This window comes from Duganella rhizosphaerae, from assembly GCF_040364205.1.
GTDB lineage: Bacteria > Pseudomonadota > Gammaproteobacteria > Burkholderiales > Burkholderiaceae_D > Rugamonas > Rugamonas rhizosphaerae.
This window is the reverse complement of the sequence record NZ_BPWK01000008.1, coordinates 168,984-386,027: the sequence shown is the minus strand read 5'-3', so window position 1 is coordinate 386,027 and position 217,044 is coordinate 168,984. Positions and strand designations below refer to the sequence as shown.

General features: G+C 64.9%; 171 protein-coding genes and 1 pseudogene (1 of these 172 cut by a window edge). 81 read left to right on the top strand and 91 right to left on the bottom strand.

Annotated elements, in window-relative coordinates; all coding sequences use genetic code 11:
• Positions 1-160: 160 nt before the first annotated feature.
• A complete protein-coding gene (locus tag RUGAMON1_RS19500) occupies positions 161-652 on the bottom strand; it encodes a hypothetical protein (protein ID WP_445232076.1) in 492 nt (163 codons plus the stop codon).
• 129 nt (positions 653-781) lie between these two features.
• Between RUGAMON1_RS19500 and RUGAMON1_RS19495 the strand changes: the two genes are divergently transcribed.
• Positions 782-1,591, top strand: coding sequence for a M48 family metallopeptidase (locus RUGAMON1_RS19495; RefSeq protein ID WP_445232075.1), 810 nt, complete (start codon positions 782-784; stop codon positions 1,589-1,591).
• On the opposite strand, the gene RUGAMON1_RS19490 is transcribed toward RUGAMON1_RS19495, so the two are convergent.
• The 5 genes from RUGAMON1_RS19490 to RUGAMON1_RS19470 form a co-directional block, all read right to left on the bottom strand.
• A complete protein-coding gene (locus RUGAMON1_RS19490) occupies positions 1,588-2,397 on the bottom strand; it encodes a sterol desaturase family protein (protein WP_445232074.1) in 810 nt (269 codons plus the stop codon). The genes RUGAMON1_RS19495 and RUGAMON1_RS19490 overlap by 4 nt on opposite strands.
• A gap of 78 nt (positions 2,398-2,475) precedes the next feature.
• The gene (locus RUGAMON1_RS19485; RefSeq protein WP_445232073.1) at positions 2,476-3,204 is read right to left on the bottom strand and encodes a PEPxxWA-CTERM sorting domain-containing protein; all 729 of its coding nucleotides are present in this window, start codon (positions 3,202-3,204) and stop codon (positions 2,476-2,478) included.
• Between the two features lie 215 nt (positions 3,205-3,419).
• On the bottom strand, positions 3,420-4,481 hold the full coding sequence (locus tag RUGAMON1_RS19480) for an acyltransferase family protein (protein ID WP_445232072.1): 1,062 nt from the start codon (positions 4,479-4,481) through the stop codon (positions 3,420-3,422).
• An 11-nt stretch (positions 4,482-4,492) separates the two neighbouring features.
• Positions 4,493-5,641 (bottom strand): DUF5009 domain-containing protein, encoded by a 1,149-nt coding sequence (locus RUGAMON1_RS19475; RefSeq protein ID WP_445232071.1) that lies wholly within the window; start codon positions 5,639-5,641, stop codon positions 4,493-4,495.
• Positions 5,628-8,372, bottom strand: a complete 2,745-nt coding sequence (locus RUGAMON1_RS19470) for a TonB-dependent receptor (protein WP_445232070.1) — start codon at positions 8,370-8,372, stop codon at positions 5,628-5,630. The genes RUGAMON1_RS19475 and RUGAMON1_RS19470 overlap by 14 nt, the downstream gene beginning before the upstream one ends.
• Positions 8,373-8,531: 159 nt before the next feature.
• Here RUGAMON1_RS19470 and RUGAMON1_RS19465 point away from each other — a divergent pair, with 159 nt between their 5' ends.
• From RUGAMON1_RS19465 to RUGAMON1_RS19440, 6 genes are all read left to right on the top strand, one after another.
• The gene (locus RUGAMON1_RS19465) at positions 8,532-9,188 is read left to right on the top strand and encodes a response regulator transcription factor (protein WP_445232069.1); all 657 of its coding nucleotides are present in this window, start codon (positions 8,532-8,534) and stop codon (positions 9,186-9,188) included.
• Positions 9,185-10,561, top strand: coding sequence for a sensor histidine kinase (locus RUGAMON1_RS19460; protein ID WP_445232068.1), 1,377 nt, complete (start codon positions 9,185-9,187; stop codon positions 10,559-10,561). The genes RUGAMON1_RS19465 and RUGAMON1_RS19460 overlap by 4 nt, the downstream gene beginning before the upstream one ends.
• Positions 10,562-10,622: 61 nt before the next feature.
• Positions 10,623-12,017 (top strand): DUF2799 domain-containing protein, encoded by a 1,395-nt coding sequence (locus RUGAMON1_RS19455; RefSeq protein ID WP_445232067.1) that lies wholly within the window; start codon positions 10,623-10,625, stop codon positions 12,015-12,017.
• A 566-nt stretch (positions 12,018-12,583) separates the two neighbouring features.
• Entirely contained in the window at positions 12,584-14,446 is a 1,863-nt protein-coding gene (locus tag RUGAMON1_RS19450) for a serine hydrolase domain-containing protein (protein ID WP_445232066.1), read from the top strand.
• Between the two features lie 107 nt (positions 14,447-14,553).
• On the top strand, positions 14,554-15,105 hold the full coding sequence (locus RUGAMON1_RS19445; RefSeq protein ID WP_445232065.1) for a sigma-70 family RNA polymerase sigma factor: 552 nt from the start codon (positions 14,554-14,556) through the stop codon (positions 15,103-15,105).
• Positions 15,102-15,974 (top strand): hypothetical protein, encoded by an 873-nt coding sequence (locus RUGAMON1_RS19440; protein WP_445232064.1) that lies wholly within the window; start codon positions 15,102-15,104, stop codon positions 15,972-15,974. The genes RUGAMON1_RS19445 and RUGAMON1_RS19440 overlap by 4 nt, the downstream gene beginning before the upstream one ends.
• Here the strand turns inward: RUGAMON1_RS19440 and RUGAMON1_RS19435 are convergent.
• Positions 15,967-18,876, bottom strand: coding sequence for a DUF2135 domain-containing protein (locus tag RUGAMON1_RS19435; RefSeq protein WP_445232063.1), 2,910 nt, complete (start codon positions 18,874-18,876; stop codon positions 15,967-15,969). The two genes, RUGAMON1_RS19440 and RUGAMON1_RS19435, sit on opposite strands and share 8 nt — an antisense overlap.
• A gap of 135 nt (positions 18,877-19,011) precedes the next feature.
• On the opposite strand from RUGAMON1_RS19435, the gene RUGAMON1_RS19430 reads away from it, so the two are divergent.
• From RUGAMON1_RS19430 to RUGAMON1_RS19415, 4 genes are read left to right on the top strand one after another with little or no spacing between them, the layout of a single operon-like run.
• A complete protein-coding gene (locus tag RUGAMON1_RS19430) occupies positions 19,012-19,962 on the top strand; it encodes a phosphate acetyltransferase (protein ID WP_445232062.1) in 951 nt (316 codons plus the stop codon).
• A gap of 4 nt (positions 19,963-19,966) precedes the next feature.
• Positions 19,967-21,160 (top strand): acetate/propionate family kinase, encoded by a 1,194-nt coding sequence (locus RUGAMON1_RS19425; RefSeq protein ID WP_445232061.1) that lies wholly within the window; start codon positions 19,967-19,969, stop codon positions 21,158-21,160.
• On the top strand, positions 21,157-21,933 hold the full coding sequence (gene fabI / locus RUGAMON1_RS19420) for an enoyl-ACP reductase FabI (protein WP_445232060.1): 777 nt from the start codon (positions 21,157-21,159) through the stop codon (positions 21,931-21,933). The genes RUGAMON1_RS19425 and fabI overlap by 4 nt, the downstream gene beginning before the upstream one ends.
• 8 nt (positions 21,934-21,941) lie before the next feature.
• Entirely contained in the window at positions 21,942-22,415 is a 474-nt protein-coding gene (locus RUGAMON1_RS19415; RefSeq protein ID WP_445232059.1) for a GNAT family N-acetyltransferase, read from the top strand.
• On the opposite strand, the gene RUGAMON1_RS19410 is transcribed toward RUGAMON1_RS19415, so the two are convergent.
• Positions 22,389-24,584 (bottom strand): patatin-like phospholipase family protein, encoded by a 2,196-nt coding sequence (locus RUGAMON1_RS19410; RefSeq protein ID WP_445232058.1) that lies wholly within the window; start codon positions 24,582-24,584, stop codon positions 22,389-22,391. The two genes, RUGAMON1_RS19415 and RUGAMON1_RS19410, sit on opposite strands and share 27 nt — an antisense overlap.
• A 147-nt stretch (positions 24,585-24,731) precedes the next feature.
• Between RUGAMON1_RS19410 and RUGAMON1_RS19405 the strand changes: the two genes are divergently transcribed.
• The 6 genes from RUGAMON1_RS19405 to RUGAMON1_RS19380 all read left to right on the top strand — a co-directional run bounded on the left by RUGAMON1_RS19405 (position 24,732) and on the right by RUGAMON1_RS19380 (position 30,057).
• Complete coding sequence (locus RUGAMON1_RS19405; protein ID WP_445232057.1) at positions 24,732-25,568, top strand: endonuclease/exonuclease/phosphatase family protein; 837 nt, start codon at positions 24,732-24,734, stop codon at positions 25,566-25,568.
• Between the two features lie 83 nt (positions 25,569-25,651).
• Positions 25,652-25,993: a hypothetical protein gene (locus RUGAMON1_RS19400; RefSeq protein ID WP_445232056.1), complete on the top strand. Its 342-nt coding sequence runs from the start codon at positions 25,652-25,654 to the stop codon at positions 25,991-25,993.
• A 53-nt stretch (positions 25,994-26,046) separates the two neighbouring features.
• Positions 26,047-27,405 carry a TolC family protein gene (locus RUGAMON1_RS19395; protein ID WP_445232055.1) on the top strand — a complete coding sequence of 453 codons (1,359 nt, stop codon included), beginning with the start codon at positions 26,047-26,049 and terminating at the stop codon, positions 27,403-27,405.
• Entirely contained in the window at positions 27,402-28,793 is a 1,392-nt protein-coding gene (locus tag RUGAMON1_RS19390) for a multicopper oxidase family protein (RefSeq protein ID WP_445232054.1), read from the top strand. The genes RUGAMON1_RS19395 and RUGAMON1_RS19390 overlap by 4 nt, the downstream gene beginning before the upstream one ends.
• An 11-nt stretch (positions 28,794-28,804) precedes the next feature.
• Entirely contained in the window at positions 28,805-29,176 is a 372-nt protein-coding gene (gene copC / locus RUGAMON1_RS19385; RefSeq protein WP_445232053.1) for a copper homeostasis periplasmic binding protein CopC, read from the top strand.
• On the top strand, positions 29,173-30,057 hold the full coding sequence (locus tag RUGAMON1_RS19380; RefSeq protein WP_445232052.1) for a CopD family protein: 885 nt from the start codon (positions 29,173-29,175) through the stop codon (positions 30,055-30,057). Before copC ends, RUGAMON1_RS19380 begins: the two co-directional genes overlap by 4 nt.
• A 15-nt stretch (positions 30,058-30,072) precedes the next feature.
• Here the strand turns inward: RUGAMON1_RS19380 and RUGAMON1_RS19375 are convergent, their stop codons facing one another.
• Positions 30,073-33,267 (bottom strand): di-heme oxidoredictase family protein, encoded by a 3,195-nt coding sequence (locus RUGAMON1_RS19375; protein ID WP_445232051.1) that lies wholly within the window; start codon positions 33,265-33,267, stop codon positions 30,073-30,075.
• A 299-nt stretch (positions 33,268-33,566) separates the two neighbouring features.
• On the opposite strand from RUGAMON1_RS19375, the gene RUGAMON1_RS19370 reads away from it, so the two are divergent.
• The 5 genes from RUGAMON1_RS19370 to RUGAMON1_RS19350 all read left to right on the top strand — a co-directional run bounded on the left by RUGAMON1_RS19370 (position 33,567) and on the right by RUGAMON1_RS19350 (position 39,866).
• Entirely contained in the window at positions 33,567-33,890 is a 324-nt protein-coding gene (locus tag RUGAMON1_RS19370) for an ArsR/SmtB family transcription factor (RefSeq protein WP_116993914.1), read from the top strand.
• On the top strand, positions 33,887-34,309 hold the full coding sequence (locus RUGAMON1_RS19365; RefSeq protein WP_445232050.1) for an SRPBCC family protein: 423 nt from the start codon (positions 33,887-33,889) through the stop codon (positions 34,307-34,309). Before RUGAMON1_RS19370 ends, RUGAMON1_RS19365 begins: the two co-directional genes overlap by 4 nt.
• Before the next feature lie 98 nt (positions 34,310-34,407).
• The gene (locus RUGAMON1_RS19360) at positions 34,408-35,136 is read left to right on the top strand and encodes a hypothetical protein (RefSeq protein WP_445232049.1); all 729 of its coding nucleotides are present in this window, start codon (positions 34,408-34,410) and stop codon (positions 35,134-35,136) included.
• A 180-nt stretch (positions 35,137-35,316) separates the two neighbouring features.
• The gene (locus RUGAMON1_RS19355) at positions 35,317-37,524 is read left to right on the top strand and encodes an OsmC domain/YcaO domain-containing protein (protein WP_445232048.1); all 2,208 of its coding nucleotides are present in this window, start codon (positions 35,317-35,319) and stop codon (positions 37,522-37,524) included.
• A gap of 161 nt (positions 37,525-37,685) precedes the next feature.
• Positions 37,686-39,866: a methyl-accepting chemotaxis protein gene (locus tag RUGAMON1_RS19350; protein WP_445232047.1), complete on the top strand. Its 2,181-nt coding sequence runs from the start codon at positions 37,686-37,688 to the stop codon at positions 39,864-39,866.
• 77 nt (positions 39,867-39,943) lie between these two features.
• Here RUGAMON1_RS19350 and RUGAMON1_RS19345 read toward each other — a convergent pair whose 3' ends face one another.
• Positions 39,944-42,256, bottom strand: a complete 2,313-nt coding sequence (locus tag RUGAMON1_RS19345) for a glycoside hydrolase family 31 protein (RefSeq protein WP_445232046.1) — start codon at positions 42,254-42,256, stop codon at positions 39,944-39,946.
• A gap of 157 nt (positions 42,257-42,413) precedes the next feature.
• Between RUGAMON1_RS19345 and RUGAMON1_RS19340 the strand changes: the two genes are divergently transcribed.
• Together RUGAMON1_RS19340 and RUGAMON1_RS19335 are read left to right on the top strand one after the other, a co-directional pair.
• Positions 42,414-44,384, top strand: a complete 1,971-nt coding sequence (locus tag RUGAMON1_RS19340) for a sialate O-acetylesterase (protein WP_445232045.1) — start codon at positions 42,414-42,416, stop codon at positions 44,382-44,384.
• A gap of 12 nt (positions 44,385-44,396) precedes the next feature.
• Positions 44,397-46,343 carry an NPCBM/NEW2 domain-containing protein gene (locus RUGAMON1_RS19335; RefSeq protein WP_445232044.1) on the top strand — a complete coding sequence of 649 codons (1,947 nt, stop codon included), beginning with the start codon at positions 44,397-44,399 and terminating at the stop codon, positions 46,341-46,343.
• Between the two features lie 14 nt (positions 46,344-46,357).
• Here RUGAMON1_RS19335 and RUGAMON1_RS19330 read toward each other — a convergent pair whose 3' ends face one another.
• The 6 genes from RUGAMON1_RS19330 to tnpB (RUGAMON1_RS19305) all read right to left on the bottom strand — a co-directional run bounded on the left by RUGAMON1_RS19330 (position 46,358) and on the right by tnpB (RUGAMON1_RS19305) (position 53,100).
• Entirely contained in the window at positions 46,358-46,918 is a 561-nt protein-coding gene (locus RUGAMON1_RS19330) for a DUF4123 domain-containing protein (protein WP_445232043.1), read from the bottom strand.
• Complete coding sequence (locus RUGAMON1_RS19325; protein WP_445232042.1) at positions 46,911-47,672, bottom strand: hypothetical protein; 762 nt, start codon at positions 47,670-47,672, stop codon at positions 46,911-46,913. Before RUGAMON1_RS19325 ends, RUGAMON1_RS19330 begins: the two co-directional genes overlap by 8 nt.
• A gap of 35 nt (positions 47,673-47,707) precedes the next feature.
• Positions 47,708-49,087, bottom strand: coding sequence for a hypothetical protein (locus RUGAMON1_RS19320; protein ID WP_445232041.1), 1,380 nt, complete (start codon positions 49,085-49,087; stop codon positions 47,708-47,710).
• Positions 49,088-49,171: 84 nt separating this feature from the next.
• On the bottom strand, positions 49,172-50,569 hold the full coding sequence (locus RUGAMON1_RS19315) for a hypothetical protein (RefSeq protein ID WP_445232040.1): 1,398 nt from the start codon (positions 50,567-50,569) through the stop codon (positions 49,172-49,174).
• A gap of 591 nt (positions 50,570-51,160) precedes the next feature.
• Complete coding sequence (gene tnpC / locus RUGAMON1_RS19310) at positions 51,161-52,723, bottom strand: IS66 family transposase (RefSeq protein WP_445232039.1); 1,563 nt, start codon at positions 52,721-52,723, stop codon at positions 51,161-51,163.
• Between the two features lie 29 nt (positions 52,724-52,752).
• On the bottom strand, positions 52,753-53,100 hold the full coding sequence (gene tnpB, locus RUGAMON1_RS19305) for an IS66 family insertion sequence element accessory protein TnpB (RefSeq protein WP_445232038.1): 348 nt from the start codon (positions 53,098-53,100) through the stop codon (positions 52,753-52,755).
• 153 nt (positions 53,101-53,253) lie between these two features.
• Here tnpB (RUGAMON1_RS19305) and RUGAMON1_RS19300 point away from each other — a divergent pair, with 153 nt between their 5' ends.
• Positions 53,254-54,285, top strand: coding sequence for a YfdX family protein (locus RUGAMON1_RS19300; RefSeq protein ID WP_182153567.1), 1,032 nt, complete (start codon positions 53,254-53,256; stop codon positions 54,283-54,285).
• A gap of 237 nt (positions 54,286-54,522) precedes the next feature.
• Here the strand turns inward: RUGAMON1_RS19300 and RUGAMON1_RS19295 are convergent, their stop codons facing one another.
• The 6 genes from RUGAMON1_RS19295 to RUGAMON1_RS19270 form a co-directional block, all read right to left on the bottom strand.
• Positions 54,523-54,969, bottom strand: coding sequence for a carboxypeptidase-like regulatory domain-containing protein (locus RUGAMON1_RS19295; RefSeq protein WP_413420061.1), 447 nt, complete (start codon positions 54,967-54,969; stop codon positions 54,523-54,525).
• A 314-nt stretch (positions 54,970-55,283) separates the two neighbouring features.
• Positions 55,284-55,631, bottom strand: a complete 348-nt coding sequence (gene tnpB / locus RUGAMON1_RS19290) for an IS66 family insertion sequence element accessory protein TnpB (protein WP_445232037.1) — start codon at positions 55,629-55,631, stop codon at positions 55,284-55,286.
• Complete coding sequence (tnpA, locus tag RUGAMON1_RS19285) at positions 55,628-56,074, bottom strand: IS66-like element accessory protein TnpA (protein WP_445232036.1); 447 nt, start codon at positions 56,072-56,074, stop codon at positions 55,628-55,630. The genes tnpB (RUGAMON1_RS19290) and tnpA overlap by 4 nt, the downstream gene beginning before the upstream one ends.
• Positions 56,075-56,450: 376 nt before the next feature.
• On the bottom strand, positions 56,451-56,696 hold the full coding sequence (locus RUGAMON1_RS19280; protein WP_445232035.1) for a hypothetical protein: 246 nt from the start codon (positions 56,694-56,696) through the stop codon (positions 56,451-56,453).
• Positions 56,697-56,782: 86 nt separating this feature from the next.
• Positions 56,783-58,228: a nucleoside hydrolase-like domain-containing protein gene (locus tag RUGAMON1_RS19275; RefSeq protein WP_445232034.1), complete on the bottom strand. Its 1,446-nt coding sequence runs from the start codon at positions 58,226-58,228 to the stop codon at positions 56,783-56,785.
• A gap of 64 nt (positions 58,229-58,292) precedes the next feature.
• The gene (locus RUGAMON1_RS19270; protein ID WP_445232033.1) at positions 58,293-59,525 is read right to left on the bottom strand and encodes a glycoside hydrolase family 5 protein; all 1,233 of its coding nucleotides are present in this window, start codon (positions 59,523-59,525) and stop codon (positions 58,293-58,295) included.
• A gap of 567 nt (positions 59,526-60,092) precedes the next feature.
• Here RUGAMON1_RS19270 and RUGAMON1_RS19265 point away from each other — a divergent pair.
• The 6 genes from RUGAMON1_RS19265 to RUGAMON1_RS19240 all read left to right on the top strand — a co-directional run bounded on the left by RUGAMON1_RS19265 (position 60,093) and on the right by RUGAMON1_RS19240 (position 70,574).
• Positions 60,093-61,322, top strand: coding sequence for a glycoside hydrolase family 27 protein (locus tag RUGAMON1_RS19265; protein ID WP_445232032.1), 1,230 nt, complete (start codon positions 60,093-60,095; stop codon positions 61,320-61,322).
• 59 nt (positions 61,323-61,381) lie between these two features.
• Positions 61,382-62,554 (top strand): glycoside hydrolase family 62 protein, encoded by a 1,173-nt coding sequence (locus RUGAMON1_RS19260; RefSeq protein WP_445232031.1) that lies wholly within the window; start codon positions 61,382-61,384, stop codon positions 62,552-62,554.
• A gap of 50 nt (positions 62,555-62,604) precedes the next feature.
• Positions 62,605-64,140 (top strand): alpha-N-arabinofuranosidase, encoded by a 1,536-nt coding sequence (locus RUGAMON1_RS19255; protein ID WP_445232030.1) that lies wholly within the window; start codon positions 62,605-62,607, stop codon positions 64,138-64,140.
• 76 nt (positions 64,141-64,216) lie between these two features.
• Entirely contained in the window at positions 64,217-65,173 is a 957-nt protein-coding gene (locus tag RUGAMON1_RS19250; protein WP_445232029.1) for a PA14 domain-containing protein, read from the top strand.
• A 372-nt stretch (positions 65,174-65,545) separates the two neighbouring features.
• Complete coding sequence (locus tag RUGAMON1_RS19245) at positions 65,546-67,417, top strand: cellulase family glycosylhydrolase (protein ID WP_445232028.1); 1,872 nt, start codon at positions 65,546-65,548, stop codon at positions 67,415-67,417.
• 94 nt (positions 67,418-67,511) lie between these two features.
• Entirely contained in the window at positions 67,512-70,574 is a 3,063-nt protein-coding gene (locus RUGAMON1_RS19240) for a family 43 glycosylhydrolase (protein WP_445232027.1), read from the top strand.
• A gap of 66 nt (positions 70,575-70,640) precedes the next feature.
• On the opposite strand, the gene RUGAMON1_RS19235 is transcribed toward RUGAMON1_RS19240, so the two are convergent.
• The 7 genes from RUGAMON1_RS19235 to RUGAMON1_RS19205 form a co-directional block, all read right to left on the bottom strand.
• Positions 70,641-72,134 (bottom strand): tryptophan halogenase family protein, encoded by a 1,494-nt coding sequence (locus tag RUGAMON1_RS19235; protein WP_445232026.1) that lies wholly within the window; start codon positions 72,132-72,134, stop codon positions 70,641-70,643.
• A 117-nt stretch (positions 72,135-72,251) separates the two neighbouring features.
• Positions 72,252-75,404: a TonB-dependent receptor gene (locus tag RUGAMON1_RS19230; protein WP_445232025.1), complete on the bottom strand. Its 3,153-nt coding sequence runs from the start codon at positions 75,402-75,404 to the stop codon at positions 72,252-72,254.
• A 97-nt stretch (positions 75,405-75,501) separates the two neighbouring features.
• Positions 75,502-76,755: a hypothetical protein gene (locus RUGAMON1_RS19225; protein WP_445232024.1), complete on the bottom strand. Its 1,254-nt coding sequence runs from the start codon at positions 76,753-76,755 to the stop codon at positions 75,502-75,504.
• Positions 76,756-76,945: 190 nt separating this feature from the next.
• On the bottom strand, positions 76,946-77,239 hold the full coding sequence (locus tag RUGAMON1_RS19220; protein ID WP_445232023.1) for a hypothetical protein: 294 nt from the start codon (positions 77,237-77,239) through the stop codon (positions 76,946-76,948).
• 565 nt (positions 77,240-77,804) lie between these two features.
• Positions 77,805-78,914: a helix-turn-helix domain-containing protein gene (locus RUGAMON1_RS19215; protein WP_445232022.1), complete on the bottom strand. Its 1,110-nt coding sequence runs from the start codon at positions 78,912-78,914 to the stop codon at positions 77,805-77,807.
• A gap of 450 nt (positions 78,915-79,364) precedes the next feature.
• Positions 79,365-80,546, bottom strand: a complete 1,182-nt coding sequence (locus tag RUGAMON1_RS19210) for a chromate transporter (protein WP_445232021.1) — start codon at positions 80,544-80,546, stop codon at positions 79,365-79,367.
• Entirely contained in the window at positions 80,543-81,532 is a 990-nt protein-coding gene (locus tag RUGAMON1_RS19205) for a chromate resistance protein ChrB domain-containing protein (RefSeq protein WP_445232020.1), read from the bottom strand. The genes RUGAMON1_RS19210 and RUGAMON1_RS19205 overlap by 4 nt, the downstream gene beginning before the upstream one ends.
• 762 nt (positions 81,533-82,294) lie before the next feature.
• Here RUGAMON1_RS19205 and RUGAMON1_RS19200 point away from each other — a divergent pair.
• Positions 82,295-82,444, top strand: coding sequence for a hypothetical protein (locus RUGAMON1_RS19200; protein WP_445232019.1), 150 nt, complete (start codon positions 82,295-82,297; stop codon positions 82,442-82,444).
• Between the two features lie 9 nt (positions 82,445-82,453).
• Here RUGAMON1_RS19200 and RUGAMON1_RS19195 read toward each other — a convergent pair whose 3' ends face one another.
• Positions 82,454-84,289, bottom strand: coding sequence for a glycoside hydrolase family 35 protein (locus RUGAMON1_RS19195; RefSeq protein WP_445232018.1), 1,836 nt, complete (start codon positions 84,287-84,289; stop codon positions 82,454-82,456).
• Between the two features lie 195 nt (positions 84,290-84,484).
• Here RUGAMON1_RS19195 and RUGAMON1_RS19190 point away from each other — a divergent pair, with 195 nt between their 5' ends.
• The 4 genes from RUGAMON1_RS19190 to RUGAMON1_RS19175 all read left to right on the top strand — a co-directional run bounded on the left by RUGAMON1_RS19190 (position 84,485) and on the right by RUGAMON1_RS19175 (position 88,263).
• Complete coding sequence (locus tag RUGAMON1_RS19190) at positions 84,485-85,543, top strand: ABC transporter substrate-binding protein (RefSeq protein ID WP_445232017.1); 1,059 nt, start codon at positions 84,485-84,487, stop codon at positions 85,541-85,543.
• A gap of 134 nt (positions 85,544-85,677) precedes the next feature.
• Positions 85,678-86,328 (top strand): hypothetical protein, encoded by a 651-nt coding sequence (locus RUGAMON1_RS19185; protein WP_445232016.1) that lies wholly within the window; start codon positions 85,678-85,680, stop codon positions 86,326-86,328.
• Between the two features lie 213 nt (positions 86,329-86,541).
• Positions 86,542-87,480 (top strand): porin, encoded by a 939-nt coding sequence (locus RUGAMON1_RS19180; protein WP_445232015.1) that lies wholly within the window; start codon positions 86,542-86,544, stop codon positions 87,478-87,480.
• A gap of 12 nt (positions 87,481-87,492) precedes the next feature.
• A complete protein-coding gene (locus RUGAMON1_RS19175) occupies positions 87,493-88,263 on the top strand; it encodes a substrate-binding periplasmic protein (RefSeq protein WP_445232014.1) in 771 nt (256 codons plus the stop codon).
• Here the strand turns inward: RUGAMON1_RS19175 and RUGAMON1_RS19170 are convergent.
• The 4 genes from RUGAMON1_RS19170 to RUGAMON1_RS19155 are packed head-to-tail and all read right to left on the bottom strand — an operon-like array spanning position 88,260 to position 92,479.
• A complete protein-coding gene (locus tag RUGAMON1_RS19170; RefSeq protein WP_445232013.1) occupies positions 88,260-89,153 on the bottom strand; it encodes a ribose-phosphate pyrophosphokinase in 894 nt (297 codons plus the stop codon). The two genes, RUGAMON1_RS19175 and RUGAMON1_RS19170, sit on opposite strands and share 4 nt — an antisense overlap.
• Positions 89,150-90,697: a thymidine phosphorylase family protein gene (locus RUGAMON1_RS19165; protein ID WP_445232012.1), complete on the bottom strand. Its 1,548-nt coding sequence runs from the start codon at positions 90,695-90,697 to the stop codon at positions 89,150-89,152. The genes RUGAMON1_RS19170 and RUGAMON1_RS19165 overlap by 4 nt, the downstream gene beginning before the upstream one ends.
• Positions 90,694-92,055 (bottom strand): MBL fold metallo-hydrolase RNA specificity domain-containing protein, encoded by a 1,362-nt coding sequence (locus RUGAMON1_RS19160; protein WP_445232011.1) that lies wholly within the window; start codon positions 92,053-92,055, stop codon positions 90,694-90,696. Before RUGAMON1_RS19160 ends, RUGAMON1_RS19165 begins: the two co-directional genes overlap by 4 nt.
• 40 nt (positions 92,056-92,095) lie before the next feature.
• Positions 92,096-92,479, bottom strand: coding sequence for a translational machinery protein (locus RUGAMON1_RS19155; RefSeq protein WP_445232010.1), 384 nt, complete (start codon positions 92,477-92,479; stop codon positions 92,096-92,098).
• A 135-nt stretch (positions 92,480-92,614) separates the two neighbouring features.
• On the opposite strand from RUGAMON1_RS19155, the gene RUGAMON1_RS19150 reads away from it, so the two are divergent.
• Complete coding sequence (locus RUGAMON1_RS19150; RefSeq protein WP_445232009.1) at positions 92,615-93,280, top strand: DUF6901 family protein; 666 nt, start codon at positions 92,615-92,617, stop codon at positions 93,278-93,280.
• 3 nt (positions 93,281-93,283) lie between these two features.
• Here the strand turns inward: RUGAMON1_RS19150 and RUGAMON1_RS19145 are convergent, their stop codons facing one another.
• The 9 genes from RUGAMON1_RS19145 to RUGAMON1_RS19105 form a co-directional block, all read right to left on the bottom strand.
• Positions 93,284-94,753, bottom strand: coding sequence for a CHASE3 domain-containing protein (locus RUGAMON1_RS19145; protein ID WP_445232008.1), 1,470 nt, complete (start codon positions 94,751-94,753; stop codon positions 93,284-93,286).
• Between the two features lie 69 nt (positions 94,754-94,822).
• Entirely contained in the window at positions 94,823-95,194 is a 372-nt protein-coding gene (locus tag RUGAMON1_RS19140) for a response regulator (protein ID WP_445232007.1), read from the bottom strand.
• Between the two features lie 23 nt (positions 95,195-95,217).
• Positions 95,218-98,124, bottom strand: a complete 2,907-nt coding sequence (locus tag RUGAMON1_RS19135; protein WP_445232006.1) for a response regulator — start codon at positions 98,122-98,124, stop codon at positions 95,218-95,220.
• Complete coding sequence (gene cheB / locus RUGAMON1_RS19130) at positions 98,121-99,158, bottom strand: chemotaxis-specific protein-glutamate methyltransferase CheB (protein ID WP_445232005.1); 1,038 nt, start codon at positions 99,156-99,158, stop codon at positions 98,121-98,123. Before cheB ends, RUGAMON1_RS19135 begins: the two co-directional genes overlap by 4 nt.
• A gap of 2 nt (positions 99,159-99,160) precedes the next feature.
• Positions 99,161-101,176 carry a hybrid sensor histidine kinase/response regulator gene (locus RUGAMON1_RS19125; protein ID WP_445232004.1) on the bottom strand — a complete coding sequence of 672 codons (2,016 nt, stop codon included), beginning with the start codon at positions 101,174-101,176 and terminating at the stop codon, positions 99,161-99,163.
• Positions 101,169-101,696 carry a chemotaxis protein CheW gene (locus tag RUGAMON1_RS19120; protein ID WP_445232003.1) on the bottom strand — a complete coding sequence of 176 codons (528 nt, stop codon included), beginning with the start codon at positions 101,694-101,696 and terminating at the stop codon, positions 101,169-101,171. Before RUGAMON1_RS19120 ends, RUGAMON1_RS19125 begins: the two co-directional genes overlap by 8 nt.
• Positions 101,693-103,192, bottom strand: coding sequence for a CheR family methyltransferase (locus RUGAMON1_RS19115; protein ID WP_445232002.1), 1,500 nt, complete (start codon positions 103,190-103,192; stop codon positions 101,693-101,695). Before RUGAMON1_RS19115 ends, RUGAMON1_RS19120 begins: the two co-directional genes overlap by 4 nt.
• The gene (locus RUGAMON1_RS19110) at positions 103,189-103,659 is read right to left on the bottom strand and encodes a chemotaxis protein CheW (protein ID WP_445232001.1); all 471 of its coding nucleotides are present in this window, start codon (positions 103,657-103,659) and stop codon (positions 103,189-103,191) included. Before RUGAMON1_RS19110 ends, RUGAMON1_RS19115 begins: the two co-directional genes overlap by 4 nt.
• Positions 103,660-103,807: 148 nt before the next feature.
• The gene (locus RUGAMON1_RS19105) at positions 103,808-104,989 is read right to left on the bottom strand and encodes an FAD-dependent oxidoreductase (protein WP_445232000.1); all 1,182 of its coding nucleotides are present in this window, start codon (positions 104,987-104,989) and stop codon (positions 103,808-103,810) included.
• Positions 104,990-105,088: 99 nt separating this feature from the next.
• Between RUGAMON1_RS19105 and RUGAMON1_RS19100 the strand changes: the two genes are divergently transcribed.
• Complete coding sequence (locus RUGAMON1_RS19100) at positions 105,089-105,871, top strand: AraC family transcriptional regulator (RefSeq protein ID WP_445231999.1); 783 nt, start codon at positions 105,089-105,091, stop codon at positions 105,869-105,871.
• A gap of 14 nt (positions 105,872-105,885) precedes the next feature.
• On the opposite strand, the gene RUGAMON1_RS19095 is transcribed toward RUGAMON1_RS19100, so the two are convergent.
• The 17 genes from RUGAMON1_RS19095 to RUGAMON1_RS19015 all read right to left on the bottom strand — a co-directional run bounded on the left by RUGAMON1_RS19095 (position 105,886) and on the right by RUGAMON1_RS19015 (position 129,340).
• Entirely contained in the window at positions 105,886-107,154 is a 1,269-nt protein-coding gene (locus RUGAMON1_RS19095) for a PepSY-associated TM helix domain-containing protein (protein WP_445231998.1), read from the bottom strand.
• Positions 107,154-108,545, bottom strand: a complete 1,392-nt coding sequence (locus RUGAMON1_RS19090; RefSeq protein WP_445231997.1) for an MATE family efflux transporter — start codon at positions 108,543-108,545, stop codon at positions 107,154-107,156. Before RUGAMON1_RS19090 ends, RUGAMON1_RS19095 begins: the two co-directional genes overlap by 1 nt.
• Positions 108,542-109,873, bottom strand: coding sequence for a lysine N(6)-hydroxylase/L-ornithine N(5)-oxygenase family protein (locus RUGAMON1_RS19085; RefSeq protein WP_445231996.1), 1,332 nt, complete (start codon positions 109,871-109,873; stop codon positions 108,542-108,544). Before RUGAMON1_RS19085 ends, RUGAMON1_RS19090 begins: the two co-directional genes overlap by 4 nt.
• Before the next feature lie 9 nt (positions 109,874-109,882).
• Positions 109,883-110,926: a GNAT family N-acetyltransferase gene (locus RUGAMON1_RS19080; RefSeq protein WP_445231995.1), complete on the bottom strand. Its 1,044-nt coding sequence runs from the start codon at positions 110,924-110,926 to the stop codon at positions 109,883-109,885.
• Positions 110,927-110,972: 46 nt separating this feature from the next.
• Positions 110,973-113,075 (bottom strand): TonB-dependent siderophore receptor, encoded by a 2,103-nt coding sequence (locus RUGAMON1_RS19075; protein WP_445231994.1) that lies wholly within the window; start codon positions 113,073-113,075, stop codon positions 110,973-110,975.
• Positions 113,076-113,086: 11 nt separating this feature from the next.
• On the bottom strand, positions 113,087-117,010 hold the full coding sequence (locus tag RUGAMON1_RS19070; RefSeq protein ID WP_445231993.1) for a non-ribosomal peptide synthetase: 3,924 nt from the start codon (positions 117,008-117,010) through the stop codon (positions 113,087-113,089).
• A complete protein-coding gene (locus RUGAMON1_RS19065; protein ID WP_445231992.1) occupies positions 117,003-117,215 on the bottom strand; it encodes an MbtH family protein in 213 nt (70 codons plus the stop codon). The genes RUGAMON1_RS19070 and RUGAMON1_RS19065 overlap by 8 nt, the downstream gene beginning before the upstream one ends.
• Positions 117,216-117,502: 287 nt before the next feature.
• A complete protein-coding gene (paoC, locus tag RUGAMON1_RS19060; protein WP_445231991.1) occupies positions 117,503-119,704 on the bottom strand; it encodes an aldehyde oxidoreductase molybdenum-binding subunit PaoC in 2,202 nt (733 codons plus the stop codon).
• Between the two features lie 3 nt (positions 119,705-119,707).
• Complete coding sequence (locus tag RUGAMON1_RS19055) at positions 119,708-120,661, bottom strand: FAD binding domain-containing protein (RefSeq protein WP_445231990.1); 954 nt, start codon at positions 120,659-120,661, stop codon at positions 119,708-119,710.
• On the bottom strand, positions 120,658-121,299 hold the full coding sequence (gene paoA, locus RUGAMON1_RS19050; protein WP_445231989.1) for an aldehyde dehydrogenase iron-sulfur subunit PaoA: 642 nt from the start codon (positions 121,297-121,299) through the stop codon (positions 120,658-120,660). Before paoA ends, RUGAMON1_RS19055 begins: the two co-directional genes overlap by 4 nt.
• Before the next feature lie 83 nt (positions 121,300-121,382).
• A complete protein-coding gene (locus tag RUGAMON1_RS19045) occupies positions 121,383-122,180 on the bottom strand; it encodes a ferritin-like domain-containing protein (RefSeq protein ID WP_445231988.1) in 798 nt (265 codons plus the stop codon).
• Between the two features lie 125 nt (positions 122,181-122,305).
• A complete protein-coding gene (locus tag RUGAMON1_RS19040) occupies positions 122,306-123,004 on the bottom strand; it encodes a nucleotidyl transferase AbiEii/AbiGii toxin family protein (RefSeq protein ID WP_445231987.1) in 699 nt (232 codons plus the stop codon).
• The gene (locus RUGAMON1_RS19035; protein ID WP_445231986.1) at positions 122,977-123,453 is read right to left on the bottom strand and encodes a helix-turn-helix domain-containing protein; all 477 of its coding nucleotides are present in this window, start codon (positions 123,451-123,453) and stop codon (positions 122,977-122,979) included. Before RUGAMON1_RS19035 ends, RUGAMON1_RS19040 begins: the two co-directional genes overlap by 28 nt.
• A gap of 82 nt (positions 123,454-123,535) precedes the next feature.
• The gene (locus RUGAMON1_RS19030; RefSeq protein WP_445231985.1) at positions 123,536-124,579 is read right to left on the bottom strand and encodes a S66 peptidase family protein; all 1,044 of its coding nucleotides are present in this window, start codon (positions 124,577-124,579) and stop codon (positions 123,536-123,538) included.
• Positions 124,579-127,344, bottom strand: a complete 2,766-nt coding sequence (locus RUGAMON1_RS19025) for a TonB-dependent receptor (RefSeq protein WP_445231984.1) — start codon at positions 127,342-127,344, stop codon at positions 124,579-124,581. The genes RUGAMON1_RS19030 and RUGAMON1_RS19025 overlap by 1 nt, the downstream gene beginning before the upstream one ends.
• Positions 127,345-127,539: 195 nt before the next feature.
• The gene (locus RUGAMON1_RS19020; RefSeq protein WP_445231983.1) at positions 127,540-128,430 is read right to left on the bottom strand and encodes a LysR family transcriptional regulator; all 891 of its coding nucleotides are present in this window, start codon (positions 128,428-128,430) and stop codon (positions 127,540-127,542) included.
• 25 nt (positions 128,431-128,455) lie between these two features.
• On the bottom strand, positions 128,456-129,340 hold the full coding sequence (locus tag RUGAMON1_RS19015; RefSeq protein WP_445231982.1) for an N-acetylmuramic acid 6-phosphate etherase: 885 nt from the start codon (positions 129,338-129,340) through the stop codon (positions 128,456-128,458).
• 150 nt (positions 129,341-129,490) lie between these two features.
• Between RUGAMON1_RS19015 and RUGAMON1_RS19010 the strand changes: the two genes are divergently transcribed.
• Positions 129,491-130,756 (top strand): serine hydrolase domain-containing protein, encoded by a 1,266-nt coding sequence (locus tag RUGAMON1_RS19010; RefSeq protein WP_445231981.1) that lies wholly within the window; start codon positions 129,491-129,493, stop codon positions 130,754-130,756.
• A 4-nt stretch (positions 130,757-130,760) separates the two neighbouring features.
• Positions 130,761-132,029 carry a D-amino acid dehydrogenase gene (locus RUGAMON1_RS19005; RefSeq protein WP_445231980.1) on the top strand — a complete coding sequence of 423 codons (1,269 nt, stop codon included), beginning with the start codon at positions 130,761-130,763 and terminating at the stop codon, positions 132,027-132,029.
• 49 nt (positions 132,030-132,078) lie between these two features.
• On the opposite strand, the gene mmsB is transcribed toward RUGAMON1_RS19005, so the two are convergent.
• The 5 genes from mmsB to RUGAMON1_RS18980 are packed head-to-tail and all read right to left on the bottom strand — an operon-like array spanning position 132,079 to position 137,546.
• Positions 132,079-132,963, bottom strand: coding sequence for a 3-hydroxyisobutyrate dehydrogenase (mmsB, locus tag RUGAMON1_RS19000; RefSeq protein ID WP_445231979.1), 885 nt, complete (start codon positions 132,961-132,963; stop codon positions 132,079-132,081).
• 12 nt (positions 132,964-132,975) lie between these two features.
• Positions 132,976-134,085: an enoyl-CoA hydratase/isomerase family protein gene (locus RUGAMON1_RS18995; protein ID WP_445231978.1), complete on the bottom strand. Its 1,110-nt coding sequence runs from the start codon at positions 134,083-134,085 to the stop codon at positions 132,976-132,978.
• Positions 134,086-134,095: 10 nt separating this feature from the next.
• A complete protein-coding gene (locus RUGAMON1_RS18990; protein ID WP_445231977.1) occupies positions 134,096-134,881 on the bottom strand; it encodes an enoyl-CoA hydratase in 786 nt (261 codons plus the stop codon).
• Entirely contained in the window at positions 134,878-136,038 is a 1,161-nt protein-coding gene (locus tag RUGAMON1_RS18985; RefSeq protein ID WP_445231976.1) for an acyl-CoA dehydrogenase family protein, read from the bottom strand. The genes RUGAMON1_RS18990 and RUGAMON1_RS18985 overlap by 4 nt, the downstream gene beginning before the upstream one ends.
• A 5-nt stretch (positions 136,039-136,043) precedes the next feature.
• Positions 136,044-137,546 carry a CoA-acylating methylmalonate-semialdehyde dehydrogenase gene (locus RUGAMON1_RS18980; protein ID WP_445231975.1) on the bottom strand — a complete coding sequence of 501 codons (1,503 nt, stop codon included), beginning with the start codon at positions 137,544-137,546 and terminating at the stop codon, positions 136,044-136,046.
• Positions 137,547-137,687: 141 nt separating this feature from the next.
• On the opposite strand from RUGAMON1_RS18980, the gene RUGAMON1_RS18975 reads away from it, so the two are divergent.
• From RUGAMON1_RS18975 to RUGAMON1_RS18910, 14 genes are all read left to right on the top strand, one after another.
• Positions 137,688-139,058, top strand: a complete 1,371-nt coding sequence (locus RUGAMON1_RS18975; protein WP_445231974.1) for a short-chain fatty acyl-CoA regulator family protein — start codon at positions 137,688-137,690, stop codon at positions 139,056-139,058.
• Between the two features lie 51 nt (positions 139,059-139,109).
• Positions 139,110-140,588, top strand: coding sequence for a GGDEF domain-containing protein (locus tag RUGAMON1_RS18970; protein WP_445231973.1), 1,479 nt, complete (start codon positions 139,110-139,112; stop codon positions 140,586-140,588).
• Between the two features lie 140 nt (positions 140,589-140,728).
• Complete coding sequence (locus RUGAMON1_RS18965; RefSeq protein WP_445231972.1) at positions 140,729-141,241, top strand: PRC-barrel domain-containing protein; 513 nt, start codon at positions 140,729-140,731, stop codon at positions 141,239-141,241.
• Positions 141,242-141,361: 120 nt separating this feature from the next.
• Complete coding sequence (locus RUGAMON1_RS18960; RefSeq protein WP_445231971.1) at positions 141,362-142,438, top strand: ABC transporter substrate-binding protein; 1,077 nt, start codon at positions 141,362-141,364, stop codon at positions 142,436-142,438.
• Positions 142,439-142,513: 75 nt separating this feature from the next.
• Positions 142,514-143,944 (top strand): circularly permuted type 2 ATP-grasp protein, encoded by a 1,431-nt coding sequence (locus tag RUGAMON1_RS18955; RefSeq protein WP_445231970.1) that lies wholly within the window; start codon positions 142,514-142,516, stop codon positions 143,942-143,944.
• 9 nt (positions 143,945-143,953) lie between these two features.
• Positions 143,954-144,904 (top strand): alpha-E domain-containing protein, encoded by a 951-nt coding sequence (locus RUGAMON1_RS18950; RefSeq protein ID WP_445231969.1) that lies wholly within the window; start codon positions 143,954-143,956, stop codon positions 144,902-144,904.
• 13 nt (positions 144,905-144,917) lie between these two features.
• Entirely contained in the window at positions 144,918-145,721 is an 804-nt protein-coding gene (locus RUGAMON1_RS18945) for a transglutaminase family protein (RefSeq protein ID WP_445231968.1), read from the top strand.
• A gap of 58 nt (positions 145,722-145,779) precedes the next feature.
• Positions 145,780-146,655: a proteasome-type protease gene (locus tag RUGAMON1_RS18940; protein ID WP_445231967.1), complete on the top strand. Its 876-nt coding sequence runs from the start codon at positions 145,780-145,782 to the stop codon at positions 146,653-146,655.
• Positions 146,656-146,713: 58 nt separating this feature from the next.
• The gene (locus RUGAMON1_RS18935) at positions 146,714-147,103 is read left to right on the top strand and encodes an Hpt domain-containing protein (protein WP_445231966.1); all 390 of its coding nucleotides are present in this window, start codon (positions 146,714-146,716) and stop codon (positions 147,101-147,103) included.
• 596 nt (positions 147,104-147,699) lie between these two features.
• Positions 147,700-148,116: a hypothetical protein gene (locus RUGAMON1_RS18930; protein WP_445231965.1), complete on the top strand. Its 417-nt coding sequence runs from the start codon at positions 147,700-147,702 to the stop codon at positions 148,114-148,116.
• 102 nt (positions 148,117-148,218) lie between these two features.
• On the top strand, positions 148,219-149,130 hold the full coding sequence (locus tag RUGAMON1_RS18925; protein ID WP_445231964.1) for a LysR family transcriptional regulator: 912 nt from the start codon (positions 148,219-148,221) through the stop codon (positions 149,128-149,130).
• A gap of 105 nt (positions 149,131-149,235) precedes the next feature.
• Positions 149,236-151,164, top strand: coding sequence for a serine protein kinase (locus RUGAMON1_RS18920; protein WP_445231963.1), 1,929 nt, complete (start codon positions 149,236-149,238; stop codon positions 151,162-151,164).
• A gap of 9 nt (positions 151,165-151,173) precedes the next feature.
• A complete protein-coding gene (locus RUGAMON1_RS18915) occupies positions 151,174-152,319 on the top strand; it encodes a DUF444 family protein (protein ID WP_445231962.1) in 1,146 nt (381 codons plus the stop codon).
• Positions 152,316-153,707 (top strand): SpoVR family protein, encoded by a 1,392-nt coding sequence (locus RUGAMON1_RS18910; RefSeq protein WP_445231961.1) that lies wholly within the window; start codon positions 152,316-152,318, stop codon positions 153,705-153,707. Before RUGAMON1_RS18915 ends, RUGAMON1_RS18910 begins: the two co-directional genes overlap by 4 nt.
• Here the strand turns inward: RUGAMON1_RS18910 and RUGAMON1_RS18905 are convergent.
• Positions 153,664-154,725, bottom strand: coding sequence for an SDR family oxidoreductase (locus tag RUGAMON1_RS18905; RefSeq protein ID WP_445232084.1), 1,062 nt, complete (start codon positions 154,723-154,725; stop codon positions 153,664-153,666). The genes RUGAMON1_RS18910 and RUGAMON1_RS18905 overlap by 44 nt on opposite strands.
• Positions 154,725-156,005 carry a nucleotide sugar dehydrogenase gene (locus RUGAMON1_RS18900; RefSeq protein WP_445231960.1) on the bottom strand — a complete coding sequence of 427 codons (1,281 nt, stop codon included), beginning with the start codon at positions 156,003-156,005 and terminating at the stop codon, positions 154,725-154,727. Before RUGAMON1_RS18900 ends, RUGAMON1_RS18905 begins: the two co-directional genes overlap by 1 nt.
• Before the next feature lie 185 nt (positions 156,006-156,190).
• On the opposite strand from RUGAMON1_RS18900, the gene RUGAMON1_RS18895 reads away from it, so the two are divergent.
• Both RUGAMON1_RS18895 and RUGAMON1_RS18890 read left to right on the top strand, forming a co-directional pair.
• The gene (locus RUGAMON1_RS18895) at positions 156,191-158,566 is read left to right on the top strand and encodes a hypothetical protein (protein WP_445231959.1); all 2,376 of its coding nucleotides are present in this window, start codon (positions 156,191-156,193) and stop codon (positions 158,564-158,566) included.
• Positions 158,560-159,315 (top strand): S1 family peptidase, encoded by a 756-nt coding sequence (locus RUGAMON1_RS18890; protein WP_445231958.1) that lies wholly within the window; start codon positions 158,560-158,562, stop codon positions 159,313-159,315. The genes RUGAMON1_RS18895 and RUGAMON1_RS18890 overlap by 7 nt, the downstream gene beginning before the upstream one ends.
• Here RUGAMON1_RS18890 and RUGAMON1_RS18885 read toward each other — a convergent pair whose 3' ends face one another.
• Both RUGAMON1_RS18885 and RUGAMON1_RS18880 read right to left on the bottom strand, forming a co-directional pair.
• The gene (locus RUGAMON1_RS18885) at positions 159,316-159,984 is read right to left on the bottom strand and encodes an N-acyl amino acid synthase FeeM domain-containing protein (protein WP_445231957.1); all 669 of its coding nucleotides are present in this window, start codon (positions 159,982-159,984) and stop codon (positions 159,316-159,318) included. It abuts the gene before it with no gap.
• 192 nt (positions 159,985-160,176) lie between these two features.
• Positions 160,177-160,785, bottom strand: coding sequence for an XrtA/PEP-CTERM system exopolysaccharide export protein (locus RUGAMON1_RS18880; protein WP_445231956.1), 609 nt, complete (start codon positions 160,783-160,785; stop codon positions 160,177-160,179).
• Positions 160,786-160,942: 157 nt separating this feature from the next.
• Here RUGAMON1_RS18880 and RUGAMON1_RS18875 point away from each other — a divergent pair, with 157 nt between their 5' ends.
• The 13 genes from RUGAMON1_RS18875 to RUGAMON1_RS18815 are packed head-to-tail and all read left to right on the top strand — an operon-like array spanning position 160,943 to position 178,104.
• Positions 160,943-162,469, top strand: coding sequence for an XrtA system polysaccharide chain length determinant (locus RUGAMON1_RS18875; protein ID WP_445231955.1), 1,527 nt, complete (start codon positions 160,943-160,945; stop codon positions 162,467-162,469).
• A 9-nt stretch (positions 162,470-162,478) separates the two neighbouring features.
• On the top strand, positions 162,479-163,243 hold the full coding sequence (locus RUGAMON1_RS18870) for an XrtA-associated tyrosine autokinase (RefSeq protein ID WP_445231954.1): 765 nt from the start codon (positions 162,479-162,481) through the stop codon (positions 163,241-163,243).
• Positions 163,227-164,756, top strand: coding sequence for a TIGR03016 family PEP-CTERM system-associated outer membrane protein (locus tag RUGAMON1_RS18865; protein WP_445231953.1), 1,530 nt, complete (start codon positions 163,227-163,229; stop codon positions 164,754-164,756). Before RUGAMON1_RS18870 ends, RUGAMON1_RS18865 begins: the two co-directional genes overlap by 17 nt.
• Positions 164,757-164,768: 12 nt before the next feature.
• Complete coding sequence (wecB, locus tag RUGAMON1_RS18860; protein WP_445231952.1) at positions 164,769-165,911, top strand: non-hydrolyzing UDP-N-acetylglucosamine 2-epimerase; 1,143 nt, start codon at positions 164,769-164,771, stop codon at positions 165,909-165,911.
• Positions 165,911-166,744 (top strand): XrtA system polysaccharide deacetylase, encoded by an 834-nt coding sequence (locus RUGAMON1_RS18855; protein ID WP_445231951.1) that lies wholly within the window; start codon positions 165,911-165,913, stop codon positions 166,742-166,744. The genes wecB and RUGAMON1_RS18855 overlap by 1 nt, the downstream gene beginning before the upstream one ends.
• Positions 166,744-167,772, top strand: coding sequence for a FemAB family XrtA/PEP-CTERM system-associated protein (locus RUGAMON1_RS18850; RefSeq protein WP_445232083.1), 1,029 nt, complete (start codon positions 166,744-166,746; stop codon positions 167,770-167,772). Before RUGAMON1_RS18855 ends, RUGAMON1_RS18850 begins: the two co-directional genes overlap by 1 nt.
• A gap of 4 nt (positions 167,773-167,776) precedes the next feature.
• The gene (locus RUGAMON1_RS18845) at positions 167,777-169,006 is read left to right on the top strand and encodes a TIGR03087 family PEP-CTERM/XrtA system glycosyltransferase (RefSeq protein ID WP_445231950.1); all 1,230 of its coding nucleotides are present in this window, start codon (positions 167,777-167,779) and stop codon (positions 169,004-169,006) included.
• On the top strand, positions 169,003-170,574 hold the full coding sequence (gene xrtA / locus RUGAMON1_RS18840; protein ID WP_445231949.1) for an exosortase A: 1,572 nt from the start codon (positions 169,003-169,005) through the stop codon (positions 170,572-170,574). Before RUGAMON1_RS18845 ends, xrtA begins: the two co-directional genes overlap by 4 nt.
• Positions 170,558-171,730: a TIGR03088 family PEP-CTERM/XrtA system glycosyltransferase gene (locus RUGAMON1_RS18835; RefSeq protein ID WP_445231948.1), complete on the top strand. Its 1,173-nt coding sequence runs from the start codon at positions 170,558-170,560 to the stop codon at positions 171,728-171,730. Before xrtA ends, RUGAMON1_RS18835 begins: the two co-directional genes overlap by 17 nt.
• Before the next feature lie 10 nt (positions 171,731-171,740).
• On the top strand, positions 171,741-173,666 hold the full coding sequence (locus RUGAMON1_RS18830) for an XrtA/PEP-CTERM system amidotransferase (RefSeq protein WP_445231947.1): 1,926 nt from the start codon (positions 171,741-171,743) through the stop codon (positions 173,664-173,666).
• A gap of 2 nt (positions 173,667-173,668) precedes the next feature.
• Positions 173,669-174,877 (top strand): TIGR04063 family PEP-CTERM/XrtA system glycosyltransferase, encoded by a 1,209-nt coding sequence (locus tag RUGAMON1_RS18825; protein WP_445232082.1) that lies wholly within the window; start codon positions 173,669-173,671, stop codon positions 174,875-174,877.
• Positions 174,874-177,345 carry a glycosyltransferase gene (locus tag RUGAMON1_RS18820; RefSeq protein WP_445231946.1) on the top strand — a complete coding sequence of 824 codons (2,472 nt, stop codon included), beginning with the start codon at positions 174,874-174,876 and terminating at the stop codon, positions 177,343-177,345. Before RUGAMON1_RS18825 ends, RUGAMON1_RS18820 begins: the two co-directional genes overlap by 4 nt.
• A gap of 12 nt (positions 177,346-177,357) precedes the next feature.
• The gene (locus RUGAMON1_RS18815; RefSeq protein WP_445231945.1) at positions 177,358-178,104 is read left to right on the top strand and encodes a class I SAM-dependent methyltransferase; all 747 of its coding nucleotides are present in this window, start codon (positions 177,358-177,360) and stop codon (positions 178,102-178,104) included.
• On the opposite strand, the gene RUGAMON1_RS18810 is transcribed toward RUGAMON1_RS18815, so the two are convergent.
• From RUGAMON1_RS18810 to RUGAMON1_RS18790, 5 genes are read right to left on the bottom strand one after another with little or no spacing between them, the layout of a single operon-like run.
• Positions 178,101-179,249, bottom strand: coding sequence for a hypothetical protein (locus RUGAMON1_RS18810; RefSeq protein ID WP_445231944.1), 1,149 nt, complete (start codon positions 179,247-179,249; stop codon positions 178,101-178,103). The genes RUGAMON1_RS18815 and RUGAMON1_RS18810 overlap by 4 nt on opposite strands.
• A gap of 38 nt (positions 179,250-179,287) precedes the next feature.
• A complete protein-coding gene (locus tag RUGAMON1_RS18805; RefSeq protein ID WP_445231943.1) occupies positions 179,288-180,766 on the bottom strand; it encodes an MBOAT family O-acyltransferase in 1,479 nt (492 codons plus the stop codon).
• Positions 180,756-181,829, bottom strand: a complete 1,074-nt coding sequence (locus tag RUGAMON1_RS18800) for a glycosyltransferase family 4 protein (protein WP_445231942.1) — start codon at positions 181,827-181,829, stop codon at positions 180,756-180,758. Before RUGAMON1_RS18800 ends, RUGAMON1_RS18805 begins: the two co-directional genes overlap by 11 nt.
• Positions 181,830-181,839: 10 nt before the next feature.
• Positions 181,840-183,273 (bottom strand): lipopolysaccharide biosynthesis protein, encoded by a 1,434-nt coding sequence (locus RUGAMON1_RS18795; RefSeq protein ID WP_445231941.1) that lies wholly within the window; start codon positions 183,271-183,273, stop codon positions 181,840-181,842.
• A gap of 20 nt (positions 183,274-183,293) precedes the next feature.
• Positions 183,294-185,375, bottom strand: coding sequence for a glycosyltransferase (locus tag RUGAMON1_RS18790; RefSeq protein ID WP_445231940.1), 2,082 nt, complete (start codon positions 185,373-185,375; stop codon positions 183,294-183,296).
• Positions 185,376-185,473: 98 nt separating this feature from the next.
• On the opposite strand from RUGAMON1_RS18790, the gene RUGAMON1_RS18785 reads away from it, so the two are divergent.
• Together RUGAMON1_RS18785 and RUGAMON1_RS18780 are read left to right on the top strand one after the other, a co-directional pair.
• A complete protein-coding gene (locus RUGAMON1_RS18785) occupies positions 185,474-186,769 on the top strand; it encodes a putative O-glycosylation ligase, exosortase A system-associated (RefSeq protein ID WP_445231939.1) in 1,296 nt (431 codons plus the stop codon).
• Positions 186,766-187,656, top strand: coding sequence for a polysaccharide deacetylase family protein (locus RUGAMON1_RS18780; protein WP_445231938.1), 891 nt, complete (start codon positions 186,766-186,768; stop codon positions 187,654-187,656). Before RUGAMON1_RS18785 ends, RUGAMON1_RS18780 begins: the two co-directional genes overlap by 4 nt.
• Here the strand turns inward: RUGAMON1_RS18780 and RUGAMON1_RS18775 are convergent.
• The 3 genes from RUGAMON1_RS18775 to RUGAMON1_RS18765 are packed head-to-tail and all read right to left on the bottom strand — an operon-like array spanning position 187,633 to position 192,280.
• Positions 187,633-189,465 (bottom strand): asparagine synthetase B family protein, encoded by a 1,833-nt coding sequence (locus tag RUGAMON1_RS18775; RefSeq protein ID WP_445231937.1) that lies wholly within the window; start codon positions 189,463-189,465, stop codon positions 187,633-187,635. The two genes, RUGAMON1_RS18780 and RUGAMON1_RS18775, sit on opposite strands and share 24 nt — an antisense overlap.
• A complete protein-coding gene (locus RUGAMON1_RS18770; protein WP_445231936.1) occupies positions 189,462-190,703 on the bottom strand; it encodes a pyridoxal-dependent decarboxylase, exosortase A system-associated in 1,242 nt (413 codons plus the stop codon). Before RUGAMON1_RS18770 ends, RUGAMON1_RS18775 begins: the two co-directional genes overlap by 4 nt.
• Positions 190,700-192,280, bottom strand: a complete 1,581-nt coding sequence (locus RUGAMON1_RS18765; RefSeq protein WP_445231935.1) for an acyl-CoA ligase (AMP-forming), exosortase A system-associated — start codon at positions 192,278-192,280, stop codon at positions 190,700-190,702. Before RUGAMON1_RS18765 ends, RUGAMON1_RS18770 begins: the two co-directional genes overlap by 4 nt.
• 157 nt (positions 192,281-192,437) lie before the next feature.
• On the opposite strand from RUGAMON1_RS18765, the gene RUGAMON1_RS18760 reads away from it, so the two are divergent.
• The 6 genes from RUGAMON1_RS18760 to RUGAMON1_RS18735 are packed head-to-tail and all read left to right on the top strand — an operon-like array spanning position 192,438 to position 196,902.
• A complete protein-coding gene (locus RUGAMON1_RS18760; RefSeq protein ID WP_445231934.1) occupies positions 192,438-193,157 on the top strand; it encodes a GNAT family N-acetyltransferase in 720 nt (239 codons plus the stop codon).
• Entirely contained in the window at positions 193,148-193,390 is a 243-nt protein-coding gene (locus RUGAMON1_RS18755) for an acyl carrier protein (RefSeq protein WP_445231933.1), read from the top strand. The genes RUGAMON1_RS18760 and RUGAMON1_RS18755 overlap by 10 nt, the downstream gene beginning before the upstream one ends.
• Positions 193,387-194,193, top strand: coding sequence for a hydrolase 2, exosortase A system-associated (locus RUGAMON1_RS18750; protein ID WP_445231932.1), 807 nt, complete (start codon positions 193,387-193,389; stop codon positions 194,191-194,193). Before RUGAMON1_RS18755 ends, RUGAMON1_RS18750 begins: the two co-directional genes overlap by 4 nt.
• The gene (locus tag RUGAMON1_RS18745) at positions 194,190-195,020 is read left to right on the top strand and encodes a hydrolase 1, exosortase A system-associated (protein WP_445231931.1); all 831 of its coding nucleotides are present in this window, start codon (positions 194,190-194,192) and stop codon (positions 195,018-195,020) included. The genes RUGAMON1_RS18750 and RUGAMON1_RS18745 overlap by 4 nt, the downstream gene beginning before the upstream one ends.
• Entirely contained in the window at positions 195,014-196,261 is a 1,248-nt protein-coding gene (locus RUGAMON1_RS18740; RefSeq protein WP_445231930.1) for a glycosyltransferase, read from the top strand. The genes RUGAMON1_RS18745 and RUGAMON1_RS18740 overlap by 7 nt, the downstream gene beginning before the upstream one ends.
• Positions 196,258-196,902 (top strand): tetratricopeptide repeat protein, encoded by a 645-nt coding sequence (locus RUGAMON1_RS18735; RefSeq protein ID WP_445231929.1) that lies wholly within the window; start codon positions 196,258-196,260, stop codon positions 196,900-196,902. Before RUGAMON1_RS18740 ends, RUGAMON1_RS18735 begins: the two co-directional genes overlap by 4 nt.
• A 3-nt stretch (positions 196,903-196,905) precedes the next feature.
• Here RUGAMON1_RS18735 and prsR read toward each other — a convergent pair whose 3' ends face one another.
• Genes prsR through RUGAMON1_RS18720 form a run of 3 tightly spaced genes read right to left on the bottom strand, consistent with a single transcriptional unit; the run spans position 196,906 to position 201,666 of the window.
• Positions 196,906-198,252, bottom strand: a complete 1,347-nt coding sequence (gene prsR / locus RUGAMON1_RS18730; RefSeq protein ID WP_445231928.1) for a PEP-CTERM-box response regulator transcription factor — start codon at positions 198,250-198,252, stop codon at positions 196,906-196,908.
• Positions 198,253-198,268: 16 nt separating this feature from the next.
• On the bottom strand, positions 198,269-200,284 hold the full coding sequence (gene prsK, locus RUGAMON1_RS18725) for an XrtA/PEP-CTERM system histidine kinase PrsK (protein ID WP_445231927.1): 2,016 nt from the start codon (positions 200,282-200,284) through the stop codon (positions 198,269-198,271).
• Positions 200,284-201,666: a TIGR03013 family XrtA/PEP-CTERM system glycosyltransferase gene (locus RUGAMON1_RS18720; RefSeq protein WP_445231926.1), complete on the bottom strand. Its 1,383-nt coding sequence runs from the start codon at positions 201,664-201,666 to the stop codon at positions 200,284-200,286. The genes prsK and RUGAMON1_RS18720 overlap by 1 nt, the downstream gene beginning before the upstream one ends.
• A gap of 184 nt (positions 201,667-201,850) precedes the next feature.
• On the opposite strand from RUGAMON1_RS18720, the gene nadB reads away from it, so the two are divergent.
• Together nadB and RUGAMON1_RS18710 are read left to right on the top strand one after the other, a co-directional pair.
• Positions 201,851-203,464: an L-aspartate oxidase gene (gene nadB / locus RUGAMON1_RS18715; RefSeq protein WP_445231925.1), complete on the top strand. Its 1,614-nt coding sequence runs from the start codon at positions 201,851-201,853 to the stop codon at positions 203,462-203,464.
• A 9-nt stretch (positions 203,465-203,473) separates the two neighbouring features.
• A complete protein-coding gene (locus RUGAMON1_RS18710) occupies positions 203,474-204,010 on the top strand; it encodes a GNAT family N-acetyltransferase (RefSeq protein WP_445231924.1) in 537 nt (178 codons plus the stop codon).
• A gap of 36 nt (positions 204,011-204,046) precedes the next feature.
• Here the strand turns inward: RUGAMON1_RS18710 and RUGAMON1_RS18705 are convergent, their stop codons facing one another.
• The 7 genes from RUGAMON1_RS18705 to RUGAMON1_RS18675 all read right to left on the bottom strand — a co-directional run bounded on the left by RUGAMON1_RS18705 (position 204,047) and on the right by RUGAMON1_RS18675 (position 212,411).
• Positions 204,047-204,829, bottom strand: coding sequence for a PEP-CTERM sorting domain-containing protein (locus RUGAMON1_RS18705; RefSeq protein WP_445231923.1), 783 nt, complete (start codon positions 204,827-204,829; stop codon positions 204,047-204,049).
• 130 nt (positions 204,830-204,959) lie between these two features.
• On the bottom strand, positions 204,960-205,826 hold the full coding sequence (gene nadC / locus RUGAMON1_RS18700) for a carboxylating nicotinate-nucleotide diphosphorylase (protein WP_445231922.1): 867 nt from the start codon (positions 205,824-205,826) through the stop codon (positions 204,960-204,962).
• Positions 205,823-206,968: a quinolinate synthase NadA gene (nadA, locus tag RUGAMON1_RS18695; RefSeq protein WP_445231921.1), complete on the bottom strand. Its 1,146-nt coding sequence runs from the start codon at positions 206,966-206,968 to the stop codon at positions 205,823-205,825. Before nadA ends, nadC begins: the two co-directional genes overlap by 4 nt.
• Before the next feature lie 84 nt (positions 206,969-207,052).
• Positions 207,053-208,654: an ABC-F family ATPase gene (locus RUGAMON1_RS18690; protein WP_445231920.1), complete on the bottom strand. Its 1,602-nt coding sequence runs from the start codon at positions 208,652-208,654 to the stop codon at positions 207,053-207,055.
• Positions 208,655-208,766: 112 nt separating this feature from the next.
• Complete coding sequence (locus tag RUGAMON1_RS18685) at positions 208,767-210,389, bottom strand: ATP-binding protein (RefSeq protein ID WP_445231919.1); 1,623 nt, start codon at positions 210,387-210,389, stop codon at positions 208,767-208,769.
• 33 nt (positions 210,390-210,422) lie between these two features.
• Complete coding sequence (locus tag RUGAMON1_RS18680; RefSeq protein WP_445231918.1) at positions 210,423-211,361, bottom strand: substrate-binding domain-containing protein; 939 nt, start codon at positions 211,359-211,361, stop codon at positions 210,423-210,425.
• A gap of 66 nt (positions 211,362-211,427) precedes the next feature.
• Entirely contained in the window at positions 211,428-212,411 is a 984-nt protein-coding gene (locus RUGAMON1_RS18675) for a porin (protein WP_445231917.1), read from the bottom strand.
• A gap of 324 nt (positions 212,412-212,735) precedes the next feature.
• Here RUGAMON1_RS18675 and RUGAMON1_RS18670 point away from each other — a divergent pair, with 324 nt between their 5' ends.
• Positions 212,736-213,659, top strand: a complete 924-nt coding sequence (locus RUGAMON1_RS18670; protein WP_445231916.1) for an EDSAP-1 family PEP-CTERM protein — start codon at positions 212,736-212,738, stop codon at positions 213,657-213,659.
• A gap of 577 nt (positions 213,660-214,236) precedes the next feature.
• Positions 214,237-214,365 (top strand): annotated as a pseudogene (locus RUGAMON1_RS18665) (FxDxF family PEP-CTERM protein); the annotation flags it as partial.
• On the opposite strand, the gene ldcA reads toward RUGAMON1_RS18665, so the two are convergent.
• The 4 genes from ldcA to queD all read right to left on the bottom strand — a co-directional run.
• Complete coding sequence (gene ldcA / locus RUGAMON1_RS18660; RefSeq protein WP_445231915.1) at positions 214,344-215,270, bottom strand: muramoyltetrapeptide carboxypeptidase; 927 nt, start codon at positions 215,268-215,270, stop codon at positions 214,344-214,346. The pseudogene RUGAMON1_RS18665 and the gene ldcA sit on opposite strands and share 22 nt — an antisense overlap.
• A 10-nt stretch (positions 215,271-215,280) precedes the next feature.
• Positions 215,281-216,225 carry an alpha/beta fold hydrolase gene (locus RUGAMON1_RS18655; protein ID WP_445231914.1) on the bottom strand — a complete coding sequence of 315 codons (945 nt, stop codon included), beginning with the start codon at positions 216,223-216,225 and terminating at the stop codon, positions 215,281-215,283.
• 95 nt (positions 216,226-216,320) lie between these two features.
• Positions 216,321-216,803 (bottom strand): tRNA adenosine(34) deaminase TadA, encoded by a 483-nt coding sequence (gene tadA, locus RUGAMON1_RS18650; RefSeq protein WP_445231913.1) that lies wholly within the window; start codon positions 216,801-216,803, stop codon positions 216,321-216,323.
• A protein-coding gene (gene queD / locus RUGAMON1_RS18645; protein ID WP_116989189.1) for a 6-carboxytetrahydropterin synthase QueD crosses the window boundary here: on the bottom strand, positions 216,796-217,044 show its 3' portion. It continues 198 nt past the right edge of the window; the window shows 249 of its 447 coding nt (coding positions 199-447); its start codon lies off the right edge, out of view — the gene reads right to left on this strand; it ends in the stop codon at positions 216,796-216,798. The genes tadA and queD overlap by 8 nt, the downstream gene beginning before the upstream one ends.

The window sequence follows — 217,044 nt, the reverse complement described above, 5'->3', positions numbered from 1 at the left end:
AAGTCTGATCAGCGTCACTCCGCCTGACCGCACCTACGTCCTTATTATCCGATGGAGATGCGGTATGCTCAATATACGAGGTCTGACATTCGGACACGAGCTCTGCCGTAACAAGCGCTACGGCAGAGCTCGTGTCCGAATGTCAGACCTGACCCCGGGTTTATTCGAAGACTTTCAGCTTGAGCTGAACGGAAATCGCGCCATAGAGCCGGTCCTTGTAGGTCGGCACGATGGCGACGTTGACGCCCACGCTCTTGTATTCGAAGCTGGCGGTCGGGATGGCCGCCAGGAACCAGCCGCCGTCGCGCATCTTGGGGTAGCCGCTGAAGCCGCCCGCCACCGCGCCCAGGCGCACCGGGCCGATCTTCCACGGCTGGTAGTACACGCCCACATAATTCGAATAGCCGCGGTCGCTGTTGTAGAAGCGGCCCGCCGTCGCCGACGCCACCGTCGAAAAACGGTACTCGCCGCCCAGGCCGGGATTGCTGTCGTTCAGGCCCTTGTCGCGCTGGAAATGGTAGGAGTAGAAACCGCCGTTCAGCCACACTTCCTTCAGCGGCGCCGGTTCGATGGTCTCGAAGGTGTCGGCCACGGCCGCGCCGGACAGGCCGGCCAGCAGCAGCGCGCCGGCCATACGTAAACTTTTGATCATCCGAAGCTTTCTTCGTCATAGTGAGGACGTTGGATTATAGCGAAGGATTGCGTCCTGCTTGATCTGGATTAGACGGGAAATATTTTCCTTGTGGAAAATGAGAGCTCCACGTCCAACAGGGAGATTTCCATGAAACGCATACGTACGCCGGCCTGCACCCTGGCCATCGCGCTGGCGCTGGGCGCCTGCGCCTCCACCACCAAGCCCGGCGTCGTCGGCGCCCAGCGCCAGCAGTTGATGCTGGTGTCGGCCGATACCGTCGAAAAAATGGCGCTGGTGAACTACACCCAGCAAAACCAGCAAGCCAAGGCGGCCGGCCGCCTGGTAACCGGCGGCGCCGAGTACGAGCGCCTGGCGCGCATCGCCGCGCGGCTGGAAAAGCAGGTGGGCGCCTTTCGCGACGACGCCGTCAAATGGAACTGGCAATTGGTGCTGATCGACGCGCCCATCCTCAACGCCTCGTGCGCGCCGGGCGGCAAGATCACTTTTTACAGCGGCCTGGTGCGCCAGTTGAAGCTGAGCGACGATGAGATCGCCGTCATCATGGGGCACGAGGTGGCGCATGCCTTGCGCGAGCACGGCCGCGAACGGGTGTCGAAAGCCTATGCGCAGAACGCCCTGAGCCAGGCGGCGCTGACGGCCGCGCCCAACAGCGCGGCACAGGTCGAGGCCGCCAATCAGGTGGCGCATTATCTGTACGTGCTGCCGAACTCGCGGCAGAACGAATCGGAAGCCGATGGCATGGGCCTGGAACTGGCCGCCCGCGCCGGCTACAACCCGAATGCGTCGATCTCGGTGTGGAACAAGATGGCGGCCGCCAACAAGGGCAAGGCGCCGGCCGAGTTCCTGTCCACGCATCCTTCGGACCAGACCCGCACCACCGAGCTGAGCGCGTTGATGCCCAAGGTGACGCCGCTGTACGAAGCGGCGCGCCGCTAGCCGTGCGTGGCGGACTGGCGCTGGCCGGCTTCGGCTGCAACGGAAGGGGTTTCGGCCAGGCCGTAGGCCACCGGCCAGCCGGCCGGCAAGTGCCAGGTGCCGAATACGCGGTCGAGGAAGGGCAAGGTCGACGAGAAGTTGCGGTCCAGCGGCGCCACGCTGGTGTGGTGCCAGTGATGGAAGGCCGGCGTGGCGATCAGCGATTCCAGCGGACCGAGCCGGACCCGCAGGTTGGAATGGATGAAGAAGCCCCACACCGTGCCGATGACGATCACCAGCGCCGGCGTGGCGCTGCCGCCCGCGCTGGCGCCGGCCAGGCCGAGCACGTACAGCGGCGTCATGCCGAACAGCCGGGTGACGATCATGTCGACCGGATGCGCATGCGTGTTAATCAGGAAGTACAGGTGCTCCGGCTTGTGGTGCACCGAATGGAAATGCCACAGCCACGGCAAGCGGTGGCTCAGGCGATGCCCCCAATAAAAGCCGATTTCCGCGATCAGCAAGGACAGCGGCAGTTTAACCAACAATGGCAAGGCGCCCACAGCGGCGGGCACGGCGGCCGGCAGCAGCGCTTGCGCCGCCACGGCGACCACCGACATCAACGCGCCCAGGATGGCGGCCGGTAGCAGGCTGTTGAGGAAGTACAGGCCCAGGTTGATCGCCAGCGCGCGGCGCGGCAGATGCGCCTGGCGCACCGCGAGCCAGCGCTCCAGCGGCACGAACACCAGCGACAGCAGCACCAGCCACACGCACAGCCGCCCCACGTTGAGGGCAAAAGTAGGCAGGTAGGCGAGCAGTTGGTTCATCGGTGTCATGGCGTGGTAAAAGGCGGAAACGACAATGCCGGACGCGAACGTCCGGCACTGATTCAAACAGGCGGCGAGTTAAGCAGCCTTGGCTTTGCGGCGACGCGCGGCGTAGCCAACCAGGCCCAGACCCAGGCCCAGCATGCCCCAGGTTTGCGGCTCAGGCACGGCCGAGGTCATCGACACGCCATCGAGCAGCGAGAACGGTGGCACGCCGGCAGGCGTGCCCACGGCCAGGAAGCTCAGCACTTCGCTGGCGCTGGTGGCGGTAAAGGTGAAGGTTTCCTTCTGCCAGCCGGTGAAACCGTGGTTGGCGTTGTTCTTCACTGCGGTCGAGATGGTTTGGCCGCCCAGCGACACTTTCCACTGTTCGGTGGTGGCGCCGTTGAAGGTGTATTGCTGCGCGCCAGCCCAGTAGAAGCTCAGGTTGTATTGCTGACCGGCGACCAGGCCGTTGACGGTCTGGGTCAGCGGGGCGATTTCAAACGCGCCATCGGCGGCGATGAAGTTGCCGCCGGCCGGGCTGGCGCCCAGGCCGTTGGCGGAGCCATTACCGGCGCCCCACAGTTGCAGGTTGCCGTAGCTGCCGCTGACGCCGCCGTGGTCCGCGTTGGTGTCGCTGAACAGGAAGTTGTAGCCGGTGCTGTTCCAGCCTTGGACCGTATGGCCGGCGTAGCCGATTTGGCCGTAGTTGCCGACTTCGAAACCACCGTTGACGATCAGTTCGCCAGGGACGGCGGCGTTTGCCACGCTTGCGCACAGGGCGGCAGCGGCGGACAGGGCCATCATTATCGATTTAATACGCATGCAAAAACTCCAGGATTCGAATGTCAGGCGGACTCCCGGCCGCCGGCGGTGTTGAAAGTCAATTGATTGTGGTCAATTAACTTGTTCTAAATGAATTATGAATGAACAATGTTTAAATTGGAATATTTTTAATTTGTAAAGGCTGTTGAGTAAGTTGCAATGGCTGTGCTAGCAATGGAAGCGCTACCGCAACTTGCGAAAAAGAAGCAGGTGCGTCAGATGGTGACGCGCCAGCCGCGTTTTTCGGCTCCCGCCATAGCCAACCAGAAGAGTGCCGTGAAGGCGGCGGCGAACGCCAGCGAGGCCGTCCACGGCCCGAACAGGGGAGTCAGCGGGCCGCTGAAAACGCGGGCGTAGAGCGGCCCCATCAGGCCGCTGCCTTCAATCACGCAAGTGGCGACCCAGGAACCGGCGTAGGCGGCGATGGCGTTGAGGCCCATGGCCCGGCCCAGCGGCGGCCAGCCGCGCACGTCGATCAGCTGGTGGGCCAGCGCGACGGCCAGCATGCCGAAGCCGCCGGTCCACAGCACGAAGGACGAGGTCCACAGCTGCTTGTTGAACGGCAGCGCCAGCGACCACAGGCCGCCCAGCAGCATCGCCGCGGCGCCGGCCAGGGCCAGCGTGCGGGTCTGGCCGCGCCGCAGCCAGTCGCCGGCGCGCAGGCCGAGGATGACGGTGGCCAGCGACGGCAAGGTGCCCAGGATGCCCTCCGGATCGTGGCCGATGCCGGTGGCGGCGTCGTACTGGTAGGCCAGATGGCCCAGCAGCGCGCTGTCGATGCGGTCCGACAGGTTCAGGCCCGGCTCCAGCGAGCCGCCCGCCATCAGCAGCGCCCAGTAACCAAGCAGGATGGCCGCGAAAGCGGTCCATTGGGCGCGGGCGCCGCGCAGGTAGATGGCCATCAGCCCCGCCGCCGCGAAACAGATGCCGGTCCTTTGCAGCACGCCGAACAGGCGGAAGCCGCGCCCGTTCAGCAGCAGCATCGCCACCACGTGCAGCGCTATCCCCAGCAGCACGATGCGCGCGGCGCGCCACAGCACCGAGCGCGCCAGCGGCGCTTTGTCCGCGCCCGCGTCCAGGCGGGGGCTGAGCGCCAGGTTGATGGAGACGCCCACGATCAGCATGAAGATGGGGAAGATGAAGTCCGGCGGCGTGCAGCCGTGCCATTCGGCGTGTTCCAGCCAGGGGTAGACGTGCGACCAGTCGCCGGCGTCGTTCACCAGCAGCATGGCGGCCACCGTCAGGCCGCGCACCGCGTCGATAGAATTGATACGCATAGTTTTAAAGTTTAGAGCTGCAATTTGATATGCATGCGGTTGAGGCCAGCTGCCAGCGCCATGACGATGGCGGCGTAGGCGAGGGCCCAGAGGAGTCCCGGCATGCCGGAGCCCAGCGCGTCCGGCAATGCCAGGCGCAGGACCTGCATCAGCGCGTAGACGATGTAGGGAATGAGATAGACCAGCAGCGGGTTGGCCGCCGCCGGCCGGACCAGCGCCGTCCAGCCGCTCAGCCGCTTCAGGTCGACCAGCCAGTACAGCGCCGCGAACAACAGCACGCAGATGGCGGAGCTGTACAGCGCCCAACTTGGCGTGGCGTAGATCTTCGAGATCCCGAAGTACGGCCGCAGTACGCAGGCCAGCACGGCCAGCGTCAGCGCCAGCAGCAGCGCGTCGCGGAATGGCTTGCTGCGCTGCTGGCCGAAGAAGATCAGGGACGTCAGCAAGCCGCACAGCGCGATCGACGTGTGGACCGCATTCTCGGCCAGCGCGCCTGCCGCCGTGTGGGCAGCACAATACAGGCCTGTGCAGGCCAGCACCAATGCGCCCAGCGGCAGCAGGCGGGCCCGCGTCAGCGCCCATGCCACGGTGCTGAACAGGTAGGCCCAGCCTATCAATCCCAGTATGCCCCACCACTGCGGCGCCAGGCGCAGGCTGCCATCCGGACCGCCCCGGAATATCAGCGCCAAGGCCAGCAAGCCGGCGACGCCGGCCGCGCGCAATCCCACGGCGAGCGCCTTGCTGTGGAAACGATAGACCGCCCACACCAGGATCGCGCAGCCATAGAACAGCAGCGACCACAGATGGATGGACATGCCCATCGCCGCTTCGTTGTAGCCATCCTCCGCGTTGACCATGAACACGCCCAGCACCAGCAGCCCGGCGGCGCGCGCCAACACGTGCCGCCAGCGTCGCTCCACCGTGTCCCCAGCCGCCTGCCGCTGCGCCATGGCGAAGGGTATCGACATGCCGACGATGAACAGGAAGGCCGGAAACACCACGTCCGGGAAGGTCATGGCGTCGGCGTCCGCCGCGGCATGCTCCATCCAGGCCGGCATGCCGCGCACGCCGGCCAGCGTGTTCACGAAGATCATGACCAGGATGGTGATGCCGCGGAAGGCGTCGATCGCCAGTATCCGCGCGGGTTTAGAGTTTGCCACGCAGACCCAGGTAGTATTGGCGGCCGTTCGAATACGAGGCGATAGGTTGATCCTTGTTCTCGCCGTAGTAGCGCAGCACGGCGTTGTTGAGGTTCAGCGCATCGAAGGTGATCGACAGGTTCTCGCTGATCTTGTAGTTGATCGACGCCGCCAGGTTGCCGGTCCCCGCCATCACCTGCGGGAAGCTGTTGTACAAGCCGCCGGAGAAGCTGGAACGATAGGTATAGGCCAGGCGGGCGCTCAGCTTGTCGTCTTCGTAGTAGGTCTCCGCATTGTAGGTGTTTTTGGAATTGCCGACCACCGGCTTGCCATCGGCCGCACTGCCGTCGGTGTAGGTGTAGTTGGCCAGCACGCCGACGCCGCCGAACAGGTGCTGCTGGTAGGCCAGCTCCACGCCCTTGTTCTTGGCGCTGATATTGGTCGGCGACGAGATGGCGTAGCTGTCGAAGCGCTTGAACGAGTTGTTGAAGTAGGTGAGGTTGGCCGTGCCGTAGGTGACGTAGGACGACATGTCCATGTAGAACACGCCGGCCGACAGCAGCGCTTTCGGCGCGAAGTACCATTCCAGCGCGACGTCGTAGTTGGTCGAGCGGACCGGCTTCAGGTTAGGGTTGCCGCTGCTGCCGGTCAGGTTGGTGTCGTTCAGCGTGACCGCGCCGACCATGGCGCTGAAGTCGGGACGCGCCATGGTCTTGGCGGCGGCGGCGCGCGCCACCAAGTTGGGCGACAGGTCGAACTTGAAGTTCGCGCTCGGCAGCACGTCGTTGTAGCCGGTCTGGTTCAGCGTCGGCGTGTAGACGCCGTTCACGTTGTCCTGGCCGATCGGATGGTCGCCGCCGGGGATGTTGGTGATCGTGGCCTGGTTGGTATGCACATAACGCACGCCCACGTTGCCGCGCCAGCCGTCGCCTGCCAGGTTGAGCATGCCGTAGATGGCGCTGGATTTCTCCTTGACGTCCATCTCGCCGGCCCAGTTCTCGGTGGTCGGGCCGCCCGCCAGGTCGTACTTGGCGGCCCAGGCGGCGATGTCGCTGGGATTGATCTGCCATACGTTGCGCAGGAAGTCGGCGCTGTTGGTGATGCCGTTGCCGAAGTTGGATGGGTAGGTGGAGCCGTTCCACACCGGCATCGGCGCCGAGGTGGTGCCGTCGCAGGCCTTGCAGCTGCGGTTCTCCGGCTGGCTGACGCTTCGATGGTGCTCGGCGAAACGGACGCCGAACTTGGCCGATTCCATGACGCCGCGATCGAGCCGCAGTTCGCCGTCGGCCTGCGCGTATTTTTCGCTGTCCTTGGTGATGACATGCGAACCCCAGGCCGAAGCGGTGACGTAGTTGGTGAACCTGGACGTGTCCGCGCCGGGGAAGGACATGGTGGCGGGCGACATGCCGTTCAGCGTGTAGCTGGAACCGGCGCCGGTCAGGCCGGCCTCGTAGCCGATATCGGCCGGGGTCTTGCCGGAGCCGCGCGTGTAGCCCGCGCTGCCGCTGATGCGCAGGTCCTGATTGACCTTGTAGCTGCCGTTCAGGTCTATGTAGGCCGACGAGGACGACGAGCCGGGACGGTAGATCTGGTCGCCGAAGGCCGAATACAGCGACGAGTTGTAAGTCTGCGTGGAGCTGACGGCGGGGTATTGCGAAGCCGGTATCGTGGCCGCCACCAGCGTGCCGCTCTTGATGGTGTAGGCCGACGGGATCACGCCGACCGAGGCGCCGGTGTCCGCATTGGTGGCGTTGATGTTGGCGGCGATGTTGTTGTAGAAGCTGCGGTTGTAGTTGGCCGCATCCAGCTGGGAGCTGAAGCCGTTGATGTCGAAGCTCAGGTCCTTGCTTGGCTTGAACTGCAGGTCGAAGGCGCCGCCGGTGCGCTTGCGGGTCTGCTCGAACAGCGAGGCGCTGATGCCGGCCGGCGCCAGGATGCCCGCCAGTTCCGGATGGGCCTTGGCGGCGTTGCTGTCGGCGGCGATGGCGGTGTAGCCGTAGAACTCCTGGCCGTCGCGGCGTTCGTGGCGCTTCTCCGAGAACAGCTGCACCAGCACGCCGAAGGTCTTGGCGTCGTTCTTCCAGCCGAGCAGCGCACTCAATTGAGGATCGGTCTTGCCTGGCAGGTCGGCGTAGATGGCTTGCGCCGAGCCTTCCAGCGTCAGTTGCTTCTTGAAGTCGAGCGGCTTGCGGGTCTCGATGTTGACCGAGCCGGCCACGCCGCCTTCGACCATGTCGGCCTGCTGGCTTTTCTGCACCGTGACGGCGCCGACGATCTCCGACGGCAGCAGCGCGTAGCTGACGCTGCGTCCGACGGCGCCCGCCTGGTCCAGCACGAACCAGTCGCCGGTGCCGATCGCATGGCCGTTGACCTGCGTCTGCGTCAGGCTGGAGCTGGTGCCGCGGATGCTGACGCGGTCATTTTCGGCGAAGCCGCCTTCGCCGCCGGCGGAGGACGAGATGTTCACGCCCGGTACGCGCTGGATGGCGTCGGCCACGTTCTTGTCCGGCATTTTGCCGATGTCTTCGGCCGATACCACTTCGGACAGCGTGTCGCTATTGCGCTTGCGGGCCAGCGCCTGCTGCAGGGAAGCGCGGATGCCGGTGACCACCACCTGCTCGAGCGGCTGGGCGTTGTCGCCGGCCGCCTGTTGCGCCATGGCCGGCGCGGCCGCCGCCGCGCATGCCAGCATCAATCCCACAGCCGAAGCGATAGGCGTGAGCGTCGTTTTGATCCCTGCGTTGCTGTCCATCTGGTCTCCCTTGTTTTAAGTGTGGGCAGATTGTCCCTAGTCTTCCTTAACGCTATCCAAAAGGAACCTTAAGGTTTTCCTAACGTTGTGGCGCGCAGGCGATTGACAGTTCGGCAAGAAGATGCGTAGATACGGGCTTCACGAATAAGGTGGCGACATATGAAGATTTGCCTGGTCGAGGACGACCTGGAATTGGGCAAGGCCTTGCAAGCGGCCTTGCAGGATGCGGGACAGGAAGTTATCTGGGTGCGGCGCGCCAGCGACGCCCGTCATTGGGTGGAAAACGAACCGTTCGATGCCGTGCTGCTGGACCTCGGTCTGCCCGACGGCAACGGCATCGACGTGCTGCGCGAGCTGCGGGCGGCCGGCCACACGCTGCCGATCCTGGTGATCACCGCGCGCGACAGCCTGGAGGACCGCTTGAACGGCCTCGATCGCGGCGCCGACGATTACCTGGTCAAGCCCTTCGTCGTCACGGAGCTGCTGGCGCGGCTGCGCGCGGTGATGCGGCGCGCCACCGGCTGGAGCGAATCCGGTGAGCCGGTGTGGAAGGTCAAGGACCTGGTGCTGGACGACAAGCGCATGCTGCTGACCCGCGCCGGCGCCAACGTGGTGCTGTCGAAAACCGAATTCGCCTTGCTGCACGCGCTGATGCGCTACCCTGACCGCGTGCTGACCCGGCGCGAACTGGAGTCGCGCGCGCTGCCGCACAGCGAGGGCGCGGCGCTGGACGTGCACATGTCGCACCTGCGGCAGAAAATCGGCGAGGGCTATATCCGCACCGTGCGCGGCGTCGGCTACGTGGTCGACAAATGACGATGCATAATCGTTCGCTGTTCAAGCGCCTGCTGTTCGGCTTCATCTCGGTGATGATGCTGATCTGGCTGGCGAACCTGGCGCTGGACGTCTACGAAACCCGCACCAGCAAGCGGCGCGACATGCAGCGCGAACTGCGCGCCAGCGCCTTGCGCATCATCGTGCTGATGCAAACTGTCGGTGAGCGGCCGCCGGAGCAGGTCCAGCCGCTGGTGCGCAAGATGGAGCAGCTGCACTACGCGCTCTACACGGAGCTGGGCTGGTACATCCCGGCGCTGCAAACGCAGGTATGGCGGCATGGGCAGCTGGTCTACGCGTCGCCCGATGCCGGCCTGCCGCCCACCGACGCCGCCGCCGGCCCGCATGCGCAGCCGCTCAAGGACGGCTGGGTGGTGTCGGTTGAAGACGATCCCGCCACCGGCGTCACCGTGCGCATGGCGACGGAGGTGATCGGCGAGTGGATGCTGCAGGTGTCGAGCATCGGCTACTATTTTGCGCCGTTGCTGTTCAGTGTACCGTTCCTGCTGCTGCCGGCGTGGTTCATCATCCGCGTCGGACTGCGGCCGTTGAAGTCCATCGTCGGCGAGATCGAGGAGCGCTCGGCCACCGATTTGTCGCCGCTGGCGCCGTCGCCCTACCTGGAGCTGTCGCCGCTGGTGGGATCGGTTAATCGCCTGATGGAGCGGCTGACTGAGAGGCTGGAGCGCGAGCAGGAATTCCTGGTCGACGCGGCCCATGAGCTCAAGACGCCGCTGTCCATCATCCAGATCAACGCCGATACGCTGACCACGACACGCACGGCACAGCGGGTGGAAGAGGCGGGGCAGGGCTTGCGCACCGGCGTGCAACGCGCCACGCACACGGTGCACCAGTTACTGGCACTGGCCCGCTCCGGCGGCGACCGCGATCACGCCAGCCTGGTGCCGCGCGACCTGGTCGAGCTGGTGGCGGACCGGCTGGCGCTGGCCGGGCAGATCGCCGCCACGCGCCACGTCGAAATCGAATTGCAGGCGCCGGAACGCTGCATGCTGGCCATGCACCTGGAAAGCATGGCGTCGTTGATCGATAACCTGGTCAGCAACGCGGTCAAGTATTCGCCGGAAGGCGGCCGCGTGACGGTGGCCGTCGCCCAGGCGGATGAACGTATCGTGTTATCGGTCGGCGACCAGGGGCCGGGCATCGCGCCGGAAATGCAGCGCAAGGTGTTCGAACGCTTCTTCCGCTTGCCGGACCAGGACCAGCCGGGCAGCGGCCTTGGCCTGGCCATCGCCGAACGGGCCGCTGCCCGCAACCAGGGTCGCATCCAGCTGGCCAATCGCGATGACGGACCGGGATTGCAGGTGGTGGTGAGCTTTGCCGATGTAAGGGAGTGACGTATATTTTCTTTGTTATTTATGCCATATAATCGGGCCGCTGAAACTCTCAAAAGCCGCTATGAACCATCTGACCCGTTTTCGACCGCTGATCCTCGCCTTGCCGCTGCTGCTGGCCGGCTGCCAATCCACCATGCAGCGCATCGCCGATTGCAAGGTCGGCGACTGGACCGCCATCGGGCATAAGGACGGCGTGCGGGGCGAGCCTTCCGACTATGCCGAGCGCAAGGACTTCTGCGACGATCACGCCGACGACAAGAAGCCCGCTGCCATCGGCGCCGAGGCGCAATACATCGCCGGCTGGGCGCAGGGTAACTGGGACCTGTGGTCGCAGCTCGGCCAACAGGACGGCGGCAAGGGACTCCAGCCGCAATATGAGTCGCACGCCGCCAGCGACGACGTCCGCAAGCACAAGACGCCATTGAACCGTCCGGCCTACGATGCCGGCTGGGCGATCGGCAATTCCGAATATTGGAAAGGGCTGGGCAAGCGTTCGGGCACCGACGGCCAGCCGCTGTCGGCCCAGAAGGATGCCGCGCGCGCCAGGGCCGCCGGCATGCAGCTGCGCTTCGACGAAGCCGCATATACCGACGGCTGGCAGATCGGCAACCGCACCTTCTGGCAGGACGCCGGCTACACCGACGCCCGCAACGGCACGCCGGACAGCGCCTTCCGCGACCGTGCATCCAACGCCCGCAGCGCCGGCGTGCAGGTGCAGGAAGAAGCCTACCGCGCGGCCTGGAACGGCGAGATCGTCAACTACTGGCGCAATCTTGGCACGCAGGATGCCGTCAGCGGCAGGGACTTCGGCATGCGCGGCAAGGAGGCGCGCGCCAAGGGCCTGAAGATTTTCGAATCCGAGTATCGCCAGGCCTGGGAAGCGCGCCTGACCGACTACTGGCGCCAGGCCGGAGCCGACGACGGTTACGGCAAGCCTTTCATGCTGGACGACCGCATCGCCAACGCGGGCCGTAACGGCGTGTTCGTGATCGCGGCAACGCGCGACCTGTACACGGCCGCCTGGGACGCGCAGAACGCCAGATACTGCATGCCGGAGAATGCCTTCGAGCGAGGCCGCACCAATAGCGGCATGGCGGTCGAGGTCTGCCGCAGTGAGCTGCGCAACCAGTTAAAGCACGCCTATGTCAGCGGGCAGGATTATGAAGTGGCTGCGGCCAAATATCGCCAGGCGGTCGACGACGTCAACGAGATATCGGGGCGCCTGAACGATGCCCGCCATCGGCTGGACCGGCTGCAACGCGAGATCCGCTCGAACCTGGAGGCGAAGGACCGCGTGGTCAACGACGACACCAGGAGGCAGGACGCCCGCCGCGAGCAGGAACGCCGCGATCTGATCGACTACATCCGGCAACTGGAGCGTCAGCTGGACGACGCCCGCCGCTGGGTGGAACGTCACGAGCAGCAAATGCAGCGGCTGCGCCGCGAGATCTACTAACGCTTAAAAATGGTACTTCACGGTTTTCCGGGAGCATGTTTCGCTGCGCGGTTTTTCCTGCGGCGGGCGCTTTTCGCAGAGCCCGACTTTCCTTGAGTACCATTGCCGCGCGGCGCAGCCGGTGCGCTGGATTCGCCCAGCTCGACGAGCACGTCGTCGGGTACGCGGATCGGAAATTGGAGGCTATATCTGGACATGGTGGGGGTTCCCTGAAATCGGTTTTTTTACTAAGCGCTGCTAACCACTGCTGACCTGTACTACAGCGTGCTATCACCTACTAAAAATGCCGGGCTGAATGCTAAATGTCGCTAAATTTTCGGCCTGTGTTTGTTAGAGGTGGTTAGTGGTTTTTAGTTCCGAAAATAGCGCGGAGTCGCACGAAATATCGATAGTTAGCGCGGTGTAGTAGTGGTTATCGTGTTTTAGTAAAAGCCGAAAAAACAGGACCCGTCCTGCGCATGCTGGCGGCGCGGGCAAAAAATTGACTTGCATTTCAACCAAGATGCTCTATGATTGCGTTGCTGTGCTACTTCACTAGTACACTAAACGCACTCAAAGGAGTACCGATGCCGTCACTAAACCCCTTCCGTTTGCTCGGCGCGCTGTTGTTGGTGATGGCCAGCGGCTCGGCGGCCATTGCCGCAGAGACCGCGCCGTCCACATTGGCAGAGCTGGACCAGCGCCTGGCAAAAATGTTCTTACAGCGCGGCATTCCAGGCGCCGCGCTGGCGCTGGTGGAAGACGGCAAGATTGTCCTTCTCAAGGGGTATGGCGTGGCGGACAAGGCCAGCGGCGAACCGGTCACGCCGGATACGATTTTTCGCGCGGCCTCGATCTCCAAAAGCTTCACCAGCATCGCCATCATGCAGCTGGTCGACAACGGCAAACTGAAGCTGGACGCGCGACTGGCCGACCTCGCGCCCGAAATCCGCTTCAACAATCCATGGGAGCAAAGCGACCCGGTACGCCTTGTTCACCTGCTCGAACATACGACGGGCTGGCCTGACATCAGCACCCGTGTCGAGCTGCAGAACGGCCCCGGCTGGTCGGTGCGGCGTGGCGTCGAGTTCGCCAGTCCGGAGTACGTCAGCCGGTGGCGGCCCGGTCAGTTTGCCGTCTACGCGAACGCCGGCCCGGCCGTAGCGGGCTATGTGCTGGAAAAAGTGGCGGGGCAAGATTTCGCCGCCTTCGAGCGCGAACACGTGCTGCGGCCGATGGGCATGGCCAGCGCCGATTTCACGCTGACGCCTGAACTGGCGGCCAAGCTGGCCAAGAGCTACGCGCCCGACGGCGCCCCGACGCCGTACCAGCACATCATCATGCCGCCGTCCGGATCGCTGGCCACCAGCGTGCGGGAATTATCGCGCCTGGTGTTGTTCTTTGTCGGCAGGGGCACAGTCGATGGACATCGGATCCTGTCGCCGCAGGCGGTCGAGCGTATCGAGCACGGCGAATCCTCGCTGGCCGCGCGGGCAGGGCTGAACGCAGGCTACGGCCTGGGCAACTTCCCGCTGAATGACGCCGGGCCGAGCTTTCGCGGGCACAACGGCGAAATCGATTCCTTTACCTCCGTCTACGGCTATTCCGCCGCGCAAGGCAGTGGTTATGTGGTGCTGGCGAATGGCGGCGAGGGCGTCGACTTCCGGACACCGGTTACCGGCCTGATCCAGGCTTACCTGAGCCGCAAGCAGGTGTTGGCGCCGGCTCCCGCGTTCCCCGTCGCCCCAACGGAACTCGCAGCGCTGACCGGTTTCTACCGCAATGTGACGCCGGCCAAGGACTTGATGCGGCCCTATGCGGAAGTGTTGGGCATGTCGCGGGTCACGCTGGTCGATGGCGGCCTGCGGGTTGGCGGCAAGCCTTACCTGCCGACCGGCGAGCACACCTTCCGCCGCGCCGACCGGGAAGCGGCCAGCCTGGCCTTCGCGGTGCAAGATGGAGAAACCTACGTCCTGTCGGGCGGCCAGGGCGACCGCAAGCGCGAAGCCAGCTGGCGCATCGCCGGCTACGCCATGGTCGCCGCACTGGCCTTGCTTGGCGGCGTATTCGGACTCTTGGCTTTGCCTGTCTGGGGCGTGGCCGCCTATCGGAAGACGTTGCAAGCCAAGGGCGGTTGGACGGTGCGGATCGTGCCGCTGCTGGCCTTCGGCTGCCTGTGCGCCACGTTCATCTTGCCCCTGGTCGGCATCAGCGGCGGCATCGGCACCATGGCGATGCTGGCCGCGCCAAGCATGCTTTCGGTGCCGATTCTGCTGTGCAGCGTGGCGTTCCCGCTGCTGGCGGCAGGCGGCCTCTGGCTGGCGCTGACGAACCAGCGCGCCAACCGGCTGGCGCGCTGGCATGCCGGACTGACATCGGCCGGGATCCTGGCCATCGCCGCTTACGCATGGTCGATCGGTTGGATCGGACTGCGCACCTGGACGATGTGACCGAATCTTCTGGACCGGCAATATTTGGTAACAATACGCGGGCGTCGGGCAGTGGATCCCTGCGTTATCATGACGCCATGTCCGCGCCACGATCCGATGAAGTCCTCATGCTCAGCTATCGCGATGGCGATCTGGCGGCCTTTGCGGAACTGTATCGGCGCCACAGCCAGGGCTTGTACCTGTTCCTGGCATGGCGTTCGCCGCGCCGGGAGTGGGTCAACGACATCATGCAGGACAGCTGGGCCAATCTGCACCAGGCCCGCGCGCGCTACGAACCCGGCGCCAGCTTCCGCACCTATCTTTTCCAGATCGCCCGCAATCGCCTGATCGACCTGATACGCATGAACGAGCGCGTGCTGCTGGCCAGCGACGGCGAAGACGACTGGTTCGATCACCTGGCCGATGCCGCGCAGGACAGCCCCGCGCCCGACGGTCAACTGGAACGCAAGCAGCAGACCAGCCGTTTGCATGCGATGATACGGCTGCTGCCGGTCGACCAGCGCGAGGCGCTGGTGCTACAGCAGTTCAACGGCATGAGCCTGGAAGAAATCGCGGAGCTGGTGGCGGCGCCGGTGGAGACGGTGAAGAGCCGCCTGCGTTACGCGATGCGCAAATTGCGGCAGGAACTGGCGCCGGCGGCCGAAGAGGCGAGAGCATGAATCCACACGATCACACTGAAGACGCGGAGTTCGACGACTTCCTCAAAGGCGAGGGGGATCTGGCGCGTCAGCTGCGGGACTTGCCGCAGCCGCAGCCGCCGCAGGCTTTGTCCGCCGCCATCCTGGCGCGGGCGGCGTCCGACCTGGGTGCCGCCGCCGTGCCGGGTGCGTCGGCCAACGATGCGGTGCGTGATGCCGCGCCTGCATCTGTACTTGCCACGTCGCCGGCGCGCCACTATCTGCGGCGGGCGCGGGTTCCCCTCGGCCTTGCCGCCAGCGTGGTGCTGGCCTTGTTTGTGGTGCGCGGCTTGATGCCACAGGCGTTCGCGCCGGTCGCTGATCGGGAGCTCGTCTCGCAGACAGCCGCGCCGCAGGATGCGAAAGTAGTTGCCCCCAGCCCTGCGGAGGAAGCGCCTCCGGCCAACGTGACGGCGCCGCCACCAGCGCCCGCGCCGAAGTTGGCGCAGGTGAAGCGGTCGGTGGCCAGGCCCGCGATACAGCCGGCGCCGGCCGCTGATATCGCCGTCGCCGATGGCGCAATCGCAGCGGCGCCCGCGCCATCCAAGCCGCTCGCTGTTGAACCTCCGGCCACTGCCGATTACGCGCGGGCCCGGGCGCCGATGATGCTTGCGGCGCCTGCCGCCGAGCAGAAGGTATTGGGCTATTCCGGCGTAGCGCCGGTGATGGCGATGCGCAGCGCGCCCGCGGCTGAGCCCTTGTCCCCGCCAGCCTGGCTGGCCCGCATGACCGGGATGCTGAAGACGGGCCAAACGAAAGAAGCGCAAGCGGAGTGGTTGAAGTTCCGCATGCGCTATCCCGACGCCGAGGTGCCACCTGAACTACGGCTGCAACTCGACGCGATCAATTAACGTCGAACTCTCCCACCAGTACCGTGCTGCCGGTATCGCGCAGGCGCAGCGTCACCATCTGGTCGCGCTGTTTCGGCGTGCCGAAGCCGGTGCTGAGGCGCAGCTGGACGGTGGTGGCGCCGGCGACGATCTGCTGGCGATGTCCGAACGAGTTGACCTCCACCCGATACCTGCCCGGCTTGGCCACCCGCAGTGAAAATTCCTCCGGCCCGTAGCCGCCGGTGAAGTCGCGCGACATGCGGCCGCCCTGGTAGGTGTAGCGGTTGGCGTAGTAGCATTTCTCCCCATTCGGATCGGTGACCCACAAATCGATATCGGTGTTGTCGGCGTCCCAGGTCAGCACTGCCCGCAAGGCCAGCGGCAGGTTGCGCAGCAGGCGTCGATCGATGCGGCCGGTGTCCGGCTTGACGGCGGCCTTGGCGACGATGGCGTTGAGCTCCGCCAGCGTCACCAGTTCGATCTCGGCGAAGCGGCCGTCCCACGGCCGGTTCAGCACCTCCGCAAGCTGGTCGATCGCGGGCTGCACCTGGCCTGCGGCGGCGTAGGCGAGTCCGAGGTCGCGATACGACTGCGGTTCTTCCTCGGCCAGGCGCAACACCTGCTGGAACACCGGGATCGCCAGCGCCGGTTCCCCGGCTTGCAGCAAACGGTAGCCCAGTATCCGCAAGACCTGGCGGTTTTCCAGGTCCATCTCCGCCAGATTCGACAGCACGCGCAGTGCCAGATCGCGCTGGCCTTGTTCGATCAGCAGGTCTGCGCTGTCCAGGAAGAAGGCGCTGCTGTTGGTGTGGTTCGGCTTTTCATCCAGGTAGATCGCATACAGGTCGGCCGCCTTGGCGGACTTCATGCGCGCGCGATACGGCTCGTCGGGTGACCATTTCTTGAGCTGTATGCTGGCCGCCGATGTATCGCCGGCCGGCGCCGCCGCTGGCTTGGCGGCGGCTTCCATGCGCCGGGCGTCGGTGCGGCCATAGGACAGCGCGGGCGCCGCCAGTGGCATCGGTGGAGGCAGCGCCACTTCCGGGGTCGCAGATGACGCGTACGCCGAGCGTGCCACCCTTATCGGCTGCGGCGCGGCGTCGGCTGACGCTTCCTCCGTGGCCTTGAAGTCGATCTGTTTTGGCAAGCCGGATTTCGGATAGCTCTTTTCCCACCACGCGACCTTTTGCTCAAACTCCCGCACAATCTGATCGGTGTGCTGTACGGTGACGCGGCGTTGCGATACCAGGCGTTGTTGTCTGAGCTGAGCGTAGGCTTCCTTGTAGGCTGCCGGTGGCTCGATCTCGTAGCGCGCATAGTCCTCCAGCCGGTCCAGTACCAGCAGCGAGGTCTCGCGCGTGGGTATGCCGAAGCGTTGGCCGAGGCGGTGAATTTCGCCGCGCTTCAAGTCGTAATCCGCCTCCAGCGCTTGCAAGCGATAGCTGGCCCACATGCCGGCCGCCAGCGGATGGTAGGGCGCATTGGCATTCACCGGCAGGGTCACGATGCGGCTCTTGCCTTGCTGCGTCAAGGTCAGGGTCAGTTCGGCCGAGGGCTGCGTCAGCCGTCCGGCGATGCGCAGGATGCCGTCTTGCGGCTCATGCGATTCGACCGAGATATCCTTGGCGCCGGTGGCGCCGATGTCGCTCAATCGCAGCGTGGCCGCCAGCAGCGCCTGCGCGGCTTGCGTCGGCTGGGTCGCTTGCAGCTGCACCAGGCGGCCGCCGTTGCGCTCCGCCAGCGCGGCCAGGCGAGCGCTGTCCGAAACGAGCGCCGAATTCAATGCATACAAACGCTGGGCCTTGGCCAGTGTGGGGAAGGGCGCATCGCCATAATTGGACAAGCCGTCGCTAACCAGCAGATATTCGTTGATGTCCGCTTCCGGCTTCCAGGCGCCGAGCGCGCTGGCGCCATCGTAGGCGGTGCCAGCCAGCGCCGCCCGCAAGGCGCTCCAGTTGCCGTTGACGATACGGAAGCGCTGGCTGGCCTCGGCGCGGTCGCGCAGGCGGATCAGCCGTACTTCCACATTGGGTACGGCCTTGAAGTAGTGATCCAGCACGGCCAGTTCAGCCTCGGTCTGGCGTTGCGCGCCCGAGCCGGAGCTGTCCCATAACAGTCCCAGTACGGCCGGCGGCGTGCGTATCTGCGGGGTACTGTCGCCGGTGACGGCGATCTCGCTGAGGAAGAAGGTCTCGCCGTCGAATTCCTGCACAAACGTTTGCGGCTGCGTGGAGGCGGCCAGCGCCAGTTCCAGCGTGCCGTCCGCGCGGTAGGCGCTTCTGGTCACGCGGGCGCGATAGCCGTCCTGCTGCCGCTCGAACTGCATGCCGCCCAGCGCACCGCGCGGCTGCGGCGGCGTGGCCGCGCCGTGCACATTCAGTTCCAGATCAAGTTCGGGGATGGCGTCGCCGTAGGCCAGCGGCAGGCGATAGAGGCGCTGAGCTTCATTGCGCGCCAGCGGCTCGGCGTACTTCAGCTGCACGGTGCGGGTGCCGCGCGGCGGTATCGGATAGACGCGCAGCTTGAAGTTGTTCCCCTGCGTGACCTCCAGCAGCGCCGGATCGACGCGACGGCGCTCGACCTCTTCGAAGATCATGCGGCCCTTGGCCTTCTCGACCGGCACGGCCGGCCGCAGCGCGCCGTCGATATCCAGCGCGAAGGCCGTCACCCGTTGTCCGGGCAGCAGCGGGAATTGCAGTTCGCCTTCCAGTTGAACCGCATTGGGATTGTAGAACACCATCTCCACGGTGGTCTGCGCCAGGCCGCCGCTGATCTCAGCGTTAATGCGCAGGCTTTGCAGGCGCACCGGCGTTTGCGCGCGCGGGACGACCAGGCGCGGCGGCATGATGGGCGGCAGCGGCACAATGGCCTGGGCCATCGTCGATATCATCAATAAAAACGCGACTAGCAGTGGGCGTAACATGAAGTCTCCTTCGCCGGAAAAGCCCGGCGTCCTGTATGTAACGGACCGGCGCAGCAAACGGGGTTAAACTATTCGGAACATTGCTTTATTTGCAGTTGTTGTTATCATTTCGTGGCTTACTGCCGAGGAGAGTCAATGAATGCCCCGACCACGCCACACCCGAATTACGAAATACTGATCGCTGCGGCGCGCAAAGTTGGCCCCGTGACGGTGGCCGTGGCGCATCCGTGCGACCGCCACGCGCTGGAAGCGGCGCTGGACGCCGCCCGCATGGGGTTGATCGACCCGATACTGGTTGGCCCGCAAGCGCGCATCCGCAAGGCCGCCGAGGAAGCGGGACTGGATATCTCGGCGCTGCCGTTGATCGACACCGAACATAGCCACGCGTCGGCATTCCGCGCGGTGGAGCTGGTCCGGCTAGGCAAGGCCTCGGTACTGATGAAGGGCAGTCTGCATACCGACGAGTTGATGGGCGCCGTGGTCGCCAGCGACACCGGCCTGCGCACCGGCCGTCGCCTCAGCCACTGCTTCGTCATGGACGTGCCGGGCCGCAGCGAGCCGCTGATCATCACCGACGCCGCCGTCAACATCAATCCCACGTTGGACGACAAGGTCGACATCATCCAGAACGCCATCGACCTGGCGCACGTGCTGCAGTTCGATCCCGTCAAGGTGGCCATCCTGGCGGCCGTCGAAACGGTGAGCGCCAAGATGCCGTCGACGATCGATGCTGCCGCACTATGCAAAATGGCGGACCGCGGCCAGATCACCGGCGGCATCCTCGATGGTCCGCTGGCGATGGACAACGCCATCGATCCCGAGGCCGCAGCCATCAAGCATCTGGTATCGCCGGTGGCCGGCAAGGCGAATGTCCTGGTCGCGCCCGATCTGGAGGCTGGCAATATGCTGGCCAAGAGCCTGACCTTCATGGCCGGCGCGGCGGCGGCGGGCATCGTGCTCGGCGCCCGCGTGCCGGTTATCCTGACCAGCCGCGCCGATTCGGTGACCGCGCGCCTCGCTTCCTGCGCGGTGGCGGTACTGGTGGCGCACAGCAAGCTGGCTGGCGCCCGCGTTCTCGGAGAATAAGCTGATGGCCCCAAACGATAGCATCGTCGTCATCAACGCCGGCTCGTCCAGCATCAAGTTCTCGCTGTTCAGCGGCGCCGCGCTGGCGCTGACCTTCAAGGGCAAGATCGAGAACCTGTACAGCGGCGTCACGCGCTTCAGCGCCCAGGACGCGCAGGGCCGGTCCATCGGAGAGCGCAGCTGGCCGGACGCGCCGCTGGACCATGCGGCCGGCATGCGCTTCCTGATCGATTTCTCGCAGACCCATCTCGAAGGGCGCCGCGTGGTGGCGGTCGGCCATCGCATCGTCCATGGCGGCGTGGCCTACAGCGGGCCGCAACGCCTCGATCCTGAAGTGCTGGCCGCGCTGGAGAAGCTGATACCGCTGGCCCCACTGCATTTGCCGCATAACCTGGCGCCGGTGCGCGCCGTGATGGCGATGGCGCCGGACGTGCCGCAGATCGGCTGCTTCGACACCGCCTTTCATGTCGGCCAGCCGGCGGAAGCGCAGGCCTTCGCGCTGCCGGCGCGGATCACGGAGCAGGGCGTGCGGCGCTACGGCTTCCACGGACTTTCCTACGAATACATCGCCAGCCGCCTGCCGGAAGCCGATCCATCGCTGGCCAGCGCCAAGGTGGTGGCGGCGCATCTGGGCAACGGCGCCAGCATGTGCGCGATGGCGGCGGGACGCAGCGTCGCCAGCACGATGGGCTTTACCGCCGTCGACGGCCTGCCGATGGGCACCCGCTGCGGCGCGCTCGACCCCGGCGTGGTGCTCTACCTGATCGACGAACTGGGCATGGATGTCGGCGCGGTGCAGAAGCTGCTGTACCAGGAATCGGGCCTGCTGGGCGTGTCCGGCATTTCGGCGGACATGCGCACGCTGGAGCAGAGCGACGACCAGCGCGCCAAGGCCGCCATCGCGTTGATGGTGTACCGCATCGGCCGCGAACTCGGCTCGCTGGCGGCGGCCTTGGGCGGCCTCGATGCGCTGGTCTTCTCCGGCGGCATAGGCGAAAACAGTGTCGACCTGCGCGCCGCCGTATGCCGCGACGCGGCCTGGTTGGGCGTGCAGCTGGACGCCGCTGCCAATGCGGCCAATCCGCGCGGCGTGGCGCGCATCAGCGCCGCCGACAGCAAGGTGGCGGTGTGGGTGGTGCCCGCCAACGAAGAATTAATGATAGCCCGTCACACGCTGACGCTACTGGAGCTGACATGAACACCGAAACGATTTATCCAATTTTGGCCGGAAAACGCGCGCTGGTGGTTGGCGTCGCCAATGAGCATTCAATCGCCTGGGGCTGCGCGCTGGCCTTTCGCAAACTGGGCGCGGAAGTCGTGCTCACTTACCTGAACGAGAAGGCGCTGCCGCACGTGGCTCCGCTGGCTGGGGAAATCGGTGCCCAGTTACTGCCGCTCGATGTGACGAAGCCCGGCGAAATGGAGGCGCTGTTTGCCACGCTGGCGGAGCAGGGCAAGCTCGATATCCTGGTGCATTCGATCGCCTTCGCGCCGAAGGCCGATCTGCAAGGCGGCTTGCTGGACTGTTCGCTGGATGGGTTTTTGCAGGCGATGGACGTGTCCTGCCACTCCTTCGTGCGCATGGCCAAGCTGGCGGTGCCGCTGATGACGAATGGCGGCAGCATGTTCGCCATGAGCTACCACGGCGCCGAGAAGGTGGTCCCGAACTACAACGTCATGGGCCCGGTCAAGGCGGCGCTGGAATCATGCTGCCGCTATCTGGCCTATGAGTTGGGCCCCAAAGGCATCCGCGTTCACGCCATCTCGCCGGGACCGCTGCAAACCCGCGCCGCTTCCGGTCTGAAGGACTTCGAGCTGCTGCTGCGCGACGCCGTAGCCCGCGCACCGTTGGGCGAATTGGTGGACATCCTCGATGTCGGCAACACCTGCGCCTACCTGGCCTCGCAATATGCGCATCGCCTGACCGGCAGCACCGTGTATGTCGACGGCGGCCTGAATATCATCGCTTAAGGGTTTCAATGACATCGCACGTCACACTGCAAGACATCAACGAGGACAATTTCGAGAGCTTCATGGACATGGAGCTGCCGGAGCACCAGCGCGATTTCTTGGACAGCAACGCCTATTCGATCGCGCAGTCCAAGTTCTATCCCGACTTCTTCACGCGCGGGATCTACTGCGACGGCGAACCGGCCGGCTTCCTGCTCTACGACTGCAAGGCGGAGGATGTCGCCGGCTTGTATGGCATCTACCGCTTCATGGTCGACTATCCGCAGCAAGGCAAGGGCATAGGCCGCAAGGCGATGGCGTTGCTGCTGGCGGAGCTGCGCGCAAAACCCGATGTCGAGCGCATCATCATCTACTACAAGCCGGACAACACGGTGGCGCGCGAGTTCTACCGCAGCTTCGGTTTCAGCGAGTGCGGCATCGACGAACAAGGCGAGATGATCGCCGAGATCATCCCGTCAAGGCTTCCCGATCAGCAGATATAAGGCCGTCTGGTTGCCCGACGCGCGGCCGGCGCCGAAATACAGCGGTCCCAAAGGGGTGTCGATGGCGATGTACAGCGCGTTGCTGCGCACCGTCTGCTCGCCGTTCTGCGAGTCGATGGTGTTGCCCACCCGGCCAACTTCCGCGGACGCGCCGATGTAGGCGCCGTCCAGCAAACCCGGCGCCGAAATGCGGTAGTTGTAGACCAGCCGGCCGAAGTGCAGGCTGTTGCCCAGCAGTTCGCCGGTGCGCATGCCGGACATGCGCAGGAAGCCGCCGAACGGGATGATCTCGTGATCCGGCAGCTCGTTCGCTCCCAGCTTGTGCTGCACTTCCAGCGCGCCCTGCAGCGAATGCGGACCGCTGGCCGCCGCCGTCAGCGCGGAGAAGGAGAGCTTGTTGTAGTTGGTGTCCGCGCCCAGCGCCGTGCGCGAAGAATAGACTTGCAAGTCGGCCTTGGCGCCAGAGCGCGGGAAGGCGCTGTTGTCCAGCGTGTCGGCCCGCAGGCGCATCTGCACGCCGCCGGTGCGCGCGCGCGGGAACAGCTCGGACGGCGGAATAAAGCTGGTGTCGGCCAGCAGGTTGACGTGGCCGCGCGCGAGGCCGATGCGCGCCTCGCCCCATTCCGCGATCGGCACGCCGAGATCGAGGCCGGCGGTGACCGATTCGTTGCGGTAGCGCGCCAGCCGCGCGCCCTTGGAGTAGATGTCCAGCGGCGTGCGCTCGCCGGACAGGTAGGCGCTGGCGAACAGGCGCTGCGCCGGCGTCAGGGGTTGCAGCCATTCGGTGCTGAGGCGGTCCGTGTGGCCGATCTCCAGATCGTTGCGCCATTCCGCGCCCAGCGCGTTGAGCCAGGTCCAGCGATGCATGGCGCGCAGCGTGAAGAAGGAATCGCCCTCGAAGTCGGTCGAAACGCCCAGGCCCAGTCGCAGGTACTGCGGGCCCCAGGATTTTTCATTGACGGTGGTGGTCATTTCATGGCGGCCGTCCTGCTGCGGCGTGAGCGTATAGCTGACATGCTCGAAGTCGCCGCGTCCGTACAAGCGGCGCATGTCGCGTTCCGCCCTGCGGGCGTCGAACAGATCGCCGGCCTTGGTGTCCATGGTGCCGCGCAGGGATTCCTCCGGCACCCGCCGCGTGCCGTCGATGTGCACCGCCGACAGCAACACGCCCTGCGGCGCCTGCGCGCCATGGCGGCGCGCGCTCAGCACCGCGTAGTCTTCCGGCGATACGGCGTAGCGCTGCAGTTTGGCGGCGGCGTCGCGGCCCGCCTGTTCGCCGTAGCCTTCGGCCTCCTTCAGCAGGTCGAAGCTGCCGGCATCGACGCTGGCCAGGTTGGGGGTGATCAGCACATCGACCTGCGGATCGAGTTGGGTCAGCGAGGCGCGCAGATTGCTGGCGCTGAGCATGCGCATCATCTGCTCGGACATCGACAGCACCGACTTGATTTGTTCGCGCTTGAGCAGCGGCGTGCCGATATTGATGGCGATGACGACCTCTGCCCCCATCTGCCGCGCGACGTCGACCGGCAGGTTGCGGGCCACGCCGCCATCGACCAGCAGCCGGCCGTCGATCTCCACCGGAGTGATGACGGCGGGGATGGCCATGCTGGCCCGTATCGCCTGCGCCAGGTTGCCGTGATCCAGCACCACCATCTCGCCGTCGCTGACGTCCGTGGCGATGGCGCGGAAGGGGATCGGCAGCCGGTTGAAATCGGGATCGGCCTGGCGCACGGTCAAGCGCCGCAGCAGCGCCTCCAGCGCCACGCCGGACACCGCACCCTTGGGCAGCGCCAGGCCGCCCGGCCCGATACCGATCTCCGGTCCGACATAGCTGCCGGCGTCGTCGCTCTTGCGGGCGATCGACAGGTCGCTGCGGGCGACGTCGTGGAAAAGGTTGGCGGTGCTGAGCGTTTGCATTTCGCGTTCGATGTCGGCCAGCGGCATGCCGCTCGCATAGGCCGCGCCGACGATGGCGCCGGCGCTGGTGCCGACGATCATATCGACCGGCACATGCAGTTCCTCCAGCACCTTCAGCACGCCGATGTGGGCGCCGCCGCGCGCGCCGCCTCCGGACAGCACCACCGCCACCTTGGGGCGCGAGACGTCGACCGCCGCTACGGGATCGGCATGGAGCAGGCAGCAAAGCAGCAGCGCAGGGAGGATTCGCATGCCTGACTTTAGCACAGCGGTATTTTTCAAACAACGTAGCCGGCCGTTTAGTAAAGCCCGTTAAACTAGGGGGCCATTCTGCCGCTGTCGCCCCATGGACCAGGGGGCGTGGTTAAATCACCCGTTATATTGCCGGAGCCGATCGACATGAGAATACTGTTTTCGCTGCTTGCCATGCTGCTCGCCGTGGCCTGCGCGCCAGCTGTGGCGGCGCCGATCAACGTCGCGACCTACAACCTGCGCTATAACAATGCCGAAGACGGCGCCAACGCCTGGCCGGCCCGCAAGGAAATGGTCAAGGCGTTGATCCGCTACCACGAGTTCGATATTTTCGGCACCCAGGAAGGACTGGCCGACCAAATCGCCGACCTGGCCCAGATGGCGGAATTCGACCATGTCGGCGTAGGCCGCGACGATGGCAAGAGCGCCGGCGAGCATTCCGCGATCTATTTTCGCAAGAGCCGTTTCGCCTTGCTGGCCAAGGGCGACTTCTGGCTGAGCGAAACGCCGGACCGCCCGTCGTTCGGCTGGGACGCCACCTGTTGCCACCGGCTGGCGTCGTGGGCGCGCTTGCGGGACCGCGCCAGCGGCCGGTCGTTCTTTGTTTTTTCCGTCCATTTCGACCACCAGGGCGAACAGGCCCGACGCGCATCGGCCGACCTGGTGCTGCGCAAAATCGCCGAGATCGCCCACGGCGAGCCAGCCATCTGCGTTGGCGACTTCAACTCGACCCCGGAAACGGTGCAGATACAGACCATGGCCAAGGCGATGCGCGACGCCTTCCGGGTGAGCGCGGCGCCGCCATATGGCCCGGTCGGCACCTTCAACGACTTCCACCTGGACGCGGCAATGACGGACCGGATCGACTATATCTTCGTCGACCGTCATTTCGACGTGCAAAAATATGCGGTGCTGAGCGACTCGCTGGACCGGCGCTATCCATCCGACCATCATCCGGTGGTTGCGCGCGTCAACCTTAAATAGGGCTTGACCTTACTGTAGTGGGAAGGTGTAAGGTACGCACAGTTGCCTCTCCTGGAGAGACTGCGGTACCATTCAACCCACTTATGCGCCCATTCATCCGTTTCTTGCTCTGGATTTTGATAGCAGCCTTGCCGCTGCAAGGGACGGCTGTCGTCTTGATTCCATGCGCAACGCTGTCGATGCAAGTCGTCAGCCAACCGGCGGCGCAGGCGGACCATTGCGCACCGGTGAAATCCGATCAGCAGACTTCCGGCGCGCATGGCAAATGCAGCCATTGCGCCACTTGCGTAGGCGCTTCGGCGCCGCCCGCCGTCCCTTCCATTGTGCTGCCCGCGTCGTTTTCCGGCGCCGCTTTCATCGCGGCAGAACCGTCGATGACCGCCTATATTCCCGCCACGCTGGAACGTCCGCCGCGCCTGTCCTGAACTTGCCGAAGCTGCGGGCTTGCCCCGCGTATCCGTAATTTTCCAGGAATCCTATGAAACACTTCCCTATACTGCTGCCCGCAGGATTTTCGCTCGTTCTGCTGACGGGGTGCGCCAGCCTGTCCAGCGACGGCGGGCTGAATGACGTCTCCCGGCTGACGCAGGAGCGCATCGGCCAGCCGGCCGGCTTCTCCCGCGACGCCAACAATGACCGGCAAGTGAGCGCGCTGCTGGCGCAAGCGCTGACCCCGGAATCCGCGGTGCAAATCGCACTGCTCAACAGCCCCGCGCTCAAGGCGTCGTTCGCGGAGCTGGGCGTATCCGAGTCCGAGTTCGTCCAGGCGGGCCGCATGCGCAATCCCAGCCTGGGTTTCGGCCGCATACGCGGCGGCAGCGAGACCGAGATCGATCGCAGCGTGATGTTCGACATCGCCGGCCTGCTGACGCTGCCGGCGCGCTCGCGCATCGAACAGCGCCGCTTCGAGCAGGCCAAGCTGCGGGCCGCCGCGCAGGCCGTCCAACTGGCTACCGACACCCGGCGCGCCTACTTCATGGCCGTGGCGGCCGCGCAATCGGCCGCGTTTGCGGAGCAGGTACGCGGCGCCGCCGAAGCGTCGTCCGAGCTGGCGGAAAAAATGACCAAGGCCGGCAACTGGAGCAAGCTGGATCAGGCGCGGGAACGCGCGTTCTTCCAGGACGCCTTGACCCAGCTGGCCCGTAGCCGCCACGAAGCGGTGGCCACGCGCGAACAATTGATACGGCTTCTGGGCTTGTCGGGCGAGCAGCAGGGTTTCGTGCTGCCTGACCGTTTGCCCGACCTGCCGCCGCAACCGCAGGAGATGAACAACGCCGAAGCCCAGGCGCTGTCGCAGCGGCTGGACATGCTGGCCGCGCGCCGCGATACCGAAGCCACGGCCGACGCCCTCGGCCTGACCAGGGCGACGGGTTTCATCAACGTGTTCGACGCCGGCTACGCCAACAAGAGCAGCACCGGCCTGCCGCGCGAAAACGGCTACCAGGTCACGTTCGAATTGCCGATCTTCGACTGGGGCAGCGCCAAGGTGGCGCGTGCGCAGGCGCAGTACATGCAGTCCGTGCATCGGGCAGCCGATACGGCGGTGCGCGCCCGCTCCGAGGTGCGCGAGGCGTACTCGTCCTACCGCACCACCTACGAGATCGCCCGCAACTACCGCGACGAGGTGGTGCCGCTGCGTAAAAAGATCTCCGACGAGGTACTGCTGCGCTACAACGGCATGCTGGCCAGCGTGTTCGAACTGTTGGCCGACTCGCGCGAACAGCTCAACAGCGTCAACACCGCCATCGAAACACAGCGCGATTTCTGGATCGCCGACACCCGCCTGCAAGCAGCCGTCAACGGCGGCAGCGCCAACGAAACAAGGATGACCCCATGACCTCACGTAGAGATTTTTTCAAAGGCGCAGGCGCCATCGCGGTCAGCGCGGCCGCCATCAGCAAGGCCGGCGCGGCCACGCTGCCGGAAGCGATGACGATGGATAACGCCAACACCCACGTGCCGCCGCTGCCATCGAACGGCCGTCCATTCAATCCAGTGGTGACGTTGAACGGCTGGTCGCTGCCGTGGCGGATGAATAACGGCGTCAAGGAATTCCACCTGATCGCCGAGCCGGTGGTGCGCGAAATGGCGCCCGGCATGAAGGCCCACCTGTGGGGTTACAACGGCCAGTCGCCCGGCCCGACCATCGAAGTGGTGGAGGGCGACCGCGTGCGCGTCTTCGTCACCAACAAGCTGCCCGAGCACACCAGCGTGCACTGGCACGGCCAGCGCCTGCCCAACGGCATGGACGGCGTGACGGGGCTGACGCAGCCGGGCATCGAGCCGGGCAAGACCTTCGTCTACGAATTTGTCGCCAGGCGTCCCGGCACCTTCATGTACCACCCGCACGCCGACGAGATGACGCAGATGGCGATGGGGATGATGGGCTTCTGGGTCACGCACCCCAAGGACCATACGCAGTACGCGGTGGACCGCGACTTCGTGTTCCTGTTGAACGCCTACGACATCGATCCCGGCAGCTACACGCCCAAGACCAACACCATGCTGGACTTTAACCTGTGGACCTTCAACAGCCGCGTGTTCCCTGGCATCGACGCGATGCCGGTGCGGCAGGGCGACAAGGTGCGCATCCGCGTCGGCAACCTGACGATGACCAATCATCCGATCCATATCCACGGCCATGAGTTCCACGTCACCGGTACCGACGGCGGCTGGACGCCGCCAGCCTCGCGCTGGCCGGAAGTGACGACCGATGTCGCGGTCGGCCAGATGCGGGCGATCGAATTCATCGCCACCGAACCGGGCGACTGGGCCTTCCACTGCCACAAGTCGCACCACACCATGAACGCCATGGGCCACAACGTGCCGACCATGATAGGCGTGGACCACAGCGGCATCGCCGAAAAGATCAACAAGATCGTGCCGGACTATATGACCATGGGCGACAAGGGCGGCGCCATGGGCGGCATGCAGATGCCGCTGCCGGAGAACACGCTGCCGATGATGTCGGGCGAAGGGCCGTTCGGCGGCGTGGACATGGGCGGCATGTTCACCGTGGTCAAAGTGCGCAAGGAGCAGAAGCGCGGCGACTACACGGACCCCGGCTGGTACAAGCACCCACCCGGCACGCAGGCCTACGAATGGACCGGCGCCTTGCCGGAACCAGCACGCAAATATACCGCCGGCGGCCAGTCCATGCCGGCATTGAACCAACCCGACGTGGAGCTCACCGTGCGCAAGCCGAGCGGCCATAGCGGACATTAAGGAGAAAACAGATGAAGACTTTACATACCATGCTGGCATCGGCGATTGTGGTGGCGGCGACGCTGGCCGCGCCGCTCGCGGCCGCGCACGCAACCCTGAAGAAGAGCAGTCCTGTGGCCGACGCCGTGCTGGATGCAGCGCCGAAAGAGATCACGCTGACGTTTAACGAAAAAGTGGAGCAGGCGTTCAGCAGCATCACCTTGACCGACGCGGGCGGCCACGCGGTTGCCGACACGGCCAAAGCCGCGGTCGACGCGGCCAATCCGGCTATGTTGCGACTGGTGCTGCCGCCGCTGCCGGCCGGCGCGTACACGGTCGACTGGGCGGCGGCGGGCCATGACGGCCATCGCCGCAAGGGCGGCTTCACCTTCACAGTCAAATGATGGGGGCTGGATTCGATCCGGTCTGGCTGCTGCAAATCAGTTCGGCATTCCTGCTGGTTTGCGGTTTCAGCTGGTTGGCCGGTTCCTGGTTTGCGCGCCGCTGGGTGCCGCCCGATGCCGGAGTGCAGTTGCGCAGTTTCGACTTGCTGGCGGCCGGCGTGGCCATCGCCGCCAGCGTCCTGTCGCTGCTGGCGGCAACCGCCGTCATGGGCGGCACAGGCCTGGTCGAGGCGTGCGGCATGTTCTGGATGATGGTTGGCACCACGGCCTACGGCTGGTCCGGCGGCGTCGCCATCGCGGCGTTGATCGTGGTGCTGGCGTTGCGATGCCTGCGCCGCCAATCGACCAGCCGCGATGTTGCCGTTGCGGCGGCCATGCTGGTGTTCGCGGTAACTCGGGCATCCATGAGCCATGCGGGCGAGGAGGGTATCTGGACTGTGGCAATGGCGGCGGAGTCCATCCATTTGTCCGCGATCGCGGTCTGGGTGGGCTTGGTGGCGGTGTCCGGCTGTTGCGTGTTGTCCGCGCGGATGTCGGCTGCGGACATGAACCGGTATCTGGATAGCATGTCGCGTGCCGCGATGGGCGCCGTTGCGGCCATCGTCGTCACGGGCCTTTACAGTGGCTGGCACCGCGTCGGCGTCGCGGAGAATTTGGTTTATACCGATTACGGCCTTACCTTGCTGGTCAAGATAGCGCTGGTGCTGGCTGCCATCGGCATCGGCGGCTACAACAAATTCATCGGTTTGCCAGCCGCATCGCGTTCATACCAAGGCGTGGTCACGGTGCGGCTGGCTTTGCGGCTGGAGATGGTGCTGCTGCTCGGCGCCATCCTGGCCGCCGCCATCCTCACCTCCCAACAGCCGCCGTCGACGTTCTGACGGCGGCCGCTGTCGCTACAAGGACTTCAGGAAAGCCAGCAAGGCATCGCGGTCGGCCTTCGACAGATTCTCGAAGCGCTGCCGCGACTTGTCGGCTTCGCCGGCGTGCCACATGACGGCTTCGGTCAGGTTGCGCGCGCGGCCGTCGTGCAGGTAGCCGACCTTGCTGCTGTTGCCCATCACCTTGTCGGTATAGCCGATGCCCCACAGCGGCGAAGTGCGCCACATGCCGCCCTTGGCCTGGCCTTCGACGAACTTGTCGGCCAGCCCCGTGCCCATGTCGTGCAGCAGCAGGTCGGAGTACGGACGGATGGTCTGGTTGCGCAGCTCCGCAAACAGATGGCCGGAACCGGTCTTCATTTCCGCGGTGTGGCAGGCCACGCAGCGCATGCCCTGGAACAGTTTGGCCCCGGCTGCGACCTGCTGCGCATCGACACGGTGTTCATCCAGCGGCGCCACGCCTTTGGGGAAACCGCTCGGGATGCTGCGCTGGGCCGGTACCGCCACCAGCGACAGATAACGCGAGATCGATTGCAGGTCGGCTTCCGAGATGCCTTTCTGCGTGCCGCCGGTGGCGCAAGCGGCAGGGCCGGTGGCGCAGGCGCGGTTGGGATAGACCGGCGAAGTGACCGCCATGTCCAGCAGCAGTGCTTCGCTGGCCTGGTGGCGCAGCGTGGACTTGCCGGCCTTCCAGCCGAAGCGGCCCAGGCGCACGGCGCCGGTTTCCGGCTCGTAGACATAGTTGGCCACGCCGACCACGCCATCGGCGTCCGGCGCCGTGCGGGCGCGGGCGATGATGTCCGCTTCCGGTATGGCTTCCAGCAGGCCCACGCCTATCATAGGCTGGGCGGCGCGCAGCGAGTAGGTGTCCGGCACCGGACCTTCGAAGGCCAGCGTCGGCTTGCGCAGTTCGACGGCGGTGCCGTCGGCCAGCTTGACGGTGCGGGCCTCGAAGCCGCCCACGCTGACGGTGTTGCCCCAGTTCTGCGGCGCGCCGCTGGCCGATACGGCGTTCATCTGGATCGCGGTGCCGTACTGCGCGTGCGGCAGCTGCTGGCCTTGCGCATTGGTGGTCGCCACGCGGATGGCCATGTTGTCCAGCTTCTGGTTGATGGCGGTCGGCGCCGCGCTGCGGCCGTTGTTGACGTGGCAGGCGATGCAGGCGGACTGGTTGAAGCGCTGTCCCTGCAGGCCCACGGCCGGCAGATAGCGGTCGTTGCCCGGTTCGTTGTGGTCGCCGGTGGTGAAGTTGGTGTGCACCAGACGGCGGCCTTCAACGAAGCGCTGCATGTTCTGCATGCCGATGTTGTTGTGCGGCTGCTGGAACATGAACAGGCCGTTGTCCGAGTAGTTGTAGGACACCGAACCCTGGCCGCCGGACAGCGTTGCCTCCGGCAGCGGCACCGAATTCAAACGCGGCTGCACGCCGTACCACGGCTTCAGGCCGGCGCCGACCACGTAAGTCCATTCGTAGGAGTAGTAGCGGATGCCGCCGGTGTCGCCGTTGGCGGTCATCGACTCGGTGGTGGAGAACATCGATGGCGAGACTTCGATGATGTCGCCGGTCACCAGCGGACGTGCCTTCACGTCCCCGCCGTTTGGCATGCCGTTGGCGTCGAGGTCGCCATGGCCCGGATATTCCTTGATGCGCAGCGTGCAGGCACCGTTGATGCCGTCGACGCTGGCCAGCTTGCCGGCGGCGGGGAAGGCCACCGGTTTGCAGACCGGCACGTTGCGGTCCACCAGCTCGCCCGGCGCCATCCAGCCGTAGCCGGTCACGCCGGGACGGTCGAAGCCGCGGAAGAAGGCGATGCCGCCGGACAGGAAGTCCACCGTGGTGTACTGGTTGACGATCAGCACCGGCTTGGTCACGCCGGGTACGCGGCTGTTGTCGATGATCTCGACGCCCCAGGTGCGGTTCTTGAAGTAGTTCGACACGAAGGTCAGGTAGTTGCCCGGACCTTTGTCGAGCGGCAGGCCGGTGACCGGATCGACGGTCTCGTTCGGGCCGTAGCCGATTTCGTTCCACTCCTCGCCGCGCTCGCGGCCGTGGCGGGCCAGGCCGCGCGCGCCGAAGCGGGTGACCAGGGTGCCGTCCGGCAGCGTGAATTGCAGCGTTTCCAGCGGCTGCGCGGCGGCGGGCAAGGGCGCCCAGCCGGCGCCGCTGGCCGGATATTTCAGCGGCGAGGTGGCGCTGCTGGCCAGCGTGTTGTCGCTGCCCGGCGTCTTGAATTCCACTTCGTACAGCGAGTAGCCGTACTGGGTGGCGCGCGCCACGCCCTGCAGGCGGATGTAGCGGGCGTTGATGCCGAGGTTGTAGAACTCCTCGGTGCCGCCCTGGCCGGCGCCGACGTAGCGCACCTGCGACCAGGCTTGGCCGTCGTCGGACACGCGCAGCGCGTATTGCTTGCCGTAGGCGTTCTCCCACTGCAGCTTCATGTAGCCGACCTGGGTCTTGGCGCCGAAGTCGAACTGGATCCAGGCGCCGTCTTCGGCCGTGCTGGCCCAGCGGGTGGCGGTCTTGCCGTCGATGGCCATGCTGGCCGACAGGCCGCCGTTTTCCACCGCCGACGAGGTCGCCGCCACCGGTTTGATTGTCACGCCAGGTTTGGTCGGGTCGATCACCACGGGCGGCGTGTTGTCCACCGGCGGCGTCGTGACCGGAGTGCCGGTGAATGTCTGGATCTCGAAGATCGAATAGCCGTACTGGCTGGAGCGTTTGACGCCTTTCATGCGCAGATAGCGGCCCTGGCCGGACAGGCCGGTCCAGTCTTCGGTGCCGCCCTGGCTGTTGTCGACGGTCTTGATCGTGGTCCAGGTCGAGTTGTCGTCGGACACTTGCAACAGGTATTGGGCGGCGTGCGCGTTTTCCCACGCGATGTGGACGCGGCTGATGGCCTGGCTGGCGCCGAAGTCCAGTGTCAGGTACTGGTCGTCGGAAAATCCGCTGCCCCAGCGGGTGGCGTCGTTATGGTCGATGGCGGCGGCGGCCGACAAATCGCCGCGTTCGGACGAGCTGGCCGTGGCGTTGACCGGCGTCAGCGCGGTTTCGGCCGAGGCGGCGGCGCCGCCCTGAACCTTCATCGCGCTGAGCATGCGCGCGGCCTGCGGCGTGGCGGCCTGATCGCCGCCACCGCCGCACGCGGCCAGCAGCAGCGACAAGACTACGGGGAGGCCCTGTAGCGATAGATTCCTGCAACGACTATTCATGGTGCATTCCTTCGTTCCTGGTTCGTGATGGCGAAAATCGGAGTATGTGGAAGCGTTTCCAGCTCCGGTCGTGGCTTTCCAGTCGGGTGCTGCGATTCAGTTAAGGTTGGGCTTGCTGGGTGTGTGCAGATGAAACTTGCCCGGATTGAGTTTTATGAAAACTTTCGATGGGGCAATAGTTGTGAAGATATCTTGAGTCATCGGACATGTCAAGCGTGCGCGCATCTGTCATCTTTCGCTTGACTATTCATAACTGGTTGGCTATGATTTAATCCATAACTTAGTGGCTATGGATTCACATGACAAACTCCCATGACGAGCTGTTTCGCGCGCTGGCCGACCCGACCCGGCGGGCGATCTTCGAGAAGCTATGCACCGGCGGCGAACAAACCGTAGGGGTGTTGACCACCCATGCGCAGGTGTCGCAACCGGCCGTGTCCAAGCATCTGGCCGTGCTGAAGCAGGCCGGCCTGGTGCGGGACCGGCATGAGGGCCGCCAAACCCACTACAGCGCGCAGCTGAAGGCGCTGACCCCGCTGTTGGACTGGACCAGCCAGATGAGCCGTTTCTGGGATGGCAAGTTCGACGATCTTGATGACCTACTGAAAAGGATGGACCAATGAACGATATCGCACACCAACTCCGCACCGTCGTCGTCGAACGGGAGTTTTCGCATCCGCCGGAAAAGCTGTGGCGGGCGCTGACCCAGCCGCACCTGATCGAGGCCTGGTTGATGAAGAATGATTTCCAGGCCGTGCCAGGCCACCGCTTTAACTTAAACGGCGACTGGGGCACGGTCGACTGCCAGGTGATGGAAGTCGAACCGCAAAAGACGCTGGCCTACACCTGGAACGCCATGGGACTGGAAAGCGTGGTGACGTGGACACTGGCCGCCACCGCGACCGGCACCCATTTGCGGATGGAGCAAACCGGCTTCCGGCCGGACCAGGAGCAGGCCTACCAGGGCGCGCAATATGGTTGGCAGCATCTCTTCGACGCGCTGGAACAGCTGGTGGACAAAGACGACGCGGCTTCACATTAATTTACAAAAACTACATAAACCAGCATCGCAGTCCCCTTAAAGTCGTCAACGGCATGCGGAATCAACCGCATGCCCTATCGACTAGAAAAGGGGACACCATGCACCACTCCGCACTGACCTTGGCTGACCAGCAACAACGCTCGTCGGCCCGCACCGCCGGGCTGGCGATCGCCGCCGCCACGATATTGTCGACCATCTTTGTCGCACTGGACCAGGGCGCTTCAGGCACGACGCCGCAGGAGATCATGGCCAGCATGGTGGCGATGCGGCCGATGAAATCGCTGGTGCACACGGTGGCGATTGCCAGCGTGCTGGCCTACGCTTTCGGCTATGCCTGCCTCGCGGCCCGGCTGGATCTGCGGCGGCCGCTGGTGCTGGCCAGTTTGACGACCTATCTGATCGGCTGCGTGGCGATGATAGGCGCGACCACGCTCGACGGTTTTGTCAGCGGCGACCTGGCCGCGATGTTCGCCGGGGCCTCGCCCGACAGTATCAAACAGGGCTACAACATGATCGCCTTCACCGGCGTGGCGTTGACCGATTTGGCGCGGGTGGGCTGGGTGCTGCAAGCGGCGGCCGGAATCGGGTGGTCGCTGGTGTTGCTGGGTGGACGCGGCCTGCAGCGCGGCGTGGGGTTGCTCGGGCTGTTGTCCGGCGCGCTGGTGGTCGGCACCGTGGTTGTGGTTGGCGTCAACATGAGCCTTGCGGCCATCCTCAGCATCCTGGCGGCACAGGCCGTATGGAATCTGGCGGCGGCGTCTCTACTGGTGCGCAACAAGTTCCTTGCGGCCGTTCATACCGCAGGCGGCGCAGCACTCGCGGCCTGAATCTGACTGATCGCCGCAGGCTATTTGCACGATGGAAGACTTGCCGGCCACCTTGTTGCCGGCAACCAGCGCCAGGTGCAGGCTGGAGAGTTTGCATCGAATCCCAGCCAACGGCCTTTGCTGCAAAGCGAGAAGGGCGGATAATGGCGGATTATTTTGTGCAAAAATTGGAACTTACCCATGGAAATTAAGGTCAACTTTCTCGATAAGCTGCGTCTTGAAGCTAAATTCGATGATTTCACGGTCATCGCCGACCAGCCCATCCGCTACAAGGGCGATGGCTCGGCGCCTGGTCCGTTTGACTATTTTCTGGCCTCGTCGGCCTTGTGCGCCGCTTATTTCGTAAAGTTGTACTGCTCGACGCGCAATATCCCCACCGACAACATCCGCCTGTCGCAAAACAATATTGTTGATCCGGAAAATCGCTACCAGCAGATTTTCAAGATCCAGGTTGAGTTGCCGAGCGATATCTCCGACAAGGACCGCGAAGGCATCTTGCGTTCCATCGACCGTTGCACGGTGAAAAAAGTGGTGCAGGCCGGCCCCGAGTTTGTGATTGAATCGGTGGAGAACCTGGACGCCGATGCCCAGGCCTTGCTGATGCTGAACCCGGCTTCGGAAGCGAGCACCTATATTGCGGGCAAGGATTTGCCGTTGGAGCAAACCATCGCCAACATGTCGGGGCTGCTGGCCGGCCTGGGCATCAAGATCGAAATCGCTTCGTGGCGCAACATCGTTCCCAACGTGTGGTCGCTGCACATCCGCGATGCGCACTCGCCGATGTGCTTCACCAACGGCAAGGGCGCGACCAAGGAAAGCGCGCTGGCGTCGGCCTTGGGCGAATATATCGAACGACTGAGCAACAATCACTTCTACGCCGGTGCGTTCTGGGGCGAAGACATCGCCGAAGCGCCGTTTGTGCACTATCCGAACGAGCGCTGGTTCAAGCCTGGCCGCAAAGATGCGCTGCCGGCGGAAATACTGGATCAGTACTGCCTGGATATCTACAATCCGGATGGCGAGTTGCGCGGCTCGCATCTGTACGACACCAATTCCGGCAATGTGGAGCGTGGTATCTGCTCGCTGCCGTATGTGCGGCAGTCGGACGGCGAGGTGGTGTATTTCCCGTCCAACCTGGTTGAAAACCTCTTCGTCAGCAACGGCATGAGCGCCGGCAATACGCTGGTCGAAGCCCAGGTGCAATGCCTGTCGGAGATTTTCGAGCGGGCGGTCAAACGCGAAATCCTGGAAGGCGAGATCGCACTGCCGGATGTGCCGCAGGAAGTGTTGGCGAAATATCCCGGCATTCTGGCCGGCATCAAGGGCTTGGAAGAGCAGGGCTTCCCGGTGCTGGTGAAGGATGCGTCGCTGGGTGGCGAGTACCCGGTGATGTGCGTGACCTTGATGAATCCGCGCACCGGCGGCGTGTTCGCCTCGTTCGGCGCGCACCCGAGCCTGGAAGTGGCGCTGGAACGCAGTCTGACGGAATTGCTGCAAGGCCGTAGTTTTGAAGGCTTGAACGATTTGCCGCGGCCTACCTTTGTCAGCAACGCCGTCACTGAACCAAACAATTTCGTTGAGCACTTCATCGATTCCAGCGGCATCGTCTCGTGGCGCTTCTTCAGCGCCAAGGCCGATTACGAATTTGTCGAGTGGGATTTCTCCGGCCATGGTGAAAATTCCAACGCCGAGGAAGCTGCGACCCTGTTCGGCATACTCGAAGGCATGGGCAAGGAAGTGTACGTGGCCGTGTACGACCAGTTGGGCGCCGCCGCCTGCCGCATCCTGGTGCCTGGCTACTCGGAAGTCTATCCGGTGGAAGACTTGATCTGGGATAACACCAACAAGGCACTGCGCTTCCGCGCCGACGTCCTGAACTTGCATCGCCTGGACGATGCCAGCCTGGAAGCGCTGATCGAGCGTCTGGAGAACAGCGAGCTGGATGAGTACTCCGATATCGCCACCCTGATCGGCGTCGAATTTGACGAGAATACGGTCTGGGGCCAGTTGACGGTGCTGGAGTTGAAGCTGTTGATACAACTCGCTTTGCAGGACTACGAAGCAGCGCAAGAGCTGGTGGAGGCCTTCCTGCAATACAACGACAACACGCTCGATCGCGGACTGTTCTATCAGGCCTTGAACGCGGTGCTGGAGGTGGTCCTGGATGACGACATGGAACTGGACGACTACGTGGTCAACTTCCGCCGCATGTTTGGCGATGCACGCATGGACGCGGTGATCGGCTCGGTGGATGGCAGCGTGCGCTTCTTCGGCTTGACGCCGACCAGCATGAAGCTGGAAGGGCTCGACAGGCACCAGCGCCTGATCGACAGCTACAAAAAACTGCACGTGGCGCGGGCCAAGGCGAACCCAACGGGCACGCGATAGCGCCAGGCTGCGTCGCAAAAAAGCAACTTCCACATTGTACGTCGCGCCGGCCGGTTTGCAGAGGACAGACCGGCCCCGGCTACTTGCATTGTGTTTATTGGAGAGAATCTCACCAAATTTCTGCGGCACAATAAGTTCTGCCGTCGCGCATTGGAGAGATCATGATCCGTTTCTTGAACAATCTGCTGTTGTGGAAGAAGTTCGCCATCCTTGCCGCATTTGGCGCCGCGCTCGTCACTGTGCCTTCCTTTCTGTATGTGCGCGACTCGTACAAGACGCTCGACGCCGCGCGCACGGAAACGCGGGGTACCGGTCCGTCGCGTGCGCTGCTACGGGTGATGCAGCTTACCCAGCAGCACCGCGGCCTGGCGGCGCTGGTGCTGGCCGGCCGCGACGACAAGGCGGGCGAGCAAAGCAACAAGCAGACGGAGACGGAGCGCGCCTTCCAGAGCGCCGCCAAGCTGCTCAAGGACACGGTCCAGGATGCGGCGGTGCTGGCGGCGTGGAACGAGGCGCAAGTCCATTGGAAAGCCTTGAGCGGCGAAATCACGGCGCGCGGCATCAGCGGCAAGGACAGCACTGCCAGCCACACTGTGCTGGTCAGCCAGGTCATGGCGGTGCTCGACCTGACGGCGGACCATTTCGGCCTGACGCTCGATCCCGACGTGGACAGCTATTACCTGATCTTCGGCGCGCTTTACCATCTGCCCGGCCTGGCCGAAGACCTCGGCCGCATGCGGGCGCGCGGCGCCGGCTTCCTGGCGCAGCATGCGATCGAACCGCAGGAACGCACCGGCATGTCCAATCTGCTGGACCGCGCCAACGAACACTATGCCAGCATGACGGCGGCGTTCACCAAGGCCGGCGCCGCCAACCCGGCCTTGCGGGAGCAGCTGCAAAAGATCGCCGACGACAGCCTGGCCGAAGCGAGGCAGGCCATGCAGCTGGCCGAGGCGCAGGTGATCAAGGCGGACAAGCTCAATTATTCGGGCCCCGATTACGTCAGCGCCTTCACGCGCGCGATCGATATCCAGTTCAAGCTGGTCGATGCGGCCATGACCGAGCTGGATAAGTTGCTGGTCGAACGGGCCAACCGCTTGAGCAACGCCATGTACACGCTGCTGGCCCTGGTCACCGCGATGTCGGTGCTGGCCGGCTGGATCGGCTACCTGATCACCGTCTCGATCACCCGGCCGCTGAAGCAAACCGCCGGCGCGGCCGACGCCATCGCCCAGGGCAACTTCGATGTGCGGATCACCGCCGACCGCCGCGACGAGATCGGCCAGACCCTGCACGCGATCGACAACATGACCGACAAGCTGCGCAGCAGCATCGGTGACGTGGTGCGCGTGATGGGTGCGGTGTCCGAGGGCGACCTCACCGAACGCATCGACAAGACTTACGAAGGCGCGTTCGGCCAGCTGAAGGAGTACACCAACAACAGCGTGGACCGGCTGTCCCAGGTGGTCCACGAAGTCAACGGCGCCGCCGATGCGCTGGCGCGGGCCTCGGAGCAGGTCAGCGCGACGGCGCAGTCGCTGTCGCAGGCGTCGAGCGAACAGGCCGCCGGCGTCGAGGAAACCAGCGCCTCGATCGAACAGATGACCGCCTCGATCGCGCAAAACACCGAGAATGCCAAGGTCACCGACGGCATGGCCAGCAAGGCGTCGAGCGAGGCGAACGAGGGCGGCGAGGCGGTCCGGGCGACGGTCAGCGCGATGAACCAGATCGCCGCCAAGATCGGCATCATCGACGACATCGCCTACCAGACCAATCTGCTGGCGCTGAACGCGGCGATCGAAGCGGCCCGCGCCGGCGAGCACGGCAAGGGCTTCGCGGTGGTGGCGGCCGAGGTCCGGAAGCTGGCCGAGCGCAGCCAGGTGGCGGCGCAGGAAATCGGCGAAGTGGCCGGCAGCAGCGTGCAGCTGGCGGAAAAAGCCGGCCGGCTGCTCGACCAGATGGTGCCGAATATCCGCAAGACTTCGGACCTGGTACAGGAAATCACGGCCGCATCGGAAGAGCAGACCGCGGGCGTGGGGCAGATCAATGCGGCGGTCAGCCAGTTGAGCCAGACCACCCAGCAAAACGCGGCCAGTTCGGAAGAGCTGGCGGCCACCGCCGAAGAAATGAGCGGCCAGGCCGAACAGCTGCAGCAGCTGATGGCCTTCTTCCGCCTTCACCGGGCCGCCGCCAAGCCGGCGGCGCAGGCGCGGCCCGACCCGGTGGTGCGCATGATGTCCAAGTCGCCGGCGCCGATCAAGTTGCATGGCCTGCGGCCGCAGTACAAGCAGTCATATGCGGGCGAGGCGGAACCGGACGAAGCGCAGTTCACGGCGTTCTGAACGCACGGGAAGTTCATGCTGACAGGCCGGCTTGCAGGCGTCCGGTATCGCTGCCGCATGACTGGCCAACGGCCCGCCTAGCGACACGCCGGCAACGGCACCTCCAGCGGTGCGCTGCCAGCCACCGCGCGCACGCCCGCGCTGCCAGGCGTCGTCGCGCAGCGCACGATAAAGACTTGCTCGCGGCGCAAGCCTGGGAAGCCGCCTTGCCACGGTGCGATAAGCAGTTTCTGGCGGGACTGGTCCCACGTGAAGAGGCGGGTCGCGTGTTCGCCACGGACATAGCCTTGGCCATCGCCGGCGTCGTCGTACAGTTCGAAACTGCCGTCGCGGCCGGGGTAGACGCGCAACTCGACAGGCTGGTCGCTCTTTTCGTCGGCATACTGGGTGACTGGCCCCAGCGGCAAGATGCTGCCCGCGCGGGCAAATAGCGGAATGGTTGCGATATCGGCCTTGACGGCGACCACCTTGCCGCCCGCGTAGCGCTTGCCGCTCCAGAAATCGAACCAGTCGCTCTTCGCCGGCAGGTAGACGGTACGCATCTGCGTGTTCGGCGACGTCACGGGCGCGACCATCAGCGCCTTGCCGAACATGTACTGGTCGGCCGCGGCGACGGCTTGGGCGTCCATGCGGAAGTCCATCGCCAACGCGCGCATCATGGTGCCGTTGCGGCTGGTGACATCCCACGATGCCGAATAGATGTACGGCAGCAGCCGGTAGCGCAGGCGCGTCATGTCGCGCAGGATCTTCTGGGTGGGCGGGCTGAAGCGCCAGATCTCCTTCGGGTCCCCCGTGCCGTGCACACGGAACATCGGGTTGAACGCGCCAAACTGGTACCAGCGCGTGTACAGCTCGGCGTAATCGGGATCGGCAGGATTCCCGCCGAAGAAACCGCCGATGTCGGCCGACCAGTAGGGTATGCCGCTCAGCGTGAAGTTCAGCGCGGCCGGGACTTGCGCGCGCAGCACGTCCCAGGTGCCCATGGTGTCGCCGGACCAGGTGATCGCCGCGTTGCGCTGCTGGCCGCTGTAGGCCGAGCGCGTGAGGATCAAGGGGCGCTTGGCGGGCGCGTCTTTCGCCGAGCCTTCGAAGACGGCTGTCGTGTGCAGCAAGGGGTAGGCGTTGTACACTTCGGCGCCCGGTCCGGCCGCCGTGGCGACGTCGCGCATCTGGCCCCACCAGCCGCCCAATTCCGCCTCGCTGGCATCGAGCCACCAGCCGTCCCAACCGGCCTGGCCGAGCGTCCGGCTAATCTGATCCCAATACAACTGGCGGCCCTGGGGCGCATAGGCGTCGTACCAGCGGCCCTGGCCTGCGGGGTAGACGTTGTTGTACAACGGCGAATACAAGGACCCGGCCGCCTCCAGCGCAGCCGCGTTACGGGTGCCGGCGTCGAATCTGGGCCAAACAGAAATGATGGCGTGCACATGCTGCGCGTGCAGCTTGTCGAGCATGGCTTTTGGCGCTGGATAGCGCGCCGGATCCATCTCGTGCTCGCCCCACGAGCCCGGCTTCCAGTATTGCCAGTCCTGGACGACCGCGTCCAATGGCACCTGCATCTCGCGGTAGCGCGCCGCGACCTCCAGCAACTCGGCCTGGGTGGCGTAATGCTCCTTCGACTGCCACAGGCCCCAGGTCCAGCGCGCCATCAGGGGCGCGCTTCCGGTCAGTTGGCGGTAGCCGGCAATCACCTCGTCCAGTTCCGGACCGAGGATGAAATGGTAGTCGACGCCTTGTCCGGCCTCGGAGCGGATAGACAGGGCGTACGGACCGGCCGGCAGGTCGGCATCGACTTGGGTGACAGACGCATTGTTCCACAAGATGCCGAAGCCTTCCGGGGTCACCAGCATCGGCACGGCGACGTCGCGGTTTGCCTGCTGCAGGCGTACCGATATGCCGCGGTAGTCGAGTTTTCCGTTTTGGTGCTGCCCCAGCCCGAAGACCGGACCGGTATAGTTGAATCCCTGCACGATGCCGGATTTCGAAATGTCACGCCCGGCTTCTGCCAATAACTGCTTTCCGCGCGCATCGTAGAAGCTGACGGCGCCGCCGGCCTTCGTCACGCGGACCTGCAGGGCCGGCGTCGCCAACTGGTAGTAGTCCGGTGTTTCCATGGTGGACCAGTTCACCTTGACTGGGCGGGCGATGACGGCCGGATTGTAGTTGCCGTCCCATCCCGCCGCCGGCCCGGCCAGCACGTGCACGATACGGTCGGACCATGGCTCGATCCGCACCGCGCCGCGCTCGGTGGTGAGCAGCAGGCCGCGTGCGTCCACCGTCGCGGCCGTAGCGGCCGGTGCGGCGCCGTCCGCGCGGGCAGGCGCCAATGCTGCGCACAGGGATACAAAAGCAAAGGCGACAGCGGCACGCAGGATCTTTTTCATCATCATATCTCTCACATTGAAGTGCGCTCATTCTATCGGGCTGAGCCTTCGTAAGAAATCCATCCGGCCTTCCTTCATCAATAATGTTGGACCAATTGGCAATTTTCATAATTGCTCGGTGAGACGCAACATCGCAGAATGGGCTGATCTAAGACGAGGAATCATGATGGAGACAACACGCATCGCTGCGCCCTTGCTGGCGTTTGCGGTCAGCTGCCTGGGGCTGCCCGCGCAAGGGACTGAACTCGGACTGGCAAGCATATTTTCCGACCACGCTGTTTTGCAGCGCGACCAGACCATCGCCGTCTGGGGTACGGCGCAGGCAGGACGCGACGTGGCGCTGGCGCTGAACCAACAGAGGGCGAGCGTCCGCGCGGATGCGCACGGCAAATGGCGGATCGAGTTGCCGCCACAGCCGGCCGGCGGGCCTTATACGCTGACGGTGACGTCGGACCACCAAACGGTCCGCCGGGCCGACATCCTGCTCGGCGATGTCTACCTGTGTTCGGGCCAGTCCAACATGGAATTCGCCGTGCGCGCATCGACCAATGCCATGGGGGCCACCTATGGGGCGCGCAACGACAGCATCCGCTACCTGAATGTCCAAAAAAACAGCGCGGCGACACCTCAGGAGGAACTCAAGGGGCCGGTCGCTTGGGTGCCCTTGACCGAGGAAACCGTGAGCGATGCCTCCGCCGTCTGCTACTACATGGCGCGCTCGCTGCAGGCCCGCTACAAAATCCCGGTCGGCTTTGTCCACGCCAGCTGGGGCGGAACGACGATCCAGAGCTGGATAGGCGCCGACTCGTTGAGCTCTCTCTCCGGCTACCTGGCCGGGGTCGCCGCCGTCGCGGACTACGGCGCCGATCCGGGCGCAGGCATGCGCGCCGAGGACGCGCGCAGCGATGCGTGGTGGCGCGCGCACGACCCGGACGCGGCCGCGCAGCGCGCTTGGGCCGCGCCGGACTTCGACGATGGCGCGTGGCCGGCGGTCGTGCCGAGCGGGTCGTGGAAGGACAGCGGCCTGGCCGGCTTCAAGGACTTCGACGGCGTGGCCTGGTACCGCACGACCGTCACGCTGACGGAAGCGCAGGCCAGGAAGGCGAATACACTGCACCTGGGGCCGGTCGACACCTATGACACCACCTGGATCAACGGCGTGCGCGTGGGCGGCGCCAGCACGCCGTGGATGTGGCGGGACTATGCCGTGCCTGCCGGGGTGTTCAGGCCGGGCCGCAACGCGATCTCCATGCGCGTGCTGAGCGGCGGCAGGGGAGGCGGCCTGTCGGGCCAGCCGGCCAGCCGCAACATCGGCACGGTGGACGGCCAGGCTATCCCTTTGCCCGCCGCCTGGAAAATCCGGCGCGGCAGCGCATTGAGCGGCCTGGCCGTTCCGCCCGCGCCGTGGGACGTACCGACCAGCCTCACCACCCTGTACAACGGCATGCTCGCTCCGCTGGTCGGCTATAAATTCAAGCTGGTGGCCTGGTACCAAGGGGAGGCGAATGCCGGCGCGGCACAGGAATACCGCACGCTGCTGCCGATGCTGATGCGCGACTGGCGGCAGCGCTTCGGCCAGCCCGCGCTGCCCTTCCTGATCGTGCAGCTGCCGTCGTTCGGCTCGGCGGCAAAGACGCCCGGCCAGTCCGATTGGGCCGAGCTGCGTAACGCCCAGGCCGAAGCGGTCGCCCACGACGCCCATGCGGGGCTCGCCGTCACACTCGACGTCGGCGACCGCTTCGACATCCATCCGACGCAGAAGACGATCGTCGGCGAACGTTTGGCGCAGGTTGCGCGGGCAGTGGCGTACGGCGAACAGACGGTGCCTGCCAGGCCGTATCCGGCGTCGGCGCGGCGCAGCGGCAAGGACATCGTCATCGCCTTCCGCGACACCGGCGGCGGCCTGGCGACGTATTCGTCCGACCGCGCCATCGGTTTCGAAGTGTGCGCGGGCAGGGCATGCCGCTATGCCGATGCGCGCGTGGACGGCGACAGCGTGGTGCTGCCGGGCGCCGGCTCGGCCGACGTCACGGGCGTGCGCCATGCCTGGGCCGATGCGCCGTTCGTCAATCTGTTCAGCGGCGACGGCCAGCCGGTCGCGACGTTCCAGCTCAACATAACACCATCAAATTAAGCCGAGACTCTCATGCAAGCATACCCGCCCTTACACCGACGCCCTCGCTTTGCGCTGCTGACCCTGTGGTTCGCGGCGGCCGCATTGCACGCGGCGACTGACCCGCTGGCGCCGACGGCGCGCTGGAGCGCTTATACCGCCGGCCGCGCCTCCACGCCGCCGATGGGTTGGAGCAGCTGGAACGCGTTCGGCACCGATATCGACGAGGCAAAAATACTGGGCTCGGCCGACCGCATCGTCGCCAGCGGGCTGGCTGCCGCTGGCTATCGCTACATCAATATCGATGACGGCTGGTGGGCGCGCCGGCAGATACCTGACGGCCGCATGGTGATACGGGCCGACCGTTTCCCATCGTCCGTCCTGGGCGGCGCCAGCAGCTTCCGTCCCTTCACCGACAAGCTGCATGCGATGGGGCTCAAGGCAGGCATTTATTCGGATCTGGGCCGCAATACCTGTTCCCAGGCGTATTCCGGCGACGACAGCGAGCTCCCCAAGGGCAGCGTACCCGAGCGCGAAGTCGGCCTTTACGGCCATATTGATCAGGACATCGCGCTCTATTTCAGTGACTGGGGCTTCGACTTCATCAAGGTCGACGGTTGCGGCCTGCGCGCCTATGGCGCCGACAGCCCGAAAGTGCGCTCCGGCCAATACCGCGCGTTGACGCAGCAGCTGGACCTGGAATCGGTAAGCCGTTCCAATATTCCGGCGGTGCAGGCGGAATTTGCACAGATTAATGCGGCGCTTCGGCATAACAAGCCGGACGGCGACTTCCTGCTGTCGCTATGCGTGTGGGGGGCGGCCGATGTCCGCGCATGGGGCAAAAACTACGGCAACCTCTCGCGCACCAGCGACGACATCCGGCCTTCCTGGGCCCGCATGCTGAGTAATTTCGACAGCGCGGCGCGGCGTGAGCTGTATGCGCATCCCGGCAGCTGGAATGATCCGGACATGCTCTACATCGGCAGCGGCGACTTCGACGCCAACCATCTGGTGGAAGCCAAATCGCACTTTGCGCTCTGGGCTATACTGAACGCGCCACTGATGATAGGGGCCGACCTCAGGACCATGCCACAGCCGCTGATGGACATCGTCGGCAATACCGACATCATCGCGGTCAATCAGGATTCGGCCGGCAACCAAGCCACGCTCGCGTACGACGCCGACGACCTCCAGATCCTGGTCAAGCCGCTGGCATCGGGCCAGAAGGCGGTTGCGATCTTCAACCGCGGACTGGCGCCGATCGAAGTCGACCTGAGCGCAGCGCAGCTGAAGTACCGCGCCGACGCGCCGGTCACGCTGACCGATCTGTGGAGCAAGGAAGCATCCGCATTTACGAATGAGACCAAGCTGCATGTCGCGCCGCGCGAGACCCGCATCTTTCGTGCCGACGGTGCGCGCTCGCTGGCGCAGGGCGTCTATCTTTCTGAACAGCCAGGCAGCGTGAACCCGGCCGTCGATGGCGTGACCCGGCCGCAGGCCGATCCCACGATCTTCCGCTCGTCGGCCGGTTGGAGCGGGACCAAGGGAGCGGGTGAGCGCCCCATGTATGCCGGCTGGGGTGGCGCACGCGCCGACAGCACCCCCTTTGGCCAGACGCTGCGGATTGGCGGCACCTCATACGCCGCTGGCATCGGCATTTTGGCGAATTCCCGTCTGGAGGTGCGCAATCGTGGTTATCGCCGCCTGAGCACTCTGGTGGGGGTCGACGACTCCGCGACAGATCATACGCATGGCGTCACATTCATGATTTACGGCGACGGCAAGCTCCTGGCGAAGAGCAAGCCCTTGCGCTGGGGCCAGCCGGCGCAGGCACTGAGCGCGGAACTGGGCCGCGCCAAGCTGATCGAGCTGGTGGCGCGCAGCACGGCAAGCGTCGATGAGCAGTTGCCGGTCAGCTGGGGCGATGCCGCACTGTTATCGCATGAGATCGAATCCGGCACGCTGAACGGCGCGAAATAAAAACGATCGGCGTATCAAACAGATGCGCCTACGACGGGGTGTTCCTGGATGCGCATCGCATCATCATGCAGAGCGAATTCCCGCGCCTTGGCGCCGCCGTCGCTTTCTGCGATCAGTCGGGCTAACGGGCCTAGAAAATCACGAAACTCTTCGCTTGTGCAGGTGGGGAGATAGGTATTGAGCACACGTGGATCGTAATAGCGAAAGGCAAGCAGCTTCCCGTCTTCCGTCTGAACCCGCAGGAACTTCTTGAGATGAAGGCGCTGCTCGGCCAGCGCGATGTCAGCCTTGGCAATGGTGAAGATTCCCCATGCCTTGCCCCAACCGCGCTTCAGCAGTTCGGTGGTCGCCGGCGAGCCTGGGGGCAAATGCACGAGATAGGGGGCTGCCGCCTGTAGCCGGGGGTGCAGCTGCCCCGAGAACAGGCAGGCATGCTCCAAGCCGCTGGAACGAACCAGCTTTGCAATGTCGGGATCGCGTGCGCCATCGAGCAGCCAATGCACGTGCCAGCCTTCCGGTTCGGTGTCATCCGCCCAAAGCGTATTGATCAGGGGTTGCAGCGTGGCCTCATTCATTGGATGACTCCTGAGTTTTTCGCATTTTCTCGCATATCTCGCAGAATGGCGTTCCATTGCGCGCAGCCTGTTCCAAGGTTTCAGCCTGCGCGACCTGATTGGCGGCGGCTTCCGTCGACTGCTGGGCAGCCTGGCGCGCTGCTTCGCAGATCTCGCAAAACGGCGTTCCATCCTTGGCGGCCTCCTCGAGAACTTCCGCTTGCGCTATCTGGTCGGCATCGGATGCCGACTCTTCCGGCTCCGCTATTGGAGCCGTGTTGCTGGCCTCCGTTGTTACCGTGCTTGCAGGCGGCGCCGTCGACGACGCCTGGGCGGAAGGGGATGCCGTGTCGCTGAGCAGGGGGAGGGCGGCCACGGCCGCATCGGCCGCATCGGTCGTAGCGGCAGACGTTGGACCGACCAGCCTGCCGGGAGCGCCACGCTGGCGGTGTTCTTCTATCACCACCACAGCGCCCGTGGCCATGCGCCGCGCAAGTGCGTGCTGCCATCCGTCCACGCCCGAATGCGCGCCGGCCAACGACTGGCCGGAACGCTGCAATATCCATTTCAGTTCGGCGCGAGCATCCGGCTTGCCTAGCCAGTAACGCAAATAATTGAGCGCCTCGTCCGACGATGAAAAGCGCCGCCGCACGCCCATGGCCTGCGCGTGCCCCGATCCGCTGTTTTGGAATGCTGCATGCCCAGCCGACCCATCCGACTGGTAGAACAAGACACGTGCAGGATGGCGCCAAAGGTTCGCCAGGGGATGCAACATAGGTTAGGGCCACATGGATAGATGGCCCAACCATATCACGGCGACGATGCCGGCGGCAACTGAGGCATGACGGTGGAAAGCCAGCAGAGCACCTGCAGGCCTTTTACCTCCAGGGTGTTCTGGTTCAGCGTCGAATCGCGGATGTCGAAGAACCCCAGCGCGGTTGCCTGGCCCAGATTCTGCCGGTCGTCGTTGGACCAGTTGGCGGTGATCTTGAGATCGCGGATCACGATGAACGATGTCGGCAGCAAAGGGAACATGCCGGGATTGTCGAGGCCGGAACCGTTGGAATATTCGCCGGCCTTGGTGCCGTACATGTACCAGTTTTTCATCTTCAGCAGCGCCAGCTTGAACCAGCCGCGATCGATGTTGACCCGGCAGTACCTGAACGAGATGCTGAAGTTGTCGCTGGTGCCGGCGGGCTTGGTGGGCAGCTCTTCGTTGATCAGACTCGTCAGATGGAAACGGTTGGCCAGATCGATGTGGCCAAGGTTGAGCTGTTTCCGTGTCAGGTCCAGCGTCTGGATCTGGTCGGCCAGCTTGTAGCGGCCGTAGGAACTCTGCGGCATGATCTTATGGTCAAACAGCGTTTGCGCCTTCACCCTGGCAAGGTTGGCCGCAAACGCCGGGGTATTGGTGAGCGTCGCGTTGACGTGCAGCGGTACGGCAAGGTGCGCCGCGGCCGGCATCGTCTTGAGCGCAGCGGCGGCTTGCAGATTCAAGGGCTTGTGCAGCACGACGAACGGCGCCGCCGGCCTGAGCTGCGCGGGTTGCTGTATTTTCGCCACCATTTGCCTCACACTCAGCTTGACCGTATCGGCTTTCACCGTGTCGTGTGGCGGAAGCTTCCATACGCCCCGATTGACCAGCGTGGGGCCGCCGAACTTGACGAAGCGCGAGTCCGGCGCAGCAGGCTTGACGGCGCCCGACTGCATATCGAAGCTCGGCCAGGATTGCGCGGCGGCTTCGTCGTACCAATTGGCCGGCGTCGCAAGACAAGGGTAGTAGAACGAATTGGGATCGCTGGAACTGCCGGTCCTGGCCTGCAGGAATTCGTACTGCGAATCGCCGAACAGCTTGAACATCGGATTGGCGCCGACGTCGTCAGGACCGGCGCCGACCGGGATGGCGCCGGTGACAAGAATTTCGTACAGATCGTCCACCTCCAGCCCGGAGTTCTGGAAGTAGGCTTTGGTGAGCGTGGGTGCGATATTGGCAAGGTGCGAGAACGTCTCCTTGGCCACTTGCGGATCGTAGGGGCCGTTCGGCGCATCGGCCGGCTTGAAGTCTTGCGGAGACAGGGAGAATCCAGGCCATGCCATCTGCATGGCGATGGAAGGATCGGCGTCGGTGACGTTGAGCAGTTTGGACAGCTCGTTGTACACCGATCCGATGAAGTCGACGGTATTGGACATGGCGCCTCCCTTGCTCGAAGTATCGTGTCAACAGGGCGGCTCCCCAGTGGAGCCGCCCTCGGTGGTTTCAGGCCGCGCAGGCCATCAGGCAGGTGGGGAGTAGGGGACCACTTGACTGATAAAGCCGATGATCTGCACGCCCGGCACCGTGATCGTTCCGGCCGCCATGGCCGACGTGAACTTCTGGTTGGTACTCGAATGCGCATAGCTGCCGGAGATCGAGAACGGTCCGATACCGAAGCCGCCGCCACCACTGGTCTTGGACGTCATCAAGTCCCAATCCGCCTTGGCCCAATTGGCGGAAATTTTCAACTTGCGCACGACCACAAAGGACGTGGGTATCAGCGGCATCAGCTCGCCGTCCTGATGCGCCTTGGTGCCGTTGGACAGCACGCCTTTCTTGTACAGATTGCCCAGGTCCCAACCCTTGGTGGACAGCAGGCTCGCTTCGAACCAAGGGCGCCGGATCGTCACCAGCGTGTACTCGAAGCTAACGCGCAGGCCGTTGGTTTCGGAACTGGCTTGCTGATGCGAATCGGCATGCCCGGCCGAGCCGCCTATGCTGAACAAGCCCAGGCTGAAGCCGGCCGATCCGCCGTAGGACGTGTAATCGGACGAGGAACTGTTCGCCACGCTGCTCGAGGCCGAATCGAAGGTGGTCCAGCCACTGGTGGTGCTGGAACTGCTGTACCAGTCGGAAGGCAGCAGCGAAACCCGGTAGACCTTGGGCGACAGGCCGGTGCCGGTGTCGTTCAGCACCACGCCATAGCCTTCGAACAGATCCTGCGCATGTTTCCATGCCAGTTGCAACGCGTTCTGAACGGAGGTGGTCTTGATCGCCAGGTTCTGCTCGACCTTGCTGGCGTCTTCGGCGCGCCAGCGATCATACGAGGTCTTCACAGGAATTTGCAGCGTGGATGCGACCATCGGCCAGGTGTTTTTGCCGGTGGCGGTTTTCTGCGCTTCCAGGAACGCGCCGATGTAGGCGATGCGGGCGTTGTTGTAGGCGGCCTGGTTGTCCAGGTAGTCGCGATAGACCTGCGATTCGATCTTCTTCTGGGTCACTTCGCCGGTATCCGGATCGGTCAGGGAGACCATGCGGAACAGGTAGTTTTCGGCGTCGTTCAGCTGCTTTTCCACTGCGGGGTTAGGCGGTTGCGCAGGAATGTGGACGCCGTCGAGCATCTGCTTGTACATGCCGCTGATCTTGCGGGTGCTATCCGTGTAGAGCGCCGACATCTTGGGCGCGACGTCGACCAGCTCGCTGGTGTTGATGGCGGCATCCTGGCTGCCGCCGCTGTTGCCAGGGGTCCAGGGATTGCGGAAATCGGCGGAATTGATCGCCAGGCCAGGCTTCATCATCGACAGCACGGTGCTCGACGCTTGCAACACCGGCTTGCCGCCGGGCTCGGCTTGCGTGACGGAATTGAAGATGTTGTCGAAGATATTTTGGATGAGTTTTGATACTTCTGCTTGTGTCATGTTAACGCTCCTTTTGGAAGATGCAACAACAAGACTTGCCGCGTTGCGCGCATGCGCGATGCCGATCGTGTTGAGGGCCGCTGTTTGGATTCAAATTGAAAGTAGACCAGTCACCATAAGGGTCGCTTTCAAACTAACGGCGCGATTGAAGTACGGAAATGACGTGGTGGTGTGAACAATATAGTCGGCAAAAAATGCCAGATGTACGTACTTTGTCACAGGGGTGGGACTAGCATTTTAGAGGTCGAATGTTCGGCTTGGGCTCCGTGCGCGCTCAACTTGTAAACGTGGATTATTTCGCATAATTTATATTATGTAAAATGACTGTTCGGCCTACTACCTCTCCTCAGGCAGTGACGTTCGTTTTCAGAAAAGTGTTCGCCGATTTTGTTCGTTTGCTCGCAGAATTGACCCAGTCCGTTTGACCCGCCTTCCACTGCCTGGCAAACGCTGCCACGCGGTCGTATGACCCTTCATAGCCCAGTTCCTTCAGGTCCTCATGGATCTGCGTAAGCGTCCGCTGAGCGCCGTCTTGAGTGCTGTAGAAAATTAATCGATGATGGCATCACCCCGCTGGGAAGCGGCGTCATCTCAAAGGGCTGCTGGCAGGTTGCAGTTCCAAGGCAAGAAATCATCAACCCGGTTCACGGGATGATCGGCGATATGCGTCAGCACGTGCCGCAACCAGGCTTCGGGGTCGACACCGTTCAGCTTGGCCGTGCCGATCAACGAATAGATCGCGGCGGCTCGTTCGCCACCACTGTCGGCGCCGGCGAAGAGGTAGTTGCGGCGGCCGATGGCGACACCACGCAAGGCGCGCTCGGCAGCCGAGTTATCGATCTCGATGGCGCCGTCGTCGCAGTAGCGCAGCAGTGCCGGCCAGAGTTTGAGCGCGTACAGGATCGCCGCCGCCGTGTCGGACTTGCGGGACAACGTATCGAGCGCGCTACGCAACCAACGCTCCAGGTCATCGAGCAGCGGGCGCGAGCGGGCTCGTCGAACTTCTCTTCGTTCGTAGGGAGGTTTGCCCCGGATCTCGGCCTCAATCACATAAAGTTCGGCGATGCGGCGCAGCGCCTCGGTGGTCAGCGGGGTTGGTCGCGCCGCGTGCAGGTCGTGGAATTTGCGTCGCGCGTGTGCCCAGCAGGCCGCTTCGCGGATCGTGCCGTCTTCGAACAAGGCGTTGAAGCCGGCGTAGGCATCGGCTTGCAGCACGCCCGCGAACTTGGCCAGGTGCGTTTGCGGATGGATACCCTTGCGGTCCGGTGTGTAGGCAAACCAGACGGCTGGCGGCGTGGTGTCGCCAGCTGGCCGGTCATTGCGCACGTAGGTCCATAAACGCGCCGTCTTAGTTTTGCCGTTGCCGGGCGCCAGCACCGGAATCGGGGTGTCGTCGGCATGCAGCTTCGACGCCGCCAGCGCATGGCGTTGGATGGCATCGACCAGCGGCCGTAACAACGCGCTGGCCGCGCCGACCCAGCTCGCCAGCAGCGCGCGATCGAGGTCGACACCTTCGCGGGCGTAGATGACGGACTGGCGGTACAGCGGCAGATGATCGGCGAACTTGGCCACCAGGATGTGCGCCAGCAGACCGGGGCCGGCGATACCGCGCTCGATTGGCCGACTCGGCGCCGGCGCCTGGACGATGGCGTCGCAACAAGAGCACGCCAGCTTGGGGCGGACATGGCGGATCACGCGGAAGCTGGCCGGCACGAACTCCAGTTGCTCCGCCACGTCCTCGCCCAGCGGCCGCAGGCCGCCACCACAGGCCGGACAAGTATCGGCGGTCGGCGCATACACCTTCTCGTCACGCGGCAGATGCTCGGGCAATGGCCTGCGCACCGATTTCTTACGTGGCGCTTGGTCAGCGGCCGGCATCTCGCGCGCCGCCTCGGCCTCGTCGGCCTGCAGGTCTTCCAGTTGCAGCTCGAGCTGCTCGATTTGATGGTCCAGCTTTTCCGACTTGCGGCCGAACTGCATGCGCCGCAATTTGGCGATCTGCAGCTTGAGGTGCTCGATCTCGACGGCGCGCGTGTTCAGTTGTTCGGCCATGCCGGCCAATTGCTCGTCACGCTCTTGCAGCAGGCGCTCGCTGGCTAACAGCAATGCCTTCAAGGCGTCGATATCGTTGGGCAGGTCGGCTGGGCTGAGCATGCGTCAAGTTTACGCGAGCCTTGTGACGTTCACAAGGCCGACGTCGGCTTCCAGGTGCGTTCTGGCCGTCGCCAGTCTATGCCTTCGAGCAGCATTGACAGCTGCGCCTGCGTCAACGCCACCGAGCCGTTGGTCGCTTGCGGCCAGATGAAGCGCCCGCGCTCAAGCCGCTTGGCCAACAGACACAGGCCATCGCCGGTCCACCACTGTAACTTGATGAGGTCGCCGCGTCGCCCTCGGAACACAAACACGTGGCCGCTGAACGGATCTTCCTCCAACGCCGTTTGCACTTTTGCAGCCAGGCCATTGAAGCCGGAGCGCATGTCGGTGATGCCAGCGGCGAGCCAGACACGCGTACCGGTGGGCAGGCCGATCATCGCAGCACCCGGTCCAACACCTGCGCCAATATGGCCGCATTGGGCTGCCCGTCGATCCGAATGCGAACCGTTGCTAAGAACTGCCGCACCTTGGTTCGGAGCTCGGCGCGCCGTTCGTAAAGATGGTCATGTAGGCAAGAACGCGGAACGGTAATGCAGAACCGCTGTCTTACCGTGTTGGCTGCACTGGCGCATGCTGACAAACCATCAATGGAAGGCGCGGCGTTGTGTACGGAATGCGGCAGGGAAAACCAAGCAAATGGAGGCACTATGCAACAATCATTAAACCGCAATATTTCGTGTGCTGTTTTGTTTTCGATCGGGCTCATGCTTTCACCTTCCGGTGGCGCGATTGGCTCAGTGCAACCAAGGGCTGAGCCGCAAGGTCAAGCGAACCGGTCAGTCCAACCGGAAATCGACAAACGTACAGCCGAAATGTCGTTGGAGAAACAGGGACAACTGATCGCCGAGGCTCAATCGGCTGTGGCGGAAACGGAGCGGGCCTTGAGGGCATTGAATGAAAAGAAAAACAGCGAAGCGCTCGATGCGCTCGCGGTTGCGACCGGTAAGCTAGAGTTGATCTTGGCAAGAAATCCGAAGCTCGCCCTGGCGCCCGTGCGCACAGATGTGATCACCCATGATTTGTTTGCCAAGATTGACACGGTAAAGGCCGCCGTGAACGAAGCACGCGATTTGCTCGCCGACGGTGAAATTCAAAAGGCGCGCCAATTGATCGAGGGCCTCGGTAGCGAAATTGAATATCGGACGCTGAACATTCCGCTCGCGACCTATCCTGCCGCAATCAAGAGCATTACGCCGTTGATTGATGCGGGGAAAGTCGACGAGGCGAAAGCGGCACTGCAAACCATGCTCAACACTTTAGTCATTACGACCGAAGTGGTTCCGCTTCCCAAACTCCGCGCGGAGGAGCAGATCAAGGCAGCCCAGGCACTCGCCGACAAAAAAGGGCGCACCAAGGAAGAGGACGATAAACTTGCACAGAGCATCCAAGGGGCCCGCGAGCAGATACGCATGGGGGAGACGCTCGGCTATGGTTCAAAGCAGGATTACAAACCGATGCATCAACAGATTGACGAGATCGAGAAGAGATCGGCGGGGGGCAAATCCAGGCTTGGCTGGGTCGACAAGATCAAACGACAGCTCGCTCAATGGACTGGCAGGTGACGATTTTGCCGCTGTATCGGATCGAGCAGATCGCGGCGCGCCAAGGCTTGTCGTTGGCGCGCTTCACGCTATCCTAGTGGATCGGGTGCATCGGCGCGGCTTGCGTCCGCTGATCGACCGCTTGGCCGAACTGCGCAGGGAACGAAGTTGCCTGCATGTGCCCCTACAGCCAGATCTACTTCATCCTTCCGTTCGCTATCGCTACACAACCTTAAGCGTCGATGGAAAGTGGGACCATCACGAAATGCCTCGATCGACGTTCGACGGCCACAGCAGCAATACCCGGTTCGGGTGTTGTGCACTGACGACGATACGCCTTTGCATAGTCTTGCCGGCCAGGCTGGCCTCGACCGTGTAGCTGCCTGGCTTCAGCTTGGCCAGCAGGAAGGGACCGTCGGAGGTCGTGTTGAGCACTTCACGCCCTTTGGCGTCGCGTACGCTAACAGCGACATCGGCGGCAAATTCCGAACGGTGTTTGTTCGCAACTGCAAACTCGAGCGTCAACGGCCAGCGCCGGCTTTCGGCCTGTAGCGCCGCAGCCTCGTCCTGGCCTATGCCCCCGCTCAGGTAGGCGACCTGACCCGTGTTTTGAACCGGCGGCAAGCTCACGCTGGCGGAGACGCTGCCGGCCGCGGCCAAGCCGAGCGCGCCTGCGATGGCGGCGCGATGCATGACTGACTTCATGGCAAACTCCTTTCATTGAGAAAGTGAAGGGAGCACCCGACAATTGCTACAGGCAATGCTGTGTTGACGTCTCCCTTCACGCCTGATTTAGACAAGTCGGTAGGGCACTCGGTTCCGGCTTCGGGCAAGCGACCTTGGACCGGCAGGCTCACTTCGTCGAGCGCCTTGAACTGGGCGGCTATCTCGCACGTGCCAGCGATCCTCCGCCCGGCAACAAGGTCATCTGGCGCGGCATGCGACGGCGTGTCGACATCCAAATCGGATAGTGCCTGGAATGTGAAAATAGTGGGCAATCACAAGGAGCCTTGTAACGTTTACAAGGCCGACGTCGGCTTCCAGGTGCGTTCTGGCCGTCGCCAGTCTATGCCTTCGAGCAGCATTGACAGCTGCGCCTGCGTCAGCGCCACCGAGCCGTTGGTCGCTTGCGGCCAGATGAAGCGCCCGCGCTCAAGCCGCTTGGCCAACAGACACAGGCCATCGCCGGTCCACCACAGTAACTTGATGAGGTCGCCGCGTCGCCCTCGGAACACAAACACGTGGCCGCTGAACGGATCTTCCTCCAACGCCGTCTGCACTTTTGCAGCCAGGCCATTGAAGCCGGAGCGCATGTCGGTGATGCCAGCGGCGAGCCAGACACGGGTACCGGTGGGCAGGCCGATCATCGCAGCACCCGGTCCAACACCTGCGCCAATATGGCCACATTGGGCTGCCCGTCGATCCGAACGCGAACCTCGCCCAACTCAAGCACGATAATGCCGCTGGCATCGGAGTTGGAATTACTCGGTGCAGGCGCAGTTGGCGCCAGCATCACCGGCAACAGGCCATCGTCTCGCATCAGTGCAGGTACGCCAAGGCGTCCTTGTCGATACAGCCGGCGCCAGCTGAAGACCTGGTTGGCATTGACGCCGTGCTCACGCGCTATGCGCGCGACCGAGGCGCCAGGCTCCAGAGACAACGCCACCAGGGCGCGCTTGAACTCCAACGAATGCTGGCGATAGTGGCCACGTTCATTCGTGGAAATGACCGGTTGAAAATTTGTGTCCATATTCGAAAATTGTGGGCACCAATGCTGTGCCAAAATTTGATCATGGATGACGCTGGTCACGCAGTCCAGACGGCGCTGGAAAGACGCTTACGGATCTGCTTCAAATTGCGTCGCTGCTTACGCGGCTTCGTCGTCTCGGCCTTGAGCCACCCTGATAACTGCACCGAGTATTTGTCTAATCCGCTCATCGATCGCCGCTCCGCATAGGAGGGCTCAGTGGTCTCCGATCGCAGATAGCGTCGGACGGTATTGCGAGAGATATCCAGTCACCTGGCGATTTCTCGAATTGGGATCTGGTCACGAAGGTGCCAGCGTCGAATGATGCCGAGTAAAGCCACGTTGATCACTCCGAACTCCTGCCGATGAGACAGGTGGAATTGTGCTACTAACGTGGGTCAGATTCCGTTGCAAATTCGTGGGGAAGATGGGTCAATTTTCAGTGCAACTCAACATCTTTGACTATTGGGGAGTGCCAGAGGCCCTTGCAGATGCGGTCATCGCCGAGCTTCGCAGTCTGCGGGGTGGACAAGATTAATTGATGAATTAACTTGTCGATCTTGTGCCGGTGAACACCGCACTGATCGCGCGACTGATAATCATCGCAGTACGCAAGCGCCCTTCTCACCTTCACTTCGCTGAAGTTCGCCTTGCGAGGACCGACGCCTTCTTCCTCTTCGAGCACTTTCAGATACTTGTGCTTTCTTTTACGTCCGACTTATAAAGTCCCCCTTGGCCATATCTTCCTGCGCGGTGAAATTATTTGCTGGCTCAGGGCGCAGACGGCGTGATAGTGACGATGACGCGTCGGTAACGCGTCAGCGCCGGACTGCCCTTATCGATAACCTTTACGATGAAGTGGGCGGTCTGCGTCTTGGTTACCATTGGCGCCTGCCCCCAAACGGTATGATGATTTTCCGCGTACCCCAGCTTGATCTCCTCCTTGTAGCTGCCAGCTTCGGGATACTGAAACCACAGGTAGCTCAAGCTATCTCCGTCAGGGTCGGAACTGCCGGCCGCGCTCAGCATGAAGCCCTCGCCGGATTTGACGGTCAGCCGTTCGCCAGGGGTGAGCTTTACTATTGGTGGATGATTAGCTCCCTTGTATGGCTTGGTGGTCCACTCCATTCGAGCAGCGAAATCGTTCTGGAAGTCTTTGCGCCAGCGCCAGATGGTGGTCCTGTACCCAGTGGAGACCTGGTCGTGGGTGCGCACGGTGCGGCCATAGTCGTTGTAGACCATCGGTCTGTAACTATCCACGGCGTTGGTCCAGATGGCATGCGGTTCCTGCGACACGGGTACGTTGCCGGTGAAGCCTTCCGGATTGGTCGTCTCCAACGCTGGCGTGTAGAACTCGTAGCGCCCGCCCCAGCCGCCCCAGTCCGGATGCTCCGGCGCGTTCAGGCCGTTGGGTATCAAGGACAGAAACGATGGCGTATCACCTTCCACGCCAAAAGAAACATCCGGATAGATCGCGCCCAGCGGTCCATGCCCTTGTTGAATATGCGTGGCGATCCAGCTGTTGCTCACTTCCGTGCTGTCGAAGCCGGGCTCGGTCGAATGCATGCCAGTCCACGTGCCGTTGCCATACCCGCCGGGGCTGACGACGTAAAACAGGTGGGGAAACTGGGTGCGTATCCAGATGCCGGTATCGTCCTGATCGGAGATCGTGTAGACGCGCAACTTGCTGACCAGGCGAGCGACCTGCTCTGGCGTCCTGTCGTGGCCGATCCGATACAGCGCTTGAGCAAGCGTATTGGCGCCGCCCCAGACCGAAACCCATAGTGGCCGCGTATCATTTTTCTCCAGGGCCTTGATGATGGCGTCCGATCCAGGCGAGTCCTTGCCGTCGCCGACGCCTTGCATGCCGTAGAGTTGCGAACCGGAGCGCACCACCGCTTTCAGCGCCCCCGCTTTCGGAAACCCCGGTTCGTGCTTCAACAGATGGGGTTGCACTTGGCCGTAGGCGTCGATGATCGCATGGATGGATGCCGGTGCGATACGCGACTTCTGATGCGTAGAGGTCGTGGCGACGAGGCCTTCGATATCGATCTGGTTCGCGTACAGAAGCAAACGCACCAGCGACTGGCTGTCATCGGGATCGGCCTCGATATCGGTGAGGACAATCAGGCGTTGTTTGGGTTCGGCGAAGCCGAGGGCCGGCACGCAAGCCAGTACCGCCGCCAGCATCACCGTGATTGGAAGTAGTCGCATCATCTCTGTATTGAATAGGGGTTGTCTCGTTACTGTCTGCTTGTTATACGATTGTGGGGGCGGCAGTTTACGGGGCCGCGCCCTTCACCAGCGCATCGAGGAGGTTCGGGTCGAGGACTGTATTATCGCGCCGGTCGATCAGGCCGCCCACGTCCCAATAAAACGGCATCACACCGTTGGCCACGGCCGCATGGGTTGTGTATTGAATATAGTAGATCCGCGACTTCTTATGCAGGGCCAGTGCATCCCCCGTCGGATTGGTACGCAGCATCGCGGCGTACTCGCCAAGCACGACCGGAATGCCCTTGTCGACAAACTTCTGCCTCATCAGCGAAAACTGCTGATCAACATAGGCCTCCTCGCCCCAAGTGGGGTTATGGACGGTGTCCGTGGTCGAATGATTATCCTTGCCCCAGTAATAGAATTGATTGCCCCACACTTCATCCTTATCCATCAAGGTAAAGTTCCAGGGATAAAAGTGCACCTCCGCCATCAGCTTATTGCTGACGGTGTCGGTCGGCATGCCCGTCCACATCTGCATGGTTTTATCGATGTCCGTTTGCGGTCCTTGTATCACCAAGATGCGGTAGGCATTCTTGCCGCCGGTGGCACGCACCGCGTTGACGAAGGTCTGGTGGTAGGAATTGAGCACCGGCATTTGGGTGGCCGTGTCGACACTCGGTTCGTTGGCGCTGGCAAACATCAAATGCTCGTCGAAGTCGCGCAATTGCGTGGCGATCTGGGTCCACAGCGCCTTTTGCTTTGCGTTGACTGCCACTTGCTTGTCCGGCACGACGTTTCTTTCGAGCCAGCCGCCGTCCCAATGTATGTTCACAAGCACATACATCTGGTTGTCGACGCAGTATTTGACAACGAGTTTGACGCGGTCCAGCCAAGCCTGGTCGATCTTGGCGGTTTGCTGGTTGGCGTACTGGTCCCAGGAAACCGGCAGTCGGATGGCGTTGAATCCGTCCGCCTTGGCCGCCTTGATCAGCTCCTGGGTGATCAGGGGATTGCCCCAGGCGGTTTCTCCGCCGGTCGCCTCCATCGTGTTCCCAATATTTAAACCCAGACGAATCCGGCTGGCTAGCTGAACAGCGGTGCTGCCCATGCCGGTCGCATCGGGCGCGATCGGATTCTGATTGTAGTCGGGGTAGAGACCGGCAGTCGGAGTCGTTGGAACCGGCGTCGTCTGAGCTAGCGTGCTGGCGGCTGGCATCGTGTTGGCCGGCGCGCTACCGCCACAGCCGACGCTCAATGACAGCATTGGAATTAATAACAATGCACGGCTTAGTTTCATCGTAACCTCGAAATATTCATGCTGACAAATTGTCATGCGGCGTAGAAGGTTTTTTAGGCCAGATGTCAGCATAGAGAGGACGGCGTAGTCGTCGGTAGCGAATTTTGTGAAACTGCTAGCAGTGTGCAGATAGTTGCAAGACTTGGGCATTTACGTCTGTTCGCAAAGCGATGGTGTGCGTCATCGCACATCGCCGATACGGGCCAGGCGAGCGGCAAAAGGACACGGAAGGGTAAGCACCGAAATAGCGCTAATCGTGAAGATATTACAAGGGTGCAGATAATCGCATTGATACTGCACTTCCTTGCGTTCGACCGGCGGCGACGGCGGCGTGGCCGGTGGCGCACAGGCGAAGGCTCGGCTCGAACAGCGCCCTTTTAAAGCCAGTAATAGCAGAATCTGCACGAGTACCCGTTACGGCTGTGCAGAATCTTCACCTGAGGCCGTCATGGCACGCGGCGGCGCATTTCAGCGTGTATTTTTGCCGCGATATTTGGGATAGACTGGCCGCCCCCTTCCCTCCACGACCGCAAACTTTATAGCATCTACATAATGATAGGATTCGAGATGAACATCAAACGCACGGCGCAGCTCGTGTTAGGCGTCTTGCTGGGTGCCGCCGCCTGCGGCAATAGCTGGGCTCAAAAGGCTGAAAGCCTGGCCAGCACCCCGCAAATGGGCTGGAACAGCTGGAACAAATTTGCCTGCGAAATCGACGAGCGCCTGATCCACGAGACCGCCGATGCCATGGTCAAGCAGGGTTTGAAGGACGCCGGCTTCCAGTACGTGAACATTGACGATTGCTGGCAAGGCCTGCGCGACGCCGACGGCAACATCCAGCCCGACCCCAAGCGCTTCCCATCCGGCATGAAGGCGCTTGCGGACTATGTGCACGGCAAAGGACTAAAGCTGGGCATCTACTCGGACGCCGGCGCGACCACCTGCGGCGGCCGTCCCGGCAGCCGCGGCCACGAGTATCAGGATGCGCGGACCTATGCGCGCTGGGGCATCGATTACGTCAAGTACGACTGGTGCGACACCCCGGGCTTGAACGCCGAAGCGGCCTACACCACGATGCGCGACGCGATCGCCAAGGCGGGCCGTCCGATGGTGTTCAGCATATGCGAATGGGGCATGAGCAAGCCGTGGGAGTGGGCCGGCCAGGTCGGCCATTCCTGGCGCACCACGCCCGATATTTATAATTGCTTCGACTGCGAATACAGTCCCGGTTTCTCGACTGGTCTGGGCGTGCTGCGCATCCTCGACAAGCAGGCAAACCTGCGCAAGTTCGCCGGGCCCGGCCACTGGAACGATATGGACATGCTCGAAGTGGGTAACGGCATGAGCGAGGATGAAGACCGCGCCCATCTGTCGATCTGGGCCATGATGGCCTCGCCCCTCATCCTGGGCAACGACCTACGTTCCATGTCCGAGTCGACCCGCCGCATCCTGACCAACCCCGGCGTGATCGCGGTGAACCAGGACAAGCTGGGTGTGCAGGCGCTGCGCGTCTTGGCCGACGGTCCACTGGAGGTCTATGCCAAGCCGCTCGACGGCGGCCAATGGGCGCTGATGTTCCTGAACCGCTCCAACCAAGCTGCCGACGTTCGCCATGATTGGAAGAAGCAAGTCCTGATCGATGACCTGAGCAAGCGGTCGGTCGATTTCAAGCAGACTGTCTACCGCTGGTCCGACCTGTGGAGCAAGAAGACGGGCGACACCAGCGCCAAACTGGAAGCGCGGCTGGCGCCGCACAGCGTGCTGATGCTGCTCCTGACCGGCCCTGCGAAACCATAGGGCGCACCCGACGGCGCGGCGCGCGGGATCACACAGAATCTAGGCCACATCAGGCCGGTTTGACCCGCGCGCGGCAGGCTGCCGGCCGCGTTTTCGTCGAACCGGCTTGCCTGAATGGCCAGGCAATTGTGGAGCGCAGCCTGTTTTATCCGTATGTAGGTATTTCGGATGCGCCAAAAAGAAAGATATTAATGAAATTGAAAAATCGCGGTATGGGGATGACCCTGTGGGCTGTTTTGGCGGTATGTGCCGCCGAGCCTGCGGCGGCGCTTGATAAGCTGGCGTTTAATTGGACTTCAAGCCCGCCGCTTATTGCGCCGCAAGCGGATCCAAATCAAACAATTTACGCCGTGAAAGATCCCTCGATTGTTTACGTGAACGGAAAATATCACGTATTTATGACAACGGCAGGATCTGCTGGCTGGGGGCTTGGATACACGAGCTTTGACAAATGGTCGAACGCGTCGGCCGCGAAAATAGTCCCGCTTGACAAGTCCCCTATGGGGCCGGGTTATCGCGCGGCGCCGCAAGTATTTTATTTCGCTCCGCAGAAAACATGGTATCTCGTATATCAAGGCGCCGACCCGCTGTATTCAACCTCGAAAGATCTTGGCGATCCGATGTCCTGGAGCGCGCCGAAGCCGTTCTTTCCAATCGTACCCGACATCGTCAAGACTCCGCCAGGAGTGGGCTGGTTGGATTTTTGGGTGATCTGCGATGATAAAAAATGCTATCTGTTCAATACTGACGACAATGGACGTCTGCTTCGGTCCGAAACCGAATTAGCCCAGTTCCCGAATGGCTTCCATAACACTGTCGCTGTCATGACCGAAAAAAAGGAGGACCTGTTCGAGGCGAGCAATACCTACAAGATTGCGAACACGAATACCTACATTACGCTGGTGGAGGCAATTTCGCCGCAAGGACGCTACTTCCGGATTTGGAAGAGCGATGGCCTCGACGGAAAATGGGAGCCATTCTCCTCCGCGCCAATGAACGCATTCGCGGCTCGCGATAATGTTGAACAGATCTGGTCGGAAGGGATTTCCCACGGTGAATTGGTGCGGACGAATGCCGATCAAACGATGACCATCGATCCTTGCCGGCCGCTCGAATACCTCTTCCAGGGGAATGACCCTGCAGTGCGCGTGGACGATTACATCAAGATTCCGTACCGCCTGGGTGTTATCACGGCGAAGGGAAAAAATCCGATAAGCGCACTCTGCCGCTGATCGAGCCCACGGTGCCGCCACTTTAATAACAACTGTCTGGAAACCCCTGTATGAACATCATCAAACACAGCCTCGCCGTTCTCGGCATGATCGCGGCGCCGGCTTTTGCCGCCGGCCAGGTCAGCATCAGCATCGACGCCGGCAAACCCGGCCCGGTCATCAACAAGAACGTGTACGGCCAGTTCGCCGAACACCTCGGCACCGGCGTCTACCAAGGCATGTACGTCGGCTCGAAGTCGAACATCCCCAACACCAAGGGCTGGCGCAATGACGTCGTCGGCGCGCTCAAGGAATTGCATGTGCCGCTGGTGCGCTGGCCGGGCGGCTGCTTCGCCGACACCTACCATTGGCGCGACGGCGTAGGCCCGCAGGACAAGCGCCCGAGCAATATCAACGGCGGCAAGGTAGACCAGATCAACGCCGTCGGCACCCACGAATTCTTCGATCTGATCGACATGCTGGGCGCCGAAGCCTACGTCAACGGCAACGTCGGTACCGGCAGCGTGCAGGAGATGTCCGATTGGATCGAGTACCTGACTTCGGATGGCGGCTCGCCGCTGGCCAGGCTGCGTGCCCAGAACGGGCGCGAAAAGCCGTTCAAAGTCGCCCTGTTCGGTATCGGCAATGAGGCGTGGGGGTGCGGCGGCAACATCAAACCCGAGTACTACGCCAGCCTGTACAGGAATTACGAGAACTTCCTGAGGGCGCCCGGCCAGTCCAGGCCGAAAATGATCGCCAGCGGCGGCAGCGGCTTCGACACCTCGTGGACCGACGTCCTGAGCAAGGGACTGAAGGGCCACACGGCGGGCATCAGCGTCCACCAGTACACCATCCCGGGCGGCAGTTGGGAGGTCAAGGGCGAGGCCCTCGGCTTCAAGGAAGACGAGTGGATCTCGACCCTTGCCCATACCTTGAAAATGGATCAGTTGGTCAAAGATCACGTGGCCGTGCTGGACAAGAACGATCCCGAGAAGAAGATCGGGCTGATGGTCGACGAGTGGGGTACCTGGTACGACGAGAAAGGCGCCAAAAGCGCGCTGTACCAGCAGAACTCCCTGCGCGACGCGCTGGTGGCGGCGCTCAACTTCAACATCTTCCATGAGCACGCGGAGCGGGTCACCATGACCAGCATCGCCCAGATGGTCAACGTGCTGCAAGCGATGATCCTGACCGACAAGGAGAAGATGGTCCTGACCCCGACCTACTACGCGTTCCAGATGTATGTGCCGTTTCAGGACGCCAAGACGCTGCCGCTGGCAATCAAGGACAACACCAGCTACACCTTGGGCGCGGTGACCATTCCCGGCGTGAGCGCTTCGGCGGCACGCGCCAAGGACGGCAAGCTTTACCTGGCGCTGGTCAACACCGATCCGTCCAGGGCGGTCGATGTCGCCGTCAACGTCGCCGGCACGAAGGTAAAAGGTGCTGCCGGTAAGGTGCTGACCTCGGCCGCGATGGATGCGCATAACACGTTCCAGAACCCGCAGGCCATCAAGCCGTCGGCGTTCAGCGCGCGTGCCGCAGGCGGCAAGCTGCCGATCAAGGTGCCTGCAAAAGCCGTCATGGTGGTCGCTTTGGAGGAATAAACGCCTCCCGCGCGGGCGCTTCGGGATCACCGCCTGGGCGCCCAACTTTATCAATTGACATTGTATTTAGAAACGTATGCGCTCAACACCGGAATCCAGTTTGCTCCCGCCCGCAACCGAAGGGCAACCGTCCAGGCGGCGCGAGAACCGGCGCTACGCGCTGGGCATCGTAGTGCTCATCCACCTGGCCTTGCTGGCCGCCGTGCTGCTGTCGCGCGTGCGCCGTCCGGCGCCACCGCCGCCCAGCGTGGACGTGGCCCTGTTCCAGGAGAAAGTACCGGAAAAAAAGATTCCCGAACCGCCGCTCGCCGCAAGCAATATCGCCCCTCCCGTCATCGCTCCGCCGCCCCCGGTCGCCGTGCCCCCGATGCCAGTGCTCGACGTCGTGCCCGACTCACGGACCCCGGCGCCGGCTCCTGCCCCGGCTGCGACCCCGCCCCCTCCTCCTTCCCCGGTCCCGGACCCCAACCCGCCCGCGAAGACGGCCGTGGCCAGCGCGGTCCCCAAGCTGTTCGAAGAATGCGCCGAAGGGTCGGATCGGCACATGGTCGCCGACGTATATCGCCTCAATGTCGGCAGCCAATCGGTGTCCGAAATGCGCCGGCGCAAGCCGATCAAGCGCGTTTGCCTGGCCCAACTCGATATCTCGCCGCGCTCCTTCCACGAAGGCTTTCCCGGCCTGGGCTCGACGGTCGAATGGTTCGGGATGGATATTCGCTTCACCGTCAATATCGCGGAAACCGCCACGTGGGAACTGATGCTGTTGGCCGATGACGGCGCCGTGCTCAGCGTCGACGATGAAAACGTGATCGACAACGATGGCATTCACGCTCCAACACCGGTGGCGACCAGGATCAAGCTGGAGAAAGGTTTGCGCAATTTCCGTGTGCGCTACTTCCAGGGCCCAGGCCCAGATCTCGCATTGATGCTTGCGTGGAAAAAGCCCGGCGCGGCCGATTACAGCTACGTGCCGCGTAGCCTGATAGGACGGCCGCCGGCCGGCACGCTGCCGCAGATCCAGCCGAAGGAGTGATCGGCAAAAGGGCACGGGATACGTTCCTAAATAGCGCTAATGGTGAAGATATTACAAGGTGCAGATAATCGCATTGATACTGCAATTCATTGCATCCGGCGTGCCGCGTCGGCGGCGCGACCGTCGGCACACAGGTGGTGGCCGGATCGAACAGCGTTCTTTTAAAGCCAGCAATAGCAAAATCTGCACGAGTACCAACACCGGTCGTGCGGATTTTTTTTCCGAGGCCGTCATGGCAGGTGACGGCGCATTTTGGCCGTATTTTCGCCGCGATAATTGGGATAGACTCCGCCGGATTGTGGTGCAGGTGGGGCCGGATCCCCGTCCCGCAAGCATGTATGCCCTAATACTAATAACGAGGAGATAATTGAAATGAATAAAAAGAGTTTAGTCATTACGTCCCTTTTTATGGCTCTATCAGGAAGCGTTGCGAGTGTACAGGCTCAGACCTGCGATCCAACCACGGTAACGCCCTATATTTATTCGTCCGGCGCCTGGAATATAACGGCAGCTGCAGCGATTAATACTGGAAACCAGATCGCATTTGGGCCGCAACCAATCAACGGCGGGTCCTGGTCATGGAGTGGCTGTGGAACATCAGGTTCTTCACGCGAACAATTCGTAACGCCAAGTGCTAGCTGTACAGCAACAGCGGTCTATACCAACAGCTGCGGCGCACAAACCACGCAGTCCTTTGCGATCACGGCTTATCCCGACTACAACACCAATCCAATCGCCCCGAATGCCACCGGCATGAGTAGTAACGCCATACAGTTGGCCGCCAAAATAAAGCTGGGAACTAACATTGGAAACACCATGGACGCTTATGGCTGCAGCCCGGCGTCAGAGACTTGCTGGGGCAATCCGATGGTCTCCGCCGCTTATATGAAATTGGTAAAGGACAGTGGTTTTGACGCGATTCGGATCCCGGTATCCTGGGATCAGTATGCCGATCAGACGACTGGAAAAATTAGCGACGCTTGGCTCGACCGCGTGAGGCAAGTGGTGCAGTATGCGGTGGATAACGGGCTCTACGCGATCGTTAACATCCATTGGGACGGTGGTTGGCTGGAGCGGCATGTTAACGAAGCAAGCAAAGTCGCGGTAAACGCCAAACAGAAGGCTTACTGGCAGCAAATTGCCACGAAGCTGCGCGACTTTGACGAGCATGTTTTGTTCGCCAGCGCCAACGAGCCCGATGCTATCTTTCCAGACCAGGTAAGGGTTCTCGACAGCTATCACCAAACATTTGTCGATGCGGTTCGTTCGACGGGTGGTAGAAACGCTTATCGCGTGGTGGTGCTCCAAGGCCTGAGAACCGACATCGACATGACTTTCAATGATTGGAATGGCATGCCATCCGACCCTGTAGCGGGTCGCCAAATGATGGAAATTCATTATTACCCGGGGGCTTTTTCGAATCTGGGAGAAGATACTGACTGGTCGCAGATGCATTGCTACTGGGGTGACGGCTACCATTCGACTACCGATACTTATCGCAACTCACCGGGACGGCTTCCGCTGATGGAAGAGGCTTATACCGACGCGCAGTTCGCCAAAATGAAAACAAAATTTGTCGACCAGGGGATTCCGGTTCTGTTGGGGGAGTTCGCTGCGATGAAGCGTACCCAGTCAATTTGCGCTGACCTTGACCTGCACCTCGCTTCGCGGGAGCATTTCTATCAATATGTCACCAAGTCGGCGCTTGCAAACGGCCTCTTGCCAGTCGCATGGGAGATCGGGATGGCTGAAGGCCTGCTGTTTGACCGTACAACGCCGGCCGTGGGGGATCCTCAAGTACTTGATGCAATGTTGGTAGGTGCTGGCAAAGCCCTTGGATTGAGTAATCGCCCCAATAGCTGGACCTTGAGTGCCGGCGCCACAAATAATAGTTCAACTGCGTATATGGGACTTACCCTCAACCAGGCGGGGGCGGCCGCTGCCTATACTTTTGCCCATCCAGTCAATTGGAGTGGCAAAACCTTGAAAGTGGTCCTTAATTTTGATCAGGCGTTTGTTTCAGATCGAAATGGAGGGATGGATGCCTTGTTCCAGTTCTATACCTACTCCGCCGGTTGGGCTGCTTCTGAGTGGAAGTGCTGGACTGCCAATAAGGAGCTGGTTGCAGGTCAGGATACAGAATTCACCTGTTCTGATTTTAGCGTCCAGAGTGCGGAGGCGGTAGGTATCCAATTCGTTGGATCAGCAGGTTCCGTCACCATCAAGAGAGCAATTATTCAATAAGCTCCGTAAGTTTCCTCCTTACGGCCGGCTTCGCGCAAGAAGCCGGCTTTTTAGTAGATGGGCTACTAGTCACCACTCTCATTTTTCGACCCTCATGAAAAAAACAACCCGCTCCGCCCTCGTTCTCTCGTCCATGTTGGCTGCGCTGCCCGCCGTGTCATTCGCGCTCAACCCGGTTATTCAAACGATGTATACCGCCGATCCGGCCCCTATAGTCCATCAGGGCACGCTCTACCTGTTTTCCAGCCACGACGAAGATGTAGGGGAAAAGAACAATTTCAACATGAAGAACTGGGTGCTCTCCACGACGACGGACATGGTCAACTGGACCCAGCATGGCGCGATCGCCTCCCTCCGGGATTTTCCCTGGGCCGCCAGGGAGATCTCCGGCTGGGACGGTTTTGACAACGGCGCCTGGGCTCCCCAGGTGATCGAGAGGGATGGCAAATGGTATCTCTACGCCCCGGTACAAGGCCGGGGCATAGGCGTGCTGGTGGCCGACAATCCCCTCGGCCCCTACACCGATCCCCTCAAAAAACCGTTGATCGCCGGCCACGCCGGCGGCCTCTACGACAGCATCGATCCGACCGTCTACATCGACGACAAGGGCCAGGCCTATCTAGCCTGGGGCAATCCCAATCTGTGGTCGGTGAAGCTGAACAAGGACATGATTTCCTACGACACCAGTGTCGGGGAGAACGGCATCATTCGCCATCCGATGACGGTCAAGGCCCTGGGCGAACGCACCCCTCCGGACACCCAGGGCGTGACGCTGCCGAAGCCGGCTCTGCGCGGCACATCCTACGAGGAGGGCCCCTGGCTGTATCAGCGCAAGAATCTCAATTACCTGTTTTTTGCCGCTGGTCCCATCGCCGAGCATCTGGCCTACTCCACCGGCCCCACACCCGAAGGCCCGTGGACCTACGGCGGCGTCGTCATGACCCCGCAAAGCGCCTTCACCAACCACCCGGGCGTGGTGGATTACAAGGGCAAGACCTACCTCTTCTACCACAACGCCGCGCTTCCGGGAGGCGACGGCTTCAAGCGTTCCGTGTCCGTCGACGAGTTGAAGTTCAACCCGGACGGCTCGGTCCCGACGGTGCAGCCGACCAGGGAAGGACCGGCGCCGGTCGCCACCCTCGATCCCTACAAGCGCGTCGAAGCCGAGACCATCGCCTGGTCTTCCGGCGTCAAAATCGAGCCCAGCAGCGCCGGCGGCCAGAATGTGTGCGACATCCACGACGGCGCCTACATCGAAGTGCGAAATGTCGATTTCGGCGCGACCGGCGCGCGCGCCTTCATGGCCAGCCTCTCCAGCACGGCCAAGGCGAAGGCGGCCACCGGGGCGAAGATCGAGATCCGGTTGGGCAAGGTCGACGGCCAGTTGATCGGTACGCTGCCGGTCGCGGGAACCGGCGGCCAATGGAAGCCGCAGTCTGCCCTGGTCTCCGACGCCTCCGGCGTCCAGAATGTCTTCTTCGTGTTCCGCGGTGCGGCCGGCGAAGAACTGTTCAAGTTCGATTACTGGCAATTTTCCGAGCGCGATCTGTCTCCGCCCGTTCCTGCGGCAAAGGCGAACCATGCCCATAATCCCCTGATCTGGGCCGACGTCCCGGACATCGCAGTCATCCGCGTAGGAAAAACCTACTACATGAGCAGCACGACGATGCACATGAGCCCGGGCCTGCCGATCATGAAGTCGACCGACCTGGTCAACTGGAGCATGGCCTCCTACGCCTATGACACCCTGGCCGACAACGAAGCCTTCCGCCTAGAAAACGGCAAGAGCGCTTACGGTGAGGGCTCCTGGGCCAGCAGCCTGCGTTACCACGACGGCATGTTCTATGCCTCGACTTTCTCCGCCACCGCCGGAGGACGCACCCACATCTATGCCACGCGGCATCCCGAGCGCGGCCCGTGGAAAGAGACCAGTTTCGAGCCTGCGCTGGGCGACCACAGCCTGTTTTTCGACGACGACGGTCGTGTTTACATGGTTTGCGGGGGCGGTCGCATCTCGCTCATCGAGATGCAACCCGACCTCTCCGGATTCAAGCCCGGCGGCGTGAACAAAGTCATCATCGAAGACATCAACGCCCTCTTTGGCGCCGACCAGGGCGGGCTCAAAGCCGAGGGCTCGCAGCTTTCCAAGATCAACGGCCGCTACTACCTCTTCAACATCGCCTCGCCCAAGACCCGCTGGTCCCGCACCGTCATCGTCCACCGCGCCGACAAAATCGACGGTCCCTACGAGGGGCGCATCGCTCTCGATGACCGCGGCATCGCCCAGGGCGGCCTCATCGACACCCCGGACGGCAAATGGTATGCCTATCTGTTCAAGGACAACGGCGCCGTCGGCCGCATCCCCTACCTCGTGCCCGTGACATGGAAGGACGGCTGGCCCGTGCTCGGCAAGGACGGCGAGGTGCCCATGACGCTCGACCTCCCCGCCGGCCGACAGGGCGCTTCAGGCGCCTCCGGCATCGTCGCCTCAGACGAATTCGACCGCCGGCCCGGCGCCCGCGCCCTGCCCCTCGCCTGGCAATGGAATCACAATCCCGTGCCTCGCAACTGGTCGCTCACCAAGCGCCCTGGCTACCTGAGCTTGGTCACCAGCCGGGTCGATGCCAGCCTGCCCGAGGCCAGGAATACCCTCACCCAGCGCACCTTTGGCCCCGACAGTTTCGCCACCACCAGCATCGACGTGAGCGGCATGAAAGACGGCGACTCGGCCGGCCTGGCCGCATTTCAGAAAAAGTATGGTTTTGTTGGCGTAAAGATGAGCGACGGCGCCAGATCTCTCGTCATGGTGAGCGCCGACTCCGACCAGCCCGAGGAGATCGCCTCCATTCCCCTCTCTGGCAAAACCGTTCACCTCAAGGTCGAATGCGAATTTCAGTCTGCGCCTGACGACGCCCGCTTCGGCGTCGACGAGGGTGGCGCAAAGACCTACGGCATACCAGGGGCGCGTGAAGTCGCCCGCTTCTCCTACAGCCTCGACGGCAAATCCTGGACCCCCATCGGTCGTCCCTCGCGCCTGGTCTACACCTTTCCGCACTTCATGGGTTACCGCTACGCCCTGTTCTATTATTCGACCAAGACCGCCGGCGGCCGTGTCGACTTTGACTACTACCGGATCGGGCAAGGCGGCGCGCGCTGACCGCCTGGGCGAGGCCTCGTTTCCAATGCTGCGCGACGATCACAAGTTGAACGGCATTGGCGAGACCTAGTTCCTGCGCGCTAGAAGAGCAGAGCGCAGGTAGGCGTCGTGTTTGGGCATGGCCGCCACGGCGGCGGCGATGCATTCGCGGCGCCACTGCAGTCCCTGCAGCGCCACCGCCCGCTCGACGTCGCCCAGCGTAGGATCGGCGCGCTCTGGCCAATGGCCCATGCCGGCATGGATCGCCAGCCAGCTGGTTGTGTCGAAGCCCTCCAGGTCGTACTGGTGCAGCGCGCCGGCCTGGCGCCAGGCGTGCAGCTTGAAGGCCAGGGTATCGGGCAACTCCATGCTTGCCATCGCGCGCCACAGCGCGCTGTCGCGGCGCGCGCTCAGGCAGTAGTGCATGATGATGAAATCGCGCACGCGCGCGAACTGGAGCCCTACTTCGCCGTTGTAGCCGGCCTTCACCTGCTCGGTGAACGGCGCGCCCGACAGCAGCAAATCGATCAGCCGCCCCATGGCCCGCTGGACCAGGAAGATGCTGGTCGACTCGAGCGGCTCCAGGAAGCCCCCCGCCAAGCCCAGGGCGACCACGTTGTGCACCCAGGCGCGTGCGCGGTGGCCGGTCTGGAAGCGCAGCAGGCGCGGTTCGGCCAGCGGCGGGCCGTCCAGCTGTTGCAACAACTGCTCGCGCGCGCGATCTTCGTCGATGTAGCGGCTGGCGAACACGTGGCCGTTGCCGGTGCGGTTTTGCAGAGGAATCCGCCAAGCCCAGCCCGCCTCCAGTGCGGTGGCGCGCGTGTACGGCGTCAGTTCGGTCACTATCCGTTCGGTCGGGCAGGCCCAGGCCCGGTCCACCGGCAGCCAGTGGCTGAAGTCGACAAACGGCTCGCCCAGGGTGCGCCCCAGCAGCAGTGACGCGAAGCCGGAGCAATCGAGGTACAGGTCGCCGGCCACCACGCGCCCATCGGCCAGGGTGAGCCGGTCGACGCCGCCGTCGGCGCGCCGCGCCACATCGACGATGCGCCCCTCGGTGCGGCGCACGCCGCGCCGCTCTCCCAGCTTGCGCAGGAAGGCGGCGTAGAGCGCGGCGTCGAAGTGGTAGGCGTAATCGTAGCGGTCGGTTTCTCCCGGCAGCGCGAAGCGGCCCTGGCTGGCCATCACGCTGGACAGGCATTGCTCGCCCAGGGGCCCAAGGCCGGCCTCGCCCAGCCGCCGGTACTGGCCCCACACCGCGTGGGATCCGCTCAGCGCGCCGAAATCGCCGAAGGTGTGGAAATAGCTTTCGCCGCGCGCGCGCCAGTCGCAAAACTGGATGCCCAGCTTGTAGCTGCCGTTGGTGGCGCGCAGGAACTCGGCCTCGTCAATGCCGAGCAGGCGGTGGAAATTGCGGATCGAAGGAAAGGTGGCCTCCCCCACGCCGACAATGCCGATCTCCTCCGATTCGACTAGCTCGATGCTGGTGGTGCCTTTGAGCGCGGTGGCCAGCGCGGTGGCCGTCATCCAACCGGCCGCGCCGCCGCCGACGATGACGATTGTTCGAATAGCTTTGTCAGACATAGACGGCCCATATTAAAAAAAGGGGCGGCCGGAGCCGCCCCTAAAACTGCCGGCAGAGCGACAGGAGACGATGGAAGATCCATGGCGCCTGAGTGGCGATGGACCTGATGTCGGGACTTAGTACGTGTAACGCAGCGCCAGGCGATAACTGCGGCCCGGCTCGAACCAGGAACGGGTCATGCTGCCGATACCCTGCTGTTGGGTTTGTCTAACGACGGCATCCAGGAGGTTGCTTGCGTTGAAACTGGCTTGGATATGATCGTTGAACCTATAGTCGAACCCGAAGTCCAGCTGTCCGGCCGCTTCCTGCCAGGTCGGCAAGCCCCAGGCCACGTCCTGCGGATAGACTGTCTTGCCGCCGACAACCGTGGCCCGGGTCGGATCGGCACTGGTGGCGCTGCCGTTGGGGTCCGACGTGCCATTGACGTTCACGCCCTGCAGGAAACGACTGCGCCAGCTGTAGGCCAGGCGCATCGACATCGCTCCCTTGTCGTAAAAAGCCATGAAGTTGTAGGCGTTCTTCGACAAATACTGCAAGGGCATATCGGTGAACGGCATGCCATTGGTGTCGCAGCCATACAAGCTCAGGGAATCGTTGTTGAACGATCCGGCGGACGGGCAGTACTTCAGCTTGAACGGATGGTGCAGTGTCTGGCTGCTCTTGATGTAGGTGTAGTTCGCCGATACACCGAAGCCCTTGGTCCATTCCGGCAGCACCCGCGCCAACACCGGCACGTTATTGAAGTAGGCCTGGCCAGCGAGCTCCAGTCCGGCCACCTTACCGTCCGCCGCATTGTCCGGGGCGGTGATCAAGAAGGTTTGCGGGTTGCCGGCCAGGTCGTTGTAGTCGCGGGTATAGGCCGAGCGCAAGATGATGTCACGCACTTGCTTGTAGAAGAAAGCGCCTGTCAGCGAGGTGCCGTTGCCCGGATACCATTCGAGCGTCGCGTCAAAGCTGTTGGCCTTGGTGGGCTTCATATGGACGTTGCCCTGGTCCTCACCCCGGTAGTTGACGGTCGTCACGGTGCCGGTGGGTTGGTCAACATTGACCTGCTGGTACAGCTTGATGTACTCCCTCAGGTCGCCAAAGCTCGGCCGATACATCGACTTGGCGAACGCGAAGCGCGTTTGCAGCTCGGGGGTGATTTCCATCTTCAGGTTAAGGCTCGGCAGCACGTCGACGGCGCTGCGCCCTTCGACGATCGGCGCGTTGATTTGTCCAAACCTCGGCACCTCCGGCAAATAGCCGTTGCCGTAAGTCGGCAGGAACACGGTGTAGCCTTGGGCCTTGGTGTCGGTGTGGACCACGCGTACGCCGGCGCTGCCCTCGACCGGGAAGCGCAGATTGTCGAAGCCGAAGCGCGTCATCACATAGGCGGCCTGTGTTGTCTCCGACTGGCGGGAGGTTTTGGACGGGTCGCCGTCGTAGACGAGCGGCATGAAGGGGTCGGCTATCTTCGAGCAGTCGTTGTTGGTATTCGATTGGTCGTTGCCCTGCTGGCATTGAATCTTCAGGATCGGATTCGCCGCCGCCACGTAGGCGTTGGGATAGTTCTTGACCGCAGCGAGGCTCGGCACCACCAGGGCGCCCGGGTTGGGGATCTTGCCGTTGAAGAAGTTGTTGAAGGTGTATAGGCTGGTCGGCACCAGGGCTGCGACCCTCGGATCGCTCAGGTAAGTGAAATTGGCGCGCGCCCCCCAGGTCGGTTCGTCCGTGGTGGCGGCCGGCTGCCCCGGCGTGGACGAATTCCTGACTTCCCACGGCCTGGCGACGGCGAACCACATGGAGCCGGTGCCGTCGATGTGGTTCGCCGTGCGCTTGGTCGCGCGCACGCCGACGCGCACGTCGCGCATGACCGGATGGTCGAACTTGAAGCGCACGTCGCCCTTCCACGCATACAGGTCGGCGTCCGCCTTGGTCCTTTCCGGCCCCAACATCTGCAGATAGTAGTTGGCCGGATTGCGCAGGAACGCTTGCGCCTTGTCGTCGAAGGTGATCTCACCAATATTTTTGCTCAGGTCGATATTCATACTCGGTACGAAGGTGGCCAGAGTCATGTTTTCGCTCTCGGTCTTGTTGGTGGCATGGACCCATTGCAGGTCGTTCTGGACCGCCCAGCGCTCGTTGATGGTCCACTTGGTGTTCCAGGCGATCTCGCGGGTCTGCGAGCGCCGTTCAAAATAGCTTTGGTTGGTATTGAAACCCAGCCCGCCGTCGACGAAATTATTCGCGCCGGCGCCGCCGATCGGATAGGTGTACCTGGCCGACTGCAGGACGCCCTTGCTGTCGAACACAGGGTCGACGAGCTTGGACTTGTACGGGTTCTCCACGCCCGTGAATATGGCGTTCTCGGTGCCGGTTTCCTTGTAGCCGGAGTGGAAATAGGTCAGCGCGGACGTGGCTCCCCCCTTCTTCCACTGCAGCGCGGCATAGACGCCGGCGCGGTCGTTCGTGCCGAGGTTGGTGCGCCACGAGGCCGATTTGGGCACCCACACCGTTTGTCCGGCGACGATGTCGGTGCGCGGGAAGTAGGCGTCAACTTGCACCGTGTCGTTGTGGGAATTGGTCCGGTTGGCGGACAAGTTGAGCAGCGCCCCCCATTGGCCGAAGTCGTTTTCCCAGCGATGCGAGACCAGGCCGGAGAGCGCCGGCGATTTTTGGCTTCCGAGCTCGTTGTAGTTCACGTAGGTCGAGGCCGCGAATCTATCGCCCTTGTAATCGAACGGCAGCGCGGTGCGCAAGTCGACCTGGCCGCTGACGCCGCCTTCGATCAACTCGGCAGGCGGGTTCTTGTGCACGACCACCGCGGACATCAGTTCCGACGGAATGTCGCCCCAACTCAACTCGCGTCCCGGCCAGCCGGCCGAGAACGATTCGCGGCCGTTCAAGGTGGACGAACCCCAAGTCAGGCCGCGTACTGAAATGCCGGAACCCTCGACCGAGAAATGCTCGGGGTCGCCGCGTGAGCGGTTGCGGTCCATCGTCACGCCGACGATGCGCTGCAGCACCTCGGTGATCGACTTGTCGGGCAGCTTGCCGGCCTCTTCGGCGACGACGCCGTCGACGACCTCCTCGGCATTCTGTTTGAGCTTGGCGGCCGACTGCATCGCCGCGCGCTGGCCGGTGACGACCACGGTTACGGTCTCCTCTTCCTTGGCGGCAGGCGCCGCAGGCGTCGTTTGCGCCTGCGCGGCGCCGGCGTACAGCGCCGCGAGTTGCGCCGCGGCGAGCGCCAGCGCGGTCATCCGCAACGGTTTCCGCTTGGTCATTGTTCCGATTGTCCTCATTGTCTCTGTCCTCTTTAACTCTTGTAGTTGCTTTGGCTGCCCGCCGCGCCGCGCGGGGACGGTAAATGGTCGTGCGCGATCACTTGAAGGTGATTTGCCCCATCGTGACGCTGGTCGTGTAGGTGTCGGTTCCCGCTGTTGGCACCTGATCGTTGATACCCGGCACGTTGAACTCGAGCTTGGAGATCGGATAGTTCTGCAGCTCACTCCAGACGTCGAGATTGGGCAGGCCGCAATTACTCTGAATTGTGAACGTCTTGAGATCGATACTTTGCTCCTGTACGCCCTGCACGGGCGTCGCAAACAGAGGGGTCATGAACTTCTCCAGAACCACGTTGCAATTGTTGGCGTAGTGGCCGAGATACAACCAGACTCGGAGCTGGGTCTTTTGCGCGGTGACCATTTCGGGGTTCATCATGAGATTGAACTTGATCGCCTTCTGGGCATCGATCCGCACACCGGCAATCGTGTCGGCGCCTGCGACAAGATTTTCCAGGGTGGCGGCGTAAAACCTGAGACCGTAGTAGCCGCCGAAGCCAGGGGCGCTCGAACGTTTGTCCATGCGGAACGTGAAGGTGCTGCCGTCGTCGGCCACGGTGTTTTGGGCGCCTGACGAGGAGTACCCCTCGATTTTGCCAGCCTCCGCGGTACGCCAGGAATCGGTAGGCTTGTAGCCGCTTGCGAAGGTCAGCGCAGGCCCTTCCGCGGTGCCGACCGGAATGGTCTTGGTCAGCGAAACCGCATTAAAGAAATCGCTGCCGGCCTGGGTGGCGGTGACGGGGCACAGCCCATCGGCGAGCATTTGCACCTTGGTTCCGGTAACCGAGCACACCCCGGGCGAGGTGGTGGTTATGCTGATGGGAAAGTCGGTCAAAGAGCCCGCGGTGGAAACTGCCGCCACCTGCACCGACGCCCCCACGGGTTGCGTTCCCGGGTTGACGAAGCCCGCAATGGCCTGATCATTCTTGGGTATGACGAAAAGCTGGCGCGCCGTGGCCGCAGCGTAGCCATCCCCACCGGCCTGGTTGGCGTTCACCGAGCATTCGCCCGCTTTCAGCAGCGACAGCGTGTCGCCGCTGACGGTGCAGGTGCCCGGCGTGTTGGACACATAGGTAATCGGCCCGCCGGAACTGGCCGTGGCCTTGAGCGTGATGGTCGCGACGGCCGGCGGAATGGCTACCATCTGCCTGCCCGGGAACGGGAAGGAAACTGATTGCGCCATCCCGCCTTCGCCGCCGCCACCACCGCCACTGCCGCCACATGCAGCAAGCAGTGTGGTGCAGGCGAGCCCGATAGTCGTAAGCTGGAATCTCATTTTTTGTTGTCCCCTCATGATTGATGCTTCCTCTCTGATGCGTCTACTACGAGTTGCTTGTCACCGGCCATGCCGCTGACAAGGTGAAATTCGCCTCCTCCCGGGCACCGCTGCGCGCGGGACGGCCGCGCCCTGCCATGACGGGCGAAGGAGGCCCGCCTTCGCCGTTAATGGCGCAGGCTTGACTACATCCTTTTGCTTGAAGGAGTTACGCGCGTCCGCCGCCGGCGCTGTCAGCACAAGGGGGGCTGATGCCTAAGGTGCGGCCGTTCTTGCGGCGCAGCTCGGCCAAGGTCGAATTGCTGTCGGAGGTCATGTACTCGATCCATCCCGACATTTCCCGCGGGGAGCCAGTGCCCATGTGCTCAGCGAACTGGCCATAGGCGTTCTTGTTGATGACGGCGCCAGGCTGGGCCGGATCGATGTTGACGGTCATTGCTGCGAACGCTGGCGCGATCGCCGGCACTGCAAGCGCCAGTAAGCTGCTCTTCACGACACTCATGTCTTCTCCATTCTATTTTCGGCCCCACTGTTCATTGACAGTTTGGGTTTCGCTTGCAGGACGGAGAGCAGGCCCACCCGTCCAGCAATTCGGCTGAGTCTATCCCAAATATTGCGGTGAAAATACACGCCAAAATGCGCCGCCGCCTGCCGTAACGGCCTCGCGCGAAAATTCTGCACGGCCGATATCGGTACTCGTGCAGATTTTGTTATTGATTGCTGAAAAGTCCGCTGTCCGAGTCGGCCGCTTCCTCTGCGCCAGCGGCGCGCAGCCGCCGCCTCGTGTTGAATGCAAGGAAGTGCAGTATCAATGCGATTATCTGCACCCTTGTAATATCTTCACCATTCGCGCTATGTCGGGGCCTGTCGGATTGCACTCGTCAAGAGTCCCGGCGCTCGTAATCTTCGGGTGAAGGCGGGGCAGCGAATGCCGAATTGGGAGTCGCCCTATGCAAGTAGGCGGTTGCGGTGGCGAACGTGGTGCGACCCTACCTGGAATCGCTGGTTGCCAGTTGAGTGCTTCGAAGAACGCGGCCGCGCTTAGCGCTGCCAGCGAAATATGGGCTTTATGGCGCCGGCTCCCGCGCCTCTTTTTTGCATACTTCCCGGAATGCCTTGGGCGTGCATTCGTATTCTTCCTTGAAGAGCTTATTGAAATACGAGGAATTTTTATACCCGACCGAATAGGCGATTTCCGCAATGCTGGCGCTGGTGTTTTCCACCAATAGGCGCGATGCCTCGGTCAATCTGAGCTTGTTCAGGTAACCGATAAAGGTGTATCCCATTTCCGCCTTTAATATGTCGTTGACCTTATTGCGGTTGACGCCGGTTTCCGACACCACGGTTTCCAGATCCAGTTCTGAATCCGCATAACGCGTCGCCAGCAGTCTCAAAATGGCGGATTTTTCCCTTTCCCGGTGCGGTTCCAGCGCCAGCTGCTGATACGCCACCAGCGGCAGGTCTTTCTGCATCCGCGCGCGCAGGTCATTGGCCAGGGCCGCCGCGTACTGCTTGACGAACCATAACCCGAAACCAGCCCAGGTTAGCATCAGGAACGCAGCCAGAAAATACAGGTAGCCGTATTCCCGCTCGTGCATTTCGATTCCCGCGATTTCGATCCGCGATGGAGTGCCGAAGCGGCTGGCATTGCTGGTGCCGACTTCAATCTGCGCGACCTTGGCCAGCGAGTAGCCCAGATCGGATGGGTTGAGGTTGTTCATGTCGACCCACCATTGCGGAATGGTCAAATGCGCCAGATCGAGTTCGACGCGGCCCCCGTCCTGATTGCAGTTGAGGTATGCCATTGGCGAACGGTAGGTCATCAGCTCATTCGGTTTGGACAGCTTGTCATCGAAGGTGGCCAAGCCGACCCGGATAGTACCGGCGGGGAAGCAGCGTGCTTCGAAACTGATCTTGCTGAACCTGGACCAGTCGAACAATGCCGGTTTGCCGTTGCGGTCTGTGAAAAACAGGCCGCTTGATACATAGGCATGGGGATCGCTGCCTGACAGGACGTATTCCATGATCAGGCGGGCGGCATCGACTCTCGCGTTCAGGTGGGTCGTCGCGTCGTGGGTGCTGTGCGTGCGCAACTGCCAGGAAAAATCTTCTTGCTCAAACAAGGCGACGCGGTGATAGCTGCGGCTGACGCACAGATACCCGATCAGGATACTCATACCGAGAAGCAGAACCAGCCGAAACAGTGCCTTTGAATATAAAGCGTGCATATAGATAGAAGTTGGATGGTCGGACAGCGGCGAGCCCGCCGGGCGCAGGTGCGGCGGCTGTCGTCAGGTCTCGCAATGTACAGTATGTCATGCCGTCTGTCACTGCGACACTGTTGCATGCCGGGCCCAGAGCGCGCTCCTCCGCGACAATGCGACCAGCGCTTTTGAGTTGGCTAAAAGCTGCCGGTCCGCATGCATCTTATCCGTGGGCGAGGCCGTCTCACTTACGAAAACTCTCAAGTGCCGAAATGAAATTTCACAGTTGTGCGCCGCACTCCGGGGACATCCGGCGCCGCCAGCAAGTCAGCGGCACCGCCCTGCCCTGGCTCAGGCGCGGTTCCCAGGCATGCTTCAGGTACAGCGGCATGATGATGACACTGCGTTCTTCCTCGTAGTGGGTCAATGATGCAGCAGCGGATAAATTACCAGGCCCGCTGCGGCTGCAGCCGCGACGACCACCGGCTCCTGCAATTTCTTGAACTTCCACAGCAAGACGATCGCCACCAATGCGATCGCCAATGTCGGAAAATCGACAATCGAACGACGGGCGATCACAATGACCGAACCGGTGATCGCGCCCACTGCCGCTGCTGTGATACCGTCGACAAAGGCCATCACCCCGGGCAGCCTGCCGTACTTCTTGAAATACGGCGCGGGCAGGACGGTGAACAGGTAGCAGGGAAGGAACGTGGCCAGCGCCGCGACCGAGGCGCCCGGCAAGCCGGCGATCAGGTAGCCGATGAAACCGACGGTGATCACCACCGGACCGGGCGTGATCATCGCCACCGCTACCGCGTCGACGAACTGTTTGTCGTTAAGCCAGTGGTGCTCCGTCACCACGCCGCCATACAGGAAGGGCACGATGGCCAGGCCGGAACCGAACACGAAGGCTCCCGCCTTGGCGAAGAAGATGCCGATCTGCGTCAACAGCGACAGGTCGAAGCCGGCCGCCACGGCAGGCATGGCCGGTGCTTGCGCCAGCGCGACCGCCGGCATGCTGCCCTTCCCCAGCCACTTGGGAGGTGCGCGCAGCAGCCACACTAGCACACCCGAGGCGATGAACAGCCACGCCACTTCCGATTCGGTCACCACCGTCACGCCAACCAGCAGCAGGTAGATGGCCCACAGCAGCTTGTCTTTTCCCACGCTTTTGATGGTCAGCTTGCGGGCGCTGATGGCGATGATGGCAATGACCCCCGCCCCAACGCCATAGAACACCGCCTGCATCCACGGCAGCCCACCGAAGCGCACGTAAGCCCAGCCCAGCGCCACCACCATCAGGAACGATGGCAGCACGAACGCCAGACCCGCCAGCGTGGCTCCAACGATGCGATAGTGCACATAGCCCATGTAGATCCCCAGCTGCGCCGCCAGCGGGCCGGGCGCCATCTGCGCCAGCGCCAGGCCTTCCTTGTAGTCGGCTTCACTGATCCACTTGCGCTCTTCCACCAGGTCGCGGTGCATATAGCCGACCAGCGCGACGGGGCCGCCGAAGCCCAGGCTACCCAGCCGTAGCATATAGAGCACCATCTGCCACAAGGTATAGACGGCCCGTTCCGGTATTGATTCCTGCGTCCTCATGTGATGTCCATATTTTTGCCACGCGCCGGCTGCGATTCGCCGGAGAAGTGGATGTAGAGTGAATCCAGTACCGTGCCTATTTCCCGCATCAGTTGGTCGTCGTCGGAAACGCGCTGGCGTACACCGCCCAACATGGCCTCGAACCCGGCCGCCTCCGGCACGAAGCTGCCGCCCATGTCGAGCGCATGCACCATGGCGCCCAGGCCCATCAGCCCCTTGTCGTAGTCCAGCCCAAAGCTGGCCCGCAGCACCTCGAATGTGACGCGGTCCCCGACATGGGTGAACGTGGCCTCGTCGAAGTCGAAGCCGAGCGCATCGGCCGGACAATCCGCTGGGCTATCCAGCCAGAGGAAGCTGGCCTGCGGATCGATGAAGCGCCTGATCAGCCAGGCGCTGGCCGCCCTGTCCACCCACAGGTGGCGGCGGGTGGCCCAAGTGCGGGCACGATAGCTGGCGCGGTCGAGCAGCGCGACCGCGCCGTTGATGGCTTGCGGTTCGCCCGGCGACAGCACGGCTTCCGCCGCGGTGACGAAGTCCAGCCATGCGGCTTCCGCGCTCGCACTCGTCTCGTCGGGAAAATAATCGATGGTCCGGATCGCCTCGTAATCGCGCCGCAGTTTGCGCAAGGAGCGATTGAGGTCGGCGGGTATCGCGTTCGTGAATTCCTGCCGGGCCGCCAGCAGCGTCTTGGAAAAGGCCGCGTAGTCCTCGCTCCGTCCAAACAACGCCTGGTACATGCGGCCCTGCTCGTCCGAGTCGGCCTGCACCGTCAGCAACCAGGCGGTGCCGCCTTCGCGGATGGTCTCGCCCGCAAGCTCATCCAATTGCCGGCGTAGCGTATCCTGGTCGGGCAGGAGGTAGGCGCCGTCGCGCAAGGCGCAGCAACCCAGGCCCTTGAGCGTGCGCCAAATGCGCATACGGGCCGTCGCGCTATTGGTGGGCAAGCTGACGATCAAGGCCAGCCAGATGGAAGTTGTTGTAGTCATACGCTCAGCATAGAGTGAAGTCGCGTTTACTACAATATTTATCGCTATCTCTACAAATTTATGAATTAGTGCTCATGCCGATGATAAATCAAAGTCATGCTGAAAGGGCTGAGTCCTGTGCAATACGGAACTCAGCCCTTGGTCTCCTGGGCAAACTACCCGTCCAACTTTATGGGGGCAGTTCAGATAGGCTGGCCTTTATGTGGCTTCGCCGGTCAGTGCACCGGGCGCTCATAATCGGCCCTCTTGGAGCGCGCCTCGGCGTTGTCCCGCTGCGCCTGGTCATGCGAATCCTTGGTCACGCACACCCAGTCGTCGGCGTATGCCTGCCGCCACTGGTAATTGCTCTTGCAAGGTCGTTTGAATGCCGCGGAGGTGCATGCGTGATCGGAACCGCAGATCATGAGCATCCCTCGTGATGGTTGCGTCGCCTGGGTCTGATCGGCCTGGTCGTTCTCTCGCCTGGTTCGATCACGATCCTCCGGCTTGACGCAAACCAGATCGGTCGCGCGAGCCAGCCGCCAGACGTATCCGGGGCTGCATTGCAGATCCTCCTCGCCGTGGTGACTGCGAAAGACGAGCTGGCTCTTCTCCGGCGTTATGAATTTCTCGAACGCGTTCTGCTGTGGCCTGAGCGCACTGAATACACCCTGAGCGCACTGAATACACCGTTCAAGGGCGCGGAAATGCGCGTGCCTACGGGTACGGTTACCGCACGGTCCCGGGCAAGTTCTTGGCCAACCTGGGTGGCATCTGTCGCAGATGCCGACGCTGCGGCGCAAGCTGCGTGTGTTCGTGGAATGGACCTGGGGGATGTTCTTCCCCGTCGACATCACGCATTTGCGTTTTACCCGCAGCGCCGAGATCGAGCCGCCGGCAACTTCTGCCGTGGCGAACGATCAATCGCGCTGAGCGGCATCATCACCCCGGCGTGGCGAAGACGGGATCGCGCAAGCCCTGCACGCTTGGCGCTTCCGCCGCCCCGTCCATGTCGAGAATGACGATCTCGTTGTCGCCCTTGCGTAGCCATGGCGCGGGCAGGAACAGGCTTTGTTGCGGACCTATGCGCCAGTAGCGCCCGAGGTGGTGGCCGTTCACCCACACATGTCCTTTGCCGAGGGCGCGCGTGTCGAGGAATGTGCTGCCGCTCGCGCTGGTGCTGAAATGACCGCGCCAGAAAGTGGGACCGCGTTTCGCCGGCATGCCGCGCACGAAGCGCAGGCCGGACACATCGGCCAGCGGCATGGGGAACACTTCCCAGTCCAGCAGCGGCTTGTCGCCGAGCGACACGGCGCGCGTGAGGCCCTTGCGTTCTTCCGCCAACATGGGACCGAAATTGACGCGGCCCATGTTCTCGACCACCACGTCCAGCGTGCCGCCCGCCGCAAGCTCAAGCTCCGTCACATGCTCGTCGCGCCGGCGATCCAGCGTGGCGAAGGTGACGCCGTCGGCCAGTACATGAGCGTAATCGCGGACCGCACCCAGATCCAGCTTGCCCGATGCGCCTTCGGCAAAGCGCTTGCGGTAGACGATGAGGCCGTAGCCCTGTCCGTAGGCCTCCATATTGCGGGCCAGGTGGGACGCAATCGGCTTGGGCAGCGCATCGACCAGCGCCACCGATTCGTCCAACGTAAAGCGCGGTACGGCAATGGTGGCGGTCTGCGCGGGCAGGTCCGGCAGGCGTTCGCCCGGCGCCAGATGGCGTTCTATCGCGGCGCGAATGGCGTAGAACTTGGGCGTCGGCCGCCCCGCTTCATCGATGGCGGCGTCGTAGTCGTAGCTGGTGGTGTCCGGCTGATAGGTCGTGCCATGGCTGTTGGCGCCGGGCTGCCAGCCGAAGCTGGTGCCGCCGTGCGCCATGTACAGATTGAAGGAGATGCCCTGCCCCAGCATCCAGTCCACCGCGTCGGCCGCCAGCTTGGGGCTGACTTGATGGCGGCGTTCGCCCCAATGGTCGAACCAGCCGGCCCAGTATTCTCCGGCCATGCGCGGCGTGTTCGGGCGGAAGGCGGCCAGTTGCGCGAAGGCGTCCTTCGTCTCATCCACGGTGCCGTTGAAATTGACCACCGGCGTCAGGCCGGGCAAAGTGCCGCGGTCGAGCAGCGTCGGGTCCGGTCCATCCGATGTGAACAGCGGCAGATCGAAACCGGCGTCGATTAATTGTTTCTGGATGGTGGCCATGTAGGCGTGATCTTCGCCGTAGGAGCCATATTCGTTCTCCACCTGCGTCATCAGGATAGGGCCGCCGCGCGTGGACAGCAGCGGCGCCACTTCCTGCGCCACGCGCTTGAAGTAGCGCGCCGTCGCTTCCAGGAAGCGCGGATCCATGCTGCGCACCCGCAGGCCGGGCGTGCGCAGCAGCCAGGCGGGAAAGCCGCCGAAGTCCAGCTCGGCGCAGACATAGGGGCCGGGCCGCAGCACCACATTCAGGCCGACCTCCCTGGCGGTGCGGATGAAGGCGGCCAGGTCCAGGTTGTCGCTAAAGTCAAAGCGGCCCGGCTCGGGTTCATGCAAATTCCAGAAAACGTAGGTGGTGACGGTATTCAGACCCATCGCCCGCACCTGCTGCAAACGCTCGCGCCAGAATGCGCGGGGAATGCGGGCATAGTGCATCTCCCCGGCGCGGATGACGTAGGGCTTGCCGTCCAGCTCGAAGTGATCCCCCGCCACGGAAAAGTGCGGCACGGCCGCCTGGGCGCCCAGCGCCGCCATCATGATGCCCAGCGCCGCCAGCCGCTTTATGTCTTTACGTTGCAATGTAGTCTCCCGACAGAATCAAAACGTAAACATAAGACCATAGCGAAAGTAATTTCGTCAATAAAGAAATAAATAAATCACGTTTTTCTGTAAATCGAAAGATGAGGCGAAAGTTTTCTTGCGATCTGAAGGCTCTCGATCTGGCAGGCGCGACATGCGGAACGGAGTATTATTGCAATGATCGGAGGAATGTATATGAACGATCGCCGGACCATCATTGCATTGCCGCTGTTATTTGCAGGGTTATTGGCATGGTCGCCTTTCAACGCAGCCGCTGAACCGGTCAGACGGCTGCTGGTCGTCGACACGCAAAGGACAGAACCCTATATCACCATCACGGGCGCCATGCTCGATTCGCTTGCCGGCTACGGCTTTGTCGTTGGGCGCAACCTTGAGGTTGAACGTTATTCACTCTCACAGTTCGAGGGCGCGGCCACGCACATCTGGGAGCTCAAACATGGAGCGAGCTTTGACGTGGTTTATATCGCCGGCACCATCGGGGCCCAGGCATTTGTAAAAATCGCGGCCGAGCACCCGAACAGCCGTTTCGTATTCGCTTCGGTCACAGATCCGGTCGGCCTGGGCTTGATCGACGGTTTCGGCACGGCGCCGACCAGGAATGTCACCGGCGTTTCTTTTCCCGTGCCGGTCAAGGAGCGTTTGCGTTTCATACGGCGGCTGATGCCGCGCGCGCGTACCATCGGCCTGATTCACGGCGACATGCCGCAGTCGGTGAGCTATCGCGCATGGCTCGATAAGCTGCTGGCCACTGAACCGGAGTTCAAGGATCTGAAGATCATCTACCGGAGCGTCAGGTTCGTCAGGGGGGACAACGGCACCCAACGCATGGCGATGCAAACCGTGCCGCTGATCGAAGAGCTCAATAGCCAGGTCGACCTGTTTCTCGCGCCGAACGATCAGATGGGGATCAACCCGGAGTTTGCGCGCATGATGGCAAAACATGCGAACAAACCGCTGGTCGGCATCATCGAGCCGGATGCACGCGCGGGCTGGGGCGCGGCCATGAACATCTACCCGTCGCTGCCAGGCATGGGGCAACAAGCGGGAAAAATGATCGCCCGCCTGCTTGCCGGCGAACCGATCGCAGCGATTCCTGCCGAAACGCCGGCCAAGATAGGCATTGCGTTCGACTTCAAACTGATCAAGCATTTTGGGATTACGGTGCCTGCAGACTTAGTTGAAGCTTCGAGAAATTCGGTTAATGACAACACCCCGGCGCCCGCCGCCCGCTGAGTGACGAGTTGCCAACGACGCCGCTTCAATCTTGCGCGGTGAGATTCCGATAGTTTTTAACGCAACATTTGTGCTTACACTACGGTGTGAGCATTGCGTGCTCATATTTTTTCCCATAATTTCAAAGGAAAAATATGCCAAGGCTAGTCCATGAATTTGAGGTGGAAAATCCGGTGGATGGTCCAACAATCGGACCTGCAATCCTCAAGAAAAATCTGTACTACGGCGTAGCAAAAGATGTTCCCTTCGACACTGACGAGCTTAATAGTCTGGATATCGTCGCTCGTCACATCCTGGCGTATAAATTTACAATCGTACACAACGAGGAGGCAGGCAATCGGGTGGATCCCGTCCTGCATTCGCTTCGTGACCGGGAAACCGTAGCCTGCGTAATGGTCAATGATGGCCATCTGTTAGTTGCTCACAATTTCAAATTCCGGGACGCAGACACAAATCGAATTCCTTTCGAGCTGGCCACCGCAAAAACCGTGGAAGCAATGAAAGCCGAAGGTCTGAGAATAAAAACGTACGCCGCTGTTCCTTTTTATATCGCAAAGAGGAAAAAAGACTTTCACGCCGAAATGCAGCTGCTGGAGTATGTGAGTGATAACGCAATGTCAATTCAAGGTGGCGTTATTGGCGTTTCAAAACCTTGCTGCGACGACTGTGCTAGAACACTGACTTCGATGGGAATTGATTTTTCATTCCGGGCAGGCGTCGCAATTGGAGATTGGCAGCCGCCCAAATGTACCCATGTCGCAAAAACGACAAGCCTCATTCTTTGATGAAAACCTGCGTTGCTGATCCGTGCCATACCGCCACACCAACCGCTCATGGCGCAGAATAGTGCGGCGAATACTTGATTCCCGTCACTACCGGGTGTAAAAAGTAAATCATCTGCACCGGCGGCGTGCAGCAAAGAAGTCTCTTGTCCGCTGGCCAGCCGGGGAGAGAACGTGAAAATTTTACGAGTTGTGCTCCTCCCGTTGGCCTGCATAGTGCAGCTAGCTTCGGCCCAGAACGGGGTCAGCCTGTATGGCGTGGTCGACCTGGCCGTCGTCGCGGACCGCGACTCGGGCAAGTCGACCACCGCGGTCAACAGCGGCCAGCAGACGGCCTCCCGCTTCGGCATCAAAGGCAACGAAGACTTGGGCGGCGGCATGCGCGCCAGCTTTGTGGTCGAATCCCAGATCGAAGCCGACACCGGCAATCCCTCGTTCGCCGGACGCGCTTTTGGCAGCCAGAGCTGGGTTGGACTGTCCGGCAGTTTCGGCAGCATCAAGCTGGGCCGGATGTTCACGCCCTACTTCGGCGCCATCGCCACCAACGATCCCTTCGACGCCAAGGGACCGGGCGAGTCGACCCGGGTATTCCAGGATTCCGGGGTACGCATGGACAACACGGTAAAATACTCGCTGCCGGATCTGCATGGCTTTTATGCCGACCTGGCCTACGGCGCCGGCGAGGTGGCCGGCAATGCCGCGGCGAATCGCCAGGTCAGCGCGGATGCCGGGTATGCGGCGGGGCCGTTGAATGTCGAACTGGCGTATCACGACACCAACGATGCGCTCGGCGTCCGCGCGGCGCGCAGCACCCTGGTGGCGGGCAATTACGACTTCGGTCCGCTGCGGGGCTGGATGGTGCTGGCGCGCAGCCGCAACGGCGCCACCCTCGATACCCGCGATACGCTGGTCGGCGTCAGCGTCCCGTTTGGCCGCAGCCTGATCGCCGCCGATGTGGTCCGCAAGACCGACCGCATCGTCCGCAACGCCAATGCGACCCAGCTGGCGCTGGGTTATTACTACACACTTTCAAAGCGGACCAATTTGTATGTCGTCAGTTCTAATTTACGCAACGGCAGCGCCGCAAGCTACCAGGCCGCGCTGCCAGGCGGCACGCGCCGGCTGGTCGCCGCCGGCATGCGGCATCAATTCTAAGCGGGGCACGCCATGAGCGCACGCCTTCGCATCGCCCCGCTGCTGCTCAGCGCCCTGCTGGCTTGCCTGTGGAGCCAGCCGGCTGCAGCGGACACGGTCCGCATGGCCTTCGGCGAGAAGATACCGCCGTTTTGTTTTCCCGAAACCGATTCCGGCATCGAAGTGGAAATCCTGCGCGAAGCGCTGGCCTATCGCGGCCACGTCATGAAGCCGCATTACTATCCGTTCGCCCGCATCCCGGTCGCGTTCAAGGCCGGCGACGTCGACGCGGCGATGACCGACCTGGGCGAGGACATGGAGAAATGGGGCGCCTACTACGGCGAGCCGGCGGTCTTCTATGACAACGTCTTCATCAGCCTGAAGGAACGCCATCTCGACATCAAGACGCCCGACGACCTGCGCGGCCTGACCGTCATTTCGTTCGCCGGCGCCGCCAAACGCTATCCGGAATGGCTGGACGAAGTCAGGAAGGCGGGCCATTATTTCGAGCAGAACGACCAGGCGCTGCAAGTGCTCACCCTCGATCGCGGACGCTACGACATCGTGCTCAGCGACCGCAATATCTTCAAGTATTTCACGCTGCAACTTAAGCTCAACAAAACCTTCCATCCCAAGCCGGTCGTGGAGCAAAGCTTTGTCAAGTTCAACCCGATGGACTACCGCGCCGTGTTCCGCGACAAAAAGGTGCGCGACGATTTCAACGCCGGTATCAAGCACTTGAAAGACACCGGGCGCTTCAACGCGATCTATCAAAAATACCTGGGCGACGGCAAGGGCGGCTAGCAGCGTTGCAATGCCCGGACCACCGCCGCCGCGATCGGCGCGCTCATGCCGATTTCGTTGCTGGCATGGGGCACCGTGTCGCAGCTGACGATGCGCCCGGCCCCGGCCGCCTCGAGCTCGGCGTAGGCGGCGCCGGCAAACAGCGCATGCACCCCGATGCAGACCGGCGGCGCGCAGCCGGCCGCCTTCAATTGCTGGGTGGCGGCGATCATGGTGCGGGCGGTCGAGATGATGTCGTCCACCAGCACCGGCGTCCTGCCGGCCAGTAGTGTTGCGGGCGGCGGCGATACGCTCACCTCGCGGTCGCCGCTGCGCACCTTGCGCAAGACGGTGTAGGGACAGCCGGCGGCGGCGGCCACCTGCCCCACCCATTGTTCGCTTTCCTCGTCCGGCCCGACCAGCACCGGACGCTCCACCCGGGCCGCGATCCAGGCGGCGATCTCCGGCGCGGCCGGGGCCACCTCGGTGGCGATCCGGTACACCTCGGACAGCTGGTGAAACCGGTGCAGATGCGGATCGACCGTCACCAGCCAGTCGAAGCAGCCCGACAGCAGCCGCGCGAAATGGCGCGCGGTGACACCCTGCCCCGGCGCAAAGCTGGCGTCCTGGCGCATATACGGCAGGTAGGGCGCGACCAGGCCGACGCTGCGCGCGCCCAGCTCGCGCGCCACGCAGGCGCACAGGTACACGGCCATGATTTGATGGTCCGGCTGGTTCAGCGCGGCGACCAGTATCACGTCGCGTCCGGCCACGGCCGGCGTCAGCTGCGGGCAGGATTCGCCGTCGGGGAAGCGGTGCACCAGCAGCTCGCCCGCCTCGCAGCCCAGTTGGCCGCGCAGGTGGCCGGCGAATTGTTCGGCGCCGGGCAGCGCCATCAGCATGGCGGTCATGACGCCTCCTGGATCGAAAAAATGCTGTCCTGCGATTCGGCATACGCCAGCGCGTACGCCAGCTCGCCGGGAGACTCGGCGTGCAGCGTCAGCAGCGGCTGGCCCGCGCTCAGCATGGCGCCCAGCTGCGCGTGCAGCGCCAGCCCTGCCGCCGGCGACTTCGGCGCGCCGGCCAGCTTGGCCAGCCGCGCCAGGCGGCGGTTGTCGATCGCGACCAGGCGCCCGTGGTGCAGCGCGGTCAGCACATGGGTGTAGGCCGCGCGCGGCGGCGTGCGCATGCCGCCCTGGGCCTCGCAGATCGCCTGCAGCTTGCTCCAGGCGGCGCCGCTGTCGAGCACGCTGCGCGCCAGCGCCACACCGTCGCCGGGCGCCGCCTTGCGGCCCAGCTCCAGCACCCGCCCCGCCAGCTGCAAGGCGCGCTGGCGCAAGTCGTCCGGCGCGCCGGCCTGGTTTTGCATGACAGCCAGCAAGTCCCAGGCCTCCAGCGCCGGGCCGACGCCATGGCCGACCGGCTGGCTGCCGTCGCTCAGCATCACGCTGACGTTGATGCCGAGCGCCGCACCCACCGCGTCCAGCCGCTGCGCCAGCGCGTGCGCGGCCTGCCGCGAGCGCACCTTGGCGGTGCGCCCGACCGGCATGTCGATCACCACGTGGGTCGAGCCGGCCGCTATCTTCTTCGACAAGACCGAGGCCACCATCATGCCGTCGCTGTCGAGTCCGAGCGGCCGCTCGACCCGGATCAGCACGTCGTCCGCCGGACTCAGCGAGACCGCCCCGCCCCAGGCGATGCAGCCGCCCTCCCGCTCGACCACGCGCCGCATGGCCGGCAAGTCCAGCGCCACCGGGGCCAGCGTTTCCATGGTGTCGGCGGTGCCGGCCGGCGAGGTGATCGCGCGCGACGAGGTCTTGGGGATGGTCAGGCCGCAGGCGGCCACGATGGGCACCACCAGCAAGGTGGTGCGATTGCCGGGCAGGCCGCCGACGCAGTGCTTGTCGACCACCAGCTCGCTGTTCCAGTGCAGCCGCTGGCCGACCGCCACCATGGCGCGGGTCAGCGCGATGGTCTCGGCCACGTCCATCCGGTCGCCGGAGCAGGCGGTGATCAGCGCGGCCAGTTCGATCTCGGAATAGTGGCCGTCGACCACGTCGCGCACGATGGCCTGGGCGGCGTCGCCGCCGATCGGCCGGCCGTAGATCTTGGCCCGTACCGCCGACATCGACGCCACCTGCTGCGCGTGCGCCACCCGCAACGGCGCGCCCTCGTTGCCGCCCAGCGCACGCCAGGCCGCCTCGGACAGACCCAGCTGGCCGAGCCCGATCCAGTCGCCGTGCACCACGTTGAGCGTGGCCACGATATGCCGCTCGCCGTGCCAGACCTCGATCCGCGAGCGCGATTCGAAGCCTTCCGATTTGCACACCGGGCAATCGCTGCGCAGATAGGCGACCGGTTCCTGGTAGGTGTCGACGCCCAGCCGGCGCAAGCTCAGCCCGCCGACCGCGGCGGCGCCCGCCACCCCGGCATCGAAGGCGGCGGTGCGTTTCATGGCAGCTCCTGCTGTTCCAGGTAGTCGGCCACGCGGCAGTCCCAGTGCAGCGTGCGTTCGATGCGGTGGCGCAGCGCGTCGGCCGCCGCCGGCTCGCCGTGGGTGATGAAGGTGCGCTTGGGCGGCTGTTCGAAGTGGCCGAGCCAGCTCATGATCTCGCCGGCGTCGGCATGCGCGGACAGGTTGTCGATCTGCCGCACGCTGGCGCGCAGCGCCACATAGTCGCCGTAGATCTTGATCTCGGGCGCGCCGTCGAGCATGGCCGCGCCGCGCGTGCCGCCGGCCTGGAAGCCGGCGAACAGGATGGTGTTGCGCGGATCGCCGCCGAAAGCCTTCAGGTGGTGCAGCACGCGGCCGCCGGTGGCCATGCCGCTGGCCGCGATGATCACCATCGGCAGCTGCTTCTGGTTGAGCGCGATCGATTCCTCCACGCTGTTGACGATGTGGGCCGCATGGCACATGGCCTCGCACTGCGCGCGGTCGAGGCGGTGCAGCTGGCGGTGCTTCTGGTACAGCGCGGTGGCGTCGGTCGCCATCGGACTGTTCAGGTAGACCGGCAGCCCCGACGGCAGCTGGCCCTGCTGCTTGAGCTGGTGAATCGCGTACAGTATCGATTGCGCCCGCCCGACCGCGAACGCCGGAATGATGGTGACGCCGCCGCGCGCGGCGGTCTCGCGTATGGTCTGCCCCAGCAGGATGGCCGGATCGGCCGGATTGTGCAGGCGGTCGCCGTAGGTCGACTCCAGCACCAGGTAGTCGGTGCGGGCGATGTGGGCCGGCTCGACCATGATGGCGTCGTGCAGCCGGCCCAGGTCGCCGGAAAACGTCACGCTGCGCCGGCCGTCGTCGATGGTGACGATGGCGGCGCCCAGGATATGGCCGCCCAGCGCCATCTGGCCGCGCAGCGGGCCGCAGATCGCAAACGGTTTGCCGAACTCGACCGGAGAGAAGAACTTCAGCGCCCGTTCGGCGTCCTCCTCGGTGTACAACGGCAGCGCCGGCGCGTGCTTGGAATAATTGTGGCGGTTGGCGTGGTTGGCCTCCTCTTCCAGCAGGCGGCCGCTGTCGGGCAGCAGGATCTTGCACAGGTCGAAGGTGGCCGCGCTGCACAGGATCTTGCCGCGAAAGCCGTGCTTGACCAGCAGCGGCAGGTAGCCGCTGTGGTCCAGGTGGGCGTGCGTCAGCACCACCGCCTGGATCGACGACGGCGCCACCGGCAAGTCAGCCCAGTTGCGCAGCCGCAGTTGCTTGTAGCCCTGGAACAGGCCGCAGTCGAGCAGCATGCGCGTGTCGCCGGACGTCAGCAGATATTTGGAGCCGGTCACGGTGCCGGTCGCTCCGAGGAATTGTATTTTCATGGTCTCCACCTCTGCCGCTTGATCGGATGCCGGGCCGGGATCAGCGCAGCATGTCCGCCTTCAGGAAATACTTGCGCGCATACTTGAGCAGCTGGCCGTCGCTCGGATGGTCGGCGCTTTCCACGCTCATCACGCAACCGGCGACGGCCGGGTGATGCTTGAGCAAATGCTTCATCAGCTCCAGCTTTTCCTGCGCCGGACCGACGATCAGGATTTCGGTGGCGCCGCCCAGCGCCCTGGCGACGTCGTCGAAATAGGCCGTGCTTTCTGGCGCGCGGCCGGCGCCGACCGCGCCTGACTTGGCATGCAGGTGCGGATGGGTCGAGACCGTCTTGATGACTTCGCTATCTGCGGCTTCGGCGTTGAAATGGATGACGTGCGCCTGCGTGTGGTCGATCCACGCTACGACATGATTAAAAGACATGAAATGCTCCGGTTGTGAGTTGACTTATTGCAGTCTATTAAGCCGGGGAAACAAAAACCTTGATACAGATCAAAATCAGCCGAGCTGGGCCAAATAGGAGTAGGCTAGGAAGTCCGACTAAACCGGGAGGCGTCGATGCAGAACGTGGTCTATCACTTTCGCTTTGCAGACGGCCAGAGCGCGAGCTGCGCGGTCAGCGACGATGACGGCCAGCCGCCGGCCAGATTGCCGGCCTGGACGGCGCTGGAGTTCGAGCAGTGTCCCAACTGCCCGCTGCGGCCGGGCAGCATGGCCCATTGCCCGATAGCGGTGCGGCTAGTGCCGCTGATCGCCATCATGGGCAAGCTGCATTCCTATGAACAAGTCGAAGTGCGGGTGGAGATGGCGGAACGCAACGTGGTCAAGCTCACCACCGTGCAGCGCGGCGTCGGCGCCTTGATGGGCCTGCTGGCGGCCAGCAGCGCTTGCCCGCGCACCGAGTTTCTGCGGCCCATGGCGCATTTCCACCTGCCGTTCGCCTCCGAGGAAGAGACCATCTACCGCTCGGCCTCCACCTATCTGCTGGAACAGTATTTCATCGCCCGCAACGGCGGCGTGCCGGACTGGGAGCTGGACGGCCTGAAGGCCCGCTACCTGGCGCTGCAAAGCGTCAACAGCGCGATGGCCAGGCGCCTGCGCCACGCGGTCGACGAGGACGGCGCCATCAACGCGCTGGTCATCCTCGACCTGCTGGCCAAGGCGCTGCCCTACTCCATCGACGACAAGCTGGACGACATCAAGGCGGCCTTCCCGGCCGCCTGACGGTCACACCGCCTGCGGATGCACCAGCCGGCGCAGGTCCATCGACAAGCCGGCCAGCTGCGAGGCGGTCTGCAGCGTCTGGGTCGAGCTCGCTTCCGTCTCCTGCGTGGTCTGCGCCACGTCGGACACGGCGATGCGCACCTGGTCGGCCGCCGTGGCCTGCTGCTTGGTCGACAGCTCGATCTCGCGCACCGCCTCGGTGGTGGTGCTGACCAGGTCGGAAATCTGCTTGAACGACAAGGCCACCTCGGCAAACTGGCGCGCCCCCAGGTCGACCGCCTTGGCGCCGCTCTCGGTGGCCATCACGGTGGTGTTGACGGCGCCGCGCACGTCGTCGATCTGGATGCGGATGCCCTTGGTGGAGGCGGCCACGCGGTCGGCCAGCTTGCGGATCTCCTCCGCCACCACGGCGAAGCGGCGGCCCGCCTCGCCGGCGCCGCTGGCCTCGATGGTGGCGTTGATGGCCAGGATGTTGGTCTGCTCGGCCAGCTCGGAGACGATGTCGAGCACCGCGCCGATCTCCTGCGACTTGCGGCCCAGGTCCAGCATATGGCTGACCACCAGGTCGGTCTGGCGGCGGATGCCGGCGATCGATTCCTGCCCTCGCTCCACCGTGCCCTCGCCGCTGCGCGCCGCGCCCGCGGTCTGCTCGGCGATCTGCGCCACCCGTTGCGCGCTCTCGGCGATCTGGCGCGAGGTCACGCCCAGCTCGCTGATGGTGGTGCTGATCTCGCTCATCGCGCTGGCCTGCTCCCGGGCGCCGGACGCCTGCTGGGTGGCGGCCGCCTGCAACTCGGCCGACGAACTCTGCACATGGCTCACGGCCATGCCCAGCCGGTCGGTCAGCGAGCGCGTGATGGTGAAGCCGGCGGCGATCACGAACAGCAGGCACAGCAAGGTGCCGCCGACGATGGTCAACTTGGCGCCGCTGGCGGTGGCGTCCGCATCGGCCTCGCGCTTGCCCAGCAAAGCGCGTTCGTCCCGCATGATTTGTTCGCACACGGCGCGCAGGTTATCCATGATCTTCTTGCCCTCGCCGCCGCGCATCAGCTTCATCGCCTCTTCGGCCTGGCCAGCCTTGCGCAAATCGATGGTGCGCTTGAGTATATTGAACTTGCTGGTGGCCAACGCTTCGGCCTGGCTGATTCTGGCCTGCTGGGCGGGATTGTCCACGGCCAGGCCACGCAGTTCGGACATGGCCGCCGCCAGGCCGGCGACGGACGACTCGAACGGTTCAAGATAGGCTGGATCTCCGGTCAGCAAATAGCCCCGCTGGCCGGTCTCGGCATCCGTCACCTCGCTGAGCAGCGCCGAGACGTGCTCCAGCATTTTTTGCGTCGTCGTGACCGAGCCGGCGGTGGCGGTCAGCACGTAGATGCTCCAGTACGCCGCGACGCCGATCGCGATCAGGAAGGCCGACGATACCGCAAAGCCGAACGCCAGTTTGCGTCCAAAGGTCCAGTTTTTGTTCATGATGCGTCACCCCCCTCAACCGGCGGATCGGTCCGCCTACCCTTGCGTGTAGCCATGGCGTCGCGCCGGCTATGGCGGCCCCAGTATGCGTGTGACCTCGGCCATGAAACTGTCGTAATCGATGGGTTTTTCGATGTAGCCGTCGAAGCCGGCCGCCAGCATGCGCTCGCGGTCGCCCTTCATCACGTAGGCGGTCAGCGCCACCACCGGTATCGCCTGCGTGCGCGGATCGCCCTTGAGGATGGCGACCGCCGCGATGCCGTCCAGCTCCGGCATCTGCACATCCATCAGGATCAGGTCCGGCAGTTGCTCGCGGGCGATGGCGATGCCGGCGCGCGCGCGCTCGGCGCAATACAGCGTGTGCCCTGCGCTTTCCAGCATGATGCTGGTCAGCAGCATATTGCCAGGCGTATCTTCGACGATCAGTATGCGTGCCATCATCCACCCCGGTTATCGTGCCTGCCTCATGGCCGCGGTTCGCCAACGCGCCGCTGCAGCGCGCGGCCCACCTCGAACAGGAATTGGCGTCGATTGAAACTGTCTTTTTCCATGATGCGCAGCACTTGCCCGTTCAGGCGCCGCTTGTCGTCGTCGCTGACGCTGCGGTCGCTCAGCACCAGGATGGGAACGTCGGCGGCGCCGTGGTGCAGCGCCGCGATCACCTCGAAGCCGCTGATGTCGGCCAGCACCAGGCCGACGATCATCAGGTTCGGCCGCAGCGCCGGCAGCGCCGCCAGCGCGCTGGCGCCGTCGGCGTAGCACTGCACCTTGTAGTTCAACGCGGCCAGGTCGCCGCTTAGGCGGGCGCAGGTGGCCGCGTCGTCGACGATCACCACCGTCGGCGCCAGCGCGTCGTCGTTGCCCAGTCCCAGCGCGTACACGGCGTCGCGCAGGATCTGGTGCGACACCGGTTTTTGCAGCAGCTGCGCCGCGCCCAGCACGCAGGCCTTCATTTCCTCGGCCAGGATGGAGACGATCACCACCGGCACGCTTTCCAGCCGGGGATTGCTCTTGATCTCGTCCAGCACCGCCCAGCCGCTGGCGTCGGGCAACATCAGGTCGAGCGTGATCAGGTCCGGCACGTCGCTGCGCGCCATCGCCAGCGCGGTGACGGCGTCGCGCGCGTGGCTGACGGCGAAGCCGATGCTCTCCAGATGAAGCTGCAGCAGCTCGGCGGCATGGACGTCGTCCTCGATCACCAGCACCCGGCGGCTGGCCGGCGCCGGCGGCGGCGCCTGCGGCTCCAGCCGCAGCGGCAGCCAGACCGAGAACTGCGCGCCCAGCCCCGGCGCGCTGGTGACGCCGACCGTGCCGCCATGCAGCTCGGCCAGGCGGCTGACCAGCGCCAGGCCCAGCCCGCTGCCCTCGTGCTGGCGCGAGCTGGACGAATCGAGCTGGCTGAAGCTCTCGAACAGCACCGACAGGTCGCTGGCGGCGATGCCGTCGCCGCCGTCGCGCACCCGCACCTCCAGGAAATCCGGCTCGCCGCCGTCCGGCAACGGCAGCAGCCGGCTGGTCCATTCGCCGTGGTTGCCGTAGCCGACGTCGGCACGACGCACGCGGTGCAGCGAGAGCGTCACGCGGCCGCCGTCGTGGCTGAACTTGACCGCGTTCGACAGCAGGTTGTACACCATCTGCCGGAACTTGCGCAGGTCGACCTGCGCCGGCCCCAACGGCGCGCACGACAGGAACTCCAGCCCGATGCCGCGCCGCGCCGCGCTGTCCTGCACGATGGACAGGCAGGCGCGCAGCACGCTGTTGGCGTCCACCGGTTCCAGCGCCAGGTCCATCTTGCCGGCCTCCACCTTGGACAGGTCGAGGATGTCGTTGATCAGGCCCAGCAGGTGCCTGCCGCTGGACAGCACGTGGCCGACGCAGGTCTGCTGCTTGGCGCTGAGCTCACCGGTGATGCCGCGCGCCATCAGGTCGGAAAAGCCGATGATGGCGTTGAGCGGCGTGCGCAGCTCGTGCGACATATTCGACAGGAATTCGGACTTGAGCCGGTTGGCCTGCTCCAGCTCGCGGTTCTTTGCCGCCACCTCGCGCTGGCCCGCCTCCAGCGCCTGCACCGCCTGCTCCAGGTCGCGGTTCTTTTGTTCCAGTTCGGTCAACAGGGCGGCGCGGCTTTCGGCCAGCGCGCGCGCGGCGCGCATTTCCGCCGCCTCCAGCTCCTTGCCCATCAGCTCGGCCCGGATGCGCCGGCTCTCGTCCTCGAACTGCTTGCGCCGCAGCTGGGCCCGCACGCGCGCCTTGAGCACGTCGAAGTCGCTCGACTTGAGCACGTAGTCGTCGGCGCCGGTGGACAGGCCCTCGATCATCGCCGCCCGGTCTTCCATCGCCGTCAGCATGATCAGCGGGATGTCGCGGGTGGCGGGATCGCCCTTCAAACGATAGCAGGTGTCGGTGCCGGACAGGCCGGGCATCAGCCGGTCCAGCAGCACGCAGTCGACCTTCTGCACCTTCAGCAGCGCCAGCGCCTGCTCGCCGGACTCGGCCAGGATCATGTCGTAGCCCTCGTCGCCCAGCACCTCGGCCAGTTCGAACAGATAGGTGCGGCTGTCGTCCACCGCCAGGATGCGCTGGCCGGCCTGCGGCGCCATCGGCTTGCCGCCGCCGTCGACATTGCGCAGCACCGCCGCCAGCCGCGCCAGCAGCATGCCGGCGTCGCCGTCCTTGCGCACGAAGGCGTCGGCGCCGGCTTCCAGCGCATGCAGTTCGGCGCCCTGCTGGTCGGCCCCGGTCAGCAGGATGCAGGGCACGGTGCGCAGCGCCGGATCGAGGCGCAGCCGGCGCACCACGCCGGCGCCGTCGATGCCGGGCAGCATCCCGTCCACCACCAGCGCCGCCGGCCGCCGCAGCGCCATCGCCCGCAAGCCTTCCTCGCCGGTATGGGCCAGCGCCACCTGGTAGCCCTGCTCGCGCAGCAGCGCGCCCAGCTGCTCGCGGTAGGTCAGGCTGTCGTCGATCACCTGCACCAGCGGCGCGGCGTCGGACGGCGTGCCGGCCAGTTGCAGCAGCTGCATGGCGCGCGCCACCAGCCGGTCGCGGTCGTAGGGCTTGCCGACGTAATCGTTGGAACCGGTCAGCATGCCGCGGATGCGGTGGGCGACCTGGGCTTCGCTCGACAGCACCAGCACCGGCAAGGTGGCGCCGGCGTCGGTGGCGCGCACTTCGCGCAGCAGGTCGATGCCGTCGCCGTCGGGCAGCATCACGTCCAGTATCATCAGGCCCACTTCGCGCGCCGCCATCACGGCGCGCGCCTCGGCCAGCGTGGAACAGGCGATGGTGGCGATCCGGTGCTCCTCGAACGCGTCCTCGAGGTCGGCCCGCACGGTCAGGCTGTCGTCGACGATCAGCACCGGGGCCGTCATGACGCCCTCCAGCCCGCCAGCGCGGCCAGCGCCGGGCCGATCTCCGCCAGCGGCAGGATGCGCTGCGCCGCGTTCAGCAGCGCCGCCTCGCGCGGCATGCCGTACACCACGCTGCTGGCCTCGTCCTGGGCGATGGTCAGGCCGCCGCTGTTGCGCACCGCCAGCATGCCGCGCGCGCCGTCCTGGCCCATGCCGGTCAGCAGCACGGCGGCGGCGCCGCCGCCGCATTCGCGCGCCACCGATTCGAACAACACGTCGACCGACGGCCGGCACGAGTGGCGTTCCGGCCCGCGCTCGCACACCAGCTGGCGGCCGCGCAGTTCCAGGTGCAGGCCGGGCGCGGCCAGCACCACGCCGCGCGCCGGCAGCGGCTGGCCGTGGCGCGCCAGCCGCACGTCCAGCGCGCAGTGGTCGTCGAGCCAGTAGACGAAGGAGGCGCCGAACGGTTCGGCGATATGGATCACCACCAGCAGCGGCAGCGGAAAATCGGCCGGCAGCGCGCCCAGCACATCGACCAGCGCGCGTGGCCCGCCGGTGGAGGCGCCCACCGCGATCAGCCGCAGGCCCTGCTGCGGGACCGGGGCCGACGGCGCCATCGGCGGGGCCCCCGCTGCGCGCCGGCCGCGCAAATGGGTCACCACCTTGATCCTGGCCACCAGCTTGAGCATGGCGATGTAGTGCTCGCCCCAGCCGAGCTGGTCGGGCCGGGGCTTTTCGATCACGTCCAGCGCGCCGGCCGCCAGCGCCTCGTAGGTGCGGAACAGCTCGCCACGGTTGACCGAGGACGACACCACCAGGATCGGCGTCGGGCAATAGGCCATGATGTATTCGGTGGCGGCCAGGCCGGTCATCACCGGCATCATCATGTCGAGCGAAATCACGTCCGGCCGCAGCGCCAGGCACAGCTCGATGGCCTGCTTGCCGTCCTCGGCCTTGCCGACCAGCTCGATCGCCGGGTCGGCCTCCAGCAGCTCGCACAGGTGCATGCGCACCGTCAGCGAATCTTCCACCACCAGCACCCGTAGCTTGCTCATCGTCATCGTTGCACCAGCTCCCCGATCTTCGCCAGGAAGGCGGTCTGATCGAATTCGTTTTTGACGATGTAGCCGTTGGCGCCGGCCTCGGCGCCGCGGCGCCGGTGCGCCGCCGTGTCGAGCGAGGTCACCAGCATGGCCGGGATCTCGCACAGCCGCGGATCGGCGCGGATCTCGGTGATGAAGCCGAAGCCGTCCATGCCCGGCATCTCGACGTCGACCAGGAACAGCGCGTAGCGGTTTTGCCGCGCCAGCTCCAGCCCCTCCTCGGCCGACGCCGCCAGCGCCACCTGGTAGCCGGCCGATTCCAGGATGCTGCTCTCGAGCATGCGGGTGGTCAGCGAATCGTCGACGATCAGGATCGGCAGGCACGGCGTGGCCACTTCGCGGCCGCTGCTGCGGCGCCGGGTCAGCGCCCGGCCCAGCTCCTCGGGATCGAGCACCAGGCGCGGCTCGCCTTCGATGTCCAGGTACAGGCCCAGCACCATGGGATCGGCCGCCACCAGCGGCGGCAAGGCCCGCAGCACCACGCTGTCGACGCCGCCGAGCCGGCTGGTGGCCAGGGCCAGCAGCTCGCCCTGGCTGCGGATCACCACCGCCGTCATCGCGCGCGGCGACCACAGGTGCCGCCCTTGCTGCCCCTGGCGCGCGGCCGCGCCCAGCGCCAGCGGCAGCAAGGGCAGCAGCTGGCCTTCGTAGACGATGGCGCCGCCGTCCACGGTGTGCACCACCTGATCCACCGGCACCCGCAGCGCGCCGTGCACGGCGTCCAGCGGCAAGGCCATGCTCTGGCCGTCGGCCTCGACCAGCAACACATCCAGCGCCGCCAAGGTCAGCGGCACGCACAGCTCGAAGGCGGCGCCGTCCGCGCCGCTGGCGGCCTGCGCCTTGCCGCCCAGCTTGCCCATCGCGGCCCGCACCACGTCCATGCCGATGCCGCGTCCGGACAGCTCGGTCACCACGCGGCTGGTGCTGACGCCGCCCTGCATCAGCCGCGCCAGCAGGCCGGCGTTGTCGTCCGGCGCGTCCAGGCCGCGCTCGGCCAGTGTACGGCGCAGCGCCGCCAGGTCGATGCCGCGGCCGTCGTCGCCGCAGCGGAACCACACCATGTAGCCGCGCCGCGCCACCTCCAGCAGGATGCGGCCGGCCGCCGGCTTGCCCGCCGCCAGCCGCTCGGCCGGGGCCTCGATGCCGTGCGCCACGGCGTTGCGCACCAGTTGCAGCAAGGCCCCCAGCACCACGTCCAATACTTCGCCGTCGACCCGCAGCTGGCCGCCGACGGCCTCGAACACGACTTGGCGGCCGCTGCTGTGGGCGGCGTCGCGCGCGCAGCGTTCCAGCGTGGTGAAGATGCCCGCCACCGGCACCAGCCGCAGGCGCTCGGCGGCGTCGCGGGTCTGGCGCAGTTCGCGGTCGATGCGTTCGGCGCCGGCGGCCATGCGGCGCTCCAGCGTGTCGAGCTGCGCCACCAGCACGCGGCCGCCCTGCGCCGCCTCGCCCGCCAGCGCCAGTTCGCGCAAGGCGTCCAGCGTGCCGATGGCGCGCCGCATTGCCGCCAGCTCGGTGCCGATCTCGCCCAGTCCCTCCAGCAGCACGTCGACTTCCAGCACGTCGGCGCGGCCGAGCCGCTGCGGCGCTTCGGCCTCGGTCGCCTGCGCGCCAGCGGCGGCTGGCACCGGGCCGGGCGCGGCGGGGGCGGCCTCCGGTTGCGGCAGCTGCGCCAGCAGCCCGTTGACCCGGTCGCAGGCGGCCAGCAACTGGTCGACGGTGCTGCGCGGCAGCGGTGCGTCGTCGCTGCGCAGCGGCGTCAGCAATTCTTCGACGCCGTGGATCAGGTCGGCGATCCCGGCCTGCCGCACCACCCGCGCCGCGCCCTTCAGCGTGTGCGCCCAGCGCAGCAACAGGGCCACCTGTTCGGCGTCGCGCGCGCCCTGCTCCAGCGCCAGCACGCCCTTGCCGATCTGCTCGATCAGCTCGCGCGCCTCGATGCGGAAATAGCGGTAGGGATCTTTAGCCATGCGGGCCTCCCTGTCGCGCCCGCGCCGTGCGCGCTTCGACCTCGGCCGCCAGCGCGGCGACGGCCAGCACCGGCACCACGCCGCCGGCCGTGCGGACCGCCTCGCATCGCCGCCCGTCGGCCGCGGCGATCAATTGTTCGGCGCCGGCACAGATGTGGGATTCAAACGCTTCGAAGGCGAACGCCAGCGGCGCGCTGGCCTGCACCAGCACCATCCAGCGCGGCGCGCCGGCGGCGGCCTTGCCCAGCAAGGCGGTCAGCTGGTAGACCGGCACGATCTGGCCGCGGAAGTTGGTCACGCCCAGCAGTTCCGGCATGGGGCTGGGCACCTCCAGGATGCGGCGGTCCGCGTGCAGGCCGCGGATGTCGGCCAGGCGAATCGCATAGGGCTCGGCGCCTATCCGTATCGTCAGCAGGTTGACGCTGCCGGCGGCCGGCAGGCTGGGGGCCAGCGCGAACGAGCGGTCGAACTGCTCGCGCAGCGCGCGGGCGCCGCCGGCCGGCAGGCTGTCCGGGTTCATGGCGCCGCTCCCAGCGCCGCCAGTTCGGCCCGGCACAAGCCGACCAGCGCGCTGCGCGGGAAGCCGCCGCCGAACAGCAGCAGCCGCGACGCTTCCTCATGCTGCAGCAGGATCAGCGCCTGGGCCAGGTCGCGCCGGGCCGACTCGGCGTCGCCCATGCGCCGTTCCAGCACGCCGATGTGCAGGCGCGCCAGCGCGAAGCCCGGATCGAGATAGGCCGCGCTGCGGTAGTGGGCCAGCGCCGCCGCGTGGTCGCCGCCCTCCTCGTGGCACAGCGCCAGCACGTACTGGGCGCCGGCGTTGAGCTCGTCGCGCGCCAGCAATTGATGGCAGACGTTCTGCGCCGCCGCCAGCGCGCCGCTCTGGCTGAGCGAGATGGCCTTCAGCAGCAGCACGTCCGGGTCGTCGGCGTGCTGTTGCGGCAGCTTGTCGATCAGCGCCAGGCTTTGCTCGAATTGCTCGTTGTGCAGGCAGGTCAGCGCATGGTGCAGATCGGCCTGCGCCGGCGCCGACGGCATGGCGCCGGCGCGCGGCGCGGCCACCGCCAGCGTGTCGATGCGCTGCGCGGCGCGGGCGATGACGTCGACCCAGGCCGGATCGTCGAACAGCACCGGCGGGGTTTGCACGCCGTTCCACGGCGGCTGGTTGAACTCGGCCGGCAGCGGCGCCTGGCCGGCGTACAGCTTGCGCTGGTAGTAGAAGGTGGCGTGGGTATGGCACAGATGGAAATCGTGCGACAGGCCGCGCAGGGTTTCCGCGTGGCCCATGAACAGGTAGCCGCCGGGCGCCATCGCGCCGGCGATGCGCGCCACCGCCGCCTGCGCCTGGGCCGGGCTGAAATACATCAGCACGTTGCGGCAGAACACGATGTCGTAGCTGCCGGGCGCCCACAGCTCGTCGTCGTCCTGGGCCAGGTTGCGCTGGTCGAAGCGCACCGAGCGCCGCACGCTGTCGTTGAGCACATACAGCTCGGCTTCGCGGGTGAACCAGCGCGCCCGCATGGCCGGGCTGACTTCGCGCAGCGACCAGGCCGAGTAGCGGGCCCGCGCGGCCTTGGCCAGCATGGCGGGATTGGCGTCCACGGCGCGGATCTCGACGCTGCCGGCGCCCAGCGGACCGGCCTCGCGCGCCGTGATGGCCAGCGTGTACGGCTCCTCGCCGGAGGCGCAGCCGGCCGACAGCACCCGCACCGGCAAGCCTTCGCGCGCCTGCGCGCATGCCGGCAGCGCGACCTCGGCATAGGCGCGGATCTGTTCGATATTCCGGTAAAAATAGGTTTCGGTGACGGTCAGGTCGACCGCCAGCCGGTGCAGCGCCTCGCACGGCGCGGGCGCCGCCGCCAGCGCGGCGATAAAAGCGCCGCTGTCGCCGCCCGCATGCAGGGCCAGCACCCGCGCCAGGTTGCCCAGCTTGGTTTCATCGAATTGCAGGCCCAGCCGCTCGGCGATCAGGTCGCGGAACCGCGCCACCTGGGAGGAAGTAGGCTCGAGGTTCATGCGGTCGCTTCCCCGGCGGCCAGCGCTTCCCACATGGACTCGGGCAGCATGCGGCCGGCGCGCAGCACCAGCAGCAATTCGGCGTCGAGGGTGGCGATGGCTTGCACCAGGCCGTCGTCGCTACCATCCAGCAAGGGGGCGATCTCGGCCAGCGCGGCGGCGGCCAGCTGGCGCACGCCGATCACGCCGTCCACCGCCAGCGCCAGTTGGCGCGGGCCGACGGTCAAGGTGACAAAACGCGACACCAGTGTCGAGCGGGTGGGGCCGACCAGGCGGGCGCAATCGATGACGGGAACGGCAACGCCGCGTATCAGGGCCAGGCCGAGCAGGAAGTCGGCCATGGCGGGCACCGGATCGACCGGCAACGCGCGCATGATTTCACGCACATGCCGCAACGGCAGCGCACACAGGCGTTGCCCGCTGCGACACAACAGTACCGAATGCAATGGCTCACTATCGAATGTCATGGAGATCCATTTCATTGACTGGGAACGCCTGGAAGCCGGCTTGCGCTTACATGAAGGGTACACAAGATTCTAACAGAGAATCTATCCAAAAATCACTTGATGCAAATGCGACAGTTCCACTGCATCCGGGCCGGCGCCCGTATCGCCTTCAGCCCCCGGCCGCCTCGTCGTTGGCATCGCCGTACAGCTGCCGGCCACCGTGTGCCGACGCCTCCAGCGCCGCGCCCGCGCGCAGGCGCATGTCGCGTTCGTAGCCGGCGACGGCCTGCTCCAGCGTGGCCGCCCCCGTCGGTGCCGTGGGCAGCGCCTTGGACAGCTGCATGGCCAGCGCGGCCGCATCGCGCAGCGCGCTGTTGCATCCCAAGCCGCTGGCCGGACTCATCACATGCAGCGCGTCGCCCAGCGCCGTCACCCTGCCCGCCACCGTTTCCAGCGGCGCGCGCGCCTGTCGCACCGGCAGCATGGCCAGCATGCCGGCCGGCGTTGCGGCAAATACCCCGCCCAGCCCGGGCGCCCAGTGTTCGCTGACGGTGGCGATGCAGCGCCGCACGGCGGCTTCATCGGCAGGCAACTGTGCGCCGAGGCCGAAGCGTTCGCGCCGGCCTATCATGGCCCAGTACAGATAGTCGTCGACCGGGCTCAGCGTAGTCGCGCCGGAGAAGCGCATGGCATCCAGCACCAGCGCCAGATCATCGCCGAACACCACCGACGTGCCTTGGCGCAGCGGCGGCGCGATCGCCTCGGCATCCAGCGCCGCCTTGCCGTAGATGCAGACGGCGCCGGTGTCGTGTCCCTGGGCCGATGGGAAGCACTGCGCCGCCACGCGCGAATGGCTGCCGTCGGCGCCGACCAGCAGATCGGTCCAGCAGTGCGTGCCATCGGCAAATTCAAAAGACACGCGGCCGTCGTGGTGGCGGTCGAACTCGCGCAACTCCCTGCCGAAGTGCACACGATCGGCAATGCCGCACATCAGCACTTCGCGCAGTGACTGGCGATGGGCTTTGAGGTCCGGTTCGGCGTGCGCGCCGGCATCCCAAGCCTCGTTCCAGCGCGCTGCACTGTTCAGCTGAACGTCCAGCGCATGGACCTGGCCGAGCTCATCCGCGCAGCTGGCCTGGAACAAGGCGTACAACTGCGGCGACAGGCACTCGCGCAGCGCCGCTTGGCCGTCGGCATTGATGCGGAGGCGATAGCCCTGGGAGCGGCTGTCCAGCGCCGCGTCGCGCTCAAACACGTCGAATGGAATGCCTCGCCGCTTCAGCCCTTGGGCGAGGCACAGTCCGCCAAGGCCGGCGCCGATGATGGCGACATGAAATCGATTTTTCTGCATGAGATGTCTGTCCTGGTTGGTTGCGAAGAACGTCCAGTATTGGACAATACGGCTATGCAGTGATAACGTGGTTTGGTCGATAAATAATGAAATTGAGCCATGCCAAAAAATCACAGCGAGCGTCAGGATGGACCCGATCTGATCGTGCTGTGGGGCGACCCCGGCCAGGGCAATGAGTTTCAACTGGGTACGCGGGAATATGACTGGCACCGCCATCATCGCGGCCAGGTGTTTTGCGTGGAGAGCGGTCTGGTGCATGTACGGACCGCCTCCGGTTCCTGGTTGCTGCCGCCGCAACGCGCGGGCTGGCTGCCGCCGGGCGAACTGCACAAGGTCAGCATCACCGGCGCGGGCAGCGGCTGGACCGTGCTGCTGACGCCGGCCGCCAGCGCGCAACTGCCGCCCCACCCCACCGTCATCGGCGTGACCGAGATCATGCGCGCGCTGGTGCGGCAGGCCGCCACATGGACCGGACAGGAGGCGCTGTCAGCGCCGCAGCAACGCGTGTTGTCGGTGCTGCTGGATGAACTGCAGCAGCAACCGCAAGCCGCCTTGCACCTGCCCATGCCGCAGGACCGCCGCCTGCTGCGCATCACCGCCGCGCTGGCCGCCGCGCCGGACGACGGTCGCAGCCTCGCCGAATGGGCCGACTGGGCCGGCCTGTCGTCGCGCAGCATGAGCCGGCTGTTCCGCAGCGAAACCGGTTGCAGCTTCGGCCAGTGGCGGCAGCAATTCCTGCTGTCGATCGCGCTGGAACGCCTGGCGCAGGGCGAATCGGTCAACGCCGTCTCCGACGCGCTGGGCTACGCCACGACCAGCAACTTCATCGTCATGTTCAAGCGCCATTTCGGCGCATCCCCTGGGCGGTATTTTCGAAGTTGAGACGTGTCGAACACTCAACGCCGCGCGGCTGCCGCAGGCTGCTGCCCCATTCTTGCCGCCGCCGTGACCCGCGCGCTGCGCTTGCGCCACCATACCAGCACGCCGGTCACGGACAGCGTCGCCACCACCACGCCCATCAGCGAGATCAGCACCCGCCCCGGTATGCCCAGGATGCGGCCCGAATGCAGCGGGAACTGGGCCTGGATGAAGATGTCGGCCGCCGTGCCCTTCCACGGCTGGCGCTCGCCCAGCAGCGCGCCGCTGCGGCCGTCGTAGTACAGCTGCCGGTGGCCGACGCCGCCGGCACCATGCTCGTCCTGTGGTTGGAAGAAGGCCACCGAGTAGATCCCGTACTCCGGTGAATACGATAGATTCCCCACCGGCTCAAGCCAGCCGCGCCGCGCCGCTTCCGGTTCGGCTTTCGCCTGCACATCGGCATAGGCCAGGACCGGCTTCAGCGGCTTGGTCGGGCCGGTCGGCGTGCGCACATCGAACGGCGACGGCGTCACGTCCGACACCAGCGACATCACCGGGAAGAACACTTCGCGGTACAGGTTCAGCGAGAACGCCGTGAAGGCGATGGTGAACAGCAGCAGCCAGGTCCACAGGCTGAACGCGCGATGCAGGTCGAAATTGAACTTGGTGCTGCCGGCGCCGAAACGAATCAGCCACGCCGGCCGCCAGCGCTGCCACCAGCTCCTGGACTGCGGCCCGACCGCCACCACCGCGCGCCGCCGCACCGGCAGCGTGAGATAGAAGCCGACAAAGCTGTCCACGGTCCAGATCATCGCGATGCCGCCCATCAGCCACAGGCCCCATTGGTCGATGCCCCACATCTGCGGAATGTGCAGCGTGTAGTGCAGTTGGTAGAGGAAGGACACGAACGTCTCGCGCGTGATCGGCCAGGCCGCGCCCCACTTGCGCGCGCCCAGTTCCGCGCCGGTGACGGGATCGACAAACACCTGGTTGTACGGCGCCGGATACAGCGCGCCGGTGGCTGGGTTGACGCGCGGCTCCACGTAGAAGGCCAGCGAGTGGCCGGGTTCCGCCGCCATCGGCACCGACAGCACCTGCATCTGCGGATGGCGCGCCTCCACTGCCCGCGCCAGTTGCAGCGCCGGCAGCGCCGGACCCACGCCGGTGGCATTGGTCAGGTGCGGGTTAAGCAATTCATCCAGCTCGTGATCCCAGGAGATCACCGCGCCGGTCACTCCGCTGATGAAAAGGAAGCCGGCAATCAGCAGACCGGCCCAGCGATGCAGCAATGTAGCGATTCGACGCATTAGTTTGTAGCCTGTAGAGTTTTAATTGAAGATGCGCCTTCCTGGCCGGCGATGCGGCGCAGCGCGCCCATTTCGCCGAGCAGCATCGTTGCCCCCAGCGCGGCGCTGAGGGTGGCGGCGATCGCCATGCTGGCGATCAGTCCATCCAACCCCCACAGCGGCGGCAGCAGGAACAGCAGCGGTATCAACAGGTAGCCGTGCGGCGCCAACACCAGCCAGGCGGCCTTGCGGCTGCGCTCCGCCGCCTGCAGCGCCACCACCGCCACCATGTGAAAGCCGAACAGGCAAAAGCTCAGGTGGAATACGCGGCAGGTCGTCACCGCCAGCTGCTGCACGGCGGGATCGGTGCTGAACCAGGTGACGATCCATGGCGCGAACACAATCACCAGCGCCGAATAGACGATGGCGAAGCCGCTGCAGATGGCCAGCATCAGCCGCGTCGCCTGCAGGAAGCGCGCGTGTTGGCCACCACCCCAGCTAAAGCCCAGCAAGGCTTGCGCGCCAAGGCAGAAGCCCACCAGCGGCAGGCTGCCGCCGGTCAGGATGCGCAGGCCGATCGCCACCGCCGCCACCGCCGTATCGCCGTAGGTGGCGGCGTTGCGGTAGATCAGCGCGAACGCCACCGCAGCCAACCCGGTCGACATGGCGGCCGGCACGCCTACCTGCACCACTTGCCACAAGCCCCGCCAGTCGATCCGCACATGGCGCAGCGCGACGTGGATCTTGCCGACCCGCTTGCAGAAGTAGACGGCATACGCCAGCAGCGCCGCCAATGCGGAGATCAAAGTGGCCCAGGCCGCGCCGGCCACGCCCATCTCGTAGTGGAAGATCAGGATAGGATCGAGGATCACGTTCAGCGCGAAGGAGCCGATCAAGGTCCACATGCTGAAGCGCGTATTACCTTCCGAGATGGCGATGAAGTCGCACAGCATCTGCAACAGGATCAGCGGCGCGCTGTAGCAGAAGATGGTGGCGTAGACGGTCGATGCCGGCATGGCTTCTGCCGTGGTGCCCATCGCGGCCAGCAGCATGGGCAGCAGCGGTATCAGCACCGCCGCCATCACGCAGCCGGCCACACCCAGCAGCACCATGACGGTGCTGGCGGTGCGATTGGCCTGCTGCCCGTCGCCGGCGCCCAGCATGCGCGCCACGCAACTGGCCACGCCCACGCCGGCGCCCTCGCCGATCGCGCCGAACACGATCAGCAGAGGGAAGCAGATGCTGATCGCAGCGATTGCGTGCACACCCAGCTGGCTGACGAAGAAGGCATTCGCCAGCTGGTGCATCGCGTTGGCCGACAAGCCGATCACCGCCGGCAGCGCCAAGGTGAACAACAGGCGCTTCAGGTGCGGCGAATTCATGTCCGGCAAAGCGGCGCTGGCGAAACTCATTCCACTTCCTCCATTACGACGTTGTCGGTACGGGCCGGCCGTTGCGGCTTGGGCGACAGCTTGTCCACCAGCGACAACGCGATCTCGTGCGAACGTATCGCCAGCACCGACAGCAGCGTGTCGGCCAGGCCGTGTGTGGTCTCGGACGAACCCTGCACGAAGATAGGCGCCTGCACGTGCGCGGGCGTAGCCAGCTGATAGTGGCGACCGATGGTGAAGCCGTCCAACTCGTGTTCGAGTTCGGCCAGCAGCGCACGGCTGGTGTCGCGCAGATAGCCGGTGGCGCTGATCACGCGATGGTAGCGTTGCTGGTGCGGCGTCTCTGCGCCCGCCTGGGCCAGGCTCAGGGTCAGGCCATGCTCGTCGCTTTGCACCTGTTCGATGGCGCAGGAGCTGAGCACCCTCACCCGCTCATTGCCGTCGACGCGCTGGGCGTACAGCATGGCGCTGATGCGCTCTATCAGGTCGCCGTCCACCACCGCGTAGTTCGTGTGGCGGAATTCCGCCAGCAGCGACTGGCGCACTTGCTGCGGCTGGCCGAAGAAGAAGTCGGTGTAGTCCGGATCGAAGATGTGGTTGATCGACGGCCCGTCCTCCGATGGCTTGAGCGTTGAGCCACGCAGGATCAGGTCCACCTTCGCGTTCGGATAGCGCGACACCAGGTCGAGGAAGATTTCGGCCGCGCTCTGGCCGCCGCCGACCACCGCCAGCGCATGCTTGCCGCTAGTGCTGAGCGGATTGCGCTCGATTTCGCCCAGATAGCGCGACGAGTGGATGATGCGCGCATCGTTCTGCTCCGCCAGGCAAGCCGGCATGAACGGCCGGCCGCCGGGCGCGAACACCAGGCTGCGGGTGCGGCGCTGGCGCTCACGGCCCGCAGCGTCGGCGGAGTGCACGTGCAGCGCGACCACGTCGCGGCCCTTGTATTCCGGGACCACGCGGGTGACGCTTTCGCCATAACGGCTATGGGCGTCGAAGTGGCCCGCAGTCCAGCGCAGGTAGTCGTTGAACTCGATCCGGCTCGGGAAGAAGGTCTTCTGGCTGATGAAGGCCTCCAGCCGGCTGTGCTGGCGCAGGTAGTTCACGAAGGAGTAAGGGCTGGTCGGATCGCGCAGCGACACCAGGTCCTTGAGGAAGGATATCTGCATATCGGTGCCGGGCAACAGCATGTCGCCGTGCCACGTGAAGCGCGGCTGGCGCTCGATGAAGCAATGCGACAGTTCGCGGCCGCGCTCCCGCAGGATCTCGTCCAGCGCAATCGCCAGCGCCAGGTTGGACGGGCCGAAGCCGACGCCGACGATGTCGTAGGTATGTGGTTCAGTGTACATGGCCGCTCCTCACGCTTTCGGGCTTGGATGCCACAGTCGGTTGCTGAAGAACTTCTCGCGCATCAGCATCACCAGCGTGGCGCGTTTGTGCGGGAAGTCGAAGTCCTTGACGGCGGCAAAGCCCGAGCGCTCCAGGTTGCGCACCTGGCGCTGGTGGCTGGCCGCAGGTTCGCCGACGATGCGCTGGGTGCGCGGCTCGTCCAGGAACATGTAGTGCATCAGCGACGGCAGCCAGGCGCTGATGAACTGCCCGCCCGAACAGGCGGCCTCCCCGACCAGCACATGCCAGCCGCGGTCGTAGTCGTCGGCGGCGTAGTAAGGTCCGAGGCGGTTCTCCTGCGCCCAATACACTTCCATGTAACCGAACGGCACGCGGTCAAACTCGGCCACCAGCGGCAGCATGTGCGGATCGGCCAGGCGGCCGTTCAGGTAGGCGCGTTGGTAATCCAGGTCGCCTTCCTCCTGGAAGAACTGGGCCACGCGCGGATCGTTCATCCATTTGTGCATGGTGTCCAGGTCCTGCTCGACGCTGGCGACGCGGAAGGCGATGCTTTGCCCCAGCCACGGGATATAGCGTTCGTACACATAGCCTTGCGGCTTGGCGGGACGTTGCGGGTGCCAGCGCTCTCCGGTGCGCACGTGGTTTTGCGGGTAGATGGCCGGCGCTTGCGGCAGCCAAAGCTGCGGCAGTTGCCACAACATCGCCGGCGATACCGTCAGCGACGGCCCGGACTCGCGGGCCACGCCGCTGCGCAGCAGCTCTGCCTTGATCTCGGGCCATTCGCCGGCATGCAGGCGGATGGCCGTCAGCTCGGCGCGGGATGCGCTGAGCGATTCCAGCGCGGCCAGCTGGGCCAATTGCAGCAAGGCCGGTGGCTGCGGCGCGCCGGATTTGCGCGCCAGCCAGCATTCGTTGCCAAGGTCGACGTTCAGTTGCAGCACCGGCTGGCCGTTGCGGTTGACGGCCAGCGTGTCGGCCGCATGCACCACCTCCAGCGCCTGGCCGGACAGGATCGCGCTGCGGAATGGCGCGGATTTTACAGTGTCGTTCATGCTTTATCCTTCGTATAAATCGTATGGAGGAATGGCTGGCACCGTGTTACCACACGTAGCGGGCTGTGAATTGGGCTTGGCGGCGGGCGGCGTAGTTGCAGCTGCCGTCGGTCGAGCAGTTGCCCAGGTAAGTCTTGTCGGTCAGGTTGCTGACGTTGAGCGCGAAGTCCCATTGCCGGTAGCGGTAGCCCAGCATGGCGTCGGCCAGGGTCACGCCGGCGTGTTCGAAGGTGTTGGCGTCGTCGCCGAAGGTGGCGCCGGTGCGGCGCACGCCCGCGCCGGCGCGCCAGCCTTGGCCGAATGTGCGCTCGCCCCATGCGGCCAGGTTCAAGCGCGGCACCAGCGATGGCCGCTTGCCTTCGTTGCCGTCGTTGTTGCGGGCGATCTTGGCATCGAGTCCGGTGAGGGAGCCGTTGACCTTCCAGTTGCTATCCAGTTTCGCTTCCGCTTCCAGCTCCAGACCGCGCACGCGTACTTCGCCGCGCTGGATCTGGGCGCCGGCGCCCACGTGATCCGGGTCGGCCGTCAGCACATTGCTCTTGCGCAGATCGAACACCGCCGCGGTGAACAGCGCCGGGCGGTCCAGCGGCGCCCATTTGACACCCAGTTCGACCTGCTTGCCCTTTTCCGGCTCGAAGTTGCGGCCGTCGAAGGCCTGTCCCATCACGGGACGGAATGACGTGGCGTAGCTCAGGTAGGGCGATACGCCGTTCGGCGCCAGCCAGGTCAGGCCCAGGCGGCCGGTGGTGGCGTTGTCCTTCTGGCTGTTTTTCGCCGCGTTGAAGTAGTCGTCGTTGTCGATGCTGCTGCGGTCATGGCGCAGGCCCGCCGTCAGCAGGTATTGGCCGTTGAACTTCATCTGGTTCTGTGCGTAGACGCCGGTCTGGCTCAAGGTGCTGCGCTTGTCCTCGTACTTGTCCGGCGCGCCGACTGCCTGGCCGTAGACCGGCGAGATCACGTCCAGCGTCGGCGCCTCGCCCAGGTAGTTCTGGCCTTCCTGCACGGCGCGGCTGTAGTCGACGCCGGCCACGAAGGTGTTGTCGATGCTGCCGAAGCGGCTGTTCCATTCGATATTCTGGTCGGCGGCGAATACGCGCGCCTTCTGCTGCGCCGAGAAGTTGGCGCGGTCGATGGTGCGCTCGTCGTCGTGCAGACCGGTCATATACAGGCTGTGGTAGTCAACCTTCTCGGTCGCGTAGCGCAGGTTCTGACGCACTTTCCATGCGGGCGACAGGCGCTTTTCAAACACGTAGCCGATGCTGCGCTGTTCCGTCTTGAAGTGATCGAGTCCGGGCTCGCCGACGAAGCGGTTGGCCGGTATCTGGCCGTATGGGCCGGCCTTCTGGGTGCCGATGGATGGCAAGTAGAAGTTCGGCGGCACGTTATCGTTTTGCAGATAGGCGAGCAGCGTGAGCGTCGTGTCGACATCGGGATGCCAGGTCAGCGACGGCGCGAAGTACTGGCGATTGTCCTTGGTGTGGTCGACGGCGCCCTTGGCTCCGCGCGCCAGCATGGACACGCGGTACAGCCACACACCCTGCTCGTCCAGCGGTCCGCCAACGTCGGCGGCGACCTGCTTGCGGTCGTAACTGCCGTAACTCACCTCCACTTCGCGCAGCCTGGATGCGGTCGGGCGTTTGCTGATGGCGTTGACCATGCCGCCCACTTCCGCCTGGCCGTACAGGACGGAGCTTGGGCCGCGCAGCACTTCCAGGCTTTCCAATCCATACGGCTCCATCGTGAAGCCGGTGAAGCCGCGCGTCGGCAGATTCAGGCCGTCGCGGAACACGCCGTTGGAGCCGACTTCGAAGCCTCGTATCATGTATTGGTCGAAGCGCGGATCGACGCCGAAGCTCTCGGTCTGCATGCCGGCCGTGTAGCGCAGCGCTTGCGGTATGCCGGGCGCTTTTTGCGCATCCAGCCGTTCCCGGTTCAGCACCGAGATCGATTGCGGCACTTCGACGATGGGCGTGTCGCCCTTGCTGCCTGTGCTGCTGCGTTTTGCGATGGTGTCGGCCTCGCCTTGCACGACCACGGTGGCCAGCGTGGTTTCGGCTTCGCTGGCGCAGGCGTTCAGGTGATAGCCGCCCATCAACAGGACGGCGCCTGCTACGGCGCTGGCTAAAGGCGAGAGGTCTTGCTTGTTCAACGGGTGTCGCATCAGGTAATGCTTTCTTCAAGTGGGTGATTGATCATTTCGACGCTGCGCGCAAAGCTCTGGTGGAATTGCGGATCGGCGATGATGCTCAGGTGCGTGCTGCCGGGGATGGCGTGCACGCGTTCGACCTTGCTCGACTGCTTGCGCCAGTCGATCACGTTCATCCCCCGCAGCAGCGAGTCTTCGGCGATCCATGCGTGGATGCGGCAATCGAGCGGCGCCAGTGTGTAGTCGCGGAAGACCAGCGCGTTTTCCATCAGCGTCCAGAATATGTGTTCGCGGCTGCCGATATCCGGACCATCCAGGGGCAGCGGCTCCGGGCTGTTGTTCACGTAGTGCAGGAACTGGGTATAGACGGTGGCATCCATGCGGCCAAGCAGATGCAGCCAGCGTTTGTGCATGGTGCTGACGGCCAGCCAGGCGTCGATGTCGTTTTGCAGGCTTAGTCGCAGCGACGGTTCCAGCGGCTTCTCGCCGCCGACCGCGAACTCCGCGTCAAGCGCGCAGACGTCCAGCATGCCGACGAAGCGTACGTCGACACTGTCGCCCAGCAGCCGCGCCGCTTCGTAGGCCAGGATGCCGCCCCACGACCAGCCCAGCAGCATCACCGGCTGGCCGGCGCTCTGGCTGCGGATATGGTCGGCGTAGCGTGCCGCCAGCGCGGAGACGGCCTGCGGTTCGCCGTCACCGGACAGCGAGTGGCAGATAAAACCGGTGGCCGGTTGGTCCGGCCCGAGGTAGTTCACCAGCGCCGTGTATTCCAGCGTGCTGACCAGCAAGCCGGGGAAGCAGTACAGCATAGGCTTGCTGCCTCCGCGCTGGAGACATACGACGTCGCTGCCTGCCAGGTCCTGGTCGCTGAGCGCGCGGGCCAGGCTGGCGATGTCCGGATAGTTGAACAGGTCGACGATGCCCAGGCCGTGATCGGGCAGCAGTTTGTCGAGCATGGTCAGCACGCGCAGTGCGCTGAGCGAATCGCCGCCCAGTTCGAAGAAGTTGTCGGTGGCGCCGATCTGCTGTAGTTGCAGCACTTCCTGCCAGATCGCCACGAGCTGACGTTCGAGGTCGGTGGACGGCGCCACCACTTCGCGCCGCACCTGGGCCGGCAGCGGCAGCGCCTTGCGGTCTATTTTTCCGTTGGGCGTCAGCGGCAGGCTGTCGAGCATGACGACGGCGGCAGGCACCATGTAGTCCGGCAGTTGCGCGGCGAGCTGCTGGCGCAGCGTGGCGCCGTCGATCTTGGCGCCCTGCTCGGCCACCGCGTAGCCAACCAGCTTGGCGCCTTGCGGGGGCTGGTGCAGCACCACGACCGCCTCGCGTACCGATGCCAGCTTGCCCAGCGCCGCTTCAATCTCGCCTAACTCGATGCGGAAACCGCGCACCTTGACCTGGTGATCGAGGCGCCCCAGGTATTCGATGATGCCGTCGGCGCGCCAGCGCACCTGGTCACCGGTGCGGTACATGCGTCCACCGTCGGCCGTGAACGGGTCGGGGATGAAGCGGTCGGCCGTCGCCGCGGCTTGTCCGTGGTAGCCGCGCGCCAGGCAGGCGCCGCCGATATGCAGTTCGCCCGCCACACCAGGCGGCACGGGATTGAGGTCCGCGTCCAGCACATAGGCGCGGCGCGGGCCGACGGCGCGGCCTATCGGCGCAAATGCGCCTTCGAAGCTGGCGTTGGCGGTGGTCTTCCACGCCAGCGGCGAGATCACCGTTTCGGTGGGACCGTAACCGTTGATCAGGCACTCTGGCGACAAGGCGCGCTTGAGTTGTTCGAAGGTGGCGCGCGGCATGCCCTCGCCGCCGAACGACAGCAGGCGCAGAGGTGCAGCGTCGTTGCGGCCTTCGGCCCATTCGGCCAGCTGCTGCACGTAACTGGTGGGGAAGCCGGCGTTGTTGACGCGGTGTTCGCGCATGGCGGCGTGGGTTTCGGCCGCGCTCCAAAGCGCGCCGCCGCGCAGCACCACGCAGCCGCCGACGATCAGCGGCACGATCCAGCGCTCATGAGCGCCGTCAAAGCTGATCGACAAGAAGTGCAGTTCGCGCGATGCGGCGCTCATCTCGTACAGCTCCGCCGTGGCCTGGCAGTGCAGCGACAAGGGGCCGTGTGCGACCGCCACGCCTTTGGGCTTGCCGGTGGAGCCGGAGGTGTAGATGATGTAGGCCATCTGTTGCGGCGATACGTACAGGTTCGGTGGTCCGTCCGGCAGTTGGCTCAGGTTGAGCGCATCGACCGCGATGGTGGCGCCGTTGGCCGGCGCCGGCAATTGGCCTTGCAGCGAACGTTGGGTCAGCAGGCAAAAGACGGCTGCGTCGTCCAGGATGTATGCGATGCGTTCTTGCGGATAGGCTGGATCGATCGGCACCAGCGCACCACCGGCCTTGAACACCGCCAGCAAGGTCACGATCATATCGACGCCCCGCTCCAGCGCCACGCCTACGCGGGTTTCCGCGCGCACGCCGATCGAGATCAGGTAATGCGCCAGGCGATTGGCCGCCGCGTGCATGGCCGCGTGGCTCAGCGAGTCGCTGCCACATACCAGTGCTTCGCCTTGCCCGTGCTGCGCCATTTTTTGCTCCATCAGCTGCTCCATCAGCTGGTGCACTGGGACTGGTGCGTAGCTGGCGGCCGGCCACGGAGCGCTCAGCTGCGCCAGCGCTTGCGCATCGACCAGCTGCAGCTGGTCAAGCCGGGACTGCGGCGCGGCCAGCGCTTGCGCCAACAGGGACAGCGTCCGTTCCAACAGCGCGATAGCGGTGGAGGCGTCGAACAAGGCTGCGGCATACGACAAGGCCAGCGCATAGCGCCCATCGGCGCGCACGCTGGCGCGCAGCAGCAGGTCTACGCGCAGGGCATGGTCTTCGTCTATCCGTAGCGCGACATCGTCCTTCAGGCAGGCATCATGCCCGCGCCAGGCGTAGGCAACCTGGAACGGCAGCTCGTGTTTTTGGAAACCGTCGGCATTGAGCCGTTCCAGCAGCTTCTCGAATGGCAGCGCGGCGTGTGCCAGATTGGCGGCATCTTCAGCGCGCACCGTATCCAGCAACGCGGCAAAGCTCATGCCGCTGTCCAGCGCCAGGCGGGAGACGAGGATATTTTCGAACGGGCCGATGATGCTGTCCAACGCCGCCGGACGGCCGGCGTCGAATGTCGCCATGCGCAGATTGGATTGCATGCTGTGGCGGTACATCAGGGTGGCGAATACGGCACGCAGCACCTGCTCCGGCTGCGCACCGCTGTCGGCGCAGAACGCATCCAACGATTGGGACAAGGCGCCATCGATTACGGCCTCCACCTGCGCGTCCGCATAAGTACGCGACGCAGTGCGCGGGCGATCCAGAGCCAGCGCCAATGCTGGCGATCCGTCGGCCAGCTTGATCATCCAATAATCGTAGTCGGACGCCAGCGCACCGGAACTCAGTTGCGCCAACTGGCGGGCGGCGTGCTGGTGAAAGGCCAGCGATCCGATTGCCGGCAATGGCTCGCCGGCGATGCCGCGCAGGAGCTCATCGACCAGTTTCTCGACCGAGTTCACGTCGGCGACCATGCGATGCACGGCCAGGACCAAGGTCGAACCATTCAGCCAGGCTTTCATGCCAGGTTGGCGTTCCAGATCGAAGTCCTGGCGTTCGGACCAGCGGTCGTAGTCACCGCTGCGCTCCAGCAGAAGCGGCGCCGCGCTGCCAAGGCGCTGTTCGATGTCGCCCCAGGCCAGGCGGTGGAACGTGGTCTGCAAAATTGGATGGCGTGTCTGCAAAGCGGTCAAACCATAGGCGATCAGCGCGCGGTCGACGGCTTTCGGCCAGCGTAATTCGACGCGGATGTGCAGGCGCTGGGTAGTCTGGCTCAGCTGGCTCAGGAACCACAGGCTGCGCTGGGCCGGCGACACCAGCTCGATGGCGGCGTTGGGTGGCAGTTTGTTACCCATGACGCAGCTCTTCACCGGCTAGCGCCAGTTGCAGGCTGTGCTCACGCAGGTCTTGCCAGACGGTGTCGATATGCGCCAGGCACAGCTCGCGGGTGGCGCGGAAGCCCGTCGCCAGCCAGCCCGCCGGCACCGGCCGTTGCGCCGGCCAGACCGAATACTGCCGCTCCGCGTTGATGACTACTTCGTACAGTCGTTCCTGTTGCATGCCCGCTCCCGATCCGCCGGACGCCAGCATGCCGCTGGTGTCAAGCAGTTAAAATTAACAATAGCATAATCAGTGCGAATGATAATGACTATCATTTAGATTTGCAATAGCGATTTGAAATGCCACTGCTGGGCGAAGGGAGATCAGGGTGGGATGGAGGCCGGGACTTCGGGCGGAATCGCCGTCGGGCATATTTCTATTGCAGGCCAGGTACATGTGCCCGGGGAGTGATATCGGTCGAGGCGACCGTGAGATTGGCGCGCGCCATCAGCGCGCGCCTCCCTGGACTACACTGCCTCCGGCATTTTTGCGATCAGCTTGTCCAGTGTAATGGGATAGTCGCGGATGCGCACGCCTGTAGCATTGTAGACCGCGTTGGCGATCGCCGCGCCGACGCCGCAAATGCCAAGTTCGCCCACGCCCTTGGCCTTCATCGGCGACGAGATCGGGTCGGTTTCATCGAGGAAGATGACGTCCTGGTGCGGGATGTCGGCGTGCACCGGCACTTCGTAGCCGGCCAGGTCGTGGTTGACGAAGAAACCGCCGCGTTGGTCGACCACCAGGTCCTCCATCAGCGCCGCGCCCGCGCCCATGGTCATGGCGCCGATCACCTGGCTGCGGGCCGATTTGGGATTGAGGATGCGCCCGGCAGCGCACACCGCCAGCATGCGCCGGATGCGCGTTTCGCCGGTGGCCGCGTCGACCGCGACTTCGACGAAGTGGGCGCCGAAGGTCGATTGCTGGTACTTCTTGTCGAGGTCGCCGTACTCCATGAAATCCTCGGCCACCAGTTCGCCATCGGCCGCCGCCTGCGCCAGCGGCACCGTGCGGCCGCCTGCGCGCACGAATCCGTCGGCAAAGATGGCGTCGTCGGGATTCAGGCCAAGTTTCTGCGCCACCGCCTCGCGCAGTTTGACGCAGGCCGCGTAAACGCCGGCCGTCGAACTGTTGGCGCCCCACTGCCCGCCCGAGCCGGACGACACCGGGAACGACGAGTCGCCCAGCTGGACGACCACGCCGGCCAGCGGCACGCCCATCATCTCGGCGGCGGTCTGGGCGATGATGGTGTAGCTGCCGGTGCCGATGTCGGTCATGTCGGTTTCCACGGTGACCACGCCGCCGCGGTCCAGCCGCACTCGCGCGGCCGACTTCATCACCAGGTTGTTGCGGAAGGCGGCGGCCACGCCCATGCCGATCAGCCAGTGGCCTTCACGCAGCTTGCCGGGCTGGACGCTGCGCTTGCTCCAACCGAATTGGTCGGCGCCGGTGCGCAGGCATTCGACCAGCCGGCGCTGCGAAAACTTGCGGTCCTTGTTCCCGGGATCGGAGGTGGTGTCGTTGATGATGCGGAAGGTGACCGGGTCCATCTTCAGTTTCTCGGCCATCTCGTCCATCGCGATTTCCAGCGCCATCAGCCCCGGCGCCTCGCCCGGCGCGCGCATGGCGTTGCCTTCGGGCAGATCGAGTACGGCCAGCCGCATTTTGGTCATGCGGTTGGCGCCCGCGTACAGCAGCTTGGTCTGCTGCACCGCCGTCTCCGGACTGCCGCCCGGCAGATTGCCGGACCAGCTCTCGTGGCCGATGGCGCTGATCTTGCCCTCGCGGCTGGCGCCGATGCGGACGCGCTGTATCGTCGCCGGCCGGTGCGTGGTGTTGTTGAACATCAGCGGCCGCTGCAGCGCCACTTTCACTGGACGGTTGGCGGCCCGCGCGCCGAGCGCGGCCAGCAGCGCTTCGGCCCGCACGAACAGCTTGCCGCCGAAGCCGCCACCGATGTAGGGCGACACCAGGCGCACGTTTTCCTTCGGTATGCCCAGCGTCCTGGCCAAGTCGCCCTGGCCCCAGGCGATCATCTGGTTGGCGGTCCAGACGGTGAGCTGGTCGCCCTGCCATGCGGCGATGGACGCGTGCGGCTCCATCATCGCGTGGGACTGGTCCGGGGTGGTGTAGCTGGCGTCCAGCCGCACCGGGGCGGAGGCGTAGGCGCCGTCGAAGTCGCCGGTCTTGCTGTCCTTGTTGTCCTTGCCCTCGGGCAGGACGGCCTTGTCCTTGGCGGCGGCCAGGTCGTAGGCGCCCTTTTCCGCCGCATATTTCACTTGCACCAGCTGGGCGGCGGCGCGCGCCTGTTCGAAGGTTTCCGCCACCACCAGCGCCACCGCCTGGTGATAGTGCTGGATGTCCGGTCCGCCCAGCAGCTTGGCGGTATTCATCTTTCCCTTGCCGAGCTTGCCGGCGTTGTCGGCCGTGACGATGGCCAGCACGCCGGGCGCGCGCCGTGCGTGGTCCAGCGACATCGAACTGATGCGGCCCTTGGCGATGCCGGCGCCGACCACGTAGCCGTAGGCGGCGTCGGGCGCGGCGGCGTGCTGCTCGTAGGCATACGGCGCGGTGCCGGTGGTTTTGTAGGGGCCATCGATACGGTCGACCGGCTTGCCGATGACTTTGAGCTGATCGATGGGATTGGTGGTGGCGGGCGTGGTGAACTTCATGTGTCAGCCTTTCTTCGCTGCCGCCAGCACCGCACCGAGCGTGCGCTGGACCAGGGTGATCTTGAAGGCATTGTCTGCCGTGGTTTTGGCGCCGGCCAGCAACTGCTCGGCAACCGCCTTGGCGCCTCGAGGCATGGTCGCGTCCGCCGCCGGCATGCGCCAGGGCTTGTGCGCCACACCGCCCAACGCCACCCTGCCCGTGCCATCCGGCTGGACAATGGCCGCCACCGAGATCAGCGCGAACGCATACGATGCGCGGTCACGCACCTTGCGGTAGATGTGCACGCCGCCCAGCGGCTTCGGCAACGTCACGGCGGTGATCAGTTCGCCCGGCATCAGCGCGTGCTCGATATGCGGCGTGGTACCCGGCAGCCGGTGGAAATCGGCGATCGGAATGGTGCGTGCCGAGCCGTCCGGGCGCACCGTCTCCACGCTGGCGTCGAGCAGGTGCATGGCCACCGCCATGTCGCTGGGATGGGTGGCGATGCAGGACGCGCTGACGCCCAGCACCGCGTGGTTGCGACTGTAGCCGCCGATGGCTGAACAGCCGCTGCCTGGCGCGCGCTTGTTGCACGGCTGGTTGGTGTCGTAAAAGTACGGGCAGCGGGTGCGCTGCAGCAGGTTGCCGCCGGTGGTGGCCTTGTTGCGCAGCTGCGCGGACGCGCCGGCCAGCAAGGCGCGCGACAGCACGCCGAAATCTCGCCGCACGCGGGCGTCGGCAGCCAGGTCGGTGTTGCGCACCAGCGCGCCGATGCGCAGGCCGCCGTCGGAGGTGGCTTCGATCTTGTCCAGCCCGAGGCCGTTGACGTCGATCAGGTGGGCCGGCGTTTCGATTTCCAGCTTCATCAGGTCGAGCAGATTGGTGCCGCCGGCGATGAACCTGGCGCCCGGTACGCGGAGCGCGGCTGCAGCGGCCTCCGCAGGCGATTGTGCGCGTTGATAGCTGAAGACCTTCATGCGGCCCTCCCGGCGACTTCGGTGATGGCGTCGATGATGTTGGAATAGGCGCCGCAGCGGCAAATGTTGCCGCTCATGCGTTCGCGCAGTTCGGCGGCGCTGAGCAGCGGCCGCGCGTTCAGGTCCGCGCTGACGTGGCTCGGTATGCCCTGTTTGATTTCCTCCAGCGCCGATACGGCTGAACATATCTGTCCCGGCGTACAGTAGCCGCATTGGTAGCCGTCGTGTTTGATGAAGGCGGCCTGCATCGGGTGCAGCTTGTCCTGGTTGCCCAGGCCTTCGATGGTGGTGACTTTGGCGCCGTCGTGCATCACCGCCAACGTCAGGCAGGAATTGATGCGGCGGCCGTCGACGATGACGGTGCAGGCACCACATTGGCCGTGGTCACAGCCTTTCTTGGTGCCGGTCAGGTGCAGGTGCTCGCGCAGGGCGTCGAGCAGCGTGGTGCGGGTATCAAGACTCAGGCGCTCGGCCTTGCCGTTGACCTGGATGTTGACTTTGGCAATATACGGGTCCGGATTCGGCACCATGGCCGGCTGGGCGCTTGCCATGGGCGGCACCGCAACGGCCGTGGCGGACAAGGCGCCTGCGATCATCAGATCGCGCCTCGCGTGGTTGATGTCGCTGAAATCGTTCATGGGGTCGCATCCTTGGGCTGGTATCGGCGACCTCCATGGTAAACGTTTTCCATGGGAACAATGTTCGTTTGCCCACATTAGCGCTACAAATCGCGCACTTCTTCCTCGGTAAACCCGGCTTTCAGGCGCGCCTCGATGTTGAACGGGCCGCGCGGTGTCGGCGCCTTGTAGCGGACGGCCAGTTCGGCATAGGTGGCGCGCGGCTCCAGGCCGCGTTGCTGGCACAGGTAGTTGTACCAGCGGTTGCCGATTTCCACATGGCCGACCTCGTCGCGCAGGATGATGTCGAGGATGGCGGCGGCGGAGCGGTCACCCGCCTGCGCCAGCTTGGCGCGCAGCGGCGGAATCGCATCCAGCCCGCGCGCTTCAAGCGTGCGCGGCACCAGCGCCATGCGGGCCAGCACGTCTTCGGTGGTCTTGCCGACCATTTCCCACAGGCTGTCGTGGGCAGGAAAATCGCCGTACTGGTAACCGAGGGTTTGCAGGTGGGCTGCCAGCATCGCGAAATGGGTCGCCTCCTCGGCGGACACGCGCAGCCAGTCGATGTAGTACTCCTGCGGCAGATCCGGGAAGCGCCACAGCGCATCGAGCGCCAGGTTGACGGCGTTGAACTCGATGTGGGCCAGCGCGTGGATCAGCATGGCCCTGCCCTCCACCGTCACCATGGAGCGCCGTCCCACCGACAGCGGCGGCACCAGGTCAGGCTTGGCCGGCCGCCCCGGAATGGCGCCGGACGGCACGATGGCGCCCGCCGGCTCCAGCCCGCACTCGCCTGCGAGCGATGCCGCCGCCATCGCCGCGACCGCAGCCACTTTGGCGCCGGGATCGTTCTCTAGCAGGCAATGCAGCGCATAGGCGCGCAACTCGGTTGGGGTGGGCATGCTGTTCCTTGAAGCTTGAAAAAGGACGCAGTGTAACAAATCCCCGCCTTGATGCGAGGTGTATCAGTTCGGCATGGCTTGTGCACCTAGTTGACAGCTGACAAAGGGGCGGTAGTCTGTGCGGACTATTGCGGAGCCTGTGTATCGAGCATCGATGTCAGCGAATTTTTCAGCGTGCGGCTAGCCTGCTCAAAGGTTGGGTGGAAATTGAGGGTGTCAATTGCATCGAACTGTTGTTTCAACTGCGCGCATCGATCATCGAGCTGCTGAAACACCGCGGCTGCATGCTTGGTTATGAATTTACGGGCGGACATCAACAGCTCGGGTTCACGCTCGGCGATCAGCGCAAAGTCGAAGATATCGCGCCCCGTAATGCGATCGCCTCGATGCCACATTTTTTTCGCGATGATTTCAACCGAGATCTCCACTCTGACCTGGCGCCCGAGGATCGTCTCTACTTCGAACCCCGGTACCGTTAGATTGGGCGCGGCCACAAAGTCGATTTCGCCTTCCGGAAGAAAAAGCTTCACATAGCTGGCCCCTTCCGCGTAGTCGTTTGTAATCGATTCGGCGACGTCGCTCAGGCGGGGTGTGACGAAACCCAGCGATTGAGGATCGGGCACGAAGATGTCGATGTCCTTGCTGAAGCGGTGACCGTATCGAAGCATGAGCACAGTGCCTCCGCCCATGGTCCAGAATGGATCCGTGCGTCCATGCTTGGCGATCTCGCCGATGAGTGTCACCGCGTGCGAAAACAACACTTCCCAAGTGTGAGGAATTCCCGGCGCATTGGCCATTACCAGACCATTCGGCAAACTTTCCATTGCTTAGCCCAGAGGTTTAGGTTCTTCATGATTTTCTTTGCAGGCACCTCGGGTGTGGCAGCCTCGCCGATCGCTTTTACTACGACCGATAAGGGTGTTTCATCGAGTAAAGCCATCAAATGCGGATGAAATTGCTCCGGTGCCTCGCCGGAGCGCAGCATCACCGATAGCATATCGGGCGTGACCACGTCGCGGTAGCTGGTACTGACACTGCGCGCGGCTACAGCAAGCGCGCTTTTCGGTCCGGTGGGCCGCACGGTCTCCATATCAAGGCCCAAAATATCCAACACAGCCTTTAGTTTGGAATAGCCGAGGTCCTTCAAGGTTCCGTTTTCCAGCTGATTGATGGTCACACGGGAAAGTCCGGAGAGTTTGGCCACATGCTCCTGCAGCAGGCCAGCCTGAATCCGTTTGCTCTGAATTTCGCTGCCGATCTGCGCCAAGTTCATGTGGGTCGCCAATTAATGTTAAGTATATTTAACATTATAGTGCTGATTGCGGACATGCCAAGGAAAGGACAACATTAGATTCCTAACTGACAGCCGGCTCCAGCAATGTCAGCGTCTGCAGCTCTGTGTCCAGCCTGGCGCGCAGGCCGACGGGGAGCGTGAACTGGTGGCGGATGTGGCCGAAGGAGTAGCCGGCCACGGCTGGCCGGCGCAGCGGCAGCAGGTGCTGGTTGACGGTATCTTCCAGTGACAGCGCGCTTTCGCCCTCCACGCCTTCGCAGTTTTCAAAGATGCCCAGCACGACGGCGGCGGCGTGGCGGTAGCCCTGGCTGAGCTGGAGCTGGGTCATCATGCGGTCGATGCGGTAGGGTTCTTCGTTGACTTCTTCCAGGTACAGGATGGCGTTCTTGAAATCGGCCGCGTACGGCGTGCCGGCCAGCGCGCTGACCAGCGACAGGTTGCCGCCGATCAGTCGTCCGGTCGCCACGCCTCCATGCACGGTACGCGGCGGTGGATTGTCGGCGCTCATCGCGATCGTGTAGTTCGCTTGCGGCACCATCAGCACGTTGCGCAGCTGCTCCACCGAGTAGTCGGAAAACGTGGAGGTGGCCACCGGCCCGTGGAACGTCACCAGCCCCGCCTGCTTGAGCAGGGCCAGGTGCAGACAGGTGATGTCGGAATAGCCGATCAACACTTTCGGATGCGCACGGATCAGCCGGTAGTCGATATGCTCCAGCAGCGAGATGCAACCCGAGCCGCCGCGCACCGCCCATACTGCCTTGATCTCGGGATCGAGGAACATCGCGTACAAATCCGCCAGTCGTTGTTCGACCGTGCCGGCGTAGTTGCCGTAGACGTAGTGGATGTTGTCACCCAAGCGCACCCGCAAGCCCAGCGATTCGATGTTCGCGACCGCCTGGGCCAGCGCCGCATCGTTGGTGTGGCCGCCGGGTGCGATCAGGCCGACCAGGTCGCCTGGCTGCAAACGGCGCGGCTTTATCAGGCGCATGGCTTTTCTCGCGACCGGCGCGGCGGTGGCGGTGGCCGTGGCCACTGCCGCGCCCGTCCCCAACGCGGCGGCGGCCAGCAAATGACCGAACCGCCGCCGGCCGTGGTCTGCGGACATTACAGGAACGTGTACTTGAGCAATACGTTGAGCGCCCGTCCACGCGGGTCGGCCACCCTTGGATCCCAGCCCGCGCCCACCACTTCATCCACGTTGTGTGCGGTGAACGGTGGATCGGTATCGAGCAGGTTCTGGATGCCGAGCGTGATCGTCAGGTTCTTGAAGCCGGTGTACGTCGCCGACAAGTCGTACTTGGTGTAGGCCTTCACGTTCGGGTTGAAGCCCGGTGGCGGCGCCGCCTTGCCGCCGTCGGGCAACTGGTCCTTGTAGCCGGAGCTGTAGCTCTGGATCAGCATGCCGCTCCAGTCGCCGCGCGACAGGCTCAGGCTGGCGTTGTGCTTCCAGCGCAGGTACAGGTCGCGGGTGTAGAAGTTGCCGACGTATTCCTGGTACGGCTGGCCTTCGATCTCGGCGAACTTGAAGCTCTGGGTATAAGTGCCGTCCAGGTTGAAGGCCCACTTATAGCTGTCGAGCTTGCCCTCGCCGCGCAGGCTCAGGTCGGCGCCGCGCGTCTTGGTGCCGGCCGCGTTGATCCAGCCGGCGTTGACGTAGGCGATGGTGTTATCCGGGTTGCGGATGATGTTCTGCGACAGCAGCGCGGCGTTGGCCAGCACGATTTGCGGCGTGCGGTTCAGGATGCGGTTCTGCGAGTTGATGGCCCAGTAGTCGATCGACGCCGAATAGCCGCGCACCGGCTCGATCACCATGCCCAGGCTGCCCTGCTTCGACGTTTCCGGTTTCAGGCTCGGGTTGCCGCCGCTGAAGTACGGTAGGCGCGCGATGGCGCAGAAGGCCGGATCGCCAGGGTGGGTCGGGCAGAAGACGGGATCGATGGTGCCGTTCGGCAGTTCCTGCGACAGCCGGCCTGAATACAGCTGCGTGAAGCTCGGCGCCAGGAAGCCCTTGTTGGCCGAGCCGCGGAACACCAGCATGCCGTTCGGCTGGTAGCGGAACGAGATCTTCGGATTGGTGGTCGAGCCGAAGACGCTGTAGTGGTCGCGGCGCAAGGCCAGCTGGGTTTCCAGTTCCTTGGTGATCGGAACAATCAGCTCGGTGTAGACCGCCTTGATGTCGCGGGTGGCCTCGTTCAACGCGGCGTTCCCGGGCGACAGCAGGATCTGCGTGGCGTCGACATCCTGGGCGAAGTTGTAGCCTTCGCGGCGCAGGTCGAAGCCCACCGCCATCGACACCGGTCCGGCCGGCAGCTGCCAGACTTCACCGGACAGATTGCCATCGAGCTGGGTCAAGCTGGTTTTCCCGTGCTGGAAAGCGCCACGGAACTTGGTCGATTCCACCAGCTGCATCGCTTCCGGCGTCTGCGTCTGGCCGGCGGTCAGCCACGGATTGATGATGCCGCTGCCCAGCGCCGAGTAGATCTTGCTGGTATAGCCGTAGCCGTCGGTTAGCGCGGTCTTGGTCTTGCTCTCGCCGTGCGACAGGCCGGCGCGGTAATCCCACTTGCCGAGCAATACGCCTTCCGCGCCGATCAGCAAGCGGGCATTGTCGGTGACGTTCTCCTGCGTGCGGTTGCCCCACGGGTTGGCGCGCCACTTGTAGATGATGGGCTTGGTCTTGTCGAAAGTCGGAATGAAGGCCGACAGGTCCTGGTAGTACGCGCCACCGACCGGATAGGCATTGCCGTTGGCCAGAGAGGTCGAGATCTGCAGCGGGGTCAATTCCGAGGTGGCCTTGTTGTGGCCGTACAGCGCTTCGACAAACAGCTTGTGCTCGGGACTGATTTGCAGCGTGCCGCGCGAGACCGCGTTCAGGCGCTCGACCGGGATGCTGATGATGTAGTCGGCGCCGTAATCGTAGGCGCAGGAATAGGTGCTGCGGGTCGCCGCCGTGACGTCCTTCCACAGCGCGGTCTGGTACTGCGACATGCCGGGGATGGAATCGCACTTGCCCTGGAAACTCAGGGGATTCGCCTGCAGATAGGTGGTGGGATCGCCCGGCCGCTTGAAACCGGTGCCCAGCGCGGTGCCGGCGCCGGTCAGCTGGTTGGCGTACGGCGTGCCGGTGGTGTCCGGCGACAGGCCGCGTGCCGGCTGGAAGCCGTTGGCGAAGGCACGGTCGCGCGAGCTGAGCTTTTCGTTATTGTCATAGGTGACGCTGCCCATGACGTTAAAGCCCTCCTTCTGCAGGGAGCCGATGCCGCCCAACAGCGACAGCCGACGGTTGGCGCCGCCGCCATGCTGGGTGAAGTTGTCGTTGAGCGAGACTTCGAGACCGTGGTAATCGGTGCGCAAGATGAAGTTGATGACGCCGCCGATGGCGTCGGTGCCGTAGATGGCCGAGGCGCCGTCCTTCAATATCTCGACGCGCTGGATCGCCCCCAGCGGTATCGCGTTCAGGTCGACCGACTTGGCGCTGGCGCCGAAGGTGGCGATGCGGCGGCCGTTCAACAGCACCAGCGTGCTGTTGGGGCCGAGTCCGCGCAAGGACGCATACGAGGCGCCGCCGCTGACGCGGTCGGCGTCGGCGCCGAAGACGTTGTTCCCGGAAGTCATGTTGTCGGCGCCGGTGCCGTTGGCGGACAGGCTGCGGATCAGCTGCTCGGTGCTGGTGATGCCGGATTTTTCGATGGTGTCGTAGTTGATCACCTGGACCGGCAACGCGCCCTCCTTCGCCAGCCGCTTGATGCTACTGCCGGTAATTTCCACGCGCTGCATGACGGCCGTGCCGTCCTGCGCGAACACCGGACCCGCTGCCGGGGCGAACACGCCCATCAGCGCAATCATATGCGCCAGTTTTTTAACCTTCACGGTCTCTCCCTGTGGTGAATCTGAATTCTTATTTTTCCAGATTAGCGCCTTGCTTCCTTGACCAGCCAATGAAATTAGCTTTTGCCGCTATAACTTTTAGTCATGAAGTCGCGCTCTCCCCAGCAGCATGCCAGCGGCGCGAACTTTCAGGAAAGGCATTTGTAGCTTTTAAACCACATTTCCCTGGAATAAAGGCTAGGAGATCAAGTCGCCGGCGGCCTCGGCGATGCTGGCGGCCAGCTGGCTGGCGCCGTGGGACAGCGGCGCATGGGCCGGCGTCAGCAGATACAGCTGGATAGTGATTTCCGGCGCCCACGGCCGGCTTTGCAGGCGTCCGCGGCCGGATGCGGCGGTGAAGGGATCGACCACCGCCATGCCGCCGCCGGCCTCAACCAGCGAACGGGCGATCTGGTAGGTCTGCACGACGGTGTGGAAATGCGGCGTGATGCCTTGGGCCTCGCAGGCCGCCAGCACCTGGTCGCCGAGCGGATCGTTGTCGGCATAGCCGATCAGCTCGCCTTCCAGCGCCGGTGCGGTGAACGGCTGCGCGGTCTGCGCGGCGGACCAGCGGCCGAGCGGCGCGATCACCGTCATCACGCCCTGCGCGATCGGCTCGGCGACGATGCCGGGATGGCGCGGGTCTTGCAGCGACAGGCCGAGATCGGCCTCGCCCAGCCGCAGGGTGTTGACGATTTCGCTGGTGTGGTGGGTCGCCAGTTCGCAGCGGGTGTCGGCGAAGGCGCGGCGCCAGTTGCTCATCGCCTGCGGCAGCACGCTGGCGGCCAGGGTCGGCGTCGACACCAGGCGGATGGTCTCCACCGCGCGGCCCTTTAGGCTGGCCGCCAAGCGGCGTATGCCTTGCAGGTCGCGGTTCAGTTTTTCGGTTTCGGCGAACAGGCGGTGCGCCTCCGGCTTGGGATACAGCTTGCCGCGCACGCGCTCGAACAGCGGCATGCCCAGCTGCAGTTCGCAATGCTGCAGGACTTTGGTGACGGCCGGCTGCGAGATGTGCAGCACCTGGGCGGCGCCGCTGATGGTGCCGACTTGCATGATCGCGTGAAAAACTTCTATGTGACGCAGCCGCATCTTCCTCTTTCGCTATGACGATGCGCTACTGTAGCAGGAGTGCCGCCCGGACGCTGCCCTCGCTTTGGTCGAGCAGCGCGCGCGCCCGCGCCACCGGGATCCGGCGCAGCAGCACCACGATGGCCGCCTTGACGTGGTAGTCGCATTGCTCCAGCGCGAAGTGCGCGCTGGCTTCGTCGGCGCCGGTGGCGTGCATGGTCAGCGCCACGGCGCGCCGCAGCAGCTTGGCGTTGGAGGCCTTCATGTCGACCATCAGGTTGCCGTGGACCTTGTGCAGCCGCACCATGATGGCGCTGGAGATGGTGTTGAGCACGATCTTCTGCGAGGTGCCGGCCTTCAGGCGCGTGCTGCCGGAGATGACTTCCGGCCCGGTATCGAGCGTGATGCCGAACTCGGCCCGCGCCGCCACCGGCGCATCGACGTTGTTGGCGATGCCGATGGTGAGCGCGCCGGCGGTGCGGGCGGCGTCCAGCGCGCCCAGTACATAGGGCGTGCTGCCGGAGGCGGCCAGCAGAATCACCACGTCGTCGGGCTGCGGCAGCAAGGCCGCCAGGTCGAGAAAGCCTTGCTTGCCGTCGTCCTCCGCGCCCTCCACCGCCTGGAACATGGCGCCCTTGCCGCCGGCCAGCAGCGACAAGGCGCGCTCATGCGGCCACGAAAACGTCGGGTGCAACTCCACCCCGTCCAGCACGCCGAGCCGGCCGGAAGTGCCGGCGCCGACGTAGATCAGCCGTCCACCGGCGCCGATGCGCGGTACCGCCGCCTCGACCGCGGCGGCGATCACGTCGGCTGCGGCGCGCACCGCGGCGACGGCGTTGAGCTGGTCGGCGATCAGCGTATCGACCAGCGCGGCCACCGGATACTGGTCCAGGCCGGCATGTTCCTGACTGGGGGTTTCGGTTTTGAGCATGTTGAAAGTGTAAGCTCGAACCCCGCCGCGCAGTCATGAAAGCTTGCCGGGCAGGCATTCCGAAAAGTTATACGGCAAGAGCCGGTTTTCATTGGCAGGCGGCCTCCGCGCGCAGTATTCTTGTCCATCGAGTCTATTTTTTGGGCCAACATGAAACGTGAAATGCAGGCCTTGATGGGGATGTTGCTGATGGCTGGCGCCAGCGGCGGCATGGCAGCCTCGCTGGACCAGGAACTGGCCGCCATCGCCGCCGACCAGGCGATGCCGCTGGCCAGCCTGTCGGTGCTGGCTGTGCGCGGCGGCAAGGTGCAGTACCAATATCAAACCGGCCAGCGCCGCATCGGCCCGGCGGCCGCGCCGGCCAATGCCGACACGATGTACCGCATCGCTTCGGTCTCCAAGATGATGACCACCTTCGGCGTGATGCGGCTGATCGAACAGCACCAGCTGGAACTGGATACGGACGTGAGCCGGTATCTCGGCTATGCGCTGCGCAATCCGCACTTCCCCGAACAGGCGATCACCTTGCGCATGTTGTTGACGCATACTTCGTCCTTGCGCGACGAGGCTGGCTACTTCTGGGGCGCGGACGTCGCCATCCGCGACCGGCTGACCAGCGGCGCGGCCGGCATGTGGGCCGGCGACCACGGTCCGGGCGGCTATTTCACGTACACCAACCTGAACTGGGGCGTGATCGGCACCATCATGGAGAAAGTCAGCGGCGAGCGCTTCGACCGGCTGATGAAGCGGCTGTTGCTGGAACCGATGGGCCTGCGCGGCGGCTACAATCCGTCCGAGTTCTCCGCCACGGAAATCGACAACGTGGCGACGCTGTACCGCAAGCGCACCGTCGATACCGAGGTGTGGCATCCCGACGGCCCCTGGGTCGCGCAGGTGGACGACTACGGCGCGCGGCCGCCGGCGCCGCCCGCAGGCATCGCCGGCTACGTCATCGGCAGCAACGGCACGCTGTTCAGCCCGACGGGCGGCCTGCGCATCTCGGCCGCCGACATGGGCAAGATTATGGTGATGCTGACCAACGGCGGCCGCTATCAGGACCGCCAGATCCTTCAGCCCGAATCGGTGGCGCTGATGTTCAGCCAGCAGTGGAAGCACAACGGCAGCAACGGCGACACCTATCGCGGTCTGTATCACAGCTGGGGTTTGGGCAGCCAGCGCTTCGACGACAACCGCCTGGTCGAGGGCGGCGGCTTCAGCGCGGCCGGCCATCTGGGCGAGGCGTACGGTTTGATTTCCACCTTCGTGGTCGATCTTCAGCGCGGCAACGGCATGGTCTCGCTGATCGGCGGCACCGGCGCCGACCCGGACAGCAATCCCGGCCGCTACTCGGCGATGACGCGCAGCGAGGAGCGCATCCTGACGGCGCTGTATCGTCACGTCATCCTGGGCCGGTGACGCGATGAGCGAGGTGATCGTCATCGGCGGCGGCGTGGTGGGCTTGACTTCGGCATGGTGGCTGGCCGAGGCCGGCTACCGCGTGACGCTGGTCGAGCGCGAGGCCGAGGTTGGCAGCATGGCCAGCTATCGCAACGGCGGGCAGCTCAGCTATCGCTACGTGTCGCCGCTGGCCGATGCCGGCGTGCCTTTGAAGGCCTTGCGGTGGCTGTTTCAGCCGGACGGTCCGCTGCGCTTCCGGCCCGAGGCTGACTGGCGGCAGTGGCGCTGGATTGCGCAATTCCTCGGCAACTGTAATGCCGCCGCCAACCGCCGCACCACGGCGACGTTGCTGCAACTTGGCGCCCTGAGCCGCAATGCGATGCATGAGCTGTCGCTGCAAGTGCCGCTGTCCGATTTCGCCTGGCGCGATGCGGGCAAGCTGGTGGTGTATCGCAGCGCGCAGCTGTTCGAGCATGCGGCCGCGTTGGCCGCCGCCGACGCCGACGTGCTGACGCCGGCCGCCACGGCGCTGCGCGAACCCGCGTTGGCGGCCCTGCAGGGCGATCTGGCGGGCGGCATCTTCAATCCCGGCGAGGCGGTGGCGGACTGTCACGCGTTTTGTGTGAGGCTGATGCAGCGCTTGCAAAGCCATCCCAGTTTCAAAGGCGTGCTGCGTCGCGATGTGACCGGGATACGTACCGATCGCGGCAAAGTGGCCTGGTTGTGCACCGCCGGCGGTCCGTTGCGGGCCGACCATTACGTGCTGGCCGCCGGCATCCAGAGCCGGGACCTGGCGGCGAGCGCCGGCATTTATCTGCCCTTGTATCCGCTCAAAGGCTACAGCTTGACGGCGCCGATCCGCGCCGGCGACGTGGCGCCCGAAATCAGCGTCACCGACTTTGAACGCAAGGTTTTGTACGCGCGCATCGGCTCGCAACTGCGCGTGGCGGCAATGGTGGACATGGTGGGCGCGGACACGCGCATCAATCAGCGGCGCGTGCAAGGCCTGGTGCGGCTGGCCAAGGAAGCGATGCCGGACGCGGCCGATTACGACCGGGCCGATGCGTGGGCGGGCTTGCGGCCGGCCACGCCGAGCAGCGCGCCCATCATCGGCGCCACGCGCTATGGCAATCTGTGGCTGAACGTTGGGCACGGCCCGCTGGGATTTACTTTTGCCTGCGGCACGGCCACCCTGCTGGCAGGCATGCTGCGCGGCGCGGCATCGCCTATCGCGCTGGATGAGCTGACGCTGCGTGCCCGTCATTCCCGCGCACGCGGGAATCCATACTGAGTAGCCCAGCCGGCTCAGCATGGGTTCCCGCCTGCGCGGGAACGACGGGTTAGCGGTGTTGGAACAGACGCAGGATGCTGGAAAAATCTTCCTGTCCGTGGCCTTGCTGCTGGTGCAGTTGGTACAGCTGGCGCGCCAGGCTACCCAGCGGCGTGACGGCCTGCGCCGATTGCGCGGCCTGCTGCGACAGACCCAGGTCCTTCAGCATCAGCGAGGTGCCGAAGCCACCCGTATAGCCGCGCGAGGCCGGCACATTGTCCATCACGCCGGGCCACGGGTTGTACAGCTCCAGCGCCCAGTTGCGGCCCGAACTTTTGGCCATGATGTCCGACAGCACTTTCGGATCGAGGCCGTGGGACACGCCCAGGTTCAGCGCTTCCGCTGTGCCAGCCATCAGTATCCCCAGCAGCATGTTGTTGCAGATCTTGGCGACCTGCCCCGCTCCCGGGCCGCCGGCGTGGAAGATGTTCTTGCCCATTTGCTCCAGAACGGGGCGGGCGCGCTCCAGCGCTTCGGCCTCGCCACCGACGATAAAGGTCAGCGTGCCGGCAGCCGCGCCGGCGGTGCCGCCCGAGACCGGCGCGTCGATCATCGCCAGGCCCAGCTTGGCCGCTGCGGCCGCCACTTCGCGCGCGGCATCGGCGGCGATGGTGCTGCAATCGATGAACAGCGCGTTGGCGGCGGCGTGCGCCAGGATGCCTTGTTCGCCAAGGTAGAGCTCGCGTACATGGCGGTCCGCCGGCAGCATGGTGATCACCACGTCCGCCTCCTGCACCGCTGCGACGGCCGACGCGGCGGCGCGCGCGCCCGCGCTGCGCAGGCTCTCCATGGCCGCCGCCGACAGGTCGAACACCGACACCGTGCGGCCCGCGCGCAGCAGGTTGTGCGCCATCGGCGCGCCCATATTCCCCAGTCCGATAAAAGCGATATGCATTTTGTCTCCTTGTTAGTTTAAGTCTGCCAACGGATGCTGCGGACCCGGCGCCTCGAAGAACTCACCAATCCTGGCCTGTGCCTCGTCCAGCGTGGACGGCGACCATTGCGGCGCGTTGTCCTTCTCCACCAGCAGTGCGCGCACGCCTTCCGCGAAGTCCGGATGGGCGCAGCATTGCAGGGCGACCACCAGCTCGAGGCGGAACACATCGGCCAGGCTGAGGTGGCGGCTGCGCCGCTGCAGTTCCCACACCAGCGCCACCGACGATGGCGCGCCTTTCGCCAGCGCCGCCGCAGCGCGCTGCAGCCAGACCGAATCGCCCTGGTAGCTGGTGATGGCGGCCACGACCTCGCTCAACTCACGGCTGTCGGTCATCGCCGTGATGGTATCCCAGTTCTGGCGTAGCTCGGACACCGGCAGCGATGCCGGCGCCAGGCTCAGCGAGCGCAGCAGCCGGTCCACCACCACGGCGGGATCGGCGTTCCATTCGGCGGCGCACAAGGCTTCAACCATGTTCGCGCGTTGTTCCTGCGGCAGGAAGTAGTCGCCCAGCCTGGTGAACAGCGCGTCATGCGCGTTCAGCGAGGCGCCGGTGAGGCCGAGGAACAAGCCGCTGCGGCCCGGCATGCGCGGCAGGAACCAGCTGCCGCCGACGTCCGGGAACAGGCCGATGGTAATTTCCGGCATGGCGATGCGGGTGGTCGGCGTGACCACGCGGTGGCTGGCGCCGGCCAGCAAGCCCAGCCCGCCGCCCATGACGATGCCGCCACCCCAGGCCACCAAAGGTTTTGGATAGGTGTGGATCAGATGATCGAGCCGGTATTCCTCGCTGAAGAACGCCTGCGCCTGCTGGTTGGGCATGGCGCCGGGCTCGGCCAGGATGGCGTTGCGCAGCGTGCGCACGTCGCCACCGGCGCAGAAGGCCTTGTCGGTGCTCGATTGCAGCACGACGCAGGCGATCGCATCGTCCTTGGCCCAGTCCTGCAAGGCGATGTAGAGCATGCGTATCATGTTCAACGTCAGCGCGTGCAGCGACGCCGGGGCGTTCAGCGTGGCGACGCCGATGCGCTTGCCGTTGGTCGCCGCGCGCGCTTCGAGCAATACGGCCGGTGCATTTTCCATGGTGGCCGTATCACGCATTGCGCCACCGCGCGGCACGTTTTTCCAGGAAGGCTTGCACGCCCTCTTTCTGATCCTGCGTGTCGAACAGATCGACAAAGCGTTCGCGTTCCTGCGGCAGCATGTGCTGCGGCGGCAGGCTGCGCGCCCCCTGGATCAGCGCCTTGCAAGCGGTGACGCTGCTCGGACTCTGGCGCCACGATTTTTCGGCCAGGGCCAGTGCCGCATCCAAGGCGCCGCCGGTGGCGACCACTTCTTCGACCAGGCCGATCGCCAGCGCGCGCTGCGCGTCGATACGCTCGCCGCACAGTATCATGCGCTTGGCCCAGCCTTCGCCAACCAGCCACGACAGTTGTTGCGTGCCGCCGGCGCACGGCAGCAGGCCGACCGCCGCTTCCGGCAAGGCCATTTGTGCATGTTCTTCGGCGATGCGAATGTCGCAGGCCAATGCACACTCCAGCCCGCCACCCATGGCGTAGCCGTTGATGGCGGCGATGCTGACGCCGCGGAAGCCGGACAGCGCCTCGAACGCCTGGCCGAAGCGCTGCGCCATCGCGCGCGCCACGGCCTTGTCGCCGTCGGCGAACAGTTTCAGGTCGGCGCCGGCCGAGAAAAACTTGGCGCCGCCGCCGGTGATCACCAGCGCGTAGATGTCGCGCTCGGCGTTCAGGTCGGCCACCAGTTCGGCCAGTGCCGCCAGGCTTTCCAGCGTCCACGTGTGGGCCGGCGGGTTGTCGAGCGTGACGACGGCCGTGTGCTGGCGCCGTTCCACTTGCAGGTTTGCGTAGGTCTTGTTCATTTGATGTTCTCCGTGGCGCCTTCGCGCAGGATAGCCCTGCCGACGATGAGACGCATGATTTCATTGGTACCTTCGAGGATTTGATGCACCCGCGTGTCGCGCACGTGGCGCTCCAGCGGATACTCGCGGATGTAGCCGTAGCCACCGTGCAGTTGCAGCGCTTCGTTGGCGACGGCGAAGCCGGCGTCGGTGGCGAAGCGCTTGGCCATGGCGCAGTAGACGCTGGCGTCCGGACTTTCCTGGTCCAGCTTCCACGCGGCCAGCCGCACCATCTGGCGCGCGGCGACCAGCTCGGTCACCATGTCGGCCAGCTTGAATTGCAACGCCTGGAACTGCGCCAGTTCGCGGCCGAACTGGATGCGTTCCTTCAGATAATCGCCGGCCCTTGCCAGCGCCGCCTGCGCCGTGCCGACCGAACAGGCGGCGATGTTGATGCGGCCGCCGTCCAGTCCCTTCATCGCGATGGCGAAGCCCTGGCCGGGCTCGCCGAGCAGGTTGGCGGCCGGGATCGCCACGTTGTCGAAGTGGATGGCGCAGGTGGGCTGGCTTTTCCAGCCCATCTTTTCTTCGTTCTTGCCGAAGCTGATGCCGGGCGTGTCGGCCGGGACCGCGAAGGCGGATATGCCGGAGGCGCCATCCATGCCGGTGCGGGCCATCACCACCAGCAGGTCGGTGCTGCCGGCGCCGGAGATGAAGGCCTTGCTGCCGTTGAGCAGATAGCGGTCACCCTGGCGCTCGGCGCGGGTGCGCAGCGAGGCCGCGTCCGAGCCGGCTTGTGCTTCGGTCAGGCAGTAGCTGGCCAAGGCCTGGCCGCTGGCGAGGCGCGGCACCCACTGCTCGCACACCGCCTGTCCGCCCCAGCGCGCCACCATCCAGGTCGCCATGTTGTGGATCGACAGATAGGCGGTGGTGGAGGTGCAGCCGGCGGCCAGCTCTTCGAAGACGATGGACGCATCCAGTCGCGACAGGCCGAGCCCGCCGAGGTGCTGCGGCGTGTACAGCCCGCAGAAGCCGAGTTCTCCCGCCTTGGCCAGCGTGTCGCGGCAGAAGTGGCCGTCGGCGTCCCAGCGGGCGGCGTTGGGCGTGAGCTCGCCCTCGGCGAACTCGCGCGCCGCCTGCTGGAAGGCTTGCTGCTCTTCGTTGAGCGCAAAGTCCATGCTCATTACTTCAGGCTGATGGTGGTGTTGACCTGGCCGACCGACGCCGCATCCGCGAACCAGCGCTGGGTGATGGTCTGGGTCTGGGTGTAGAACAGCACCACTTGCTTGCCGTACGGGCCCAGGTCGCCCAGCTTGGAGCCGCGCGAGCCGGTAAAGCTGAACAGCGGAACCGGCACCGGAATCGGCACGTTGATGCCGACCTGGCCGACGTCGATGTCTTCCTGGAACTTGCGGGCGGCGGCGCCGCTTTGCGTGAACAGCGCGGTGCCGTTGCCGTTCGGGTTGGCGTTGACCAGGGCGATGGCGTCGTCCAGCGTGTCGGCCTCGACGACGATCAGCACCGGTCCGAAGATTTCCTGGTCATACACCGCCATGCCGGGCTTGACGCCGGACAGGATGGTCGGGCCGATGAAGTTGCCGTTCGGGTAGCCATCGACCTTGATGGCGCGGCCGTCCAGCGCCAGGTGGGCGCCCTGCTCCAGGCCCTTGCCGATCAGCGCCAGCACGCGTTCCTTGGCGGCGCAGGAGATGACCGGGCCGAGGTCGGGGTTGTTCTTGCCGGCGCCGACCGACAGCGCGCCGGCTTTTTGCACCAGCTCAGGCAGCCATTCGCGCGCTGCGCCGACAAGCACGGCGACGGAGGCCGCCATGCAGCGTTGGCCGGCGGCGCCGAAGCCTGCGCCCAGCAGCTGGTTCAGGGTTTGTTCCTTGTTCGCGTCCGGCAGCACGACGGCGTGGTTCTTGGCGCCCATCATGCATTGCGCGCGCTTGCCGGACAGCGTGGCGCGCTCATAGACGTGCTTGCCGACGTGACTGGAGCCGACGAAGGAAACCGCGCGGATATCGGGATGGTCGCACAGCGCGTTGACGACTTCTTCGCCGCCGTGCACCACGTTCAGCACGCCGGCCGGGATGCCGGCTTCCAGCGCCAGCTTGACCAGCTTCACCGTCACCAGCGGATCCTGCTCGGAAGGCTTGAGGACGAAGGTATTGCCGCAGGCGATGGCCATCGGGAACATCCACAGCGGAATCATGGCCGGGAAGTTGAACGGCGTGATGCCGGCGCACACGCCCAGCGGTTGCAGCACGCTGTAGGTGTCGACGCCGCCGGCCACGTTCTGCGCGAACTCGCCCATTTGCAGCGAGCCGATGTTGGCGGCGTGTTCGACCACCTCCAGGCCGCGGAAGATGTCGCCCTCGGCGTCCAGCAGGGTCTTGCCCTGTTCGGCGGTCAACGTCGCGGCCAGCTCGGCCATGTTTTCGCGGATCAGCTGCTGGTATTTGAGGAAGATGCGGGCGCGCGCGCCGATCGGCGTCTTGCGCCAGGTCTTGAAGGCGCGCTGGCCGGCGGAGACCGCCTGCGCCACTTCATCGACGGTGGCGAACGGCACGCGGGCCAGCACTTCCTGGGTGGCGGGGTTGACGACGTCGCGCCAAACGGTGCTGCGGGATTCGACCCATTCGCCATTGATCAGCAAGGGTACGGTGGGAATAGCTGTGGTCATCGTCAGTCTCCAGGTGGTGTGTTGAGATACTTGCACTTTTTGCTAATTGTTTGCATTATTCGCTTATCCGAAACGAGCGTAAAGACGTAAAAATGCGAGGAATTGTGAAGTTGATGCCGGAATTTTGCGAAGGTTGCGAAGATGTCTAAGGTTTTCATGGGAGTGCGTTTGCAGCGGCTGCGGGAGGAACGCAAGCTGACCCAGGCCGCGCTGGCCAAGTTGCTGGACATCTCGCCCAGCTACCTGAACCAGATCGAGCGCAATCAGCGGCCGCTGACCGTGTCCATCCTGCTGCGGGTGGGCGCGGTGCTGGGCGTGGATCCGCAGATCTTCTCGGAACACGACAGCGCCGGGCTGGTGGCCGACCTGCGCGATGCCTTCAGCGAGCTGCCGGATGCCGATACCTCGCTGGCGGAGCTGAAGACGCTGGTCGAGAACATGCCGGGCGTGGCGCGCGCCATCGTGCAGATGCAAAGCCGCTACCGCATGGTGGCCGGACGCGCGGCGGCGCTGGAATCGCAGTTCGACGACGGCAACCGCGGCATCAGCGTGGCGCCGCTGTCGGTGGATGAGGAGGTGCGCGATTATCTCAATCAACGCCAGAACTATATCGATGAGCTCGACCAGGCCGCCGAGCTGGTCCTGGACGCCAGCGCGGCCGCCTTGCAGCGTCGCCTGGCCGAGCGGCACGGCGTGACGGTGCTGGCTGCGCATCAGACCGGATTACCGGCGGCGCGGCGGCAATATGATCTAGATCAAAAACTACTTTGGCTGCCCGAGTCGATCAGCGAGGGCCAGCGGGCGTTTCAGATGGCCGCTCAACTGGGATTGCTGGAACAGGCGGAGGCGATCGAGTGCTTGCTGGGCGCCGCGTCGTTCTCCAGCGAGGCCGTGCGGGATGGCGCGCGGCTGGCGCTGTCGAATTACTTTGCGGGCGCGGTGCGGCTGCCCTACCGGCGCTTTCTGGCGGCGGCCGAGGCCTGCGGCTACGATATCGAGTTGCTGGCGGGACAGTTCGGCGTCAGCTTCGAGGCGGTTTGCCACCGGCTCAGCACGATGCAGCGCCCCGGATTTGCCGGCTTGCCGGTGTTTTTCGTGCGCGTGGACCGGGCCGGGAATATTTCCAAACGGCAGTCGGCGGCGGCCTTCCACTTCTCCCGCGCGGGTGGGACTTGCCCGCTGTGGGTGGTGTACGAGGCGTTCAGCCTGCCGGGCCAGGTGCTGCGGCAGGTGGCGCGCATGCCGGATGGCAGTACCCATCTGTGGATCGCGCGCCAGGTCAGCAGCGGTCCGGCCGGATTCATGGCGCCGGGTAAATCGTTTGCCATCGCGCTGGGCTGCGATATCAGCCAGGCGCAGCGCATGGTGTATGCCAAAGGCCTGGACCTGGCCAATCCCGACGTTGCCACGCCGATCGGCAACGGCTGCAAAGTCTGCGAGCGCAACGACTGTCCGCAACGGGCGTTTCCGTCCATTTTGCGACAAAAACCCGCCGCAGCCCGACTGCCGTAGCGCATCGACATTGCCTCGGGCTACAATCCTGTATGCAACTAGGATTTCTCCATGAGACATAGTCAGCCGCCTTCGGAACTTCCCCAAATGGCGCGCGCGGTGTCGCTGCGGCGGCTGTTGCTGCACGGCGAACGGCATGAACGGCTGTCGATAGCGGCGCTGTGGCTGCTGTCGCTGGCCGCCAGCATCGGGCTGGGATTGGCTTCGGTCATCTACAAATGGTCCGGCCTGCCGGTGCAGCTGGGTGGGGTCGAGCTGTATATCACCGTCTATCCGCCGCTGCTGATCTGCCTGCTGTGGACGCTTACCTGCGGCTGGTGGTGGGGCGCCATCCCCGCGTATCTGGCGACCTTGACGCTGGCGCTGTACGGTGGCATGCCCCTGCTCTGGGCGCTGATGTTCAGCGCCGCCAATCCGCTCGGCTTCGCGGTCATGGCGCTGGGTTACCGGGCGATCGCCGTCAGCCGGCATTTGATCAGCGTGGGCGCGCTGCTGTTCTACGTGCAGTTGTCGTTCGTCGGGGCGATTTTCAGCTCCAGCGGCGCGCTGGTCTGGTGCTACACCAACCGTATCGACTCCACTGCCTTGCTGCCGATCTGGCAGGGCTGGTGGCTGGGCGGCTTCCTGCAAAGCGTGTTCCTGTGCGCACCCGTGATGGTGTTGATGTGGCCGCACCTCGAGCGCTGGCAGCAACAGCGGCCGCAATTGCTGGTGGAGGCCAGCCGCGATCCGCGCGGCTCCGTGCTGCGGCTGCTGGGCTGTGTGACGATCGGCGTGCTGATCTACGGCTTCGTGACGCTGCAATTGGCCGACAATCTGCTGCTGGTGCAGGCGGCCGGCATTCCGGCGGCGCTGGCGCGCGCGCTCGAGGTGGCGCGCGATACGACCTGGGCGTTCTACTGGGTGTTTGCGCTGATTGTCGTGTTTATCGCGGTGTTCGGCTACCACATGTTCGTCCACTGGCAAACGCTGACCAACCAGCTGCTGGCCGACTTGCGCCATGCCAACCAGCGCCTGTACATGCTGGCCGGCACCGACAGCCTGACCGGGCTGCACAACCGCCGCGTGGCGGACGAGCGCATCGCGGCGGAATGGCAGCGCTCCCTGCGGCTCGGGTCGCAGGCGGCACTGGTGATGATAGACATCGACCATTTCAAACAGATCAACGACCGCCACGGCCATCCGGTCGGCGATGAAGCGATCCGGGTGCTGGCGGCGGCGATCCGGGCGCTGTCGCGCGAGATCGATTGCGCCTGCCGCTACGGCGGCGAGGAATTCGTCGTCATCCTGCCGCAGGCCGATGCCGAAGGGGCATATTTGTTTGCCGAACGCCTGCGGACCCGCGTGGCGGCGGCGCCCGTGGCCGGCGAGCACGGCGTCTTCCACTTCACGGTCAGCGTCGGCATTGCGCTGTTCAACCCGGAGGACACGGGGCATGAAGCGTGGATAGAGCGCAGCGACCAGGCGCTCTACCGTGCCAAGCGCGACGGCCGCAACCGGGTGGTGGCGCAAGCGGATGTGGCGGCCTGAGTTTGGTTCCCCAGGAACTCATCCCTGTCCTACATCCACACTGCTTGCGCACCTATACCTGTGTCATCGCACTCAACGCATGATGAGTTCTGTCACCGCGTTATCGAACGCGGGACCTTACTCACCATCTGGAGACCACCATGAGCTACTTAGACCGCGATACCTACGGCATTTACAGCGACACTACGGACGGCCCCGGCCCTCGGCTGATGGGCGCCGACACACTGATCGGTGAAGACGTCTACAACCTCCAGGACGAAGACCTGGGCGACATCAAGGAAATCATGCTCGACATGCGCCAGGGGAACGTTGCCTATGCGGTGCTGTCGTTCGGCGGCTGGCTGGGCATGGGCGACAAGCTGTTCGCCGTGCCATGGCAGGCTTTGCAACTGGACACCGCCAACAAGCGCTTCCTGCTGGACGTGTCGAAGGAACACCTGAAGAACGCCCCCGGCTTCAACAAGGATAACTGGCCCGACATGGCCAGCGCCGAGTTCAGCAGCCAGATCCACAACTTCTACGGCACCCAGCAGAACGCGCCTGGCGCCCGCACCGCCAGCGGCAGCGTGATGGGCACCGGCACCGGCAGCCTGCAAAGCGATCCGGGCGCCAGCGCCAGCCGCACGCCCCCTGGCAGCAGCGGCAACATGTAGTCGCAACATGTAGCGGCTGGCCCACAGCGCGCGCAGATTGGCTCGTCAAGGCATGCGATAGCAAGCGTGCCTGACGGGCATCTCTGGTCTAATTGTTGCATCGACAGCAATTAGACCACCATGCAAAAATCCTACACCCTCCCCCTGATCGCGCTGGCCCTGTGCGCCGGCAACGCCCTCTCCTTCGAACCCCTGCCGCCGGAAACCATGGATGACGCCCGCGTCTTCAAGGTCGAGATCTTGCAGGTCACCGACATCGAACCCTACCAGCAGGCTTACAACGGCTTTATCAAGTCGCTGCAGGACAGCGGCCTGGTGGAAGGCAAGAACTTGAGCATCAACCGCGTAGCGATCGACTTCGATGTCGAAAAAGGCGGCTTCTGGAGCCGGCTGGGCGTGCTGCTGCGCATACGCCAGGAAACCAGCCGCATCGTCACCGCCAAGCCCGACCTGGTATTGACCATCGGCACGCCGGCCACCAAGTTTGCGCGCGGCATGCTGGTCGACGCCCATATCCCGCTGGTGTTCACGGCGGTGGCCAATCCCGAGGACGCCGGCTGCGTGTCGCTGGTGGACGGCGGCGAAGGCGCCACCGGCTCCACCCTGTACACCGACATGGCGGACTCGCTGAAGCTGGTGCGCGACGTGTTCCCCAACGCGCACCGGATCGGCATGGTGCATACCGACGATGAAAACGGCGTCGCCAACGTGGCGGCGGCCACCCGCGACGGCAAGCCGCTGGGCCTGGACGTCAGCACGCGCCTGGTGAACAAGACCGACCCCATCGCGCCTATCCTGAAGGAGCTGTACAACGGCGGCCGCGGCGTCGATCTGTTCGCCGTGCCACTGGACACCTACTACGGCCTGCACCGCTACGAGGCGGCGATCGACCTGGGCGATTTCGGCATCGAGAACAAGGTGCCGGTGGTGACGCTGGCGATGGTGCGGGTGCCGGGCGCGGCGCTGTACGTGGGCGCCGATTTCACCCAGGTCGGCCGGCTGGCCGGCAACCAGGCGGCCAGGATCCTGCAGCGCCACACCAAGCCGGACGTCATGCCCATCCTGCGCCAGATGACGCCGACGGTGATGGTCGATCCGGTCCGCATGGCGGCGCTGAAGGTCACCCTGCCGGCCGCGATGGTGGCCCACAAGACCGAAACCAGCAGCGGCTTCTGGCAGATCGACATGACCCAGTAGACGCACCAATATCGGGCATTTTTTCTGGCACGTTTCTTGATAGAAGAGAAATGTACTCATCAGGGAATGTTCGATATGGCTAAATTCTTCAACGAAATGACCGCCGACGGGCTGGCCCACCATGCCAGCGCCGAGGTACGTGAACACTACCGCGAGTTTTGCGGCTGGCTGCAGCGCCAGTCGGCCGAGACCATCGAGCGCAAGCGGGCCGAGGCCGACCTGACCTTTCGCCGGGTCGGCATCACCTTCGCCGTCTATGGCGACGATGCCGGCACCGAGCGGCTGATCCCCTTCGACACGATACCGCGCATTATCCCGGCGGGCGAATGGAAGCAGCTGCAAACCGGGCTGGTGCAGCGGGTCCGGGCGCTGAACATGTTCATCCATGATATTTATCATGACCAGAACATCATCAAGGCCGGCATCATCCCCGCCGAGCAAATCTACAAGAACGCCCAGTACCGGCCGGAGATGCAGGGCATCAAGGTGGTGTCGGACATCTATGCGCATATCGCCGGGGTCGACATCGTGCGCGCCGGCCAGGGCGAGTTTTACGTGCTGGAGGATAACCTGCGGGTGCCGTCCGGCGTCTCCTACATGCTGGAAGACCGCAAGATGATGATGCGGCTGTTCCCGGAACTGTTCGCCCGCAACAAGATCGCCCCGGTCGACCACTATCCCGACTTGCTGCTCGATAACCTGCGCTCGGTGGCGCCGATGGGCATCAACGATACCACCGTGGTCGTGATGACGCCGGGCATGTACAACTCGGCCTACTTCGAACACGCTTTCCTGGCTCAGCAGATGGGCGTGGAACTGGTCGAGGGCAAGGACTTGTTTGTCAGCGACAACACCGTGTTCATGCGCACCACGCGCGGCCCCAAGCGGGTGGACGTGATCTATCGTCGCCTGGACGACGATTTCCTCGATCCGCTGGCGTTCCGCCCGGATTCCTCGTTGGGCGTGCCGGGCTTGCTGTCGGTGTACCGGGCCGGGCGCGTCTCGCTGGCCAACGCCATCGGCACCGGGGTGGCGGACGACAAGTCGATCTACCCCTTCGTGCCCGACATGATCAAGTTTTACCTGAGCGAGGAACCGGTGCTGAACAACGTGCCGACCTACCAGTGCCGCAAAAAGGAGGATCTGGCCTACACGCTGGCCAACCTGCCCGAGCTGGTGGTCAAGGAAGTGCACGGCGCCGGCGGCTACGGCATGCTGGTCGGCCCGGCATCGACCAAACAGCAGATCGAGGACTTCCGCCGCCGCCTGATCGCCAGGCCGGACGGCTACATCGCCCAGCCGACGCTGGCCCTGTCGGCCTGCCCGACCTACGTGGAAAGCGGCATCGCGCCGCGCCACATCGATCTGCGTCCCTTCGTGTTGTCCGGCAAGACCATTTCGATGGTGCCGGGCGGCCTGACCCGCGTGGCCCTGCAGGAAGGCTCGCTGGTGGTGAACTCGTCGCAAGGCGGCGGCACCAAGGACACCTGGATTTTGGAACGCTAAGGAGAGCCCATGTTAAGCCGTACCGCCGATCACCTGTTCTGGATGGCGCGCTACACCGAGCGCGCCGAAAACACCGCCCGCATGCTGGACGTCAACGTGCAGACGTCGATGCTGCCGCAGTCCGACGAAGAGAACGCCCATGGCTGGCGCGCCATGCTCGGCATCTCCGAGTTGCAAGCCGCATTCGACCGCAAGTACGACTCGCTGGAGGCGCGCGCCGTCATCGATTTCATGGTGCGCGACCCGGACAACCCCTCCTCGATCGTGGCCTGCCTGACCGAAGCGCGCGAGAACGCCCGCGCCGTGCGCGGCACCTTGACCACGGAAGTGTGGGAAATCCAGAACCAGACCTGGCTGGACATGCAAAAACGCCTGGACAGCGACCTGCTGGAAAACGACCCCAGCAAGTTCTTCGAATGGGTCAAGTTCCGCTCGCATTTGTCGCGCGGCGTCACCGTTGGCACCATGTTGCGCGACGAAGCCGTGCATTTCATCCGCCTTGGCACCTTTCTGGAGCGGGCCGACAATACCGCCCGCATCCTCGACGTCAAGTTCCACGGCGGCGGCGCGGAAAGCGCCGGCGAGGCCATGACCCAGCGCGATTTCTATTACTGGGGCGCGCTGTTGCGCTCGGTGTCCGGCTTCGAGATCTACCGCAAGGTGTATCGCGACGTCATCACCCCGGCGCGCATCGCCGAGCTGCTGATGCTGCGCGGCGACATGCCGCGTTCGCTGCTGGCCTGCATGGACGAGGTGGTCCAGAACCTGCGCGAAGTGCGCAACGACGTCTCCGCCGATACAGAACGCCTGGCCGGCCGGCTGCACGCCGAACTGCAATTCGGCAAAATCGACGACATCCTGGCGGCCGGCCTGCACGACACCCTGACCGGCTTCCTGGCCGACATCTATCAACTGGGCAACCGCGTCAGCCGCGATTTCCTGGTGCCGCTGGCGGCTTGAAACGAGGCTCTCTATGCAACTGACGATACGTCACGAAACGCGCTACACCTACACCACGCCGCTGGCCTACACCATCCAGCAGCTGCACCTGACGCCGCGCGCCGAGGCACAGCAGCACGTGCTGTCGTGGAACATCGCCATGCCGGGCCATGTGCACGCCTACACCGACGCCTACGGCAACCTGTCGCACATGATGACGATGAACGTGCCGCACCAGGGCTTGACCATCGTGGCCGGCGGCGTGGTCGAGACCACCAGTCCGAAACAGGGCCGCATCCCGAACGGCGACAGCCTGTCGCCGCTGATCTACACCGTGTCGACGCGGCTGACCGAGCCCACGCCCGGCATCCTGGAGCTGGCGGCGTCCTGCCTGCCGGACGGCAAGGCCCAGACCAAGGACCTGATCCGCCTGGCTGAGCACATCTTTGGTGCGGTCCGGTATCAAAGCGGTGCGACCGCAGTGACCACCACCGCCAGCGACGCGCTGGCGCTGGGCGAAGGCGTGTGCCAGGACCATGCGCACCTGTTCCTGGCCTGTTGCCATGCGCACGGGATACCGGCGCGCTACGTGTCCGGCTATATCGACCCGGAAACCAGCGGACACGCCGCCAGCCACGCCTGGGTGGACGCCTGGGCCGAGGATAAGGATTACGCCGGCTGGGTCAGCATCGATGTGACCCACGCGCGGCTGATGACGGACGCCTATTGCCGCCTGGCCATCGGCCGCGATTACGATGCGGCGGCGCCGGTGCGCGGCGTGCGGCGCGGCGGCGGCACCGAGTCGATGAGCGTGGATGTACAGATCGTGCCGCAGTAGATTGGGCTGCAACTGCGGGGTGTACAATAATAATTATTCTAATCAATAACTTGTAACGATGACCTATTGTGTGGGCATGCGCCTCAATGCCGGGCTGGTGTTTCTATCCGATTCCCGTACCAACGCCGGGGTGGACCAGGTCGGCACCTTCCGCAAGCTGAGCGTGTTTGAAATCCCCGGCGAGCGCATGATGGTGATGATGACCGCCGGCAATCTGTCGATCTCGCAATCGATACGCCAGCTGGTGTCCGAGCAGCAGAACGCCGACGGCCACAGCATCTGGACCGCCACCAGCATGCACGAGGCGGCCCGGCTGCTGGGCGAGGCCGTGCGCCAGGTGCACGAGCGCGACGCCAAGGCACTGGCCGAGTTCGGCATCGAGTTCAACGTCAGCATCATTTTCGGCGGTCAGATCAAGGGCGAGCGCTGCCGTTTGTTCCAGATCTATTCGGCCGGCAATTTTATCGAGTCGCACGACGAAAACACCTATTTCCAGATCGGCGAGGCCAAGTACGGCAAGCCCATCATCGACCGCGTGGTCACCCCCGCCACCAGCCTGGACGACGCCGCCAAATGCGCGTTGATTTCGATGGATTCGACCTTGCGCTCGAATGTGTCGGTCGGCCTGCCGCTCGATTTGCTGGTGTATGAGACGGACAAGCTGGCGGTCACCCATTTCGTCACCATCGACGAGCGCAACCAGTATTTCCAGATGATACGCAGCACCTGGGGCCATCAACTGAAGCGCGTATTCGAAGGCTTGGACCACCCGGTCTGGGACGCGGCGCCGGAGGCCACCAGCAATGTGCTGCATTCGGCACAGGCCGGCGGCCAGCCGGTGCGCGTGGCGCCGCCGCCGCATGTGGCGATGCCGCCGCAGTCGAGCGCGCCATTGCAGACGCTGACGCAACAGTTCCATGACGGGCAACAGTAACACTGGCCTTCGGGAAAGAGTATGATGCAAAGTGTTTTCACCTTGGATGGAGCGATGCATGTCTGACGCCTTACCGCCGGTAGCCGAAGAACAAGTCTTTTCGGTCGATACCTTGCTCAAGTACATGGGCAATGACGATAAAGCGCTGGCCGTCGTATCGAAAATCGTGCGCGACGCCTGCGCTCCCGGCATGGCGCCGATGCAGCAGGCCGCCGTCGCGCTGCGTGAAGAGCGTTACACCGACACCGGCAAGATCCTGCACAGCCTGCGGGGATCGATAGGCACGCTCGGCGCCAAGCGCCTGGTGGCGGCCTCGCTCAAACTGGAGCAGGCTATCGCCGGACGTCTGCTGGATCAAGTCCCGGCGCTATTGCTGGACCTGGAATCAGAGTATCGGCTGGTATTGCAATCGGCCGACGGATGGCTGCAAGGTACTTCCCAAGCCTGACGTTACAGTTACACGCTGGACTGCCAGCACTTTCACCAGCGGTCACCACGACCGCGGGCATGCGCGCCACGCCTCATGATGACCTGATCAGTATTTCGCTGTCTCAGAGTTAACTATTTACAACGCCACGAGCATAAAAAACCAAAAACATCGGGCGTATTATTCAGTAATTGTGAATACTTATCCGTGCTGCAGTGCAACCAAGCGCGTCCTTTCTGCGCTTTTTTCCCCCTCTTAACGAATGGTTACAATTGTTACCCTGAATATCGGCTAGCTAACAGGAGGCCGAAAAGCTTCGTGCTAATATCCGACCCGTAGCAGCAAATCCAAGCCTGCTAGCAAGGCAGAACCTAGTGTGCGCCATGTTTATCCAGGACTTTGTAGAATGGAAAGATAAATTTATTGCACCATGGCATCTTGCGGAATTGATAATTTGTCTCAGTGCAAGTATAATGGTGCATTGCGTCGAGACAGCTGAATGACGCGCGCAGCATTTGAAGTGCCACAGTAGAAGGTCTCGGGTATAGCCCAGGACAGCGCGGTAGAAGGCTTTCCTCACTGACGGTGGTACTGCTTTAACCAAGGGTAACTAAAATATGGAATTATTCAACAAGTCTGGCGTACTGGTATCGTCGGTGCTGGTGCTGGTGGGAGCGCTGATCGCTTGCCAGGCTCAGGAAGACGGAATCCCCTCGCCGACCGCGATTGAAGCCGCCGCCATGCAGTTGGGTCCGCAAGGCCAGCCGGCCGCCGAGCGCCGCTTGCAAGAGTGGGCCGAGCAGGGGTCGCCAGTGGCCCAGCGCGAACTGGCGCTGCGCTATCTGGCCAACCCGGCCAAGCGCGGTGAAGCCCAGCAGTTGTTCGAGCGCGCCGCCAACGCCGGCGATGCCCAGGCTGCGGTCGGACTGGTCGGCATGTATCACGGCAATTCCGCTGGCATACAAGGCAACGCCACCATCAGCGCCGGTCGCGTGATCAAGGAAGCCGCCAACGTGAACTACCTGCCACGCTGAGCACCTTGTTCCTCCGCCATAGAGCCGCAACACCCGTCCGGTGCTGCGGCTTTTTTATTGTGTTGTTGATTTATACTTTACAAAACATGAATGGAGCGCTGTATGGACCGGTTGCGTGCACTGGAAGTGTTCGTTGAGGTAGTCCGCAGGGAAGGTTTTGCCCGTGCTGCGGACGCGCTCGACACATCGCCTGCCAACGTGACCCGCTACATCAGCGATCTGGAGGCGCATCTGCAGACCCGGCTGCTGAACCGCAGTTCGCGCAAGATGTCGCTTACCTCCAGCGGCGAGGCGCTGTTCGAGCGCGCCAAGTCCATCCTCGACGATGTGGCCGAGGCCGAAGCCATCGTCTCCTCCGCCACCATGCAGCCGCAGGGCGTGCTGCGCATCAACGCCCCGCTCAGCTTCGGCGTGCTGCACCTGGCGCCGTTGTGGGCCAGGTTCATGCAGAAATATCCCGACGTGCAGCTGGACGTGGCGCTGATCGACCGCGTGGTCGATATCGTCGAGGAAGGCTACGACATGGCGATCCGCATCTCGCGGGCCGGTTCGGCCTCCAACGTGGCGCGCAAACTAGCCACTTCGCGCAACATCCTGTGTGCATCGCCGGCCTACATCGCGCAACGCGGCATGCCCATGCAGCCCGCCGAATTGTTACAACACAGCTGTATCGGCTACAGCTACGCGGCCACGGCGGACGAATGGCAGCTACTGGACGCCAACGCGCAGCCGCATACGGTGAAGGTGCGCTGCGTCATGCACACCAATAACGGCGACACCGCGCGCGGCGCGGCGCTGGGCGGCCTGGGCGTGATCTGGCAGCCCAGCTTCCTGGTCGGCGCCGACCTGCGCGCCGGCCGCCTGGTGCGGGTACTGCCGGACTACCACATGCCAGATATCGACGTGCTGGCGGTCTATCCCAGCCGCCGCCACCTGAGCGCCAAGGTGCGGGTGATGATCGATTTCCTGGTCGATGAATTTTCCGGCACGCCGCCGTGGGACCGCGCTGACTGATTTTCAGCCATAAAAATCCCCGAGTCCATTTGATGCACCTCATATAGCCTGCCCGTTTTGGCGCAGATACTTGTCTGTGCTGACTGCACAGGAGAGGATGCGACGATGGATCAACGCGAACAATACCGGGAGCAATTGCAGGCCTTCACGCGGCAGCACCGGGCGGGACACTGGAGCGGCAACTTCGCGCAGTTCATGGAGCAGGTGTTGCCGATGGCGCCCTGTCAGTTCGTGCGCAGTTCGCATCAATATATCTGGGACATGCTGTGCTGGAGCGGCCAGCAGGACGAAAACGGCAAGCTGCGCTGCAAGCTGTTCGCCGACGAACTTTTCGGCATCGACGATGCGCTGGCGCGCGTGGCCGACTATTTCAAGGCTGCCGCGGCCGGTTCCGAAGTCGGGCGCCGCCTGCTGCTGCTGCTGGGGCCACCGTCCGGCGGCAAATCCACGCTGGTCATACGACTCAAGCGCGGCTTGGAGGAATACAGCTACACCGACGCCGGCGCCATGTTCGGCATCGCCGGTTGCCCGGTGCACGAATCGCCGCTGCATCTGGTGCCGCACACCATGCGGCCGGGCTTTCGCGAGACCTACGGCGTCGACCTGGCCGGCGAGCTGTGCCCCCATTGCCGGATGCGGCTGGAGCACGAGTTGAGCGGCGACTTCCTGCGCATGCCGGTCGAGCGCATCTTTATTTCCGAGGCCGGCCGCAGCGGCGTCGGCACGTATGCGCCACATGATCCCAATACGGCCGATATCGCCGACCTGGTGGGCTCGGTCGACCTGTCCAAGGTGGCCGAGTTCGGCGACGAAGGCGATCCGCGCGCCTGGTCGTGGTCGGGCGCCGTGTATGCCGCCAGCCGCGGCATGCTGGAGATGATCGAAATACTCAAGGTCAAGCGGGAGTTCCTTTACCTGCTGCTGACGCTGACGCAGGAAAAGAACGTCAAGGTGGCGCGTTTCCCGTTGATCTATCTCGACGAGACCATCCTCGCCCACACCAACCTCGCCGAGTTTCGCAAGTTCCTGCAGGAGAGCGAGAACGAAGGCTTGCTGGATCGCATGGTGATCGTGCAGGTGCCGTACACATTGAATTACCGGGACGAGGCGCGCATCTACCACAAGCTGATCCTGGCGGCCGCGCCGGCCTTCCGCAGCGTGCACCTGGATCCGCACGTGCTGCACGCGGCCGCCGTGTTCGCCGTGCTGACGCGCCTGCACGAAGGCGAGGAGCGCGACGGCGAACTGGCGCGGCGCGTGCGCATCCACGCCGGCGAGGACGTCGACGGCGTCCATCCGTCCGACGCGCAGCGGCTGCGCAGCAAGGAAAAAGCGCCCGACGAGGGCTTGTCCGGGGTGTCGCCGCGCTTCGTCATCAATGCCCTGTCCAATGCCATCATCCAGTCCTCCCGCAGCAGCCTGACCACGATGGACTTGTTGCTGGCGCTGAAGGATGGCATCGAGAGCGACGCGCGGATAGAGTCGGCCCGCAAGCGCAAATGGGTCGACTATCTGGTGTTGACGCGTAAGGACTTCTACAACCGCTGGGTCAAGGAAGACGTCCACAAGGCCTTGTTCGTCTCGTTCGAGCAAGAGATCGAGGATTTGCTGGGCAAGTACCTGGACGAGGTCGAAGCCATGCTGGACAACCGCCAGGTCAAGGACCCCATTACCAGCGAAGAACGGCGGCCGGACGAGCGCTTCCTGCGCGCGGTCGAGGAGAAAATCGCGATTTCCGACTCCGGCAAACAGTCCTTCCGGCAGGAGGTGGTGCGCAAGGCGATGAGCGCGTACAAGCGCGGCCAACGCTTCGGCCTGGGCAGCCACGCGCAGCTGCGCGACGCCTTGCAGCAATATCTGTTCGAGCAGCGCCGCGATGTGCTGCGCCTGGTCAGTTCCAGCAAACGTCCCGACGACGAGGTGCGCACCAAGATCTCCGCAGTGGAGCAGCGTCTGGTCGACGAGTATGGCTACGACAGCCATTGTGCGCGGGAAGCGTTGAATTATGTCACCACGCTGTTGGCGCAGGAATGAGGCCGGACCATGCAGACAGGCCAACGCGACTGGTATGAATTGTTCTCCCGGGGGGCGCGCGACTGGCTGCGGCACAACGACAAGGTGCGCGACGCCGTGCGCGATCACCTGCCGGAGATCATCTCCTCGTCCGAGCTGATGAGCGCCCCCGGCCAGCGCAGCGTGCAGGTGCCGCTGCGGCTGCTGGAGCATGCGCGCTTTCGCCTCGCTGAAAACAATAGCAGCACCGGCGCCGGCCAGGGGCCCGGCCAGCCGGGCGACCTGTTGCTGCCGCCGGAAGACAGCTTCGGCGATGAAGGCGGCGCCGGCAATGCGCCGGGCGCGGTCACGTTGATGATGGAGTTCGCCATCGACGACATCGTCGACTGGCTGTGGCAGGAATTTCAGCTGCCGTCGCTGCAGCCGCGCGGCAACGCCACGCTGGAACAGCCGGAACTGCTGCATCGCGGCTGGGACAAACACGGCGCCCGTTCACGGCTGGACCGCCGCCGCACCGTCAAGGAGGCCGTCAAACGGCGCGCGGTGCAGCGTGCGCCGGCGGCGTTTACCAATGAAGACTTGCGCTTTCGCCAGCTGGTGGAACGGCCGCGTCCCAGCAGCAACGCCGTGGTGTTCATGGTGCTCGATGTTTCCAGCAGCATGACGCAGGCCGAGCGGCGCCTGGCCAAGACCTTCTTCTTTCTCGCGCTGCAGGGCCTGCGCCGCAGCTACCGCCAGCTGGAGCTGCGCTTTCTGGCCCACGCGGCGCGCGCCTGGGAGTTCAACGAAAAGGATTTCTTCGAGGTCAGCGGCATGGGCGGCACGATGGCGTCCACCGGCTTTGAGCTCGCGCGATCGCTGCTCGACCAGCATTACGACGCCAGCAGCTACAACAGCTATCTGTTCTACGCCTCGGACGGAGACAACTTTTCCGAAGACAGGACGGCGGCCAGCAAGCTGCTGGGCCAACTTGCCGGCCGCATGAACTATCTCGCCTATGTCGAGACCCTGCCCGGCATGCCGCGCATGCTCGAGACCGAGATGGGGCGGCTGTGGAAGGAGCGCGAGCGGCAGGGGCTACCCTTGTCCAGCGTGGTGCTGACCCAGAGCGAGGACATCATCGGCGCGCTGAAACAATTTCTGACGCAGCAGGCTGCCGCCGAGGAAAGGGTATGAGTACGCTCGAAGACTGGACCGCCCGGATCGAGCAGCTCGCCAGCGAGCTTGGACTGGAATACTGCCCGGTCGATTTCGAACTGGTGCCGCAGAACTTCATGCTTGAAATCGCGGTGTACGGCGTGCCGGTGCGCATGCATCACTGGTCGTTCGGCCTGCGCTACATCCACCAGCTGCTGCATCAGAACATGGGGCACTCGCGCATCTTTGAGGTGATGTTCCCCGGCGATCCGTGCCGGGCCTACATGATGAATCAAAATAGCCTGGCCGAAAACACGCTGGTGGCCGCCCATGTGATCGGCCATGCGGATTTCGTTCGGCGCAACAGCTTGTTCGACCGCTTCCTGAAAATGGCGGGCGGACATATAGTCGAACAAAGCGCGGCCCGCGCCCACCGCCTGGAACTGGCACTGGCGCGGCACGGCCAGCGGCGGGTGGAGGCCGTGCTGGACGCGGCGCTGGCGCTGGAGCCGCACATCGATATCCAGCAGGAGTTGTACCGGCCGCCCTACCCCGACGCCCAAGCAGCGTTGCCGGAGGCTGCATCCGGGCATTTTCAGCAACGCTATCGATCCCTGCCGGGTGAGCCGGCTGCGACGCCGTCGGCAAGCGGGCGCGCGCCCGTGCCGCCACATCCGGAATACGACTTGCTGTGGTTCATAGCACACTATGCGCCGGAACTACAGGACTGGGAACGCGACATATTCCTGGCCGTGCGTGAAGAGTCGTTCTATTTCTATCCGGTGCATGCCTGCCAGATCATGAACGAAGGCTGGGCTTCCTACTGGCACGCGCGCTTGTTGCGGGAGGCGGAGTTCCTGCCGCACGCGATCTACCTGCAAGCGCTCAAGGCGCACTCCGACGTGGTGCGGCCTTACGCGGGCGAGCAGCAGTTGGCGCTGGCGGTCAATCCCTACCACCTCGGCTTCAGCATGTGGGAGCGCATCGTCGAGCGGCAAGGCATCGAGGCGGCGCGCCGGATTTGCGGCGAGGAGGACGATTTCGGCTTCATCCGCAACTACCTGGACGCGGAGCTGGCTTCGGAGCTGGGCCTGTTCAGCTACCAGATGCGCAAGGATGGCGAGACGCGCATGGTCAGCCGCGATATTCACGAGGTAAGGGAAGCTATCCTGGGGCCGAAATACAATTACGGCGCGCCGCGGATCGCCGTCGACAAGGTGCAGGACGACCAGAACCTGGTCTTGCGGCACGACCACGCCAGCGATGGGCGCGGACTGGACCTGGCCGCCGCCGAGCAAGTGCTCAATTACGTGGCCCGCATCTGGCGCAAGCCCGTCACCTTATTGACGGTGGACTTTCGCGGTGTGCCGCGTACATTGACGGTCAGCCACCCAGATACTCCACATACCAGCGCAAAGCCTGCCTGAGTCCGCGCCGCAGATCGTGGGTGGGCGCGTAGCCCAGCAGTTCCCTGGCCTTGGAGATGTCGGCCTGCGAGTGGCGCACGTCGGCGGCGCGAAATTCGCCATACTCCGGCTGATAGTCGCGCAAGTGCGGGTAGCGCTCGACCAGCAAGCCATGCAGCATCAGGTACAGTTCGTTCAAGCTGGTGCGGGCGTTGAGCGCGACGTTGTAGACCTGGTTGACCGCGTCCTTACGATCAGTCAACGCCGCCAGCAGGTTGGCCTGCACGGCATTCGCCACATAGCAAAAATCCCGGCTGGTCTCGCCATCGCCGTTGATCACCAGCCGGCGCCGCCCTATCATCGCCGCGATCCACTGCGGAATGACCGCGGCGTAAGCGCCGGAAGGGTCCTGGCGCGGCCCGAACACATTGAAATACCTGAGGCCGATGCATTCGGTGGCGTAGCACCGCGCATAGACGTCCGCGTACAATTCGTTCACATACTTGGTCAAGGCATACGGCGACAGCGCCTTGCCGATCTGGGCCTCCTGCTTGGGCAGGGCGGGATGATCGCCGTAGCTGGCGCTGGAGGCGGCATAGACGATGCGCCGCACACCGGCCAGGCGGGCCGCCTCCAGCACGTTGAGGTAGCCGCCGATATTGATGTCGTTGCATAGCAGGGGCTCGCGCAGGGAGCGCGTTACCGAGCCCAGCGCGGCCTGGTGCAGCACGAAATCGACGCTGTCGCAGGCACGGTTGCAGGTGGCCGCGTCGCGTATGTCGCCTTCGATCAATTCAAAGCGGCGCCAGGCTTCCGGCCCCACCGCATCCCGCACCTGCTCCAGGTTGTGGCGGTAGCCGGTCAGGAAGTTGTCGAGTCCAACCACCCGCTGTCCCAGCTCCAGCAGGGTCTGCAACAGGTTCGATCCGATGAAACCTGCCACCCCGGTGATCAGCCAGCGGTACTGTTGCTGCTGCAGGCGCTCGCGCGCGTCCTGGTAGCAGGTGGTGACGGGCGTGCCGTCTTCGTAGTCGGCCATCATAGCCTCCAGACGTTGAGTCCGCTTTCGCGCAAAGCCCGCTCGTCGAACTGTGACTTGAGGTCGATGAAGCAACCGTCCTGGACGATCTTGGCCCGGACCTGCTGCAAGGGGCGCTCCGCCAGCTCGCGATGGGCCACCGCGCTGATCATCGCTTCCGCGCAGGGCAGTTCGTCCCATTGCTCCAGCCGCACGCCGTATTCGTGGTGTGCTTCGTCCGGGTCCGCCACCGGGTCGTGTACATGGACTTGCAAACCATACGATTCGAGCTCGGCGATCAGGTCCGCGACCTTGGAATTGCGCAAGTCCGGACAGTTCTCCTTGAACGTCAGCCCGAGCACATTGACCCTGCATCCCTTGAGCTTGAATCCGGCGCGCACCATTTCCTTGACCGTTTTCTCGGCAACAAACTTGGCCATGCCGTCGTTGATGCGGCGCCCGGCCAGGATCACGTGCGGATGGTAGCCCAGCATTTCCGCCTTGTGCGTCAGGTAATAGGGGTCGACGCCGATACAATGGCCGCCCACCAGGCCTGGCCTGAACGGCAGGAAATTCCACTTGGTGCCGGCCGCCTGCAATACCTCCAGCGTGTCGATGTCCAGGCGGTCGAAGATGATGGCCAGCTCGTTCATCAGCGCGATATTGAGGTCGCGCTGGGTATTCTCGATCACTTTGGCCGCTTCGGCGACCATGATGCTGGACGCCCGATGCACGCCGGCATCCACCACTTCCTCGTACAGCGCGGCCACGCGCTGCAAGGTGGCGTGGTCGTCGCCGGCGACGATCTTGCGGATGGTCGCCAGCGTGTGCTCGCTGTCGCCAGGATTGATGCGCTCGGGCGAGAAGCCGACATGGAAATCCCGCTGCCATTTCAGTCCCGAGCATTGCTCCAGCACCGGGATGCAGATCTCCTCGGTGGCGCCGGGGTAGACGGTGGATTCGTAGATCACCACCGCCCCCGCCTTCATGTAGCGCCCCACCGACTGGCTGGCGCCGACCAGCGCGGAAAAGTCCGGCTGATGGGCGCTGTCCACCGGCGTCGGCACGGCCACGATGATAAAGTCGGCCTCGCTCAACGCGGCCGGATCGCAGCCCATCTCCAGCAGGCGCGCGGAGGCAAATTGCTCGCTGCTCACTTCCCCGCCCGGATCGATGCCGCGCCGGTAGCTCGCCACCTTGCGCGCAGACAGGTCGACACCGATGGTGCGGCGGCGCGCGCCGAACGCCACCGCCAGCGACAGACCCACATATCCCAAACCCACCACGGCCACCACTTCCATAACTCACCTCGCGTCTGAGCGTTAAACTTGCGTCTCGGCCGATTCTACGGAGCGCTTCCCGGTGGCTGTTGAGGTGTCGCAAACCAGCGCCGATTGCGCCGCAAGGTCGTTTCGTTTGTGGTGCATCAAAGGGTGGCATGACGGGAGTTCCTACTCTATGCCTACCGTTCGCCTAGGAGAGTTTCATGATGTGCGTCCGCCTCCTTTCCGTGGCATTTTTCGGCGGACTGATCTTGGCGCTGAGTGTCTATCCCCTGCATGACAGCTGGCTCTCAGCCATCCTGCTGGGATACGGCGCCCTGCTGTGGTGGCGACCTGTGCTGTGGCTGATGGCTTTGCCGGCCTTGCTCCCCGTGCTGGATCTGGCGCCGCATACCGGCTGGTTTTTTCTGGAGGAAATCGACCTGTTGCTGCTGCTGACGGCCGGCGTCTGCTACTGGCACTTCGACACCAGCGGCATGCGCCCGGTGTTTCCGCCGTTGTTCCGCTTCAGCCTGTGGCTGCTGGCCGGCGCCTGCGGCATCGCGCTGTGGCGCGGATTGCAGCCGCTGCCGCCCATCGACGCCAACTCCTTCAACAACTACCTGAGCCCCTACAACGCGCTGCGCGTCGGCAAGGCGTGGTTCTGGAGCTACGTGCTGCTGGCGCCGTTGAAGCAGGCGCTTGGTCCCGATCTGGCCGGCCTGCGCCGTTGGCTGATACCCGGCATGTTGACCGGCCTGCTATTGGTCAGCGCCGCGGCGATCTGGGAGCGCTGGCAATTTCCGGGCTTGCTCAACTTCTCCAGCGACTATCGCATCACGGCGCCGTTCTCCGCCATGCACACCGGCGGCGCGGCGTTGGACGGCTACCTGGCGATGAGCTTCCCCTTGCTGGCGGCATGGCTGTTCTGCAAACAACGGCCGGCGCGGCAGGCGGCGGCGCTGCTGATGTTGCCGCTGGCGCTGTACGCCGGCCTGGCGACCTTTTCGCGCGGGCTGTATGGCGCCTATGCGCTGGCCGCGTCCATCGTGGCCGGCATCCCGTTGATGGGGGCGTTGCGCACCGCGCCGCTCAGGCGCCGCTGGCGCGCACCGCTCATCGTCGTGGCCGCCGCCGCGCTGGCCACCTGCGTGCTGGGCGTGGTATTTGAAAGCAGCGGCTATCGCGGCCTTGGCGCGGCGCTGGCGTTGTTGACGGCGGCCCTGATCCTCTCCGCCCTGCCCTTGCGGCCGCTCGTGCTGGCGAGCAGCCTGATCTGCGGCGCCGTGGTGGCCGGCGGCTTGGCGTGGTTGCTGCCGGTCGGCGAACCGCCGGTGGCCATCCTGAAGAGCCCCTATCTGCTGTTTCTGGTGTCGCTGGCCGCGTTCGCGCTGGCAGCCTGCCGCCAGCGCCCGCTGTTGCCGTTAGCCATGCTGGCCTTGGCGGGGCTGTCGGTCAACGCGGTATGGATCGCCTATCACCATGCCGGCGCGGCCACGCTGGCGCCGAGCGCAGGCTTGCTGTTGACGGCCATGTCGCCGCTCGCGTTCAACGTCGTGCGCCAGCGCCCGCTGTGGCGCCTGCGGCGCGGCAGCCTGACCGCGCTGTTGACCTGCACAATGGTGCTGGCAACCGCCGTCCCCGTCTACAACGGCTACTTCGTCGCCGAGCGGTTCGCCAGCACCGGCAGCGATCTGTCCGCGCGCTTGCGGCACTGGAACAACGCGATAAGCCTGATGGACGACGACCTGGGCACCGCGATGCTGGGCGCGGGCCTGGGTAAATTCCCCTCGCTGTACTTTTGGCGCAACCAGCAGCACGAGGTCCCGGCCGGCTACCGTTACCTGGATCGGGATGGCAATCGCTTTCTGCGCCTGTCCGCCGGAGAGTATTCGGCAGGTTATGGTGAACTCCTGCGCCTGCTGCAAATCGTGCCGATCGAAAGCGCGACGTCCTACCTGTTGGCGCTGGACGTATGGAACGGCGGACCGCCCGCCTTCCTGCAAGTGAATGTGTGCGAACGCCAGCTGCTCTACCCACAGGGATGCATTCCCCTGCCTATGCGGCGGCTGCCGCATGCGCCGCATTGGCAGAGGTATCAATTCCCGCTCTCGTCCGGCGCCCTGGGACAGGCGGGCCGGCGGGTGCAGCTGGAAATCGCCGTGGAAGGCGAACACGCCGCGCTGGATATCGACAATGTGAGCTTGCGCAATCTCGACAACCAGCATGACCTGGTGCGCAACGGTACGTTTTCCGACGCCAACAACTACTGGTTCTTCAGCAGCGATCGTCACCACCTGCCCTGGCATCTCAAGAACCTGGGACTGAACCTGTATTTTGAAATGGGCTGGCCGGGGCTGCTGGCCTATGTCGGCCTGCTGTCCAGCGCCGCCGCCGAGCTGCTGCGCCGCGCGCGCGAGGACACTGACGCGGCCCAGGCGCTGGCCTTGCTGGCCGCACTGGGCGCGTTTCAGGTCGTCGGCCTGTTCGACAGCCTGTTCGACGTCCCCCGCATCACCGTGTTGTTTATGCTGCTGCTGTGCGCCGCCGCGCTGCGGCCCGTCCCCTCCATCCCCCCTGCCGTGAGCACCCCATGTTGAAACCCCTCTATTTGCCGGCCTTGCTGGCGCTGAACCTGCTCCTGCCCGTCTCCGCGGACGAACTCAGCCGTACTATCGAGCTGGTCAAGCCTTCCGTGGTTGGCATCGGCAGTTTTCAAAAGACCCGCAGCCCGGCGCTGGCGTTTGTCGGTTCGGGCTTCGTGGTCGAAGATGGCTTGACCGTGATCACCGCCGCCCACGTGGTCAACGAGCTGTTGCGCACCGACCAGGGCGACAACTTGGGCATACTGGTGCGTCAGGGCGACAACGCCCAATTCCGTGCCGCCGCCGTGACGATGATCGACAAGGAACACGACCTTGCCCGCCTGCGGGTGCAGGGCGCGCCGATTCCCGCCCTCCGGATGGGCGACTCGGCCAAGGTGCGCGAGGGGAAATCGCTGGCCTTCATGGGCTTCCCACTCGGCATGGTGCTTGGCTTGCGCCACGTTACCCATCGCTGCACCGTGTCGGCGATTACGCCCGTGGCCATGCCCTCGATCAGTTCAAGCAAGCTCGACGGAAAGCTGCTGAACCAGCTGCAAAAAACCACCTACGCCGTGTTCCAGCTGGATGGCACGGCTTATCCGGGCAACAGCGGCAGCCCGCTGTTCGACCCCGACACCGGCGAGGTTATCGGCGTGGTCAACATGGTGTTCGTCAAGGGCGTCAAGGAGGCGGCAATTTCGGCGCCCAGCGGCATCGCCTACGCCATCCCCACCAGCCTGCTCGAAACGCCACCGCCGAAATAGTCAGGTCTTGCCGCCGATCAGACGCCCGGTGATACCCGGTTCGTCCCAGGTCGGGAAGAAATACGGGTAGAACGAACGTTCGGTGGTTTGCTGCTCCATCATGCCGCCGAACTTCCGGATCTGTTCGCCCATATAGTCCAGCTCCAGGCGCAGCAGCACGGCCGGCGCGCCGACCCGCGTGCACGGCCGTTCGCCGCCGAAATCGCGAAAGCCCAGCATGCGCTTGTAGAACATGACATGGCGCGGGTTGACTTCGATCACGTAGTCGGTATAGCCGTGGATGTTGTGCGCATAGATATAGGAGATGTGGATCAGCGCCGCGAACACGCGCTTGGACACCCCCTTGTCGATCGCCAGCCGCGAAGGCTCGCACAGGCGCCGGTGCTGGGCGCGCAGGTCGTCCAGCTTGTCCCGGAAGTTTTCATCGGCGGGCAGGCCGACCTCCTCGCTGTCCAGGCACAGGGACATGGTGCCCACGGTCTGTCCGCCGGTTTCCGCAAACAGCGTGATCTTGTTCAGCGCGTGGCTGGCGTTGGGGTCGACCGCATAGCCGCGCCACCCGTACATCTTCTTGAGCAACAAACTGGCCGCCTCCCGCCTCCCCTGCGAGTTGGCCATGCGAATGTGGAATATCTGCTGGTCGATGGTGTGGTCCAATTCCTTGTTCATGTCGCCTTCGCCGACCACGAGGTCGCGCAGGCCTGGACCGGCCTCAAAAGAAACTATTGCGTCGTCATATTGCACGGTTGGCATCCTGTCAGGTCTGTCGGCCAGCTGTCGGCAAAGGACAAACTGGGCTCATGCTCTTCAGACCTGCCTTGTGGATGAAAAGTTCCCCGAAATTTGAAATATTTTTGTTCCTCAGAACCAGCTTTCGGGGATCACCAATACATCGCCGGGCAACACCGCTACGTTGGCAGAAATATCGCCGTCGCGCAACAGGTCCTGCAGGCGGACAGGCAAGCTCTGCCGTGTGCCGTTCACCGTGCGGATGATGTTGGCCTTGTTGCCGGCGGCGAAATCCGTGACGCCGCCCACGGCGATCAGCACGTCCATCAGCGACATGCCCTGCCGGTAGGCCAGCGCCTGCGGCTTGGCCGCCTGGCCGATGACCCGGATCTGCTGGTCGTACGGGCCGACGAAACTGGTGACGATGACGGTCGCCACCGGCTGCTGTATGTATTTTTCCAGCGCCTTTTCGACGTCGCGCGCTAGCTGGGTCGAGGTCTTGCCGGCCGCCTGCAAGTCCTCCACCAGCGGCGTCGTGATTTTCCCGTCGGGCCGGACCGGCACGCTCACCGACACCTCCGGATTGCGCCAGACATTGATGTTGACCGTGTCGCCGGCGCCGATCAGATAATCGCCCTGGGGCGCCACCGGTGCTTCCGGCGCCAGTGCGACGCGGTGCGCGCAGCCCGCCAACAGCAAAGCAGGCACGGCAGAAAAGACAATACGCGAAATAGTATGCATGACGAATCCCGTTTGAATAGTCCGGATTCCATGATTGAGAAAAGCCGTCCCCCGCTGCTTGATCTGGCTCAATCACTGCCCAGTTAAGAAAAAAACCCCATATTCCGAGCCATATAATTTGGATTCACCTTGTCCAAGCTACCGGAGAAAACACATCATGGAGCAGATGATTAGCCAGTTGTTAATCAGCTTGCAGGGGATATGGAAATATCGCTGGTACGCGATCGCCGTCATGTGGCTGGTGGCATTGGCCGGCTGGACCAAGGTGGCGCTGCTGCCCGACGATTACCAGACCACGGCGCGGGTGTTTGTCGATACCCAGAGCATATTGAAGCCGCTGTTGTCCGGCATGACCAGCGTGCCCAACGTCGAGCAGCAGGTGTCGATCATGAGCCGCACTTTGCTCAGCCGCCCGAACGTCGAACGCGTGATGCGCATGGTGGACCTGGACCTGAACGCCAAGACCGCGCGCGATCACGAACAGCAATTGGACGAATTAATGAGCAAGATTAAAATCGGCGGCACCAATACTTACGACATCTACACCATCACTTATAACAACCGCAATCCGAAACTGGTGCGCGATGTCGTGCAATCGCTGTTGACGATATTCGTCGAAGGCAGTTTCAAAGGGAAGAATGGCGAAACCAGGAAAGCCGTGCAATTCATCGACGAGCAGATTAAATCCTATGAAGACAAACTGATTGCGGCCGAGAATTCAGTCAAGGAATTCAAATTAAAGAATAACGGCCTGTTGCCACGCCAGGGCGTCGACTACAGCAGCCAGATCATGCAATCGGCGGACGCGCTGAACGCCGCCCGGCTGGAATTGCTCGAAGCCGAGCAGTCGCGCAACGCCATCCGCAGCCAGATCAGCGGCGACGAGCCGGTGCTGGGGGCCGACATCAACCCGGCCAGCATCGACAGCCCCGAGATCGACGGGCGCATCGCGGCCCTGAACAAAAACCTCGACGCCTTGCGCATGCAGTACACCGAGCTGCATCCGGACATCATTGCCGCCAAGCGCCTGGTGGCGCAGCTGGAGGCGCGCAAGGTCGAGGAAAGCAAGCTCAAGCCGGCGGGCGATCCCGGCAAGAACTACAGCCCGATGCTGCAGCAGCTCAAGGTCGCGCAAACCGAGGCCGATGCCAAGGTGGCGGCCGTCAGCGCCCGCGTGCAGGAGTACGCCGCCCGCCATCAGCGCCTGCTGGCGCAGGCGAACGCGGTGCCGGAAGTCGAATCCGAACTGGCCCAGTTGAACCGCGACTACCTGATCAACAAGGACAACTACGAAAAACTGATCGGGCGGCGCGAGGCGGCCAAGCTGTCTGGCGAGCTCAGCTCCACCACCGAGATGATGACCTTCAAGATCATCGACCCGCCGACGGTGCCGCTGACGCCGGTGGGCCCGAACCGCATCCTGCTGTCCAGCCTGGTGCTGGGCGGCGCGCTGCTGACCGGGCTGGCGGCGGCCTTGCTGATCAGCCAGGTGCGCCCCACCTTCCTCAGCCCCAGCGAGCTGCGCGAACGCACCGGCCTGCCGGTGCTGGGCACAGTGTCGATGAACTGGACCGACATCCAGAAAATCAAACGCAAGCAGGGTCGCTACGCCTTCGGCACCGCGCTGTCCTGCCTGTTTGTAGCCTACGGCGCCGTGCTGGCGATGGCGGCGTTCCGATATTAGGAGTAGCACATGGAGCAATTCACCGAACATACACTGTCCAGCACCGGCGCGCCGCGCCACGTCGAGATCAATCTCGAGCGGCTCAGCCAACTGGGCATGGTGACCCACGATGGCGGCCGCACCGCCGTGGCCGAGGACTTCCGCATCATCAAGCGGCCCCTGCTGCGCAACGCCCGCGGCGACCGCGACATCCCCGCGCTGCGGCACGGCAACCTGATCGTCGTCACCAGCGCCCTGCCCGGCGAAGGCAAGACCTTCTGCGCGGTCAACCTGGCGATGAGCATCGCCATGGAAATGGACATCACGGTGTTGCTGGTCGACGCGGACGTGGCGCGGCCCTCGGTGCTCAAGGTGCTGGGCCTGCCCGCCGAGCCGGGCTTGATGGACATCCTGCTGCGCGAGCGCACCGAACTGTCGGACGTGATCCTGCGGACCAACGTCGCCACGCTCAGCATCTTGCCGGCCGGACGCGCCAACAAGCACGCCACGGAATTGCTGGCCAGCCGCAGCATGAGCCGGCTGTTGACCGAGATCGCCGAGCGCTACGCCGATCGCATCGTCATCTTCGACTCGCCGCCGCTGCTGATGACCACCGAAGCGAGCGTGCTGGCGTCACAGATGGGCCAGATCGTCATGGTGGTCGAGTCCGAGACGACCAGCCAGCATGCGGTCAAGGAAGCGTTGCGCCACATCGAGCAGTGTCCGCATGTCAGCCTGATCTACAACAAGAGCAAAGCCTTTCCGGGCGGCGAATACTATGGTTATTATGATTAGCCTGGCTCCGCGCGGCGCTCCGTATCAGCTCGGCATGCTGGTATTGCTGTCGCTGCCGGCCTGCGCCATTCCGGCCGAGTGGACCGTGACGCCGTCGGTGCGCCTGCGCGAATCCTACAGCGACAATATGAACCTGGCGCCACCGGGCCAGGCCCGCGGCGAGTTCACCACCGAGGTCTCGCCCGGCATCGCCGTCAGCACCAGCGGTCCCCGGCTCCAGCTGACGCTCGACTACTCGCTGCAACGGATCGCCTACACCCGCCAGGCCGACCGCAGCACCCAGCAACTGGACGCCAGCGGCCACGCCGATGTGCTGCGCGACTGGCTGTACCTGGATGCCCGCTCCAGCATCAGCCAGCAGAACGTTTCGGCGTTCGGCCCGCAGCTGGTGGATCCGGCCCAGGTCACCGGCAACAACAGCACCGTGCGCGCGACCAGCGTCAGTCCTTACCTGAAGCACTACTTCCACGGCCTGGCCACCGCCCAGCTGCGCTACGACTACCAGCGCGTCAGCAGCGGCCGCCTGATCAGCGTACACAGCGACGACACCAGCCTGCAATTAACCGGCGACAACGGCGGCCAGGGTTGGAACTGGGACTTGCGCGCCAACCGCAGGAATACCGCCGACGCCGCGCTGCCGACCGTCACCATGAGCGACGTCGCGCTGACGCTGAGCTACCCGCTCAACAGCCGCCTGTCGCTGCTGGCCACCGGCGGCTACGAAAAGAACGATTACCACTCGACCGGCGCCCAGCCGCACGGCCGCCACTGGTCGCTGGGCGGCAACTGGACGCCGTCGCCGCGCACCCGGCTCGCCGCCAGCGTGGGACGCCGCTATTTCGGCAACACCTACAGCCTGGACGCCGAATACCGCTTGCGCAGCATGTTCTGGACGCTCAACTACAACGAAGACATCACCACCACCCACGGCGAGTTCCTCAGCATTCCGCCCACCGGCCTGGGCGATTTCCTGTACCAGCTGTGGGCCACCCGCATCCCCGATCCGCAGACCCGCTCGCAGACCGTCAAGCTGTTCCTGCTGGTGTCGCAGATACTGGGCCCCAACGGCAACGTCAACTTCTTCAGCCATCGCTACTATCTGCAAAAAGACCTGAGGCTGGCGACGGTGTACAGCGGCCCGCGCAGCGCGCTGGCGTTCAGCCTGAGCAGCAACCGCCGCACCGCCCAGACCAGCAACGCCATCGACAGCCCGTTGCTGGGCCCGGACCAACTGGCGCTGGAAGACCGCACCCGCCAGAACACCGCCCAGGCCGGCTGGGACTACCGCATGTCGCCGCGCAGCAACCTCACCATCGGCGCCAGCCTCAGCAGGGCGGAATCGCTGAGCACCGGCCGCACCGACCGCAACGTCGCGTTGACCATGTCCCTGAACCACCAATTGCAGCCCAAGGTCAGCGCCAGCGTCGATCTGCGCCATGTCCGCCACAGCAGCAATGCCGGCGGCAACTACCGTGAAAACGGCATCGGCGCGGCCTTGATGGTGGCGTTTTAAACGGAGCCAGCCATGCCCTCGCCCGCCCGCATCGTCTGCGTCGTCGCCGCCCGCCCCAATCTGATGAAGATGGCGCCCATCCTGCGCGCGCTGGCCGCCGCCGAGTATCCGCTCGAGTCCGTGCTGGTCCACACCGGCCAGCACTACGACGCCGACATGGACGGCGAATTCTTCACCGCGCTGGAGATGCGCGCGCCGGATGTGCAGCTGCAGGTCGGCTCGGCCAGCCACGCGCTGCAGACCGCGCTGGTCATGCAGCGTTTCGAGCCGGTGCTGGACACCAGCGCGCCGGCGGCCGTGCTGGTGGTCGGCGACGTCAACTCCACGCTGGCGTGCGCGCTCACGGCCGCCAAGAAAAACATTCCGGTGCTGCACGTCGAGGCCGGCCTGCGCAGCTACGACCGCGCCATGCCGGAGGAAATCAACCGCGTCCTCACCGACCAGCTGTCGACGCTGCTGTTCACCAGCGAAGCGAGCGGCATGAGCAACCTGCTGCGCGAGGGCATCCCGGCCTCGCGCATCCACTTTGTCGGCAACGTCATGATCGACACCCTGCAGCGCGAATTGCAGCGGGCCACGCCGGTGCTGGAGGTGCTGCGGCAAGTGCACCTGGCCGGCTTCCTCCAGCACGGCAGCCGCTACGCGCTGCTGACGCTGCACCGGCCATCCAACGTCGACGATCCGCGCCGCCTGCGCCTGCTGATGGAAACCATCGTCAAGCTCAGCGACGAGGTGCCGGTGCTGTTCCCGCTGCACCCGCGCACCCGCGCCATGCTGCAGCGATATGAACTCGGCCAGATGCTGGATGTGCCGGGCGTCGCCTGCCTGCCGCCGCAATCCTACCGCGCCATGCTGGGCCTGATGCGCGACGCCAGCTTGGTGCTGACCGATTCGGGCGGCGTGCAGGAGGAAACCACGGCGCTCGGCGTGCCCTGCCTCACGCTGCGCGACAACACCGAGCGCCCGGTCACGGTCACCGAGGGCAGCAACGCCATCGCCGGCCGCGATCCATCCGTCATCCTGGCGCTCAGCCGCGACATCCTGCGCTATGGCGGCAAGGCCGGCCGCATCCCGGCCTGCTGGGACGGCCACGCGGCCGAACGCATCGCCGGCCACATCGGCCACTGGCTGGCCGCCGCCAGGGAGGCCAGCTGATGCGCAACGCCCTGTCGATCGACGTCGAAGACTATTTCCAGGTGTCGGCCTTCGCCGGCCACATCCGCCGCGCGGACTGGGCCACGCTGCCATGCCGGGTCGAACGCAACGTCGACCTGATCCTCGGCCTGCTGGCGCAACAGCACACCCAAGCCACCTTTTTCACCCTGGGCTGGATCGCCGAACGCTATCCGGCGCTGGTGCGGCGCATCGTGGCCGGCGGCCACGAGCTGGCCAGCCACGGCTACGCCCACCTGCGCGCCAACGAACAGACGCCGGCGCAGTTTCTCGACGACATACGGCGCAGCAAGCAACTGCTGGAACAGCTGAGCGGCACAGCCGTGCTCGGCTATCGGGCGCCCAGTTTCTCCATCGGCGCCGCCAACCTGGCGGCGCTCGACAGCCTGTACGCCGCCGGCTACCGCTACAGCTCCAGCATCTATCCGATCCGCCACGACCACTACGGCATGCCGGACGGCGCGCGTTTCGCCTGGCGCCCACGCGGCGAGCATGGCGTGCTGGAACTGCCGATCAGCACCGTTCGCCTGTTCGGACGCAACTGGCCGGCCGGCGGCGGCGGCTACTTCCGCCTGCTGCCCTACGCCGCGTCCCGCTGGGCCTTGCGGCGCATCAATTCGGTCGATGGCCAAGCTGGCATATTCTATTTTCATCCGTGGGAACTCGATCCCGGCCAGCCGCGCCAGCGCGGCATCGGCTTCAAGACCCGCTTCCGCCACTACCTGAACCTGCACCGGATGGAGCGACGCATCGTTCATCTGCTGCGCGATTTTCAATGGGGCCGGATCGACCACCTCTTTCTGGGGAACGCATGATGCAGTGGAGCGTAGGACAGATGGGGACGCATGACCGCGCGCGCTGGGACGCCTTCGTGCAACGCTGCCCCGACGCCACCTTTTTTCACCGCGCCGGCTGGCAGCAGGTGATAGAAAACGCCTTCGGCCACCCCACCTGGTATCTGTATGCCGAAGCGGCCGGACAGATCCAGGCGGTGCTGCCGCTGGCCCAGGTCAACAGCCGGCTGTTCGGCAACACCTTGTGCTCGCTGCCGTTCTGCGTCTACGGCGGCGTGGCCGCGCTGGAGGAAGGCGCGGCCGCCGCGGTCGACCAGGCGGCCCAGCAACTGGCCCGCCGGCTGCGGGTCGACCATCTGGAATACCGGCAGCTGCAATCGATCCATGCGGACTGGCTGCACAAAGACCTGTACGCCACCTTCCGCAAGCCGCTGGCCGCCGACCCCGAGCAAAACCTGCTGGCCATCCCCCGCAAGCAGCGCGCCATGGTGCGCAAAGGCATGGCGGCCGGCCTGAGCAGCGTGATCGACGCCGACAGCGACCGCTTCTACGACAACTACGCCACCAGCGTGCATCGGCTGGGCACGCCGGTGTTCAGCCGCCGCTATTTCCGCATGTTGCAGCAGACCTTTGGCGACGACTGCGAAATCCTCAGCGTGCAGCGCGGCGGCCAGGCGATCTGCTCGGTGCTGAGTTTCCATTTCCGCGACGAAATCCTGCCCTACTACGGCGGCGGCGGCGACGCCGCCCGGGTCCACGCCGGCAACGACTTCATGTACTGGGAAGTGATGCGGCGCGCCACCGAGCGCGGCCGCCGGCTGTTCGACTTCGGCCGCAGCAAGTACGGCACCGGCGCGTTCGCGTTCAAGAAGAACTGGGGCTTCGAGCCGCAGCCGCTGCGCTACGACTATCAACTACATCGAGGCAAACAGCTGAAGGATGTCCAGCCCTTGAATCCGCGCCTGCAACTGCTGATACGCGCGTGGCGCCTGTTGCCCCTGTCGCTGGCCAATGCGATCGGGCCCCACATCGTGCGGCAACTGGGCTGACGCCATGCGCGACCTGCTGTACTTGACGCATCGCATCCCCTACCCTCCCAACAAGGGGGACAAGATCCGCGCCTACCACGTGCTGCGCTACCTGCAACGGCATTTCCGCGTGCACCTGGGTAGCTTCATCGACGATGCCGCCGATCTGGGCCACGCGGAGCACCTGGCGGCCGATTGCGCCAGCAGCTGCTTCGTCCGCCTGCATCCGCACCTGGCGCGGCTCGCCAGCGTGCCGGCCTTGTGGCGCGGCGAAGCCCTCAGCGTCGCCTACTATCGCCACCCGGCGCTGCGCGCGTGGGTGGCCGACGCGCTGAAGCGCCATCGCATCGACAGCGCGCTGGCCTTCTCCGGTCCCATGGCGCAATACCTGCCGGCCCGCACCGCGCGCGGCCCGCTGCACCGGGTGCTGGACCTGGTCGATGTCGATTCCGAGAAATGGCAACACTACGCCGACGACCGCACTTGGCCGCTGTCGTCGCTGTACCGGCGCGAGGGCCGCAGCCTGCTGGAGTTCGAACGCGCCGCCGCCCGCAGCTTCGACCAGACACTGCTGGTCTCGCGCGCCGAAGCCGAGCTGTTTCGCCGGCGGGCGCCGGAATCCGGGCACAAGACCGGTCACTTCAGCAACGGCGTCGACAGCCAGTATTTTTCACCGCAGCCCGACGCGCCGGATCCCTACCGCGGCGCGCGCGCGCTGGTGTTCACCGGCGCCATGGATTACCGGCCGAATATCGAGGCCGTCAGCTGGCTGGCGCAGCGCGTCATGCCCGCGCTGCGCCAGGAGTTTCCAGCGCTGCAGTTCCACATCGTCGGCGCCCGCCCCAGCCCCGCGGTGATGGCGCTGGCACGCCTGCCGGGCATCCATGTCAGCGGCACCGTGCCCGATGTCCGCCCCTATCTGCAGCACGCGGCGCTGGCGGTGGCGCCGCTGCAAATTGCGCGCGGCATCCAGAACAAGGTGCTCGAAGCGATGGCCATGGGCAAGACCGTGGTGGCGACCCCGCAGGCGCTGGAGGGCTTGTCCGCCGTGCCGGGACGGGACGTCGTCAGCGCCACCGGGGCCGTCGAGTTCATCGACCACATCGGCCGGCAGTTGCGGACCGCGGGCGATCTGGGCGCGGCGGCGCGCCAGCACGTGCTGCGCGACTATCAGTGGAGCAGCAATCTCGAGCGGCTGGGCGTGGTGCTCAACGTCGGCGCGCCCGAGCGCCATCCGGCGGAGCCGATGCCATGACCGCCGCCCTGTCCCCCGTCCGCGCGCCGCGGTTCGAGCCGTCGGCCAGCCCGGCCCGCCCCTGGCCGCACGCCTGCCTGCTGTTGGCGCTGGCCGGGCTGCTGGCCGCATACTGGCCGACGGCCGGCGCGATGATCAACCAGTGGTGGCATTCGCAAACCTTCGCCCACGGCTTGCTGGTGCCGCCGGTCTGCATCTGGCTGATCTGGCGCCAGCGCGCCGAACTGGCCGGCCTGCCGCTGCGCCCGGCGCCGGTGGTGCTGCTGCCGCTGGCGCTGTTGGGCCTGCTCTGGTTCCTGGCCGCGATCGCCAACGTGCCGGTGCTGCAGCAGTACAGCCTGGTGCTGATGGCCGCCGCGCTGGTCGCGCTGGTGCTGGGTTGGCGCTACGCCGGCGCGGTCTCCTTCCCGCTGGCCTATCTGCTGCTTGCCGTGCCTTTCGGCGAAGTGTTCATCGCGCCGCTGATTGAATTCACCGCCGGCTTCACGGTGGGCGCCTTGCAGCTGGCCGGCATCCCGGTGTTCCGCGACAACAGCTACCTGTCGCTGCCCAGCGGAAACTGGTCGGTGGAGGAAGCGTGCAGCGGCCTGCGCTATCTGATCGCGTCGGTCGCGCTCGGCACGCTGTATGCCTACCTGACCTACCGCAGCCGTTTGCGGCGGGCCGCCTTCATCGTGGTCGCGCTGCTGTTGCCCATCGTCGCCAACGGCCTGCGCGCCTTTATGATCGTGCTGATCGGCCACTACAGCAACATGACGCTGGCCGTCGGCATCGACCACCTGATCTACGGCTGGCTGTTTTTCGGCCTGGTCGCCAGCTTGATGTTCTGGGTGGGCGGGCGCTGGCGCGATGCCGGGCCGCCGCCGCCGCGTGCGGCGGCCGCCGGCGCGCCGGACCGCGCACCGGGGCCGCGGCCGTCGGCCTGCCTGGCGGCCGCGCTGGCGGGCGTGCTGTGCGTCGCCCTGTGGCCGCAGCTGGCCCGGATCGCCCTGCGGCCGCCGGCGGCCGACCGCCACGCCGCGTCGCCGCTGACGCTGGCGCCGCCGCCGGCGCCGTGGCAGGCCAGCGCCATGCAGGCCGGCGACTGGCGGGTCCGGCATGCGGGACAGCCGCAACGCTGGTCCGCCAACTACAGCGACGGCGCGCAACAGGTCTCGCTGCAACTGACCTGGTATCGCCACCAATCGAAAGGCGAGGAACTGCTGACCCAGGTATGGAATCCGCCGGCCGCCGGGCCGGCATGGAAGGAAATGGCCGAAACCAGCAGGCAGATCCACCTGGGCCAGCAGAGCCTGCGGGTGCGCCAAACCATTGTCCAGTCCGGCGAGACCAGGGTGCTCGTGTGGCGCTGGTACCGCCAGGCGCGGCGCGACACCGGCAGCCCCTTGCTGCTCAAGCTGCTGCTGGCGCGCAGCAAACTGCTCGGCGACGGCGACGACGGCGCCGAGATCGCCGTCGCCGCGCGCTATGACGAACAAACCGAGCAGGCCGCCCAGGCCATGCAGGCACTGCTCTCCGCCATGCAACCCGCCATCGAACAAGGACTAGCCCATGTCGCCGGACGCTGAACTGGTCGCCGCACCGCTGATCGTGCACCTGATCCATCGCCTCGACGTGGGCGGGCTGGAGAACGGCCTGATCAACCTGATCAACCATCTGCCGCCGGACCGCTACCGCCACGCCATCGTCTGCCTGCGCGACTACACCGACTACCATCTGCGCATCCAGCGCCCCGGCGTCGAAATCATCAGCATTCACAAGCGCGAAGGCAAGGACTGGGGCCATTATCTGCGGCTGTTCCACACGCTCAAGCGGCTGCGCCCGCTGATGATCCACACCCGCAACCTGGCCGGCATCGAAGGCCAGTTGCTGGCCGCCGTGGCGGGCGTGCGTCTGCGTGTGCACGGCGAGCACGGCCGCGACATGGACGACTTGTACGGCCTGAGCCCGAAATACCGCTGGCTGCGCAAGCTGCTGCGGCCGCTGATCGGGCATTTCATCGCCGTCAGCAAGGACCTGGAGACCTGGCTGATCGGCACGATAGGCGCCCCGCCGCAACACGTCACCCACATCCGCAACGGCGTCGACAGCCTGGAATTCCACCCCCGCCTGGGGCCGCCCGCCGCCGTCGGCCCGCCGGGCTTTCTGTGCGAGGACGCCTTCGTCATCGGCAGCGTCGGCCGCATGGTCGAGGTCAAGGACCACCTGTCGCTGGTGCAAGCCTTCATCCTGCTGATCGCCGAGCATGCGCTGCCGCGCGAGCGCCTGCGCCTGCTCATCGTCGGCGACGGCCCTTGCCGCCAGGCCTGCCAGGACTTGCTGCGCCAGGCCGGCATGGAAGAGCTGGCCTGGCTGCCGGGCCAGCGCGACGACATCCCGCAACTGCTGCGGGCGATGGACGTGTTCGTTCAACCGTCGCTGGCCGAAGGCATGTCCAACTCCATCCTGGAGGCGATGGCGACCGGCTTGCCGGTGGTGGCCACCGCCGTCGGCGGCAACCCCGACCTGGTCTACAGCGGCTGGACCGGCACGCTGGTGCCGGTGAGCGCGCCGGCCATGCTGGCCGACGCCATCAACGACTACTACCGCCTGCCCGCGCTGGCCGGCAGCCACGGCCAGCGCGGCCGCCGGCGGGTGCTGGCCGAATACAGCATGAACGCCATGGCCGACGCCTACCTGGCCGTCTACGACGCCCTCGCCGCCCCACCGCAACGCGACCGATGAAAGGACCGCCATGTGCGCCATCGCAGGGATCTACGACCTTTACCGCCATGCCGACATCGACGCCGGCATGCTGCACGCCATGACCGAGCGCCAGCGCCACCGCGGCCCCGACCAGGGCGGCACCCATCTGGAGCCGGGCGTCGGGCTGGGCCACCGGCGCCTGTCCATCATCGACCTGGGCGGCGGCCAGCAGCCGCTGTTCAACGAAGACCACAGCGTGGCCGTGGTCTACAACGGCGAGATCTATAATTTCCAGGCCCTGATGCGCGAACTGCAGCAATTCGGCCATACCTTCCGCACCCATTGCGATACCGAAGTCATCGTGCACGCGTGGGAGCAATGGGGCGAGCGCTGCGTCGACCGTTTTCGCGGCATGTTCGCCTTCGCGCTGTGGGACCGGCGCCAGCAGACGCTGTTCCTGGCGCGCGACCGGCTGGGCGTCAAGCCGCTGCACTACGCCTTGCTCGACGACGGCCAGCTGCTGTTCGCCTCGGAGATCAAGGCGCTGCTGCTGCACCCGGGACTGCGGCGCGAGCTCGACCCGCTGGCGGTCGAGGAGTACTTCGCCTACGGCTACATTCCCGAACCGCGCGCCATTTTCCGCCAGGTGCGCAAGCTGGCGCCCGGCCACACATTGTTGCTGCGCAAGGGGCAGCCGCTGCCGGCGCCGCGGCGCTACTGGGACATCCCGTTCGAGGTCCGGCCGGCGCCGAGCGTGGCGCAGGCGGCCGACGAACTGCTGGCGCGCCTGCGCGAAGCGGTGCGCATCCGGCTGGTGGCCGAGGTGCCGTTGGGCGCCTTCCTGTCCGGCGGCGTCGATTCCAGCGCGGTGGTGGCGATGATGGCGCAGGAGTCGGCGGCGCCGGTCAACACCTGCTCGATATCCTTCGGCGATCCGCAGTTCGACGAAACGTCCTACGCCCAAATGATCGCCGAACGCTACGGCACCCGCCACCACCTGCAGCGCGTCGAACAACACGATATCAGCCTGGTCGACCGCCTGGCCGGCCTGTACGACGAACCCTATGCCGACAGCTCCGCGCTGCCGACCTACCGCGTCTGCGAGCTGGCCCGCCAGCGCGTGACGGTGGCCCTGTCGGGCGACGGCGGCGACGAGAACCTGGCCGGCTACCGGCGCTACCGCTGGCATCTGCACGAGGAACGCTGGCGCACGCTGCTGCCGCTGGGCTTGCGCCGGCCGCTGTTCGGCGCCCTCGGCCGCCTCTATCCCAAGGCCGACTGGGCGCCGCGCCCGCTGCGCGCCAAGACCACCTTCGAGGCGCTGGCCAGGGACAGCGTGTCGGCCTATTTTCACAGCGTCAGCATCATGGACGACAATATGCGCCGGGCGCTGTTCAGCCCCGCGCTCAGGCGCGAGCTGGGCGGCTACCATGCGCAGCAAGTGCTGTACCGCCACGCCCGCGACTGCCCTGCCGCGGACGCCCTGTCGCGCATCCAGTACCTGGACCTGAAAACCTACCTGCCCGGCGACATCCTCACCAAGGTCGACCGCGCCAGCATGGCGCACGGGCTGGAGGTGCGGGTGCCGCTGCTGGACCACAGCCTGGTCGAGTGGATGTCCAGCCTGCCGCCGGACCTGAAGCTGCGCGGCGGCGTCGGCAAATACCTGTTCAAACGCGGGCTCGAGCAGCATCTGCCCAAGGAACTGCTGTACCGCAACAAGATGGGCTTCTCGGTGCCGCTGGCCGCCTGGTTCCGCGGCCCGTTGCGCGCCCATCTTGAACGCAGCCTGGGCAGTCCGGTGCTGGCCGATTGCGGCCTGTTCAATCTCGACCATGTGCAGACGCTGCTGGCGCAGCACCTGTCCGGCCGGCGCGACCACAGCGCCCCGCTGTGGTCCTTGCTGATGTTCGAATCCTTCCTGCGCCAGCTGCCCGCGGCCGCGCCGCGCAACCTGATCCGGCAAGCGGCATGACGATGCGCGTACTGCACATCCTCGATCATTCGCTGCCGCTGCACAGCGGATACACCTTCCGCACGCTGGCGATCTTGCGCCAGCAGCGCAAGCTGGGCTGGCACACCATCCACCTGACCAGCGCCAAGCAAGGCGGCGGCCAGCGCGAACAGGAAGTCGACGGCTGGCATTTCTTCCGCACCCCGCCGCTGGTCCGCTGGTGGGCGCGGCTGCCGCTGCTGCGCCACTGGAGCGTGGTGCTGGGCTTGCAGCAGCGCCTGATGACGATCGCCGCCAAGGCGCGCCCGCACGTGCTGCACGCGCACTCGCCCGCGCTCAACGGCGTCGCCGCGCTGCGCGTGGGGCGCGCGCTGGGCATACCGGTGGTCTACGAAATCCGCGCCTTCTGGGAGGACGCCGCCGCCGACCATGGCACCAGCCGCGCCGGCGGCCTGCGCTACCGCCTGACGCGCGCGCTGGAAAGCCACGTCCTGCGCCGGGCCGACGCCATCACCACCATCTGCGAAGGCTTGCGCAACGATATCGTCGCGCGCGGCATCCCGGCCGCCAAGGTCACGGTGATTCCGAACTCGGTCGATGGCGAGCAGTTTGCCGCCGCCACCCGCGCGCCGGAAAAACTGTCCCTCAGCCTGGGACTGGACAACCATCCGGTGCTGGCGTTCATCGGCTCGTTCTACGCCTACGAAGGCCTGGCGCTGCTGATCGAGGCCATGCCGCGCGTGCTGTCCGGCGCGCCCTCGGTGCGGCTGCTGCTGGTCGGCGGCGGCCCGCAGGAGGCCGAACTGCGCGCGCTGGTCGAGCGCCTGGGTTTGCGCGGCCACGTCAAATTCACCGGCCGGGTGCCGCACGAACGCATCGCCGACTATTATCAGCTGGCCGACATGCTGGTCTATCCGCGCCTGCCGATGCGGCTGACGGAGCTGGTGACGCCGCTCAAGCCGCTGGAGGCGATGGCCCAGGGCCGGCTGGTGCTGGCCTCGGACGTCGGCGGCCACCGCGAGCTGATCGAACATGGCCGGACCGGCATGCTGTTCAAAGCCGGCGACGCCGAGGCGCTGGCCGCCCAGGTGCTGCAGCTGCTGCGCCAGGCCGACAGCTGGCCGGCGCTGCGCCAGCGCGCGCGCGCCTACGTCGAGAGCGAACGCAACTGGCCGGCCAGCGTGGCCCGCTACGCCCCCATTTATCAGCGCCTGCGCGCGCGCAGCGTATGAACGGCCCGCATCCGTCGTCCGCCGGCCTGCGCGCCGCGCCCATCGCCGGCCGCCGCATCGCGCTGGTGGGGCCGCTGCCGCCGCCGGCAGGCGGCATGGCCAACCAAACCGAACAGCTCGCCGGGCTGCTGCGCGAGGCCGGCGCCGAGGTCGACCTGGTGCCGGTCAACCTGCCGGTGCAGCCGTCGTGGCTGCGCTCGGTGCGCGGGCTGCGCGCGGCGCTGCGGCTGGCGCCCTATCTGTGGCGCTTGTGGCGCGCCGCCGGCCAGGCGCAGCTGGTGCACGTCATGGCCAACTCCGGCTGGTCGTGGCACTTGCACGCGGCGCCGGCCATCTGGATCGCCCGCCTGCGCGGCAAAGGCGTGCTGGTCAACTATCGCGGCGGCGAGGCCATGGATTTTCTCAAGCGGCGCGCCGCCCTGGTGCGCTACACCATGCGCCGGGCGCACGCGCTGATCGTGCCGTCGGCCTTCCTCGCCGACGTCTTCGCCCTGCACGGCATGAGCGCGCAGATCGTGCCCAACATCGTCGACCTGGCGCGCTTCCACCCGGCCGGCCTGCCGCCGCCGCACGCCGCCATCCTGGTGGCCCGCCATCTGGAGCCGCTCTACGACCAGGCGACGGCGATCCGCGCCTTCGCCATCGTGCGCCGCAGCCTGCCGCTGGCCAGCCTGACCATCTGCGGCGACGGCCCCGAATTGCAGCGCTTGCAGCAGCTGGCCCGCACGCTGGAGCTGGACGACGCGGTGCGCTTCACCGGCAAGCTGGACAACGCCGCCATGGCGGCCCTGTACCGCCGGAGCGACCTGGCGCTCAACGCCAGCCTGGCCGACAACATGCCGATCTCGATACTGGAGGCCTGGGCCAGCGGCGTGCCGGTGGTCAGCACGGCGGTCGGCGGCATACCGTATCTGGTGCGCGACGGCGTCAACGGCCTGCTGGTGCCGCCGCAGGACGCGCAGGCCATGGCCGAGGCCATGCTGGACATCCTGCGGGCGCCGCCGCTGGCGCGCACGCTGGCCGAGGCCGGCAAAGCCGAGGCCCGGCGCTACGCCTGGCCGCAGGTCGCGCCCTTGCTGATGGCGCAATACCGGCGCGTGCTCAAGCGGCCGCCGGCCAGCGGCTACACGGCGCTGGTGTCGCGGCTGCTGTTTCCGCTGCATGAAATGCTCAAGCAGCACGGCAGCGTGGCGCTGCGGCGCCACCTGGAGCAAACCCAGTGGTGGCCGCCCGAGCGGCTGGAAGCGTTGCGCGTGCAGCGCCTGCGCGCCCTGCTGCTGCACGCGTCCGAACATGTGCCGTATTTCCGCCAGCTGTACGCCAGCCTCAACTTCGACGCCACCCGCGTGCGCGAGCTGCGCGACCTGCGCGGGCTGCCCATCATCCACAAGGCGGACATCAATCACCACCGCGACGAATTCGTCGCCGACGATGCCGGGCCGCTGCAGCGCTTCAACACGGGCGGCTCCAGCGGCGAGCCGCTGATCTTCTACCAGGGCAAGGGCCGCGTCAGCCACGACGTCGCCGCCAAATGGCGCGCCACGCGCTGGTGGGGCGTCGACATCGGCGATCCCGAGGCGGTGATGTGGGGCTCGCCGATCGAACTCAAGACGCAGGACCGCTGGCGCATGCGGCGCGACCGGATGCTGCGCAGCCTGCTGCTGCCGGCCTTCGAGCTGTCGGCCGCCCGCCTCGACGACTACCTGGGCCGCCTGCAACGCCAGCGCCCGGCCATGCTGTTCGGCTACCCGTCGGCCATCTGCCTGCTGGTCAGGCACGCGCAGGCGCGGCGGGTGGCGCTGGACGGCCTGGGCGTCAAAGTGGTGTTCGTCACCGCCGAACGGCTGTACGACGAGCAGCGCGCCTTGCTCGAGCAGGCGTTCGCCGCGCCGGTCGCCAACGGCTACGGCGGCCGCGACGCCGGCTTCCTGGCCCATGAGTGTCCCGAGGGCGGCCTGCACATCACCGCCGAGGACGTCATCCTTGAAATCGTCGATCCGCAAGGCGCGCCCGTCGCGCCCGGCGACAGCGGCGCCATCGTGGTCACCCACCTCGCCAGCCGCGACTTCCCCTTCATCCGCTACGCCACAGGCGACGTCGGCGCGCTCGACACCCGCCCCTGTCCTTGCGGACGCGGCTTGCCGCTGCTGAAGCGGGTCGAGGGACGGGTCACCGATTTCGTCGTGGCGCGCGACGGCACCGTCATGCACGGCCTGGCGCTGATCTACGTGCTGCGCGACCTGCCGCAGATACGCGCCTTCAAGATCATCCAGGAAAGCCTGGACATCACCCGCGTGCTGCTGGTCAGCGTCAGCGGCTTGCCGGCGGTGATCAGGATAGACATCATCCGCCAGTTCCGCGCGCGTCTCGGCGCGTCGGTGGAAATACTGATTGAAGAGGTGGCCGAGATACCGGCGGAAGCGTCCGGCAAACACCGCTACGTGATCAGCAAAGTGGTCGCCAACTGAACAGGAACCGACATGCCCATACTCGCCTTCACCGCGCTGACTTTGCTGCTGGCCGTTTCGCTCTACGCATTGCACAAGCTGCGCAACGTGCACATCCTGCTGTACGATGTGCGCGACCAGTACCACCACGGCCAGGCCGGCCTGTTCCGCCAGCTGGAAGCCCTGCAAGGCCTGTACGTCGAGCTCGACCTCAAACACAGCCTGCCGCCGACGCGCGGCTGGGCCGCCTCGCCCGACTTTCTATTGGAGGTGGCGCGCCACGCCCGCACGCTGCACCAGGCGACTGTGGTGGAATGCAGCAGCGGCATATCCACGCTGGTGCTGGCGCGCTGCATGCAGCTGAACGGCGGCGGCAAAGTCTATAGCCTGGAGCACGACCGTCAGTTCGCCGCGCAGACGCGTGCCCAGTTGCACCGCCACGGGCTACAAGATTGGGCCACCGTCGTCGACGCGCCGTTGACACCGTACGACATCGACGGACTATCCTGGCCCTGGTACGATCTGGCGCAGCTTCCCGAGTTGCCGGTCATCGACCTGCTGGTGATCGACGGGCCGCCGCAGGCAACCCGTCCCCAGGCGCGTTTCCCGGCAGGGCCGCTGCTTTTTCCCCGCTTGAACGCCGGCGCCGCCGTCTTCCTCGATGACGCCGCTCGCGCCGACGAGCAAGCGATACTGCAGCGCTGGCGTCAGGCATTTCCGGCGCTGGCATACACCACCCAGGCTTGCGAGAAAGGCTGCGCGCTGCTGCGCAAGCCCTAGCGTTCGGCGGCGATCTCACGCGCCATGCTGGTTTCGACGGGATGGGCCAGGTGATAGCGATCGCGCGCCAGGCGCATCGCCGCCTGATGCGCCGCCAGCTTTTCCGGACTCAGCTCGACGCCAAAATCGGCCGGCGCGTCGTCGCCGCCGAACATCCGCGCCAGCACCATGGCCCCCACATTGCTGCGATAGTGCGAAGTCTCCCAGTAGTACTGCATGTCGGGCCGCCGGCTCACTTGCGGGATGGCCTCGGTGGTCACGCTGTTGAAGCCGGAAAAGTCGAAGATACGCAAATCGCAGCCGGCGGCGCGATAGCGTTGCCCCATGCTCGCCAGCGAGCGCTGCCAGGCTTCCATGGCCGGCCATTTGCCGGCCCAATACAGGGCGTCGGTGGTCATGGCGTGGGTCGGATTGAGGTACAAGCGGACGCGGGTGCCGGCGCCGCACACATCGGCCATGCTGCGATCCAGCGCCCGCATCGCCTCGTCCGTCGGCCCGGTGCCGCGCAGGTAATCCCGCACCCGCGGGACGATGACCGCCCCGGTCCCGCCCAGCTCCTCGATGCGCCCGTATGCACAGGCATCGTTCCGTTGCCCATAGGACGCCAGGCTGGAATGGCAAACGCCACCGAAGGTCCCGCGCAGCACACGGATGGAGTCCTCCGTCATGTCGAACGCGAAGGCCCGCTTGGCATTGATCAAGGCGCGCCGCCACAGGTACAGTGGGCCATTGGCCACCAGCTCGCGGTCGAAGTCCCTGTTGCCGATCTCCATCGTGAACGACGGCGCGTCGATGCCCCAGACCAGCGTTTTCAGCTGTCCCAGCTTCGCCGCATGGTCGACCATCGCCATCGCGTCGCCCAGCGAAGCACCGGACAGCGCGCCGTTGAACACATCGAGATCGGGAAACGGCTCGGCCCTGGTCGGCAAGCCCAATTCCGTCCGGGAATTCCCGACGTACAGCACCGCCGGCTTGAATTTCGCCAGCGCATAGGTTTTGCCCCAGGCGCTAAGCTTTTCCCAGCTGGGCCCCAACTGCTGCATCCGCGGCGTTTGCCATTGATGGGTCAGATACGGATCGACCTGGTAGTTCAGCCCCATCACTCCAGCAACCACGAATGTGCTGCTGGCGCAAAATACGGTCACATAGTTGCGCCATTCGGCGCCGGATTGCTGGCTCATGATCAGAATTGGAAATAGAGGAATTCGCTGACGTGGTTCATACTGAACAGACAGCCAAGAAACAACAGGGAAAACGCCAGGCTCCAGGCCTTGTGCGGGCGCCAGGTCCAGTGCCAGCGGCGCGGCGCCGCAAAAAACTGTTCGATGCACGGCGCGTAGTGGCGGAAGATTTCCTGCGTATTCGGCGCCATGAACGCGAGCACCATCGCCAGCATCAGTGCCGGGATGCCGATGCCGCTGAAGTCTATCCAGCGGATGCCGGTGGCACTGAAGCCGGCAGGCAGGTAGGAAGCATAGGCGGCCATTCCGTGCGGCAAAGCCACGCCGTTCGCCCCCGCCATCGCCCCCAGCACATCAGCGGCGCTCGCCAGGTCCGGCGCCCGGAACACCGCCCACGCCGCCACCACGGCAAAAAATGTCAACCACCTGCCCCACCAGCGCGCCGGCCTTTCCCCGGCCAGCGACAGCCACACGCGATACACCACCAGATACAAGCCGTGCAAGCCGCCCCACACCACGAAGGTCCAGCCGGCGCCGTGCCAAAGTCCACCGAGCAGCATCGTCAGCATCAGGTTGCGATAGCGATGATGGCGATTGCCGCCCAGCGGCACATACAGGTAGTCCCGCAGGAAACGCGACAAGGTCATATGCCAGCGCCGCCAGAACTCGCCGATGTTGCCGGCCTGATAGGGGGAATTGAAATTCAGCGGCAGTTTCACGCCGAACAGCCGCGACAATCCTATCGCCATGTCGGAATATCCGGAAAAATCGAAATACAGTTGAAAGGTGTAGCCCAGCGTGCCGATCCAGGCCTCCACCAGTTGCGGATGGGCGCCGGCGGCAAATACCGGCCCGACCAGCGTCGACAGCGGATCGGCCAGCAGCACCTTCTTGGCCAGGCCCAGCACGAAGATCGACAGGCCGACGGCGACATCGGCCGCGTTCAGCCCTGGCGGGCGCTCGAACTGCGGCATCATTTCCTTGTGATGCAGCACCGGCCCGGCGATCAGATGCGGGAAATAGCTGACGAACAAGGTGTAGTGCACGAAGCGGTACTCGCCGGCCTTGCCCCGGTAGCAATCGAGCAGGAAGGCGATCTGCGTAAAGGTAAAGAACGAAATTCCTATCGGCAGCACCACGTTCCACCCACGCGCGTGCGCGCCGGCCAGCGCGTAGACGTTATCCATGAAGAAGTTTGCATATTTGAAGTAGGCCAGCAAGGCCAGGTTCGCCGTCAGCGCAAACACCAGCCAGCGCCGGCGCCGCTGCGCCACCTGCATGCGGCCGGCGCTCCAGTAGTTGAACACGATGGACATCATCAGCAAGGGCAGATACCGCAAGTCCCAATAGCCGTAGAAGAACAGCGACGCCAGCGCCAGCCAGCCGATCGCCCATTGTGGACGCAGGCGGGCCAGCAGATAGTAGCCGGCCAATACCGTCGGCAGATACAGAAACAGGAAACTGTAGGAATTAAACAGCACGGCGCACCTCTTGCTCCCGGCGGGTCCGGTGATACAGCTCGGTATAGCAGGCCACCATCTGCTCGGCGACGCGCTGCCAGCTGAAGCGCTCGACCAGGGCGCGCACCTGCGCCCGCTCCGGCGGGCTGGCCAGCAGGCCTTCCACTGCAAGCCGCAAGCCGGCCGTATCGTCCCACGGCAGCTGTTTCAGGGCGAAGGCGCTGTCGGGCAGGCTGAGCGCGCTCTCGTCGGTCATCACCACCGGCGTGCCGGCCGCCAACGCCTCCAGCACCGACAAGGGAAACACCTCGCCCTGGCTGGGCAGGGCCAACACGGACGCGCTGGCGTAGGCGCTGGCCAGCAAGGGATCGTCATGCTCCAGCTGGCCCAGCCAGCGCACCCGCGGCTGCGCCAGCAATTGCTGCAAATAGCTCTGGTGCTGGCGTTGCGCCCGGCCGATCAGCACCACCGGCAATCCCGTCGGCGCCAATGCCCGGACCAGTCCCAGCTGGTTCTTGTACGGCGAAATCGCCCCCACCATCAGCACGAACGGCCCGTTCAGTCCGGTGCAACGCCGGAACTCCTCCTGCCGCGCGCCGAAGAAATGCGGGCTGATGCCGTTGGGGAGCACACGGATCTTGGTCTCGGCAATCTGGAACGCGCTGACGATCGCGTCCCGTTCGGCGGTCCCCAGCGCGATCACCATCTGCGCCAGTTGCAAGGCGCGTTTGGTTTGCGCATAGCTGGTTTGCACGTTCCAGCCGGTCAGGCGGCCGGTCAGGCGGTCGGCCAGCCGGGCGCGCATGCCGTCGAGCCGCCCCCAGCCCGGCGACAGCACCGACGACAGCACCACCGGCACCCCGAGATCCGTCGCCAGTTCGACCAGGCGGTGATTGCCGTTGATCGCGGAGAACACATGGATCAGGTCGAACTGGTCCAGGCGCTCGCGGTTGGCGTCCACCAGCGACACGTCGAGGTCAAGCGCCGACTGCTCCTGCAGGGCGCGCATGGTGGCGCGCACCTGCACCTGCAGCCCGCCCTCGCGCTGGAACAACATGGGATACGACAGAATTCCTACGCGCATAAGATGCCCTTTATTTGACTAGCCTCGCCCACACCTTGCGCCCGGCCAGCGTGCATTCGGCGGCCAGCTCGTGCTGGAAAAGCAGGATGGCCGCCAGCCACAGCGGCAGAGCCAGCAAGGCGGCCATCGCCAGCTGGTACAGCGCGTGCCCCGGCGCCAGCGGATGCCAGGCGAACAGCAGCGCCGGGCCGCTCAGGCTGCTGAGCGCGACCAGTGCGCTGCGCTTGAGCGCGCCGAACAGCGCGCGCGCTTGCAGCTGCGCCAGCTGCCGCAGGTAGCGAAGAGTCCAGAGACTTCGCACCACGCCGCCGGCCACCACGGCCCACGCCACCCACTCCAGCCCGAACGGCGCCGCCAGCAGCACGGCCACCACCCGCACCGGCGCCGACAAGGCATCCAGCTTGACCTGTGTGCGGACCGCCCCCATCGCCACGAACAGATAGCGCGCCATGCTGAACATGCTATACAAGGCGCTCGACAGGCACATGATGCGTATCAACGGCACGCATGCGTCCCACTGCGGGCCGTACAGCAGGCGCACCAGCGCCGGCGCCGAGATCGCCACGTAGCCGAAGAAGGGCCAGGCCAGCACGGTCACGTAGCTGGCGGTGGTCAGGTAGGCTTGCCGCAGATCGCCGCCGGCCCGCGCCTGGGCCGAAAACAGCGGGAAGATGACCGGCGAAATGGCGCTGGTCACCAGCTGGTTGAACACGTTCAGCACGCCCTGCGCCTTGCCGAAGATGCCGACCTCGGCGACGCCGATCAACTTGCCGACGATCAGGTCCGGCGCGGCCACGCCCAGTTCGTCGATCACGCTGCCGGCGGTGGAGATCGTGCCAAACGACAGGATCGCCGCCATGCCGCGCCGCGCCGGCAGCCAGGGCAAGCCGCTGGGCCAGCAGCAGATGCTCGCCAGCAGCCCCGCCGCCGTGCCGGCCACCGCGCCCCAGACCAGGCTCAGATAGCCATGTCCCAGCCACGCCAGGCCCACCGACACCAGCAGCTGCGCGCAGCTGCTGGTGGTGTTGATCGCGAAGATGGCCGAGAAGCGCATCTGGCGCCGCAGGCACGGCAAGGCCAGCGAGCTGAACGGGATCAGCAGGAAGTTGATCGACAGCAGTTGCAACACCGAACTCAGTCGCGGATCGCGGTAGAAGCTGGCCGCCACGCCGCTGCTCAGCAGCACCAGCAGCGCCAGCGACCACGCCACCAGGATGCTGGTGCCCAACGCCGCCCGCAGCTTCTGCTCGGTCAGCTGTTTCTCCTGGATCACATACGGCCCGACGCCAAAGTCCCGCACCGCCTGCACCACGCCGACCAGCACGGCGCCGACCGCGTAGACGCCGATCTCGGCCGGCGTCAGCAGCCGCGCCAGTATCATGGTGCCGGCGGTGTTCACCAACAGCAGCGTGTACTTTTCAGCGAAGGACACCAGGAATGACATACGCGGCTGCATGGCGCGCCTCAGATCAGCTGGTCGTAAAAGGCCAGCACCTGCTTGCCCACCACCACGCGGCTGTAGCGCTCGACGGCTTCCTGGCGCGCCAGCCGCCCCATCGCCTCGCGCCGGGCGGGCTGGTCCAGCAGCTCCGCGACCATGGCCGCCGCCGTCTGGATGTCGTCGGCCGGCACCAGCAGGCCGCCGCCGCAGCCGCGCAGAATATCGGCGCTGCCAGGCACGTCGGTCGCCACGGCCGGGACGCCGCAGGCCATCGCCTCGATGGTCGCGATGCCGAACCCTTCATTCCTGCTCATCAAGACGTGCAGGTCCAGCGCCGGCAGCAGCGTTTCCAGCGCCGGCACGAAACCGGTGAACACCACATACGGCGCCAGTCCGGCCTGCTCCACTTGCCGCCGCAGGCCCGCTTCGAGCGGACCGCTGCCCATCATGACCAGATACAACTGCGGAAATCGCTGCCGCAGCAGCACGAACAGCTCCAGCAAGTGCCCGGGCCGCTTTTGCGCGGACAGGCGGGCCGCAACGCCGATCACCAGCGCCGATGGCGGCAGTTGCAGCGCCAGCCGCGCGGCGCGGCGCAAGTCCGCGCCCGGCTTGAAGGTATCGGTGTCGACGCAATTGGGGATCACGGCCACCCGTGCGGTGGCCGGCAAATAGGGTTGATAGATGGCCATGAAATGCGCCATGGCCGAGCGCGATACCGCGTACACCCCGCGCACCCCGCCGAACGCATGCTGCAGCAGCGGCTGGTGCCAGTCGCTGATCTGCTCGGCCGGAAACGCGTTGTGCACGCTGATGACGGCCGGCAGCCGGCAATGGCGCGCCAGCCACAGCGCCGAGGCGCCGTAGTTGGTCCAGCACCAGGCGATATGCACCAGGTCGGCGCGAAAGGCGCGCAGCCGGCGCGCGGCCCCCAGCCGGGCCCGCAGCAAGTTCCAGCGGCGCCACGCCCACTGCTCGAAGAACGGCGGCGGATCGAATTCCGCCACCACGATCTGCTCGTGCGCCAGCCGCCCGGCCCAGGCGTCGATGCCGGCAAAGCGGCGTAGCGCCAGGCTGCCGTCGGCGCCGGCCTGGCGCAGGTAGCGCAGCTCCTGCGCCATGCGCATTTCCATCCCGCCCAGTTCGCCGGAATAGCTGGTGATCAGCACCCGCTTGCCGGCCTCGCTGCGCCCCTGCCGCGCTTCGAAAAAGTAACCGCGCAGAAAAGCCAGTTCCCAGCGTCGCCGGAACAGCGCGTCGGCGTCCCCCAGCAGGCGCGCGCGCAGATAGCCCAGGCACTCCTGCGCAAAGCGCGCCAGCATCCAGCGCGGCACGCCCGCCCATTCGGGGAAGGTGCCCGGCCGGTCTTGCCGATACTTGCCGCGCCCGAAACGCCAGGCCTTGTCCAGCACATACGCCTGCGTCAGCTGATATGCGCGGATGTGGTGCGCCACCTTCGCATGGCGACAGAACCAGGCCGGGTAACCAGCCAGTGCCAGCCTGCGCGTCAGCTCGGTCTCGCTGCCCATCGCATAGGCGCCGCCATTCGGGCCGATCGTGGTGTCGTAGCGGTAACCGGCATCGAACACCGCCCTCCGCACCGCCATGTTGGCGCCCCACACCAGGCCGGGGAACACCGGTCCCTCGGGCAGGTCGGCGGCGGTCAGGCCGAACGTCAGGCCGACCGGCGCCAGGCGCGGCAGCCATTCGGGTGGCGGGAGCGCCCAGTCCGCCTCTATCGCGCCGCCGAACACCGCATAGCCGGCGTGCGCCGCGACGCAGCGCTCCCATTGCAGCAGCCAGTCCGGCGCCGGTGTGGCGTCGTCGTCGCTGAAAATGAACAGGGCGTCTTCGCCGCTATGATCCAACGCCCACTCTACGGCCAGGTTCAGGGCCGCGTTCTTGCCCTTGTCCGGCGTGCTGATCAAGTGCAGCGGCAGGCGATCTTGATATTGCGCGATCAGGGCGCCGGTGCCGTCGCTGCTGCCATTCTCGACGACGATCAACTGCCACGCCTGGCTTGGCGTTTGCAGACGGCAATAACCATCGAGCACTTTGGGCAGCGTCTGCGCGCCATTGCAGGTCGCCATGAGAACGGTCAACAAGGGCGCTTCTCCCATATCCTAAGATTGCAGAACGTGATAATCCAGTGTAATGACAGGCTCAAATATATCGTTGAGCCGCATCAACGAGTTCCCTACCCATGCGCGACATCCTGATCACCCTCATCGTCTTCGGCAGCCTGCCGCTGATCCTGCGTAATCCCGTCAACGGCGTGCTGATGTGGGTATGGATCAGCGTGATGAATCCGCACACGCAGAGCTGGGGCTTCGCCACCACGTTTCCGTTCGCCTTCATCATCGCCGTGGCGACCTTGTTCAGCGTCGCCATCTCGCGCATGGCCAAGACGCTGCCGGTCTCGGCCATCACCTTCACTCTGATCGCGCTGATACTGTGGATGAACGTCACCACCCTGTTCGCCATGTTTCCGTCGGTCGCCTATCAGCAATGGAGCAAAGTCATGAAGATCATGCTGATGAGCCTGGTCACCATGATGGTGATACGCAACCGCGACGACATCCAGCGCCTGCTGTGGGTGCTGGTGATGTCGCTGGGCTTCTACGGCGTCAAGGGCGGCATCTTCACGCTGCGCACCGGCGGCGGCGAGCGGGTGTGGGGACCGGAAGGCACCTTCATCGGCGACAACAACGAAATCGCGCTGGCCCTGATCATGACCATCCCGCTGATGCGCTACCTGCAACTGCGCAGCGAGCAGCGCTGGCTGCGGCATGGCTTGAACGCGATGATGCTGCTCAGCGCGCTGGCGGCGCTGGGTTCGTATTCGCGCGGCGCGCTGCTGGCGATCGCCGCGATGATACTCGTGATGTGGCTCAAGAGCCGCCACAAATTCGCCGCCGGCATCCTGATTGCGCTGCTGACGCCGCTGGCCCTGCTGTTCATGCCCGAGCGTTGGGGCGAACGCATGGACAGCATCGGCGACTATGAGCAAGACGAGTCCGCGATGGGCCGCATCAACGCCTGGCACATGGCCTGGAACCTGGCCAAGGACCGCTTCTTCGGCGGCGGCTTCGAGATCGCCGACCCGACCACCTTCTTCCTCTACGCGCCCAATCCGCGCGACGTCCACGCCGCCCACAGCATCTATTTCCAGGCGCTGGGCGAGCACGGCTTTGTCGGCCTGGCGCTGTACCTGCTGCTGCTCGGCCTGACCTGGCGCTCGGCGGCCTGGATCGTGCGCAACAGCCGCGGCCAGCCGGATCTGGAATGGGCGCTGCAGCTGGCCACCATGGTCCAGGCCAGCTTGGTCGGCTTTGCGGTCGGCGGCGCCTTCCTCAGCCTGCTCTATTTCGACGTCCCCTATTATTTGATGGGCATCATCGTCGCCACCCGCGCGCTGGTGGCGGAACGGCAGCACGCCGTCGGCCAAACCGCGCAAAGCGGCCTGGACAACCGGCAGCCGGCGATCGGACAATCATGAGCCGCCGGCTGTCCATCCTGGTCTACCATCGCGTGCTGGCGCAGGCCGATCCCTTGCTGCCGGAGTTGCCGGACGTGCGCTTGTTCGACCGCCACATGGCCTTGCTGAAACGTTGTTTCCGGGTGCTGCCGCTGAGCCGCGCCAGCGAGCAACTGCGCCTGGGCACCCTGCCCGCGCGCGCCGCCTGCATCACCTTCGACGACGGCTATGCGGACAACGCCATCCATGCCTTGCCGATCCTGCGCCGCCACGGCTTGAGCGCGACCTTCTTCGTCGCCAGCGATTACCTGGACGGCGGCCAGATGTGGAACGACGACGTGATCGCCTGCGTGCGCCAGGCCCGGCAGAACGTGCTGCACGCGGGCGCGCCGGGCTGCGACGCCTTGCCGCTGCACAGCTTGCGCCACAAACGGCAAGCCATCGACCAGCTGCTGGAGGCGCTCAAGTACCTGCCGGGCCCGCAGCGCCAGACGCTGGCGGAGCGTTTGGCCCCCTCCCGCCAGGAGGAACTGATGATGAGCTCGCAGCAAATGCGGGCGCTGCACGCCGCCGGCATGGAAATCGGCGCGCACACGGCCTCGCATCCCATCCTGGCGCGCCAGGCGGATGCCGACGCCGAGGCCGACATGGCCCGCGGCAAAGCGGCGCTCGAAGACCTGATCCAGGCCCCGGTCGCCTTGTTTGCTTATCCCAACGGAAAACCCGGGGTGGACTACGACCAGCGCCATGTCGACATGGCGCGCAGGCTGGGTTTCGCGGCGGCGGTCAGCACCGAGCCCGGCGCCGCGCACGCCGGCAGCGATCCGCTGCAGCTGCCGCGCTACACGCCGTGGGAACAGGACCGCCTGCGCTTTCTGTACCGGCTACTTGCCAGCCGGCGCGGCTGATTTGGCCAGCCATTGCTCCAGCATCATCAGCACCCATACCATCGTGCCGTGATAGCCTGGGTGTTCCGCAAGCAGGGTATGCATCAGGCGCTCGATGAAGTCCTCGCGGATGATTTTCCGCTTCTTCAGGTCGCTCAAACTGTCCAGCACCAGGCTCTGCAAGCCCGCATCCTGCTGCAGCCAATGGCCGAAGGGCAAGCCGAAACCGTGCTTTTTCTTGCGCAGGATGGCGGCCGGCAGATAACCCCGCAACGCCCGCTTGAAGAAATAGCGCAGCTGCGTGCCGTTGAGCTTGTCCCTGGGCGACAGCCGCGCGGAGAACGCCAGCATCTCGTCGCTCAGGAATGGAAACGCCACGTCCACGCCGCCCAGCTCGCAAGCCAGGCTCACCTTGCGCAAATCGTTGTCGGCCAGCGTGTAGCGCAGATCGAGCGTCTGCATGCGGCTGATCTGGCTCAGGCCCTTGTCCTGCCAATAGCAATCGCTCATCTGGTCGCCAGGCGCCCGCTCGTCGATGCTGGCCAGAAAGTCAGCGTGCAACACCGCCGCCGGTCCGTAGCGGTGCAACAGATTATAGGTTTCCATCCGGGCCGGCATCGGCACCACCGCCTGCGTGACATAGCTGCGCGCCTTGCGCAGCAGGCCCAGGTTCAGCTTGCCTGTCAGGCCGAACAGCAAGGGCTCCAGCGCGACCTGCCGCAAGGCCGACGGCAACTGCTCATAGCGCGACAGCACCGCCTGGTCGGCATAGCGCTCGTTGCCGCCGAACAGCTCGTCGCCGCCATCGCCGCCCAGCAGGCGGGTCACGCCGTCGGTGCGCGCCAGGTTGGCGCAGTAGTAGGCCGGCACCGCCGAGGAATTGCCGAAAGGCTGGTCCGACGCGGCGGCAATGCGCGGTATGGCCTTGGCCACATCGCCCGCCGTCACATACAGTTCGTGATGATCGGCGCCGAAGTGGCGGGCGGCGATGCGCGCGTAATGCATTTCATCGTAGCCTGCGACGTCGAAACCGATCGAATAGGTCGGCGGCGCGCTGCCGCTGACGCTGGCCAGCATGCCGGCCAGCGTCGAGCTGTCGGTGCCGCCGCTGAGGAAGGCGCCGGTCCTGGCGCCGCCGGCGCAGCGCCGCACCGAGCTCTCCAAGGTCGCCAGGAACTGCTGTTTGAGTTCGCCGAACGGCGTTGCCGACTGTTCCTGATATTCGATCTTCCAATAGTCGCCGGTTTCCAGATGGCCGTGCCGGTACTGCACGTATTCGCCGGGTTGCAGGCGGCGCTGGCCGCGATACACCGTGCGCGGCGCCGGCACCGTATGGAAATACAGATAATTGTAGAGCGCCTGCGGATCCAGCGTGCCCACCGCGTGCGGATGGGCCTGCAACGCGGCCGCCGAGGAAGCGAACAGCACGCCTTGCCGCACCTGCTGGTAATGCATGGCGTGCACGCCGCTGCGGTCGATCGCCAGCAGCAACTGGCCGCCGCCGTCCGCCATCGCGCACAGCGCGAACGGACCGGACAACGCCGCGCAAGCCTTGGCGCCGTTGATCAGCCACAGTGCGGCGAAGCGTTCCGCCAGATTCTCGCCGCAGCCGTTGAGCAAGGGCCGGCCCCAGACCGCGACCAGTACGCCGCCGGCGCCGTGCAAGCTGACGCTGTCCGCGGCGGCCGCAACGGCCACGCCGCCGCGCGCCGCCGCCACCATGCGGATCGGGCTGTCGTCAAAGCGCGCCAGCGGCGACGCCATGCCGGCCAGCGTTTGTTGCACGCCGCCGGCGTCGGCGGCGGCCAGATAGCCGCACAAGCCGCTCATACCAGCACCTCCAGCGGCAGGGGATGACTGAGGAAGGCGGTCGGGCTGGCGGTCAGCCCGTAGGCGCCGGACTGGAACACCACCACCAGGTCGCCCACCTCGGCGCGCGGCAATTCCATGCGGTCCGCCAGCACATCGAGCGGGGTGCACAAGGGTCCCACCACCGACACCGTCTCCAGCGGCCCGCCATGCATGCGGTTGCCGATCGCCACCGGATAGTTCTTGCGGATCACCTGGCCAAAATTGCCCGATGCCGCCAGATGCTGGTGCAGGCCGCCGTCGGTGATCAGAAAAGTCTGTCCATGCGAACGCTTACGCTCCAGCACGCGGCAGACGTAGATCCCGCCCTCGGCCACCAGATAACGTCCCAGCTCCAGGATCAGGTCGGTACCGGGCGAACCCTGGCGCAGCAAGCCCAGCGACTGCTCCAGGCCATCGGCAACGGCGGCCAGGTCCAGCGCCCTGTCGCCGGGGAAATATGGCACGCCGAAGCCGCCGCCGATATTGAGCATGCGCATCGGCGCGCGCGCGTGGCCCGCCAGCCGCAGGCCGAGCTCCACGCTGAGCCGCTGCGCCTCGCAGATCGCCGCCGCCGACAGATTCTGGGCGCCGCAAAACAGGTGGAAACCGTGGAAATCCAGTTCCAGCTGCTCCAGCCTGCGCAGCATCGCCGGCACCCGCGCCGCGTCGACGCCGAACGGGCGCGGGCCGCCGCCCATCTTCATGCCGGCCAGCTTCAATTCGAAATCCGGATTGACCCGCACCGCCACGCGCGGCCTCATGCCCAGCTCGCCACCTATGCGGGCCAGCCGTTCCATTTCGCCTTCGGACTCGAGATGCAGCAGCACGCCGGCCGCCACCGCGCAGCGCAATTCCGTGTCGCGCTTGCCGGGCCCGGCAAAGCTGATGCGGTCGGCGACCATGCCGGCGTCCAGCGCCACCTTCATCTCGCTGCCGGAGGCCACGTCGAAACCGTCCACCAACGGCGCCATCATCTGCACCAGCGCCGGCATCGGATTGGCCTTCACGGCATAGTGCAGATGCACGCCCTGCGGCAACGCGTGCCGCAGCAGGCCGACGCGGGTGGCGATGTGCGTGCGCTCGTAAGCGTAGAACGGCGTGCGACCCACCCGCTCAGCCAGCCGCGTCAGCTGGATGCCGCCGAGCTGGAGCACGTCATCCAGCGTCGGGAACTGGTTGAGCTCGGCGTGACGTGGCGACACGTCGACCGCCGTCACGACTCGCCCCGCGTCCCGGCCAGCTGGTCGGCCAGCAGCTTGCGGTCGATCTTGCCGTTCGGATTGCGCGGCAACGGCACGCCGCGTATGTCGATCGCGGCCGGCACCATGTAGGCCGGCAAGGCCAGGCGGCAGGCCGCGAGCAGGGCCGCGCCATCGACCGTGCCCTGCGGCATGGCGGCCGCCACCAGGGTGATCGATTGCCCCAGGCTTGCATGCGGCACGCCGATGGCGGCCGCTTCGGCCACCATGCCGGTGGCATACACCACCTCCTCCACCTCGGTCGGACTGACGCGGTAGCCCGAGGTCTTGATCATGTCGTCGCTGCGGCCGATGAAATACAGATAGCCCTCGTCGTCGCAGCGCACCGTGTCGCCGGACCACACCGCCAGCTCGGGCACCGGCAGCCCGCCCAGGCGGTCGGGCAGCGGCCGGAATCGCTCGGCGGTGCGCTGCGCATCGTTCCAGTAGCCCATCGCCACCAGCGCGCCGCGATGCACCAGCTCGCCCGGTTCGTTGGGCGCGCAAGTGGAACCGTCGCCGCGCAACACCATGATTTCCGCATTCGGTATCGCCTTGCCGATCGAATCCGGCCTGCGGTCGAGCTGCTCGGGCGCCAGGAAGGTCGAGCGGAACGCCTCGGTCAGGCCGTACATCAGAAAGATCTGCGTGTACGGCAAGGCCTTGCGCAGGGCTGCCAGCGTGTGCCGCTGCATGGCGCCGCCGGAATTGGTGATGTAGCGCAGCCGCTGCGCATGGCGCCAATCCAGGTCCGCCAGCTGCATCCACAGCGGCGGCACGGCGGCCAGGCCGGTGATGCGCTCGCGTTGCACGGCGTCGAGTATGTCCCGCTGCAACAGGTGGTTCAGCAGCACCGCGCAGGCGCCGACGGCGAACGCCGTGGTCAGCTGGCTCAGGCCGTAGTCAAAGCTCAGCGGCAGCACGCACAGGATGCGGTCCTCCGCCGTGTTGACCAGATAGGAGGACACGCTCAGCGCGCCGGCCACCAGGTTGCGGTGCGACAGCACCACGCCCTTGGGCCTGCCGGTGCTGCCCGAGGTGTACAGGATGGCGGCGACGTCGCTGTCTATGCAGGCATGCAGCGCGGTCTGCGGCGCATCGCGCATGCACTCGCGCCAGGACAGCAGCTGCACGCCATCCGGCGGCGTCAACGACTCCATCGACCCGATCACCACCACTTTGCGCAAGCCCGGGCAAGCCGCCAGCGCCGTCGCCAGCAGATTGTAGCGCTCGCGCGTGGTGACCAGGATGCGCACATCGCAGTCGCCCAGGATGTGCGCCACCTGCTCCGGCTTGAGCACCGGATTGACCGGCACGAACACGGCGCCGGCGGCGGCCGCGCCGAACATGGCCACCACGGCTTCCTCGCGCTTTTCCATGAACACCGCCAGCCGCTCGCTGCGCCCCAGCCCGTGATGCACCCAGGCGGCGGCGGCCAGCTGCACCATCTGCGCCAGCGCCACGTAATTCAGCCCGACACCCTGGTACGACAACGCCTGGCGCCGCGGCTCGCGCTGCGCCGACTGAAAGATGAATTCGTGAACTAACTGCGTCATAGCGATATCCCATAGATAGACTGCCCTCTATGATTGAGATAAATCGCCATCGACTCTTTGATGTTGCGCAAGCATGCAGTCCGCTTGTGCTGGCTCAAACCCGCTGCGTGGTGTGCGGGGTCTAATCTGTATTCCGCTTCCCTCTTGGCCCGCCGCGATGACTACTGGCTTGCGTCACACCTATATGCAACTGGGCTGGCTCAATGCCATGCTTTACTGGCTCGCCCAATTGCTGGAGGCGGCCAGCGCCGGCTCGTGGGCGCTGCACCGCTACCATTTTGTGGCCCAGTACGTTGGCGACAGCCCGCTGTGCGGCGCGCGCGGACAGGACATCGACATCCGCCAACATGCCGCCGCGGGCCCCACGCCGTGCGGCTATCCGCGTCCCGAAAACGTGGTCAGGCAGCGTTATGCGCAAGGTGCGCTCAGCCTGACCGCGTGGCGCAAGGGCCAGCTGGCCGGCTTTCTCTGGCTGATATCCGATACCTACCTGGAAGACGAGGTGCGCGTGCGCTACCGCCTGGCCAGCTCGCGCGCATCCTGGGATTTCGACGTCTGGATCCGGCCGGAGGAGCGCCTGGGCTGGGTCTTTCCCCGCCTGTGGGAGGCGGCGCGCCGCCACCTGCGCCAGCACGGCATACGCTGGACCTGCAGCCGCATCTCCGCCTTCAATCCGGCCTCGCTGCGCGCCCATGCCCGCATCGGCGTGGTGCGCATGGGCAGCGCCATTTTCCTGCGCTGCGGCCGCTGGCAGTGGATGTGGGCCAGCCAGGCGCCATTTGTCCACCTGTCGCGCCATGCGGAAAATTGCCCGCAACTGCTGTTCGACACCAGCACCCTACCCGAGATCGTCCCCGAGGAGCCGCCATGCCGCTAATAGATCAAGTCTGCCAGACCCTGCGCGCCACGCTGGGCCTGGCGAAAATGCCGCTCAATCAAGATACCCGCTTGCTGGGCAGCGTGCCCGAGCTCGATTCGATGGCGGTCGTCAACCTCATCGTCGCGCTGGAGCAGCAATTCGGCATCACCGTCGACGACGATGAAATCAACGCCCGCCATTTCTCCACGGTCGGCACGCTCGCCGCCTTCGTGCAGGGCAAGCTGGCGTGAACGGCTACGCACAGCGCAGCCACGCGCTGCCCTTCTTTCTCAAGGCGGCGGCGGGCGACCGCTTCTGCCTGTACTATCCGCCGCACCCGGAAGCGCAAGTGCGCGGCTCGCTGCTGTACGTCCATCCCTTCGCCGAGGAGCTCAACAAGAGCCGGCGCATGGCGGCGCTCCAGGCGCGCGCCTACGCCCGCGCCGGCTACGGCGTGCTGCAACTGGACCTGTACGGCTGCGGCGACAGCAGCGGCGACTTCTCCGATGCCCGTTGGGAAATCTGGCTGGAAGACCTCGCGCTGGGCTGGCAATGGCTGGCCGAACATTCGCCCGGCCCAGCCTATCTGTGGGGCCTGCGCCTCGGCGCCTTGCTGGCCTTGCAGTTCGCAGGGCAAGCCCGTCCGGCTCCGGCGGGCCTGGTGCTGTGGCAGGCCGTGATCAGCGGCCGGCCGCACCTGCACCAGTTCATGCGGCTGCAAAACGCGGCCAGGCTGTTCGGCGCCGGCCAGCAGGACGCCACCGATGAAGTAGCCGGCTACACGCTGGACGCCGAACTGTGCGACGCCATCAGGAACGCCGAGGCCGGCGACCGCCCGGCGTGTCCGGTGCAATGGCTGGAGCTGGCCGCGCCCCCTCAGCCGGCCGGCTTGCAGCCGGCAACGGCCCTGCTGCTGGAGCGCTGGGAACGCGCCGGCGCCCACGTCGACGCCTATCCGCTGGCGGGAGCGCCCTTCTGGACCACCCCGGAGATCGCCGAAGTGCCCGCCCTGATCACCTCGACACTGGCCGCCATGCCGGTGGGCCCGGCATGAACTGGCAACGCCTGGCCCTGCATTTCCCCTGCCAGGACTGCTGGCTGGTCGGCGTCCTGCACTTGCCGGAGCGGCCGCGGCCACGCGGCGTGCTGATCGTCACCGGCGGGCCGCAATACCGCGTCGGCAGCCACCGGCACTTCGTGTTGCTGGCGCAGCAGCTGGCAGCGTCCGGCATCCCGGTGATGCGCTTCGACTACCGTGGCATGGGCGACAGCGAAGGCGAACCGCGTCACTTCGAACAGCTGGACGACGACCTGGACGCCGCGATCGCCGAATTCTTCGGCAGGCTGCCGGCCATGCAGGAGCTGGTGTTGTGGGGGCTGTGCGACGGCGCCACCGCGGCCGCCCGCCACGCCGCGCGCGATCCCCGCGTGAGCGGGCTGGTGATGCTCAATCCCTGGGTGCGTACCGAGCAAGGCAACGCGCGCGCCACGCTCCGGCATTACTACGTGCAGCGGCTGCTGGAGCGCGACTTCTGGCTCAAGCTCAAGGGCGGCGCCGTGCATCTCGGGCGCAGCCTGGGCTCCTTCATTGCGCTGGCTTCCGCCGCAAGACAGGCGCCCACCACGGAGGGCGCGCTGCCGCAGCGGCTGTACCGCGCGCTGCGCCAATTCCACGGCCGCACCCTGATCGTGCTCAGCGGCGCCGACCTGGGCGCGCGCGAATTCTCGGCGCTGTACGACCATCAAACGCACTGGCGCCAGCTGCTCGACGGCCCGCGCGTGCGCCTGGTCCACGTTCCGCAGGCCAACCACACTTTCTCCAGCAGGGCCTGGCGCGCCAGCGTGGCCACCGCCTGCGCCGACTGGCTGGCGTCATGGTGAAGCGCGTCCTGATGATCGCCTATCACTACCCGCCGCTGTGCGGAGGCAGCGGCATCCACCGCACGCTGGCGTTCACCCGCCATTTGCCGGAATTCGGCTGGCAACCGACGGTGCTGACGGTGCATCCGCGCGCCTACGAAGACATCGGCGCCGACCAGACCAGCCACCATGTGCCGGTGCATCGCAGCTTTGCGCTGGACAGTTCGCGCCATCTCGCGCTGCGCGGCCGCTACCCGGATTTTCTGGCCCAGCCGGACCGCTGGATCACCTGGTGGCTGGGCGCGGTGCCGGCCGGACTGCGCCTGATCCGCAAGCACCGCCCGGACGTCATCTGGTCCAGCTATCCGATCGCCACGGCCCACCTGATCGCGCTGAGCCTGCACCGCCTCACCGGCATCCCCTGGATCGCCGACCAGCGCGACCCGATGGTGGATCACGACTACCCGCCCGACCCGCGGCGCCGCCGCATCCACGCCTGGATCGAACGCCAGTCCATGCGCCAGGCGGCCGCCGTGGTCTGCACCACGCCCGGCGCCCTCGGCGGGCTACACCAGCGTCATCCGCAAGCCGACGGGCGGCGCCTGGCCTTGATCGAAAACGGCTACGACGACGACAGCTTCCGCGTTGCCGAAGCCGCCGCCGCGCCGCCCAAGCCGCGCGGCCCGTTCACCCTGCTGCACAGCGGCGTCATCTATCCGTCCGAGCGCGATCCGGCCTCCTTGTTTGCGGCGCTGGCCGGGCTGTCGGCCGAGCGCCGCATCGGGCCGGAAAACTTCCGCCTGCGGCTGCGCGCCAGCGCGCACGACGATCACCTGCGCGCGCTGATGCGGCAGCATCCCGGCGTGGCCGGGCTGGTCGAACTGGCGCCGCCACTGCCCTACCGCGCCGCGCTGGCGGAAATGCTCGACGCCGACGGCTTGCTGCTGCTGCAGGCCGCCAACTGCAACAGCCAGATCCCGGCCAAGTTGTACGAATACCTGCGCGCCAGCCGCCCCGTGCTGGCCTTGACCGACGCCGCCGGCGACACCGCGGCCACGCTGCGCGCCGCCGGCATCGACACCATCGGCCAGCTCGACAACGCGGCCGACATCGCCGCCGTGCTGATGCGTTTCCTGCATCTGTGCCGAACACAGCAGGCGCCGCTGGCCGCGCGCGCCGTCATCGAAGGCCACTCCCGCGCCGCCCGCAGCCGCCAGCTGGCCACGCTGCTGGACCACGCCGCCCACAAGGAACCGCTATGAAACCACAAGCACACCTGATCCTTCCGCTGCTGCTCGCCATCGCAACCGGCAGCGGCGCCGCGCCGCGCGCCGCCGTCGGCGAAGACTGCGGCACCTACGTACGCCACGATCCTGGCGGCGACTACACCAACCCCGCCGACCGCGAAGGCTTGACCGTGGTCGAGACCTACCATTTCACGCCCGAGGTTGAACGGCTGGTGCGCGGCTCTTCCGGCTCGCTGGGCAGCGACATCGGCTACACCCTCGATCATTTCCCCAACCACCACCGGGCGCTGGCGGCGATGAGCAAACTGGCGCTGCGCGACAAGACCCCCAAACCCTACGGCGCCCACTATTCGATCGGCTGCTATTTCGACCGCGCCCTGCGTTTCCGTCCGGACGACGCCCGGGTCCACGCCCTGTTCGGCGGCTACCTGCTGGGGCTGGGGCAGTCCGACGCCGCGCTGGAGCAACTGCAGGAAGCGGTCCGGCTGGAGCCGGGCAACGCCACCACGCACTACAACCTCGGCCTGCTCTACCTCAAGCGCAAGGATTACGTGCAAGCCCGCGCCAGCGCCCACCAGGCGTACGGCCTGGGCTTCCCGCTGCCCGGGCTGAAGAACCAGTTGACCGCCGCCGGCCAGTGGCGCGAAGCCGAGTAGCCCTTACTTCAGGCCGTGGTGGTTCATCAAGTCGTACAAGGTCGGCCGGCTGACGCCCAGCAACTCGGCGGCCTTGACGATGTTGCCGTCGACCCGCGCCAGCGCCTGCACCATCACCTTGTACTCGGCCGCGTCGCGCGCCTGCCGCAGGTTGACGCTGGCTTCGGCGGCCGCGCTGTCGGGCAAGCCCAGGTCCAGCGGCGTGATCTGCGGACCGTCGGCCATGATCACGGCCCGCCGTATGCAGTTCTCCATCTCGCGCACATTGCCCGGCCACGGATAGGCTTCTATCGCCGCCAGGGCTTCGGGACTGAAATGCAGGGCCGAGCGCGACTCGCTGGCGCAGAACTTGTTCTTGAAATGGTGGGCCAGCAAGGCGCTGTCGCCGACGCGCTCGCGCAGCGGCGGTATCGACAGCACGATCTCGCTCAGCCGGTAGAACAGGTCTTCTCGAAACCGGCCGCTTTCGGCCAGCGCCTTCAAGTTCTGGTGGGTGGCGCAGACGATGCGCACATCGATGCTGATCTCGCTGCGCCCGCCCACCCGCTCGATCACGCGCTCCTGCAGGAAGCGCAGCAGCTTGGCCTGCAAGGGGATCGCCATGTCGCCGATCTCGTCGAGGAAGAAAGTGCCGCCGTGCGCCAGTTCCAGCTTGCCCAGCGTCTGCCGCTGGGCGCCGGTGAACGCGCCTTTTTCGTAGCCGAACAATTCGCTTTCCAGCAACTGCTCGGGTATGGCGGCGCAATTGATGGCGACAAAACGCTTGTCGTGCCGCGCGCTGAGCCGATGCAGGCCGCGCGCGATCAACTCCTTGCCGCTGCCCGAATCGCCCAGCAGCATCACCGTCGCCGACGTCGGCGCCACCCGCTCCACGCTGCGGCACACCTTCAGCATGCCGGGATCGCGGCTGATGATGCCGGCCAGCGGCGAGTCCGTCTGGATTTGCAGCATGCGCCGGTTTTCCTGCTGCATCGCGTGCAGATAAAAGGCCCGCGCCACCACCAGCGACAGCGTGTCCGCGTCGAGCGGCTTCTGGTGGAAATCATACGCGCCCATGGCGATGGCCTTCAGCGCATGCTCGCGCGCCTGGTTGCCCGACAAGATGATGACCTTGGTGTCCGGCGCCGCCGCCAGCATCTGTTGCAGCAAGGCCAGGCCCTCGCGCGCGCCGTCCGGGTCGGGCGGCAAGCCCAGGTCCATGGTCACCACCGCCGGCTGGTGCCGGCGCAGCTGCGCCATCGCCGACTCGCGGTCGTCCGCCAGCACCACCTCGTAGGCGTCCAGGCTCCAGCGCAGCTGCTTCTGCAAGCCGGCATCGTCTTCCACCACCAATAATTTACTTTTTCCCATGACTATCCTCTGAGGATCAGGCCGCCGCCGCGTCCAGCAGCAGCGGCAAGATCAGACGGAAGGTGGTGCCGCGCGATGGCGCGCTGCTCACCTCCAGGCGGCCACCGATCTCGCGCGCATACTCGCGGCTCTCGAACACGCCGATGCCCATGCCGGCGCGCTTGGTGGATTCGAACGGCTGGAACAACCGCTCGCGGATGAATTGTTCGCTCATGCCGTGGCCGGTGTCGATCAACTCGATCACGGCGGCGGCATCATTGCGCAGCAGGCGCAGGGCGACGCGGCCGTTGCGCGGCGTCGCCTCCACCGCGTTCAGGACCAGGTGGCCGATCACCCGTTCCAGCCGCTGGCGGTTGGCCAGCACCACCAGCCCGTCGGCGCACAGCTCCAGCGCCGGCCGTGGCTCGAGCTGCGCGTAACCGCGCATCAGCTGCTCCAGCACGGCCTCCAGCTGCAGGGGCGCGGCTTGCTCGGCCACCTCGTCGCGGCGCAGCTTGAGCAACAGCGACTTCATCTTGTTCAGGGAGTGGGCCAGCGTCTCCAGCATGTCCTCCTGGAACGCCGGATTGGCCTTGTGCCGCTCCGCATTGACCAGCAACAGCGACAGCTGCGACACCAGGTTCTTCAGGTCGTGCACGACAAAGGTCGACATGCGGTTGAACGATTCGAACTGGCGCGCCACCGCCAGGCTGTTGGCCGATTCCTGATGGGCCAGGTAGCTGGCGGCCTGCCGGCCGGCGATCTTGAGCACGTCGCAGACTTCCCAGTTCAACAACAGCTTGGCGCGCGGCGGCGCCAGGCAGATGTAGCCGTACAGGCTGCGTTCCAGCATCAGCGGCACCACCAGCCGCACCGCGTCCGCCTCGAGCAGCCAGGACGGCAACGCCGGCGAACCGTAGCGCTGCGGATGGTCGCGCCACTCGGCGATGTCGATCACCCAGCCGCGCGCCGCCAGAAATGTGCACAGCTCGCCGTCGGCCGGTTCCGCCGCCACCGGCTGCGGCATATTCCAGCGCGCCACCGCCTGGAAGTCGGCGCCGTCGCGGCGCAGCCACAGCAAGCCGCCGGGGCTCTCGACCAGTTCCGCCACCGCCTGTATCGCCCGCTGCGACAGCGCCGCGCTGTCCTCGGCCAGCGCGTGGGTCAGGCGCTGCCATTCCCGCCGGTAGTCGTAGCGTCCCTGATAGAAGTGCTTGCTGATAAATACCTTCAGGCGCGAACGCACCGTGCCGGAAAACAGCACGCCCGACAGCAACAACGCCGCGCCGAACAGGCAAGCCAGCTGCATCAAGGTGCCCCAGACGCCGCCGATGTAGCGCAGATACCACGCGCTGGCCGCCATCGCCATCAGATACAGCGCGGAGCCCAGCAGCGCGGCCGAGCCGAACATGATCTGGCGCGACAGCGCCAAGCCCGCGGTCCACACCGGGTTGCGCGCCACCGCCAGGGCCAGCAAGGGAACGCTGAGCGCGTTGACGGCGCCGCGCGCGGCCCAGATGTCCTGGTTGACGCGGTGGAACAGCAGCGCTTCGCTGTACAGATAGAAGTCGTAGGCGAACAAGGCGCCCACGCCCAGACAGGCAAACTTGATGCCCCAACGCGAGGAAGGCGGCGTGCCCCGGTACAGATGCTCGACCAGCAGCATCCCCAACACAGCCAGTCCCAGGCGGATGACGATACCCGCCAGCGCCCGGCCGTCGGCCGCCGCCAGCCAGCCCAGCACCGCCAGCACGACGACCGCAGCCAGCCAGCCGCGCCGCCGCGCGCCGCCGCTGGACAATATCAGCAGCAGCGCCAGCCAGGCGGCGGTGCGCAGCGCTTCCAGCCCGTCCAGCGCCGCCAGCAGCCCGGCGCGCCAGGCCGATCCTGCGGCCGCCAGCGCCGCCCACGCGGCCGTCGCCACACATGCCGCCCCGAATGCGCCGGCATGGCCGCGCTGGCGCCAGCCACCGCGCAGCAGCAGGGCCGCCAGCAAGGCAAACGCCAGCGCCGCCAGGCCGTAGCTGAAGCCGCCAACCAGCGTCCAGGACATCAACGCCCGCCCTTGCCGAACAACACCACCTGCACCGTGTCGATCAGGATCAGCAGATCCAGGAACAGGCTGTTGTTCTTCACATAATACAAGTCGTACTGCAGCTTGCGCAGCGCGTCCTCGACCGAGGCGCCGTAGCTGTAGCGCACCTGCGCCAGCCCGGTGATGCCCGGCTTGATGCTGTGGCGCACGTTGTAGTAGGCGATCTCGCCGCACAACTGGTCGACGAAATAGGCCCGCTCCGGGCGCGGTCCGACAAAACTCATCTCGCCCTTGAACACGTTCAGCATCTGCGGCAACTCATCGATGCGCAGCTTGCGTATCCAGTGGCCGACCATGGTCACGCGCGGATCGTTCAGCACCGCCCACTTGGGCTTGCCGTCCTGCTCGGCATCGAGCCGCATGCTGCGGAACTTCAGCACCTTGAACAAGCGGTTGTCGCGCCCGACCCGTTCCTGCTGGTAAAACACCGGCCCGCCGTCCTCGAGCCGGATCGCCAGCGCGGTCAGCAGCATCACCGGCATCGCCGCCAGGCAGATCGCGCCGCTGGCCAGCAGGTCGAACGCGCGCTTGACCGCCGCCCGCAGCAAGCTCTGGTCGAAGCCGCCGCCGAAGATCAGGTAACTCGGCTGCAAGGAATCGACCCGGATCTGGCACGCCTCGCGCTCGAAGAAGGTGGCGGCGTCGGTCACCGGCACGCCGCCCAGCGCGCATTCCAGCAGTTGCCGAACCGGAAACGCCCCGTTGCGGCGGTCGCCCACCGACACCACGATCTCGTCGGCCGCGTAGCGCCGCGCCAGCGCCAGCAGCGACAGGTCGGCCGGCAGCAGCATCGTGGCCGGCACGCAGGACACCTCCCCGGACACCGGCACGAAGCCCACCACCTTGAACGCATGGAAGCCGACGCTGCTGGCGCCCAGCTCCAGGCATTCGCGCGCGGTGGCGCCGTCGCCGATGACGATCAGGCGCTGCTCCATCATGCTCGACTGCGCCGACGTGAACACCACCAGCCGCGCCAGCAGCACCGCCGCCCCGCCCAGCACGAACACCACGCTGCCGACGCGGCCGAACTGCGCGCCCGGTATCATGCTCGACAGCAAAGTCATCAGGCCAAAGCCCAGCACGAACGACGGCAGGATGCGCAGCAAGCTGCTCTTGATGTCTTCCCTCGATTGGTTGTGCTGGTACATGCCCAGCGTGCCCATGCTCAGCACCATGACCAGCGCGAATGCCAGCGCCGGCAGGTACAGCTGGTCGCCGCCGTGGCGCCCCTTGAGCCACAGCGGCGCACTGGCCACGGCCGCCGTCAACAGCACCAGCAACTCCAGCAACAACAGCATGAAGGCTATTTTAGACACATAGTGGTGAAATATCCTGATCACGATCCGCTCCCCGACACCACACAGCGGTGTAACTCAGATCATCGCCAACCCGCGCCGCTTGCACCTTGAGCCGCCACAATTGGCTGGTCGGTTCAGCACTAAAAAGTCTGAAAATCAGCCGGATATGACGCGTTCATGACAAATGGTCTATAGTCATGGTTCTCTACCGCATCCAAACGTAATCATGAAATTTGATGTTGCAATTGTCGGCAGCGGATTGGCCGGCCTGTCGGTCGCCCTCCACCTGGCCGAAACGCGCACAGTCGCGATCATTTCCAAACGCGCGCTGAAGGATGGCGCCAGCAACTGGGCCCAGGGCGGCATTGCCGCCGTGCTCGATTCTGGCGACAGCCACACCCAGCACATCGACGACACGCTGATCGCCGGCGGCGGCCTGTGCGACGAAAGCGCCACGCGCTACATCGTCGAGCACGGCCGCGAGGCGATCGAATGGCTGATCGACCAGGGCGTGCCCTTCACCAAGGACGATTCGGCCGAACTGGGCTTCCACCTGACCCGCGAGGGCGGCCACAGCCAGCGCCGCATCATCCACGCGGCCGACGCCACCGGCCACGCGGTGCAGGTCACGCTGGAGGAAAAGGTCCGCGCCCATCCGAACATCACGCTGTTCGAGCACCACTGCGCGATCGACCTGATCACCTCCGACAAGCTGCACCCGCTGAAGAAAGCCAACGCCCAGCCCAAGTGCTACGGCCTGTACGTGCAGGACGAGAAGACCGGCCAGGTGCTGACCTTCGCGGCCGAACACACGGTCATGGCCACCGGCGGCGCCGGCAAGGTCTATCTGTACACCACCAATCCCGACACCGCCAGCGGCGACGGCATCGCCATGGCCTGGCGCGCCGGCTGCCGCGTGTCGAACATGGAATTCATCCAGTTCCATCCGACCTGCCTGTACCACCCCTACGCCAAATCCTTCCTGATCACCGAGGCGATCCGCGGCGAAGGCGGCCTGCTCAAGCTGCCGCCGGAAGCCGGCGCCGCCGCCGGCGCCCGCTTCATGCTGGCCCACGACGAGCGCGCCGAACTGGCGCCGCGCGACGTGGTGGCGCGCGCCATCGACTTCGAGATCAAGAAACGCGGCCTCGACTACGTGCACCTGGACATCAGCCACAAGCCGGCCGAGTTCCTGATCGAACACTTCCCGACCATCTACGCGCGCTGCCTGGAACTGGGCATCGACATCACCAAACAGCCGATCCCTATCGTGCCGGCCGCGCACTACACCTGCGGCGGCGTGGTGACCGACCTGCACGGCCGCACCGACCTGCCCGGCCTGTACGCGGTGGGCGAAACCGCCTGCACCGGCCTGCACGGCGCCAACCGCCTGGCCAGCAATTCCCTGCTGGAATGCGTGGTCATCGGCCGCGCCTGCGCCACCGACATCGCGGCCAAGGAAAAAGGCGAAGTGCCCTACCTGCCTGACTGGGACGAAAGCCGCGTCACCGACGCCGACGAGGAAGTGGTCATCTCCCACAACTGGGACGAGCTGCGCCGCTTCATGTGGAATTATGTCGGCATCGTGCGCACCACCAAGCGCCTGGAGCGGGCCCAGCACCGCATCGCGCTGTTGAAGGAGGAAATCGACGAGTACTACCGCAACTTCCGCATCACGCACGACTTGCTGGAGCTGCGCAACCTGGTCGACGTCGCCAACCTGATCGTCAACAGCGCCTTGCAGCGGCACGAAAGCCGCGGCCTGCACTTCAGCCGCGACTACCCGGAGACGCTGCCGAAAGCGCTGCCGAGCATCCTGACGCCGGCCCGCCGCAAATAGGGAGCGGGCGTGATCACCGTGCGCGCAGCCCTGCCGGGCGATATCCCCGCGATGGAAGCGCTGATCGCCCGCTCGGGCATCGAGTTGAGCGACGGTTTCTACACGCCGCAGCAGGCCGCGGCGATCACCCGCCACGTGTTCGGCGTCGACACCCAGCTGGTCGCCGATCAAACCTATTTTTTGATTGAAAAACACGGCGAACTGGTGGCCTGCGGCGGCTGGAGCAAGCGCGCCACGCTGTTCGGCGCCGACCGTACCAAGCAAGGCGCCGACCCGCTGCTCGATCCGGCCACGCAAGCGGCGCGCATCCGCGCCTTCTTCGTCGAGCCGTCGGCGGCCCGCCAGGGACTGGGCCGCTTGCTGCTGAGCCATTGCACCGATGCGGCGGCCGCCGCCGGCTTCCGCACGCTGGAACTGGCCGCCACCATGCCGGGCGTGCCGCTGTACCTGGCTTGCGGCTTCACGATGGTGGAACGGTTTGACATTACGCTGCCGGGCGACATCAAGGTGCCGCTGGCAAAAATGCGCAAGCGTATCGACGCCTAGCGCCGGCCGGCATCAGCCGCCGGCGCCGGCAACAGCTTAAGCCGATTTCTTGCGGCGCGCCATGTAGCCCAGCAGGCCCAGGCCGGCCAGCATCATGCCGTAGGTGGTAGGTTCAGGTACTGGCGGCGTCACGGCGCCGAAACCGTCCAGATAGGCATAGCCGGTGTGTCCGGTCGGCTGGCAGTCGGAAGCCAGCAGCGACAGCGTGAAACTGTGGCCGGACAGCGACTGGTCGATGCTCAGTTGTTCGACTTGCCAGCTGGGGGTGTAGAACAGGCTGCCTTCGGAAGCGAAACGGCTGTCCACGCCCGAACCGGTGAAGCCGGCGTTGTAGCTGCGGCTGATCAGCAACTGGCCGGTGGTGTCGTCGGTCAGGGTCAGCTTCATCAGCGCCGATTCGTTTTCCTCATGGCCGCCGTTCTCCAGCACCGCTTTCCAGGCGAAGTAGATGTTCGCATCGGTGTAGTTGCTGACTTTCTGGCTGATCACGGTGGCATAGCCGCCGTTGGTCGTGTCTTCCGCGCGGTAGGAATATTTGCCGCTGTACACGGTCGAGCCCAGCAGCGCGCCGAGGTTGGGATCGACATAGCTGCTGTCGACCACGGCGCCGCGGTTGCCGTTGTCATTATTCAGGCTGCCACCAGGCAGGAATTGCGAAGGCAGCATGCCGACGTTGTCGACGCCGCCGCGATAGCCGCCGCCGCTGCTCCAGCCACCGGTGGTGCCGGCCTCGAAACCGCCATTGTAGAAACCATCCGCGTGCGCCATGCCCGTCAGACCCACCATTGCCGCCACACCCGCCAATAATTGCAATTTCATTAAACTCGCTCCTTTAGTTAACAGTGTTAAAAAAACAAGCGAGATTATATTGTATTTAAGTCATTCCTAATTAATAATTCTTAATCGAACACATGAATTGTTTTCACGTGTCCGCCAGACGGCTGAAACCTTAACCGACGATGCGCAAGGAGTAATCCGTTGCGCGCACATCCTTGGTCAGGCTGCCGATCGAAATACGGTCCACGCCGGTCTCGGCGATGGCGCGCACGGTATCGAAGTTGATGCCGCCGGAAGCCTCCAGCAAGGCGCGGCCGGCGTTGAGCCGCACCGCGTCGCGCATCATGTCGAGGCTGAAGTTGTCGAGCAGGATGGAGCCGGCGTCGGCCGCCAGCGCCTCTTCCAGTTCGGCGATGCTCTCCACTTCCACCTGGATCGACACTCCCTTCTCCAGCCGCTTGGCCGCCAGCACCGCAGCGGTGATGCCGCCGGCCGCCGCGATATGGTTTTCCTTGATCAGGATGCCGTCGTACAGCGCCATGCGCTGGTTCTGTCCGCCACCCACGCGCACCGCGTACTTCTGCGCCAGGCGCAAGCCCGGCATGGTCTTGCGGGTATCGAGAATGGCCGCGCGGGTGCCGGCGATGACGTCGACATACTTGCGGGTGGCGCTCGCCACGCCCGACAGCAATTGCAGGAAATTGAGCGCGGCGCGTTCCGCCGTCAGCAGCGCGCGCGCCGGCCCCTGGATGGTGCAGACCAGGCTGTCGGCCTTCATCAGATCGCCTTCGGCATATTGCCAGTCGATCTCGATGCCGGCCTGCATGCAGTTCATGATGCCTTCGAACCAGGGCGCGCCGCACAGCACCGCGTCCTCGCGCACGATCACGCGCGCGGTGGCGCGGCCGCCGTCCGGCACCAGCAGGCCGGTCAGGTCGCCGCTGCCGACGTCTTCCAGCAGGGCCGCCAGCAAATTGCCTTCAAAGGCGGTCTTCAACGCGTCGTCGAAAGGTGCAAAGGTGTTGATTAAGGTACTCATGCCGGACCGATTCCCGAAAACAGTTTAGCTTCTTTTGCCAAGTCAGCGCCCGGCTGCACCCTGGCCTTCTTGGCCGCCGCGAAATCGAGCATGCGGTTGATGGAGGTGACCGCCTGCCTGCCGATCTCAGGATCGACGTGGATTTCATGGTCGGTGTTGTTGTCCATGTTCTCCAGCACGTCGGCCAGGTTTTGCAGGCCGTTCATCGCCATCCACGGGCAATGCGCGCAGCTCTTGCAGCTGGCGCTGTTGCCGGCGGTCGGCGCTTCGATGAAGCGCTTGCCCGGCGCGGCGGCGCGCATCTTGTGCAGGATGCCGTTGTCGGTGGCGACGATGAAGGTATCGGCGTCCAACTCGACTGCGGCGTTGATGATCTGCGTGGTCGAGCCGACCACGTCCGCCAGCGCCACCACGTTGGCCGGCGATTCAGGGTGCACCAGCACCTTGGCGTTCGGATATTCGGCCTTCAGCAGGTCGAGTTCGATGCCCTTGAACTCGTCGTGCACCAGGCAGGAGCCCTGCCACAGCAGCATGTCGGCGCCGGTCTGCTTCTGGATGTAGGAGCCCAGGTGCTTGTCCGGCGCCCACAGGATTTTCTTGCCCTGCTCGTGCAGGTGCTTGACGATGTCCAGGCCGATCGACGAGGTCACCATCCAGTCGGCGCGCGCCTTGACGGCGGCGCTGGTGTTGGCGTACACCACCACCGTGCGGTCAGGATGGGCGTCGCAGAAGGCGGTGAATTCATCGACCGGGCAACCCAGGTCCAGCGAACAGGTCGCGTCCAGGTCCGGCATCAGGATGCGCTTTTCCGGGCTGAGGATCTTGGCGGTCTCGCCCATGAAGCGCACGCCGGCCACCACCAGCGTCTTGGCCGGATGGTCGCGCCCGAAGCGCGCCATCTCCAGCGAATCGGAGACGCAGCCGCCGGTTTCCTCGGCCAGGTCTTGCAGGTCGGCGTCGACGTAATAGTGGGAAACGAGCACGGCCTGCTTTTCTTTCAGCAGGCGCTTGATGCGCTCCTTGAGTTCAACCCGTTGCTCGGGCGATGGCGTCGCTGGCGTGCGCGCCCAGGCGTGGGCGGTGCAGCTGGCGCCGTCTTGTGGATGCTCGTACTCGACGGATTTGATGTCTATGGTTTGCATGGTGTTCGGTGAACGTGAAACGGGAAGCAATAACTATCGCACATTGCAAAGAATCCCGCTGGCGGCGGGATTCTTTTAGAGTGATTAGTCGATACCCTGACTGGTCAGGTAGTCTTCGTAGTTGCCGCGGAAATCGACGATCTCGTTTTCCTTGATCTCGATGATGCGGTTGGCCAGCGAGGAGACGAATTCGCGGTCGTGCGAGACGAAGATCAGCGTACCGGCGTATTTTTCCAGCGCGATGTTGAGCGACTCGATCGATTCCATGTCCATGTGGTTGGTCGGCTCATCGAGCAGCAGCACATTGTGGCGGCCCAGCATCAGCTTGCCGTACATCATGCGGCCCTTCTCGCCGCCGGACAGCACCTTGACCGATTTCTTCACCTCGTCGCCGCCGAACAGCAGGCGGCCCAGGATCGAGCGCACGGCCTGGTCGTCGTCGCCTTCCTGGGTCCAGTCGCCCATCCAGTCGGTCAGCGTGGTGTCCTTGGAGAACTCTTCGGTCGGATCCTGCGGCATGTAGCCGACGTTGGCGTTCTCGGCCCACTTGACCATGCCGTGGTCGGCGTGCAGGCCGGCGATGTCGTCGCCGCCAATGCAGCGCAGCAGCGTGGTCTTGCCGGCGCCGTTGGCGCCGATGATGGCGATGCGCTCGCCCGCTTCCACCATGATGCTGAAGTTGTTGAACAGCTGGCGGTCGTATTTCTTCGCGATCGAATCGACCTCGACTGCCAGGCGGTGCAGCTTCTTCTCGCCGTCGAAACGCACGAACGGATAGGCGCGCGACGATGGCTTGATGTCGTCGACCTTGATCTTCTCGATCTGCTTGGCGCGCGAGGTGGCCTGGCGGGCCTTGGACTTGTTGGCGGCGAAGCGGCGCACGAAGTCCTGCAGTTCGGCGACCTTGTCCTTGGCCTTGGCGTTGTTGGCCAGTTGCTGGTTGCGCGCCTGGGTCGAGGCAAACATGTACTCGTCGTAGTTGCCCGGATAGATCTTCAGCGTGCCGTAGTCCATGTCGGCCACGTGGGTGCAGACCTGGTTCAGGAAGTGGCGATCGTGGGAAATGATGATCATGGTGGAGTTGCGGTCGTTCAGCACGTCTTCCAGCCAGCGGATGGTATTGATGTCCAGGTTGTTGGTCGGTTCGTCCAGCAGCAGAATGTCCGGATTCGAGAACAGCGCCTGCGCCAGCAGCACGCGCAGCTTCCAGCCCGGCGACACATTGCTCATCGGCCCCTTGTGCAGGTCGATGGCCACGCCGGCGCCCAGCAGCAGCTCGCCGGCGCGCGATTCGGCGGTGTAGCCGTCGTACTCGGAGACTTTGCCTTCCAGCTCGGCGGCCTTCATGTAGTCGTCGTCGGTGGCTTCCGGGTTGGCGTAGATGGCGTCGCGCTCCTGCATCGCCGCCCACATTTCGGTGTGGCCCATCATCACCACGTCCAGCACGCGCATTTCTTCGTACGCGAACTGGTCCTGGCGCAGCTTGCCCAGGCGCTCGTTCGTATCCAGCATCACGTTGCCGCCCGACGGCTCCAGATCGCCGCCCAGGATTTTCATGAAGGTGGACTTGCCGCAACCGTTGGCGCCGATCAGGCCATAGCGGTTGCCATCGCCGAATTTGACGGAAATGTTTTCGAACAGCGGCTTGGCGCCGAATTGCATGGTGATGTTAGCGGTCGATAGCACGAATAAAGCCCTTAAAGCGTTGAATTTAGCAATGAAGCTGGATAACCGGGCATTTTACCATTGTTGGGCGCTTGCCGGAATGGCGGCGGCAAAATCATCCTCGCCGCAGGCCTCAGGCGGCGCGGAAGGCGACCAGCGGCAAGCTGACCGTGAAGCGGGTACCCTTGCCCAGCTCGCTTTGCACGGCGATCCGTCCGCCCAGCACGCCGTGCACGGTGTTGTAGACGATATTCAGGCCCAGGCCGGAACCGCCCTTGCCCAGCTTGGTGGTGTAAAACGGATCGTAGATGCGCCCAAGCCGGTCCGGGGCGATGCCCTGGCCGTTGTCGCGGATCTCCAGTTCGATCCAGTCGGCATCGAGCAGGCGCGCGGTGACGTCGATGTTGCCGCCCTGGACGCCGTCAAAACCGTGGATCACCGCGTTGTTGACCAGGTTGGTGACCACCTGGCCCAGCGGACCGGGGTAGCTGTGCATCACGATGCCGGACGGGATGTCGTGCGTGATCGTTACGCCACTTTTCTTCAGTGTCGGCCACAGCGTCAATATGATTTCGGCGATCACCTCGTCCAGCACGAAGCGGCGCCCCTGGGTGCTTTCGCGGTCCACCGCCACCTGCTTGAAGCTGGCCACCAGGTCGTCGGCCCGGGTCAGGTTGCGCAGCAGGATTTCGCCGGCCTGCTTGACCTCGGCCAAGTGCGCGTCCAGCGCGGACTTGCGCAAGCCTTGGGCGCAAGCCAGCTCGAATGTGCTGGCGTGGTCGAGCAGCGAACTGGCGGCCAGCACGCCGTTGCCGATCGGCGTATTCAGTTCGTGCGCCACGCCGGCCACCAGTGCGCCGAGCGCGGCCAGCTTTTCGCTGCGCACCAGGTCCTCCTGGGTCTGCTGCAGCGATTCGATCGATTGCTCCAGTTCGACATTGGCGTCCTGCAGCGCGTTGCTGCGCTCTTCCAGGCAATCGCGCATGACCTTCATCGCGAACAGTAGGCTGCTGCGGTCACGCGGCGCGATGGCGATGTCCAGTTCCAGTCGGCCGGCCGCGATCTGGCGCGCGATCGAGGTCGCATAGTCGGGCTCGCCGCCCAGCTGGCGCAGCAGGGTGCGCGTGATGTAGAACGTGATGCCCACGCTGAGCACCGCCGCGAATGCCGTCAACCACAGCATCACCGTCCGCGCGCGGTAGTAGGAAGCGCGGATATTGCCGCTGGCCTGCTCCATCAGCGCGCTCTCGTTTTGCAGCAGCTGGCCCAGGGCCTGGAAATAGTCGCTCTGGTAGGGATCCAGGTCGACCAGCAGCAGGTTCTTGGCCTCGCCGCGCCGGCCGTCGGACAGCAGGACAATGAACTCTTCCTGGTTGACGATGTAGGCCGAGCGGATGATGTCGATTTGTTGCAGGATTTCCCTGCCGCGCGGGTCCTGCACGCTCCGGTTGAGCTGATCCAGCAGCCCGGCCATCTTACGCTTGGCGCCGACGATGTCGTCCAGCTGGGCCTTGACCTGGCCGGGCTCGCTCATGATCAGCGTGTTGCGCATGGCGCGCGCGATTGCGCCCAGCTCGCCGATGACTTCATTGACCCTCAGGGTATTCGGATATTTTTCTCGCAGCGCCTCGTCGGTGGTCCGGCTCAAGGCGCCCAGCCTGGCGACGCCGACCAGCGTCATCGCGATCAGCAGCAGGATGACGAAGCCGTAGCCGAGAGCCAGGCGCTGGCCTATCCTCAGGTGCGGGTAGCGCATGGCGATATCCGCCCTTGCCGGCTGCTGCGGCGCCTATTTGCCATCGATGCCAAACACCGTCTTGTTCGCGATCGGCATCAGCTGGCCGATGTTCCTGGCGGTCGCGACGAGAATCGGCACCAGGATTTGCTTGGCCGGCGCCTTGCCCTGCAGGCTGGCCACCAGGGCCTCGGCCGCCTTCACGCCCATCAGGTAGGGCTGCTGCATGCCGACCGCCACCAGCGGGCCCGTCTTCAGCAACTCGGCCACCTCGGGCATCGCGTCGAAGGAGCCGATTAACAGCTCGCTTTGCTTCCTGGCCGCCTTGATGGCCTGCAGCGCGCCCATGGTCGGCTGGTCGGTTTCGACGAAGATGCTGCGTACGCCGGGCGCGGCGGCCAGCAGCTCCTTGACAAAGCCGCTCGTTTCCTCTGCCGAATAGGTTTGCATTTGGCGCAGCCCGCCTTCGCGCGTGATGCCTGCGTCCTTCATGGCGTCGCGAAAACCGTTGGTGCGGTCCTGGCCGTTTTTGCGCGCCAGCGAAATCGTCACCAGCGCGAACGGATCGCCCTGCCAACCCTTCTCCTTGAGCGCGGCCGCCAACGCGGCGCCCACATCGTAGGCGCCGCGATAGTTGTCCGACTTGACGTAGGAGACATATTGGCCGCCGTTGGTGCCGATGTCGGCGATCACCACTGGAATCCCCGCCTTGCGCGCCAGCTCCAGCACGTCCGGCGCGCTCTGGCTGTCGATGGGCGAGATCACGATGCCGGCCGCGCCGTGCGCTATCGCCTCCGTGGCGTGCCGCAGCTGGGTCGCGCGATCCAGGCGGCTGTCCAGCGCGCGGTAGGTATAGCCATTGGCCAGCGCGACCGACTCGATTCCCTTGCCCAGCGTGCTCCAGAACGGCAAGTCCAGCTTGGCAGTGATGTAGACAATCTCCCTGGCCGCCGCATCGGCCCGGGCGTGACACAGCAAGACGCCAAGCAGCATGACGCATGCCATGACGTGACGCAGAAATGAGCGCGGGTTCATCATCCCCCCCCTTGGCTTCGGCGGTCAGAATTCATGCCGCATGCCCAGTGACGTCAACCTGCGCGCACCGCCGGCAACGCTGGCCTGATAGCTGGCTGCGCTACCGTTGACGAGTCCGGAGTGCACCAGGTAGAGATTGCTCCGTTTGGACAGGTAGTAATAGTAGCCGAACGCGATCTGGGTGGCGTCGGCATGGTCGTGGAAGCGGTCGTGCTTGTGCACGTAGTCCGCCGCAAGAACGCTGGCGCCGAACGAAACGCTGACGCCGATCAGCGCGTCGCGCGTATCGAGCACCGTATCGTTGCGGCTGCGCGCCAGCGCCATCCACAGTTTGAACAAATGGAAGTCGTAGCTGCCGCCCACCATGTGGTTGCGCGCAGCCTTGTTGCCGAGCGCATCGTTGGTGGCGTGGTAGGCCGTCTGCAGGTTGACGGGACCGGCAGCGTAGCCGGCGTTCATGCTGAGCTGGCGGTTGCCGGCGCTGTTGCCCGCCACCTCGCCCGCGCCATAGGCGAACTCGCCATAGAAACCATGCAGGCCGCCCGGCAGCGTGTATTTGACGGTGTTATCCATCCGCACGCCGGAGTCGGCAAACACGCGCGTCGATTCGCCGGGGCCGCAGGCATCGAACGGGTCATTGTTGTCGATGGCCGCGAAATACGGCGTGAACATGCGCCCCGCCCGTATCGTTCCATAGCGGCTGGCCAGTCCGACCCACGATTGGAAACCGAAGATCCGGTTGGCGAACACCAGCTGGCCGGTGTCCGCGCTGATGAACGAGGCAAAATTGAAGATGGCGCTCATGCCGCCGCCCAGCTCTTCGCTGCCGCGGAAACCGAGCCGGCTGGCGGCCTGCTGCCCGCTCTCGACCCTGGTGGTCGATTTGCCCGAGTCGCGGTCCGCCACCAGGCCGGCATCGATGACGCCGTACACGGTCACACTACTTTGCGCCCGCGCCGCCTGCGCCGCCAAGACCAGCACGGACAAGGCCCACAGCAATTGCTTCATGGCGCATCTCCTTGGTCAAGAAGAAACGATCAACAATGCGCCGGTGGGGCCGGATGGACCGAGAAATTCACCGATGCAAGTACCGTTTTACTACCGACGTAGACACCAGTCAATCAATCCATCCGTGACGCAATAAAAGTGTGTCCCTAAACCATCAAACAGCGCAATCCATGAAATTGTTGCATTTAACATAATATCCGACACATTTGACGCGAATCAAGACGGGCGCAGGATGGCGTTTTAGCATCATGTCTCCACGCATACTTGCGAATGTTCATCACATCCGCAGGCGTGTTCCACATCAATAATCGTAAGGGGAATTGAATGAAAAAAGCAGTCATCGCCATGGCGGCCGCAACCGCCTGTCTCGCCAGCACCGCCGCACACGCCGATACCTACGCCCGCGCTTACAATGAAATCACCAACCTGGTTGTCACGTCCAGCAACGGCGCCGCCGTCGGTGCGTCGGTCAACAGCTCCTTCGCCACCGCGTGCCTGCCCAACGGCAATTGCGTATCGAACGGCGGCGCCGGCGTGACCGACAGCGCGCCCGCCCAACTGGGCTGGGCCGGCTACGTCAACAACAGCTACGCCAGCAATGCGGCGTCCGCCACATCGTTTGCGGTGGCCGATGCCTCCATCGACCAGCTGCAATTGAATGGCGCCCCGTTCACCCGCGCCCGCAACTTCGCTGAAGGCAAGCTGGTCGGCAACGGCACGGCCAACGCGGTCGCCGGCAACTCGTCCGCCACCCTGCTGACCACCACCGTCGTCGCCGGCGCGGGCGACAAGCTGAGCTTCCACTTCGACGCCCTGCCCTACATCCAGGCCTACCTGACCAACAGCGAGGTGGCGCCATCGCAAGCACAGGGATCGATCGGACTGAACTTCAATCTGATCGACAATGCCGGCAACATCGTGTTCAACTGGGCGCCCGACGGTATCGCCGGCGGCATCCAGGGCGGCACCGAAACTGCGGACGCCTACACCCTCAACACCTCGCTGACCGCGTTGAAAGGCAACGGCGGCCCATTGACTTTCGCGCCGACCAGTTGCATTGTCGGCGGCGTGGGTTGCTTCAGCGCCAGCACCAACGCACTGGCGGCCGGCGTCTACACGCTGAACCTGTCCATGCATGAAAACATCGCGATCCAGTCGGCCGTGCCCGAGGCCGACACTTACGCCATGCTGCTGGCCGGCCTCGGCATCATGGGCGTCGTCTCACGCCGCCGCAGCCGCAACAGCTAAGCGCGGCGCCCCTCCCCCACGCCAGGCTGGCGGGCGTGGGGGATTTGCCACAATAAAATATCCCGTTGGACAGCTCGCCACTGCAGAGATTATTATGGCAACTCTGTTGCAATAATAATACTCAAGTGGGATGTTAAAGATGAAGAAATTAGCAATCGCCGCAATCCTGGCCGCAAGCGCCTTGTCGGCACAGGCCGCCACCGAACTGGTTATCAATGGGAACTTCGAAACCGGCACCTTCGCCGGCTGGACCAAATCGGGAAATCCTTCGCTGTCGGACGTCATTTCCAACACCGTCACCTCCAACCACACCTATGTATGGCGCAGCGGTGCGACCGGTTCGCCTGCTTATATCAGCCAGAGCCTGGCGACGTCGGCGGGCTCGACCTACACACTGAGCTTTGATGTGTTCAACAACGCCACCAGCAACAGCACCTTTGAAGCGGATTTCAACGGCGTCAGCGTCTACGGCTTCACGAATGAAGTGCACAACTGGAGTCACGTCACGCTGACCGGCCTGGTGGCCAGCGGCGCCACGACCGAGCTCAAATTCGGCGCGCGCAACGATCCAAGCTTCACTCGCCTGGACAACATCAGCGTGACCGTGTCGGCCGTGCCCGAACCGGAAACCTACGCCATGCTGATGGCGGGCCTGGGCTTGGTGGGCTGCGCCGCCCGCCGCCGTCAACGCCCCAACGTCGGATAATCGCTGATCGTCAGATCGAAGCCGCGTTCGGTCGACACCAGATGCGCCATGCCGCCGTAAGGCAGCGTGGCGCGTTCTTTTATGTGGCCAAATGGCAGGCCAGTCAGCACGGGGATGGGCAGCCGCTCGCGCAGGTAGGCCAGCATGGTTTCAAAATCATAGCCATTGTCGAAGGCGCTGAGCTTGTAGCCGGAGAAGTCGCCCAGCACCAGCGCCCGCTGGCCCTCCAGCGCGCCGGCGTACAGCAGTTGCAGCACCATGCGCTCGACCCGGTATGGATGCTCGCTGATATCCTCCAGGAACAAGATGCCGTCCGGCTGGGCCGCGAAATACGGTGTGCCCAGCAAACTCACCATCATCGCCAGGTTGCCGCCCCACAGTTTGCCGCTGACATCGACCCGCGGATTGTCCGAGCCGCCCTCCGCCACCGCGCCGCGCACCGTGTGCACCGGCCCGCGCAGGCAATCCCAGAACTGCTGCATGGTGTAGTCGACCGGGGTCTCGCGGATGAAATCGTCGCACATCATCGGGCCGCCAAAACTGATGCGGCCGGTTTGCTTCATCAGCGCCATCTGGAACGCCGTGAAGTCGCTGTAGCCGACGAACAGTTTTCCGCTATCGGCCAGCGCCCGGAAATCAATCGACGGCAGCAAGCGGCTCATGCCGTAGGAGCCGCGTAGCGCGATCACCACCTGCACTTCGGGATCGGCGGCGGCCGCGTTCAGCTGCGCCAGGCGGCCGGCGTCGGTGCCGGCGAAGCGCTGGAATTTCTTATCGTCGTCGTAGTAGTTGTGGACCAGATGCCCCTGCTGGCGCAAGCGTTCGATGCCGTTTTGCAGTGCTGCGTGATCCGGCGCGTAGCCGCCCGTGGCCGCGATCGCGATGCCGATAGTGGATGTGCTCAAAGTGTCTCTGTCAGTGATGGGTGCCGCTGCCCGCCCGGCGGGACGTCAACGGAGGAATGTCCGGCGACATATTACCGCGCAGGTGTTGCTCAAGCAAGGCAAGCAGCCGCTCGATCAATTGCGGCGGCAGGTCGTGGCCCATGCCTTCGATCACGTGCAGCCGGGCGTTGGGAATCGCGGCCGCCGTGTCGGCGCCGCAGGCCAGCGGCACCAGCGGATCGGCGGCGCCATGGATCACCATGGCCGGACAACTGATCTTGCGCAGCAGCGGCGTGCGGTCGCCGGAGGCGACGATGGCCACCATCTGCCGCGCCATGCCGGCCGGATACACGCTGCGATCCAGCGCCCGCTCGATGCTGTCGCGTAGTTGCCGCTCCGGCGTCGGGAACGACGGGCTGCCGATGATGCGGTACACCTGCACCATGCGGTCGATCACGTCGCGCCGGTTGTGCGGAGCGGCGGGCGCGCGCATTAAGGCGTTGCGCGCGGCCGGGGTCGGGCCCGGCAGGCCGCGCCGTCCGCTGCTGGACATGATGGAGCTCAGGCTCAGGGTGCGCTTGCCGAAGCGCGCGGCGAAGATCTGCGCGATCATGCCGCCCATCGAGACGCCCACCACGTGGGCGCCGGCGATGCCGAGCGCATCGAGCAGGCCGAGCGCGTCGTCGGCCATGTCGTTCAGCGTGTAGGCCGGCGCCTGCTTCCACCCGACCAGCGATTTCAGGTAGGCCAGCATCAGATTGGGTTGCTTGAGATGTTCGAACTTGCTGGACAGGCCGATATCGCGGTTGTCGTAGCGGATCACGTAATAGCCCTGCTCGACCAGGCCGTCGACCAGGTCTTGCGGCCAGGCGACCAGTTGCATGCCCAGGCCCATGATCAGCAGCACCGGCGGGTCCAGCGGATTGCCGCTGGCCTCGTAAGCAATCGTGATTCCGTTAGCTTGTGCGGTAGCCAAAACGACCTCCATTGATGGGGCAAGTGTCAGCAAGTATCAGTGCCGATAACAGTAGCTTGAGCATACCATTTTTACCGGACAGGGGAAAACCGCCGCTATTCTGGGGTGTTGCGCTTTGCCGCGGCGGCCGCGGCGCGGCGCGCGGCAAAGAAGGATTTCAGCATGGCGCCGCACTCGTCGGCCATGACGCCGCCGGCGATCGCGGTATGATGATTGAGCTGCTCCTGCTCGAACAGATTGAGCACCGAGACGCAAGCCCCGGTCTTGGGGTCGCTGGCGCCATACACCACCTTGGCCAGGCGCGCATGCATCATCGCGCCGGAGCACATCACGCACGGCTCCAGCGTCACATACAGCTCGCAACCCGGCAGGCGGTAGTTGCCCAGCGCCTCGGCCGCGGCCCGCAGCGCGACGATTTCCGCGTGCGCGGTCGGATCATGTCGGCCGATCGGCTGGTTGTAGCCGCGCGCGATCACCACGCCATCTTTGACGACGACCGCGCCGACCGGCACCTCGCCCAGGTCCCATGCGTGCTGGGCCTGTTCGAGCGCCTGCCGCATAAAATCCTCGTCAGGCATCGGTGATTTCTGCCCAGCAGTTAGGGGTTTCGTGCAGCACCAGCTTGTGCAGGTGCAGGCCGGTGCCGTAGCGGTCCTTGTAGGCCGCCTTCAGGATGCCGAACGCCACGTGGGCCAGGTTTTCCACGGTCGGAATCCGGTCGATCACCACGGTCTTGTGGCCCGGCAGCGTCGCCAGGAAGTCGCGCACCGCCGCATCCTTCTCGTAGACGATGAAGGAATGGTCCCAGACGTCGACCAG

What these genes read in the sequence shown, in the direction of transcription:
- RUGAMON1_RS18775 (WP_445231937.1), bottom strand. Translation starts at nt 189,465, where the DNA reads ATGAGCGGCTTGTGCGGCTATCTGGCCGCCGCCGACGCCGGCGGCGTG.
- RUGAMON1_RS19470 (WP_445232070.1), bottom strand. Translation starts at nt 8,372, where the DNA reads ATGGACAGCAACGCAGGGATCAAAACGACGCTCACGCCTATCGCTTCG.
- xrtA (WP_445231949.1), top strand. Translation starts at nt 169,003, where the DNA reads ATGACCGCCGCCCTGTCCCCCGTCCGCGCGCCGCGGTTCGAGCCGTCG.
- nadC (WP_445231922.1), bottom strand. Translation starts at nt 205,826, where the DNA reads ATGAGTACCTTAATCAACACCTTTGCACCTTTCGACGACGCGTTGAAG.
- RUGAMON1_RS18740 (WP_445231930.1), top strand. Translation starts at nt 195,014, where the DNA reads ATGGTGAAGCGCGTCCTGATGATCGCCTATCACTACCCGCCGCTGTGC.
- RUGAMON1_RS18950 (WP_445231969.1), top strand. Translation starts at nt 143,954, where the DNA reads ATGTTAAGCCGTACCGCCGATCACCTGTTCTGGATGGCGCGCTACACC.
- RUGAMON1_RS19045 (WP_445231988.1), bottom strand. Translation starts at nt 122,180, where the DNA reads ATGCCCACCCCAACCGAGTTGCGCGCCTATGCGCTGCATTGCCTGCTA.
- RUGAMON1_RS19215 (WP_445232022.1), bottom strand. Translation starts at nt 78,914, where the DNA reads ATGAGTATCCTGATCGGGTATCTGTGCGTCAGCCGCAGCTATCACCGC.
- tnpB (WP_445232038.1), bottom strand. Translation starts at nt 53,100, where the DNA reads ATGATCGGCCTGCCCACCGGTACGCGTGTCTGGCTCGCCGCTGGCATC.
- RUGAMON1_RS19460 (WP_445232068.1), top strand. Translation starts at nt 9,185, where the DNA reads ATGACGATGCATAATCGTTCGCTGTTCAAGCGCCTGCTGTTCGGCTTC.
- RUGAMON1_RS19135 (WP_445232006.1), bottom strand. Translation starts at nt 98,124, where the DNA reads ATGACGGCCCCGGTGCTGATCGTCGACGACAGCCTGACCGTGCGGGCC.
- RUGAMON1_RS18980 (WP_445231975.1), bottom strand. Translation starts at nt 137,546, where the DNA reads ATGACCACAGCTATTCCCACCGTACCCTTGCTGATCAATGGCGAATGG.
- RUGAMON1_RS18910 (WP_445231961.1), top strand. Translation starts at nt 152,316, where the DNA reads ATGAGTACGCTCGAAGACTGGACCGCCCGGATCGAGCAGCTCGCCAGC.
- RUGAMON1_RS18940 (WP_445231967.1), top strand. Translation starts at nt 145,780, where the DNA reads ATGACCTATTGTGTGGGCATGCGCCTCAATGCCGGGCTGGTGTTTCTA.
- RUGAMON1_RS18815 (WP_445231945.1), top strand. Translation starts at nt 177,358, where the DNA reads ATGCCCATACTCGCCTTCACCGCGCTGACTTTGCTGCTGGCCGTTTCG.
- RUGAMON1_RS18675 (WP_445231917.1), bottom strand. Translation starts at nt 212,411, where the DNA reads ATGAAGCAATTGCTGTGGGCCTTGTCCGTGCTGGTCTTGGCGGCGCAG.
- RUGAMON1_RS19040 (WP_445231987.1), bottom strand. Translation starts at nt 123,004, where the DNA reads ATGGAAAGTTTGCCGAATGGTCTGGTAATGGCCAATGCGCCGGGAATT.
- RUGAMON1_RS19165 (WP_445232012.1), bottom strand. Translation starts at nt 90,697, where the DNA reads ATGAAACGCACCGCCGCCTTCGATGCCGGGGTGGCGGGCGCCGCCGCG.
- RUGAMON1_RS19120 (WP_445232003.1), bottom strand. Translation starts at nt 101,696, where the DNA reads ATGAACCCGGACAGCCTGCCGGCCGGCGGCGCCCGCGCGCTGCGCGAG.
- RUGAMON1_RS19250 (WP_445232029.1), top strand. Translation starts at nt 64,217, where the DNA reads ATGCGCTCAACACCGGAATCCAGTTTGCTCCCGCCCGCAACCGAAGGG.
- RUGAMON1_RS19365 (WP_445232050.1), top strand. Translation starts at nt 33,887, where the DNA reads ATGAACGATATCGCACACCAACTCCGCACCGTCGTCGTCGAACGGGAG.
- RUGAMON1_RS18825 (WP_445232082.1), top strand. Translation starts at nt 173,669, where the DNA reads ATGCGCGTACTGCACATCCTCGATCATTCGCTGCCGCTGCACAGCGGA.
- RUGAMON1_RS18760 (WP_445231934.1), top strand. Translation starts at nt 192,438, where the DNA reads ATGACTACTGGCTTGCGTCACACCTATATGCAACTGGGCTGGCTCAAT.
- RUGAMON1_RS18670 (WP_445231916.1), top strand. Translation starts at nt 212,736, where the DNA reads ATGAAAAAAGCAGTCATCGCCATGGCGGCCGCAACCGCCTGTCTCGCC.
- RUGAMON1_RS18880 (WP_445231956.1), bottom strand. Translation starts at nt 160,785, where the DNA reads ATGCATACTATTTCGCGTATTGTCTTTTCTGCCGTGCCTGCTTTGCTG.
- RUGAMON1_RS19465 (WP_445232069.1), top strand. Translation starts at nt 8,532, where the DNA reads ATGAAGATTTGCCTGGTCGAGGACGACCTGGAATTGGGCAAGGCCTTG.
- RUGAMON1_RS19230 (WP_445232025.1), bottom strand. Translation starts at nt 75,404, where the DNA reads ATGACCAAGCGGAAACCGTTGCGGATGACCGCGCTGGCGCTCGCCGCG.
- RUGAMON1_RS19410 (WP_445232058.1), bottom strand. Translation starts at nt 24,584, where the DNA reads ATGCGAATCCTCCCTGCGCTGCTGCTTTGCTGCCTGCTCCATGCCGAT.
- RUGAMON1_RS18895 (WP_445231959.1), top strand. Translation starts at nt 156,191, where the DNA reads ATGATGTGCGTCCGCCTCCTTTCCGTGGCATTTTTCGGCGGACTGATC.
- RUGAMON1_RS19275 (WP_445232034.1), bottom strand. Translation starts at nt 58,228, where the DNA reads ATGATGCGACTACTTCCAATCACGGTGATGCTGGCGGCGGTACTGGCT.
- RUGAMON1_RS18835 (WP_445231948.1), top strand. Translation starts at nt 170,558, where the DNA reads ATGTCGCCGGACGCTGAACTGGTCGCCGCACCGCTGATCGTGCACCTG.
- RUGAMON1_RS18920 (WP_445231963.1), top strand. Translation starts at nt 149,236, where the DNA reads ATGGATCAACGCGAACAATACCGGGAGCAATTGCAGGCCTTCACGCGG.
- paoA (WP_445231989.1), bottom strand. Translation starts at nt 121,299, where the DNA reads ATGAACGATTTCAGCGACATCAACCACGCGAGGCGCGATCTGATGATC.
- RUGAMON1_RS19430 (WP_445232062.1), top strand. Translation starts at nt 19,012, where the DNA reads ATGAATGCCCCGACCACGCCACACCCGAATTACGAAATACTGATCGCT.
- paoC (WP_445231991.1), bottom strand. Translation starts at nt 119,704, where the DNA reads ATGAAGTTCACCACGCCCGCCACCACCAATCCCATCGATCAGCTCAAA.
- RUGAMON1_RS18875 (WP_445231955.1), top strand. Translation starts at nt 160,943, where the DNA reads ATGGAGCAGATGATTAGCCAGTTGTTAATCAGCTTGCAGGGGATATGG.
- RUGAMON1_RS18680 (WP_445231918.1), bottom strand. Translation starts at nt 211,361, where the DNA reads ATGCTGCTTGGCGTCTTGCTGTGTCACGCCCGGGCCGATGCGGCGGCC.
- prsR (WP_445231928.1), bottom strand. Translation starts at nt 198,252, where the DNA reads ATGGGAAAAAGTAAATTATTGGTGGTGGAAGACGATGCCGGCTTGCAG.
- RUGAMON1_RS19375 (WP_445232051.1), bottom strand. Translation starts at nt 33,267, where the DNA reads ATGAATAGTCGTTGCAGGAATCTATCGCTACAGGGCCTCCCCGTAGTC.
- RUGAMON1_RS18930 (WP_445231965.1), top strand. Translation starts at nt 147,700, where the DNA reads ATGGAATTATTCAACAAGTCTGGCGTACTGGTATCGTCGGTGCTGGTG.
- mmsB (WP_445231979.1), bottom strand. Translation starts at nt 132,963, where the DNA reads ATGCATATCGCTTTTATCGGACTGGGGAATATGGGCGCGCCGATGGCG.
- RUGAMON1_RS19300 (WP_182153567.1), top strand. Translation starts at nt 53,254, where the DNA reads ATGCAGAACCGCTGTCTTACCGTGTTGGCTGCACTGGCGCATGCTGAC.
- RUGAMON1_RS19190 (WP_445232017.1), top strand. Translation starts at nt 84,485, where the DNA reads ATGAACGATCGCCGGACCATCATTGCATTGCCGCTGTTATTTGCAGGG.
- RUGAMON1_RS19395 (WP_445232055.1), top strand. Translation starts at nt 26,047, where the DNA reads ATGAAACACTTCCCTATACTGCTGCCCGCAGGATTTTCGCTCGTTCTG.
- RUGAMON1_RS19390 (WP_445232054.1), top strand. Translation starts at nt 27,402, where the DNA reads ATGACCTCACGTAGAGATTTTTTCAAAGGCGCAGGCGCCATCGCGGTC.
- RUGAMON1_RS18800 (WP_445231942.1), bottom strand. Translation starts at nt 181,829, where the DNA reads ATGCGCGTAGGAATTCTGTCGTATCCCATGTTGTTCCAGCGCGAGGGC.
- RUGAMON1_RS19210 (WP_445232021.1), bottom strand. Translation starts at nt 80,546, where the DNA reads ATGAGGACGCAGGAATCAATACCGGAACGGGCCGTCTATACCTTGTGG.
- RUGAMON1_RS19405 (WP_445232057.1), top strand. Translation starts at nt 24,732, where the DNA reads ATGAGAATACTGTTTTCGCTGCTTGCCATGCTGCTCGCCGTGGCCTGC.
- RUGAMON1_RS19010 (WP_445231981.1), top strand. Translation starts at nt 129,491, where the DNA reads ATGAAACGTGAAATGCAGGCCTTGATGGGGATGTTGCTGATGGCTGGC.
- RUGAMON1_RS19015 (WP_445231982.1), bottom strand. Translation starts at nt 129,340, where the DNA reads ATGCTCAAAACCGAAACCCCCAGTCAGGAACATGCCGGCCTGGACCAG.
- RUGAMON1_RS19220 (WP_445232023.1), bottom strand. Translation starts at nt 77,239, where the DNA reads ATGAGTGTCGTGAAGAGCAGCTTACTGGCGCTTGCAGTGCCGGCGATC.
- RUGAMON1_RS19170 (WP_445232013.1), bottom strand. Translation starts at nt 89,153, where the DNA reads ATGACCGCCATGCTGATGGCGCTGCCCGGCGCCGAACAATTCGCCGGC.
- RUGAMON1_RS19440 (WP_445232064.1), top strand. Translation starts at nt 15,102, where the DNA reads ATGAATCCACACGATCACACTGAAGACGCGGAGTTCGACGACTTCCTC.
- RUGAMON1_RS19340 (WP_445232045.1), top strand. Translation starts at nt 42,414, where the DNA reads ATGATGGAGACAACACGCATCGCTGCGCCCTTGCTGGCGTTTGCGGTC.
- RUGAMON1_RS19265 (WP_445232032.1), top strand. Translation starts at nt 60,093, where the DNA reads ATGAACATCAAACGCACGGCGCAGCTCGTGTTAGGCGTCTTGCTGGGT.
- RUGAMON1_RS18890 (WP_445231958.1), top strand. Translation starts at nt 158,560, where the DNA reads ATGTTGAAACCCCTCTATTTGCCGGCCTTGCTGGCGCTGAACCTGCTC.
- RUGAMON1_RS19085 (WP_445231996.1), bottom strand. Translation starts at nt 109,873, where the DNA reads ATGTACACTGAACCACATACCTACGACATCGTCGGCGTCGGCTTCGGC.
- nadA (WP_445231921.1), bottom strand. Translation starts at nt 206,968, where the DNA reads ATGCAAACCATAGACATCAAATCCGTCGAGTACGAGCATCCACAAGAC.
- RUGAMON1_RS19155 (WP_445232010.1), bottom strand. Translation starts at nt 92,479, where the DNA reads ATGTCTTTTAATCATGTCGTAGCGTGGATCGACCACACGCAGGCGCAC.
- RUGAMON1_RS19400 (WP_445232056.1), top strand. Translation starts at nt 25,652, where the DNA reads ATGCGCCCATTCATCCGTTTCTTGCTCTGGATTTTGATAGCAGCCTTG.
- RUGAMON1_RS19455 (WP_445232067.1), top strand. Translation starts at nt 10,623, where the DNA reads ATGAACCATCTGACCCGTTTTCGACCGCTGATCCTCGCCTTGCCGCTG.
- RUGAMON1_RS18765 (WP_445231935.1), bottom strand. Translation starts at nt 192,280, where the DNA reads ATGACGCAGTTAGTTCACGAATTCATCTTTCAGTCGGCGCAGCGCGAG.
- RUGAMON1_RS19235 (WP_445232026.1), bottom strand. Translation starts at nt 72,134, where the DNA reads ATGTCTGACAAAGCTATTCGAACAATCGTCATCGTCGGCGGCGGCGCG.
- RUGAMON1_RS19480 (WP_445232072.1), bottom strand. Translation starts at nt 4,481, where the DNA reads ATGCGTATCAATTCTATCGACGCGGTGCGCGGCCTGACGGTGGCCGCC.
- RUGAMON1_RS18685 (WP_445231919.1), bottom strand. Translation starts at nt 210,389, where the DNA reads ATGCGCTACCCGCACCTGAGGATAGGCCAGCGCCTGGCTCTCGGCTAC.
- RUGAMON1_RS18855 (WP_445231951.1), top strand. Translation starts at nt 165,911, where the DNA reads ATGCGCAACGCCCTGTCGATCGACGTCGAAGACTATTTCCAGGTGTCG.
- RUGAMON1_RS18955 (WP_445231970.1), top strand. Translation starts at nt 142,514, where the DNA reads ATGGCTAAATTCTTCAACGAAATGACCGCCGACGGGCTGGCCCACCAT.
- RUGAMON1_RS18850 (WP_445232083.1), top strand. Translation starts at nt 166,744, where the DNA reads ATGCAGTGGAGCGTAGGACAGATGGGGACGCATGACCGCGCGCGCTGG.
- RUGAMON1_RS19240 (WP_445232027.1), top strand. Translation starts at nt 67,512, where the DNA reads ATGAAAAAAACAACCCGCTCCGCCCTCGTTCTCTCGTCCATGTTGGCT.
- RUGAMON1_RS19370 (WP_116993914.1), top strand. Translation starts at nt 33,567, where the DNA reads ATGACAAACTCCCATGACGAGCTGTTTCGCGCGCTGGCCGACCCGACC.
- RUGAMON1_RS19355 (WP_445232048.1), top strand. Translation starts at nt 35,317, where the DNA reads ATGGAAATTAAGGTCAACTTTCTCGATAAGCTGCGTCTTGAAGCTAAA.
- RUGAMON1_RS18735 (WP_445231929.1), top strand. Translation starts at nt 196,258, where the DNA reads ATGAAACCACAAGCACACCTGATCCTTCCGCTGCTGCTCGCCATCGCA.
- copC (WP_445232053.1), top strand. Translation starts at nt 28,805, where the DNA reads ATGAAGACTTTACATACCATGCTGGCATCGGCGATTGTGGTGGCGGCG.
- RUGAMON1_RS19485 (WP_445232073.1), bottom strand. Translation starts at nt 3,204, where the DNA reads ATGCGTATTAAATCGATAATGATGGCCCTGTCCGCCGCTGCCGCCCTG.
- RUGAMON1_RS18990 (WP_445231977.1), bottom strand. Translation starts at nt 134,881, where the DNA reads ATGAACAAGACCTACGCAAACCTGCAAGTGGAACGGCGCCAGCACACG.
- RUGAMON1_RS19295 (WP_413420061.1), bottom strand. Translation starts at nt 54,969, where the DNA reads ATGAAGTCAGTCATGCATCGCGCCGCCATCGCAGGCGCGCTCGGCTTG.
- RUGAMON1_RS19140 (WP_445232007.1), bottom strand. Translation starts at nt 95,194, where the DNA reads ATGATGGCACGCATACTGATCGTCGAAGATACGCCTGGCAATATGCTG.
- RUGAMON1_RS19320 (WP_445232041.1), bottom strand. Translation starts at nt 49,087, where the DNA reads ATGTCCAATACCGTCGACTTCATCGGATCGGTGTACAACGAGCTGTCC.
- RUGAMON1_RS19450 (WP_445232066.1), top strand. Translation starts at nt 12,584, where the DNA reads ATGCCGTCACTAAACCCCTTCCGTTTGCTCGGCGCGCTGTTGTTGGTG.
- RUGAMON1_RS19055 (WP_445231990.1), bottom strand. Translation starts at nt 120,661, where the DNA reads ATGAAGGTCTTCAGCTATCAACGCGCACAATCGCCTGCGGAGGCCGCT.
- RUGAMON1_RS18945 (WP_445231968.1), top strand. Translation starts at nt 144,918, where the DNA reads ATGCAACTGACGATACGTCACGAAACGCGCTACACCTACACCACGCCG.
- RUGAMON1_RS19330 (WP_445232043.1), bottom strand. Translation starts at nt 46,918, where the DNA reads ATGAATGAGGCCACGCTGCAACCCCTGATCAATACGCTTTGGGCGGAT.
- fabI (WP_445232060.1), top strand. Translation starts at nt 21,157, where the DNA reads ATGAACACCGAAACGATTTATCCAATTTTGGCCGGAAAACGCGCGCTG.
- RUGAMON1_RS19005 (WP_445231980.1), top strand. Translation starts at nt 130,761, where the DNA reads ATGAGCGAGGTGATCGTCATCGGCGGCGGCGTGGTGGGCTTGACTTCG.
- RUGAMON1_RS18985 (WP_445231976.1), bottom strand. Translation starts at nt 136,038, where the DNA reads ATGGACTTTGCGCTCAACGAAGAGCAGCAAGCCTTCCAGCAGGCGGCG.
- RUGAMON1_RS18820 (WP_445231946.1), top strand. Translation starts at nt 174,874, where the DNA reads ATGAACGGCCCGCATCCGTCGTCCGCCGGCCTGCGCGCCGCGCCCATC.
- RUGAMON1_RS19270 (WP_445232033.1), bottom strand. Translation starts at nt 59,525, where the DNA reads ATGAAACTAAGCCGTGCATTGTTATTAATTCCAATGCTGTCATTGAGC.
- RUGAMON1_RS18870 (WP_445231954.1), top strand. Translation starts at nt 162,479, where the DNA reads ATGGAGCAATTCACCGAACATACACTGTCCAGCACCGGCGCGCCGCGC.
- RUGAMON1_RS19435 (WP_445232063.1), bottom strand. Translation starts at nt 18,876, where the DNA reads ATGTTACGCCCACTGCTAGTCGCGTTTTTATTGATGATATCGACGATG.
- wecB (WP_445231952.1), top strand. Translation starts at nt 164,769, where the DNA reads ATGCCCTCGCCCGCCCGCATCGTCTGCGTCGTCGCCGCCCGCCCCAAT.
- RUGAMON1_RS18885 (WP_445231957.1), bottom strand. Translation starts at nt 159,984, where the DNA reads ATGAACAAGGAATTGGACCACACCATCGACCAGCAGATATTCCACATT.
- RUGAMON1_RS19205 (WP_445232020.1), bottom strand. Translation starts at nt 81,532, where the DNA reads ATGACTACAACAACTTCCATCTGGCTGGCCTTGATCGTCAGCTTGCCC.
- RUGAMON1_RS18795 (WP_445231941.1), bottom strand. Translation starts at nt 183,273, where the DNA reads ATGTCATTCCTGGTGTCCTTCGCTGAAAAGTACACGCTGCTGTTGGTG.
- RUGAMON1_RS19035 (WP_445231986.1), bottom strand. Translation starts at nt 123,453, where the DNA reads ATGAACTTGGCGCAGATCGGCAGCGAAATTCAGAGCAAACGGATTCAG.
- RUGAMON1_RS19095 (WP_445231998.1), bottom strand. Translation starts at nt 107,154, where the DNA reads ATGCGTCGAATCGCTACATTGCTGCATCGCTGGGCCGGTCTGCTGATT.
- RUGAMON1_RS18755 (WP_445231933.1), top strand. Translation starts at nt 193,148, where the DNA reads ATGCCGCTAATAGATCAAGTCTGCCAGACCCTGCGCGCCACGCTGGGC.
- RUGAMON1_RS19360 (WP_445232049.1), top strand. Translation starts at nt 34,408, where the DNA reads ATGCACCACTCCGCACTGACCTTGGCTGACCAGCAACAACGCTCGTCG.
- prsK (WP_445231927.1), bottom strand. Translation starts at nt 200,284, where the DNA reads ATGTCCTGGACGCTGGTTGGCGGCTTCAGCTACGGCCTGGCGGCGCTG.
- tadA (WP_445231913.1), bottom strand. Translation starts at nt 216,803, where the DNA reads ATGCCTGACGAGGATTTTATGCGGCAGGCGCTCGAACAGGCCCAGCAC.
- RUGAMON1_RS19090 (WP_445231997.1), bottom strand. Translation starts at nt 108,545, where the DNA reads ATGAGTTTCGCCAGCGCCGCTTTGCCGGACATGAATTCGCCGCACCTG.
- RUGAMON1_RS19065 (WP_445231992.1), bottom strand. Translation starts at nt 117,215, where the DNA reads ATGCAACAGGAACGACTGTACGAAGTAGTCATCAACGCGGAGCGGCAG.
- RUGAMON1_RS19115 (WP_445232002.1), bottom strand. Translation starts at nt 103,192, where the DNA reads ATGAACCTCGAGCCTACTTCCTCCCAGGTGGCGCGGTTCCGCGACCTG.
- RUGAMON1_RS19175 (WP_445232014.1), top strand. Translation starts at nt 87,493, where the DNA reads ATGAGCGCACGCCTTCGCATCGCCCCGCTGCTGCTCAGCGCCCTGCTG.
- RUGAMON1_RS19185 (WP_445232016.1), top strand. Translation starts at nt 85,678, where the DNA reads ATGCCAAGGCTAGTCCATGAATTTGAGGTGGAAAATCCGGTGGATGGT.
- RUGAMON1_RS18830 (WP_445231947.1), top strand. Translation starts at nt 171,741, where the DNA reads ATGTGCGCCATCGCAGGGATCTACGACCTTTACCGCCATGCCGACATC.
- RUGAMON1_RS19255 (WP_445232030.1), top strand. Translation starts at nt 62,605, where the DNA reads ATGAACATCATCAAACACAGCCTCGCCGTTCTCGGCATGATCGCGGCG.
- RUGAMON1_RS19495 (WP_445232075.1), top strand. Translation starts at nt 782, where the DNA reads ATGAAACGCATACGTACGCCGGCCTGCACCCTGGCCATCGCGCTGGCG.
- RUGAMON1_RS18785 (WP_445231939.1), top strand. Translation starts at nt 185,474, where the DNA reads ATGCGCGACATCCTGATCACCCTCATCGTCTTCGGCAGCCTGCCGCTG.
- RUGAMON1_RS19225 (WP_445232024.1), bottom strand. Translation starts at nt 76,755, where the DNA reads ATGAGGGGACAACAAAAAATGAGATTCCAGCTTACGACTATCGGGCTC.
- RUGAMON1_RS19500 (WP_445232076.1), bottom strand. Translation starts at nt 652, where the DNA reads ATGATCAAAAGTTTACGTATGGCCGGCGCGCTGCTGCTGGCCGGCCTG.
- RUGAMON1_RS19160 (WP_445232011.1), bottom strand. Translation starts at nt 92,055, where the DNA reads ATGAAAATACAATTCCTCGGAGCGACCGGCACCGTGACCGGCTCCAAA.
- RUGAMON1_RS19110 (WP_445232001.1), bottom strand. Translation starts at nt 103,659, where the DNA reads ATGACATTCGATAGTGAGCCATTGCATTCGGTACTGTTGTGTCGCAGC.
- RUGAMON1_RS19335 (WP_445232044.1), top strand. Translation starts at nt 44,397, where the DNA reads ATGCAAGCATACCCGCCCTTACACCGACGCCCTCGCTTTGCGCTGCTG.
- RUGAMON1_RS18960 (WP_445231971.1), top strand. Translation starts at nt 141,362, where the DNA reads ATGCAAAAATCCTACACCCTCCCCCTGATCGCGCTGGCCCTGTGCGCC.
- RUGAMON1_RS19105 (WP_445232000.1), bottom strand. Translation starts at nt 104,989, where the DNA reads ATGCAGAAAAATCGATTTCATGTCGCCATCATCGGCGCCGGCCTTGGC.
- RUGAMON1_RS18845 (WP_445231950.1), top strand. Translation starts at nt 167,777, where the DNA reads ATGCGCGACCTGCTGTACTTGACGCATCGCATCCCCTACCCTCCCAAC.
- RUGAMON1_RS19125 (WP_445232004.1), bottom strand. Translation starts at nt 101,176, where the DNA reads ATGGCTAAAGATCCCTACCGCTATTTCCGCATCGAGGCGCGCGAGCTG.
- RUGAMON1_RS19100 (WP_445231999.1), top strand. Translation starts at nt 105,089, where the DNA reads ATGCCAAAAAATCACAGCGAGCGTCAGGATGGACCCGATCTGATCGTG.
- RUGAMON1_RS18915 (WP_445231962.1), top strand. Translation starts at nt 151,174, where the DNA reads ATGCAGACAGGCCAACGCGACTGGTATGAATTGTTCTCCCGGGGGGCG.
- RUGAMON1_RS19030 (WP_445231985.1), bottom strand. Translation starts at nt 124,579, where the DNA reads ATGTCCGCAGACCACGGCCGGCGGCGGTTCGGTCATTTGCTGGCCGCC.
- RUGAMON1_RS18970 (WP_445231973.1), top strand. Translation starts at nt 139,110, where the DNA reads ATGAGACATAGTCAGCCGCCTTCGGAACTTCCCCAAATGGCGCGCGCG.
- cheB (WP_445232005.1), bottom strand. Translation starts at nt 99,158, where the DNA reads ATGAGCAAGCTACGGGTGCTGGTGGTGGAAGATTCGCTGACGGTGCGC.
- RUGAMON1_RS18935 (WP_445231966.1), top strand. Translation starts at nt 146,714, where the DNA reads ATGTCTGACGCCTTACCGCCGGTAGCCGAAGAACAAGTCTTTTCGGTC.
- RUGAMON1_RS19425 (WP_445232061.1), top strand. Translation starts at nt 19,967, where the DNA reads ATGGCCCCAAACGATAGCATCGTCGTCATCAACGCCGGCTCGTCCAGC.
- RUGAMON1_RS19345 (WP_445232046.1), bottom strand. Translation starts at nt 42,256, where the DNA reads ATGATGATGAAAAAGATCCTGCGTGCCGCTGTCGCCTTTGCTTTTGTA.
- nadB (WP_445231925.1), top strand. Translation starts at nt 201,851, where the DNA reads ATGAAATTTGATGTTGCAATTGTCGGCAGCGGATTGGCCGGCCTGTCG.
- RUGAMON1_RS18705 (WP_445231923.1), bottom strand. Translation starts at nt 204,829, where the DNA reads ATGAAATTGCAATTATTGGCGGGTGTGGCGGCAATGGTGGGTCTGACG.
- RUGAMON1_RS18975 (WP_445231974.1), top strand. Translation starts at nt 137,688, where the DNA reads ATGTCTAAGGTTTTCATGGGAGTGCGTTTGCAGCGGCTGCGGGAGGAA.
- RUGAMON1_RS19145 (WP_445232008.1), bottom strand. Translation starts at nt 94,753, where the DNA reads ATGAACAAAAACTGGACCTTTGGACGCAAACTGGCGTTCGGCTTTGCG.
- RUGAMON1_RS19020 (WP_445231983.1), bottom strand. Translation starts at nt 128,430, where the DNA reads ATGCGGCTGCGTCACATAGAAGTTTTTCACGCGATCATGCAAGTCGGC.
- RUGAMON1_RS18865 (WP_445231953.1), top strand. Translation starts at nt 163,227, where the DNA reads ATGGTTATTATGATTAGCCTGGCTCCGCGCGGCGCTCCGTATCAGCTC.
- RUGAMON1_RS19150 (WP_445232009.1), top strand. Translation starts at nt 92,615, where the DNA reads ATGCAGAACGTGGTCTATCACTTTCGCTTTGCAGACGGCCAGAGCGCG.
- RUGAMON1_RS19315 (WP_445232040.1), bottom strand. Translation starts at nt 50,569, where the DNA reads ATGACACAAGCAGAAGTATCAAAACTCATCCAAAATATCTTCGACAAC.
- RUGAMON1_RS18995 (WP_445231978.1), bottom strand. Translation starts at nt 134,085, where the DNA reads ATGGAAAATGCACCGGCCGTATTGCTCGAAGCGCGCGCGGCGACCAAC.
- RUGAMON1_RS19245 (WP_445232028.1), top strand. Translation starts at nt 65,546, where the DNA reads ATGAATAAAAAGAGTTTAGTCATTACGTCCCTTTTTATGGCTCTATCA.
- RUGAMON1_RS18780 (WP_445231938.1), top strand. Translation starts at nt 186,766, where the DNA reads ATGAGCCGCCGGCTGTCCATCCTGGTCTACCATCGCGTGCTGGCGCAG.
- RUGAMON1_RS19070 (WP_445231993.1), bottom strand. Translation starts at nt 117,010, where the DNA reads ATGGGTAACAAACTGCCACCCAACGCCGCCATCGAGCTGGTGTCGCCG.
- RUGAMON1_RS19490 (WP_445232074.1), bottom strand. Translation starts at nt 2,397, where the DNA reads ATGAACCAACTGCTCGCCTACCTGCCTACTTTTGCCCTCAACGTGGGG.
- RUGAMON1_RS18900 (WP_445231960.1), bottom strand. Translation starts at nt 156,005, where the DNA reads ATGGAAGTGGTGGCCGTGGTGGGTTTGGGATATGTGGGTCTGTCGCTG.
- RUGAMON1_RS19325 (WP_445232042.1), bottom strand. Translation starts at nt 47,672, where the DNA reads ATGTTGCATCCCCTGGCGAACCTTTGGCGCCATCCTGCACGTGTCTTG.
- RUGAMON1_RS19080 (WP_445231995.1), bottom strand. Translation starts at nt 110,926, where the DNA reads ATGAACGACACTGTAAAATCCGCGCCATTCCGCAGCGCGATCCTGTCC.
- tnpB (WP_445232037.1), bottom strand. Translation starts at nt 55,631, where the DNA reads ATGATCGGCCTGCCCACCGGTACCCGTGTCTGGCTCGCCGCTGGCATC.
- RUGAMON1_RS19380 (WP_445232052.1), top strand. Translation starts at nt 29,173, where the DNA reads ATGATGGGGGCTGGATTCGATCCGGTCTGGCTGCTGCAAATCAGTTCG.
- tnpC (WP_445232039.1), bottom strand. Translation starts at nt 52,723, where the DNA reads ATGCTCAGCCCAGCCGACCTGCCCAACGATATCGACGCCTTGAAGGCA.
- RUGAMON1_RS18745 (WP_445231931.1), top strand. Translation starts at nt 194,190, where the DNA reads ATGAACTGGCAACGCCTGGCCCTGCATTTCCCCTGCCAGGACTGCTGG.
- RUGAMON1_RS19445 (WP_445232065.1), top strand. Translation starts at nt 14,554, where the DNA reads ATGCTCAGCTATCGCGATGGCGATCTGGCGGCCTTTGCGGAACTGTAT.
- RUGAMON1_RS19415 (WP_445232059.1), top strand. Translation starts at nt 21,942, where the DNA reads ATGACATCGCACGTCACACTGCAAGACATCAACGAGGACAATTTCGAG.
- RUGAMON1_RS19350 (WP_445232047.1), top strand. Translation starts at nt 37,686, where the DNA reads ATGATCCGTTTCTTGAACAATCTGCTGTTGTGGAAGAAGTTCGCCATC.
- RUGAMON1_RS18965 (WP_445231972.1), top strand. Translation starts at nt 140,729, where the DNA reads ATGAGCTACTTAGACCGCGATACCTACGGCATTTACAGCGACACTACG.
- RUGAMON1_RS18925 (WP_445231964.1), top strand. Translation starts at nt 148,219, where the DNA reads ATGGACCGGTTGCGTGCACTGGAAGTGTTCGTTGAGGTAGTCCGCAGG.
- RUGAMON1_RS19200 (WP_445232019.1), top strand. Translation starts at nt 82,295, where the DNA reads ATGCCGACGCTGCGGCGCAAGCTGCGTGTGTTCGTGGAATGGACCTGG.
- RUGAMON1_RS18905 (WP_445232084.1), bottom strand. Translation starts at nt 154,725, where the DNA reads ATGGCCGACTACGAAGACGGCACGCCCGTCACCACCTGCTACCAGGAC.